We start from the raw sequence: 230,686 nt of genomic DNA on the forward strand, positions 1-230,686 counted from the left end.
CAACGTATGTGGCCAGTACAAGGCGACGTTGTTCCATCGCTGCACAATGCCGGCGATACCAGAAAGTATTTGCGTGATCCCCATCCCGAGAACGATGGAGATTAAGATGACAATGTATTCGAACGGGGAGATCATGAAGAGGTAAGGAGTAAACAAATATACTTTGATTTTGGCAACTGACGATCGCCTGCTACTCAATACATTCCCTATGTCGTCTGCAGGTTGCTTTTTGTCAATAGTGCGATGCACTTCAGTGGAAGAAGCGAGATGAATGTCTATTGACCACATAAACTTTCCATGGCGGATGCTGCAGTTTGCCGTCATGTATCTATATTTCGCAAACTGTTTAATTCGAACATGAAAAAGAGCATTTACTTGTTTATAGCCGGCGCCCTTGTGGTGGCGTCGTGCGCAAAGAGAACCGAGGAGTCGGCAGCACCACTGGATAGTGCAACCGTTGCCAGCGCGCCTGTAGAAACAAAGGCGGGTAACACCGACTACAAGCCGGCATTCGAAGGGCAGACGCGCATCGCGTCCGTCACCACAACTACTCCTTACGAAGGAACAATGCTCGACAGCTCACTCGTAAGACCGTGGGGCATCGCAGCACTTCCGGATGGAAGGTTTATCGTTACTGAAAAAGGAGGTACGATGCGCATCGTTGCTGCCACTGGTAAACCAGGCGAGCCTATCGCTGGGGTACCTAAAGTTAACAGCGAAGGACAAGGTGGTTTGTTGGGGATAACCCTTGACCCTGCCTTTGACCAAAACAGAATGGTGTACTGGGCATTCTCTGAACCGCTTCCTGCAGGGAATCTTACTGCCGTTGCTAAAGGTAAATTATCTGCTGATGAGAAAAAGCTTGAAGGGGTGACTGTTATCTACCGGGCAACACCTGCCTACAAAGGTACCCTTCACTATGGCGGACGTGTGAAATTTGCTAAAGACGGAAACCTTTTTGTTTCAACTGGCGAGCGTTCCGATCTGGAGACGCGCCCACAGGCACAGGACATCAACTCTGGTCTTGGAAAGGTAATTCGTATTACCACAGATGGTAAGCCAGCGGCTGGTAATCCTTTTGAAGGTAAACCAAATGCACGGCCTGAGCTGTGGTCGTATGGACATCGCAACGTACAGGGTATTGCTTTTCATCCGGTTACCGGCGATCTCTGGGAAACGGAGTTCGGTCCCCGCGGTGGTGATGAGTTAAACCGCCCTGAAGCTGGTAAAAACTATGGCTGGCCGACGATCACTTACGGTATTGAATACTCGGGCAAGAAGGTTGGAGATTCTATTCAGCAGAAAGTTGACATGGAGCAACCGGTATATTATTGGGATCCGGTGATCTCACCCAGTGGCATTACATTCTATTCTGGTGATGCAATTCCCGAGTGGAAGAACAACCTGTTCATCTCAAGCCTTAGTGGAATGCATATCTGCCGCATCGTGATAGAGAATAATAAAGTAGTGGGAGAGGAGCGCTTGCTCGCAGGGGAAGAACAACGCTTCCGTGATATCACGCAAGGTGTAGACGGAGCATTGTATGCTGTCACCGATCAGGGTCGTATCTATAAGATCGCCAAAAAATAGTTCGTTTGTAACCTAGGCGCACTTTTACATTGCGAATAAAAAAATGAAGATAGATCTCTTTGAGGGATCTATCTTTTTTTTGCTATGGCATTCAGCAAGGTGTTATCTTCGCCTTTGCAACCACAGTTATGCCCATGCCGTCTGAGCCACATCTTAAGCGCTTCATCCTTCGGGCTTTATGTGTAGCCATCACGTTGTCTTTTGCAGCTGCAGCCAGCGCTCAGCACAAACTTTACGACATCACAGTGGCAGGCATCAGCATCGGAAACCTCGACATCAAGCGTTACGATAAAGCCGATCTTACTTATTACGAGATGTCAACCAAAATCAGCTTTTGGTTGTTCTTTCGGGTCGAAGCAGATTATGCGATGACCGCGGTTTACAAAGGAGATCAGATGATCTCATCCAAATCGCAAACACATACAAACAAGGGTGACTTCAAAAGTTCTACGGTTTGGAATGGACACCAATACGAAATTCATATCGACGCCTATAAGTATAAGAAGGACACGTTGATCAGCGAGCCGATACGTTTCAACGTCGGGCGAATGTATTTCGACAAGCCTGCACCCGGTCAGAAGATCTACGCTGACAACTTCGGACTCCTTACGCCGGCCGAAAAAAGCGATGATCAGATTGTGGTGCGCATTCTGGGAAACGCGAACAGATATTATTACGAGGGCAGCAGTATGTACGAGGCCTCGATGTACCACCCGGTGAAGAATTATCGGGTCAAATTGCTTCCCGGCAAGTAATAATTTACGGTGGCCCGTCGTTTGCTCTGTCAGACGCAGGAAAGTAGCTACAGAATCTCTCCAGAATCCTTTGTACCTTTGTAATCGAAAAGCGGCACGCCACCTTTCGGACGCCGCGCAAATACCCACGTGAAGACCCCAATCTGTTTCCTTCTGTTTCAGGTAGTTTGTGCCGGACTGTTTGCGCAACAGTTCAAGCCGGGCCTCCCTGGTATGGCTCCGACAAAATGGATCAGCTACCGGAACATGCATGCTCCGGGGCGCATTTATCAGACTGCCCAGGGGAACACAAGCAGATATACACTTGAGGAAAACTACATCAAGGCATACGTTCCCATTGCGATTAAGCGACACTTTGCAATCGCGGCTGCACCGTACTATCGCTCGGAGCATTTTGAAGTAAAAAGCCTGGGCTCTATGGCTGGTGAGCAGCTTTCAACCTGGAATCTGCGTTCGGTTGGAGTTGACTTTAAAGCGCTCATTTGTCTCGATTCTGCGGGCTGGATCATTAATACGGCGAATATCAGCAAGAGTGCCAACGTATCAGGTACAAGCCTGGCCGACGTGCCTCTTACTTATACGGTTTCATCCATCTTTATGAAGAGGCGTTCACCCAATACCGAGATGGGATTCGGTGTCATGGTGAACAGGTCCAACAACTTTCTGGTCTTACCCGTGATTGTATATAATCACAACTTTGCAAACAAGACCGGAGTTGAGATCATGTTGCCACACAAGATCGCCTGGCGCTACAACCCTTCTGCAAATGACATTCTTTACCTGAAAGCAGAAGCAAACACGCGGTCTTATTTCCTTCCTCAACTCACCACCGATAATCACGATGTATTTCGTCGTATTGATGTAGACATGGGTGTCGCCTACAATCGGTCATTAACTTCTTTTATGGGAGCTGAACTGTTTGCAGGATATCGGCGAAACCTGAGTACACGCCTGCCTGGAACGGTCGTGGCTGTGCAAAGCTCGGGATGCTTCATCACATTCGATCTTTATCTGAAGGTGCCCGCGAGTCTGCGCAGAAAAGCTGAATAAAATTTGGCAGTCCCTCACTTTTCAGGCGATCGCTGGGTGTCCGGTTGGATTGCCACGAGTAAGGTAAAAAGTAACGCTGGCCTCGGCCTGTTTGTCATGTGAAGCTATCACTGGTTAGCGATGCCGTTGTAAGTAATCTTCTCCGCACCAGAGAGGCACCAGAGAGGCACCAGCCATCCGTCTTCTCCACAGGTTCTCCGCTCTTTTAACGCTCTCCCTTCGTACACTTACCGCATGATGATCGCATTCGCTACGCTCTTCGACCGGAGTTCCCCATTCTGCTATCGAGCTTTACCCATCTCTTTCCGCACTTCTCACATTATCGGCCAATACCTTACCAGTCTTTCCCAGCCTCTTACCACACTTTTCCCAGAGTCACACCGGCCTTTTCCACACCCCGCCCAGACTATTCCCACACTTTCCCAGACTCGTCTGAATCGTTCAAGCAACAGGGTCTAATTATAATGTTTGAGCAGCTCTGATCCGCGCCATTCATGTGCGCCGGAACGTCTCTTACGCAGACGCTATTTCAGCGCAACCTCGAGAGTTAGCATAGCCACTATTGTACCCTCCTGGCTCTGGCGTCGTAAAAGTAGCCACAACATAAGGTGTATCGATCGCCTCCCGATATGTACAGAGAGTCGCCCCGAAAAATGACCTCTTTTGGTGAATACGAAGTACTCTCTGGTTCAGACGTAACAACTACCGCGTTGTCTTTTGTCAACTGAATCAGGGGAAAAACGACATCAAGATTAGCGGCAACGTACATCTTACCCTCCGAACAATTATCTAGACTGACAACCGCGGAAAACGGGCGGTCCTTTGCCGTCGGATCACCCGGAGCACTAATATTAGTACGCTCGGTAACTATGCCCTCATATGTGCCAACAAAACCTTGGAATTTCGACAGATCACATGGCTCGTCACTATCATGATCACAGCAAACGAATAGCACCAAAAGCAAAAGAAGAGGGCGTTTTGAACACAACATGTTGTAGGGCAAAGATAGCTACATAAGGTACGCAATGTTCTCCTAACAAAGCAAATCAATGCCCTTTAGTTGATCTCCGGGGGCTACCCCTCCGGTTCACTATGGAATCGCAATGTGATGCCTGCTAAAGCATGGTGAACACCTGTGTTGTTGTGTTTCCAGGATAATCTTTCGCGACAGCAGTAACAACAGTTCCTTTCACAGCGAGTCTTCTGATGTTAGTAGTGTATCTCCAGAGACCTTTTTTGCCTCGTTCTTGTGCCTCGCCGGTTTCAATAACTTCTCCCTCGGCATCGGCAAGCGTAATGGTGACAGACTTGACCTTAAAATCGTCGGTCGCGCGTACCCTGATAAGCTGACCCGCCTCGCCAGTGTAGTCCTTTGTGTCAATCTCCTTAATTTCGGGAGGAGTCAAAAAGTCGGCGATAGCCACATTGTAAGCGCTCATAATAAATTTCGCCTTGTTAATGCCCTTCGCATAGAGCGACTTCATCTCAGGTTTTTGCAACTCCCTCTTGGCGTATTTCGTAGCTTGCTTGAAGCGACCGACTTGTTCCTCCTGTTTCTCTGATAGTTTCTCTCGCTTTTTGCCTTTGTTGGCGATGATGGTTTTTCCGTTGTATTGCTTATAAACAAGGGTATTTCCCAGTGTGCCAGAGGCACCTGCAACCGCTGGATTGTTTTCAATAATTGGCATGACGGATGTTCTTTACGATTACGACAAGTTTTTTAAAATACTGAAGGAGTTCTCAAATGAGAAGGGCTGCGGAATCAGACAAAATGTTTCTACCTTCTTCCATTTGTCTTCCATCTATCCTCCACACTCTTTAAGTAATTTATGAGTTTTTAAGCTGAAAAACGCAATCCAATGAAATAAAAATCATTTTGAAGGCTAAAAAACAGGTTCTGTAAACCTGATGGATCGTCAAAAGCCGGATTTCGTTGTCCTTGAGCCCACTTTTGAAGCGCTTATCGACTATCGCAAGATACGAAATTGGGTTCCGTTTGTCGGAGTTTTGATTGAAAAAATTCAGGCCTCAACTTTGTAAATCTTCCTATGTATACGGCGCTGAATAACGCCGGCTTCGAAACTAAACCAATGCAGTTATGAAGACTACGAAAGAGAATAATCGACCATCGGATAAAAAGAAAAAAGAGCATGCGCGATCTCCTCTGGTAACAGAGACGAATCCTGAGGGCGCGCAGTACGAGGACAAAGGTCCTAATGCGGAACCGCCGAAGGGAAAGCTCGTTGACGGAGACAGCACCCGCGGTGGTGCAGACAGGGAATAGCCGGTCCGCATGCTATGCTTGTGTGCGAATATCCCAGCCGTTGCATGTGTGCAGCAAACGAGAAGTGTGTGGAATCAGTGACACAGAATTGATGAAAATACGTCACGCACGCCCGATCTTATCAAGGTGAAATAATTGTGATTAACAATTATAAATGGGAATGACACTGCTGTGGGGCGGTGTCATTCTTCTTTGTAGCCGGACGTTTTTAATGGCAGAGACTGCCATGTGATGATCAGTAGTCTATATTTTGTGTTTCATCTGACGCACAAGTTTCTGGAAATCAGCATTCTCTCTTATTTCCGGATTCCAGGCAAACCCCATCCTCATCAGATCGAGCGTTTCAGTGATCGTTGCCCCCTCCAGGTCAGGCTGTCGTGCCAGAATAAAGGCTGTGTCGGAAATAGCAAGCGCATTCTCCACGTCGTGGCTGATGATCACCAGCGTATTCAATTCATCCAGAGTTGAAATCTTCACCAGCAGCGCCATTACCTTGTCGATCATCAGCGCATCAAGTCCCGAGAACGGCTCATCCAGCAGAATAAATTTGTTTCCGGTAAGGATCTGTTGAATGATACTCGTTCTCTGGCGTTGACCACCTGACAACTGCATGGGATACTTTCCCAAATGTTCTGAAAGATCGAAAGCTTCTGCATACTGCATGATCATCTGTTCCCGGTCAGACTCGCTAACCACAACGTCTGAACGACGCATTGCCAGTCGCAGGTTATCCTTAATGGTGCGGTGATTGAACAATAGATAGTTTTGAGATACGACGCCAACTTCTCCTGCTTCTACCAAATGCTGATCAGTACCAATGGCAACGCTGCCGCTATCGGGTGACTGAAGACCAGCGAGTATTCTGAAAAGCTGTGTCTTTCCTATTCCACTCCGTCCTATGAGTGATATTACCTGTCCCTGATTTAGGCCTGGCCTCACAATGTTATGAACTTCAAAATTCACTTCGCGCAGAATAGGCTTGTCGAAAGCAAGACTTACGTTGCGCACAGACATGAGCACTTCTGCCTTAGTATATTGCTGCGTATCACGGCCACCAGCAGCTCGCATTGTAACATTCATTTCCCGATCGTAGGTCATTTTCTTATTTGAAGTTTAGCATAGGGGAACAACCAATACCTCATGTTCTTCAACAGATAGTCAAAGAGAATACCCATAACGAAGATGATTACGAGAATACCGAACACGGTACTGAGATCGATGTACTTGTTCGATTTAATCAGCATGGTTCCGAGTCCGCCTTCCGACATGCTAAGGCCTTCCACCATGGTGATCATCATCCAGGCAATGGCAAAGTTCTGGCGCATCACTTCGAAGACCTGGTCCATTCTCCCGATGATCACAACCTCAAACAGTGTCTGCCAGTTGTTCATGCGCAGCGTACGGCACAGATCATACTCCTGCGAATTAATCGACTCAATGATCGACAGGAGCGAGGTCACAAAGAATGGCACAATACCAAATACGAGAAGGCTCAATTTTAACTGGTGTCCATCCTGAGTGAGCAGTGTGAACAGGAAGATGAGTCCTGTGAGCGTCAGGTATCTGCATTTCACGATGAAGCGGGCGAGAGGCGCGAATGCAGGAAGCAGCGACAGATAGCTGATGAGCAAAGCAAGTATGATCGATATACCCATGCCGCTTAATGTCAGTCCCAGGCTGCTGAACAGATTATCAGCAAACGAAGGCAATGTCACAATGCTGACCACCGCCCGCACAATCTGAAATGGCGTAGGAATCAACCCGCCGCCACCGAAGATCTGCCAGAGGCCCAGCGCGAGGGCGACCTCGGCGATGATAACCATCGTCAAGGTGCGCCCTGTCAACCGGGTCAATGGATTAAATAAACTTTTTAGGATCTCCATTGACGTCATTTACTATTCACCCAATACTATTTGTACACGTCTGTTCGTAGCGCGGCCGGCAGCGGTGCCGTTATCTGCAACCGGTGTTGCCGCGCCGAAACCTTTCGATTCAATGCGCTGCTCGGGAAGTCCCTTACTCAGCAGGTAACTCCTTACGGAATACGCACGGTCCTCCGAGAGTTTCTGGTTCGACTCCTGGCCACCGACGTTGTCAGTATGACCATACACACCCACTTTAAGGCCTTCCGCCACAATAGAACTCTGCAGGATTTCGTCGAGCAGTTTGTATGACTCCGGCTTGATCACCGCGCTACCAGTCTCAAACTGGATCTGATACGACTTCGAAGACACTTCGCTCGTAATTTCGTTCGAGTAAGCAACCTGCAGGGCCTTTCCTTCCATCAGTTCATTGTGATTGGCAATCACCGACATCAGGAACGATTTATCCACCACGGTACTATAGGCGGGATACGTCGCCATATACTCCGGATACATCTTCGAGAGAATGTCGCCGAACGTTGTGTACACGACTTTGTAACGGTCAATCCCATCCTTACCCAGACCGAACATGTTCGCTGCATCCCGAAGGTTGAAGGCCATGGAGCCACCTAGTGATACCGACATGCCCTGCGCATCTTTTTCAGTTACACCGTTGTAGTACTTCAACCAGTACGCACCGTCCTGCTCATTGTATACCCGGGCCGATACCTTTGCCGCAAAGGCCTTTGCTTCGTTGTATGACCTCACCTGGTCACCCGCCTGGCTAAGACCCATGATGAGATTTTCAATATCTGTACGGTGATCATAAGCAAACTTCTTGATCGTAATCGTGATGTTCGGCATCTGTGATGCATACTGTTTCGTGCTGGCGATCGTAACGAGGCCACCTTTCTGGTGAGCAATGTTCACGTCACCGGGAGTCCAGGTTGCAACACCGTCTACACCAACCGTTGTTTCCTCGTTTATCTTCTTGCCATCGCGGACGAGCTTGCGCTTTTCCTTGTAGCCGGTGATGTACTTGTTTCCAGCATCGAGGAAGTCGTTGGCGGCGATAATGTTGATGGCATCTTTGTCGTAGGTGGTTTCGTCGGGATTCACCTTCAGGTTATTATCACCGGCCCACTTCAACAAAATGTTCATATCACCGTCGCGCAATACGCATGATACCGTTTTGCCAATCGCTGCCTTTGGATCTTTTTTCCAATCGACAGGTCCCATCAGCTGGTCTTCACCGTATGACTTTCCCATCGCATAGATGGCAATCGGCTGGTACTCTACACCAAGCGGTTCCAGCTCTTTACTGAGCGAAGCGAAGAATGCAGGCATACCGTCACCCATGAAGGAGGCGAAGACACCCGGCGTCTCCGGATTTTCTTTATACTCCTGAGCGAACTTCACCATGTCTGCGAGCGACTTAAAACAGTCGTCCTGGCGCTCGATGCGCACCTGCAGTTTTGCCTTGTCGAGTATCGAGCCTTTGGTTGTAACAGCCCCACCGTTGGCATACATCAGAGGAAACTGAGAGTTCCACGCCATCACTTTCCAGGTGATGCGCGTACCCCCGTTCACGGACTGATCTTCAGAGGGTAATGGCATGGCCATTGAACTTCCCGTAAGTGAAGCCTCCGGTGCGTCGGGCAACGCTACGCGACCGATGTCCTGCGATTGCTTAGCCTCCTGCGGACGACGGTCCCACCAGTATGTCTTCGCAAAGAATAGTCCTGCGAGCACGGCCAAAATCATTACAATTTTTCCCGAGGTCTTAACTTTTACTGCCATTGTTTTTCGTGTTAGTGTTTGTTAGAGAGTATGTGTGTTTAGTGTATTCTATTTTAAGAGCTCGCCATGGTCTGCATTGGATGGCGACTTTTTGTTTTCCGGACGAGACAGTTTAAATGCGCTGTCTGCATTGAACTGGTCCAGCATACGAAGTCCTTCCTGCTCGTACGTGGCATTGTCGAGGTCAATAGACTTCATAAAGTCCGACGAGTAGCTTATGGCCTTCTTCATGTTGGCAAGCTTGCTCGCGATGTCCTCCTTGAGGAACTCCATCGACTGTTCCACCAGCAACTTCTTCTCGGGATCGCCTTTGAAGATCTTGAGTGCTGAGGTCAACGCGCGGTTACCTGATGTCACCGACTTATAAAGGTCCTTCTTCAACTCCAGTTCGTTTCGTGCGTCTTCAATCAGGTAAGCACTGTTCTTGTGGATGTTTGTCAGGTAATCTCCGATACGCGTAAGGTTCTCATGGATAGGGGAGAGCTGTTTGATGTAATCATTCAGTCTTCCGATCTGACGCGTGGTGTTACCAAGTTCCTGCATCATGTTTTGCTCCTTGGCAGCACGCGCACGGCTCATCAGTTTATTGATCTCTGTTTCCTTTTCTGTGATCTTCAAATGGATCTTCTCCTTCTGAGCATCTACTTCGGTTGCCTGCTTGTAAAGTTTCTCGCGTTCTTCCTGCATGTCGCTGATGTAATCCTCCGCAATGATGAATGGGTCGAGTTCGATTACTACGCCGACAAGCTTCTTCATTAGGATCTCGTAGAAGTAAAAAAGCCCGAGACGAAGCTTCCGATGCGTAACCGCATACAGGAATACGCCCAGACCCGCCAGCGCGACACCGAAATTGTATGTGTTCCATACCACCGAAGTGAGGATGGGCAACACGTAATATCCGGCCGCAACTACTAGACCGACGCCTGCGAGCGTTCCGAACTTTCCACCTGGTCTCTTCCAGTAGGCTTTGAGTTGTGTTCCGTCTGTTGGAAAGAATTGTGTCTCCATGTCTTATAAGTCACTTTTGATTTTTTGTATATCTGTATCAATTTTCATCGTCATGGCATCAGACGCTAAGAGGTAGCCCCGCTGATTGCTTTCCAGCTTTCGCTCTTCTTCGAGTATGGACGCCTTCAACCCATCTATTGACTTTTGTGCTTCGTTGATTTCCTGCGTTAGCTTTGAAATCTCTTCCGCATTCTTACGAACACTGTCCTCCAGTTGCGTCAGATCATGCCGTCTGCCTCCGATTTCCTTTTCATTCTTCTCGGCGGCAATCCGTTCAAACTTCGACCGGTCCTCAGCGATGATCTCTTTGTAGCGGCCCGCCGTTGCAATGAGCGCTTCCTTAGTGAGTCCTTGTATGGAGAGCGATGCGAATGTTGCCGCAAGCCTCGCCTTATCATCTTTGATGTGCGATTCAAGCGTCTCATTCATGCGCATGAACTCGTAATAGTCCGGACCAGGGAGGTTGGCCTGATCGAATAACTTCTCGAAGTGATTCTCGAACTTGTCGAAGTCTTCGCTGTTCAGCACTTGTGGCGATGTTACTCTGCCTGGCGGTGCAACGGGAGCATGGCTTTTGGGAATAGGTTTCCCTGGGGAGTCTTCGAATTCCACGAAGAGTCCCATGGCTTTTTTGAAAAAACCGGACATAGTTTATGTGTTAGGAAATAGTAAATGAAACTCGCTTCCGAGTGGGTGATTCTTAAGTAGAGATGTGAGGCCGATGAGGGCAGTTGCGTTGAATACGCGTTGCAATTTCTCGGTTGAGAAGCTAGCCCTCCTTGAGTGCTACGCTTCCGGTGGAACGTGCTCCATGTCGAAATTCTCGATCAGATAATGAGTGAATAAACGTAGCGCGGTTTTGCAAGGATGCAGGGTTACAGAAAAATAAATATTTTTTGAATGCCGCTCACCTGTTTAAATCATAGGGTATTTATCTATTAATGTTGTGAGTACACTTCTTAGGTAGTCCTGAGTCGTTAGTCCTGAGTCGTGAGTTGGTTTGTAGTATTTAAGTTTATAGTTGTGTGCAAGTCGATTGAATGGAATTGCGTTTGGTACTACCTTGGTTGTAGAAGACTCCCTAAGACTACGAACTACATTGCTAGCAACCAATACTCCAGACTAAATACTCAGGACTCAGTCCTTAAAGTCGTCCTGAGTCGTTAGTCCTGAGTCCTGAGTTGGTTTGTAGTATGTCAGGTTTATAGTTGGGGCAAATCGTTCGGATTTAATACTTCAATACTAACTTAGGTTATGATTGAGGCACAAAAACTAAGGACTGAATCGCTAGTAACCGATACTCAGGACTAAGGACTAAGGACTCAGTACTTGAAGTAGTCCTGAGTCCTGAGTTGGAATGTAGTATGTCAGGTTCATAGTTGGGGGCAAAGCGTTCGGATTTAATACTTCAATACTAACTTAGGTTATGATTGAGGCACAAAAACTAAGGACTGAATCGCTAGTAACCAATACTCAGGACTCAGGACTAAGGACTCAGGACTAAATACAATGTAAATGAACAACTACAAAGAGCTGAAGATCTGGCAAAAGTCAATTGAGTTGTCAGTGAAGATCTATCACATAACGCAAACTTTTCCAAGAACTGAGGTATTTGGGCTGACAAGTCAGATGCGCAGGAGTGCCTCATCAGTTGCTACCAACATCGCTGAAGGAGCTGGAAGGAATTCGAGGAAGGAATTTTCAAACTTTTTGGGAATTGCAAATGGATCCAGCAGTGAACTAGAGACCCAGATGATTATTGCCAGCAAGGTTAACTTAATTTCGAATGCCGAGCTAAAGTCTCTTCAAAAGCTAGTCACAGAGATTCAAAAAATGAATTGGGCCCTCAAACGAACTTTACTACGTACCAGCCCATCATCAACCAATACTCAAGACTGGTCTACTAACAACCAATACTCGGGACTAAGGACTCAGGACTCAGGACTAAGGACTCAGGACTCAGGACTCAGTGCTGAGGACTAGAGCCCCTTCGCTTTGCCGGAAATTTATTTACATTTGACGACTAGCCGTACCCCCATGAAACTGACATTCCTTAGATTGTTCTCTCTTGCTTTAATTATTAGTTCAATATCGTCGTGCAAAAGCAACCTCACCATTTGGGCCTCGAAGACTGATCCAAACGAACTTAAGAAATACAAGACCTATGCGTGGGTAGCTCCTGGCGACAGCGCTCTCAGCACTCGCCGTGACGACAAACTTTATGCTGGTTTAATTGAAAGTTCTGCGAACAAAGAACTGCAGAAGATGGGCATGAAGCTCGACAATAAAAACCCTGACGCGGTCTTTATGTTTGATACGAAGATCGACGAGAAGGTTGTTACCCGTAAGGCCGCCGAAACAGGGTACAATGCCTATGGTTATGGAGGTTACGCCTATGGATACAACGGTGCCGGCTACTACAATGGCGCCTATAATCCAATGCGTGGTTTGGAGACTGCGTCTATGCTGGTCGATCAGGGAACACTCAGCTACCTGATGTACGACCGTCAGACGGCGAAGCTGGTGTGGCAGGGGACGGCAAAGAAGGACCTAAGCAAAAAGACGAATATCGAAAGCACAATCAAGAGGGCAGCTAATTTCATCTTTGCCAAGCTGCCTATTAATGTCAAATGATGCGGCTAGGCGATCTCACGATGTGAGAATCTGCCAACACAACAATCATACTAATATCATCGGCAAAGTTGTAGTTACGATACTTTTGGTCAAATTGCCGCCCGTTTACTGAGCCGCCGTATTTGTCGCACCCCCTTTGACGCGAACGGCCGCATTGCGACCTATGAGATTTTCTCTACTGCTTGTAGCAATTTGCCTATCCCTGGTGTCAGCTGGTCAGCCAAAGGAAAAATATACTCATAATGTTTTCTGGGGAAGGATTGCCCTTGCGGACAACATTACGAGTAAACTTCGTGTAGAGCTGTGGCTCCAAAAAAGAACGCAGGATACTGAGGCACACACCTCCATATTTAATGCACCGCAGTACGATAGCTATTGGCTGTGGTTTAATTATGCGCTATCGCCCAACCTAAAGCTTGCCATTTCGCCATTCGGCTATTTCCAGAATTATGTCCTCTACACGGAACCTGCAGATCTCGATCGTCCGGCTATTAAAGAGTTTCGCTACACGCTAAGACTGGAGCATGAACAAAAGGGATCGTTTGTCAACTACAGTAATCGCTACTCGATCGAATATAGAACCCGCGACATCGCATTCAATGGCCATTATGAACCAAACTGGAGATTCAGATACATGGCAAGACTCGAGAAGCCTATTCACGCCGAATGGCTCAACGGAAAATCGCTTAGCCTGATATTGTACGACGAGGTAATGATTCAATTCGGCAAAGCGGTCAAGGATAGTCCAAGTATATTTGACCAGAACAGGATCTATGCAGGCTTCAGTTATTCTTTGATGAAGAATATTAAGATTACACCCGGCTATCTGTTTGTTATCCAGCAGCGACCCTCAGGAGATGTGCTTGATTATGTCAACACCTTTTGGGTTGTGCTTGCCTTTGACAATGTGATCTCCCAGTTCATACATCCACCGAAAGGTACGGATAAGCAGAGGTAGGTGCACCTGGTTCGGTAACGAACGCCATCGTCCGGTATTGAACGAAACAAATAATGACGGTATTTCTTTTCAGCGATTTCGGCAGGAGTTTGAGCCGCCGGGTTCTGGCTCGTTTTTCGTAAGTGACAAAGACGTCAGTGTAAGGTGTTTCTGTAGACCTAAACAAACCCATAAACTCGCATGTACTTCAACCATCTGATCACCGCCTGGAGAGGGCTTCTAAGAAATCTGACCTTTTCCTTGATCAATGTTGCTGGCCTTACGCTGGGACTGTTGTGCGCCATTCTTATCGGGCTGTGGATCGTTGACGAAGAGCAAATCAATCAATTCCATAAGGACATCGATCGGATCTTCATCGTAAAAAGCATAGAGTATTCCGGTGAGGAGGTGAATGGGAGCTACGACACGCCCGGGCTACTGGGCGACGAGCTACCCAAAGTGTTTCCGGAGGTGGAGTATGCTACAAGTTATGGATGGACTCAATACCATACTTTTGCCGCAGGGGAGAAGAAGTTGAGAATGCCCGGCAATTTCGCAGGCAATGACTTTTTTAAAGTATTCAGTTATCCGCTGCTCGTAGGGAAAGTCAATAACCTTCTGAGTACTCCTGAAAGCATTGTAATCTCCAGGAAGATGGCAATCACTTTTTTTGGCTCGCCTGAAGCCGCGTTGGATCAAACCCTAAAGTTTGAGACATACAAAGATCTTAAGATCACGGGAGTCTTCGAGGATCTCGATTCGCGCTCATCAGAGCAGTTCGAATACATCATTAACTGGCAGCTGATGGTCGAACGAAACTCATGGTTGAAAGACTGGGGCAATAGCGGTCCTACTACGTTCGTGAAACTTAAAGCAGGCGCAGATCAGGCATTGGTCCAGGGTAAGATCAGGGAGATGATAAAAAATTATACCAGTGGTTATACAAAACTCGAACGACTCGAGCTAGGTCTTCAGCCATTCGGTGATATGTATCTCCATGGAAACTTCAAAAACGGGCAAATCGACGGAGGAAAAATCGAGTATGTTAACCTGTTTAAACTGGTGGCGGTTTTTGTTCTTGTGCTTGCCTGTGTAAACTTTATGAACCTTAGCACGGCCAGGTCAATGAAGCGTGCCCGCGAGATCGGAGTAAGGAAGAGTGTTGGGGCCATGCGTTCATCGCTTGTAATTCAATTTATGATGGAGGCCTGGATGTACACGTCCATTGCCGTTGCTTTTGCCCTTGTCCTGCTAACAGCATTGTTGCCGTCCTTCAACCTGTTAACGGGGAAAAGTATTGAGTCGCCTTTGGGAGATGCTGCGTTCTGGATCAGCATTGTTTCAATAACTGCCGTGACAACCATTGTTTCTGGTCTGTATCCGGCATTTGTGATCTCGGCCTTTAGACCTGCCGTTGTGCTGAAGAAAGTCGTACAGCATTCCGGCTCGTCGTCAACGATGATCAGAAAAGGCCTGGTAGTTTTCCAGTTTTCGCTTTCAATCGCTTTCATCGTGGCCATGATTGTCATTTCACGGCAGGTTGATTACATATATTCCAAGAATATCGGTTACGAGCGGAGCAACCTTATCTACGTTCCGATATCGGGAGAGATGGCGCAGCGATTTGAGACGTATAAGCAGGAGCTTTTGCGTAAGCCTGGCATTCTGCAGGTCACTAAGATGTCTTACCGTCCAGTTGGAATAGGTAACTCGACCGGTTCTGTTGAATGGGAGGGGAAAGATCCTGCGACGCGCCCGACATTTACGCAGGTAGAGGTAGGGTTGGATTTTGTTAAGACCACTGGCTCGGAACTCGTAATGGGACGGGATTTTACGGATTCACCCGGCGATTCTGCATCCTATATCATCAATGAAACAGCATTAAAAGTGCTGGGCTATAAAGATCCAATTGGGATGCCGTTGAAGTTTTGGGATGTCAATGGAAAGATAATCGGGGTAGTAAAGGATTTTCATTTTGCATCGCTTCACGTGGCCATCGATCCGCTGGTCATACGTTCCGGTCAGGGCACCATGTGGGGATGGACCCTCGTTCGTGTTGATCCGCGCAAAACTGGAGAAGCTTTGAAGGCCATGGAAGCCCTCCAGCCGGTTTTTTCGCCAGACACTCCGTTCACTCATCAATTTGCAGATGAAGAATACAGTGAACTCTATGGAAGCGAACGTCTCGTAAAACAGCTGTCCAGATATTTTGCAGCACTTGCTATCTTCATTTCATGTCTTGGACTACTTGGATCAATCATCTTTACTGCTGAACAACGAACGAGAGAATTGAGCATTCGCAAGATTCTCGGAGCAACTGTGTCGCAGGTTGTGACGCTGTTGTCGTTTGATTTCGTAAAGCTTGTGGCAATAGCTTGCTTCTTTGCTTTCCCTGTCGGCTACTTCGTCGTGGAGCAATGGTTAAGTAACTTCCAGTACAGGATTGGTGTTGAGGCCTGGGTATTTATAGCTGCAGGTGGCGGTGCCCTGCTCGTTGCGCTGGCCACGATATCAGTTCACGCAGTAAGAACAGCATTAGCCAACCCGGTTGACGCGCTGAAATCTGAATAGCTTATGATTGCTTCCAGGGATTATCATCCGCCGAAGGCCCGTAAATAGAAGGCACTGGTATATCGCACAATCTCATATATACCGTGAGCTGCCCGCGGTGATGCACCCAATGGTTGATAGTGCTGGTGATGTTATCCAGCCTGGGCGTTGTGCTTAGCAACTGCGGTCCTGCAACCAGGGAAAATGGCAGAGCCAGCCGGTCTTCCTTCAGCCGCTTAAAGGCTTCGACAGCGCTGGCCACATTGTTGTCCAGGTATTTCACCATTTCTTCGGTCGTCTTGGGCTGCTCTTTCCTGAAAGTTGCAAGGTCAATCTTGTCATCATCCATGATATGCTTAAGCCAGTTGGGTATGTCACAGACAAGATAAACCAGATATCCCATTAACATCGATTTGGGATGAGGTTTGAATTCGTATGTGGTAACAGGAATGCGCTCCACACACTTCCGTGTAGCAGCGTGTTCAGATTCCATTGATTTCTGCAGTGTACTGATTATCGTAGCCATAAACTTCTTTGTTTGGTCGTGACATCAAGTTCGTTTTAAAGCCAGTCAAAGACAATGCCATGCATTCGGCGAAGTCCTCAATTCGTCCTGCATTGGGCCGTGGTGACGTATGGGCAAGCGCTAAACTATTTCCCACTGCCCGGTAGACCGTTTAGCATAGGTCAGGCCGTTACTCATCTTGTGAGCCTCGCGGCCATCATTCAGGGTGATGCGTGCGCGCTCGGAAACCCGGATACCCCCGTTTTCCCGGGTAAGCAGATTGATCAATGCGTGCATGGTCGGTGGTATGTCTGAAAGCGACTGCTCGTCTCCTTCCCTCACAAATGCCTGACTCATAATGCTGAAGGTTATGCCGATTAAAGAACCAAGGTACGGAATATAACGCCTCATAAGGTTGAGGATGTAATGTCATCATGCCAAATGGGAGAACGACGACTGATTTTCCCGGTTTTACTTTATTCTGTTTACTGCCTTTGTTTAATTAGCAAAAAAAACTCATGACACATAATCGGTTACCGGCGGCGTTGTGTTGCCTCAGCCTCATCTTCTTTTTGCTTGGTTGCACAGGCGAAAAGAAGCAAAGTGAGACGGCCTCTGACGGCGCGTTCAGCATCCCCGTGGAATACTTTACACTGAAGAATGGATTAAAGGTTGTCCTTTCCCAGGACAAAACAACGCCAACGGTAGTTGTCGCTGTGTACTACAATATCGGCTTTCGTATTGAGCCAAGGGACAGGACGGGCTTCGCACACCTGTTTGAACACATGATGTTTCAGGGGTCAGCAAACCTCGGCAAAATGGAGTTTATAAAACTAGTACAGCAAAATGGGGGAGTGCTGAACGGCTCAACCCGATTTGACTTCACAAATTATTTTGAAGTAATGCCGGCCCATAAGCTGGAGACCGCTCTTTGGGCAGAGGCCGATCGCATGAAAGGTCTCGATATCACGCAGGACAACCTCACCAACCAGCAGGGCGTCGTGAAGAACGAAGTAAAGGTAAACGTTCTCAACCAGCCTTATGGCGGATTCCCATGGTTAGACATGCCTCAGTTTGCCAATGAAAACTGGTACAATGCTCACAACTTCTATGGCGACCTTGCCGATCTTGATTCAGCCAAACTGGAAGACGTCGATAGTTTCTTCAAGACCTATTATGCGCCAAACAACGCTGCCCTTGTTGTCGTTGGTGACTTTGAAATTGCAGATGCGAAGAAATGGGTAGAACAATATTATGACTCAATTCCTGCAGCAACACTGCCACCAAAGCCCGATTTGACAGAGCCTAAACAGGCAACGGAAAAACGCAAAGTCAAGGAAGACAAGCTTGCGAACAAGCCCGCACTTGCTGTGGCGTATAAAATGCCTGAACGAAATACACCTGAGTATTACGCTATGGGGCTCATCGATCAGATCCTTGTACAGGGTCAGGATAGCAAGCTATTCTCAAAACTTGTTCAGGAAAAGGGCTACACTGATGGTGTCGGTGGAGGGATTAATAGTGACCTCGGCAACATGTTCAATTACAATGGTCCGATGATATGGATGGCGTCGCTCATCTATGATCAGTCTGTATCCGCAGATTCAATCGTGAAAGTTTTTGATGATGCGGTTGCTGAACTTTCCAACGTCACAAAGGAAGACGCCGAACTCGCTATCGTGAAGCTTCGCTCTGACTTTTATAACACAGTTGGTGGTGATTACAACATAGGACGAGCCGACCTGCTTGCCGTCTTTGCTTTGTTTGACAATGATCCTTCGCGTATCAATAAACTCGAGGATGAGTTTCGGAAGGTTACTCCTGAGCTGATCAAAAAAACGGCTGCAGAATATTTGAGTCCTTCTAACCGCTCGATCCTCATTGTGGATCCTAAAGCACCTCAATAACCTTAAAGACTTCTACACATGAAAATGCGTCATATACTTATAGCCTGCTCAATCTTCTGGTGTTTAGCTGCCAGCTCCGCCAGTGCGCAAAAACAAACGCCGCCTGCCGGAGGCCAGCCAAAAGACTTTGTGTTGCCCGCGAAAAAGACTGATCAGTTAAAAAACGGATTACGATCTACTCTTGTCCAGTACGGTGCCATTCCAAAAGTGACAATCAACATTATTGTCAAAACCGGTAACGTACATGAAGGTCCCAAGGAAGTCTGGCTCGCAGATCTAACCGGCAACCTGATGCAGGAAGGCACGAAAACAATGGATTTTAAAACAATATCCCGGAAGGTGGCCGCGATGGGAGGCAACGTTAATATTGGCGTTGGAGCCGATCAGGTTTACGTTTCAGGGTCCGTACTTTCTGAATACGCACCCGAACTGGTCAAAGTGCTTGCTGATGTGCTGATCAATCCTGCGTTTCCGGCATCGGAAATTGATCGGTTAAAGAATGATCTGAAACGTAATCTCAGCGTTCAAAAGTCATCACCTCAGCAACTGGCGTCGGAAAAATTCAACAGCATCATTTACAAAGATCATCCATACGGTCGCATCTTCCCAACACAGGAGATGCTTGATTCTTATAACATCGATATGGTGAAGGGATTTTATGATAAGAACTTCGGTGCGCGTAGAACAGTAGTTTATGTTGTTGGCAAGTTCGATCAGTCGCAGGTGGAAAAAGCAATAGGCAATTCTTTCAATGGATGGAAGGAAGGCCCCGAAGTGAGCTATCCTCCCGTAACGGCGAGCAAGTCAAATGAGATTGCAACGATCGATCGCCCGGGTGCGCCACAGACAACAATTATATTGGGCATGCCTACACTTGTGCCAAAAAGCGCCGACTACGTTGCGCTGCAGGTAACAAATTCATTGCTTGGTGGATCATTTGGATCGCGTATTACTTCGAATATCCGCGAGCAGAAAGGATATACTTATTCGCCACATAGCGTCATTCAGAACCGAAAAAATTCTTCGGTTTGGTATGAAGAGGCGGACGTAACAACTGAACATACTGGTGCATCACTTCAGGAAATTGCCAAGGAAGTAAAGAGACTGCAGAACGAAGCGCCTTCGAAGGAGGAACTTGAGGGAATTCAAAAGTATATGGCTGGCATCTTCGTGCTGCAAAATTCAAGTCCGGGTGGCATCATTGGGCAACTCAACTTTATCGACTATCACGAGCTTGACGATAGCTATCTGACCAATCGCGTGAAGAACATCTACGCCATCACTCCGGAAAAAGTGTCACAGATTACCAAGGACAATTTCAAGTACGAAGATATGACCCTCGTGATGGTCGGGGATAAAAAGTCACTGGAGAAACAACGCAAACAATTCGAAGAAGCACGCAAAGTGAAATAGTTCATTCATAAGGAAATGTTCCATATATAACTTGAAAATGGTTCGTTTCTGTTGAGTCGTAGTGACCCTGTTTGGCAAAGTATTTGACAAATACGGCGCTGTCGCAACCAATTCACCGGTGTGTGTAGTAACGTGCGCAACGTGTGCGGCACATAGTCGCCTACGGCGCGGCGCGCACGCCGTAGTTCTGGCATCATTGTTTTGAAATTAAGGTTATCACCGTCCGTGGGTTTACAGGCACGGTCGGCAGCCGCAACGCTCGCGTTTCCTGAGTAAGGAACGCGAGGCGTTGTGGCAACTGCAGATGTTACACCTTAACAAAATACCAAGATGCCTAACAGGAAAAGAAATCAGCCTGGGATATTTACCCATGCAGCACAGGATTATTCTCAGCCAATGAGAAGCCGTGGCGAGTCGATTTACGGCACTGACAGCGACGACGGAAACAATTACGATGGTGAAGCTTTTCATTCACCGCGCCGTCCGGTAGCCTCACCGTACTCCGACAGAGATCAGGAATGGCGTAATCGTTCGTCTTTCTATGACGAGCAGGATCGGCGTGACTTTAGCAACTATGGAACCGGTGGCTACTACGGTTCCACTTACAATCAGCATGAGGAGTGGAACGAGCGGCCTGGCGGTAGTCTGAACCGCGGCGACGGATATAGGGGCAGCGATGAACGATCCAATATCGGACGGGATGAACGATACGGAATCGGGTGCCGATACAATAGTGATGATCGATACAATGTTGGCCGGAACTATGGTGAACGTCGCGAGCCAAATGAAGGAGGGCGGTTCACAAGTTTCAATTCTCCATATGGAAGTCGGCAGGAACAAAGTGGCGCGCACCGCGGAAAAGGACCTCGCGGTTACCAACGCGCCGACGACCGGATCCGCGATGACGTCAACGATCGGCTTGCCGACGATTCGTATCTGGATGCCACAGAAATAGAAGTCGTGGTACTTAATGGTGAAGTTACGTTGTCAGGCACAGTAGACAGTCGCAGCGATAAGCGTCGCGCGGAAGACTTATCTGAGTCTGTTGGCGGTGTAAAAAATGTTGAGAACAGGATTCGCGTCAAGGAGATTTTTGGAGATCAGTCCCGCTCCCGTGGGGGAAATGACGGTGATACAAGCGAGTCACCAAGAAAAAGAAACGCCGGAGCAGAGACATCTAGAATCTACAGCTAGCAACGATCTCACCAGCGCCATAAAAAAAATAGTTTCGGTGGTACGCAACTCGTGAACAACTTCTCAACAGGAAATCACGAGTTGCGTTTTTGTATTGCAGCGCTGTGACCTGGCTAAAGCAATAAAGGACACTTGCCTCTTGTGCTCGTTCAGCCTGTTGTAATTTCGTATATTCGTAAAAAACTATCGACATGGAAAGTTATACTCCGGTATCATATGAATTCCGAGACGTGCTGCAGGATCAAATCCAAAAGGGGACAAATGGTAAGGTCTTCTTCTGGAACAAAGATGAACAGGTCGATGAATGCATCGGAAAGATTGAACATGTAGACGACCGTGGTGGGAATGGGCTGTTCGCAGTCTTTGGGAACGGCGACAGTATTCGCATCGACAGGATCATTACATTATTCGGTAAGCCTGGTCCTGGCTATGACGCGTATGACGCATTCGCCAATCAATGCCTTGCTTGTACGGCAGGGGTACCGTTGTGATCGACAATGTCGTTATTTATTTCGACCTCCAATAATGCCTTAACAGTGGATTTTTTTTTAAATGATTTAAAGAGTTTTGCCATTCTCTTCGGAGTAGCAGCTATCGTCTATGGGATCAGTTTTGTCGTTATAAGGCTTGCCACTTTCATCCTGACAAGACTCACAGGTTCATCAAGTACTCTTGTGAAAAAGAAGCTGGGACCTTCGATACGCTTCCTCACTGCGGTCATAGCACTTAACATTGCGAACCGTTACACGAAATTTGAAAGAGTTGACGAATTCGTCATTGATAAAATCATATTATTACTACTCATTGCAGCGATCGCGATGCTGCTGATCAAGTTGTCTGCCTTTGTCAGAGACCTTTTGTACGAGCGCTATGATGTGCGTGATAAAAACAACCTGAATAGTCGGAAGGTAAGAACGCAAATCGATTTTCTGCAGAAGTCATTTTCTGCATTCATCGTATTCCTGGCGATCTCTATATCACTTATGAGCTTTGAGAGGGTGCGTGAGATGGGAACAAGTCTTATTGCTTCAGCCGGCATCGCCAGTGTTATCATAGGGTTCGCTGCGCAGAAATCAATTGCTAATTTATTTGCCGGATTTCAAATCGCTTTTACTCAGCCGCTAAGGCTTGACGATGTGGTCGTTGTTGAGGGTGAATGGGGAAGAATAGAAGAAATAACGCTCACGTACGTTGTGATAAATATCTGGGACCAGCGACGACTGATCGTTCCCATTGGCTATTTCCTGGAAAAGCCTTTCTATAATTGGACGAGAAACTCATCTGAATTGCTTGGAACTGTATTCTTTTACCTTGACTATAGCTTTCCTGTCGACTTTATTCGCAGTGAGCTTAAGAAGATCCTGCTGACTGATGAGGCCCGTCTTTTATGGGATGGGCGGACAGCGGCGGTGCAGGTAACAGACATCACAGACAGAGTCATGCAGGTGCGCGTTTTGGTTAGTGCTTCGACCTCGGGCGCTGCTTTTGATCTAAGATGCCTGATTCGTGAAAGGATGCTGGAGTCCATCAGCAAAGAATATCCTACCAGTCTTCCAAAAGCCAGATTTCAGGGTGGCGACATTGTGGATACCTCAATGGTAGCTGACGATAGTGACCGTCAATAAGTCGTCATACTTAACAACATCATGAACTAGATAAAGGCGTATTTAGGGTATTCAATTTCGCACTTTGCGCAGATCAGCGCCCGTTTTTTTTCTGATATTCCGGCCGTGTAATACGTGTAAATGGAGGTTCCATTTTCCCGATAACTAATAATTGCTTATGAAGCCCATCGTTCAAATCTCGCTCGACCTCACTAATATAGATGAAGCATTAAAGACGGCTGAAATGGCCATGCGTGCGGGCGTGGATTGGTTGGAAGCCGGTACTCCTCTGATTCTGGCGGAGGGGCTGCATGGTGTGAAAGCTTTACGCCAGGCGTTTCCAAATGTGCCCATTGTCGCCGATTTAAAGACGATGGATGGAGGATATCTGGAGGCCGAAATGATGGCAAAGGCCGGCGCTACACATGTTGTTGTGATGGCACGTGCGCATGAAGAAACCATTCGATGTGTTGTGAAAGCAGGGAAGGATTGTGGCATCGCGGTAATGGGTGACAATTTGGGTTGTCCGGACATGGTTGCAGGTGCGAAGGAACTCGAAGATCTGGGTTGCGATTTTATCATCCATCATATTGGATACGATGAGAGACGGGGAATAGCAGCGCGTGGTCTGCGCATGCCGAGTCCGTTGGACCAGTTACGGGAGGTAGTGGCTGCTGTTAACGTTCCGGTACAGGCAGTCGGCGGACTGTCTTTGGAGCAGGCTATTATGTGTCCTTCTTACGGTGCTCCGCTGGTGGTCCTCGGCGCTCCGCTCACCATAGATGCCGATGCATTTAAGACAGCAGATGGTAATCTTGAGGCTTCTCTGCGGATGATATGCCAGGCGATACACAGTCATGGAGACGTTGCAGTGGGAAAACATGCTAAGTAGCTTTTAAATATCAACTTAAATATCTGATCAGTTATGAAATCAGCGGCCGTCGTCAACTTTGCTCCGGAAAAGGGATCAGTTGAAGTGAGAGAAATACCAGTACCGGAGATCGGTGAAGAGGATATCTTGCTGGAAGTGGCAAACGTAGGAGTTTGCGGAAGTGACCTTCATCAATGGACATCGGACCATAGCTGGCCTGTTAATTATCCAGTCGTTCTGGGTCACGAATTTGGCGGACACATTGCTGCCATTGGCGCTCGCGTAAAGGGATGGAAGGTGGGTGATCGCGTGGTGAGTGAAACAGCGGCAGTAATTGATACGGACAATCCCATGTCCAGGGTTGGGCTTTACAACCTTGATCCTACACGCAAGGGTTTCGGCTATGGAGTAAATGGGGCGATGACACGTTACGTGCGGGTACCGGCAAGATGTCTGCACCGTGTGCCGGATGCGTTGCCATTTGAACAGGCTTGTCTCACCGAACCCTGCTGCGTCGCTTTCAATTCCGTTGTCAATGCTGCACGTATCATACCCGGAGACAGAGTCATTGTTCTGGGTCCTGGTACTATTGGAATTCTCTGCGCCGCTGTGGCAAAACTGTGCGGAGCAGAGGTAGCAGTCGTAGGTTTAGAAAATGATCGCGGTCGTCTTGAGATCGCCCGTCAATATGGTTGCGAGGTAATCATTGGCGACGCCACAGCCTGGGCGAAAGAACGCGACGGACTTGGCGCCGATTGTATCATCGATGCTGCCGGTGTTAGCGCAACACTGCGAATAGCCCTTCAGTTGGTGCGACCGAATGGGCAGATTGCCAAAGTGGGATGGGGCCCTCAGCCTCTCAACTTCTCTCTCGATCCTCTGGTTCAAAAGAATATACGCCTGCATGGCAGCTTCAGTCACAACTGGCCTGTATGGGAACGCGTGATCGCATTGCTGGCGAGTGGCCAGCTCGACGTCCGTCCCATTATCGGGGGTGTATGGCCTATTACATCCTGGCATGAAGCATTCGAAAAGATGCATCATGGAGAAGTGGTTAAGAGTGTACTCAAACCAGTTTAAGCAGTGCGGCTGCCAGGTAAAGTAATCATCGTTACCGGAAGCACAACCGGGATCGGTAAAGCCATCGCGCAGGCCTGCGTCCGTGAAGGCGCTCACGTCGTCATTCACGGACTTGAGCAGGAATGGGGCTCTCAGGTCGTCGCCATGCTTGGTCCTGAGCACGCTGCCCTTCACATCGAAGACATATCGGCCGAAGGCTGTGCGGAACGATTAGTAGATCTTGCATTGTCCCGGTTTGGCAGACTCGATGCCGTCGTTAACAATGCAGCTGCCGTAGTTTCATCGAACATAGAGTCCACCGACCTTGCATTCTTCAGGCGTGTGCTGGAGATCAATTCTCTTGCTCCCTTCAGTCTGATCAAAGCAGCACTTCCTCATCTGGAAAGGTCCCGCGGTTGTGTGCTTAATATCGGATCAGTAAATGCCTACAGCGGTGAGCCGAATCTCTTTGCCTATAGTGTTTCCAAAGGTGCGCTCATGACAATGACCAGAAATCTCGGCGACACTTTGCATCGTGAAAACGGCGTTCGTGTCAATCAGATTAACCCGGGATGGGTGCTCACCGAAACAGAAGAGCAACGGAAGAAAGAGCATGGACTGGCGGCCGACTGGTATACCAAGGTGCCCAGAGTTTATGCACCGGCAGGTCGTATACTATGGCCGAAAGAAATTGCAGCTGCAGCCATATACTGGCTTGCTGATGAAAGCGGACCAATCAGTGGCCAGGTTGTAGATCTCGAACAGCATCCGTTTATCGGACGAAACCCTCCCAAAGATCAATCAACAATTCCGGATCAATAGGAATCCAAAATTAGTCTTACAATCAGAATGTGACAATCAGATTACTGGCACAGACTTTAACCAGCACTTTGAATGAATGAACAGTTGTGGCGTTGATCATTCAAAATAGGTTCAACTTGCAGTCTGCCACTTCTTAGATTTTAAAACAAGTTAATATTCGATACAATGCCAAAATTAGCCGCATTCCCCAAAGCATTCATGACTGCTCTTTGCAAAGATGGCTCAATGAAGTTATCTGAATGGATTGATCTAGCCTGTGCGTTGCAAATCGACGGTCTCGAATGGTATGCAGGCTTCCTGGAGATGCAGGACCGCAGTAACTGGGCCAGTTTCAGAAAACAGGTTGAGGATAATGGTAAGACGATTCCTATGATGTGCTGCTCACCTGACTTTACGCATCCGGACGCTGCCTTTCGCGCCCGTGAGATTGAGAAGCAAAAGTTCTGGATAGATATGACGCACGCCCTGGGTGGAAGTTATTGCCGCGTACTTTCAGGCCAGCGACGCCCCGAACTTTCCATTGACGAAGGCGTGCTGCTTGCTGCCGAATGTATTAAGACTTGTATTCCCTATGCAAAGGCCAGAAACATCACACTCATTCTTGAGAACCACTACAAGGATGACTTCTGGGAGTATCCTGAGTTCGCCCAAAAACAGGACGTATTTTGTAAGCTGGTCGACAGCGTTGTTGACTCCAACTTTGGAGTGAACTATGATCCGAGCAATGCCTTCCTGGCAGGAGAAGATCCTCTTGAATTATTGTACAAAATTTCATCGCGTGTTGTTACGATGCATGCCAGTGATAGATTTCTTATTGAAGGCACGATCGAAGATCTACGGCGGGAGGAACTCGGCGCGTTGGGTTATGCAAAACGCCTGCGCCATGGGGAGATTGGAAAGGGCTTAAACGATTACGATAAGATCTTTGCTGAACTCAAGCGGGTTGGATTCAACAGCTGGATCAGCATTGAAGATGGCGTAGATGGAATGGACCAGCTTGAAAGAAGTGTCTCCTTCCTCCGGAAAAAGATTGCACAGTATTGGTAAGCTACAACGAGATTCCTATCCGCAACTTCGACTGCAGCCGTGATCTGCAACTTATACGCTGACGAATGCCGGAGTGAAGCCTTCGTCACTGATGTGGAACTGAGCAGATTTTTTCAGCGTAAAAGGCGTTGATATATTTCAATCGTTTTCGATACCCACTTGCACATTTGGTTTCGTCGATGAATTACGCGTCCTCGTCTCAGGAATACGTTTGTGTAACAATTTTAGGTCTTACGGTTCGTTTAGTTCGCGGGTTGTTTTTAGTTTTGCCCAATAAAACAATACGCTATCGTGATGAAAATCAGAGTATTTGTTGCAGCTGTAGTGCTTGTTATGTCTGGTACTGTTCTTCGCGCTCAGGAGTTGAAGGGAGATCAGAACATGATCGTATTCGATCCACTTTTTTGGAAAGACCAGCTTAAACTCAACGATAACCAGTGTCTGCGAATCAGGGAAATCAACAGCGACTTCTACAAGAAACTCTCTGATGTTGCGAATGAATCAAATCATCAGGTCGTTCGTGCAAAGGCCGCACAAAGTCTGCTTGAACGCAGCGAAGAGATTTGGGAGACTTTTCATCCCAAGCAGCGCCGTAAGTGGAGAAGGATAGCTCAGGAGACAGCGATCTGATTTAATTATCAGTTTCCAGCATCTCAAGAATTGGCGCAAGCGTTTCGTACGACTTTAAGCCAGGACTAACTTCTTCGCTGCCCAACAGGGCAATGCCATTCACGTCTTCAAGGGCAAGTACTATCTCAGCCTCCTCTACACTCGATACCTGTACCATACGAGGCATTGAAAAAATACGCTTGTCATCGGCGGCAACTAAGAGATAAGCAGGTGTTACTTCACTGGCAAAAGATTCATTCCTGCTAATGCGCAAGATTAATGGAAGTGACAAATGAGCTACAAGCGAAAGTTCACTAAGACCTAATTCAATATAGTCGGGACGATAAGCTTCAACGATCTCGTCAATCTGGTGACTGCTGCTTGCACCATGTACTTCGGCAACGGTAGAAGGACCTGAAATCCATCCGCGGATTTCCTGATACCGGGTAGCGGTTATATGCCCGGGACGGCCTGGAACAGCCTGGAAGCCCAGCAGTTGAACGTCCATTCCGGCACAATATCGCGCATCACTAAGGTTGGTCAGCGAGCCAACCTTTACTAACGTCTTCAGAGGCATAGCATTAGTCAGGATTTAGAAATAAATTTGCCCTTTCGGCGTTAACCAGGTGGTGCCGGCTTTTGTGAACATGCATATTCTTACGCGTCGAGGGCTCCGATTTTTTGTTTTGATGGCCACAATATTCGCGCTTTCATGCGAATCTGAAAACAACAATGTGGTCGTAGAGGACTTACCCGCGGATTATTTTCCATTGAAGAAGGGTGTTTTCCAGGTATATGACATTCATAAAGTCGAATATGAGCTTGGAGTACGTACGGAAAGGAACTATCAGTTAAAGACGGTGTTGGTAGACTCTATCGATCGGGGTAACGGAACCTACTCTTACGTTCAGTATCGCTACGAACGTGGATCATCCAATCAGGGATGGGTTTATGTTAGTACCTGGGGAGTGCAGGCTGACGACCGCGAGCTGATTGTGAACGAAGGCAGCACGGCCTACCTTAACTACAAATTCCCCCTTTCGAAAGGATATACCTGGAACGGAAACACGTACAACAACGGGGAGCCGGACGATTACATCATGGAAGATGTCAAGGTCAATAAATCGATCGGCAATGAAAACTTCAGTGACTGCATCGTCATCAACCAAAATGATAATCAGGACTTCGTCGTATATCTCGATCAGCGCAAAGAGATCTATGCCCGAAACGTTGGTCTTGTATCTAAAGAAGTTCGCCAGCTTCATTATTGTACTGATTCAAACTCTGGCTGTTTGGGACAAAAGGTGGTTGAAGAAGGAATGGAGTATACGCAAACATTAGTTTTGCATGGGGAGGAATAATCTTCGGCTTGTTGTTATCGTGCTATTGTGCGTTTCCGCCATCAGTACAATGGCGCAGACGAATCGGTATGTCGTCTTCTTTAAGAACAAAAGCGGAACACCATATTCAATTTCGAATCCGTCCGGGTTTCTGTCGTCCCGTGCTATCGATCGTCGCGTAGAGCAGGGCATTACCATTACAGAGCAGGACCTTCCCGTTGTACCGGCATACGTATCCGGGGTTGCCAATACAGGTGCAAGAACATTTTTTACGTCGCGATGGGCCAATGCGCTGCTGATCGAGAGTGAGTCGGCTTTGATTCCCTCGATAACTCAGCTGACATACGTGGATCATGTTGAACAGGTTGCTCCCGGATCCCGGCTCAACGCCGGCGGTAGAAAGCGCCAGTCTTCGAGGGCAAAAAGCCACGTTCAGGGTACACGCACAGCCGCCCAGTTATCAATGCTTGGCCTCGATGCAATGCAGGACGCAGGCTATCGCGGCGAGAAGATTCTTATGGCTCTATTCGACGGCGGTTTCACTGGCGTGGATTCAGCTCCTCCATTTCAGCACATTTTCACTGAAGGCCGGCTGGATACAGATGCCTGCGTGAACTTTGTTAATGACACACACGACGTTTTTCAGTATGACGATCATGGTACTGCCGTCTTTTCCGTGATCGCCGCTTACGAACAAGGCAGTTACGTCGGAGGATCCTACGAGGCCAATTACCAGCTGTACGTTACGGAGGACGTCAGCACCGAATACCGTATTGAAGAATATAACTGGCTCTTCGCCGCCGAACGCGCAGATAGTGCAGGCGTTGATGTTATCAGTTCTTCATTGGGGTACTATGATTTTGACGATGCCTCAATGAACTACTCCCGGAATCAGCTGGACGGGAAAACTACCGTCGTATCCCGTGCCGCACAATGGGCGGCTGACCGGGGTATCATTGTCGTTTGTAGCGCAGGAAACGAAGGCGCTAATCAATGGCAAATGATCACTGCCCCTGCCGACGCAAAAGATGTTCTTGCGGTCGCCAGCGTGACAAGTACAGGACAACGCTCCCCATCAAGCTCAAAAGGTCCCTCTGCGGACGGGCGCATAAAGCCGGATGTGGCAGCAATGGGAGTGGGCACGGCTATCATTCGGCCCGACGGTAGCGCTGGCACATTAAACGGAACCAGTCTGGCGGCACCTTTGATTACAAGTCTTGCTGCCGGTGTTTGGCAGCGTTATCCCAGTCTTACCTGCAAAGAAGTAATCAATGCAATTCGAAGCTCATCATCTCAATCGTCTTCCCCTGATTCTCTTATAGGTTATGGCATTCCGAATTTTCAGGCAGTAGTGAATTATCTTGAGAGTCATCCACAGGAAGAAATATTCGCAGTTTACCCAAACCCTGTCACAGCAGATTCGCTTATAATAAAACCGGCCGACCCGGGCGCGGTCAGCGGTTGCCGCGTTGAACTGCTCAGTTCGGAAGGAAAGATCATGACTGCAAGTGATGTTTCATTCTCATGGCTCAATCGCGTGTATACGACTGACTTAACCCCGTATGGAGCTGGAATATACTTCGTACGCATTACCTGGCAGGACAGGCGATACATCTATCGTATTGCAAAGCTTTAGTTTCCTGTTGTTGCTGACGTGTCCTGACTAACAACTTTTTCTTTACTTTGCCGCACGAAAAATGTCTATGGCTTCTCCTTTGATTGCGCCTTCTGTTCTTGCCGCCGATTTCGGTAATCTTCAGCGCGATGTTGAAATGATCGATCGCAGTGTCGCAGATTGGGTACACGTCGACATCATGGATGGAACATTTGTTCCGAACTTTTCAATGGGAATTCCTGTGGTGCAGGCAATACGTCGTCATACCAAAAAACCTCTTGATGTTCACCTCATGATCATGACGCCTGAACATCATGTGGAAGCGTTTCGAAAAGCGGGAGCAGACCGGATCTGTGTTCATGTCGAGGTGTGTGCCAATCTTCACCGAAACATCCAACAGATAAAAGCGCTTGGATGCGCGGCCGGAGTCGCTATCAATCCACACACACCATTGATTTCACTCGAGAACATCTTAGTGGATGTTGATCACATTTGTGTTATGTCAGTAAACCCTGGCTTCGGTGCGCAGACCTTTATCGAAAATACTTATGCAAAGGTTAAGCAACTGAAGAAGATGATCACTGATCTTGGTTCTTCAGCCCTGATCGAAATCGACGGTGGCGTAAGTATGAAAAATGCCTCTGCGTTGTTGTCTGCTGGTGCCGATGTGCTTGTAGCCGGCAACTTTGTTTTTAGTGCTGCCGATCCGGAAGCTGCTATACAGGGACTAAAAGCCCTCTGATTTTTGGTCTCTTCCCATTCATATTTCCGCCTGATCCCCGATCTGCACCATACAATGCGCCGGATATTTCGACGTTTATGTGAAACGATTCACCGAAAAAACAGGCGCCTTGTGGCGTACAGAACGATAGCGGTCGCCGTTCTTCAAGTGAATTGTGCCTCAGGGGTCACGGCTAATAGGATGGAAAACGAAATTGCGTTAACTTGGCCATTTAAAGCGCACATTATTAGTGCCTTACATTTTTTGATTGTAGGAGATAACCCCGATTTTTTCTGAAGCGTCAGGTATTCATAGTGTTCATTCTGTTGTGCGGCGCACTCCTTTCGTCGGAGTCTGCCCTGGCACAGTACGAGAATGAAAAGGATGCCAGTGTTCCGCTTGAGTATTTCTACATCAAGCGGGAAAATATCGGTTTCTTCCGAAGGGTATTTAGCAAGGTAACTTTTGGGCTTAGTACAGGATATGGGAGCATGGCTTACAAACATGATCTCGGCGGTTACGGCATCATTCAAAACGGCGCCAGCGCAAGGCCTGTCATTTTCGCTTCATCCAATACCGCGGCCACTTACGGCAACTGGGTTAACGAGTTCACCAGTTCAACGGTAACCGCGCAGCCAAATGCATTTATGGTGAATAGCGACACCACTACCATTGGGTTCAAAAGCAAGTCGTTTAACATTCCTCTCAGGGCAACACTTCATGTTGATTTTGACAAGGTGAGGGTAGGAGGCGGATTCTCGTTTGAATATACCCATGTTGGATCTTTCAAGCCTACCAGTTATGGAGATCGGATAAACAGTTTTAGTACAGACTTTTCATCATTCTTCCTGAAGAAGTACTTTGCCATTATCGGCGGAACGGTATATCGCTATAACGATTACCTGCTGGTCGTCGATCTTAACCTTGGCGGTTATAGCCTAGGTCAGCAGTTTGAAAAGAGTCAGATACAAAAGGGAATGTTCATCAACCTGGGTGTATCTGCTGAGCGTGAGCTGTCCGAATACTTCAGACTATTTATTCGGCCATCCTACGAGATCAAAAGCTACGATCTAAAGTATCCTGAGAGCAGCCTCAGTGTGACGCACAAGATGAATGCTTTCTATGTGAACGTAGGAGCAACTTATCGGATCCCTGAACTTCGTCGTTGTTTTCTGAAGACCTGCAAGGCTCAGATGAATCATGCTCATGGTAATCGCGAATATAGAAGCCGGGTCCATCCTATTTACAAGAAGCAGAATCCACATTATGGTGAAAACCACCCCAATCTGATCAAGTACAAGGGCAAGAATAAGCGAAAACTTAACCCGTACTAAGCCCGGGTTCAGCAGATCTTTTGAGTCGTTCTGACTCGCATCAACAAACGGTTTATCACCTTCAAAAATCCTGTAAACTTATTGCTCGCCGGAGGTCCGAACGTATTGAATTTTACTATCTTGCACAGCTCGAAAAAGAGCCTCGAAACAGACAGTAACAATAGCGTTTTAAATGGCTGAAGAAAGTGGCGGCATGCCTCCTGCAAGGCAGAGTATAATCCCGATAAATATTGAAGATGAAATGCGCGGTGCGTACATCGATTATTCGATGTCCGTTATTATCTCCCGCGCTTTGCCGGACGTCCGTGATGGACTTAAGCCTGTACACCGGCGAGTGCTCTACGGGATGCAGGAACTGGGCGTAAATTTTAATAAGCCTTATAAGAAGTCTGCCAGAATCGTAGGGGAGGTTCTTGGTAAGTATCACCCGCACGGTGATGGATCGGTATATGATACCATGGTGCGCATGGCGCAGGATTGGTCACTCCGATACACGCTTGTCGATGGTCAGGGAAACTTCGGAAGTATTGACGGTGATATGCCTGCAGCGATGCGATACACTGAAGCGAGACTTCGGCGTATAGCAGAGGAGTTGCTGGCAGACATCAACAAGGACACTGTTGATTTTCAGCCTAACTTCGACGACTCGCTAACGGAGCCAAGCGTACTTCCTGGCAAACTTCCAAACCTTCTGGTTAATGGTTCTTCGGGCATCGCTGTTGGTATGGCAACGAACATGGCTCCGCATAACCTTACCGAGGTTGTGAACGGAATCATCGCATACATTGACAATCCTGAGATTACGATACCCGAACTGATGAAGTACGTCACCGCTCCGGATTTTCCGACGGGAGGTATCATCTACGGACACTCTGGAGTGCAGGAGGCTTTTCTGACTGGCCGCGGACGCATAGTGGTACGTTCGAAAGCAGAAATTGTAACCAACGCCAACGGCAAAGATCAGATTGTCGTTACAGAGATTCCCTATATGGTGAACAAGGCGCTGATGATCGAAAAGACAGCAGCGCTCATTAACGAGAAGAAGATTGAGGGAATATCCGACCTTCGTGATGAATCGGACCGTGAAGGCTTCCGCATCGTTTATGATCTGAAGAAGGATGCAATTCCAAACATTGTATTAAACAATCTGTTTAAGTTCACGCAGCTACAGTCGTCGTTCAACGTGAACAACGTAGCTCTTGTGAAGGGGCGTCCGATGACGCTTAATCTTAAAGATCTCATTAAATACTACGTCGAGCATCGTCACGAAGTAGTTGTTCGCAGAACAAAATTTGAGCTGGCTGAAGCGGAAAAAAGGGCGCATATTCTCGAAGGGTATCTCATTGCTCTTGACCACCTCGACGAGGTCATAGCACTGATCAGAAGCTCTCGTGATCCGGAAACTGCTAAGGAAGGATTGATGACTCGTTTCGGTCTGACTGAAATTCAGTCCAAGGCAATTCTCGATATGCGTCTGCAGCGTCTCACAGGTCTCGAACGCGATAAGATCCTGCAGGAATACAACGAGGTTAAAGCTTTGATTGAACGACTTCGTAATATTCTTGATAATGAGTCGGTTCGAATGCAGATCATTAAGGATGAATTGAATGATCTTCGCGAGCGTTACGGCGACGAGCGCAGAACTCTGGTTGAACACAACGAGGACGACATTTCGTACGAGGACATGATCCCGAACGAAGAAATGCTCATCACGATTTCCAACCAGGGATATATCAAGCGTACTTCTCTGTCGGAGTATCGCACGCAGGGCCGTGGTGGAGTTGGCTCGCGGGGCGTATCGACCAAGGACGATGATTTCACTGAGCACCTGTTTGTTGCGCAAGCGCATAATTATCTTCTGATCTTTACTGACCAGGGGAAGGTATACTGGAAAAAGGTTTACGAAATTCCCGAGGGTACTAAAACTTCAAAGGGTCGGGCCATCCAAAACCTGATAAACATTGAGCCGGGCGATACCGTCAGAACGTTCATCAACGTCAAGAACCTTACGGACGACAACTATGTGAACAACAATTTTGTCATCCTATGTACTGAAAAGGGTACTATCAAAAAGACGTCCCTGGAGGCTTATTCAAGGCCCAGGCAGGGCGGCATAACGGCCATTTCGATCCATGAAGGAGATCGCCTGTTAAATGCCTCACTGACAAACGGTAATAATCATATCATTATCGCAAAGAGTGAAGGTAAGGCGGTTCACTTCAACGAACAGGATGTGCGCCCTATGGGCCGGACTGCTGCCGGGGTTCGGGGTGTAACACTGGATTCAGATGCCGATAAAGTTGTAGGGATGGTTTGCATAAGCCGCGAAGATGCTAACTTGCTGGTAGTGTCGGAAAACGGGTTTGGAAAGCGCTCACTCATTGACGACTACCGGATAACGAGACGTGGCGGAATGGGCGTGAAGACGCTCGAAATGACGGAGAAAACTGGCAAGCTTGTTGCCATCAAGGAAGTAGTCGACGACGACGAATTGATGATAATCAACCGTTCCGGAATTACTATCCGCATTAAAGTGAGCGAATTGCGCGTCATGGGACGTGCCACCCAGGGCGTTAAGCTCATCAAGCTCAACGACGACGACCGGATATCTTCTGTTGAAAAGATCCAGAAGATTGACAAGATCGATGAAGAACCTAAAAACTAACTCCAACCTTTTATAAACCAAGTCAAATGAAAAAGTATACACTCTTGCTCTTGTTGCTGGTTTCGGCGGCGACATACGCACAGAAGGCGCCCAAGCCTAACCTTAACAAAGCCCTGCAGCTTTGGACTGAAGGCAAGCTGGACGAGGCTAAGTCTATGATCGACGCAGCCACTACGTACGAAAAGACGATGAATGATGCGAAGACGTATTATTACAAAGGTCTGATCTATGCAGCCCTCGACACTACCTCAAATGAGAAATTCAAGGCATTAGCTCCAGATGCTTTCGATCAGGCGCTCGCAGCCTTTGCAAAAGGTGACGAAATGCAAAAAGGAAAGGAACATTTTACTCAGGACGCAGCCGGAATGCCTATTCTGAAATCACAGCAAATTGCTTACTGGCACGGACAATACATTAACAAGGGCGCAGCGGCTTACCAGGAAGAAGACCTCGAGACTGCATTAAAGGATTTTGAGAAGGCTCAGAAAATCCTTCCTAATGATACGCTGGGTTATTTCTATGCCGGCTTTGTAGCCAATGGCATGGAGAACTATGATAAAGCCATCGAAAGCTTCCGTAAGTATATCGATCTTGGCGGTAAGTCTGTAGACGCTTACCTCAGCATCATCAACATCTATAGCGGTCCTAAAGACAACAAGGAAGAAGCTTTGAAGGTTGTTCGCGAAGCAAAACCTAAGTTCCCTAACGATCCTCAACTCCCGAAAGTAGAGATTGGTTTGCTGATCGATTTGAAACGTATCGACGAGGCTAAGAAAGGTCTTGAAAGCGCTGTTGCCAAAGAACCCGGTAACAAAGTTCTTCACTTCTACCTTGGATATGCCAATGCAAGTTTGAACCTCAATGAAGAAGCAAAAAAGAACTACGAGGCTGCACTTAAAATTGATCCTAATTACTTCGAGGCTCAATTGTACCTTGCTAAAATAATGTACAACGACGCTGCTGTAATTAAAAAGGAAATGGCTGCATTAGGTATCTCGGCAGCTGACAAAAAGAAGAAGTTCGATCTTGATAAGGTGTTGGTAGAGAAACTGAAGATCGCGCAGCCGTATTGGGAAAAGGCCGAACAATTGAACCAGAAAGATCAGGAAGTTGTAGACGTACTTTTCTCAATTTACCAGGATCTTGGTAACGATGCAGGCATGAAGCGCCTGGAGAAGAAGTATAAAGAAATGGGAGTTGACAACTGATAGAGTATTTTCTGTCAAATGATAAATTAAGAGGTTGGCATCGTCCAACCTCTTTTATTTGCATCCTTATTCTGTGAATGACCTGAATCTACGTTGACGCCGTTGAGGATAATGGATAACTTGAGACTCAATCGGCATGTTGTGTTGACCTGCTTGCCAGGTATTTTGGCGCATGCCGGCATCGTGATTCCATATCTGTAATATTTTTTGAACTACATTTGGGATGTCGATACGAGGACATCCTGCGAGAGACAATACAAATGGCTGGCACCAGGAGTTTTACACGCTACGCAAAAAGGATTCTTTCACGTTGGTATTACTTCATACTCGCGCTGCTTCTGGCGCTGCCCGCTGCTTTTCTTTACTTGTACTTAACGCCACCGCAGTATGATGTTCAGGCTTCCATAATGGTTGCCGCGCCTGCGAATAAACAAGAGCCCGGAACTGAGGTCTCCGATGATAAGGATCCATTGCCTAGGGGAATCGTTGACGACCAGGTCGGAATACTGACTTCTAACACCATTCTTGAAAAAAGCCTGCGGGACCTGGATTTCGGTGTAGCCTACTGTGTTGAAAATCAACTTGCTGTACGCGAAGAATATGAGAACAGTTATTTCAAGGTAAAATTGGATTCCAGTGTCAATCAGGCGATCGATGTGCCTGTTTATGTTAAACGTATCTCATCCACGCGGTATCATGTGAAGGTCTCCGCTCGTGATGTTCAGCTTTATAACTGTTTCTCGAATAAGGTTGAGGGCAGCATCCCTGAATTGGAAATAAACGAAGAAGTTCCCCTGGACAAGCCGTTGGGCAATAAGTATTTGAATTTTCGGATCGCGTTCAACGACAAGTACAAGGTAGAGGCAGGCGACCAGATGTTTTTTATTATTCGCCCCCTGCACACGTTGGTTGCGTCGTATCAGAATAATCTCACCGCAGAGCCGATATCGGCGGACTCAAAAATTGTTTCGCTTACAGTGAGAGGAGAAGTGCCTGAAAAGGAGAAGGTCTTTCTTGGTTCACTTATTCAACAATATTTTCAACTCTCGTCGGCAACTGAACAGGGCACATCACTTCAGGCTCTGAAGTTTATTGAGGACCAGCTCAATAATCCCCCTGATACGTTAAGCGAGAAAATGCGCGCCTATCTTGCAGACAAGCGTATTGAGATGCGGATGGCATTGGCCTCTGCTTCCACAAGTAAGTCTGTTGTTGATAAACCATTCACGGCAAGCGGAGGAAATCCGGTGTTCCCACTTACCGATGTCGTATATGGCATAGCGATAGCCTCTGCGTTTCTTATTGTTATACTGGCAACAATCATAAAGGATAAATGGAGAGATACCCTTCTCTCGGCGGAAGACGTTGAGCTTACAACCAAAATTCCTTTGGTCGCCACTATCAGCCATGCTAAGAAGCGTGAACAAAATACCATTGTGGCTCATGCCAGGTCTGCAGTGGGAGAGTCGTTTCGATCTCTGCGGGTCAATCTTCAGTATTTAACCCTTGATGCAGGGGCGAATGTCATAGGGATTACCTCCTCGCGCGAAAGCGAGGGAAAGACATTTTGCGCTGTTAATCTGGCAGCGGTGATGGCTTATTCCGGGCGACGAACCGTACTGATCGACACTGATATGCGGCGACCCCGCGTTGCTTCTTATTTTCAGCTCGAGAATCGTAAAGGGCTCTCTAATTTTCTTGTGGGCGATGGGTCCATCAAAGAGATCATCAACAACACGGAGCACAAGGGTTTCGATGTGATAGGATCTGGGCCGATTCCTCCGAATCCCATTGACCTGATTGGCAACCCAAGAATGGAGGAATTGATTAATTCGCTGCGTCAATCATACAGCACAGTGATAATCGACTCGCCGCCTCTTGGCTATGTATCTGAATACATTATATTAATGAAGTATACAGATGCGAATCTCTATGTTGTCCGCTCTGACTATACCAACCGGAAAAGCCTGAAGCGACTCAATAAGCTACTGGAGCGTGAGAAGGTCGGCAACTTTAATATTGTGCTCAATGACGTGCGCCCGTCAAAAGAATCCGGCAATTATTACGCTTATGGCTACGGTTATGGCTATAAATATTAACCGCAAAAACTGAGAAATCTCTTGTTTTTTGGCCTTTTCTGACAGGCATGATTACAATCATGTGCAATTCCAACCTTGGTCATTAAGGTAATATTTGATTCATACTACTTTTAACTATTGATCAACGCACCTCCTCGTTGTTCAGCGAAGTTCTCGTAACCCACATGCGAAATTTCGGAATGCAATTTTCCGAGTATAGTTGGAATGAATAATATATAGTGGCTTTTTTTTAACATCTACAGAAATGAATCATCACGAGACACCGGGCAAGTGCAGATTCTGCCAATCCCCGCTGGAACAGACTTTTGTTGACCTAGGAATGTCACCTCTTTGTCAGGACCATGTTAAGCCTGAAGAATTGAACCGAATGGAGCCGTTCTATCCTCTGCATGCCTACGTATGCAGTTCCTGCTTCCTCGTTCAGTTAGAAGAGTTTGTTGCTCCTGCCGAAATCTTTAATGACTATGCCTATTTCTCTTCCTACTCCGAATCATGGCTGAAACACGCCAGGGCCTACGTCGATAAGATCACTGAAAGGCTGGAATTACGTTCTGACAATCTTGTCGCAGAACTGGCAAGCAACGATGGGTACTTACTTCAGTATTTTGTTGAAAAGAACGTTCCTGTACTCGGCATTGAGCCGGCTCCAAATGTTGCTGAATACGCAATAGCAAAGAGAGGAATTCGTACTGAGAACAGGTTCTTCGGTCTCAACACTGCGCTGGAACTCACTTCGAAGTATGGTAAGCCCGATTTATTAATCGGTAACAATGTGCTTGCACACGTTCCAGACATTAATGACTTCGTTTCAGGTATGAAGGCATTCCTCGGACCGCAGGGTGTCATTACGATGGAGTTCCCTCATTTGTTGCGTCTTGTTGAGGGCAATCAGTTTGATACAATTTATCACGAGCACTTCTCGTACTTGTCGTTTACTACTGTTGAGAAGATATTTAAATATCACGGGCTTTCGATCTTTGACGTCGAAGAACTATCTACTCATGGAGGATCTCTTCGTATCTATGCAAAGCATCGTGAAGATTCATCTAAGACGATTTTGCCTTCAGTACCAGCGTTGTTGAAGAAGGAACTTGAGGCTGGCATGCTCGAAATGAGCTACTATACCAGCTTCGAAAAGAACGTTCGTCAGACAAAGATGAAGATCCTTGAGTTTTTCATTGAGGCAAAAGCCAACGGTAAGACTATTGCTGGCTACGGTGCACCTGGCAAGGGTAATACGCTGCTCAACTACTGTGGTGTTCGTACAGATTTTATCGACTATACAGTTGATCGCAATCCCAACAAGCAGGGAAACTTCCTGCCAGGAACGCTGATACCGATTTATGAACCGGCGATGATTCGCGAAACAAAACCGGATTATGTATTCATTCTCCCCTGGAATTTGAAAGAGGAGATCATGGAGAGCATGTCGTTCATCCATGAATGGGGAGGCAAGTTTGTAATTCCAATTCCTGAACTGAAAGTTCTGGATTCGCAGTGGTGGTCGCAACGCTACAAACGCGCGAGCTAGGACTTCAGCAGTCAAAGGATAAGGCCCTTCCTTATCCTTTTTTTATTTCCAACAGTTATAAGCAGGCACAAGTCACATTCACTTATGGAACCAGAAGTGGCAGTTGAACCGTACCAGGCAAGTGGAAGAAAAATGCATGATCTTGCAGGCCGTCTGTTCCCGATCTGCAGAAGCATCACAGGCGATGGCGTTCGCGAGACTTTGAAGATCCTTTCCGAAGAAATCCCTCTTCAGGTAATTGAAGTACCCTCAGGAACAAAGGTCTTCGACTGGGATGTGCCCCGGGAATGGAATATTACGGACGCGTTTATAAGCAACGCTGCCGGTGAACGGGTAATAGACTTTCGCCAGAGTAATCTGCACGTCCTCAATTATAGTATTCCAGTTAAGCGGCGCGTAAGTCTCGATGAATTGCGCAAGCATCTGTACTTTCTGGAGGATTATCCAGACTGGATTCCATACCGGACGTCGTACTATAAGGAAGATTGGGGATTCTGCGTTACCTACAACCAGTACAAACAACTTACCGAACCGTTTTACGATGTCTATATAGGTTCTACGCTCGAAGCCGGATCATTGACGTACGGTGAGTACTACATTCGCGGACAAGTCGGGGATGAAGTGTTGATTTCCGCTCACGTGTGTCATCCGTCATTGGCGAATGATAACCTCTCAGGCCTGGCAGTAGTTAGTTCCCTGGCAAGAACACTGAGTGAGCGAAACAACTACTATTCTTATCGGTTCGTTTTTGTTCCCGGTACGATAGGAGCTATCACGTGGCTTGCGCAAAACGAAGAGCGCGCCCGCAAGGTTCGCTTTGGGCTGGTGGCTTCTTTGTTAGGCGACAAAGGAGCTTTTACCTATAAACGCTCCCGAAGAGGAAATACAGAAATCGATCAGATCGCTGAATACATTTTGAAAGGGCGTGACAGTCGGAACAAAATCATTGACTTCTTTCCTTATGGCTACGATGAACGTCAGTACTGTTCGCCAGGCTTTAATCTGGCCGTCGGATGCTTGTCGCGTACGCCCTTTGGACAGTATGTTGAGTACCATACTTCTGCTGACAATCTTGATTTGATATCTGCAGAATCGCTGGAAGAGTCCTATAACGTCTACCTGGATATCCTTTCCACCCTTGATCAAAACAGAGTTTACCTGAATACAAATCCGAACTGCGAACCACAGCTTGGGAAGCGGGGCCTTTATAGTCTGAAGGGCGGAAACAACGATGCGAAGGCATTTCAAATGGCGCTATTGTGGACGCTGAACTTAACTAGTGGAGAGAACTCTTTGCTCGACATTGCAAAAAGGTCTCAAACGGATTTTCAGATCATTAGAGAGGCTGCGTCGCGGCTGGAGGAATGCGGCCTCTTAAAACTTGCTGACGCGTGAATGATAGATTAACCTATGGAGACCTTGGCCAATGAAATTTGATGCGACCCGGGCAATGAAAGTCAGACAGTTTTACGCCCTGCAATGGGGTACTGTTGTAGCGCAAACCTTTGCTATCTCGGCACGTTTGCAGGGTATGATTTCAATCTTTCAAAGGAATGATAGCAGTCATGATTTGACCGCAATAAAATAGGCTCCTTTACAAAACCCTTAGTGGACCCCTTAACGGATCAATAAATAAACCCTATGAAAGCAGTAATTTTTGCCGGTGGATTCGGTACTAGAATTAGCGAAGAAAGTGGCATTCGTCCAAAACCGATGGTCGAGATTGGAAACAAACCGATTCTTTGGCACATTCTGAAAATCTATTCTCAGCATGGTATCAATGACTTTGTCATTTGTTGTGGATATAAGTCTTATGTTATCAAGGAGTATTTCGCAAACCTCTTCCTCCACACTTCTGATGTTACTTTCGATCTGGCAAAAAACAAGATGGAAGTTCACAACACTAAGGCCGAGAACTGGCGTATAACATTGGTGGAGACAGGCGAAGACACCATGACTGGTGGCCGTCTGAAGCGAGTGAAGGACTATGTTGGTAACGAAACTTTCTGCCTGACGTATGGTGACGGCGTTAGCGACGTGAATATCGGAGAGTTGATTAAGTTTCATAAAGCACAAAATGTTCAGGCCACTCTTACGGCAGTTCAGCAACCCGGCCGTTTCGGTGCCTTCACGCTCGGACCTGCGGATGTAATGGTGAGCAACTTCAAAGAAAAGCCACTCACAGGAGACACTCCATGGATTAATGGTGGATATTTCGTTTGCGAACCTTCAGTGTTCGATCTGATTGCAGATGATTCAACTACATGGGAACGTGAGCCAATGGAAAATCTGGCGAGCTCAGGTAATCTTGCTGCTTACAAGCACACCGGTTTCTGGCAGGCAATGGATACACTTCGGGATAGACATTACCTGGAAGATCTCTGGAAATCAGGCAAAGCACCCTGGAAGATCTGGAAGTAAACGCATCAGTCCTTCTTGTAAAATTGACTATTATTGTATAACCACATTATGAAAATCATTGTTTTCGGAAATATGGGCTATGTTGGCCCGGGAGTAGTTGCAAGACTTCGTGAGACCTATCCAAAGGCCACATTAATAGGTTATGACACTGGTTTTTTTGCCAGCTGTTTAACGGACGTCGATTTTCTTCCCGAGCGGAAGCTCGATCATCAATATTTTGGCGACATAAGAAACGTGCCAGACTTTGTTTTGGAAGGTGCGGAAGCTGTAGTTAACCTGGCCGCAATTTCGAACGACCCAATGGGTACCAAGTTCGAAGACGTAACGCTTGATGTTAACCATAAATCAGGCATCGCATTGGCAAAACGGGCAAAAGAACTAGGTGTTAAGACATTTGTTTTTGCTTCAAGTTGCAGCATGTACGGAGCTGCTTCTGATGCCGCAAAAACGGAAGACTCAACTCTGAATCCGCTTACTGCGTATGCACGCTCTAAAGTTTTCACAGAGCAGGACCTTAAGCCGTTGGCAGATGAGAACTTTACAATTACATGTCTCCGCTTTGCTACTGCCTGCGGCATGAGCCCGCGTCTGAGACTTGATCTGGTACTAAATGACTTCGTTGCTTGCGCACTGTCCTCAAAGCACATCACTATTCTTAGCGATGGATCTCCCTGGAGGCCGCTTATCAATGTTAAGGATATGGCTTTGGCTATCGACTGGGCTATTGGTCGCTCGAAATCAATCGGCTCATTCCTCGCTGTTAATACTGGAACCGACCAATGGAATTACCAGGTTAAAGAACTTGCTTCTGCTGTAGCATCTGTAATTCCAGGTGTAAAAGTTTCCATCAACACAGACGCACCACCGGATAAGCGTTCTTACAAAGTAGATTTCTCATTGTACAGGAAGCTGGCGCCTAATCATCAGCCTCAGTACGATTTGCTTACTACCATTAAGGAGCTTAAAGAAGGACTTGAGTCGATGAAGTTTAATGACTCGGAGTTTCGCGATTCCAAACTGATGCGATTGAAAGTTCTTACTTCATTGATGGATAAGAAACAACTCAGCGCTGATCTGAAGTGGCAATAGTAAACGTTCTGTAACTACCTCATATGATATTCACTGAAACCAAACTTAAGGGAGCGTTCATCATTGACGTTAAAAGACTGGAAGACGAAAGAGGATTCTTTGGTCGGGCGTGGTGTAAGCGCGAGTTTGAACAACATGGCTTAAATGCAAATGCTGTACAGGCAAACGTTTCATACAACAAAGTAAAAGGTACAATCCGTGGTATGCACTATCAGGTTGCGCCGTTTGCTGAAACGAAAACGATCCGATGTACTTCCGGCGCCATCTATGACGTTATCATAGACATTCGCCCTGACTCACCCACATACAAACAGTGGATTGGCGTAGAACTAACTGAGGACAGCTTCCGCATGTTGTATGTTCCTGAAGGATTCGCTCACGGATTTATCACCTTGAAAGATCATACTTCTGTTCATTATGTGGTAACTGAATTCTATACCCCTGGAGCCGAAGGAGGAATACGTTTTGATGACCCGGCATTCAACATTGAATGGCCGATCAAACCGAGCGTAGTATCTGAAAAAGATCTGGCTCATCCGGGCTACAGGGAGATCACTTTAACCAAATAAAATAAAACTTGATTAGTATATGGTAATCGTAGATACCGCACTCGCGAAAAGAGAAGCAGAGAGGAACCCCATTCGAGTTGGGTTGGTGGGAGCTGGATTTATGGCACGGGGAGTAGTTCTCCAGATATTAAATTCTGTTCCGGGTATGGACGTCGTAGCTATTTATAATCGCACGACCGAAGGCGCCAAACGTGCATATGTGGAAGCAGGTGTTGAAGACTTTGCTATCGTCAATTCTCAGTCGGAACTGGAAGATCGCATAGCGAAAGGAAAATACACGATTACAGAAGATCCCTTGTTGATGTGCCGTGCTGAGAACATCGACGTCATTATCGAAGTAACAGGCGCCGTTGAATTCAGTTCACGTGTGGTTTATGAAGCAATTCAGAACCGTAAGCACGTTGTAAGTATGGGCGCCGAGCTCGACGGTACCGTCGGAGGCATTCTAAAAGTGTATGCCGATAAGGCGGGGGTGATACTTTCCAATGCTGATGGCGATCAGCCAGGCGTGCAAATGAATCTCTATCGTTTTGTGAAGGGGATTGGTGTAAGACCTGTACTATGCGGAAACATTAAGGGACTTCAGGACCCATATAGAAATCCAACTACTCAGGAAGGATTTGCCAAGAAGTGGGGACAAAACCCGAGCATGGTAACATCCTTTGCCGACGGAACGAAGATCTCGTATGAGCAAGCTATCGTGGCTAATGCTACGGGGATGACTGTTGGACAGAGGGGAATGTATGGTCCGACACTGCCTTCAGGAACGCCATTGAAGCAGGTAATGGATAAGTATCCGCTCGATGTACTTTTATCAGGTCCTGGCATCGTAGACTATTGTGTTGGTGCAGAGCCTGGTCCTGGTGTATTCGTACTGGGTACTCACGATAATCCAAAGCAGAAACATTACCTCAACCTTTATAAGTTAGGTGAAGGCCCACTGTATTTGTTCTACACTCCATATCACCTGTGTCACTTCGAAGTACCATTCACTGCGGCAAGAGCAGTTTTGTTTAATGATGCTGCAATTGCTCCAATAGGTGCGCCTCGCGTTGAAGTAGTGACAACAGCAAAAATTGATTTGAAAGCAGGACAAAAACTTGATGGAATAGGATGCTACATGACCTATGGACAATGTGAGACGGCGGAGATCACGAGTGAGCAGCAACTGCTTCCAATGGGTCTCGCCGAGGATTGTATCCTCACTCGCGATGTTCCTAAGGACAAAGTTTTGACGTATGCAGATGTCATTCTTCCCACAGGACGATTCTGCGATAAACTCCGTCAGGAACAAAATGAATACTTTAATGTAATCGCATAAAGGTTCTGGTTTCGCGCAACGACGCAAGGAGCCAAGTTCATCCTGTTAAAGTTGCCAGAACAACACATTAATCATTAAGAGAAAGTGCAATACGATGTAATTATAGTCGGCGGCGGTGCCGTGGGCCTGGCGACAGCCTTGCAGCTAAAGAAGCAGAGCCCTAAACTAAAAGTTGTTGTCCTTGAAAAGGAAAACGTCGTCGCGAATCACCAGACGGGTAACAATAGTAACGTAATTCACTCGGGTGTTTATTATAAACCCGGAAGCCTTAAGGCAAAGAACTGCATCAACGGATACAACATGCTGCTTGATTTCCTTCGGGAAAATGAGGTGCCTTTTAACCTCTGTGGCAAGGTTATCGTTGCTACGGAAGAGCGTGAATTACCTACTCTGAAAACCATATTTGAACGGGGCCAGGCAAATGGCCTGTCAAATCTCAAGATGCTCACTGGCCCACAGGTGAAGGAGTACGAACCCCATGTTGCCAGCATCGCAGGTATTCATGTGCCTCAAACCGGTATTGTTGACTACCGTGTTGTTGCTGAAAAATATGCAGAGCTATTTCAAAAATACGACGGACATTTAAAGCTTGGCGAAAAGGTGCTTGATGTTCAACTTGGCAACGGTCAGGCTGTAGTCGTTACACAAAAAGGCAGCTATACGGGCAAGCTGGTTGTTAACTGCGCTGGTCTGTATTCCGATAAGATCGCCAAGCTTACTTTAAAGGATGTTAATTTTAAGATCATTCCTTTCCGCGGGGAATACTACAAGCTTCGGAAGGAAAAGGAATATTTGTGCAAGACGCTGATCTATCCGGTGCCTGATCCAGCCTTCCCTTTCCTCGGTGTTCACTTTACTACCATGGTCGGAGGCGGTGTGGAATGCGGACCTAACGCAGTTCTTGCATTCCGGCGCGAGGGCTATAAGAAGTCTGATGTTAATCTGCCTGAACTCGCCGAAACACTGGCCTGGCCTGGTTTTCGCAAAGTTGCCGCAAAATATTGGCGAACCGGTCTTGGTGAAATGCACCGCTCGTTCTCAAAGGCGGCCTTTACGAAGGCCCTGCAGAAGCTTATGCCTGATATCCGGGAAGAGGATCTTGTCGAAGGTGGGGCAGGGGTGAGAGCTCAGGCCTGCGATCGCACAGGAGGCCTTCTGGACGACTTTCTTATCCTGGAGGACAAACAGGTTATTAACGTATGCAATGCACCCTCGCCGGCTGCTACGTCATCCCTCGCGATTGGGAAAACTGTTGCCGACTGGGCAGGAAAACGACTGTAATCGCCGCAACACGCGACTATATATGACTTAGGGTTGTTGCGGTCGGTTTCCTGAGACATTTCTTCCTTTGTGGCACCTGTCTACCCCGGCAGGTGCCATTCTGTTTTCGATTACCATGAGCCTTAAGAGCGATCAACGTAAGACTCCTTTCAACGTCCCTCAGCATACCCGAGGCTCTTCACAGACCGATTTAATAATCGGAAAATGCATTTATTGTTGGCGCATTAATTGCTCACAAACCTCCACCTTTTGTAACTATTGGGAATGTCAACGATCCCTGGTACCGCCGATAACGTAAGTTCAACACCACCAGGAGCTACATTATAAAGATGTTATACGGAGCTTACACAGGTGTTATAATGCCCTTATACAGATGTTTATTTAGGCTCCGTTTAATGTCTGTTCGTTGTCCCCTTATTATCCGTCTATGTTGTGCCTAAATAATTGCCGCCGCCAACTTCTGGCATTTCACCTCAATTAGATTTCGATTCCTTCCGCTCATTCGGATGACTGCACTAACCGGACCTATTATCGTCATGGCGGTTTCGATCGCAGGGGCCATTGGTATTCTGAGTTTACTGCCTCATCCTTTGTCATGCCTGTTCAAAACCACCTCAGACCTGGTCGAACCGCCTCATGCCGGGGAGCAAACGTTGGGGGGGAGATAAAAAGAAAGTCGCCTTAATCGTATCGATTAAGGCGACTGTATAAGAGGATTAAAACCAATGAATTACTTAATAGGCACTCTTTTCTCCCTTCACCATATTCCAAACCGTAAGGAAGATGATCTTGACGTCAAGAGCGAGGCTCCAATTTTCCATATAGCTCACGTCATACTCAACTCTCTTCTCCATCAGGCTCACCTCTTTTGTTTCGCCTCTGAAACCGTTCACCTGGGCATAGCCAGTGATTCCAGGGGTAACAAAGTGTCTAACTTTGTACTTGCGGATTGCTTCGCTGTACATATCTGTCTGTGCGCTGATGTGTGGACGCGGCCCAACTACTGACATGTCACCTAAAAGGACATTAATGAATTGCGGCAGTTCGTCCAGGTTAGTTTTGCGCAGGAAGGCTCCGACGCGTGTGATGCGTGGATCATTCTTAGTGGCCTGACGCTCAGAGGCTCCGTGAACAAACATGCTGCGGAACTTCCAGCAGAGGAACAGTTTGTTCTTCTTGCCCTGACGTGGCTGCTTAAAGAACACAGGTCCGTTTGAATCCAACTTAATGGCAATTGCTATTATCGGGAAAATGATCGGATAAACCGTCATGATCACGAGCAATGAAAACGCTATATCAAAAAGGCGCTTCAGGAATACGTTCACGGCCATGCCAAGTGGTTCACGGCGAGGAGTGAGGACCGGAATTGAATCGAGCATGAACATGTTGTACTTGTCTGACACTACGTCGCCAAAGTCGGGTGTAATGCGCAGGTAAATACAGTTGTCATCTGCGAATTTCGAGATATCAGCCAGGAGCTCTTCATTACCCGGAGGCAGGGCGAAGTAGATCTCATCGATTGATTCCTTGAGGCAGAATGCTTTCAGATCTGCAATCCTTCCTTTGATCAAGGCCTTGTGAATGATCAGGGGATCAGGGTTGTTATCAAAATATCCTTTAAAGTTATAGCGTGCGAAGTCATGAGATTCGAAAAACTCATATAACGCCCGGCCTGAATGCGTAGCACCCACGATCACGATCTTGCGCTGGTCAAACCCTGAGAACTCGAAATATTTCCAGGTTGTCTTGTATGCCATCCGTGACAACACGAACAGTGCAAATGAAGACGCATACAATACCGGGAGGAAAAGGTTTTGAATCTGATATAGATTAGTAGTGTAGAGCAGAAGCATCAACAAGCAGAAATGCACAAGCATAGAACCGGCAAGGTTCCACACCATCGTGCGGAATGAAGTGAGCTTGTTGATTCGGTAAATCTCAGTGAGAAATCCCGAGATCACCCATATCAGACTGAAAATGAGGAAGAACGAGGTCTCCTGGTTATCAGGCACACCGTCTTCAATCCCCAGCTTTTTGGTGATTGTAAAAGCAAGTGAAATGAGGTAGAAATCGAGGATAAATACCATCATTTTTATGACCCGCGAGTAATACTTATCTTCCATGATCAACGAGATTAAGCCTTGACATGCTATAAAAGTAATTTGTAGTGCATTCTGGCTACATGACCTGCGTCATCGTATAGCAAAACATTGCTCATCGGGGTCAAAAATGGCGTTTTATGCGCCTGACAGGCCGTTTTCAAGGCGCTTAAGTCACTGAATTCCGTGTAAGTTTTTCCTGAAAAAATGAAAAAAAATAACCCCGGCCATCTCCTGAAGTGATGCCGGGGTCAAGATATTTTGCCAGATCAGGCCTATTTGTACTTCATTACTCTGTTGGCAAACGCCATCAAAAGATGTTCAAGCTTGGCCTTTTCAAGAATCTTAATCCCTTCGTCGGTGATTTCGATCAGCCCCTCATCCTTAAAATCTGCAAGTGTTCTGTTAAGTGATTCGGTGGCGGTTCCAATCATATTCGATATGTCTTTCCGCGCAATGGTGATAATTTCTTTCTTGTTGGGGACGTTATGTTCATTGTAGATCTTAAGCAACGCACCGGCTACCCGCTGGCGTACAGACTGATAAGCCAGGTCAAGGAGACGATTCTCTGCTTCGATCAGATTGTTCGAAAGCATCTTGATGAACTTCCTCGCCATATCTTTGCTGGAATAGATAAGGGTCAGAAAATCCTGCTTGGGGATAATTGAAATTTCCGCCTCTTCAAGAACTTCAGCGCTCTCGTTGTGCTGTCTCTCTTCGAGCAATGGAACATAACCAAGGAAATCACCGGCAGAATGTATGCCTGTGATTAATTCCTTTCCATCGTAATTAACCTTGTAAGTTTTTACCTCGCCGCTAACAATAAAATAAAGGTCCGAAGGGGTTTGCCCCTCCATGAACACGAACTCTTTTTTCTTGAACAGACGAGTAGGGCGATTCTCTGAAAGCTTTTGGAATTCTTTTAATTCCCGTGCCTTATTGAAAAACGTATTTACGTCGTAAAGGTCGTTCTTGCTTGAGTTATTACTTGCCTTCAGCAACTGACTCTTCTTAAGCCTGATCTCGACAACTTTCAAAAGATCAAGACCTTCAAAAGGTTTGGTAACATAGTCGTCGGCACCCATGTTCATGCCGGTTCTCAAGTCATTCTTATCGGCCTTTGCCGTAAGGAAAATGAATGGTATGTTGGCCGTTTCGGGATCACTGTTCAGAATATGCAGAACGCCGTAGCCGTCAAGTTCAGGCATCATGACATCGCATAGAATCAAATCGGGATGTTGCTGCTGAGCAATCTCAACCCCGATCTTCCCATTCGGTGCACTCAATACGTTGTAGTGGGCGAGTTTGAGGATGCTGCAAATATTTTCCGCCATCTCCTTGTTATCTTCAATCAGGAGGATAGTTGGTTTCATAGGGTCTTCTTTTTTTTCTTTTTAGACCCCGGCGGTAGGTTGCCTCAGGCCTGTTTCTCCAAAATGTCAAGAGTGACCACGGGAATATTGGCAATGAATGTCGTTCCCTTGTTAACCTGACTGGTGAACTCTATGGTACCCTTTAAAAGGCGAATATACTTCTTTGCAATGTTCAAGCCTAATCCAGTGCCTTCAATGTTGTTTGCGTTCTGTCCGCGGTAGAATCTGCGGAATACCTGGTGTTGCTCTTCTTCCGGTATGCCAATACCATGATCTGACACTCGGATTTTTAAATTGTCCTGCTTTAGCTCGACGGCCAGATCTATCTCAGCATCAAAGGCTGAATACTCTATGGCATTCGATAAAAGGCTCATCAAAATGTTTTTCAAAAGAAGCTGATCTGTCATCACCGTGCAGGCGACGCCGTCGTACGTGAAATTGATTCTTTGTTTCGCTTTCTTGATCGATCCAACCTCCTGAAGAAACTCCTGGAAGAATGACTTTATCTCCGTCTCGCTGAACGCGACCTTTACCTTTCCCTCTTCGAGCTTGCCCAGGGAAAGGAAATCGTTTAACAATCCGGTGACGTTGTGTACTGCCCGTTTGATTTTATCGAAATATGATTTGCGCTCCTGATCATCAGCCTCCACGTTGTTTTCAAGCAGGAACACTGACGATAGTATTGTACTTAATGGAGTGCGGAATTTATGCGAAGCCATTGTGACGAACTGAGACATGAGAAGGTTAAGTTCCTTTTCCTTGTCCAGCGCTTTCAGCAAATTGTTTTCGAGCTTCTTTCGGTCGGTGATATTTCGAATCACGACCAGGATCTCATTGATGTCACCTTTTCCGTCGGGGATTGGTACCGCGTTTACGGTGTACACCTCGTGGTTAAGGACCGTTTCAAAGGCAACGTCCTCTCCCTGAAATGCCCTCTTAAGTTCCTGCTGGGCATTTATCGCTGCATACTCACCTTTTACATCCTGCTTATTGAGTCCCAGTGCTTCCAGTCCGCGGCCATCGGCAAGCGTATATCTCATGTTCTGGTCCAGAACACAAATTACGCCGTCGGGAAAGTGGTGTGCCATGGCCTCATGAAGGTGCCTTGCTTTCTGCAGCTCATTTTCTACCTCATTCCTGGCCATCTGTGCGTCTTCCCGTTCCTTTAAGGCTAGGGTGAGCTTGGCCAGTGCTTCCTCTCGTTCTGCAATAGCTGAATCGAGTATAACGATCTGTCCCTCAGCTGATTCGAATGGATTATTGCGGATTCTGGCTATTACGGCAAGCGAAACCGAGAAAAGCAGCAGTACTCTGATTGTAATCTCGTCATTAACAGACGAAGGCGGGTAGTCAACCACGAAGTATCCGAGGATAATAAAAGCATTTGTAACAAGCCCGAGAATCACCCCATGAAAGAACTTTCCTGGTGTGGTAAAGATGAAAACTGCTGCCAGGAGATAAGCGAGATCGCCCCACGTGAAGACAAGGTCCATGAAGAACAGCCCGGCGATGAGCAGCAAGCCTAAGAGGACCCTATTTGAGAAATTAATCAGCATCCAAATCTAATTTCCATGCAGATGCTCCGGAGCTATAGCCTGGAACGAAAACCACATTTTGATAAACGAAGAATATTGGGGCTCATTTTTTTGCAATCGATGTTTTTGCCAAATCCTGCGCCAGAATAGTTCCAGCGCAGGTTCAGGCTTTAAACGACCACAAGGTACATCGCTGCTCCAAACACAATTGATGATTGGTGTCATCAACAGGTAAGATTTTAAACACACGTTTGCCTCACAAAATCTCGGCCAGGGACCCGGTTTTCAGGGGGGGGTAGGTCCTTGTATGCCTTCAGGCCTCCTCAGTAATTATCACCTTTTCCATCACATCGCCCGCGCGAATTGCGTCGATCACATCGAGCCCTTCATAGACTTTTCCAAAAACCGTGTGGTTCCTATCGAGATGGGCAGTGGTTGATCGCGTATGGCATATAAAAAACTGCGACCCTCCGGTGTTTCTGCCGGCATGGGCCATGGAGAGCACTCCCCGGTCGTGGAACTGGTTCTTTCCGGTTAACTCACAGTTGATGTGATAGCCGGGTCCACCTCTTCCAGTCCCTTCGGGACAGCCACCCTGAATCATAAAGTTTGGTATTACCCGGTGAAAAATGAGGCCATTGTAGAACCCTTTTTCGGCCAGAGTGATGAAGTTTTTTACTGTATTAGGCGCGTCTTCTTCAAAGAAACGAATCTTCATGACTCCCTTCTTGGTATGAATCTCTGCATTTTTCATAGTGAGTTACCTCTAAACCTTTATTGTTAAATTTGGGCGCAAGTTACTAGAGGTTGGTAATTTTGCATCAGTATCATTTACGATTCGCCAATAACATTAAATCAAAGGCATGAGAACCTGTGCTTCCCGAAAGCGCGTATTTGATTCTGCGGTACAGGCAGAACAAGCTCTCGTTGACCTGCAGGGTAGCCAGAAATTTCAGCCAGGAGAAGGTCCCGTAGCCATCTACCGTTGCGACATGTGCGGTGGCTACCACCTCACTTCGAAAGGACCCGCGAATCCGTTCCTGGTAAGCCAACAGAAAAGCGGTGCTATCGACAAGCAGCGTGAGGCAAACCGGTGGATTGAAAAATTCGATCGAAAGTAGCCTAGTGTCCTGTTGTCAATGCAGCGTGATCCCGTTGATGAGGCAGCTGATAGGCAATCTCCACATCATGGGTGGCGCCGTCGTCAACCAGTGTGATATAATTGTTGTCAAGGTTCCTGCCGTCTAGCCGTACCGTTTCGGTGTCCTCCGTGCGCCTTGCGCGGATTCTATATGTAGATCCGCCCCATCGGTAGTCGATACTAAACTCGTTCCAGGATGGTGGGGTCACAGGCGTCAGCCATAATTTGTCGCCTTCGCGTCGTATTCCCAGCAGAGAAGATACAATGAGTTGATACATCCACCCGGCTGATCCAGTGTACCAGGTCCAACCGCCACGGCCGGTGTGGGGATGTACTCCATATACATCAGCGGCCATCACATAAGGTTCAACTTTGTAAACATTGATTTCCCCTGGCTTGCGTCCGTGATTTATAGGATTGATAAGGGTTAGAAGCTCCCACGTCCGCGCTGCATCGCCAAGTTTGGCAAAGGCCATGATCATCCAAACGGCAGCGTGAGTGTATTGTCCACCGTTTTCACGTACGCCAGGAACGTATCCTTTGATATACCCGGGATCAAGAACAGATTTGTCAAATGGCGGGTCGAGCAACTGGAGTAACCCTTTGTCGCGATTTACGAGGTGCCGGTTCACAGCCTGCATTGCTTGTCGTGAACGGTCGGGATCACCTGCCCCCGAAATCACCGACCAGCTCTGCGAGATCGAGTCGATCCGACATTCGTCATTTGAGGCTGAGCCAAGCGGTGTTCCATCGTCGAAGTAGGCGCGACGATACCATTCTCCATCCCATGCGTTTAAGTTGATGTTGCGTTTAAGTTCGACGGCGCTTGATTCACATAAAGAGGCAAACGTTTCATCGTGGTCTTTGGCCAAAGGAATGAAGCGAATCAACACGTCGTAGAGGAAGAACGCGAGCCATACACTTTCTCCGTGTCCGTGTATGCCGACCATGTTCATTCCGTCGTTCCAGTCTCCGGAACCTATGAAGGGAAGACCATGATCTCCAAAGCGCAGGCCGTGCTGTATGGCGCGCTTGCAGTGCTCATACAGCGAGGCACGCTTTTCAGATATGACAGGAAGATCGTAGTAAGACTCTTCCATGTTATTCAATGGCCTGCCTTCGAGAAACGGCACGGTCTCATTAAGGATGTCAATGTCGCCGGTGGTAGAAACATATGCCGACGTTACATAGGGCAGCCAGATGAAGTCATCGGAGCACATTGTTCTCACGCCGCGACCAATAGGAGGGTGCCACCAGTGCTGAACATCACCTTCCAGGAACTGCCGCGATGCAGCGAGAAGGATCTGGTTCTTTGCCAATTCCGGTTGTGCGTTGAGCAGGGCGAGTACGTCCTGAAGCTGATCGCGGAATCCGAAGGCACCGCCAGATTGGTAGTAGCCACTTCTTCCCCAAAGTCGGCATGCCATTACCTGATATTGCAGCCAGCCATTGGTGAGGATGTCTATAGAAGGATCTGGCGTGTTGACCTTCACGACCCCCAGGCTATTTCTCCAGAATTGTTTTACTTTTTCAAGGCTCTGTTGGGCATTGCGCGCACCCCGATAATTCTTAACAAGGTGAGTTGCTTCAAACCGATCCTTGCCTGCCCCGAGCCTAAACACAATCTCCCGTGAGCCATCGGTGGCCAACTCTACGGTTACACGCAGCGCAGTACAGGGGTCGAATCCTGCGCCAGCCTTTCCAGACAGGCGTGTCTTGCGCATGGCATCGGGACGTTCAAGAGTGCCGTTGATGCCGATAAACTCGGCGCGGTCGCTGGTATATTCATACTGTGGATCATCGACGTCAAGAAAGGCGGTACGATTTGGAAATTCGAGGTTGTAAGCATTCCTGGCCAATAGGGCGCCCGTTGAAGTATCGAGTTCAGTAATAATATGTGCAGAACTTCTGGATCGCAAATCGGCGAGCACCCACTCCAGGTACTGTGTAACCGACAACGTACGAGGCCGCCCCGAATGATTCTGAATGCGAACGGATAGAAATCGGATTGGCGCCTCGAGGTCGACAAATACAGTAACGCTGATGATGAGACCGTCGTACGCGTGCTCATATGTCGTGTATCCGAATCCGTGCCGTGTGATGAAAGGAATAGTTTTGCGGCACGGGAGCGGCGTCGCGGACCAGTATTCGCCCGACTCTTCATCCCGAATATACAGCGCTTCTCCGCTTTTATCAGTAACCGGATCGTTGTTCCAGGGCGTCAGCCTGAATGAATGAGCATTCTCACACCAGGTATATGACATACCACTTTCTGAGGCTATGCAGCCAATGTTTGGATTGGCAATGACATTTATCCATGGCAACGGCGTGCGCTCTGAACCATTGTATTGAATGATGTATTCGTTACCGTCTTCCGAAAAGCCGCCAATGCCATTAAAGAACTTTAATTCTACCTGAGGCAGGCTTATCGCAACGGGTATGTGTTGTTGCAGCGTCGTGATGTAAGGCACTGTTTGTTTGCCCGGTGCACGTCGATTAATCTGATCGGCAAGGGTGCCCCGGCTGTCTGATAGTACAACCCGCGCGACGGCCTTTAAAAGTATTACGTCTTCAGCCGATACCTGATCCATCGGTCGAACGAAGATACGTCCCTGTTTGTCCTGCGTGTTCATACCAAAGCCAGCAGCGATGAGGCTTTGAATCTGATCCTGCAACACCTGTCGGTATCCGCTGGCATCCTGGTTTAGTATAACCAGATCGACCGCAAGACCCTTCAGGTGCCAATATGCCTGAGCTTGTATTAACTGCTTGACAAGCGCAATGTTCGCGCTGTCTGAAACTTCCAATAATACAATTGGAAGATCGCCGGAAATAGAATAACTCCACAGTGCCGATTGTCCCCTTTGATTCTTCATCAATACGGATGGTGAAGCCCTCAGGGCCGGATTCGCGTAGATAACCGAGCCGGCAAGGCGAGCGTATAGCTCGGCCTCCTCTTCATTTGCATTGATCTGCCTTAGCACGACCTGGCTATGCGTCCACGAGAGTTCGAACGCGCGATCTCTGAGATGGCGATCCTGATACTTATCGATAAGGTGCTGGCATTCATTACGTGCAATAGCAGCACCCATAATCAGGTCGACAATAATAGTTTCTTCGGGTTCAACAATAACCCGGTGTTGTACGGAAACTATTGGATCAAGCACCGGACCCTGAGTTCCACTCAATGGCTCACTAACCTGAATTGCGCGAGGATTAGCTGATGAATAGCCACGGCCCACAAAGCCATAGCGATCGGTTTCGTATGATGTAGAAGGAGTGTTCAGGCTCGTCACTTTCATAGCGTGAAACATCCATGGAGGAGTTTCGTCTTTTGAACGCGACCTGCGGGTACAGACAATAGCGTGCTGCGCCGTCAGGATCTCAGTCTGTACAAAAAGATTGCTAAATGCAGGATGCAGCGCATCCGCCATCTGAGGAGCCAGCACGGCTTCAGAGTAACTAGTGAATTCTATATGCCGTTTGCTGCGGGTTCGATTCGTCAGGTGAATTCGTCGGATCTCGATATCGTCCTCAGGTGACACAATCACCTCGGTATAAGTTTCAAAATTGTTTTCACTCCGTCTGAATTCCACTCGTCCCTGAGAGAAAATAGCAGAGTACTGTTCAGGATCCGCTAACGTAGGTTGGAAAGTATTTGACCAGAGCTTGCCATTTTCAAGGTCGCGAATGTAACAGAACGTACCCAGTGAATCCGTTGTACTGTCTTCACGCCAGCGGGTTACTGCAAGCTCTCGCCAGCGACTGTAACCAGCACCTGAATTGGTGAGCATAACATGATACCTTCCATTCGATAGCAGTTGAACCTCCGGCGTCGAAGTATTCGGAGTTTGTACAACCCGAATCATGGCATGAGGCGGTACGGGGGTGATATCTTCCATCTCGGTGGACGCCGTGTAATGTCCAACGGTTTTAGGCACTTGCTCCTGCAAGAGAAGAAGCGAGGTTTGGAATTGAACATCGGCCTCAAATCGTCGTTGCATTGGTTGGTCAAGCAGGAGATAGGCCAGCGACAGTAAACTCATACCCTGATGATGGGCCATAAAGGTTTGAATCAATACCTGAGATTGACCGCGTGGAAGACGTGAAGGTGTAAAATCAATGGCTTCAAAGAATCCATATTTGCCTTCAAAGCCGGAACTTCTGAGCTTCATCAGGTTTAGAGTCGCTGCCTTCGGATCGACCATCAATGCAAGCACAGTGGCGTAAGGGGCAATGACTAGGTCAAGTCCAAGTCCCCGCTTAAATCCAAGGCCAGGTACACCAAAGGCTCTGTACTGATAGATAAGGCTGGAGTCTACAATATTATAGCACGACTCAGAAATTCCCCAGGGAATACCACTGTGCCGTGCATATTCAATCTGCCTGCTAACGGTGCCCTTATACGTTTCGTCGAGTAACGTTCGATCATATGTTGGCATAACGAGCAGCGGCATCAGGTACTCAAACATGGAACCACTCCATGACAACAGTACTGGTGTCTTGTCGGAAGTAGTGAGTCTGCGTCCCAGGGCAAACCAACTTTCCTGGGGTACTTTGTTTTGAGCGATAGCAACAAAGTTCGCTAACCTTGCTTCGGAGGCTAACAAATCATAAAAGCTGGAGTCCCGAACGTGCGTATCAACGTTGAATCCAATTGCGAGCAGGCGTTGAGATTTGTCATAGAGAAAGCCGTATTCCATGTCGGAAAATTCAAAGCACCTGTCAGCCAGCTGATGTAGTGTAGCCACCAGGTTGCGTGCGCGTTGACCAACTTCGACCAGGGTCGCGGATGGTTGTTCCAAAACGGGTGCAATCTCTTCCTTGTCAATTGTGTTGTTTTCGGAAGTATTACCGTGCGACTCCTTGTCTATTTGCGACAGGTCCCACAGGGTTGGAATGCCATGAGCGTGTCTCGTCATAAGAGCTGCTGGTACGGTACCTGCAGAAATCCATGGCGTCATCGACTCAATTGCAGTTAAAATCAAATCGACCTGATTGTTAAGCAGCCCCAGCCAATAACGCGCGTCGGCAGTGAGGTCATCGGCAGCGATGTCCTGGTTCGCATTAGCAAGTTCAACTTTCAAACCCGTAAGGAATTCATGGAGATCTTCTAACCGGTGTGGGATAGTTGGCTTGCGTTGTAAGAAAGAGGACGTCAGTTGATTAAGTCTTGGATTACGCGCGCGGAAACTCTCCTCTGCAATGAGCAATGTATCGAATAAACCTTCGACTGCATTGTTAGGTATGAAAGGACTGTGGATGAGTTCGAGAAGACCCTGGCGAAGAGTGAGCAGGTGGCCTGCCAGATTTCCACTGTCAACTGTTGATATGTATCGCGGATAAAGAGTCTGCAGAGTTTGCGTGTCATACCAATTGTAGAAGTGGCCCTGGTATCTTTCCATCTTTTCCAGAGTAGATAACGTGGCCGACGTACGGTTAATCACGGTCTCAGAAGTGATGTATCCGAAATCATAAGCGGTAAGGTTTGCCAGCAGTGACAGTCCTATGTTGGTGGGTGATGTGCGGTGCGCAACAACAGGAATAGGATACTGTTGAAGATTATCAGGAGGCAACCAGTTGTCGCCTGGCCCGACCAGGTCAACAAAAAATGCCCATGTCCTTCTGGCAAGCGTGCGCAGGTACTGATGTTGCTTTGAATCTATTTGCGACCGTGACGATGGAAGAGGCTTGCTCAGCCACCATATGATTAATGGCGATACCATCCATGCGATCAGGATTGGCGCCGCCATAATAAGAGCTTCGGGTCTTGCGACAATAAGAAATATCGTGGTGAATACTGACAACGCTGGTGAAAACCACATCTGCGTATAGCTACTCAGTGGCCCTGCCTTGTCCGTCTTCATAAAGCCGGATGGATTCCATTCAAGCAGATTACGGCGACTGAAATGGACACGCCAGAGCGTACGTATGATTGCATCGGCGCTGTAAAACGCTTCATAGGGCAGACAAATAAGCGTGAATGCAGATTGTTGAATTCCCTTGGAAGCGCCGCTTAACGTATTCCTCAAATGCTGTGAGCGATCTATTTCAGGCGGTTTGTTCAATGCGTGCCATATCGACATGAGGAATGGCGGAAGCATGATAATAGCCGTAATGCAAATGGTCCACAAAAGCGGCTCTCTTAATACGGTCCACGCCAGAAGGATCAGTGCCAGGAGTGCAATTGGAACAACACTCCTTCGAAGGTTGTCAAAAATCTTCCAGCGGGACAGAAATGAAATTGGATTTCTGTGCAGGCGCTTATCGGCAGCAATGGCCCAGGGCAATGACCAATTGCCAATTTGCCAATCACCTCTGATCCACCTGTGTCGGCGCGCGACATCTGCCGAATAGCGCGATGGATAAGATTCATATAACTGGATGTCACTGGCATAGCCACATCGGGCATATGATCCTTCCAGCAAGTCGTGACTTAGAATACGGTTTTCGGGAAATCGTCCGCTAAGAACACGCTCAAACGCTTCAACGTCGTAAATACCTTTGCCAATAAATGATCCTTCGTTAAATACATCCTGATATACATCCGACGTGATCCTCGTGTATGGATCAATGCCCGAATCATTTTCATGCATTCGCGTATATCGGGAGAAAGTAGCGCCATGCAGACTGAGAGCAATTCTAGGCTGTACTATTCCATATCCCTCGACGATGAGTCGTTTCCGCTCATCGTATGCCGGGCGGTTGAGCGGGTGAGCCATAAGGCCCACGAGTTTTGATGCACTGTCGTGTGGCAATTGTGTATCGGTATCCAGGGTGATGACATATCGGATTCCCTGTAGTACACCAACAGCACCGCTAATGACACTGAACCTATCGAGGTCATGTCCGAGCAGAAGCCTGTTGAGATCACTTAGTTTGCCTCGTTTACGTTCATAGCCCATCCACTTTCTTTCCGTCACGTTCCAATGGCGCGGACGGTGTAGCAGGAAAAACCGGTCGGAACCGGGAAGCGGATACTTTTGGTTAAGCCTTACGATTGCCCTTCGGGCAGATTCTATTAACTCCACATCACCGGGCAGCGTTTCTTTGTCGGCGTCCTTGAGATCGGTTAACAAAACAAAGAAGAGATTGGGATCGCGATTAGCGAGGAAGCGTACTTCGAGATCATCAACTAATTCCTGCGCCTGGGAAGTACTGTCGAGCATCGTCGGCACGACCACCAACGCTTTATGTTCCTCCGGAATGCCTTTGGAAAAGTCTAGCTTCGGGAGTGACCTGGGTTTTACAAAAAGTGTAGCCCACCAGTTGACAATAGCAATGGCAAAATGACTTGCGGCAACTATTGATAGCAATCCAACCAGGATCGTCGGCCAGGTCACACCGTGCAACTTCCAGGTATGATAGGTGAGCAGAATTGCTGTTGTTGCACTGATGATAATCATCAATAAGCCATACATGCCTCGGACACGCCCCCGGAAAAACTGATAGATAGATTCACTGAACTTCAGTTTGATGCCGGCGCGGCGCTCTATCGTTTTACATCCTGGACCAATCAACCAGTAGCCTATGTGCGTTTGCCTCGCAAGTGCTTCGCTTCGTACGTCGTCTCCTGCGTTTCGTGCAGCGTCTAAGGCAAACTCAGCAACCTTATTCTCAGGAGCTTTACTTTGCTTGGAGATCTTCTCAACGGCATGCCGGTACTGGTCACGAGTGTGAAAGTCCATCTTCGCATATACTCCAGCCGGATCTTCTCTTAGCAGGCGCTCTACAACGCTCAATTCCTCGACAAATTCCCTCCAATCCATTTTTGCAAGGAACCGAAGGCTATTAATACTATTGCTGACTGACAACTGATCGGCTGCCTGTTTGGTATTTTCTGCCAGCACCAATTGATTAATTGACGTGGATGATTCAGCGAGGTGTTGTTCAATCCAGGTAAGCGGAAGATTAAAATCCAGTCCCTTCCATTGGAGTTTTCTTGTAAATTCGGCAACAAACGCACTCACCATGGGAGGATTGGAGCGCGCCATGTCGGCTATCACCAATACGAGGTCTTTAGAACTTTCCTCGGCTGTTTTAACAACTCTTTCGCCCCATTGATCTGCAAGGTCAGCGTCTTTCCGATCCACAGCAATACGCGCTGCGACCCGACTGAGATTCTCAATCAGGGCAAGCCTGAGCATGATAGGAATTGCCCACAGCTCCCCAATGGTGAGGTAGTTCACCTTCTGATAAGCATTGATAAAACTTGTCAGTATGTTCAGGTCGACACGACCGTCGCTATGTGATATGATTTGAATAGCTATATCGTATACACGTGGATAGCCAGCGGACGGTCCGGTTGCGAGTCGGGGTAAGCCTTTACTGTATTTCTTTGGAAGATATTTTTTTCCAATGTTTACCTGCTCTTCAATGAGATAGAAGTTGTCCAGTAACCATTCTCCAGCCGGTGTTATACCCTGCTTCTCGCGTACTGCAATGTGTAACAGGTTGGCGACCTCGAATAATGTCTGTTCATTTTCTGATAGTCGCTTCAGCAACAATTCCGGAGAGTCTTTTTCCGACAGCTGATGTGCCTTTGCCAGCTGCTGCGCATGGCCGTCCATTTGATCCAGGCTGAAGAGCTCAGAACGCAGCGGCGGTCTGTCATACACTTCGTGCCTTGCAAATTTATCTTGCTGGAAATGACTCAAAAAAGGAGTAAGTATTTCATCAAGGGAATTTTGCCGTCCTCGCATGCATCACCATTTAAATTTCTGATGTTATACGAATGACTAAAATCATTCCACTTTGAAGGTGCTTAACTCATATCGTCGGCACTATGGACGCTGGCAAGCGTGAATTGCGTCAGCGACTTGAACAGGGAAACCTGTATGTGGTTGCAAATAACATTTGAAAGTAACCCGATGCATCTGATTAGCCGAACATTTTCGTTAGTTCCTCAAGCAACAGGGGCTTTTCAAGTATGCGGAAATTAGAGGCGGAAGTTTTGGGAACGTCCAGCGCGCTGATAAGATTGAGCTGAGTTTTTGGATAATTAAGTAGTATATATTCGGTCTGGCCCCAGCCAAATCCATCTGGAAGGTTATTATCCAGAAACAGAAAGTCCGGGTTCTGCTCTTCCAGTAGTTTCATTCCATCGGCAATAGTATGCGCAACATATACATCTATGTGCTTTGGGTTAAGGAGTCGTTGAAAAAGTATTCCCAGATCTTCCTCGTCGTCAATAATAAGAACTTTCTTGTTTTTCATAACCTTTCACACCAAAGTGTTACGAAAAAATCTTACCAGAAAAATGATTGCGAAAGGATGTTGCCTGCGTTCATCGACAAATGAAGTGCGGATTGGTGCACACAAAATTGTGGATTTTTTTCCCGCTGAAAAGGCGACTGGAACATGTCCAATCGCCTTTAGCGGGCTTGCCACTTTATGAAATTCCGGTTCAATGGTCTCTCATCAGAATGGCAATCTGACCCTATTTAATTTGAACGCGTATACCCGCAGAGTGACTTGTAAATTCCGGTGCATACATGCATTGAATAGTTGTAATTCCGTTTGAGAAATCACCTTTTTGAGACGCTCTCAATTTATATTCAAAGACGTAGGTCGCTTTCCGGAGATAGCCTATGAAGAAATTGGTGGCCATGTCGCGGGTACTCTCATAATAGTGCAGTCCATCCTGGTATCGATAGGTCGAGAGGGTGGACACTGGCTCAAATCCTGAAGCACGCATATCTTTTATATGCACATACTCCATGTCACGATCTACGCGTATTTCGAGGCGAACAACGATCTGGTCTCCACGCTTCACCGCAGAGTTGTTGTCGATTGCTGTAAGCACAGGTCCGGCATTACTTAGCTGTTCAATAAACAATTGCTTCTTCAGAGACAATGGAGTAGAAGCAGGGGTGATCTTATCCAGTTGCTCAAAGTATTGCCAGTATGCGGCACCCCAGGCAACACCGTCATCGTGTTTTTCAATATGTATGTCGCCAGTCGTGCTGGTAATTTCGCTGGCTTGCCATGATGTTTTGAAATAACCTGTTCCTGCCTCTGCCTTAATGTCCGGCCGTGTGGCTGGATCAATTCGTTCCTTTCCGACAACAATGTCTACCTGCGATGGCTTCGTAAGCAAATCGGTCCCACGCATGAGTAATGCATAGCAAGCTTCGGAGGTAGCTTTCGTTGTTTTCCAGTCTTGTGTTTGCTTCTGCTTGAGCAGCCATACTTTCTGCGCCTCAACTGCTTCACGGTCTTTGGCAACTTCATCAAAGACTTCTATCATGAGCGCCTGCGCCTCGATAGGTGCCTGATACCAATAGTAGCCACGCTCTGATTTCCAGTACATGCCCATCTCTTCAGATGTTAACGCACGTTCGCGGAAGGATTTGATCATGGCGGCTGGCGTTGCCTGGTCGCCAAATCTCGATAATGCAAGAGCGCTTAAGCCTTCGATGTAGATATTGTTCCATTGCCAATATTTCTTTGCCTGACCTATATAGTAGTCGAAGGCGCTTTTTGCATGCGCAGGTATCTCGAGCGTTGTGAAGTAGCTGCGCGCATACAGATATTGGATCTGCGTATATCCGATCTGGCGGTCTTCCAGCTTGAGCTGCTTCTTTGCGGCCAGGGCTTTCAGGCGCTCATAATCATCCTCGATCTGATGATCGAGATAAGACACGGCTTTCGATAGCATGTCGTTGATCATTGCATTGGAGCCCGTGCGAATAACGCCCATGCGGTCCAGGTGGCCCAGGCCAGCGACGATGTGTTGGGTCATATAACGGTCCTCCGGCATGCCTGGAAACCATGGGAATCCACCATTGGAAGACTGAGCCATGGCGATCTTTTGCAATGCGCGTTCCTGTTCTCCGCCCATTCTGTTCAGGTCAAACAGCAATGCCACGTTTCGTTTTCGTTCCGATTCATTGTTTGATTGCAATACCCATGGCGTCTCTTCCAGCAATGCCGATTTCAATTCCTGGTTCTTTTCAAGCTTCGATAGGAGCGCATCTGGCTGAATAGTTCTCCACGTATCAAATACCTGCTTTATGCGGGGGTTGCTGTTTGCAATGTGTGCAGCAATGCTGTTCGCGTAGAACTTGCTGAACGTTTGCTCGATGCAATCATAAGGATACTCCATCAGATACGGCAGGGCCTGTATCGCATACCATGCAGGGTTTGAGGTGAACTCCAGCGTGAACTGCTGATGACGCAGCGTCTGAGATTTATTGTTGATGAGTTTTTCGAAACGAAAATCTTTCGACTGCTTGCCACGGATCGGCAGGGGCAGGGTTTCTGTAACGAGCATCCGGTTGGTAACTACCGGGATCGTCATTTCTTCGCCGTCAGAAACATTTCCCGCGGTTACATGAACGCGATATGTCACGGCCTGTAGCCCTTCCGGTATTTCGATGTTCCAGTCCACCGTTGTGCTTTGCTTTGGAGCTATAGAAAAAGGTTGCTCTGATTTTGAAGTATTAGAAAGCAGATTAACAACCTTACCAGTGAACGGATCGATGAATTCCAGCTGGGCCTTTCCCTCCAAAGATTTGTCTACAAGGCTTGATACTTTAACTGAAAACATCATCTTATCGCCTTCGCGAAAGAAACGCGGCTGATTAGGCGCAACCATCAGTTCCTTTTGTGTGACGAGGTGATTGGTAACCAGGCTGTGCTGCAGAGACTTTGTATGCGCGAATCCCAGCATCTTCCATCGCGTGAGTGCCTCAGGCACCGTGAAGTTGATGATCACTTCACCTTTATCGTTAGTTTGTAAATGAGGGAAGAAGAATGCTGTCTCATTAAAGTTTGAGCGCGTTTTCGGGGGAGCGGGAGTTTCCTGTGCCTTTGGCTGCCCCTTTGAGTCATGCGAAGTGTTCTTATCCGCCGCGGTAGAATCGGCCATGACGCCTCCAGCTGATGCCTGCGCATACACAGCCTTTTCTTCCATCACCATTTCTGCTTCTGCAGGGGCAGCAGGCATAGCCATCTTATAGGCGCTGCCTTCCTTCTTATATCGCCTTGAAGCGTAACGATAAGAATACAGACTAAATTCAAACCAATTCAACCTATCAAAGTCTGCGGTCTCGACATAACGCGAATCGAACTGATTCCAGGTTGAACTATATACTGACAGATCGCGTGTATCGAAGCCGTTGGCACTGCTCCAGTTCAATCGCGACGCATTGGTACCAAATAAATCGGCCGACCAGTCATGAGGTCTGAAGCTGTCAAGCGATTCATCGTAGAGGGAAGCTACCATTTCAGCGGCAACCTTGTCAGCATTCTTTCCTTTGATCAAAAGCTTCCACTGCTCAGCCTGGCCGGGTAACAATTTGTCGCGGAATGTCTCGAATACTACGTCCAGCATCTTGTTTGTGCGCGGGACAACAATGGTGCGATCCTCTTTATACAAACGGCTATCACGTACCGAGGTCAGATGTAGCGTGATGTTTCCCCTGTATTCCTCCTTTAATGGGATTTCGAAGTGACGTTGTCCGGTGCTGAGGGAAACCCATTCACTCGATAACAACTTCCCATCGAGCTCCAGTTCATAGAGCACACGGATGTTTTTGTCGGACGTACCTAAAGCAAAGCCTGCTTTATCGCCAGGCTCACCAGCGAGCTTCGAGGGCTGGAAGTAAAAGATCGAGTGGACAGGCGGTGTATTGGACTTGGGTGAAAATACCGTAAAGTATTCTTCGTATTTAACCTCTTTGCCATCTCGATCTGTTGTCGTGCCTTCCAGTACATATTCTCCCGGCGACCATCGGTTTGCGCCCGCAAGCACAATTGATTTACTCTGTTGAGTGTCGAAGGATGCAGACATAATCTGTTTATCCTTTTCCCATTTGTGTTTGTTAAGCTCGTCTTCGTAAAGGTCGCGAGGGAATAACTTGTAGAACTCATCTCTCGGGTAAATCGACCGGTCTGGCTGCGACCAAAGTCTTGAACGAAACAGACGATTGGGTTGGCGCAACGCAAAGATCTTTATAGTTCCCTTTGCCGGCTCGAACTGGCCATTAAAGTTCGATGTATTTATGGCAACAACTTTCTCTTTTCCTCCAAGACTTTCGACATCGATGTTGCCCACGGAAACATTCAGCAAAAGTGATTTGTATCCGACGGATACGGTCGTTGATTGACTATGTGTCTCTCCGTTTATGTCAGTGACATCGGCATATAGCGTGTAATCGAAGGTTGGATCAGTTGCCGGATCGATTGAGAGGTCAGGGATAGCCGTAAAGCTGACTTCAAATTTTCCGGAAGTGTCAGTTACCGTTTCGCCATGAGTTATCTCCAGCGATGGACTCGTAGGAGCGATTCTCCAGTAGCTCCACCAGATTGGATAACGCGCATTCCGCACGACACGGTAAACGACCTTTGCCTGATCAATGGCATTCCCTGCGTATGCTGCAGCAGAGCCGCTTGCTTTGATGATATCGTTGAGACGATACGATCCTTTCAGGGTATCCCAGACAACCTCAAACTTGGGACGCTTGTATTCTTCAACTGAAAAATGAGCAGAACCTGTTCCGCCCTGGTCCTGTATATACATTTCGCCGGTAAGACCTGATGCAGGGGCAGTGAACACACCGCTGAAAGTACCAAACTCGTTTGAGGTCACTTCTATCTCCTGACGCACCTGGTGGTTCACGTCATATAGAGCGAGCGTTGTTTTGTGACGCGTAACAATTTCCGACGTCCTTCCATCGGTGTTCACAACAAGTCCTTTGAAGAAGATCGACTGACCCGGACGGTAAATCGACCGGTCGAGAAAGAAGTGTGTCCTCAATTCACGATGTGTCTCGCCCGACTCGTACTGATAAATATTGCCTTCATAATAACCGCGCGTATCGATTGGCGAAGTATGGATCTTGTCTTCCTTGTGTGTAAACTCCATGTGGAAATTCCGCTCGCCATCTTTCTGGAAAGGTATCCTGAAATAGCCTTTAGCATCAGTCGAGTAGGTGCCGATCTTTGTAAGGTTCCACCGGTTGACCTTGTAGTCGTAAATGTTCTTATAGATATCGGCACGAACGCCAGCCAGTGGCTCTCCCGTTGTGCGGGAAATAACAAAGCAGTCAGTGCTGTTATCTCCTGCTGAACGGTGTATATAAGCCATGTTGGAAATAGTGGTGAATGCATACGCTACGGCATTCTTGCTAGTAGAGAAATCGTCACGGTTGCTGACCAGAATAATATATTCTCCAACCGGTAGCTCGTCCACTTTAATTTCGACGCTGTGCTGCTGAAAGTCTTTATCATCGGGCAAGTCAAAGCGTCCGCTCTTTAGGGCCTTCTTTGCCGTGAAGTACTCAATAAACTTTTGTTCCTGATCTACTTTATAATTACGCTCCCATTTCTTCCGTTCTGCCTGAACTTCGGCACGGGTTACGCGAACCGCACGATAATAAAGAGAGGTGATGTTCCTGTATTTTACGAGTCCGCGAAAGGGGAGACCAGGAACATTGACTTCTTCAATAGTTGCCTCCAGCGATTTCGACTTGATGCTATTTCGCAGGTTTTCACAATGAACTGCACCTTCTGAGTCACGGAAGCGGGCAATTGCAGAATCACAAATCTCCAATGCTCTCTTACGATCCCATTTGTGGGCGTCACCCTGAAGCGGTGAGTATAATGACGCCATCCCGTCAAACACAGAGGCCTTCAGGTGTGTAACCCGCGTCGAAACGGGATGTGTGATTGTACGTTTCTCCAGTTCTGTCAGCGCGCTTAGATAAAGTTCCTGTTTGCGCGGAGACTTATGATTAGTAAACAGGAATACCAGCCTTCTTATATCAATGTCGGCAAGCGGCTCAACATCTTTATCCTCCAGATGAAACCGTATTAAATCCTGAATTAATGTCAATGAGAACGCATCCATCGAAAGCGAATCTTCCTGAGGAATTGTAAGTGTTGCAAATTTTAGAGCAGGCTGGAAGTATTGTTCATCAATAAGTACAAACGAGTTCGCTGGCCGGTTGATTGATGCCTCGCCCTGCTGAGCAAAGTCGAGTGCACGATGTGCCAGGAAATCATAAAGGGTAGGACGGTAGCGACGACCGATTGTGTTGCCTTTGTAAAGGATGTCGTCGTAGATGCTGATGTTAGTTGCCTTGCTCTTCTCAGTCTCCAGGAGTGACTGCCTGTATTGTGAAAAACTCTCTGCTACAATTTTGTCCAGCGACCACGTTGTAATATCGTCGTCGTTATCATTGGAGATACGGGTACGGTCCTGGAAGCGATATCTGTTTGACTGATAATACTGCCAGTACATTTCACCCAACATGGAATGTAGCAAAGGCTTTACCGGAAAAGATGCAGTGGCTAACTCCGTCCTGATCCTGTTAAGATTTAGAGCGACGGCGTTATCCTCTTTATATTCTGCGAATTTAAGTTGGTGCACAACGGCTTTTACAAGCTGCCCGGCGTTATTGTCCTGCTTTGCATGCTCGTAAATAATGTTAACAGCCTTGAGGGCCGACTCGGGCAGCTGTTTGTCATCGAACTCCTGGACTTCTCTCCAGGCCTTGTTGTAGTCGAACGGTGTCATGGATCCTGTTTTGGATTGCGCACATGCGAATGGCACATAGATCATAGTATGAATGATCAGTACCCACAGTGCTGTGTGTAACAATTGTTTTTTAGTCATGCCGCGTTCTCTGTTTGATTCTCTCATTACGCCATGAAGATGCAAAAACAAAACCGATTCCATAAAGAGTACTCGTTGTTGTGCTGATAATGCAGAACAATGCAAATGGTAACGTTTTTTCTTTGCGAATTCTTCGTGAATCGTAACGATTCATCAAACGAGAGTGCGCATCGGAGATTGCCGCAACGGGTCAATAAATAATGGGTAACATACTGTTGTCAAGAAGTCGGCTTGCGGGGAATCGAATAACAGCAACGCGCAGCGACTTAGACTTGAAGTTTGTGGCCTTTATGGAATACAACGGCAGCTTTGTAGGCCCTAACACAGCTTCAATACGCTATGATACGTGGAAGTAACCTGAATGTTTCAAGGAAAACCCATCGAGGAATTCCCGACGTCAATATAATATGTTATGATTTGAGCGGCCAGGTAAGGCAACGTTGGGATTCCCAAACCTCGTCACGTATGCTCAAAGCAATTTCACCCCGGAAGGTATCCGGCACTAATTCAACCCCCAAAAACTGATTTGGAATTACTTCTTCCTCTTGATCACCTTCTCAACTGCTGCGACGATGTTTTCAGGACCAAGTCCGTACTTCTTCAGCAATTGAGTTGGCGTTCCACTCTCTCCGAACGAATCCTGCACTGCAACCATTTCTATTGGGCTGGGATTGAATCGTGACAACACCTGGGCAACGGCGTCGCCGAGACCACCGTTTATCTGATGTTCTTCACAGGTAACTGCGCAACGCGTTTTCTCGACAGACTTCAATATCGCTTCAACGTCGAGCGGTTTGATGGTGTGAATATTAATCAACTCGACACTAATACCTCTTTCTGCGAGGATTGCCTCTGCCTCAATGGCGCTCCATACCAGGTGACCACAAGCGAATATCGTGACATCCTTGCCTTCAATCATCTTATCAGCTTTGCCGATAGTGAACGGGCGTCCTGTTGTAAATATCGGCCAGGAAGGGCGGCCAAAGCGGAGATACGTAGGACCTACGTGATCACCCAGGGTGATGGTTGCAAGCCTTGTCTGCTCATAGTCGCAAGGAACAATCACCGTCATGCCGGGAAGCATTTTCATCATACCGATGTCTTCGAGGATCTGGTGAGTGGCGCCGTCTTCACCGAGAGTAAGACCAGCGTGAGACGCGCAGATCTTCACATTCTTATCGGAATATGCGATAGACTGACGAATCTGATCGTATACGCGACCGGTAGAGAAATTGGCAAAAGTGCCCGTGAATGGGATCTTGCCGCTGATCGACATACCGGCTGCAATACCCATCATGTTTGCTTCTGCAATACCGATCTGATAGAAGCGCTCAGGAAATTCCTTCTTGAAGGCATCCATTTTCAATGAGCCGGTGAGATCGGCGCAAAGAGCCACTACGTTAGAGTTTTTCTTTCCCAGTTCGTGGAGGCCGGCTCCGAAACCGGAACGAGTGTCTTTCTTTTCGGTAAATGTGAATTTGGTCATGAGCAATGCTGCCTTTTTTAGAGCGCCGCTAAAGTCGGAAAAGTTTTACATTCTTCCGAGTGTAAAAAAGTTGTTAAAAACGGACCAGAATGCAACAGCCCCGGCCCGCCAACGTATACGTTCGAAAAATACTCCACCAGCTATGTCAGACGGCACAGCAAATAAGAAACTCATTGTCTGGATTGTGATCTCTGTGGCGATTGCCATTTTGCCATGGATCGTTCTGGCTACCGGATTGACCGACTAAGAAAGTCATGACTCCGGTTCAGGAAGATGCTCTTCGTTCCTAATCAAACCTACCTGCTATTACCCGAAATCAGTTGAAGACGTTAATAATTAACGTTTGTCCTGGGTTGAGTGTAAACTTTTTAAATGCCGTGAACTTGCTACCGGTGGTTTGCCTTACGCGGAATACAATCTTGTATTCGCCTGGCAACAGGGTAAGGGCAAACTGCGACTTGAGATCATTTACATTACAGACCCATTCCTGTGAACCGTCTGGTTTCATCTCGTAAACGCTTCCGTACCCTGGTGAAATGGTATTGAAGTTCACGACGCCGGGGGTAGGCAGAAGAATTGTTTTGTTCTTGTTGGCCTGTATGTCTACCTCGAAAGTCCTCCTTGGCAGCGTCAGCACTTCCACGTCATAGCTTCCGGTTAGATACCGGAATGGAAGGTTGCTACCCTGGACATTGATAATATTGTTCTTGCCCCGCTCGCGGACTATGGACTGCAGGTTATTGTCCCTACGGCCTTCCTGCTGGACAATCAGGTTACCCTGCGGCGCAGGTATGACAAGATCATTATGCTTACCAATATTGATCCTGACATCTCTCCTTACAATCTGAGGGACGGTGTTCACAACGATGTCGTACTCAACAACGGGATCGATTTGAACTGTATCCGGCCTGCCCTGACGATCCAGATAGTGAACGAAATCAAACATTGGCAAACCGGTTTGGCGGTTTAAAAAGGTGACGTTGACATTTGTCTCTGTAGGACGACCCGACGCGTCAAGTAAGCTAACCGTTACTGTTGTCTTGGCGAAACTGGATTCAATAGCTTCGTTCAGCACATCGTAAAACTTTCCAGGAGTATCAGCATTGACATACTTGCCCGCGCATTCCAGTGTTTTCTCTGACTGCAGTCCGAGACCTATGATGTATGGTCTTAAAAACACTCCTTTCTTCTGCATAGCCTGCGACATGGCGCACAGGTCACCACCACAAGACTCAATCCCATCGGTGACCAGGATAACAATGTTTCGATAGCCGGGTCCGGCGGGAAAGTCATTGGCTGCCTGCTCGAGAGAGTAGGTGATCGGAGTTACACCCTTAGGTTTGATCTCCTGAAGCTTGTTAATAATCAGTGAATGATTCTTCGCCTTGAATGGAACTTCAAGCCTGGTGTCTTTGCAATTCTTTTGCTCCTGGGGTGAGATGTGTCCATATACCCTGAGTCCGAGTTCGAGATTCGAGTTTTGCTTCAGGGAATCAACCAGCTTTGACATGATTGACTTAGCAACGGTCCATCGCGTTTGGTTAGGTCGCTGCCATTCCTCCATCATGCTTCCTGATGCGTCGATCAGAAAGAGTATGCGTGTCTTTTCCGGTAGCTTTTGCTGAACTTTATTCTGCGCCAATACAGAGGACACTATTGCGCATAGCAGTAGGGTGGTAGCAAGGATGAATGGGAATCGTCCTGTCATTTAATACAAACGGATTGCCAGCGGGCGAATTGCACCGGTCGTATGTTTATAGGAAAACAAAGCGAGTAGTAACTGGCTCGTTTGACGAGCGGTCCAGTTATGTGTTAGCTAGTAATCGCCGAGAGTTTCAGGTAGCTGAGCCAATGCTTTTGCAAGCTCTTCATCATTCGGTGCTACACCATGCCACTTGTGCGAACCTACCATATAGTCAACGCCGTGGCCCATTTCAGTTCTCATCAGATTCATCACAGGCTTGCCTTTGCGTGCCTGCGTCTTGGCATACTCAAGAGTTTTGATGATTTCCTCCATGTTGTTGCCATTGCTGTCAATGACTTCCCAGCCAAATGATTCCCACTTTGCCTTCAGGTCGAGAAGACTGAGGATTTTATCGACAGGACCATCAATTTGCTGGCCGTTGTAATCAATAGTGGCAATGAGGTTATCGACTTTATTAGCACCGGCATACATGGCTGCCTCCCAGATCTGGCCTTCCTGCTGTTCGCCATCACCCATAAGCGCAAACACAAAGCGATCGTCCTTGTCGAGCTTCTTTGCCTGAGCAGCGCCGATGGCAACAGATAATCCCTGTCCCAATGAACCCGACGCTACCCTGATGCCTGGCAAATGCTCATGCGTTGCCGGGTGACCCTGCAGCCTTGAGTCAAGCTTGCGAAAAGTACTCAGCTCTTTTACATCAAAATAGCCGGACCGCGCGAGGACTGAATACCATACCGGAGAGATGTGACCATTAGAAAGGAAGAACAAATCTTCACCCTTCCCGGACATATTAAACTTTGGATCGTGCTTGAGAATGTCGAAATACAAAGCCACGAAGAATTCAGTGCAGCCAAGTGAACCGCCGGGATGACCTGACTGACAGGCATGTACCATCCTTACAATGTCTCTTCTTACTTGTGATGCAACATTCTTAAGCTTATTGATGTCGGGAGCCTGACTCATGGAAGTAGATATTTCGCGTGAATATAAAACGGAGGTCGTCCGGGAGCAAATATTACTTCGAATCCTTAAGAATCTGTTTGGTGTGGGCCTTCGTATCGACCTTTGAAATTATTTCTTCAATCTTTCCCTTTTCGTCAATAACAAACGTTGTACGCAACGTCCCCATGAACTTTCGGCCATACATCGACTTTTCACCCCATGTTCCATACTTGTCATGCACGACCTTATCGGTATCCGCAAGCAGGGGAAAGGGAAGCTTTTCTTTGTCGGCAAATTTACGGTGTGACTTCTCGTCGTCAGAGCTGATACCCAAGACAGCATAGCCCCGCTTTTGAAGCAATTTGTAGTTATCGCGAAGGTCGCAAGCCTGAGCGGTACAGCCCGGCGTCATGTCCTTAGGATAAAAGTATAAGATCACCTTCTGTCCCTTATAAGACGACAACTTCACCGCATTGCCATCCTGGTCATTCGATTTGAAATCAGGAGCAGTATCGCCGACCTTAAGCTTCATTTTAATATTAAAGGATTTTTTTGGAGTACTTTGACTTGTTGCCTGCGTTGTCTGTAATGATCAGCTCAAAATTGCCTTTGAGGTTATCTTCAGCTTTGAGTGTGCGTGACCAGATGGTGTTTGATTTGCTATCGTATCCCATCAACAACCACTTGCCGTCAACATAGGCTTCAATCTTGTCAACGCCTGAAAGATCGTCTTTAATCTTGAAACGTGCGTTCTGACTGTTGACTACCAGCGGCGTTATTTTCGGTCCGATTGAGTCACGCAGAATTGTAAACTCACCAAACTCTCTGGTGTTAAAATTCAGGCGGCCATTCATCCACTCGCCCTTGCCAACATATGAATATGACTTACCGGCAACGCGATAAACACCCACGCCGGGTTTAGCAGGATATTCGAGCGTCGGTTTAAGCGACACTTCTATGCTCTTATAAAGAGGTACAGTTCTGTTACCAATGGTAAAGATCTCCTGTTTGCCTTTCAATGTGTACTCAGTATTGAGATAGAGTGTATCGTAGATGGCGCTATTGGGGAAAGTCACGTCCATGAGATCACCATAGTATTTATAGTCCGTTCCACTGGGAATGCTGGCATTCAAATGCGAAGCAACAGTTTTGCCGCATACAGAAACAGAGTCTGGCACGAGCTTCCGAAGGTCGATCAGATACACTGCACGTTTGTCGTTGTAATAATCAGCATCTACTTCGATGGAGGCTCCATTGGCGTAGATTGTAGCCTTGTTGGAGCTGCTATCGCATGGCTTGCTAATGACCATCATGGTATTTTCAGAGATATCATAGCCGATGTCGAACACATAGTTCTCAAGGGATTTCACCTCTTTGATGGGAGCTGTCGACTTGAGTGTAAAAGTTAGCTTGCTCTGATTTCCATCACTGTCGCCCATGGCAATTTCAACCTTTGAGTCCTTGCCGGACCTTACTTTTATCTTTCCGGATCCAAGTCCTGCGTCGTAGAATTTCAGATCGTTTCCATCATCAATATAGAGCTTGTAGAATCGCGTGCCGTAGTTTCTCATAGTCTTGAAATCCATGAGAGAATAGATCGCGCGCGTTTCAGCGACATTGACACGTTCGATAGCCTGGTTAAAAATGACCTGGCTGTCAACTTTCATCTTGATATAATTCACACCGCCGTAGAACTGGCTTTGTGGTGAAAGCCTGTCCTTAGCGACGAGTTCAACGCCGATATTTCCCGAGGCCATGATCGGTGCTGAGATGATATAGTTGTTGCCTACTCTTTGTGCATAGAATTCAAACCGTCCGAAGCGATCGTTGATGCGGGAGTTTGCATCCAGTGTCTTCAATGCGATCTTCTCTGCTGCCGGAGGCAGGTTGTCAACCAGCTCGGGGAATCCAGCAATCTTGAGTGGATCGAGTGCGAAATTTTCAGAGTCGCGAATATCAAAATGTAAGTGTGGACCACTTGATGATCCCGTGTTTCCTGAGAGAGCGATCAGTTCACCTTGCTTAACGGGAAATTGATCGGGAGTAAATGTCAGCTCGAGTTCTGTTGACTTCTGATCATAATGCTGTTGAAGCACATACTCTCCAAGCTTACCCGAAAATTTCTCTAAGTGTGCGTAGAGGGTCGTGTTGCCGTCGGGATGTGTGATGTAGATAACATTGCCATAGCTTCCCGGTGTAACGCCAATGCGTGAAATATAACCACTCTTTGATGCTACAACAGGAAGGCCGATCATGTTGTTCGTGCGGATATCGATACCACTGTGGAAGTGAGTACTGCGCAATTCTCCCATGGTGCCGGCGAGCGAGCCAGGTTGCCCCGGATTTACGGGATACAGATACTTTTCTTCTGCCGGAAACTTTTCAATCGGTTTAGCGAACTGGGCCTGCGCAGCAAATGGGAGCGCAGAGAGAAGCCAAACACAAATTCTACCGGACTTCGAATTCGAGAAGTTTTTCTTGTTCAACATAAGCGGAAAGCACATTACCAACCTTGACAGGGCCAACACCTTTCGGCGTACCCGTAAAAATTAAATCACCCGTTTTGAGCGTAAAAAATCTGGACAAATACAAAATTATATAATCAAAACTGAAAAGCATAAGGCTGGTGTTGCCCTGCTGTTTCGTTTCGCCATCTACCTGTAAGCTGAAATTGATGTTTTTCAGATCGCCAAAAGCTGACACCGGGATAAACTTATCGGATATGGGGGCAGATCCGTTAAATCCTTTGGCGATGTCCCATGGCAGACCTTTGTCTTTGGCTTTTTGTTGCAAATCGCGCGCCGTAAAATCGACTCCGATGCCTATTGCATCGTAATACTTGTGCGCAAATTTTTCCTCAATGTTCTTACCCTCTTTACAAATTCTCAACACCAGTTCGCCTTCATAGTGAACATCCTTTGAGAAGTCGGGATAATAAAATGGCGCATTGTTTCGGAGCAAAGCTGTGTCGGGCTTCGTGAAAATAACCGGCTCATCGGGACGTTCGTTGTTTAACTCCTTGATATGCTCGGCGTAATTTCTTCCTATGGCAAATATCCTCATGACTCTTTGGGCTGGCGCAATGCTGGTTTACAATTCACAAATCTATGAAACAATCCGGCCCGGGATTTGTACTTTTGGCCAAAAAAATGTCATGCTGAAGAAGTTATTGTTATCTCTTGCTGTTGCACTGGTCCTGTTTGCTTGCGCCAAGGTGGCCGTGACAGGGCGAAGCCAGTTAAGCCTCGTTTCCAATGCTGAGATCATTCCCGTAGCCAATCAACAATACGATTCTGTAGTGGCTAAAGGTCCGCTTTCAAAGAATCGGGAGCAGACTGAAATGGTGAAGAGGGTAGGCCTAAAGATTGAGAAGGCTGTGGAAGAGTACATGGCGCAAAAGAATCTGTCATCGGAGCTTGAAGGCTTTAAATGGGAGTTTAATCTCATTGATGATCCTAAAACTGTTAATGCCTGGTGCATGCCCGGTGGAAAGGTTGCTTTCTATACCGGCATCATGCCTATCTGCCAGGACGAAACTGGTGTAGCGGTTGTAATGGGGCATGAAGTTGCACACGCTATCGCAAATCACGGGCGTGAGCGCATGAGCCAGCAGATGGTAGCACAGTACGGGCTGAGTACCGTTGGAGCTCTTATGGGCCAGAATCCAACAGCAGGCCAGGCACTATTGATGCAGGCAGTAGGTGCCGGAACAAACCTTGGCATGCTAAGCTTTAGCCGCTCCCATGAGTCAGAGGCTGACCATATCGGTTTGATCTTTATGACGATTGCAGGGTATGATCCGAATGCAGCACCAGCCTTCTGGGAACGCATGACGAAAATGAGTGGTGGCGCAGAACCTCCTGAGTTCCTGTCTACTCACCCGTCGCATAGCACCCGCGTTGCAGACCTGAAAGGCTGGATCCCGGAAGCGTTGACATACAAGAAGAAATAACAAGTCAAACCATAGGATATATACAGTGAGAGCGGCCTTCAGGTCGCTCTCATTTTTTTAAATATTGAAGAAGGGCTCTATCGCTTAAACCCTCTCAGCTTGATCTCCGTGACTTTTCGCTTCGTGTCCAGCGGGAATTCTCCATTCATTATCCAGTCGTAGTAAGCCGGCTCCTGTTTGAAAACATCGGTCACCACCCGGTTCTTATGCTTGCCAAAGTTGAAGACTTCCTGACCCTTCTCATTGAGTATCATGCGGCCACTAAGGTCAACCTGTTGTACCGACGTCACTTTATGTAAAGCTTCCATGTCGTTTTTGATTTCACCAATCTTCCGATTGAGCGTATCAGTCACTTCCTGGTTTTCGTATCGCTCGACCTGAGCCAGCAATACGTCCATCGATGCTTCGGTGTCGGCTTCAGCGGTATGACTGTTCTCAAACTCTTTTCCCAGGTAGAACTTATAAGCAGCCGATAGCGTCCGCTTTTCCATCAGGTGGAAAATCTTTTGTGAGTCGATAACCTTTTTTCGGGTATAATCGAACTCAACGTCGGCGCGAAGAAACTCCTCGACGAGTAACGGAACGTCGAACTTCATAATAGCAAATCCCGCCAGGTCAGCACCTTCAAAGAACCGTGCATACTCTTTGGCGACCGCTTTAAACGTTGGCTTGTCCTTTACGTCCTCATCGGTGAGTCCATGTATCGCGGTGACTTCAGGCGGTATGGGTATCGTTGGATTGAGCACATTCGATTTGCGCAGGATTTCACCACCCGGCATGAGTTTGATGACGGCAATCTCAACGATACGATCCGTTATGATGTTTGTACCCGTTGCTTCGAGATCAAAAAAGCAAAGGGGGGTCTTAAGATTCAACTTCATGGAAACCAAAAGTAACGCGCAGTGAATTAAGAAATGATCCGTGAAGCAAGGCCCTTCAGATCCAATCCGCCAAATGTGCCCGAGCTCATCATTAGCAACGCCTTATTGTCCCAACGTTGTGACAAAAGGTATGATTCGAGCTGCGCACGGGAGGTAAAAAGAGTCAGGTTCGGAGCATTGAATGCCTTCTTGAGATCTGCTTCGCTGATGCTCTCCAAGCCCTTCGACTTAAGCTTCTCAGGATCGATCATAATGAGCTGATTAGATGCGACTTTCATGCTGTCCTTGTACTGCGGAAGGAATCGCTTTGTGAGACTGCTGAAAGAATGCAGCTCCAGGCAGGCAACCAGATCACGCGAAGGAAATATTTCCTTGACGGCCTTGACTGTTGCTTTCACTTTTGATGGTGCATGAGCGAAGTCTTTGAATACGGCGCAGGTCTTGTTCTCGGCAACTTTTTCGAGTCTGCCAGCAGCGCCCTCAAAAGATTGAATAGCCTCGAAGAACATCTCGGGAGTGATCCCGATCTTCTTAAGGACCTCCTTGGCACCACTCATGTTCTGGAAGTTGTGGCTTCCAAAAACCTTCACCGGATATTTTTCCTTACCGTTGGTGATAAAGAACTTTCCCGTGCCGTCGGCTGAATGTGTATGACTCCTGTATGAAACTGAGAGTACGTCGGCACGATCCTTCTTGCCGATAATCAATGCAAGTGAGTCCTGCTCACAATATATGAGCGTACCGCCCTTTGGAGTTTCGTCGGCAAAGCGATCAAACTGCTTGAGATAATCCTCTTCTTCGGCAAACACGTTAACATGATCCCAGGCAACACCGCTGATCAATCCTATGTGATGCTGATAGCGCAGTAATTTTGGTGTAGGGTCGAGTGCAGAAGAAAGGTATTCATCTCCCTCAATAACAATGATCGGGGCGTCCGATAACTTCACCGTATGTTCAACACCCTTCACCCGCGCGCCGATTACGTAGTCGAATTTCCGTCCGAAATGATTCAGACAATGAATGACCATAGCAGTAATGGTTGTCTTGCCATGGCTGCCGGCAATGACCACGCGCTGTTTGTTCCTGGAGTGCTCGTAGATGTATTCAGGGAACGAATAGATCTTGAGGCCAAGTGATTGAGCTCGCAGCAGTTCGGGGTTATCCTTCCGGGCGTGCATACCCAGGATCACGGCATCTAATTCTGGAGTGATACGATCGGGGTTCCATCCTTCGTAATCAGGCAGTAAGCCATGACGTATTAAGGTACTGCGTGAAGGGTCGTGGATTTCGTCGTCAGATCCAGTTACTTCATGGCCGGCCAGTTTCAGGGAAACCGCCAGATTGTGCATCACGCTTCCGCCGATGGCTATGAAGTGTACCCTCTGTTTCTGTTGGTGCATGAAAAAAAATTCCGGCTTAAAGTAAAGGAAAATGTTTGTTGTTTAAAAGTCTGATTGATTTGAAGATGATCCCATATATAGGACAGAAAGGTGGAACCATTATCAACTCCTGGCCCGAATTTATTAACAACAAAATTGTTATTTGAATGTTAATAAGTTGTGGAGAGATCAGACGGCATTGAATCGGTTTGATGTTACGTTTGTCGCCCCTACGAAAAAAGCAACAACAACCACTGTATGGAGCAAGGCAGATCGACGCCTCTGAGGTTAAGCAGCAAATCAGGAAAATTAGTTCCAAGAGATATCGCGGAGAGTCTTGGTAAGTTGCCGCCTCAGGCGCCCGATCTTGAAGAAGCAGTATTGGGTGCGTTGATGCTGGAAAAGAACGCGCTCAATGCCGTTGTAGAATTCCTCAAGGCTGAGCACTTCTATAAAGAGCAGCACAAAGAGATATTCACCGCGATTGTCGACCTGTTCAAGGCATCGGACCCGGTAGATATGCGCACCGTTGTAAATCAGCTGCGGAAAACCGGCAAGCTCGAATTGATCGGTGGCGCCTATTACATCGCTGAACTCACGGCCAAGGTAAGTTCCGCCGCCAACATCGAGTATCACGCGCGGGTGATTATGGAGATGTCGATCAAACGGGATCTCATTCAGGTTGCTTCTCAAATACACAGCGATGCCTACGAAGACACAACAGATGTCTTCGAGCTTCTCGATAAGACTGAGCAGTCGATATTCGAAATATCCGACTCCAACCTTCGCAAGAACTACGACAGCATGCGAAACCTCATGACGCGTGCCATACAGGAATTGCAACAGTTAAAGGAGCACAAAGATGGTCTTACCGGCGTGCCCAGTGGCTTTACTGCGCTTGACCGTATGACTTCAGGATGGCAGCGTTCAGATCTTGTTATCATTGCTGCGCGACCTGGTATGGGTAAAACTGCGTTCGTTGTTTCGGCACTCAGAAATGCAGCTGTCGAATTCAAGCATGCCGTTGCCATATTCTCACTTGAAATGGCGTCTATCCAGCTCGTTAATCGTATGATATCAGCCGAAGCTGAGCTCGAAGGCGAAAAGATAAAGAAGGGACAACTTGCTGACCATGAGTGGACCCAGCTTGTGCATAAGACAAACCGACTTTCATCGGCACCGATATTTATTGATGATACTCCTGCACTTTCTGTTCTTGAATTGCGCGCCAAGTGCAGACGCTTAAAGGCAGAACATAATATCCAGATTATCGTGATCGATTACCTTCAGCTTATGAGAGGTGATCAGGGTGGAAACCGTGAACAGGAAATTGCATCCATATCTAGAGCTTTGAAAGGGATAGCCAAGGAATTGAACGTTCCTGTGCTTGCGCTTTCACAGTTGAGTCGTGGTGTTGAAACCAGGGGAGGAGATAAGCGTCCACAATTGTCGGATCTCAGGGAATCTGGTTCTATCGAGCAGGATGCTGATATTGTTATGTTCCTCTATCGACCTGAGTATTACAAGATCACCGTTGATGAGGATGGAATGCCGACACAGGGTACCGGTGAAGTTATTATCGCCAAGCACCGTAACGGTTCCGTTGGCAGTGTCAAGCTCAAATTCATTGGTAAATACACGAAGTTTGCCGATCTGGATGCACCTTCATCATCCTACGACAATCCGTTCTCTGGCATGATTACACGCGAGAGCCGGCTGAATACTTTTGAGCCAGACGGCGAGGCGCCGCGCCTTCCTCCGGGAGACGAAACACCATTCTGATAGCTTTCCGTCAGAGCATCCACATCATCTTACAGAATATTTCAGCATTCTGTTATCGTTTTTTGCTGACGCGCATCGTTCTATACGTGCGTGCTCTTTCTGCTGATTAGATTTGCCCTCTTATGGTGATGAGGAATGCTATTGTTTTTTTGCTTCTGAGCTTATGCTGTTGGAACTGCGGCAGTGATCCTGATCCTGTGGATTGTTCAACCTCAGGACCTATCGTCAGTCTTGGCACAGTTGTAAATGCTACGAGCTGTAGCATTGCCGACGGATCAATTGGCGTTTCTGCAAGTGCGGGAAAGGAGCCTTATTTGTTTGCCATCAATGGACTTCCTGCTCAGGCGGACGGCAGCTTTAAGAATCTTTCGGCCGGTGCTTATACCCTCAGTGTTACGGATGCAAATGGATGCTCTTCTTTTGTTGAGAATGTTGCTATCAAAGCGTCGGACTTCAAGTTTACAACACAGCTTATTGGCGATAGTGATTGTTTAGGTGGCAACGGGCAGGTTACGGTAAATGTTGAGCAGTTGAATCCGCCATACAGTTACCGTCTTGGTACCGGAAGTTTTGGCGAGTCGAACGTCTTCGCTGCACTTGCCACCGGGACTTATGGAATCACCGTGAAGGACAACAATGGATGCAGTGTTAATCTAAGTGTAACGGTGCCGCGTGCGTTTAGTGGAGTCAGCTGGGAAAATGATGTACGGCCTATCATTGTAAAATCCTGTGCGCTGAGCGGCTGTCACAATGGTGATTCGAGAAGCGACCTGCGGGTATTCGACAATGCCAAATTTTACGCAGCGAGTATAAAGTCGAAAACGCGTGATCGAAGCATGCCTCGCGAAGGAACACTTAAGCAATCAGAGATAGATCTTATCAGTTGCTGGGTAGACGATGGTGCAGTGGCGAACTAGTGAACGCTGAAATAACTCCCATTGATTTCTCAATTGTCATAGAGGAGTGCCAGCCTGGCGCCCTCCATTTCTCTTAATGCTTTATTGTCGCCCGCATTACGAGCGGCCACTACTCCGCGTTCAAAAGTCTGTATTGCTTCTTCTGTTCTGCCTTGCTCTGCGTATAGCTGTCCCAGTTGATAGTATGTAGGAACGTAATCTTTGTGACGATCCGTGAGTTGCTCAAAAAGAGATTGAGCTTTTGTTGTGTCAGTCTTGAGATATTCTAAAGCCAATGCGTAAAGATTGAACGGGTCATCCGGATCTTCCTGAACGAATCTTTCCAATTGCTCAATTAACTTATTGTTCATAACACCCTGGCGCTGATACCTGCTGTCAGTGGCGTTAAATTTAGTGTTGTTTTGCAATTCGGAAGCGGTTTTTTGTATCTTGACCGCAGTTTTAAAAAACGTATTCGAACGCATTGATTTAGAGGAAGATGAAGATTTTGGTTTGCATCACACACGTTCCCGACACGACTTCCAAAATTAACTTTATCAATAACCAAACAAAGTTTGATAGCACAGGTGTTCAGTTCATTATTGGTCCTTATGATGACTATGCACTGGCCCGCGCTGTTGAACTCAAGGAATCGGGTGGGGCCACAATTACTGTTTTAAATGTTGGCCTCGCGGATACTGAGCCTACCTTAAGAAAAGCACTGGCCATCGGCGCAGACGATGCCGTCAGAGTAAATGCAGAACCGACAGATTCGTTCTTTGTTGCCAAGCAAATAGTCGAGCACGCGCGCTCTTTAAACTATGATTTGATTTTGATGGGCCGTGAGTCTATCGATTATAACAGTGGAGTGGTGCATGCGTTAGTGGGTGAGATGCTTGGTATTCCTTCCGTTTCGCCGGTGATGAAACTGGAGATAGCGGACGGAAAGGCGAAGCTTGCGCGGGAAATTGAAGGCGGTAAGGAGCTACTTGAGGTAAACCTGCCTTTTGTTGCTGGCTGCCAGGAACCTATTGCCGAGTGGAAGATTCCCAACATGCGTGGAATTATGTCGGCAAGAACAAAACCATTAAAGGTGGTCGAGGCAGTATCAGTTGATAGTTTTGTTAAGCTGGACAAGTATGAGCTGCCTCCTCCAAAAGGAGCCGTTAAGCTGGTGTCTGCTGACAAGGTATCGGACCTGGTAGACTTGCTAAAAAATGAGGCGCGAATTTTATAGGGTGACGGAGTTTTTTTTAGAGAAATGAAAATACTTGTGTTTGTAGAGACTGCCGAAGGGAAGGTTAAAAAGACCTCCGTTGAAGCAGTGGCATATGCCAGGAGTATGGGCGGCGATGTCGTTGCTCTTGCGCTTGGTGAGGCCGACAAATCAGAGCTCGAAAGTCTGGGTAAGTATGGCGCCAGTAAGGTGTTGCATGATCCGGACAACCGACTCAGTCATGGAATTATTCAGGCATATGCGTCTGCTCTTTCAAAGGCAATACAGGAGGAGCAGGCCGATATTCTTGTGATGGCTGGATCTACACTGGGCACTCCGGTAGCTGCCCGTGTTGCGGCCAGAATCGGCGCAGGAATAGCAACGAACATCGTGAGCATTCCGGAGGTTGCCGCAGGTGAAATGAAACTGAAGAAAAGCATTTACACAGGAAAGGCTTTTGCATGGATAACTCTTAGCAGTGCTAAGAAAGTTATCGTGATTAAGAAAAATGCGGCAACGATCCAGGAGGTTGGAGCATCAGTGCCGGTGACAGCTTTTCAATCGGGAGTTACTGACGGTGATTTCGGCACACGCATCACTTCAACTGAAAAGGCCACCGGTGAGATTTTGTTGCCGGAAGCTAACATTGTCGTGTCGGGTGGCCGTGGTATGAAGGGGCCTGAAAATTGGGGAATGCTTGAGGAGTTGGCAAAGACACTTCATGCTGCTACGGGATGCAGTAAGCCGGTGTCTGATATGGGATGGCGTCCGCATCACGAACACGTGGGGCAGACGGGAGTAAAAGTGGCACCACAGTTATATATTGCGGTCGGCATATCGGGTGCGATACAGCACCTGGCAGGCGTGAACTCGTCAAAATATATTGTTGTTATAAACAAAGATCCTGAAGCTCCGTTTTTCAAGGCTGCAGATTATGGTATTGTGGGGGACGCGTTTGAAATAATTCCTAAATTGACTGAAGCGATCAAAGCTGCGAAGTAGTGAAGAAGATCAAGCTTGAAATACTCGGACTTTCATCCAGTCAGTCACAGGCTGGTTCATTTGCGTTAGTGCTGGGCGAAACTGAGGGCAACCGACGACTGCCGATTATCATTGGCATGTTTGAAGCCCAGGCGATAGCCATCGAAATCGAAAAGATCATCCCTAACCGGCCGATGACGCACGACCTGTTCAAGGCGTTTGCCAACAACTTTCACTTCACAGTTGAAGAGATAATTATCTCTGATTTGAAGGAAGGAGTTTTCTTTGCCAAGATCGTTTGTTCAGATGGGTTGAAGAAAAGTGAAGTAGATGCCAGACCCTCTGATGCAATTGCCATCGGGCTTCGGTTCGACTCACCGATATTTACTTACGAGAGCATTCTCGCGGAGGCGGGCATTGTGTTGACTGACGAAGTTGAAGAGGATAAGCCTGAGCCTAAGGCAGAAGCAAAAGCAAAAGTCAAAAAGGAATCGACGAAGAAGGACGATTTCAAGAATTACTCTCTTGATAAGCTCAATGAGTTGCTGAAAGACGCCATTGACAAGGAAGACTATGAACGCGCAGCTAAGATTCGCGATGAACTTAGCAAACGCAACTGATCTCATTCGTTTCTAACAACAACGCCATACCGGTTTACAAGTAGCAGAGGCCCATGTTGACACCTTCTGAACGGCGGGTGTTTGAACACCTGGCACAATTCGTTACGGACCATAAGAAGCAAGGCATCGAACGCGTATTGGGCAATCGTACACGTCGCGTCTCCGTTGTTCTCGAAGATATATTCCAGTCTCAGAATGCAAGCGCAGTAATACGCACCTGCGAATGCATGGGTCTGCAGGAAGTACACATCGTAGAAAACATCACTAAGTACAGCATCAATCCGCGGGTGTTAAAAGGTGCGAACAAATGGATGACCATCCGTAAGCACGCTTCGCGAAACGAGAATAACACGATTGCATGCGTGAACCAACTGAAGGAAAACGGATACAGGATCTTTGCGCTTGATCCGGATGCTGATGGTCAGTCAATTTTTGATGTTGACATTGCTTCCTCTCCAATAGCATTGATTTTTGGAAATGAACTACGCGGTCTTTCACCGGCCGCGCTGGAAGTATGTGATGCGAAAGTCAGGATACCTATGTATGGCTTCACGGAGAGTCTGAATATTTCTGTGAGCGTTGCAATTTGTTTAAATACCCTCGTCTCCAGACTTCGGGACGGCGGGATTGAAATGGACCTTTCGGACGATGAAAAGGACATGATTCGCCTCATATGGTACCGCAAAATAGTTCGGAACTCATCAGTTATCGAGCGGGAGTTTCTGCGTACAATTGAGTAACTTTGTCTGAATAGCCTTGGCAATGTCTATAGTAATGCGGTGGTTGATCCGGACAGTCTCAACAGCTTTGCTGGTGTTTGCATTACTAGTCCTTCTATCGAATGTCTGGATAGTTAAAAGTACTACGAGCCGGGTGTTTGCCGATGCAAAGTCATTGCCGAACCATCGGGTCGCTTTGGTTTTGGGAACAAGCAATAAAACCGTTGGTGGGGGGATCAATCCCTATTTCGCCCGTCGCATGGAGACAGCTGCGGAGCTTTACAAGCAGGGGAAGATTGATCATCTTATTCTGAGTGGAGATAACCGGTCTTCGAAATACTACAACGAACCTCTGGAGATGAGGAAGGCGCTGATAAAGCTGGGTGTTCCGGCAAGCGCGATTACGCTTGATCAGGCCGGCCTTCGAACGCTGGATTCTGTTGTGCGCTGTAAAGAGGTTTTTGGTCAGGAGAAGATCACGATCATTACACAGCCATTTCATAGTTATCGCGCAGTATTCATCAGTCGTTATTATGGCATAGACGCCGTAGCAATGGTTGCCAGCGAACCGGATGTATCTTATTCGTTCAATGTGCGTTTGAGGGAGTACTTTGCACGAACGAAAGCGGTCCTTGATTTGTATATACTGAAAACTACTCCCCGCTTTATGGGCGAGAAGGAAAACATCAAAGTGTCGGCTGTGCAGTGAGGCGATCAGAGAGACTGGTCCCTCTGAAGATTATATACGAGTATACAAGTGTATTTCAAACGCGTGAAGTCCTTAGTCCTGGTGAGACTGTTTGTGGCGCTCTGTCTTGTCCTGCCTGTGCTGGCGTTTGCGCAGGAGACGGTGATTTCGGGGAAAGTGACGGATGCCAATAGCGGTGATCCGCTGCCATTCGTAAACGTCATCCTGGTTGGAACGACGTGGGGTGCTACAACCGATTTTGACGGTAATTATAAAATGCGCACGACTGCACCATCGGATACTATTTCGGCTTCGTACGTTGGCTACAAGACCCGTAAAAAGGTAATCACAAAGGGTATTGCACAGGTAGTTAACTTCCAATTGGAGGAAGTGTCCACCAGTCTCCAGGAAGTCGTCATTAATGCTGGTGAGAATCCTGCATATGCAATTCTGCGTCAGGTTGTTCGAAATAAGAACAACAACGACAAGCGAAAGCTAACCGCCTACGAGTACGATACCTATACTAAGATTGAAATTGATGTAGATCACATCACTGAAAAATTCCGAAAGCGGAAACTTGTTCAAAAGATCACTCAGGTTTTAGATAGTATCGAGGTAATTGCCGGAGAAGAAGGTAAGCCCGTCCTTCCTATGCTGATCACGGAAAGTGTTTCAAAGATCTACTACCGTGATAATCCCAGTCTGCGTTATGAAAACATCCTGAGGTCGAAGATCAATGGCCTGGGAGTAACAGACGGCAACACCGTGACTCAGTTTGTCGGGAGTTCTTTTCAGGAATACAATTTTTACCAAAACTGGTTGAACATAGTAGGGAAGGAGTTTGTGTCGCCGATAGCAGACGGATGGAGACTTTATTACGAGTATGACCTGGTAGATAGCCTATACGTTGGCGACTATTATTGTTATCGTCTTGATTTCTTTCCCAAGAGTCCGCAGGACCTTGCCTTCACGGGCAGTATCTGGATAACGAAGGATGGCTATGCCCTGAAGCAGATCGATGCCACCATGGGAAAGACGGCCAACATCAACTTTGTAGAGAAGATAAAAATTCAGCAGGAACTTGAGCCAGCAGGCAAAGGTGAACCGTGGTTGCCGGTAAAGAATCGCGTGCTTGTCGACGTTGGTGAGCTTTCCAATACGAGTGCAGGGATGCTGGCGAAGTTCTATACCTCCAATAAGAACTTCGTTATCAATAAGCCGTACGAACCATCCTTTTATCACCAGCCCATTATTATGGCAGAGGATGCGCGTCAGAATGAAGAGGACAAGTTCTGGGACTCACTTCGGCACGAGCCGCTCACCAGCACTGAGAAGAATGTATACCGGATGATCGACACGCTTCAGACGATCCCGGTTGTGCGCACATATACTGACATCGTTAAGATTGCAGTCAATGGCTACTACAAAGCGGGCAAGATCGATATTGGACCCTATGTTTCTATGCTGGCCATTAATAACATTGAAGGACTCAGGTTGCAGCCTGGCTTTAGAACCAATTATCAGTTTAGCGATAAGTGGGTACTGGGTGGCCAGCTTGGATATGGTTTTAAGGACGAAAAGTTTAAATACACCGCCTATGTCCAGCGCATCCTGTCGCGTGACAGATGGACGACAGTGACCGTACGGGCACGCAGCGATCTTGGGCGTGTGGGTGTGGACGAAGAGACGGCAGGTGATAACTTTCTTTTGCTGGCGTCACAACGCTTCGGTTTTTTCCGAAGGGGATACTACATGAACGAAGCCCGTGTTGACTTCAAGAGAGAGTTGTTCAAGGGCTTTACACAGCGAGTAGGGTTCCGCTATCTTACCTTTGATCCGACTTTTAACTACGGTTACTACGAGGACCCTGAGAACATCGCCGAGTCTGAGATCCGACAGAACTTTACGACTTCGGAGGTAATACTTGAGTCGCGTTATGCGCGCGATGAGTTGTTTATACAGTCGGATAACGATCGGATCAGTCTGGGTGCCACGCGCTGGCCGATTATAACGGTGCGCTATACGCGCGGATTCAAGGGACTTATGGCAAGCGACTTTGATTATGAAAAACTGCGCCTCAGCGTTTACAAAAGAATAAAGTTCGGACCGCTGGGGCTGGGTTATCTGAACGTTACGGGTGAAAAGGTATTTGGATCGCTACCGTATCCGTTGCTTGGCCTCCATTTGGGTAACCAGTCGTTCCTTTATACTCCGGTCACCTATAACCTGATGAACTATGGCGAGTTTGTAAGTGATCAGTACTTGACGATCCAGTATCAGCATCATTTCGAAGGCTTCCTGTTAAATCGCGTACCCCTTATGCGTAAGCTCAAGTGGCGCCTGGTGGGGTCGGCAAATGTTATCTGGGGATCGCTGAGTCAAAACAACATTGATATGAACGCTCCGGTGACTCCGGATGGCGAGGAGACGCTGCCGTTGGGATACTTCGACAGTAGGCCATACGTTGAACTGAGCTATGGAATTGAGAACATCTTCCGCTTTTTCCGGATCGACTTCGTTCACCGGATGAGTTATCTGGACAGACCTGATGTGAGAAGCTTCGGAGTCATGGGCAGCTTCCAATTTAGTTTGTGATTTTTTGATTTCGTTGATTGCCCCGGAAATCGTCATTGTTTTATGAACAAGCATTAGCGCATGGGAAGTTCAGTTTAAGTCTGGGAAAGTGTGGGAAGAGACTGGACCGAGTGTGGAAAAGTCCGATAAGACTCTGGGAAAAGTGCGGTCGGACTCTGGGAAAGGCTGGTGATGGACTGAGCAGCGATGGGAGAAGTGTGGCGAAGAATGGGAAAACGGTGGGAGGAGATTGGGGAAAGACTGGCAGAGAGCGTCGTCAGTGCGGTCGTAGTGCGGTAACTGTGCGCCAAGAGTGCGTAGGGAGAGGGGAAGAAGAGCGGACCACCTGGGAAAAAGACGGATGGCTGGTGCCTCTCTGGTGCCTCTCTGGTGAGGAGCAGGCATTTACGCCTGTCAGTTGGACAGGTTTGTTGCCGTGTGATTTTTAAAGGCAGCGGCTTCGCGGGAGACTGTCATGCCCCAGGCTTATTACTCTCTTGTTGCTCATTACCTCCGCAGGAACTCCTCGCAGACCGCAGGCAGAATTGTCTGCCGTTTTACAAACAACGCTGCAAACAATTATGCCGTAAGAAGCTGACTTGACTTTCAAGACAAAAACACGTCTTCTTTTCCGAAGTCAAGTGTCCACCAAATGTTGCATATTTGTCCCCTGATCAGAAAGGCTGGTCGAATTAGAAAGCATGAACGTTAAGATTACATTGCCCGATGGAACTGTTCGGGAGTATCCGCAAGGAGTGAAGGGTGCCGAGATAGCGGCAAGCATCAGCGAGGGGCTTGCGCGTGTGGCACTGGCTATTGAAGTAAATGGTGAAATCAGGGATTTGTCCCGAGCAATCGACACGGATGCGTCGATCAAGATACTCACGTGGAACGACAAGGGTGGCAAGTTCGCTTTTTGGCATTCTTCGGCTCACCTTCTGGCAGAGGCGCTGGAGGCGTTGTATCCGGATGTGAAGTTTGGGATTGGCCCGGCCATCGACAACGGCTTTTACTATGATGTTGATTTGGGTGGACGTTCCTTTGGCGAGCAGGACCTGCTGGCCATAGAGAGCAAGATGAAAGAGCTCGCTAAAAAGAACAGCGTTTATGAACGCCGCGATGTTAGCAAGCAGGAAGCAATATCATACTTCACCAAAAAGCAGGATCCATACAAGCTTGAGTTGATTGAAGGGCTCGATGATGGCAAGATTACGTTCTATCAGCAAGGCAATTTTGTAGATCTGTGTAAGGGACCGCACCTGCCGAACACCGGATTTATTAAATCCGTCAAGCTGCTGAATGTTGCCGGTGCATACTGGCGTGGTGATGAGAAGAACAAAATGCTTACCCGCATTTATGGGATTACATTTCCAAAGCAAAAGGAGCTTGACGAATACCTTCATCTGCTGGAGGAAGCCAAGAAGCGCGACCACCGGAAGCTTGGTAAGGAACTGGAGTTATTCACTTTTTCCGAACGCGTAGGAATGGGGCTGCCGCTTTGGCTACCGAAGGGGACTATACTTCGTGAGCGTCTTGAGCAGTTTATGCGCAAGGCCCAGATAAAGGCTGGATACGATCCTGTCGTTACTCCGCATATAGGCGGTAAGGCATTGTATGTTACTTCCGGGCACTTTGAAAAGTACGGTAAGGATTCATTCCAACCGATCACAAGCCCGGATGGTGAAGAGGTGTTTCTTCTGAAGCCAATGAATTGTCCGCATCATTGCGAGATTTATAGGAGTAAGCCGCGATCGTACCGGGACCTTCCGGTTCGGCTCGCAGAGTTCGGAACCGTGTATCGCTATGAACAAAGCGGTGAGTTGCATGGGCTGACCCGGGTTCGCGGATTTACTCAGGACGACGCTCACATCTTCTGTATGGAAGACCAGGTGAAGGGCGAGTTTATCAAGGTGATTGACCTGGTCCTTCATGTGTTTACTTCGCTGGGATTCAATGACTTTACTGCTCAGGTTTCATTAAGAGATCCAGGTAATAAGGAGAAATATATTGGCTCTGATGAGCAGTGGGACAAGGCGGAGAGACAGATTCAGGAAGCCGCTGATGAGCGAGGTCTGAAGACTGTCGCCATCCAGGGAGAAGCAGCCTTTTACGGTCCGAAGCTTGACTTCATGATCAAGGATGCGCTTGGCCGCAGCTGGCAGCTGGGAACTATCCAGGTAGACTATCAGTTACCACAACGTTTCCAGCTTGAGTATGTCGGGAAAGACAACCAAAAGCACACTCCGGTGATGATTCACCGTGCACCATTTGGTTCGCTTGAACGATTTATTGCCGTGTTAATAGAGCATTGCGCAGGGAATTTCCCGCTTTGGCTGGCACCTGACCAGATAGCTGTTCTTCCGATTTCTGAACGCTTCAACGAGTATGCCGAACTGGTTTACAACAAGCTTAAGGAGCAGGATATCAGGGGCGTTCTGGACGATCGGGATGAAAAAATAGGCAGGAAGATCAGGGATGCTGAAACTCAGAAGATTCCGTACATGCTTATTGTAGGGGAGAAGGAGGTAGCTGACAGCCTTGTGGCTGTCCGGAGACATGGCAAAGGAGACCAGGGAAGCGTAAAACTTGACGATTTCGTGTCAACATTCCGCAATGAGTGTGCGGCGCCTATTTGAAAATCTCGAAAAATATCGATATTTGCACCCTATTTTTAAAACTTAAACTTTAGACGTATCGCAATTTTCAACAACAGACCCAATTTCAACAAGCCTATGAGACGGGGACCTCAGAGACCTGAGGAGCCATACCGGATCAATGAGCGCATTACAGCACCTAAGGTTAGGGTCGTAGGTGAGGATATCAAAGTGGATGTTTATCCTATCCATTTGGCCATTAGAATGGCCCAGGACAAAGGATTGGACCTGGTTGAGATTTCTCCCAACGCAGACCCGCCGGTTTGTAAGATTGTCGACTATTCGAAGTTTAAATACGAGCAAAAGAAGAAGCAGAAGGAAATAAAGGCGAAAGCTCAGAAGGTTGTTCTTAAGGAGATCCGATTTGGTCCGAATACCGACGAGCACGATTTTAATTTCAAGCTAAAGCATGCTGAGAACTTCCTGAAGGAAGGAGCGAAAGTGAAGGCCACGGTATTTTTTGCTGGTCGTTCTATCGTTTACAAGGAGCGGGGAGAGATCCTACTTCTAAAGTTTGCTCAGGGACTGGAAGAGTTTGGCAAGGTGGAACAGATGCCCAAGCTTGAAGGCAAGCGGATGGGTATGATCATCATGGCAAAGACAGCGAAGAAGTAAGATTTTTATTGATAATAAGATGCCTAAGTTAAAAACAAAGTCCGGTGCTAAGAAGCGGTTCAAAGTGACCGGTACCGGCAAAGTAAAGCATAAGCCTGCTTTCAAAAATCACATTCTTACCAAGAAGGAAACTAAGCAAAAGCGCAGACTTGGAAACAAGAAGCTTGTGTCGAAAGCCGACTTGAACAATGTGAAAGCGATGCTCATACTTTGATTTCAAATTAATGTTTAACCGGATGCTGGCCTCAAGAGTCTCAGTGGGTTACTGGGAACGCCATCAACCAAAAATGTAAGTAAAATGCCAAGATCAGTCAACAACGTAGCTTCCAGGGCAAAGAGAAAGAGAATCCTGAAGCTCGCCAAGGGTTTCTTCGGTCGCAAGAAAAATGTGTGGACCGTTGCCAAGAACGCAATTGAAAAAGGGTTGGTTTATGCCTACCGCGACAGAAAGCAGAAGAAGAGAGAGTTTCGCGGTATCTGGATAGCCAGAATTAATGCGGGTGCGCGCCAACACGGCCTTTCGTATTCCGAATTCATGGGAAAACTTCACAAGGCTAACATTGAATTGAACCGCAAGGTGTTAGCTGACCTCGCTATGAATCATCCAACTGCTTTTGAGAGTTTGGTGAAGAAAATCAAGTAAACATTACATCGTCGATATTACGATTGAGAAAGGGGCTTTTGGCCCCTTTTCTTTTAACTGACTTTGTTAACTTGGGCCCACGATTCATTTTTTGAGCTTGACACCCGCATTTTTTCATTTAGCGACAGGGCGTTCTATGTGGCTTTCTTCCTTTAAATGTAATCGGAAACTTTGCCCGATGTAATGAATGCTGAATAGGCCACTACATAACAGTGATCCAGTAAGTTATACTGCTCCAGTTAAAGAAACTGTTGTGCGGATGGAGAATCCATTTCCGGGCCTCAGGTCATTTGGCACTGACGACAGCCATATCTTTTTCGGGCGGGAAGGGCAGATCGACGAGATCCTGGACAAGCTTGGCCGAAACAGATTTGTCGCGGTCATGGGCTATTCTGGAAGTGGTAAATCCTCACTGATGTCCTGCGGACTTGTTCCGGCGCTCTACGGTGGCTTCATAACGGCCAACGGCAGCGAATGGAACGTTGTTACGACACGTCCGGGGTCAACCCCCATCAAGAGTCTCATTAACTCGGTGATAGAGTTCATGGTTAAGACGGGGCGCGTGTCAGAAACTGAAACCGATGTCTACAAGGCCATACTCAACGCGGTGCTGCGAAGTGGAAACGAGGGACTGGTAGAGGTTGCCCGATTCCTGCAGCGTACTGAGCATGAAAATACCTTCTTTCTCATCGACCAGTTCGAAGAGATTTTCCGGTACCGGGATCGCGAAGATCCTGAGGCACTTAACGATGCCCAGCTATACGTAAATCTTGTGCTGACGGCAGTTGAACAGACGGCCGTTCCTGCGTTTATCGCCCTCACGATGAGATCCGATTTCATTGGTGAATGCGCAATATTTTCGGGACTGACCCAGCAGATTAATAAAAGTAATTACCTCATCCCGCAGCTTTCCAGGGAACAGAAGAAGGCCGTGGTTGAGGGACCCATAACTGTTGCCGGAGGGCAGATCGCTCCAAGGCTTGTTAAGCGATTGCTGAATGAAATTGGCAATTCGCACGACCAGCTTCCCATTCTGCAGCATGCATTGATGAGGACGTGGGACTACTGGGTACATAATCACGAGCCCGGCGAGCCCGTAGAGATCCGGCATTACAATGCGATCGGAAGGGTAAACACGGCACTTGCGCAGCACGCGAATGAGGCATTTGATGAGCTTTCGCTTCGCGATAAACATATCGCCGAGATCCTCTTCAAGAACATTACTGAGAAGAATCAGAACAACCGGGGAATGCGGAGACCTTGCAGACTCGGACTAATAGCTGAGCTGGCCGACGCCGGCGAAGAAGAGGTAATTTCAGTTGTTGAGCATTTCCGTCGTGCAGGGCGGTCATTCCTGATGCCTGCCGCACACATTCCATTGGATGGAGATTCGATGATTGAATTGTCGCACGAAAGTCTCATGCGGATTTGGACCAGGCTGGAAACCTGGGTAGATGAGGAGTTCGAGTCGGCATCGATGTATAAGAGACTGGCGGAGGCTGCGGCGATGTATCAAATCGGTAAGACCGGACTTTGGCGTCCGCCGGATTTGCAGCTTGCGCTAAACTGGTACAAGAAGCAGAATCCTACACGGACGTGGGGTCAGCGCTATGACGAGGCGTTCGAGAGGACCATCGTATTTCTTGAAACCAGCCGTATCACTTATGAAGCGGAACTAAAGAATCAGGAGATGCTTCAGCGGCGGGTGCTTCAACGCACTCGCGCCACAGCTGTCGTGCTTGGTATTGCCTTCCTGGTAGCCATTATCTTCTTCGTATTTGCCTATCTGCAGAAACTTCAGGCGGATGCTGACCGGCAACTGGCGCGTACCAGTGAAGCGGAAGCGCAGCGCCAGAAGAAGAACGTAGAGAGTGCGTTGCGTATCGTGGAAGACCGTGAACGCGACATCAGGGAAAGGAATACCGCTCTGCAGGCCGCCAACGCCGAGATTTTAAGAACCAGCCGCGACCTTGAGCGTTCACTATCCGACACCCGGATTGCCCGTAATGAAGCCGAGCGAAACCTGGTGATGGTGAACATTCAGAAAGACTCTGCTCAGGCAGCGCGAAACAAAGCTCAATCCGAGTTCGAACGCGCGGAGAATAACTATCGTCAGGCACAAGGACTCTTCATGCTTACGAAGGCGCAGGAACTGGCAGCCAAGGCAGCGGCAGAGGAAGACGACAAGAATCTGGCAGGTCTTATGGCCATGCAAGGCTTTACCTATCACCGGCGGTATAACGGAAAGAAGTACGATCCATTCATTTATACAGGCTTGTATAATGCATTGACTCAACTGAATGGCCTTACCTACAACGCGATGAAAATAAGCGGTCCGCCGCGCGTGCACATGCGCTCATTGGTGGTATCGGACAACAGCGACAGGTTTTATGTGGCGGGAGCGGATGGTAGGATATATCGCGGCCAGTACGGGGCGCTTACCAATGAAGCCACCAATTATACCAATCCATATCCCACGAAGTCAATCGCGACTGACAGATCAGAGCGCTACCTTTTGAATGGAACAGACTCGGCATTTGTGCAGGTATATGACCTTACTTCGTCGTCGGATAGGGCAACCGTTATAAAAGGATTGAACGGTGGAACGAACGATATTGCATCGATCCCGAATTCAAATTCGTTTATTGTTTCCACGACAGGAAAATCACTCTTTAAAGTTGATGCTGCGGCAGGGACTGTTCAGTTGTTCATGAATTTGCCCTATGAGCTTAAATCAATTGCGATCAGTCGCGATGGACGGACCCTCGTTGGCGGCTCCTGGTCAGGAGAGGTTGCTATCATCAACATGATAACGCAGGACGTAAACGTTCTGATGACTGAAGCTCCCAATCGTGTACTGTCCGTTACACTTAGTGCGTCGGGCAAATACCTCGCGATGGGTATCGATGATATCGCCAATAAGCGCGGTCTCGTAAAGATGTATGACTTCGGCACACGTGAAACGCGACAGTTTAGTGGTCACAAAGCCGGTGTTAATGATGTAGAGTTTAGTCCGGACGAAAAGCTCCTGGCGAGTGCGGGGCTGGACAAGCGACTGCAACTGTATGTTCTTGAGAGTCCTGATGACCTGCCGGTTATTATGAGCAACAATGCCGGATTTATCTGGGACATCGAGTTTGCCAAAGGCTCCGATTACCTGTTGGCAGCCTGCAGCGAGTCAGAAATCAGAGTGTGGCCGACAGATCCAACCATTCTCGCGGAACAGATTTGTCCTAAGCTCACACGTAATATGACGCGGGACGAGTGGAAGAAATATGTGGGCAACACCGAGGAGATCAGCTATGAAAGCACATGTCAGAACCTTCCTGTAACTGATCGCTGATGATTCGGAGATTCACCATATCACTTCTTAGCTTCCTGCTGATTACAGGTGCCGTACTCGCGCAGGATGAATGTGAATTGACGCTATTGCAGGCGACAGAAGAGTTTAATGCAGGCCATCTTTACGGGATACCGGCGCTGCTGAAGGAATGTATTGAGAAGAATAACAACCGGGAATGGCGACAGCGTGCATACCTACTCCTGGCAGAGACGTATCTGCTGCTTGAAGATCCTATTGGTGCTGAACAAAGCTATCTGAATGTGTTGTGGGCTAACCCGGAATTCGTGACCGACGAGAAGCGCGATCCGATCGACCTGGTTTATCTAAGCCGGAAGTTCACGGCAACACCTATTTTTGCATGGCATGCTTTTTTGGGCCCCAATACTTCCATTGCAAGAGTAATACATGACGTTCGCCCTGGCGGCGAACTTTATACCAAAGAGAGATATCGTCTGCGCATGGGCTGGCAGGCCGGAGGGGGCCTGGATTATAACTACAATGACTATTTATCAGCTTCTATCGGGGCGACGTTTCAGCAGGCGACTTACAAGCATGAGACTACGGACTTGTTTGGAGTGAACAGAGATATTGTTGACTTCATTGATAAACAAACGTGGCTAGCCGTGCCGTTGTCCTTCAATTTATCCGAGGCAAAAGGGAAGTTAAGGAAGTACACCTATGTGGGCTATTCCTTCAATTTTTTATTGCTGGACCGCGCTGATGTGGAGATCCGAAATCGCGACCTGCAGCTTCCCGACGATGATCAGCCACCTCCTACTGAAGAACAATTCAGCTCCTTTGACAAACCAGTATCCAATATCAATCTGTCTAATAATCGCAATCAAAAGAACAGTGCTTTTTTTCTGGGAGTTGGTCTGAAATACAAGTACAAGCTTGATTACTTCTATTTTGACGCCAGGTATTCCTTCGGTCTTAAGAACCTGGCCAATGTGAATCAGCGCTTTACAACCAGGGAGGATGGGCTTCCGGTACCGTATGTGGACGACGACTTCCGAATGGATAATCTTGCTCTGTCTGTAGGATACATACACCCATTGTACAAGCCCAGAAAGCTAAAGAAGGCAAGAACAAAATCGGTTTTGAGAAAAATTGAAAAAGATGACCGCGCGAATTAGTCTTATTGCCACGCTGATAACGGTTGTCCTGTTCTTCTCCTGTGATACGGAGCGAAACATTGCTCCGGTGTTCAAGACTTATTTCACTAAGTACTACGGTGAAGACGGAAACCAATTCGCGGTTGATCTGGCCGTAAATCCCGATGGAACGATGGTTATGGTGGGAACTTCTCAGTCGCAGACTGACCAAACGAACTATGCGTTTATTGTCAAAGTTGATAATGAAGGCACGGTGCTCTGGCAGCGAAAGATGGGTGACCGTGATGAGGAGCCAGTTGATATTGAGTTCGACAGCCGTAACGACATAATTGTAGTCTCTAATTTTGAGTCCAGAGCGATCCGAATCACCAGGATCAGTCAATCCGGAGCATCCATCGACAGCACGCTGATCGAAAATCCTGCGGGAATTTTCGGCACCGCGATAACGGAAATTAATAACGCAACCGGTCATTTTTTCCTTGTGTCCGGATATGCGGGCCCGGGCCTTGTTGGTGATGGTGACCCTGTTACAGTAGCGAACGATGAACAGGATCTGCTTATTTACAAGATTGACCCCAGTTTTGATCTTCCCCCGAAACTGGAATTGGAGCAGGGAGGAGAGAAGGTTGGCAAGATTGCTAAGATCTTTCAATCTCAAATTAACGGTCCGATTCGCTATTACCGGTTCGGTGATTCGGACAGACCCCTTTCGCAAGGGGGCAACTTTCGGCAGACATTCGAGGTAGTGCGTCTTAACGAATTCTTCGTGCCCAGCACCCTTGTGCAGGCCGGGTCCACTGATGAGGTTCAGATTTCTTCGGAAGCCATTGCCATGCCTATAGCCGGCCAGCCAGGATTTGTTATGGTCGGCTCTACCGGTCAGGGTGCATCCAAGCGGATTTTCGTTGCTCAGTACAACGATTTAAGGCCGGAATTGACTGTCAGGCTCAAACCAATTATATCGACACCACGGCCCGCCGAAGGCGTTTCTGTGGCATACGGCGAACAAGAAAGCATATTCGTCCTGGCTGATGAGCAGCAAGACAATAATAATTACGATATATACCTCGCGAAATTTGAAAGTGACGGAGCGTTTGGAGGGGAGATGCGGTTTGGTTCGATCGAAGGAAATGACCGGGCGGCCGCAGTTCGGGTTTTGCCTGACCAGCGGGTTGCCGTGTTTGGCACCATAGAGCTGGAGACACAGAAAAAAATGATGTTAACCCTCATAAGCCCACAGGGCACTTTTTTGGAATAGCTGTCGACCAATGGCGGTTACCTTTTTAGGGGGGTAAAAATTAAGTTTCAATAGCTGATTGGCAGCGCTTTACGGTTACTGGATGGCGGATTTTTACAAGGTTGTATTGAGGCTTGCGCTGATCATGCTGCTGGTTGCTGCCGGATATGCCGTGCGGTCCCAGTGCGCTATCACCGACCTCCAGCCTGCGTATTGTATTGACGATGCCCCTGTAACCTTTACCGCAGGAAGTAATGTCTACGGGCCGGGTATTGCGGGCACGACCTTTTCGCCAGCAGTAGCCGGGCCGGGAACCCATAACATTTACAGTTCAGCCTACACCATGTCGAATGTGGGGACGTTCAGTCCCGATCCGACGACAGGAACATCCGTTTCTTTTGGCGCAGGTGAAAACAGCGCGCCAACGCCGATAGGTTTCAGCTTTTCATTTTTTGGGCAAGCGTATAGCTCGCTCGTTGTCAATGCCAACGGTTATGTTACGTTCGGTACCTATCCAGGCTCAGGTGTAAGTCAGTCACTGCCATCAACGACCGGTCCAAACAATCTTATTGCCGGTGCCTGGGATGATCTTGATGTAACCGGAGGTGATATCAATACAGCATTGGTAGGGGTTGCACCAAACCGACGCTTCTTAATTACCTACGACAATGTTGGCTATGCCAGTGCCGGACCTGAAAAAGTTACTTTCCAGATTCAGCTTCATGAGACTTCCAATGTAATTGAGATCCATACTACCAGCGTCCAGGATGATGGTGGCGCAGGTATGACCCAGGGAATTGAAAATCCCTCAGGCGAAGGGGCGTACGCGAATTACAATAATACCAGCTGGACTGCAACCGGAGAGTATCTGTCGTTCACTCCTACATGTGCGATTGTTCAGACGGTAACAGTATCGCCTTCCAATAGCCTTAACGTTGTGGCTCCCGCCACGATATGTCCAGGTTCGGGAGCGCCGGTTACCATCCAGGGCTCGCAAAGTGGTATCTTTTATCAGTTACAAAATGCATCCACCAGTGCAGCACTAAGTTCATTTTATGCCGGTACAGGTGGAAACCTGACTATTCTGAGTAATAATCTGTTTTCAAATACCACAATCAAGGTGTATGCCCGCAATTCAAGTAACGGATGCGATGTGGATTTGACAATGACGGTAACTGTTAATCCGTCCCTTGAACCTGTTACGATAGACAACCAACCCGTTGATGCAACTGTTTGCCAGGGCGTGTCAACGTCATTCACGGTTGATGCAGGGGCCACTACCACACCTATTTACAAGTGGGAGATAAGTACCGACGGAGGTGTGAGTTTCTCAAATGTCTTTAACGTGGCGCCTTACAGTGGCGCCAACACAGCAACCTTAAACATTGCGAATACGCCGCTTTCTCTGAATGGTAATTTTTATCGCGTTCGGGTTTCAGGCGCCTGCGGTCTTCCGGAATTCAGTGACGCAGTTGCATTGACAGTCAATCAAAATGTTTCCATTGGAACAGGGCCAGCGGCCGCTGTGGTTTGCAGCGGAGGGGGAACACAATTTACTGTGGCTGCAACGGGCACCGCACTGACATATCAATGGCAGGTAAGTACTAATGGAGGCGGTAGCTATAGCAATGTGAGCAATGGCGGCGTTTATTCAGGAGCTCTTACCAGTACGCTGAACCTGACCGGTGTTACTTCAGCATACAATACTTACCTCTATCGCGTTGTGGTGGGCGGAGTCTGTGCCGCACCGGTTACCAGCGCGGGCGCGTCTTTAACTGTCAACGATCCTGTTTCTGTCACGATGCAGCCAGTGTCGGCTACCATGTGTGAAAATGGTATAGTGCAATTTACTGTTGCAGCCACGGGTGCAGGCTTAACGTATCAATGGTATGAAGGACCACTAACCGCTCTCAGCGATGGTGGAGTTTATAGCGGAACGGCAACCAATCAGCTAACGCTCAGCAACGTTCCTTCCAGTTTCAATGGCAGGACTTACTATGTAAGACTGGCAGGTACATGCACACCGGCGTTCAACAGCAATGTTGCCACACTAGCAGTTAACGAGCTGCCGGAAGTAATTTCGGATCCGGTTGACCAGGCAGTTTGTTCCGGAGGTAGTGCAAGTTTCAGCGCAAGTGCGGGAGTAACTACCGGTGCCACCTATCAATGGGAGGTGAGTACCGACGGTGGCGGCACCTACGGCAGTGTCGTGGATGGCGGTGTGTACGCGGGGGCCCTAACCAATACACTATCGCTGACAGGCGTATCCAACACCTACGACAGTTATAAATATCGGCTTGTGGTTGGAGGTTCCTGTCCTTCGCCCGTCAATAGCAATGCAGCAACACTGACTGTTAACGATCCGATAGCGATCAGTGTACAGCCCGTATCGGCTACTGTATGTGAAGATGGTACCATACAATTTGATGTTACTGCTACCGGTACAGGTTTGACCTATCAATGGTATGAAGGGCCGTTAACCGCTCTCAGTGATGGCGGCGTTTATGGCGGGACAACGACCAGTCAGTTAACACTTACCAATGTTCCTTCAACCTTTAACGGGAGGACTTACTATGTTCGGATCAATGGCAGCTGTTCACCAGTTAGCAGCAGTGCGGCTACCCTTACCGTTAATGAGAAGCCGGAGGTGACAGGGCATCCATCCAGCCAGGTGATCTGCGCCGGAGGTAATACAACATTCACGGTGAATGCAGGAGTGACTACAGGACCTACCTACCAGTGGCAGGTAAGCACTAATGGAGGCAGTACTTATTCCAATGTGAGTAATGGTGGAGTTTACTCAGGAGCACTGACCAGCACGCTGACACTGACTGGCGCACCCTATACCTACAACACCTATCAATACAGGGCGGTTGTTAACGGCACGTGTGTTGCGCCGGTGAACAGCAATGCAGCAATATTGACTGTTAACGATCCGATAGCGATCAGTGTACAGCCGGTATCGGCTACCGTATGTGAAGATGGTACTATACAATTTGATGTTACCGCTACCGGTACAGGTTTAACCTATCAATGGTTTGAAGGGCCATTAACAGCTCTCAGTGATGGCGGCGTTTATGGCGGGACAACGACCAGTCAGTTAATACTCACCAATGTTCCTTCAACCTTCAACGGCAGAACGTACTATGTTCGTATCAATGGCGGCTGTCTATCATCTGTAAACAGCAGTGCGGCTACCCTAACCGTTAATGAGAAGCCGGAAGTAACAGGACATCCATCCAGCCAGGTGATCTGCGCCGGAGGCAATACAACATTCACAGTGAATGCGGGAGTGACTACAGGACCTACCTACCAGTGGCAGGTAAGCACCAATGGAGGCAGTACTTATTCCAATGTGAGTAATGGTGGAGTTTACTCAGGAGCACTGACCAGCACGCTGACGCTGACTGGCGCACCCTTTACCTATAACACCTATCAATACAGGGCGGTTGTTAACGGCACGTGTGTAGCGCCTGTGAACAGCAATGCAGCAACATTGACTGTTAACGATCCGATAGCGATCAGTGTACAGCCGGTATCGGCTACCGTATGTGAAGATGGTACCATACAATTTGATGTTACTGCTACCGGTACAGGTTTGACCTACCAATGGTATGAAGGGCCGTTAACCGCTCTCAGTGATGGCGGCGTTTATGGCGGGACAACGACCAGTCAGTTAACACTTACCAATGTTCCTTCAACCTTTAATGGCAGGACTTACTATGTTCGGATCAATGGCAGCTGTTCACCAGTTAGCAGTAGTGCGGCTACCCTTACCGTTAATGAGAAGCCGGAAGTAACAGGACATCCATCCAGCCAGGTGATCTGTGCCGGAGGCAATACAACATTCACGGTGAATGCCGGAGTGACGACAGGAGCTACATACCAGTGGCAGTTGAGTACCGATGGAGGAACGACTTTCAACAACATCAGCAATGGTGGCGTTTACTCAGGAGTGCTGACCAGCACCCTGAACCTAGCCGGAGCACCCTATACTTATAACACCTATCAATACAGGGCGGTAGTTAACGGCACGTGTGTAGCGCCTGTGAACAGCAATGCAGCAACATTGACTGTTAACGATCCGATAGCGATCAGTGTACAGCCGGTATCGGCTACCGTATGTGAAGATGGTACCATACAATTTGATGTTACTGCTACCGGTACAGGTTTGACCTACCAATGGTATGAAGGGCCGTTAACCGCTCTCAGTGATGGCGGCGTTTATGGCGGGACAACGACCAGTCAGTTAACACTTACCAATGTCCCTTCAACCTTCAATGGAAGAACGTACTATGTTCGCATCAATGGCGGCTGTCTATCATCTGTAAACAGCAGTGCGGCTACCCTTACCATCAATGAAAAGCCGGAAGTAACAGGACATCCATCCAGCCAGGTGATCTGTGCCGGAGGCAATACAACATTCACAGTGAATGCGGGAGTGACTACAGGACCTACCTACCAGTGGCAGGTAAGCACCAATGGAGGCAGTACTTATTCCAATGTGAGTAATGGAGGAGTTTACTCAGGAGCGCTGACCAGCACGCTGACACTGACTGGCGCACCCTATACCTATAACACCTATCGGTACAGGGCAGTAGTCAATGGCATGTGCGTGGCGCCGGTAAACAGCAACGCGGCGATCTTGACTGTTAACGATCCGATAGCGATCAGTGTACAGCCGGTATCGGCTACTGTATGTGAAGATGGCACCGTACAATTCAGTGTGACAGCCACGGGCACTGGAATGACTTATCAATGGTTTGAAGGACCGCTTACAAGTCTGAGCGATGGCGGTGTTTACAGTGGGACAGCGACTAATCAATTAACACTCACCAACGTTCCTTCAATCTTCAACGGCAGAACGTATTATGTTCGTATCAACGGCAGCTGTTCACCAGTTAGCAGCAGTGCGGCTACCCTTACCGTTAACGAGAAACCAGAAGTAACAGGACATCCATCCAGCCAGGTGATCTGTGCCGGAGGCAATACAACATTCACGGTGAATGCCGGAGTGACGACAGGAGCCACATACCAGTGGCAGCTGAGTACCGATGGAGGAACGACCTTCAACAACATCAGCAATGGTGGCGTTTACTCAGGAGCACTGACCAGCACGCTGACACTGACTGGCGCACCCTATACTTATAACACCTATCGGTACAGGGCAGTAGTCAATGGCACGTGTGTTGCGCCGGTGAACAGCAATGCAGCAATATTGACTGTTAACGATCCGATAGCGATCAGTGTACAGCCGGTATCGGCTACTGTATGTGAAGATGGCACTATACAATTTGATGTTACTGCTACCGGTACAGGTTTAACCTATCAATGGTATGAAGGGCCGTTAACCGCTCTCAGTGATGGCGGCGTTTATGGCGGGACAACGACCAGTCAGTTAACACTCACCAACGTTCCTTCAGCCTTCAATGGAAGAACGTACTATGTTCGCATCAATGGCGGCTGTCTATCATCTGTAAACAGTAGTGCAGCTACCCTTACCGTTAACGAAAAGCCGGAGGTAACAGGACATCCATCCAGCCAGGTGATCTGTGCCGGAGGCAACACAACATTCACGGTGAATGCCGGAGTGACTACCGGACCTACTTACCAGTGGCAGGTGAGCCTCGATGGAGGTACGACCTTCAACAACATCAGCAATGGTGGCGTATACTCAGGAGTGCTGACGAGCACGCTGACCCTAACGGCAGCACCGTCTTCGTATGATACTTATCAATACAGAGCAGTAGTCAATGGTACGTGCGTAGCGGCAGTGAACAGCAACGCGGCAACGCTTACAGTAAATACGCTCATAGCAGTAACCACTCAGCCGCTGTCGACCGCTACATGCGAAAATGGGCCAGCTCAATTTAGCGTGGTAGCAAACGGTACGGGGATTACTTATCAATGGCAGGTTAGTGTCAATGGGGGAGTAAGTTATACCGCGCTATCCGATGGTGGAGTTTATGCGGGTGTAACAACCAGTCTGCTTGATCTTTCGGCGATTCCTTTATCCTACAACAACTACCTTTATCGGGTTGTGATGAGTGGTGCCTGTGCGCCTGTAGTTATCAGTAACGCTTCTACGTTATCAGTCTACCAAAATCCCGTGGTGAATACTGCGCCAGTTGCCCAATCGATCTGTGAAGGATCTGCGGCGAATTTCAGTGTAGCTGCTGTTGGTCAGGGACTCACTTATCAGTGGCAGGAAAATGGTGTCGATATTTCAAATGGGGGAGTGTATTCGGGGGCGACGACGGCGAGCCTTACGCTGAGTAATGTTCCGGTTACGCTGAACTCGAGATTGTACAGAGTCAAAATTACGGGCACGTGTGGTATCGTTACCACCACGGCAGTAGCACTTACGGTGAGGCGTGTTCCAGATGCATTTGCGGCAGATGCTTCGATTTGCAGTGGTCAGACGACCAATGTGGCAATAACCAATCCAAATGGGGTTTCAACGACAACCTTCACATGGACGATTCAAAGTGTTAACAACGTATCAGGCGCAGGCCCCGGTTCCGGATCTACCATCGCGCAGAATCTAAGTTCTTCGGATGGCGTGAATAACGGGTCGGTTACTTATCTGATCCAACCCGTTGCTGCAGGGTGCAGCGGAACACCGTACGCAGTGACCGTACTTGTTACGCCTCTGCCCACGGCTTCTGCGAATCCGCAGACCATTTGTTCGGGCAGTACGACCAATGTTGTGATCACTAATCCAAACAGCATACCTGGTACAACCTACTCATGGACCGTGCTTACTTCGGGTAACGTGACCGGAGCTACCGCGGGTAGCGGATCCGTTATAGCGCAAAGTCTTACTTCAACCAATGGCACAACATCCGGAACGGTGACGTACAGGATAACGCCAGCTACTGGTACCTGCCAGGGAAATACATTCGATGTTGTTGTCACCGTTTCGCCAACACCAGTCATAACCAATTCTCCGTCTACGCTCATACAGGAGATTTGCAGCAGCACAGCACTGAACTTTACGCCTACAGCCTCAATATCGGGTACTACGTTTACCTGGACCTCCACTGTTGTTGGTACGTTAACCGGAGTTTCGGCATCCGGGACGGGAGCGGTGAATGACACACCTCAAAATGCAACAAACACTTCGGCGGTCATCATATACACAATTACGCCTCATGTGGCTGGTTGTGCCGGAACTCCGGTAAGCTATGTTGTAACTGTGCGTCCTGTAACCCAGGCCACAGCGTCGCCACAAACGATCTGCTCCGGTTCAACCACGTCGGTAGCAATAACAAACCCTAATAGTGTCGTTGGGACAACTTATACGTGGACAGCCGTTGCATCGAACGTAACTGGCGCTTCTGCGGGCGGAGGAAACACTATTGCTCAGACCCTCAGCAGCGCTGATGGTGTGTCGAACGGAACTGTTACATATACTATCACGCCGTTGGCCAATGGTTGTGCCGGGCCGTCGTTTCCTGTGGTGGTGACAGTAAAGCCAGTACCTGTACTCACGAACGCCTCAGCAACGCTTTCCCAAACGACCTGTAGCGGAGAAGCCCTGAACTTCGTTCCAACCGCCAGCATTGCCACTTCAACATTCTCCTGGACGACAACAGTGGTTGGCCCGATAAATCCTGCCTCGATATCATCGTCAGGTTCTGGCAACATAACGCATTCACCACAGAATACGGGCAACGTAATGGCTACTGTAACGTATCATATCACACCAGCCTTCAACGGCTGTTCAGGTGCAACTGTTGACTACGTTGTAAATGTGAAACCACTTCCGTCAGTAACTGCGTCGCCGATAACCATTTGCAGCGGACAGACAGCTGTAATAAATCTTTTATCAACTCCTAAGAGCATAGCCGGCACAACCTACTCATGGACGGTTTCTGCCAGCCCCAACGTTGTTGGTGCTTCTGCAGGTGACGGGTCGACCATCAGCCAGCAGCTTACATCTACCAACTCCTCAATAGGTACTGTTACTTATACCGTGACTCCGATGGCCAATGGTTGCTACGGCCCGCCAATAAATGTTGTGGCCACGGTTAATCCTATAGCTTCGGTTAACGCAGGCGCTGACTACGCCGTTTGTCAGCCGTCGACGATATCTCTGTCGGGTGCCATAAGTGGAAGTGCGAGTGCGGGAACCTGGACAATAATTTCCGGCAGTGGCACCTTATCAGCGAGCGCTACGAGTGCAGGCAATGTAACTGCCACCTATACAGTTAACCCATCGGATGTTGGAAACTCGGTAGTATTTAAGTTGTCAACAAACGATCCTGATGGCGCGGGGCCATGTTCAGTTATGACAGACGACCTGGTTGTCAATGTTAACCGTGCCGCAACGGTTACGCTACCTGGTGATTACGTTGTTTGTGAGCCTGCGCTTATAAACTTATCCGGAACGCTGGGCGGCAGTGCCACGTCCGGTTTGTGGAGCCTTGTGACCGGAACAGGAACACTTGCAGCGACGAGCGTAACTGGTCTGACCGCGACTTCAACTTATCAACCTTCGGCCGCTGATGTTTCTACAGTTCTCAGATTCCGACTAACGAGCAATGATCCGGACGGATCAGGACCATGCTCGTCTGCATTCGATGAGATCAACATAACCATTAACCGTGCAGCGCGGATTGATGCCGGTCCCGACTTTGCCGTCTGTGAAGACCAGTCAATTTCCCTTGCGGCAGTTGCATCTGGTGCTACCAGCACAGTGATTTGGAGTGGTGGCAGTGGGGCGGCCCAGTTCTCACCGGTCAATAATGTCAATTCTGTTTACACTCTTACTCCAGCTGATATTACTGCGGGAGGTGTGACGTTGAAGATCACTACAAACGATCCTGATGTTGCCGGCCCCTGTACATCGACGGCTGATCAGGTGTTTGTGAAAATAAATAAACTGCCAGCGGTGTTCCTTGCCGGACTTGAGGGTGTATACGCCGAAAACAGTGGTATTGACAATCTGGACGGATTCCCTGCAGGAGGTTCGTTTACGGGCCCTGGCATTGTGGCGGGTACTAATCAGTTCAATCCGGCCAATGCAGGTTTCGGAACAATCACCATCAGGTATACCTATACAGATCCGGGTACGACGTGTACAAACTACACTGAGCGCACTACCATTGTTAACCCTGTCACTGATGTAGACTTCTTCATTCTGGAAGACAACCGGCCAAATCCATCGGGTAATCCTCAAATATGCGCTAACCAGGGAGATCTAACTCTGGTCGGTATTCCACCTGCGTCGGAAGGTCTTGAACCTACGAAGTTCAGAGCTCTTTCGCCCGAGCTTGTGCCCAGAATTGCATATGATGGTACCCAATGGAAATTGAACACTAATGGGTTGCTGGCAGGTACTTACCAAATGCAGTATATTTTTACAAACGAGTATCATGCTACAGATACTCTGACGAAAGATCTCATTGTATTCTCTGCTCCTCAGGCTTTGATTACGGTAGGTAACAATTGTATTGAAGACGTTCTCACATTTACTCAATCGTCTACCATTCCTAATAACCTTTCGGGTGGTACCATTATTAACTGGAACTGGTTATACGACGAAGGATCGAACGGCAGCACGGGTACGACAGCGGAGCCGCAATATCAATACATTGAACCTGGTCCTAAGAATATTTCACTCGAGGTTGTTACGAATCAGGCGTGCCGGAACAAGATGTCAAAGACTATCGTGGTTGGACAGCCGCCAACGCCTGACTTTACCTGGAGCTCGTATTGCAAGGGAGATGCAACAAAATTTGTGGATCAATCGACCTCTGCATTTGGAGTGGTTAACAGTTATGCGTGGACATTTGGAGACGGCGCAAATTCCGCGACCAAGAATCCGGCGCACACCTATGGCAGCTATGGATACTACCCAGTTAAATTGTCGATTGTGACGGATGCAGGATGTTCTGCTGACACTACGAAGCAAGTTTACATCCAGGAACTCCGCGTGCTGACGGACGATGATCCTTACTATACAAACTTCGAAAGCGGAGCAGGTACGTGGGTGGCCGTAACCAATCCTGGTGACGTGAAAAACAGCTGGGTATTTGGAACACCGAATGGAGAGTTAATTAATTCAGCTAAATCAGGAAGTAATGCTTTCTGGACCGGTTCGAACAGTGGCTCCTATTTCAATAATGAAAATTCATTTGTAATTGGTCCCTGCCTGAACCTCACAGCCCTTAAACGTCCAATGATCTCACTGAACTATTGGGTCGATGCGCAGACAAACTTTGACGGCGCTGTGGTGCAATATTCAACAAATGGTGGCACGACCTGGCAAACAATAGGTGATGCCGAAGGCGGTGGTATCAATTGGTACAATAAGCGTAACCTGCCAGGAGAGCCGGGTGGTCAATCAAACTTTGCGTGGTCAGACCAAACTGATCCGGACAACAATCACACAACAACATGGACGAATGGCCGATACAACCTCGACCAGATTCCTGTCGCTACACGTGATACGGTGATTCTAAGAATTGCGTTTGGCAGCAACGACGATAACCTATCTGACCGAACATTAAACGGATTTGCTTTCGATGACATATTCGTAGGGGAGAAGACAAGAAACGTACTGGTTGAGCATTTCGCCAACACAAACTCACTTGCCAGCAACCAGGCAACGGAATATTTGAAGGCAAGGTATGCAGACCAGTTCTCAACGAAGGACTCAGCAGATTTTATGTTCATGGAATATCACATTCCGTTTGGTTCAAGTAAGGACCAGATCAATGCTGATAACCCCAACGATCCAGTAGCCAGAGCGTTATTCTACAACGCGTCGCAGCCACCTAACAGTATCATGGACGGAATCCAGACGGATTATTTCAATGGATTCGCAGCATCGATTAATAACCTGGAGATCGATCGGCGTGCGCTCGAAGATCCGAGGTTTGCGATCTCCATCGATACGCTGACTGCGTCCGGAGCAACGAATACCACAGTAAGGGCAAATGTTACTTTTACGTATGTTGACACTCTGAATGTACTTGACAATCGCGTGACGATGAATGTGGCTCTCGTCGAACGGGGGGTCGGAGCTAACGGTCCGGTTGTGCGCAAGCTTCTGTTAGGCGGCGACGGCAAAACTCTGGAAAGGTCATGGGCTGCCGGCGATCAGGAGCCTGTAGCAATTGACTACTTAATTGATGTACCTGTTGTTCATCCTGACAGTTTGTACCTGGTGGCCTTCATCCAAAATAATCTTGTGGCATCTGCGTCGGCAAAAACGATCATGCAGTCGAGAGTGATCAAGTTGCGATCAAAGCAGGGGCAAAATATTACGGGCGTCGAAGACAATCCTGTGAATGCTGAATTGCATGATCTGAGCCTGTATCCGAACCCCGCGTCACACGTTCTTAACATTACCGTGCCAGGCACACTGGGCAAGCAATACGTATGGCACATGATCGATCAGCGCGGCGTTACCGTACTCTCAGGCAACTTGCAGCAGGACTTCACGTCGGGCCCGCAGGAGATTGACATCAGCGGACTGGCAAATGGAATATACTTCATGTCTATTCAAACCGGTAGCCAGTCAGTTGTATACAGGAAGATAGCGGTGATGAACAAGAACTAACATTATAGGATTCCGCAATTCGACGGGCTGCTTAAGCGCAAATTTCTGTTCCTTGAGATATCGCTATCTCCAAAAGTGCGTAATGGGCACTGCTTCTTGTGCCGTGTTGTTGTACCAGCAAAAGATTACTGTATTGCGTCAAATTGTCAGTTTGTCCAGTCCGGCTATAGCCCATACAAGTACACAGAGTATAGAGAAGTATAGGGAAGTATAGAGAGGGTATAGAAAAGTATAGAGCGGGTATAGAGAAAGTATAGAGCAGCTATAGAAGCACTATAGGAGATCTATAGAGAAAGACGAGCACGATTTAACACGTGTATACTGTACAGTTAACGAGGTCGCGCCGTAATGTCAGTACGAAATGAATCGAGGGGATGACTACGCTGGTACTGCTTCTTTCGCCAGTTCAGGAAGTATCACGCGGCACTGCCGTACAAAGTCGCTGACAACATCGGGCAGCTCGTCCAGCTTGGTTGAATACTTACTGTTCTCTTCAATAAACAGAATGCTTGACCGCAGAGGGTTCAAGCCCATCAGTGTAAACGATGGTTTTATTTGGTGGGCCATGCGTGCAAGCCTTTCCCAATCCTTGCCGTCCAGCGCGACTTTCATTTCATCGAGAACCGGCGGAATTGTTTGGGTAAACGTGAGCACCATTTCGCGGATGAAATCCTCGTTGTTTCCCGAGACGGAGCGGAGATAGTCGAGGTTGTAGAGTTTGTTCTGACCTGCTGCCTTCTTTACCTTTTCCTTAGGTGTGAGGCGAAGATCCTGGAACAGTTTCCTGTATAAGTCGTCGGGAGAAAAAGGTTTAGGCAGATAATCATTCATGCCTGCCGCGATGCATTTTTCGACGTCGGCCTTGGTGGCATTAGCCGTGAGTGCAACGATAGGAACGTTGCGTGCAGGGGTTTCCATCATCCGAATGGCGCGGGTAGTTTCATAACCATCCATTACCGGCATTTGTATGTCCATGAGCACAACGTCGTATTCCTGGTTCTTTATCTTCTCGATGGCGACCAGTCCATTCTCTGCAGTCTCTGTATAACAGTTCCAGTTTTTCAAAACGCTTTTAGCGTAGAGCCGGTTGATGTCATTGTCTTCTACAAGGAGTACAAACAATTTTGCAGCACCGGCTTTCTTCATTGCCCGTGCATTCTTTGGCGCCGATGTTTCATCAGCTTTGCCGATTGCATAGGGGATGCGCACTGAAAATGTTGAGCCAACATGTTCTTTGCTGCGCACGGTGATACTTCCTTTCTGAAGTTCTACCAGCTGCTTGACGATCGTGAGGCCCAGTCCGGTTCCGCCATACTTGCGTGTTACGCTCGCATCTGCCTGACTAAAGCTCTCAAAAATCGTATTTAGTTTTTCCTGAGGAATGCCAACACCAGTGTCTTCGACTTCAATCTTTACCCAGCATATTCCTTTGGTCTCACGTTCCGCCATGCAATGGATCTTGATCGATCCATTATGTGTAAACTTCACCGCGTTGCTGACGAGATTGATAAGGATCTGATTGAGTCGAACAGGGTCGCCAAGAAGGATTTTGTTCAGTGAGTCGTCGATTTGGTAATCGACATGGATTCGCTTCTCGCGGGCCTGATAAGTGAAAGTACTGATGAGCGATGGAAGAAGGTCGCGCAGGTTGAAAGCGATCTTTTCGAATTTGAGCTTGCCTGATTCAATAGCGGCAAGGTCAAGGATGTCGTTGATAATTACGGTTAGGTTCTCAGCAGAATGTTTGATTGCGCTGAGATACGTTTCGCGCTCGACCGGGCTTGGATTCTGGCTCAGCAGATTGGCCATACCCACGATGCCGTTGATTGGCGTACGAATCTCATGGCTCATGTTGGCAAGGAACTGTTCCTTGGCTTTCTGGAGGCGCACAAGCTCAGCTTCATTCTCTTTGCGCTGCATGATATCGCGACAGTCGAGAATAAAGCCATCCAAACCTTCCTTATGCTTCAGGTTGATGGCGTTGAATTCAAGAAATCTGAAATCTCCATCCTTGCAGAGGAACTGAAACTCCACGTTCTCTGTGAACGCACGCTTCTGGCTCTGCTTAAACTGCCGTGTTACGTCGTTGACAGTTTCCGGTCTTACGAAATCAAAGAAGTTCTTACCGATGAGGCTCTTCGCTCTGTATCCGAGGGTTTCAAGAACAGAAGCGTTGTGATAATGAATCTTTCCGTTGTAGTCGACTACGAAAATGATGTCCGAGCCATCTTCCACAACGGCTTTGTAGAAGGAGCCTTTCTGTACATATTGTTCTATGCGCATGCGCTGAATTAAATGCCGTTAGATACCTGCCACTTCCATTTCTTTCAGGTAGCGGTACAGTGATGACTTACCAATGTCCAGCTTCCGGGCTACTTCCAACACGTTGTTATCGTACTTGTTTAAGAAATGGCGGATGATGCGATACATAAATTCCTGCATGGTCATTTCCTGATAGAGGAAAGATTCCATGCGCGCGGTACTAGTAAAGCTTATGTCCTGTGGACGGATCTCCTGGTCTTCGGCCATTACCGCAGCGAGTTCGATAATGGATTTCAATTCACGAATGTTACCAGGGAATGGATACTGCATGATCTTTTCCTGGGCTTCCGGAGAAATCTTGAACTTGTGCATTTGATTCTCCTGCGCGAAGTTGTCGAGAAAGAACTTAGCAATGAGCAATACGTCATTGCCACGGTCGCGGAGCGGAGGAAGGTGAATTGGCAATCCGAGAAGACGATAGTACAAGTCTTCGCGGAACTTGCCTGCCTTCACTTCTTCAGCAAGGTCCTTATGAGTAGCAGCGATAATCCTTACGTCCAGTTTTATGGTTTGGTTTGCACCGATACGCGTCACTTCGCGTTCCTGCAATACGCGTAAAAGTTTTGCCTGTAGGCTGAGGTCCATTTCACCGATCTCGTCCAGGAAGATTGATCCACCTTCGGCTTCTTCGAACTTACCAATGCGCCGCGTCACAGCGCCCGTGAATGCTCCTTTCTCGTGTCCGAACAATTCACTTTCGATAAGTTCACGGGGTATCGCAGCGATGTTAACAGCAACGAACGGTTTGTTCTTGCGCTTGGAGTTATAATGGATCGCCTTTGCTACTAATTCCTTACCGGTACCCGTTTCACCCGAAATACTTACCGATATGTTTGTTTGAACAGCCTTCTCAAGGAGGCCAAAAGTCCTCTTGATGGCCGGGCTTGTGCCGATTATGCTTTTTTCGAACTCGTATTTTTCAGAGATCTCCTTCTTCAAATGATCGATCTCCTTGATGAGTGAAGTCTTGTTACGCGCGTTGTGAATTGAATTCAACAAGCGGTCTTTCGTTTCTTCATCTTTTGTGATGTAGTCGAAGGCGCCAGACTTCAACAGTTCTACGGCCGTATGGATTTTCTCCTGGGCCGAGACGATGATTACGCTGATGTTGGGGTCCTGACTTCTGATCTGGTTTAAAACCTTTTCGCCTGGCATATCCGGCAACGAATAGTCCAGCGTTATGATAGCAGGATTTTTATACAGGTTGGCAAGACAGTCTTTGCCGGTTGTATAATACTCGACTTCGTAGTCGGGATTCAATCCCAGAACATACTTGAGAAACTTCGTGTAAGCGAGATCGTCCTCAACGACGAAGATCTTAACCGGATCTTTTTCGTACATGATTGTGTGGCGAAGGTTTAAAAATTCAGGACAGTTTAAAAAATGATTTGAGACCGAATTCTATCCATTATTTCCGGCAAAAAAACTGCAAAACAATGCAATATATGCCATCAGCCATATAAGGGTCCAATTCGGAAAAAGAAAGCGCATTTATTCTCGTTGTTTGGCGTAAAATTCCAGTCGTACAGTCAACAGGCTGTTTCTAGTGCTATGATAAGAGAGTTTGAGAAATTAACGGATGGGGAAATCGACCTGATGCTGAAAGCGCCGGTACTTGTATGTATACTCATTGCGGGTGCCGATGGCAACATCGATAAGAAGGAGATCAAGGAGGCGATCACGCAAACACAAAAGAAGACGAGCGCTGTACTGGCGGGCTACCTGATTGAGGTTTCGCAGGATTTTGAAGACAAATTGAAAGTTCTCATACAGAGTTATCCTCACACACCGGCAGAAAGGGGTGTGGCCATAATGAAAGAGCTAGGTCAGCTGGACACTGTTTTTGCGAAAATGGACAGGAAGTTTGCTGCCCAGGTGTACCAGATGCTTCGCCAACTGGCTTCTAAGATAGCGTCGTCATCAGGAGGGATTTGGGGGATGAACACAGTAACTGACGAGGAAGCTAAGTATGTAGAACTTGCCGTGATCCACGATCCGATGAAAGTTTGATATTTTTTGCGGCGACGTGCCTTCCCGTTGACGGGCAATCTTCATATTTGCACCCGAAAATCAATATGGCATCTGAGTCGACAATTTTTGGCAGCTCCATAGTACCCTTTAGACTGGTGTTTCTGATGTGGGCTGCATTCTATCTCGAGATCCTTCTCAACTTTCCTCTAAACGACTTCGGCATTACGCCGCGAACGTTTCATGGATTGATAGGCATATTCACGATGCCTCTGATTCACGGTGATGTTCTGCACCTCATATCCAACACGGTTCCCATGCTTTTCCTTGGTGCCGTGCTCTTCTTTTTTTACAAGCCCATTGGCGGGCAGGTTTTCACCCGGGCATATTTCTGGACCAACATTCTCGTTTGGCTTTTCGCCCGTCCAGCTAATCACATCGGAGCCAGTGGACTGGTGTATGCACTTGCTTTTTTCCTGATATTCTTTGGGTTCCTCAGACGCGATTTTATGTCCATTATCATTTCATTGACGGTACTAATCCTGTATGGTGGAGTGTTTTACGGAGTGCTGCCAACTGATCCGCGTGTATCCTGGGAGTCGCATTTTGCCGGCGCATTGGTTGGTGTCGGATCTGCTATTACCTTTAGCGGTAAAAAGAAGGTAAGCTAATGGATGCCGCAGTCAGGAAGATTCTAACAGACATTAAGAGCAACAAGTACGCGCCAGTATATTTCCTACAGGGTGAGGAGCCATTCTACATAGACCTTATAGCAGACTTCATCGAAAAGTATGCACTGAGCGATGCAGACAAGGGCTTCAATCAGGTGGTGCTGTATGGCAAGGATGTGACGATGGCCGCCATTCTTACCAATGCCAGGAGGTTTCCTATGATGGCTGAGCGACAGGTGGTAATCGTAAAGGAGGCCCAGGACATCCAGGATCTTAACCGGGAATCGGGATCGAAGTTGCTTCTGGATTACTTATCGAAGAAGGTTCCCTCGACGGTATTGGTATTTTGCCACAAACATAAATCACTCGACAAGCGCAAAGAACTAGGGAAGAAGATCGATCAGCTTGCAGTAGCGCTGAGCACTAAGAAACTTTATGACAATCAGCTTCCTGAATTCGTCAATGAGTATACGACTGACCGTAAGATTCCTATCGAGGACCAGGCTATAAGAGCATTGTGTGAGTTCGTGGGTAACGATCTTCATCGCCTCGCCAACGAGATCGACAAGCTTATCATATCGCTGCAGCCGGGAGAGGCGATCACTGCCAATCTGGTGATGAATCAGGTTGGCGTCAGCAAAGAATACAATATTTTCGAATTGCAGAGAGCCATTGTGCAACGCGATCACATCATGGCGAACAAGATCGTTAACTACTTTGAATCCAATACCAAAAAGAATCCCGCCATACCAGTTGTTGCCTTCCTGTATTCTTTTTTCAGCAAGCTTCTCGCCGCAAGCCAGGCCACAGACAAGAGTGACAAAGGGCTTGCTAGTGAATTGAAAGTGAGTCCTTATGCAGCGCGTGACTACAGTAGTGCTTTACGTGTCTATCAGACTCCAAAACTGATTGATATCATTAGTTCGCTCAAAGACGCCGATCTTAAACTGAAAGGTGTGAACACCGGAAGTGCTGATGAAGGTCAGATCGTAAGAGAGCTTGTTTGGAGAATGATGAATTAATTCGTCGATTCTTTATTGCAAAACAAATTTGCACATCTCCTCATCCGGGCATTACCTTTAAGTCCTGGAAGTCTAGCCTTTTTTGAAGGCAGCTACTTTTTAAGCTTTTTGGTTCCTTTTTTGCAATATTTTTTTTGGAACACTGTTCTACTCACAACCCAGACATACTGTAATGCACAGGTATATAATTCTATTCTTATTTGTTGCTTCACTTCATCAATCATTTGCCCAGGACCAGCTATCTCAAAACCGAGTTGAAATGCTTTATCGTCGTGGTACAGAGTTGGTGAACCATTCCAACTATGGCGCCGCGCGTCAGGTGTTTAGCGATTTTCTTCAGGCAGCTCCCGTTACAGACTCAAGACGCTCGGAAGCGGAGTACTACGTTGCTTTCAGCGCGCTCACTCTGGGGCATAAGGATGGCGAGAAGCTAATCGACGATTTTATCGACAACAACGCTGCAAGTCCGAAGGCTGCGACAGCGTACTATGACCTGGCCAATTTCTTTTACTCACAGGGCAACTATGTGAAGGCGTCAACCTATTATCGGAAGCTCGACTTCGCTGCCCTCACATCAGATCAACAGGCGCAGGCTCATTTCAAATGGGGTTACTCATACTTCAATCAAAAGAAGCTTGAAGAGGCATTGGAACAGTTCAACTTTGTAAAAAGATTATCCAATACCTATTCACCGGCCGCTAACTACTATGCAGGCTTTATCGAATATTCTAAAGGAAGATTTGACGAAGCTCTTACTGATCTCAAGAAGGCGGAAGCGAATGCCGCTTATGCCAAGATCGTTCCGTATCTGATTGTTAACATTTACTACAGGCAGGGACGATACGACACAGTGCTCGAGTATGCCAACACGCTGAAGTCGCGCACTGATGTTACCAATCAAAATGAAATTTCTGTTCTGGTTGCAGAAGCGCAGTATTACAAGGGCGACTTCAAGAAAGCACTGGAGGCGTACGAGAAATATCTGGAAAATGCTCCGAAGGCCGAGTCGTCGCTTCTCTTCCGCGCCGGCTATGCGAACTATTCTGCAGGCAATACCGATAAGGCCATTGCTTACCTCGAGCGTGCAGCTGCAGCTAAGGATACCGTTGGCTATTACGCGTCATATTACCTGGGCGTTCTGTACCTCAAAAAAGGAAACAAGCCATATGCCCTGAATTCATTTAGCCATGCGCGCAAGAATCCTAAAGATGCGAGGTTAGCAGAGGAAAGTTCTTTTCAATACGCGAAGGTTGCCTACGACGCCGGTAAACCAGATCTGGCGATAGATGAGTTTGAAAAATATCTGGAGCAGTATCCAAGGAGCACGCATGCAGTTGAAGTAAATGAGCTGCTTGCTCAGGCGTATGTCAATGGGAACAATTACAACAAGGCAATTGAATACATCGAAACACTGCCTTCACGTAATCAGTATATCGATCAGGCATTTCAAAAGGCATCTTTCCTGAAAGGAACAGAACTCTTTAACAAGGGTGAATATGAGCAGGCTGTTGCAAACTTTAACAAGTCGCTGGAGTATCCGAAAGACAAGCGGTATGTGGCGCTTGCGAGTTACTGGAATGGTGAGGCATATTCTATTGGCAAGCGATGGTCTGAGGCGATTTCCAGTTATCAGCGAGTAATTGGTGTGTCGTCTGACGCTGATCCGGACATTTTGCTCAAGGCAAAATACGGACTCGGCTATTCGTACTACAATACAAAAGAATACGACAAAGCGATGGCAAACTTCAAAGAGTTTGTCAGCGGAAGCAACAAATCAACGCCCAATTATGCTGACGCGGTAATCCGTATTGCCGACTGTTACTATGTGAAGAAACAGTACAGCGATGCGTTGGATAGTTATAGCAAGGCGCGAACGCTTGGTTCACCTGACAATGATTATGTCCTTCTTCAATCGGGCGTGATCTATGGTATCCAGGGAAAGTATCCTGAGTCGAGGAGCAGCTTTAGCGAACTGGCAAAGTCGTATCCTAAGTCCCGATACCGCGATGAGGCAACATTCCAGCTTGCACAGTTTGACATTGAGCAAGGCAATAATCAGGCAGCCATAGATGCATTAACACAAATCATTCGAACAGGTACCGACGCACGATTCATTCCGCTTGCATTTATGCGTCGTGGTGCAGCATTCTTCAACCTGAAGCAGTATGATAAGACAATAGGAGACTACAGTGCGCTCATTCAGCAGTATCCAACGCATCCTGCGGCCCAGGATGTGTTATTGCCATTGCAGGAGGCCATGAACCTCGCTGGCAAGTCCGGCGATTTTGATAAATATCTCGCGATGATCAAGTCTGCCAATCCGGATAACAAAGGACTTGAAAGCGTAGAGTTCGAAACTGCGAAGAATTTGTATTTCGATCAGCAGTATCAGAAGGCCATCAATAGCCTTAAGGGTTTCCTGAGCAGCTATCCGCAGTCGGCAAAAACGTATGAAGCAAAATACTATGTAGCGGAATCATATTATCGTCTCCGCGACTATGACCAGGCCCTTCCTTTGTACAAGGAGGTTGCTGAAGAGATTCCCTCGGGCTTTGCTGGTAAGTCTGTAGGACGTGTGGCAGAGATCGAATATCGTCAGGGCAGGTACGACAATGCTGCGGTTTCTTACCGGAGCTTTGTACGCCAGGCAACAAATCCCAAAGATCAGTTCCTGGGATGGTCGGGGTTGATGGAGTCTTTTTATCAGTTGAAGCAGTATGATTCGACAGACTACTACGCAAAGCTTATCCTGGCTCGTGGGAATGTTAGTGCGGGTGCTCAGAACAAGGCTTCACTCTTTCTTGGAAAGACAGCCTTTGCCAAAGGAGATCTTGATGGAGCCAAGGACGAATTCCTGAATACGCTAAACGCCGCGCGCGATGAGTATGGAGCCGAGGCAAAGTATCTGCTGGCCCAGGTGTTTTATCAGCAAAAGCAATACAAGCAGTCGTACGAAACGCTGATTAGTCTGAACAATGATTTCTCATCATATGAAGACTGGGTTGGAAGATCATACCTGCTCATAGCTGACAACTGCGTTGCAATGGATAACGTGTTTCAGGCGAAAGAGACGTTGAAGTCTCTAATTGATGGATTCCCTCAGCAAAAGATCAAAGACGAGGCCAGGGCAAAGCTCGCCGTGATCGAGAAGGGGCAGGCTGAAAAAGAGGCCGAAGCAGAACAGGATACACTGGATGTTAATCGATAACTATTTTTTTGAAATGACGAAATCGTTCAAGTATAACGAGATTATGAAGCGAAAGGCATTCCGGTTGATTGGTCTTACAACTACTCTCGTAGTGGCGGGTACTCTTGCTGGTTATGGTCAGGTAACTGACAAAGACAAGGGAAAGCCAAAGAAGGACTGGGAGAAGGATGGCGGAATTGAGAACGTTGAAATAAAGATCTACACAGAACGTCAGATCACGTTGCCCGAGGCAAACCGAAACTTTGACAAAATACCACCTCGCGCATCTGAACCTATAAAGCCGCCGATCACTTACGATTTTAAGTCGGTTAATTTTCAGCCTCCTCCGATCAGTATGCAGCTTCGTCCTTTGAAATTGAAACAGGAGGGCGAGTCTAAAGTTTATGGGGGATATGTGCGCGCCGGATTCGGAAATTATGTGTCACCATTATTGGAAGCATACTACAATACGACGCGCGATAAAAACAAGTTATTGGGTGCACATGCTTATCATCATAGCTCAGCCCGCGGTCCTGTTGATGGAAAGAATTCAGGAGGAGGAACATCGGGCATAAGCGTTTTTGGCAAGACTTTTAACGACGCCATCGCTCTATCCGGTAATGTGGACTTCGAGAACAGGACGACGCATTTTTATGGCTATCCGGAGGGCGCGTCCGTTAATGCAACGGCGATTAAGCAGTTCTACAATTTGTTTAAGGTATATGGTGATCTGACGAATTCGTCGAACACGGATTTCTCTTATAAGCTCGGGGCTGGTCTCAGCCATCTGAACGATAAGTTCGACGCAAAGGAAACGCAGATCGATTTGCTTTTCAGATCCGCCTACAAGCTAAATGACGATCAACGGATCAACATCGATGCAGACTACACGATGATCAACAGAAAAGATTCGAAGGTTAATATAGGGGCCAGAAATCTCTTTGTTGTCACCCCGTCTTTTCAGTTCGAGCCAGTCGAAGATCTGAAAGTGAAAGCTGGTTTGAAGGTTGCCTTTGAGAACGATACTATCGATTCTAAGAATCTTCACGTCTATCCGGACATCGAAGCAACGTACCCCATTACACCAACGCTTGACGTATTCGCATCATTGACCGGTGGAATTGAAAAAGTGTCTTTACAGTCGTTGTCATATGAGAACCTCTGGCTTGGCTCAAATGTGCCTATCTTTCATACAAACAAAGCCATTGACTTCACGGGTGGAATCAAGGCGAGACTGGGCAGCAAAATTTCGGCGCATGCCGGCTTGTCAATGGCAACGTTGAAGAATTACTACTATTTCGTGACGTCAGAAACTGATCAATCGAGATTTGATGTGGTGTATGATACTGGCGAAGGTACGCGCAGGGTAAATCTTTTTGTCGCGTTGGGCTACGTGCAATCGGAGATGGCGAAGTTCATGTTGCGCGGCGACTTCTTCGGTTATAAGACGGGTAACAATGTTGCAGAGGCCTGGCATCGTCCGACATATCGGTTCACTGCCAATGGATCGTACAACGTTTATGATAAGATATTACTGAGCGCAGACATCATTGCTCAGGGTGGAATGAAGGCATTTGATCCCGTGACTGACAAAACGGTAAAGCTGGATGCGGCATTTGATCTGAACTTTAAAACTGAGTACATCTTTTCACAAAGCTTCAGTGTTTTCGTTCAACTGAATAATATCATATCAAACAAGTACCCTGTATTTTTGAACTACCCGGTAAGAGGCTTTCAGGCGACTGCCGGGATCACCTGGAGTTTCTAGGTGGAGAGTATAGGTGTGGTCGTTGAGGCTGTCTGTTGGTGGGAGTGATGGAGGTCAGGCGGCTTGTATTGATTGAATATTAAGATTAACTTTGATTAATTTTAACTTAGGAATAACCATAAGCTCCCTGATATGTCAACACCTACAAATGAGAACGAAGAAGAAAACAAAGAGAACATCGACAACCCGGATGATTCCTTTGGACTTCCCGAGATAGACTACGAGCCACTAAAGCGCGAGGAGCCTGCCGGGGAGCAAGACGCTCCGTTCGCATCTTCGACAGACGCTGGCTTTACTCCACCTGAGCCGGTCATGGATGTACCAGCACCTCCTGTTCAGGAGAGAAAGGAATTCGGAGAAGAGAACAATACTTACTATGAGCCTAATTACAATTACTCTTATGAGGAAGAGCGGCCTTCCGTTTGGCCAAAGGTGTTGTTGGTAGTTGCATTGCTGATAGCAGCAGGCGGATTGAGCTGGTGGTATTTTGGAAACTATCGCCCGAATCAATTGGCGCTTGAGTCCAGAAGGGAACGTGAAAGACTTGCTGCCGAGCAGGAGGAGCAGAGAAGAGCGGCTGAGCAGGCGGCGCGTGAACGCGAAGAAGCAGCGAAGCAGGCCCAGCCCGAAACACCGGCAGCTTTGCCGGCAGGGACAATTGAAACATTGACCGGTCGCTCCGGGCGATACTATGTTATCGTCGCCAGTTCTATTGACGGCGATCTGATCATGGACTACGCAAAGAAGCTGAGCGCAAAAGGTGTGACATCGCACATCATTCCTCCATACGGTAAAGTTCAGTTTCACCGGTTGGCTGTTGCCGACGGAGACACTTACGCAAATGCCCAGTCGACAGCTGACGGAATGAAAGGCGGCGACTACGGTGACAAGCTGTGGGTATTGAAATATTGACGAGGTACACAGGACATCAACACGAGTTGCCTCAGACCCGAGAGAGGTTAAATAAAGATTTAGGGACATGAAGGACTTCTTCAGACAAAGCAAGCAGTTGAGGGTGATGATGGAAGAAGAGCGATTGAACAAGAAGAATCGCGTCGTTGCTGCCCTGACTACGGCCGGCCTTCAGGGCCTGCTAATGATAGCGCTTATTATGCTGGTCGCGTGGACTCCCCCGGATCCACCATGGGAAGCCCAGGGCGGAGGAGTTGAATTAAACTTCGGCCTGGATGACGAAGGCTTTGGAGACCTTCAGCCAACGGAGCCAGTAGGCAACCGGGGTACCCAGGAAGAAGCTCCCAGGAGACAGGAAGAACCAGCGTCAACACCTGAGGTGAAGGAGCAACCTCAACCTGAGGTGAAGCAACCTGCGCCGGTTGCAGAGGCGAAAGAAGTGAAACCAGAAGTGGCTGAAAAGAACGACGATCCTGAAAGTCCGGTTTTAGTCAAGGAAAAGAAGCCTGAAGAAAAGAAACCTCCTGTTGAAAAGCCTGTAGAGAAGATTCCTGAAAAGGTTGTTGAGAAAGCGCCTGAGAAGAAGGTAGAAGAGAAGAAGCCAGAGGCACCTACGGTTGATTCAAAGGCAGTGTTTAAACCCAAAGAGCAGACGGCAGCGGGGACGGGCGAGTCGGGGGAAAAGGCTGGTGTGCTAGGGAATCACGGTGATGACAAGGGCAAAGTAGGCGATAAGGGAAGTCCTGAGGGTAAGCTTGATGCCAAGGCTCTTTATGGTTCGCCTGGTTCCGGAGGCGGAACGGGTGGTGGCAGTGGCGTTTCAATGTCAGGATTTAATGGATTTGACTGGCCGAAGGTTCAGACACCAACGTTGCCTGATGATGCTTACGGAGTTTATGAGTTTATAGTGAAGGTAGACGAGAATGGCGATGTCATTTCTGTTAAACCTTTACAGCGCGGTCTTAGTCTCGAAGCGGAGCGAAAGCTGAGAGAGATGATCGAAAAACTTGTGTTTGTTCCCAAGGGTGCGAACCTTCCTGCTCAGTCTGAGGGAAAGATAACTTTCCGGGTAGTATCCAAGTAAGAGTGTCTTGAAGAACGGTGAGGCGGCGTATGTGCAGTTTTTGCAGGATGTAATGATTACCATCCACGAGAACATACGCGAGCTTAAAGAACGGAAAGGCTTTGCCGAGACCGATGAGCTTACCTACATAGAAGCCAAGCTTATTACATATCATGAAGTGCTGGCGATGTTGCGTATGAGCGCCGACGAGTTTGGTATCAATCGTCGTGAGATTGGATTGTAAGGCAGCAATTCCTAGTATTGTCGCCCCATGTTCGAAAGTTACGACGACGCAGTTCAGTTTCTCTACACCAACCTGCCGATGTTTCAACGCATTGGCGCGGCCGCGCTGAAGCATGATCTTTCGAACACAATCAGGTTGTGCGAGGCGCTTGGGAATCCCCAGCTGAAGTTTAAATCCATTCACATTGCAGGAACGAACGGAAAGGGAAGTTCGTCGCACATGATTGCTTCGGTGCTTCAGGAGGCAGGCTTCAGAACCGGGCTTTACACGTCGCCGCACCTCAAGGATTTTACCGAACGAATCCGTCTCGACGGAACACCTGTTTCCCGTTCGTCAGTCCTGGATTTCGTGAATAGAATACGCACCCATATTGAACTGATTCAGCCTTCGTTTTTTGAAATAACGGTGGCAATGGCGTTTGATTATTTTGCTCATGCCGGAGTTGACGTCGCGGTAATCGAAACGGGCCTCGGTGGCAGGCTTGATTCAACGAACGTGATCACGCCGGTAGTTTCACTCATCACCAATATAGGTTGGGACCACAAGGATATTCTCGGTGACACACTCGAGAAGATAGCCTGGGAGAAGGCTGGAATCATCAAGCCCGGGATCCCGGTAGTGATCAGCGAGCGACAGGCAAATATTGAACACGTGTTCCTGCAAAGAGCCCGTGATCTTAAGTCACCGATTTCATTTGCAACTGATTCCTATGAGATCGATCAATTAAGCAACAATGGCGTCAATACACTCCGTGTTGTGAAGGGTGAGGAACTTATTTTTGAATCGTTAGAACTTCCCCTACAGGGAAACTATCAGAGAAAGAATGTCGCCGGAGTGCTGGCCGTGATTGACACACTGAGGCTGAATGGATTTAGTATAAGCAATGAACAGGTAGTAAAAGGATTAGCTGGTGTCGTGGTTAACACAAATTTGAAAGGGCGATGGCAGGTACTTTCACGCCGGCCATTACTCGTATGCGATACCGGGCACAACATTGATGGCATCCGTGAGGTGGTTGGTCAGATTCACGGGCAGCAGTATGAGCGATTGTATATGATTATTGGAATGGTGAAGGACAAAGACATTACATCGATTCTTGTTGAATTGCCGCGGGAGGCAACGTACTATTTTTGTGAAGCAAAAATACCGCGGGCGCTTCCTGCGGAGCAACTTAAAGTTGCTTCTGAACGAGCAGGTCTTTATGGTGAGGTGATAACAGATGTTAATGATGCGATTAAGAAAGCTTTAAGTGTCGCCGGAGAAAACGATTTAATCTTTGTAGGAGGAAGCACATTCACTGTTGCTGAAATTGACAATTTATGAAACGCAAGCTGGAGCGGTTTAAGATAATTGAAGAACGTAGCAATGTCATAGAAAGGACAAAGGACAACTACGAAAGTATTAAGGGCAACTGGAACGCGGAACATTTTAAGAGTGACCGTCCAATTACGCTTGAACTTGCCTGTGGCAGGGGAGAATATAGCGTTAACCTGGCGCGGACTTTTCCTGAACGGAATTTTATAGGCGTGGATATAAAAGGTGAGCGCATATGGAAGGGAAGTACGCTGGCTGTTGAGCAAAATTTAACCAACGTTGCATTCTTAAGAACACCGATTTTGCTGATCGAGAATTTCTTTGCACCAGGCGAAGTCGATGAAATATGGATTACATTTCCCGATCCTCGTCCGCGTAAGCGCGACATCAAAAGACGTCTTACAAGTCCCCGCTACCTTGACTCATATAAGCGCCTGGTTAAACCAGGCAGCTACATCCGATTGAAGACAGACAATACGGCATTGTTCGAGTATACGCTTGAAAGCGTGCAGGAACGAAATGATATTCATGACCTGAGATGGACGCGTGATTTATATGAAGATCCGTTGCGTCCGGAATGCTTCGATATAAAGACGCGATATGAGGAGCAATTTTCGGCGAAGGGGGAGAAGATCAAGTATCTGCGCTTTCATTTCTGATCGCATTCGATCGCATAACAATTTCATAACAGGTGCAGATGTGTTGGACTGGTGGCGAAGTGCTACCTTTGTTGCGGGTAAACGTGTCTGCGATACAGCCCTCTAGTCGCGGCCGCAGTGAGCAATCGCTGCGGGTGTAGGAAAGGATCTGAAGCATTTCAGATTCAACAACGATACGGATACTCTATACGCCATGGGCAAAAAGCGAAAAAGAGACGTCGATCTCGTCGTACTGTCTGATATTCATCTCGGGACGTATGGCTGCCATGCGGAGGCATTGCTTCGCTACCTAAAGACCATCCGTCCAAAGCGACTCATCCTTAACGGCGACATTATTGACATGTGGCAGTTCTCGAAAAGGTTCTGGCCAAAGTCGCACATGCAGGTGGTGAAGCACATCACCGGACTTGTCACGCGAAATACCAAAGTAGTTTATCTCACAGGGAACCATGACGAGATGCTGCGCCGCTTTGCCGGTTTTCGCGTAGGTTCATTTCACATCGATAACAAGGTTGTGCTGAAGCTAAACGGCCAGAGTGCATGGATATTTCATGGCGACGTGTTTGATGTAACCATGCAGTATTCCAAATGGCTTGCTAAACTGGGTGCCATCGGATATGATTCGCTTATCATACTGAATACTTTTGTGAATTGGTGCCTGACGAAGCTAGGGCGTGATAAGATTTCACTTTCCAAAAGGGTCAAGGACAGTGTAAAGGGAGCTGTGAAGTTTATCAATGACTTTGAAAAAGTGGCTGCCGAGATTGCCATTGAAAACGGCTACAATTTTGTGGTCTGCGGGCATATACATCATCCGGAAATAAGAAAAATTGTTACTGATAAGGGGGAAGTAACGTATCTTAACAGCGGCGATTGGATCGAGAACCTCTCTGCGCTGGAGTACCATGAGGGTAGCTGGCGGATTTATCGTTATCAGGAAGATCAGGTAGCACAACGCATTAAGCTGCCGAAGCGGATTCGCGACGACCGTGATAACAAGGAGATCTTTCGTGAGCTCGTCGATGAATTCTTATCCCCGAAAAAATGAAAATTCTTTACGCGATACAAGGCACAGGCAATGGTCACCTCGCCCGTGCCGAAGATGTTATACCGGCATTGCGCTCACATGGAGACGTTGACATTTTTATAAGTGGTGTTCAGGCAGACATTAAGCTCAGTTATCCAGTTAAGTACTATTCGAAGGGGCTCAGCTTTTTCTTCGGCAAGAGTGGGGGCATAGATTTTCTGAAGACATTCAGGAATAACAGCACGAAGGATGTGTACAAGGAAATAAAGAAGTTCCCGGTCGAAAAATACGATCTGGTCATCAATGATTTCGAACCGATCACAGCGTGGGCGTGTCGTAAAAGAGAGGTCCCATGTGTGGGACTGTCTCATCAAACTGCATTGCTGTCACCTCACGTACCAAAGCCAAAGAAGATGGATCCGGTTGGTGAGTGGGTACTAAAAAGTTATGCACCCGTTGATAAATTTGTGTCCTTTCATTTCGAGCGATACGATTCGAACATTTATACTCCGGTAATCCGAAAATCAATTCGCGAGGCAAGAGTTGTAAACGGCGATCATTACACTGTTTATCTTCCTGCTTATGACGACAAGAAGCTCGTGCCGCTATTAAACAAAATCAAGGGTGTTTCGTGGCAGGTATTTTCAAAGCATGCGAAGAAGCCATACCACAGTGGGCGACTTTCAGTGTACCCGGTTAATAAGGGTGCTTTCGCGATCAGTGTGGCCTCTTCCAGGGGTGTTTTTTGCGGCGCAGGGTTTGAGACTCCAGCCGAAGCGTTGTATATGGGAAAGAAGCTCATGGTGGTTCCGATGAAGTCGCAGCTCGAACAGCATTATAATGCTGAGGCCTTAAAACGAATGGGTGTACCCGTGTTGAAAAAGCTTAAGAAAAGTAATCTTGAAAAGATTCAGAACTGGATCGACACCGATACCCGGATCAATGTTCAGTATGATGACAATACTGCGGATGCAGTAGCGCAGGCGGTAGCGATGAAGTAGACGTAAGTGACTTCACTTATAAATAATTGGCGAGTAACGGCCGGGTAATACGCACTATGTACTTTCGTTACGTACATTCCGTTATTCAGTGGCGCGCGACAACAAGGCAGGCAAGGTACTATTGGTCGACGATGATTGGGATATCCTCGAGTTGTTAGAGTACAATCTTGAGAAAGAGGGCTTCAAGGTTAAGGCACTTGAAGACAGTTATCAGGCAATCTCGGCAGCAAAGGAGTTTCAACCAGATCTCATCATTCTCGATATTATGATGCCACATCCAAATGGCATTGAAATATGTCGTGAGCTTCGGGCGATGAAGCGATTTGAAGATACATACATCTTCTTCCTGACTGCCAAGTCAGAGAGCTATTATCAGGAGGCTGCGTTTGAAACGGGAGGCGACGACTTCATAGAGAAAATAATTGGGCTGAGAGCACTGACGTACAAAGTAAAAACTGTATTAAAGCGTCGCTTCGTTATCCGTAAACGAGTTCCAGAGCTCAACATAGGCGAACTGATGATCAATAGACGATCTCATTCCGTCAGGATTCGGGACAAAGAGATAAGTCTTAGCAAGCCCGAGTTTGAGTTGCTGTTTTTCTTCGCGCAAAATCCTCTTAAGGCAATCAGTCATGAGAATCTGCTGTGCAACATCTGGGGCTCGGAGATTTACATGTTTGATACATCGATCGACGTTTACATTGATAACCTTCGGGCAAAAATAGGAGATCGGTTCATTCAGATGACGGCAGATCGGCGCTTTCGGTTTGTGCCTGGTATTCAATGGTGATTGGATTTGCGGACTCCGCGTTAATTTTTCTTCCAATTTCTTGCTGAAAAGCACACTGCTGCACGCTTTTTGTCTGGCAAATTCGTTAGTTCGCCAGACGAACCATGGAAAGTGTCTTTGTAAGCATTTGGAAAGCCTTAAGAAGTGCCGTTCAGTGGATGGTACAGGGCCTGCGTAAGCGGCGAGGAGTCGTTCGTTGGCTGGTGTACGGAATTGTATTCATTGTTCTTGCAGGGGCTGGATTTGTTGTCCTGGTATGGGCAGGAGTTTTTGGTGAGGTTCCGGGCCGATCACAATTACAATCAATCAACAATCAGGTTGCCACGGAAGTTTATAGCGCCGACAGTGTTTTGCTTGGCCGGTATTATCTTCAGGAGAGGTCGCCTGTTACACCGGATCAGATCCCTGACGGACTGAGAAATGCGCTTATCAGTACAGAGGATGCGCGATTTTACAGTCATCACGGAATCGATATCTTAAGTCTGTTCAGAGTATTTGTAAAAACACTGGCCCTTCAGGACGCGTCGGCAGGTGGCGGCAGTACGATCACTCAGCAGCTGGCAAAGAACCTTTTTCCACGCAGGTCCTACACGTTTCTTTCCATGCCTATCAATAAGGTTAAAGAAATGATTGTCGCTCACCGGATCGAGCAGCTCTACAGCAAGCAGGAGATACTTGCCCTCTATCTGAATACAATACCCTTCGGTGACAATGTTTTTGGGATCAAGACGGCAGCCGAACGATTCTACTCGAAGCCTGTTCAGTCGCTGGCTACTGATGAATCGGCTGTTTTAATAGGTATGCTCAAAGCGACTTATCGCTACAATCCCCGCGTGTATCCCGACCGTGCCAAACAGCGGCGCAATGTGGTTCTTGCACAGATGGAAAAATACGGGCACTTGACAGTCAAAGAAGCGGATGAGTTACAGGCAAAGCCGCTGGCTTTAAAGTATCAGAGGCTCTCACACAATGAGGGTCTCGCGCCATACTTCAGATCTTATATTAAGGCCGAGCTTTTGGCCTGGTGCAGACAAAACAAGAAGGCTGATGGATCGCCTTACAATCTCTATACGGATGGACTTAAAATATATACTACGATAGATTCGAGACTTCAGCAGTTTGCTGAAGAGGCCGTACGCAGCCAAATGGCGATTATACAGTCGCGCTTCAATCAGCAGCTCAGCAAGACGACACTTGCTTCTGTAGGTAAGTCTCATTTGTCGCAGTTGGCGAGCTATAAGGAGATGAAGCGTGATGGTCTTAGTGAAGACCAGATTACGGCAGAGTTAAAGAAGAAGGGTACGAGACGCGTATTTGACTGGAAGGGTGAAAAGGAACAGGAGATCAGCATCTATGATTCATTGTTGCTTCACCTTAAGTTTTTGCAGGCCGGACTTCTTGCAATGGATCCTCACACGGGTGCGCTTAGAGCATGGGTTGGTGGGATTAACCACGAGTTTTTTCAGTACGATCACGTTCGTGAATCAACAAAGCGCCAGGTTGGGTCTACATTTAAGCCGGTCGTTTATGCTGCTGCCATGGAACAAGGTGTGAGCCCCTGTGATTATGTTTCGGCAAGACAGACTTCTTATACGAACATGGAAGACTGGACGCCACAAAACAGTGACGCAGGAACTTACGATCAAAAATATAGCATGGAGGGCGGGCTTGCAGGGTCGGTTAATACGGTATCGGTAAAACTAATTGAGCAAGCAGGGATAGGCAACACGATTCGAATGGCAGAGCGTATGGGCATTCGAAGTGAACTGCCCAGGGTGCCATCTCTTGCGCTTGGAACGGCATCAATTTCTGTGTTAGAGATGGTCAATGCTTACAGCGCATTTGCCAACCAGGGTAAGCACGTGTCTCCTGCATATATTACTGCCATTGCTGATTCCCATGGTGTCGTGCTGGATCATTTTGTAAACAGGGATGAACCTGTTGCAGCTATTTCCAAAGAAACTTCAGCGATGATGCTGCACATGCTTCGCCGTGTTGTAAATGAAGGCACAGGATCTTCGCTTCGTACGCGGTTTGGGCTTTCAAACGACATAGCTGGCAAGACAGGTACAACACAATCAAATACGGACGGATGGTTTATTGCAATTACGCCACGACTCGTTATTGGCTGCTGGGTAGGTGCTGACGATCCGCGCATCCATTTTAAAAGTACTGCATTGGGTCAGGGAGCAGCCACGGCGTTGCCAGTGGTTGGACGCTTCCTGCAGCAAATGAATGCGGACCCTTCATTTAGTCGCTTGAGCAACGCAAAGTTTGAATCGTTGACGCCAGCTCAGATGAAAAAGCTGGACTGTGAGTTATCAAAATCGGACCGTAACTTCCTTGACAAATTGTTTAATCGCAAGAAGGGCGTTAAGGAGACGGAGTATCAGGAAGGCAAACAGGACAATGCAGGTTCAAGGGCAGAGCGAACTCAGGCAAAAGAAGAGAGGCAGCAGGCAAGAGAAGTAAAGCAACAGGCCAAGAAGGAACGACGTGAACGAAGAGAGCGTCGCCGTCGGAGCCGGGATTAGAATCCCGACGACAATTGCCACATGTGTCATTTTTTTTCCCCAGGCACAATGTGATTTAGCTTTTTCAATATGTTAATGCAGGCCGGATTCAGGGAAAAGTCTTGCATGATTTTTATGCAAATAACCATAGCTATTAATTCTAATAGCGAGGGATTAAAACGTATAAGCCATGGGTACGAGAAAGAATTATGAAGTAGACAACGCAACGGGCAGAAATCATGAAGGACCTCATGCGAATGCACCGGTTCGTCGCCTGACAGCGAGTTCGATCATAGGTGATAAGGTTGAGAATCTCCAGGGCGAAGATCTTGGAAAGATCGACAATCTGATGATCAACATTGAGACCGGCCAGATTGAATATGTAGTGCTTGAATTTGGTTCTTTCCTGGGAATGGGAGGAAAGCTTTTTGCTGTTCCGTATCAACAGTTGTACTTGAACAGTGATAAGGAATGTTTTGTGCTGGACAGGGAAAAGGATGCTTTTCAAAACATGCCAGGCTTCGACAGGAACCATTGGCCCGATACGAATGACCACAGCTACTATGATGATGTGGATGTCTATTGGGGTGCCACTGCTGACAGTGGAAGGATTTTCTAGGCTCAGGTGAGCCTGAACATATATGAAGCCATCGTCTCGGGTGCCAATGCTGTTCGGGAACGATGGCTTCATTGTGTATATTGCTTTCATGCAAACAACGTCGTACAAAATTCACGTGTCAGAATCCATTGGTGATGTAAGTGCAATCCTGAACGTAGCGGAAGATTCGATGTGCATGCTCACATTGGCACATGGTGCGGGAGCAGGCATGACACATTCCTTCATGTCGTCGCTGGCAAGAGAGTTAGCGTCACGTGGTGTAACTACACTGAGGTTCAATTTTCCATTTATTGAGGCGAAAAAGAAGCGACCTGACTTTGCGCCAGTGGCAGAAAAAACAATTGAGGCAGTCATTCAATTTGCGGACGGTCTTACACCAGCTCAACCGTTGTTTGCTGGAGGAAAATCCTTTGGCGGGCGAATGTCGTCGCAGCATCTCTCCAAACAGGAACAAACAAAAGTGAAGGGGCTGGTCTTCTTTGGATTTCCTTTGCACCCGGCGAATGAACCTGCAGTAACACGAGCAGAACATTTGAAGAATGTATCTCTGCCAATGCTCTTCCTTCAGGGAACCAAAGATGCATTAGCTCAACTGGATCTGTTACGAGATGTTTGTTCGGGCTTACCGTCTGCTGAGCTGCAAACGTTTGAAGGTGCGGATCACGCTTTTATGCGTGGCAAAAAGCCTTTGGTGGCAGAACTGGCCGATGCAGCGTCGATGTGGCTGCAAAACCAGTGCGCAGGGGGTTAATTCAACTCCAGCTCTGGAGCTGCAGCATTGAATTTGGTTTCTACAAACTCCTCTACAGTTGCGTAGAACTTAAGGCGGTGTTTGAAAATGATTTTAGCTCCGATTGCCTTTTTAAAGTCACGAAGCGTCACGTCTTCGGCGATCCAATACAATGCTACGCCGCGCTCGTTTGCAAACCCCGGGAGGATCTCCAGGTCTGCGCGTTCAAGCTCGTGCTGAACGTCTGATTTAAATCCACTGCGTCCTCTAATGTAAACTGTTACCCAGCCCATACAAATCCCTTCTCTTTTATGCTTTTTAAAATTATGTTCTGCTTTCTTCAAAGAAACCAATCTCCGTTCTGCACTCTGCGAATTTCCCAGTTCAAAAAATGGAGCCAAGGTCTTAGGTGAGGCAGGCTCCGGGGAGTTGTTTCTGAATATTCTAACGCAAATATACCGCAATTAGTTGCACAACTCCCAGTGCTGTTGTGCAGGCGCACATGGTCACAACGGGAGACATATTGGAAAGTGTGGCATACTCAAAATATTCTACTATCTTTGAGGCTTAATTAATTTTATATTTTATCACTAATGAAAGAAGGAAGAGTAAAATTCTTTAATGAAACTAAAGGTTTTGGTTTCATTAAGGAAACAGCGACTGGTCAGGAGTATTTCGTACACGTTTCAGGCCTCCTGGTTGATCAGATTCACGAAAATGATGCAGTCACTTTTGAACTGAAAGAAGGCAAGAAAGGATTGAATGCCGTTAATGTGCGTTTAGCCAATTAATAGATCATCATTCTGAATTTAAGCCATCCGATAACCTCGGATGGCTTTTTTATTTTAGAGTGGATTCACTGCCTCGCGTTGGAATAGTAACGTTTGGATCCCCTCACCAACGCGATCACGCGCATTGCGTATAGATGTTCCGTTGTATTGATCAGCTTAGTTCCGGAGACGTATTGAGAGGAATTGCAATAGCTAATTAACCCTGACAAATTGATTCAAAAAGAGAGTATCATGAACGCTCTCTAAAACGAAAACCCTTCTCATTTTGGTGATGATTTGCATTTAGGGACGACATTCAGGCGTCAGTTGGAGTTGCGATTTAATGCATGAAATTTTTCATCTACTTTTTTCAGTGATCCACCGAAAATTACGGCGTTATATCTCAGCACATTGCGAAAACCGCAATGGGTTTTGTCAACGGTCATCGCCAGTTGATGACGAATGCCTTCAGTCGCCCGGGTCGGATTTTCGTTACTTTATCATGTCAGACAGTGAAGGCGCGTAGATGCCAACAGTCGGACCGCTTGATTTAAGCGACTATTGAAGAGATTGTGGTTAGAAAGGTTTCGTCAATGCGAACATTTTTCCACAAACTTTTAAGCAGAAGAACGTTTACGGGTAATAGTATAAATGGTATAGTTTTTTCTGTAGGATCAAATGGCTTTAAATCTCAAGGAAATGAAACGAGTATCGCTAATTCTAACGTTGGGCCTGGCGGGCTTAACGTTTATGGGTGCAGAACATCGGAGCAGTGCGCAGGACAAGCAGGCGAAGAAAGTTGCAAAGAAGGCTTGTGCGGGTTACACTATCATTGAAGCAAGTAAAGGTATTGACTGCAACGGTGACACAATTAAGCTGGTTAGAACTGCTGGCTTTTACGAGCGAGTTCGAAATGATGATCCGAGTTGATTGTCAGGGTGAATTCTGGAGCAGTGCAAAAAATGTTGTATGTTTTTATAGTTTTGCGGCCTATGAAGGCCGCATTTCTTTTTTTAACCCTTAGCTGTTTCTTTCAGGTCGCGTTGGCGCAGGATGGGCCACATGTGTTGCTCATTTCTTTCGACGGATTCCGTCATGATTATGTTGAAAGGTATGACGCTAAGAATTTCAAAGAGTTCATACGTAAAGGAAGCAGCGCAAAGGGGCTTATCCCTTCTTTTCCCTCGAAGACTTTCCCTAATCACTACTCAATCGTAACCGGACTTTATCCGGGAAATCATGGGCTCGTTGATAATAACTTTTACGATCCGAAAACTGACGAACATTACACATCGAAGAACAAGAAGGCGGTTGCTGATTCCATTTATTACGGAGGTACACCAATCTGGAAGCTTGCACATAACAACGGACTGAAATCGGCTTCCTTCTTCTGGATTGGATCTGAGGTTAAGAATTCTCAACCAGATTACTTCTTTCCATACAATGAAAAGATTCCCGACAAAGATAGAGTTCAGCAGGTGCTAAGCTGGCTTGCCCTGCCGGCAGCGGAGAGGCCGAGATTCATATCTCTCTATTTTTCCGTAACGGACGATGCTGGACATCAGTACGGACCTGACAGCAAGGAGATTCGTAATGCTGTGTTGCATGCGGATTCACTCCTGGGACTTGTGATGAGAGGCATTTCCCGTGTTCAAGTACCTGTCAACGTAATGGTAGTATCGGATCATGGAATGAAGGGAATCAAGCAGGAAGACTCATCTTACCTGTTACTTTCGGAAATACTTTCTGAAAAGGAAGAAGGAACCATTGTTGTGAACTCTGGTAGTCATGTTCACATCTATCAATCAGATGATCAGAAAAGGAAAGCTCTGTTTGATCGGCTGAACAAAGACAGTAAGAATTTTCGTGTGTTGCTGAAGGAGCAATATCCTGAACGGTGGCATTACAGGACCGAAAGAGCCGGAGATATGCTTCTTGTGGCTGATGCAGGTTATTATTTTCTTGATATGGAGCGCAGCAGCCTTGCAGGATTTTTGAAACCCTGGGGATGGGCTGGAGTGCATGGATACGATCCGCGTGACACGCCCGAAATGAACGGAATATTTTATGCGAACGGACCAAACATACGGCAGGGCTATACGCTTGACGCGTTTGAGAATATTCACATTTACCCGTTCATTGCCAGGATACTCAATCTTCCACTACCTCACATTGACGGAAAAGCGTCAGTACTGAGTAAAATTTACCAGGCGCGCAATCGTACCAGGGCATCGGCGAAGTAGTGTGCACCCAGTACGGTTATCTCCAATATGCGGGGCGCACTGTTGTGCCCCCACGCAGACGGCAATTCAGACAGTCTTCGGGATAAACGGAATAGCCGATCAATTCAAAAGTTACCAGGTCGAAGCGTTTGTCGTTAATCAGCCACCCGGCAAGATCCTGCTCGTTCATGTATTCCAGCAAAACGATTTTGGATGGACAATTTTCATAGCCATCTGATTGATACAACTCATTTGGCCCTCTAAGCTCATCTCGCTTTACGACTACCCGCGCCGTTGTTACATCTGAAGCGGTAAAAAAGCCAATCACCGAACGTCCCGGTTCAGATGTACAGGAGAAGTTTCCATGAGGCTGCGCGGGCAATGGATCAAACAATGAACCCAACTCTTCACTATTCTGCCTTATTACTTTCCAGTAGGTATACCCTTCGGGCGTAAGAACATATTGTCTCGCATTAAGGCTATAGGCAAAGTACAGACGACGATCCGACTGCTTCATACTGAGAATCGGAAAATCATAAACTACATCCTCTGAGAGGCGTTCTGTGGATGTCAGGCTAATGTCGCTGCCTGAACGCGTGCGCCAGCAGGTGTATAATTCGTCTGCCCGATTTCTGGGAACGATCTGACCATCCTGGAATTTATAAACTGAATAGTCGCGCGCAATGTATTCCCACGTCTCGTCAAATTGATACGAATAATACCGGGAAGCATTCTTTGGGTCATGAGCATATACATTGAACGTGACGTCTTCGCTATCCACCTTCTCATGCACAGCGACGCTGTCAACAACAGTCCTGGCAGCAAGCGACACGAAGTCAGATGCATATTCGCGTCCGTCCGAAGTGTGGATTAACAGGCGATAACTCGCGCTGTAATCAACGGCCACGGGAGGAGCAGTATATGTATGATTTGGTTGGGGAGAAAGCGTGAGCTTGAAACCATTGTTGCCCTCGATACGAACCTGCGCCGCTGGTTCCGGTGCCATGTTATCTGGTGAGTCCATTGTTACAGTCCTGGATAGCAGTATGCGCGTGGTATCGTTAGGTACGAAGTAACCATCGATTACCAATATGCCGTAGTCGACGTTCAGAACATCAGGCGCGTATGGGTCAATGCAGGCAAAGCAAAATATGAAGGTCGCCGAAAGTAGCCGGGCCATTGGACGGACACCTAAGTGAAAAATGCCCGAGTCGCCTTTTGGCTGCTGTCCTTTCATTTGTCGTATGCTTTCCTGAGATGCCCTTTAAAGTAACCACAATGGACCGAAGGCAAAATCTAATTGGGGCAAGCGGTGTAACCCATGCGCTACCGGCTTTTATCTGCCTGGCGAAAGCTATACAGATAGGGAGCCTTGTGCGCACCTCCCGTGAACCTTTTCTCATGACGCTCAAGCATGTCGGTTGCGAGCATGGTTCGTTGGAAAGTCGTTCTCCTCATTGATTGTCCCATAATCTTCTCATAAACCTTTTGGAGCTCATTCATTGTGAACTTTTCAGGCAGAAGATTGACGCCAACGACCTTTCTGTGAATGTTCTGCCGCAGCGTATCAATTGCTTTCTCGACTATTCCTTTGTGATCGAGAATGAGTCGAGGGAGATTGTCCACGTTATACCACCTGCAGGAATCGGAAAGAGCATCAGGTTTAGGAATAACGTCGTTGTAGTTTATCAGGGCATAATAGGCCACAGAAATGAATCGTTGCTTCATCCAATAATTGGCCGGAACATCATGATTGTTGGCTTTCAAAATCGCCTCCATCACTTCAGGCTTAAACCGTGCTACGTCGCCGAAGGTGTGAAACTGTTCCAGGAAGATCTCCGATAATCCAGTACGCTCGTGCAGACCACGTCTCACTGCGCTGTCCAGGTCCTCATCGGTGCGTACAAAACCACCAGGCAAAGCAAATAGCCCAGTGTTATGGTACTCCATGATAAGGATTTTCAGTTCCTCACCAGAGAATCCCAATACGACAGAATCGTATGCAATGTGTGGAAGGTATTGATTCACTGTTTTATCGTATGCCGGAAATTAGATATTACTTTTTTGACGATCCCTATGGCAAGTTAGGAATGCTATTACTATCATTGTTACAAACTGAGACAATAATGAAAAGCGGTTCAAAATCTACCACCTTAATTACTTTGGCATTGGCATTTATGTCATTATCATTCAATTGTTTATCGCAGGATAACTATGGCTTTCCCGTTCAGGCGAAGACCGACAAGGGTACCATCGAGGGTCTTTTCGATACCCGATCCGCCCTTTCGCAGTATTTCGGCATTCCTTTCGCAAAGCCGCCCGTTGGAGATCTTCGCTGGCGGGCACCCCAGCCAGTTGATTCCTGGTCAGGCGTAAAAAATACCAAGGCGTTTGGCCCCAGGCCGGTGCAGGCCGTGGTTTTCGGAGATATGAATTCACGCTCCGCAGGCATCAGCGAAGATTGCCTGTATCTAAATGTGTGGTCTCCTGCGAAGAGAAACGAGACGGGGCTTCCTGTGCTGGTTTATTTTTATGGCGGAGGCTTTGTCGCGGGAGATGGCTCAGAGCCTCGCTATGATGGTGCCAGCATGGCAAAGAAGGGCATCGTTGTGGTCACTGTTAATTATCGTCTGAACATCTTTGGTTTCTTTGCGCATCCTGAACTGTCGAAGGAGGCGGCCTATAAGGCATCGGGTAATTACGGGCTCCTGGATCAGGTGGCCGGACTTCAATGGGTCCAGAAGAACATTGCAAACTTTGGTGGCGACCCCAAACGTGTGACGATTGCTGGCGAGTCTGCGGGCTCGATTGCAGTCAGTGCATTGATGTCTTCGCCTTTATCAAAGAATCTTATTGCTGGTGCGATAGGAGAGAGTGGCGCGGGAATAAACCCTACTCTGGCGCCGGTCGCCCTTGGAGAGGCAGAACAGACTGGGTTTGAATTCGGCAAGAAGGCCGGTTATGTCACGCTTGCACAGCTGCGAGCCTTGAGTACTAAAGAGGTCTACGAAATTTACACGGAGTCAAAGCGCTTTGGATTTCCTACAGTCGTTGATGGCTACTTTTATCCGAAGACCATCCCTCAAATTTTCGGTGCAAAAGAGCAGGCACAGGTCCCACTGCTACTTGGCTGGAATTCCGCCGAGATTCCGGGAATGGCGTTTATGCAAGGACTTCCCTATAATGATGAGAACTATGTGAAAAAGGTAAAAGAAACATATCCGAACGATTATGATCAGGTTCTCAAACTGTATCCGCACGGTTCAGAAAAGGAGATTGAATTGTCGGCAACAGCACTTGCATCGGACAGGTTCATCGCGTATAGCACATGGAAATGGTTCGACCTTCAAAGAAAGAACAGTAACAAAGCAGTGTACCGCTACCTTTACAGCAAGCTCAGACCGCCATTGGTCGATCAGAGCCGCACGTCCGGATTAGCAGGAGGTACCGTTGAAAAAAACTCTAGTGCTCCGAAGCCACCAGAGGCTGTTGGCGCGCCTCACGCGTGCGAGATCGAGTATTGCATGGGCAATCTGCATTTGATCAAAGAATACGCATGGACGCCTGATGACTTTAAGGTGTCGGAGACGATGCTGAACTACTTCGCGAACTTTGTGAAGACCGGGAATCCTAATGGTGGCAATCTTCCAAACTGGCCTGCAGCAGAAGCCACTGATACAACGCCTTCGGTGATGGTTATAGATGTCGAATCTAAGGCGGTTGACGCAAAAGATGACGCACGATATCTGTTCCTGGACAAAGCTTACAAAAATTGACCTGGGTATATTAACCAGTCGATTCCGATATTGAAGAGGGCCGGCCGTTTTTGCGCCGGCCTTTTTTGTTATAGCAAGGTCTCTGCCCGTTCGTTAAAATTGATAGGAACTTTGGCTGGCCCGTTGCTTCCTTCGCACATTTTTTGCGGATATTAGTAAAAACTATCACAATTATGAGGGCAGAAGATATTTCCAGGAAGGCATCCAGCGACGTAAGTTTGTTGCCGCCGGCGTCTGGATCAAGCGTTGTAAATGTAGGAACGATAGAGCGGATTGTGTCCGTAGCAGGTGGGGCTCTGTTAGCAACGTATGGGCTACGCAACAAGAAGAAATTAACTGCGCTGCCGATGCTGGTGGCGGGTGGATTTCTTTTAATGCGAGGTGCCACAGGATACTGCCCGGTCAACTCAGCGCTTCGACGCAATACTGCGGGAAGAGGAGCTACCACGGTCGAGGCCTCGGTTTCCCAGGTTATCAGCAAGCCCCGTCAAGAGGTATATTCATACTGGAGAAAGCTGGAGCATCTTCCGTTGTTTATGAAGCATCTGACTTCGATTCGCCAGATCGATGAAACACATTCGCTTTGGAAAGCGGCGCTGCCCGGCAACGTGGGGAGTCTGTCATGGACTGCAGAAATCGTAGACGATCAGCCAGGAGAGTACATTGCATGGTCGTCAGTGCCTGGTTCAACAATAGATAATGCGGGCTACGTTCACTTTCTCGACGCCCCGAGAAATAGCACTGAAGTCAAAGCTACGATCGCATACAGGCTGCCAGGAGGTGATGTGGGCGGGCTGGCCGCACAACTGTTTAATCCCTATCTGCAGGATCTTATTGTGGAAGATCTCAAGCGCTTCAAGTACAACATTGAAGGCGGCGTCAATTACATCCGGGGCGTCGATACCGACGAGCGCTAAAAGCGATTCTTGCGGGAATGGATACCATAACTCACTTCGCAGCAGGCGCCTGCATAGGTGAGCTTATCGCGGGCCATAAATTAGGAAAGAGGGCAATGGTCGCTGGAGGCTTTGCCCAATTGGTGCCAGATATAGACTTTGTTTTTGGTATGTGGATGTCACCCGCAGCAAATGCGATGGCGCATCGCGGACTTACGCATTCCATACTCTTTCTTATTCTGATTACACCAGTTCTGGCCTGGGGAGTGAGACGATTGTGGGGTGACAAGGCCGTGCCAATCTCCTTTTGGATATTCTTTCTGGGAGTTGAGGTGCTTACTCACCTGATTCTTGACGCGTTCAATGCTTATGGTACAGGCTGGTTTGAACCGTTCAGCCATTTACGAGTGAGTTTTAACGCCATATTTGTTGCTGATCCATTCTTTTCATTACCGCTCGGACTCGCATTAGTGCTGTTGCTATTTACGCGCAGCAATTTTCGATGGCGCAATCTTATCGCGACCTCGGCTCTTGCGCTTTCTGCGACATACCTTGCCTATGCCCTTTACAACAAATGGCAGGTAGAAAGGATATCAAACAAAGTGTTTGCTCTTCATGGCATCGCACCCACATCACACTTTAGTACCCCAACTCCCTTCAACAGCTGGCTCTGGTACGTCGTAGCGACCGATAAAAATGGAAGCTATGTTGGTTATCGCTCAGTCCTTGATCAATCAAACGACATTCACTTTGAATTCTTTCCGAGAAATGATTCGTTGATTGAGGAATCATCATTTAATCAAGAGGAGATAAAAACGCTAAAACAACTTTCGCAGGGGCACTACACCATAGAGGCACGGGCAGACACACTGATGTTCAACGACCTTCGGTTTGGTCAAATGTTGGGATGGCAATATCCACGTAACGGTTTTGTGTTTCACTTTTACCTGCATCCAGACCTGGATAACACGCTTGTACTCCAGCGAGGTCGCTTTGAGGGTTGGGACTATGTTGCCGTAAAGGCGTTCTTAAGAAGAATTCTGGGTAACGAGCTACCTGCACCGCCGCGGGAATAAGATGAAGACGGATCAAAGCCTGCGCGTGGTTTTTCTTTCCCGGTCGGAGCTGATGGTGAACACAATCAGAAATGTCCTGAAGAGCGCATAGGCTATCCGGTACATAGCGGTATTCCACCAGCGGGTTTTATGACGGAGATCTTCTGCTGTTATGCGGTCACAATCTTCATTGATGATCTTTTCCAGAGACGATTCCACCTGAATACCGAATTCTTTGTCATGGATGTCCAGATTCAATTCGATACTGGCGTATGCGCTAAGGTCGTTGAAGTTGAAAGAGCCAACTGTGACAAATATCCCATCACGGCATCCAATTTTTCCATGCAATACTTTGCGTCGGTATTCATATATTTCAATATTCCGGCGCAGGAGCCAGGGGTAAAAGAAGCGCTCTGCGTGCTTGGCCAGAGGAATATCAGAGAGCTTGGTGACGATGACCCGAATGCGTAGCCCCCTCTTGGAAGCCAGCCGCAGGTTTTTTCGAAATACCCTGCCGGGCAAAAAATAGCTCGACATGATAGTTACACTTTGCTCACTGCGCTTCAGCATCTCCAGGTAGCTTCGTGAAATCTGGTTTTTATTACGGATCCAGTCATTCACGCGCATTCGAACTCTGCATTCTTCCAGCGACGCCAATGCAGGCCCTACAGCCTGCGATTTCGGAGGGCGCCGAAAATACATCAGCACACATCGGTTGTATAATTCTCTTGAGATATCTCCAGTTGCATGTACTGCCCAGTCAAGCCATCCAGGCTGACCCGGGAGATCGTTGTATCGGTTCGATATGTTTCGTCCTCCGACGAGGCTGTGCAAAGCATCAACCACTATGATCTTGTGATGCATTCGCCTGCCAACAAAGAAATTATCTCCCCGAAAGAGAGGCTGAAACCATCGAAAATGAACGCCGGAGGACCGCAGATCGTTTACAAAGCTGGCTGGTAGCGGTCTGGACGCATACCCATCAAGCATCATATAAACGCTGACCTTTCTGGCAGCAGCCCTTTTTAACGCTTCGGCTATGCGCGTGCCGGTTATATCGGCTTCGAATATGTACATCTGGAAATGTACAGTTTCGCGGGCGGCATCGATCATTTCCTCGAGAACCCGAAAATACGTTCCGCCGTCGTGTATAAGTTTAACGTCGTTGCGCAGACTATAGCCTGCCCCTGCAGAAGATGACTTTCTAACCATCGGCACATTAAAATATGTATTCCATTCATTCCGACAATTTGTAGGTGACGGGTAAATTTTATTCTTGTGGAAGTATCAGGAAAGAGATTTTTCGTTTCCTTGTGATTTGTCCAAAAGCTTAAATACATGTCCCTGACTCACAGAATCTTCCAAATAGTTAGTTTTTCTTTCGCACTGCTGCTACTGTCGAGCGTGGCAATGAGTCAGGACAGGATACTGCAGGCCGAATCCTCCGTGACATCTACCGGTCAGATAAGCATCAAGGGTAAAAACGTGCCTTACAGGGTAACTGCAGGTACGCAGCCGGTTTGGGACAAAGACGGAAAGGTCATAGCCTCTCTGTTTTACACCTATTATGAGCGCACTGATATGGCAGACAAAAGCAAGCGTCCGCTGGTCATGTCTTTTAATGGAGGTCCGGGATCTGCCTCGGTCTGGATGCACATTGCTTACACAGGTCCCAAGATTCTAAACATAGATTCGGAAGGCTATCCTGTGCAACCTTACGGGGTAAAGGACAATCCGAACTCAATACTTGACGTAGCTGACATCGTATACATTGATCCTGTTAACACTGGATACTCGCGGATTCTTGATGCTAAGGCAGAGCGTTCAGTATTCTTTGGTGTTAACGCAGATATTGCTTACCTGTCGGAATGGTTAAACACATTTGTATCGCGCAATAACCGTTGGCTCTCACCCAAGTATCTGATCGGCGAGAGTTATGGAACTACAAGAGTGTCGGGACTTGCAAAAGCTTTGCAGAACTCTCACTGGATGTACCTGAATGGTGTGATTCTCGTTTCGCCTACGGAGCTGGGCATCAAGCGCGATGGTACGGTAGGAGATGCGCTGGCTCTTCCATATTACACCGCTGCGGCCTGGTATCATAAGAAGCTTCCTGCTGATCTTCAGGGAAAAGATCTTCCTGATGCGCTGGCGGAATCTGAGAAGTTTACCATCGAGTTATTTTTGCCTGCTCTTGCAAAGGGTGGTTTTATAACGGACGCTGAGAGGAAGCGCATTGCAGAGCAGGTTGCACGCTACTCGGGATTATCATCGGCCGTGGTACTTCAAAATAATCTCGCGATTACACCTTCCTTCTTCTGGAAAGAGCTTCTGAGGGACAACGGTAAGACTATTGGACGTCTCGACTCACGATATCTAGGCATCGACAAAAAAGATAGTGGCACGGATCCTGACTATAACGCGGAACTTACGTCGTGGCTTCATTCCTTCACACCAGCCATTAATTATTACCTTCGTGAAGTTTTAAAGTATAAAACTGATATCAAGTACAATATGTTTGGCCCGGTTCATCCATGGGACAATACAGGCGATCAAACCGGAGAGGACCTTCGCCTGGCCATGGCCGAGAATCCATACATGCATGTGCTCATTCAGTCGGGCTACTACGACGGGGCGACCACTTACTTCGACGCTAAGTACACACTTTGGCAGATTGACCCCAGCGGAAAAATGAAAGACAGATTGCACTTCGAAGGATATCGCAGCGGTCATATGATGTACCTTCGCAGTGAGGACCTGGTTTCATCTAATGACCATCTCAGGGAGTTTATTCGCAAAACCACTCCTGGCAGTCAGCCAGCGAAATACGATATGAAGTAGGGCGTTATTACCTGTTGTGGAGTAAGTACTGATCTAGTCCAAACAGGTTGATTTTTTGATCGATAAACCGGAGCTGATGAGAAAGGGAGCGTATTTATCTTTAATGAAAAAGCTGCTTAAGACGTGTTTGATTAAAATACTTGTTGTCAGCGTGATATCGGCTTTGATATCGCCTGCAGCTGAAGTGATAGCACAAGAGTTATCAAAGAAACCGAGAACTATCGTTACTACGGATGGGGAAGTGGATGATCAGGATTCGTTCATCAGGATGCTTCTGTATTCCAATGAATTCGACTTAATCGGATTGGTCTATAGCAGCTCACAGTGGCATTACAAAGGAGATGGTAAGCGCACCAAATACACCTCGGCAATGCCGATGACGGCCAAAAGATATGGGGAACGTTCCGAACTCCGGTGGCCAGGTACTGAATGGATGGAGGCTCACATTGACGAGTACGCTAAGGTTTACGAAAATCTAAAGAAGCACGCTCCCGGATTTCCAAGTCCGGCATATCTGAAGAGTTTGATACGCGTCGGTAACATAGACTTTGAGGGTGAGATGGAGCGCGACACTCCGGGATCCGATTTCATCAGGCAAATACTGCTTGACTCCGACACTACGGCCGTCTACCTCCAGATCTGGGGAGGTACCAATACAGTAGCCCGCGCGTTAAAATCTATTGAAGACCAGTACAAAGCTCAGCCGGATTGGGAGTCGGTAAAACGTCGGGTCTCACGTAAAGCAATACTTTATGCGGTGTTGGACCAGGATAACACCTACCAACGATATGTTGCTCCAAACTGGCCGGAAATTAAGGTGCTCTATAACTCTGCTCAGTTCTGGAATTTCGCTTATCCATGGCCGCGTGTCGTACCCCAACCGTTGCAAGCCTATCTTCGGGGACCATGGTTTGATAAAAATATCCGGAGCAATCACGGCCCACTTTTGAAACAATACTATGTGTGGGGTGATGGCCGGCAAATCCAGAATGATCCGGAACATAATCAGGGTGATACGGCAGTTATGCGCAAGGCCGGGATGACCCAATTTGATTTCATTTCCGAAGGCGATTCGCCCGCTTATTTTCATTTGATCGATGTCGGGCTCGATAACCTGAAGGACGCATCTTTTGGCGGATGGGGCGGACGGATGGTACGGTCAAAGTCGAAACCCAACAGATGGGAAGACGGCGATAACGTAACTGACTTTAATCCTTTCACAAAGCGCTATGATAAAGCATATCCTCAAACCAGGTGGATCGAAGTCCTGCAACAGGATTTCGCAGCCAGGGCTGATTGGTGCGTAGCATCCGTTGAGGACGCCAATCACCCTCCTGTAGTTAATCTGGCTCATGAAAAGCATGTGCAGGCGAAGCCTGGCGCTGTTGTTAACCTTGCAGTAAATGTTTCCGATCCCGATAGTGACAAGGTTACCTGTAAGTGGTGGCAGTACGAAGAAGTGGACTCTTACGGAGGCAAAATAATGATCATGAACTCTGGTAACCTTTTGTCGAGTTTCAAAATCCCCCTTGACGCCAGAGTCGGAGATACGTTTCATCTGATAGCTGAAGTGACGGACGATGGCGTTCCTAAATTAACGCGCTATCGGAGAGTAATTGTCACTGTTCAGTAAGCTCTCTAACCTTCCTGTCTTTTTTTAACTGTTAGTGAAGTCACTATGGCTATCGTTAAAGCGCTACCGATAAAGATGAGAGACCACTCAATTGGGATTTTGACGACGTCTGCAAGGCACATCTTTATACCAATGAAAATGAGTATTGCAGAAAGAGCATACTTGAGATAGACAAAATACTTTTCGATTCCGGCTACTGCAAAGTAAAGTGACCGGAGTCCGAGAATGGCAAAAACATTCGACGTGTATACGATGAATGGATCTTCCGAAATGGCCAAAATTGCTGGTATGCTGTCCACGGCAAATACCAGATCAGTTGCTTCTATCAAAACCATTACAACAAAGAGAGGAGTGGCCCATAACAACCCATTCCTGCGTACAAAGAACTGATCGCCCTCGTATCCCGGTGTAACGCGAAATATTCGCCTCACGAATCGAACCACGGGATTCTTTTCCGGGTTAAGTTTCACTTCGCCCTGGATTAGGAGCCGTATGCCTGTAAAGGCAAGAAAGAAACCAAACACGTAGATGAGCCAGTGGAACTTGTGAATCAGTTCAATACCTGTAAGGATGAACATTACGCGCATTACCAACGCTCCAAGAATTCCCCAGAACAGAACTTTATGCTGATATTCGGCAGGGACGTGGAAGTATGAGAAAATGATAATGATGACGAAGATATTATCGACGCTAAGTGACTTTTCGATTACATAGCCGGTGAGAAACTCGAATGCGTCATCGCTGCCAAATTGGTAGTACACGAAGGTATTGAAGAGTAAAGCCATCGCGACCCAGACGGCGGTCCAGGTCAGCGCATCGCGAATGGAAATTGCCTTTGACTTGCGATGGAACACGCCCAGGTCAAGGACAAGCATTATTAGTACGAAGAGGTTAAATCCGATCCAAAGCTGCGTCTGGGTAAAGTTCATGGGAACGAATACGTTTGCATCAATACTTTAAGAATAGCTGAATTTCCACTGAAATTCATTATTTGATGAAGCAATTATTATTGCAGCTTGCTTTGAGTCGCCTTCGCGTGAGGCCAAAGTTGAATGCCGGTTTTCCGATGGGGGAGAACCATGCTTAAATTCCCTACCTTTGCGTCTTGGCATACGCCAAGAACAACAGATCAATGCTCAATCCAACAGAACAGTCGGAACGTGAATACCTGGGAGAGATCAGGGAGAAATTGATGTTGTCGGTGCAGTTGGTCGACGACAATGTGAAACAGTTCTCGGAAGAACTTCGGCAAAAGAAGCAGTATATCCACGAACATCAGTCGGGCATGGATGAGGCTGATATTGTCGCAGCGGGGCAGTCTATCGATCGAATTGCATTCACGGGGGAATCCGTAGTCGAGCGCCGTCGTAAGCTGATGAAGCTTATGGACTCACCTTACTTTGGCCGGATTGATTTCACCCCTCAGAGAGGCAAAACCAATGCAGTATATATTGGACTGCACAGCTATGCAAGCGAGGTTGGGCGATCAAACCTGATTTACGACTGGCGTGCTCCGGTTTCATCTTTGTTTTACGATTACGAACTTGGAGAAGCTTCATATCAGACACCCTCGGGCCAGATAAAAGGCGAGATTTCGGTCAAACGTCAGTACCGGATACGCGACGGCAAAATGGAGTTCATGATTGAGAATGCCGTAAACATTCAGGATGAAATCCTTCAACGTGAACTAAGCAAGTCGGCTGACGATAAGATGAAAAACATAGTCGCCACGATCCAGCGTGACCAGAATGCTGTGATCAGAAACGACACGTCGAAAGTAATGATTATTCAGGGCGTTGCAGGGTCGGGAAAGACCTCAATAGCGCTTCACCGTATAGCCTTTCTGTTGTACCGCTTCCGGGACACAATAACAGCCAAAGACATTCTCATTATTTCACCCAACAAGGTTTTCGCCAGTTACATATCAAACGTATTGCCTGAGTTAGGGGAAGAAACCATTCCTGAAACAGGTATGGAGGAACTCGCAAGTGAGTTGCTTGACCATAAATATCCATTTCAAAGCTTCTTCGAGCAGGTTACGGAAATTCTGGAACACAACGAAGAATCATTTGCAGAACGCATCCGGTTTAAGGCATCGTTTGAGTTTTTATCAAAGCTCAACCAGTATTTAATCCATGTAGAGAACAACTATTTCGATTTTACTGAGCTGCGTGTAGCGGGTACGGTTGTTCCGTTTCCTTTCATTCTCGAGCGGTTCCGTGCATATTATCGTATCCCGATTTTAAAGCGCTTTCCGGAAGTCATCCGGGATATTCAGCAGCACGTGCGAACGATGAGCGGGAAAAAACTGAACGGGCAGGACCGTGCAAGACTTTGGGAGCAGGTGCCGAGGATGTTTCGTTTCAGCAGTGTGTTGGAGCTGTATGAAGACTTTTACCGGTGGCTTGGTAAGCCGGAAATGTTCAAGCTTTTACCTGGAGGCGAACTGGAGTACAGTGATGTGTTTCCGCTGATCTATTTTCGAATTCGCGTCGAGGGTGTTGCGTCCTTTGATCATGTGAAGCATTTGTTGGTGGATGAAATGCAGGATTATACAGCCGTTCAGTATGCGGTTTTGAATCGGTTGTTCAGCTGCAAAAAGACAATCCTGGGCGATGTCAATCAAAAAGTAAATCCATTCAGTGCGTCATCATCTGACGATATCAGTCGGGTATTTCCCAATGGAGATTCTGTAAAGCTTGTGCGAAGCTACCGGTCTACAATTGAGATCACGAATTTCGCGCAGCGGATCAGCAGGAATCCGGAGCTGATACCGATGGAGCGTTATGGAGACGAGCCTAAGGTGTTGGAATTCGGGTCGAATATTGAAGAAGCGAATGCGATCAGGGAAATGCTGTATGAGTTCAATGAGAGCAGTTTTCAGTCACTTGGGATTTTATGCAAGACATTCGACCAGGCGAGCACGCTTTACGAGCATTTGAAGGAGGACAAGGACTTTGAGTTGCCGTTCACTTTGCTTGATGCTGAAAGCACGTCATTCAAGAACGGCATAATCATTACGACCGTGCATCTGAGTAAAGGTCTGGAGTTCGACAATGTAATTGTGCCTTTTGCTTCTGATCGTAACTATAAGACCGCTGTTGACCGGAGTATGCTATATATTGCCTGCACGCGGGCTATGCACAAGCTAACATTGACGTATAGCAGGTCTGCCACGGTTTTTGTGGCATCATGAAGTTTCTGTGCCAGTTGGTTGGTTGATGTGCCGTCTGTTGGAAGCAGCAGATTGGATTGAACTGATAGAGTTCCAAGTTCTGGCCCTTTTGGTTTCATAATTTATATTATGTTAAATAAATAAAAGAGAAGAACATCAAAGTCCTCCCATGGCCAGTAATCTGGCATGCTCCTTTTCAGTGACCCTTCCTACCGATAGCCTTGACAGACGGACCAAATCCATGGTCTTTAAAGAAGCTTCAGCTTTAATCTGAGCAAGTGTAACCGGAACTGGCATCGACTTTACCGGCTGCAGATCTACGACGACCCAATTCGCATCGGTTGTTGTTGGATCCTGGTATGCTTCCTTAACAACTTTGGCAATCCCTACAATCGCCAGTCCTTCGTTGCTGTGATAAAAAAACACCTCATCGCCTTTCTTCATAGCCCTCAGGTTATTACGTGCAGCGTAATTGCGTACACCGTCCCAGAAAGTTCTGCCGTCTTTTAGAAATTGATCCCAGCTATATTTAAATGGTTCAGATTTAACAAGCCAATAGTTCATACGCGAATGTCAGTTTCGCGCGAAGGTAATTTGTATTTTCAAAAACATCCAAGTATCCGAGCCAGTATCTTGCTTAGTGCTCCAATCGTTATATTGTTAACATATGATGCTAATCGCGAAACACAAGCTTCAGCTATGGATACGCTAATCAGTGAACACAATCTTCAGCTTTGGATTGACAAATTCTTTGGATATGGAACATGGGGCGCCAATATATGGCTTGTGGGATACGAAGAAGGCGGCGGAGACTTGCCCGAAGAAGTGGCCGAAAAGACAAACTACTTTGCAGTCCATCATCAACAATCAGAGCAGCCAGTTCTTTGTGACTTGCAAGATCTTTATAGGAACGTGGGTTATCGCGATGAAGGTCCTAAAGGAAAGTCTTTTGAAACGCTCTTTGAATATCGCTTTGGCAAAGACGCGCTTCTTAATGGTGCCTGGAAAAATCTAATCGCGTTCACGCATGGCTACAATCACCACGAGGTCCCCGACTTACTGAATTACCAAAAAACGTCATTTATAGATAGCGGTGATGCGGCGATGGTGCGTTTCTATCCCCTGCCCAGTCCGCACAGTCATGCCTGGTACTATCGATGGCTTGTGGTATCCAAACCACTTTCCTATATAAGAGATCGCGAGCAATATGAACAGCATGTTTTTCCCAATCGCATGTCATCCATTATTCGGCAGATCAAGAAACACCGCCCGGGATTGGTTCTAATGTACGGCATGACTAATGTTCAAAAGATTAAAGATTCGTTTGAGCAGGAACTTAAGTCTATAAAATTCAGAATGGTAAAAGCTGTAAAGCTGCAGATTCCTCAGCATCATGCAGCCTGGTTTGGTGAAACCCAGGTAATTATCACAACGCAACTCCCAACGCTTCGGCACAATCGCGTTGAAACTGGATTTGACTGGCACTACTTTGGCGACCTGGTTAGTTCTTATGTTCCCGAAGCAGCAGCTAAACGCTCAAAATAGAATCGTATTCTAAAAGCAACAATCATGAACAACGCGAAGCCACAGATGGGTGCAAAATGGAGCCTGCCCGAGCTTATGGCAGGCACTGGTAATTTTTACACCATGATTGGCGACTATGAAGCCGAACCCAAAACTCCATTTCAACCGGAAATGAGCCTTCACTTTTACAGGCTACCGAAAGGTGAAATTGATATGCAGCGACCGCACAATGAAGATGAATTGTATTATGTGTTGCTCGGATCGAGAACCATACGGATAGTTCATGACGGAGAAGAAGTCAATGTTCCTTTGTCAACCGGAGACCTGGTTTACGTGCCGGCACACGCGGAGCACAAATTCATTGGAGAGGAAGAAATATCACTGCTAGTGTTCTTTGCTCCAAATTACAGCGGTCATTCCAAGGACTAAACTAATACATCGGGCGCTCTTGGCAAATCACGGTACGGTCAATAGTTTCTGTCTGGCCTGAAATGTCGCATTACTGTCCCGAAGGTTATTTGGCTTCATGGTATGTTTGTTTAAGATTTCAATACCATGGCGACGCAGATTATGCACTCCATGATGCTATACTGGATGCCGGAACGCCACAAGATGAAATCACGGCGTTCTCTTTTACGCACGCTAAAGCTAAAAACAAACACTATGAAACAAACTGTAGGGATCATCCTCTTCAACGAGGTTGAGGTGCTCGACTTTGCCGGGCCATTCGAAGTATTCTCAGCATCTGCCGAGGTAACACCTCAGCCTTGCTTCAACGTTATAACGCTATCTCTCGACGGAGAACCTGTGCATGCAGTAAACAATCTTACCGTCGCGCCACAATATTCATTTGACACCCACCCTCCCATCGATATTCTTATTATTCCTGGTGGAGTTGGCACCAGAAGGTTAGTGCATGATGAAGTGTTTTTGAGCAAGCTGAGCTTGCTGATTGAAAATGCCGCGCTCTCACTGTCAATTTGTTCTGGTGCAAGACTACTTGCTAAACTTGGGATGCTCGATCACAAGCGATATTGCACACATCAGGAAGTCTATGATGACGTCACTACTATTGCTCCGTTGTCTATTCCACAAGCAGACAAACGATTTGTTCGCACAGACAGTCGCCTGTTCACCTCAGGCGGAATTTCAGCTGGAATTGATTTGTCATTCTATGCACTGGAAATGTTACTTAGCCCGACCGTTGCCAGGAAAACGGCCGCCTACATGGAATATGAATCTGCGTATGCAAATCATGGAACACAGACAGCGGTCTGGTAACCAGCTAAGCTATAAAAAAAGGCTCCGGTAAGGAGCCTTTTGCTTTTGGTCTTAAGCGGTCAAAGTCCGGGCTGCGCGCTCGCGACAAGTTCCAATACTTCTTTGTCCGGATGATTGCGCACGGTGCATGTGTTATCGAGCATCATCGTAGCGCCCACTGAAGCGTTATACTTCGGCCATGCGGGAAGCCCTTTGTGATTCGGGTCTCCGGTACGCGCGAAGTTGATCCATGCCTGACTGGATTTATCAGCCAGCACATAAGCATCTTTACCCCCACCTGTCATTTCTTCACAGCGGGCAATGTTGTTCATCACAAAGGGAATTTCCATGCAGTGCAAGGCTTTGTAGGCACCGTCAAGTACCGGCGACTGCCATGTAAAAAGGTAAACATAAACCGGCGCTTGGCTGCTGGCCGATTTTGCGTTTGCCTGTGCCACCATGCCTGGGCGAAAGAACGCATCAATGTCCATTAGATCCGTGGGGCGCGTATCATTCGGATAGGCTTTTTTAACGGCTGCTATATATGCATCCGTTTTATCCTTCCATTGCTTTTGCAGGAATGCTTTTACCTGTTCTTCATTGCCATTTCGCAACTCCGGATTACGCAGTGAATTCATAAATTCATTCTTTGTCGATCCGATCAATAGCGGAACCGTTGCCGAGTTTGCAAGTGCCTCAGCGTCGCCAGGGTTGTGAGTAAGAAAGTTGCCGTCGATAGTGGGCGTCCAGCCCAGACGTAATCCGGCAGTGATGCCGCTTCCGGTGATTTTTCCTTCCGCCGTAAGTTGCTCACGGACTTTGGCGATAGCCCTGTTCCCTGCAGCCACAAGCTTATCATAAGGAACCTTTTGAATGGAGTCAACTTGTGAAGGAATGAGTCCCAATTCATTCAGAACGGCGCTGCCAATACGCTTTGAAACCATCTGATCCTGGTAAGGCGACCAGACGCCGCTCTGCACAATTGCCTTATGAAACAAGCCCTTTGCAAGTGGCGAACTCATCAGCGCTGTTACTTTTCCGCCGCCGCCAGACTGACCAAAAATGGTAACGTTATTGGCATCGCCACCGAAACCTGCAGCGTTGGCTTTAACCCATTCCAATGCTGCTACCAGGTCATAAAAACTTGCGTTGGCAGATGACTTGTATTTGTCTCCATATTCTGACAAGTCAAGAAAACCAAGGACATTAAGCCTGTGATTCACTGAGATAAGCACGACATCACCTTTCTTGCTTATTGCCTCGCCGTCATACGATGGTAATTCCTGAGACGATCCTGCAGTGTATCCGCCTCCATGTATCCAAAACATGATCGGCCTCTTTTTGCCATCATTGATGCCAGGTGTCCATATGTTAAGACGAAGGCAATCTTCATTAGCATATCCCCAGTCATGATGGAATACAAATTCCGACTCATCCTGTACTCGCGTGGTGGGTGTCATCAAAGGGCTGACAGGCCCGTAAGTCATTGAGCTGCGTATACCATCCCACGAGTCCGGTTGTTGTGGCGCCTCGAAACGCTTTGCCTTAGCATAAGGAATTCCTTTGTAGATATATGTGCCATTGTGAATATAGCCCCGGACTTTGCCTGACTTTGTCTGAACGACTGCGACATTAGCGCCCGTAACCAGAGGCGCTGACGCCTTTTGAGCATTTGCCGATATGGCTACGGCAAAAAGCATGATGAGCGTGGTGATCTGCTTCATAGGTAGTGTTCATTGTGTTAGTTGTACACAATAGTATACAAAAAACGCGAACAACACTTTGGCACTACGCCGAATTCCACGGACGGTCGCTGCCATACCTGGCCTTAAAAATGATTGCCCGAGACTATTTCACCACCATAATGGCCATCCCGTCATGTGCCTTGGCGCCGACGTTCTGAATGATTGTACCAATAGTTGAAGAATTCTCGGCCATCGCCTGGTTGAAACGTCGCACGCCCTGTACCATATCGTCGTCTGAGTTCGGGTCGAGCACCTTTCCCTCCCGTATCACATTGTCGGCTATAATCAATGTGCCGGGGCGTGAAAGCTTTATTGCCCATTCGTAGTATTCCTTGTAGGGAGGCTTATCAGCATCGATAAAGATCATATCGAACGGTCCGAGATTCTCCTTTTCAAGGTTTGGCAGCGAATCAATTGCTTTACCAACGCGGACTTCGACCTTATCAGAGAGTCCTGCATTTGCTATATTCTTTCTGGCAACCTCTGCGTGTTTGGGGTCATACTCGAGTGTGATCAACTTGCCATCACTGGGCAAGGCTCGAGCCATCCAGATGGTGCTGTAACCAGCCAGCGTGCCCACTTCCAGAATTCGCCTGGCGCCAACAGCCAGCGCCAGAACATGCAGAAACTTGCCCTGATTGACGGAAACTGCTATTGGAGGAATTCCGTTTTCTTCAACAGAATGTGCCGCTGCCTTTAGTGCACTGTCTTCCTGACCAACAAGGTCCTGTATGTATTCATCAACTTTACCAAACAAATCGTTCATACTCTTTTTATCGTTATTGGACGTGATTGTGCGATATAGCTGCGGGATATTCGTGAACTATTTTGCATCTCCAATATCCTGCAACAATCAAATATAAGCCATATCTATTTCTCAAAATACTACTGTCGCGCGGATCAAAATCAGTGCGCACTCGCAGATAACAATTCGAATGCTTTTTTATAGAGACCGGCAATCGGTTCAGGATGTGCACCAAAACGAATCATGTCGCCGTTTTGCAAACTGTAAGATTCCCACTCTGGCAGTCCATCACCATTAGGATTACCCGACCTGATAAAATTAAGCCAGTATGAAGACATATATCTTTCAACCTCCAGATCAGTTTCTGTCCAGGGCCGGTCCCAGTGGCTGAGCGTGTGAAGAGCGAACGGAACTTCTGAGGTATGAAATGCTCCGTAGTTCGGAAAACCCGGCTTATCGGTGGGCACATAAGTAAACTCATATAAATAACTGGCACTGGTGTTGGCAAGCGCCCATTGGTAGTCAGGCACGCCGGCAAATCGCATGGATCCAAGTTTCAACTGCGACTCAGCTGCCATTTTATCATTTGCTGCCGGAAACAATTTCAGCATTTCATCAGACTGGTGTCCGAAGGTCTTCTTGATGTCATTTTTGAATTCATTTGCATTCATTTGTTTCCGGCTGGCCAGGGCTCCGTCTCCGGTTACCCAACCTGCCAGCAACGGAACATCTATGTGCTGCTTCCCGGAAAAGACTTTTGCCAATTGCTGAGTCAGCACATATCCATCCTCTATTGGAAAGAAGGATCCAAAAGGCATCTTATTCGCAAGACTGAGAATCGTATCGCCAGGGATAGCGCGTAATTCTGCCAGGCTTGATGCGTTGCCTGATTTCGCGAAGGCCTCTCCTATCTTTTCTGCTGCCATTAAAGGTGTTATTTGTCTTCCTGCCCCACTCTCGGCAATAGCTCCATGCACCAATCCTTTTGCAAGAGGCGAAGCAATTAATGCCTGAACACTCATGGACCCTGCGGACTGACCACCTATGGTAACTTTAGAGGGATCACCACCAAAGGCCTGGATATTTTCTTTGATCCATTGAAGTGCAGCAACCTGATCCATCAGACCATAATTGCCAGAAGCACTTTTGCCTGACTCTTTAGTAAGCTCAGGATGAGCAAGGAAACCAAATACTCCGAGGCGGTAGTTTATTGAAACAAAGACTATGCCCTTTCTTGCCATAGCCGCACCGTTGTAAATTGCGCATGCTCCTGACCCCGAGGTAAAGGCACCTCCGTGAATCCAGACGAACACAGGAAGCCGGTCAGAAGCGCTACGTGCACCACTCCAGATATTCAGGAACAGACAGTCTTCGCTCAGGGGCTGTGGCGGAGTAATGAATTCTTCAGACCACATCATAAATGGCTTGGGCTCATTTTGAATCGGGCTGGCGCCGAATGACAGACATTTCAATGTGTCGTTCCAGGCGATAACTGGTGCAGGTGCTTTCCACCTCAAATCGCCAACCGGAGGTGCCGCATAGGGAACGCCTTTGAACGCAAAGACACTGTCTTCGTAGCTGCCGGAAACCAGTCCACCCGAAGTTCTGACTACCAGCAAATCCGGACTGCTCTTTTCAGGATGGTCTTTGCGGCAAGAAAATAAAATAAGGGAAAGAATTACAATGGTGATGACGCGTGTTAGCATAATTGTGATCTATCATCAATGATACGCAACAGAATGAATGCGTCAAAGGTACACATTGAATTATGTGATAAGTGAATTAGTAATAGATAGCGCTATTCATTAATTTGAACGTACGATGAACTGTGAGTGAACTCATTGGAAGCACGATGGGCATTTGAAGTCTATGCGGGTAACTATAAACCTTTTCATAAATCGAGATGAATAAGCGCTCCTTCCTTAAATTGTCAACAGCCATGCTGACCGGTGCTGCGTTATCGCCCCTGTCATCGTGCAACAATTCGAAAAATGAAACCATTGAAGACACCGTGATCAGGAATTGGGCAGGTAATATTACATATAGTACAGGTAACATCTTTGAACCAAAATCCAATGACGAGGCCCGTGACATAATCAAAAAATGTACGAAGCTCCGCGCATTGGGAACCCGGCATTGCTTTAATACAATTGCTGATTCAGATGCGAATTTGATTTCCACCAGAGGGTTCGTACACATCGGTTCTATTGATCCAAATACGGCGACGATATCGGTAGGCGGCGGCATCCGGTATGGTGATCTTTGTACTTTTCTCTATGAGAAGGGATTTGCACTTCATAACCTGGCGTCACTCCCGCATATTTCTGTGGCGGGGGCAGTTGCAACGGCAACGCATGGTTCTGGCGTAACCAATGGTAATTTATCAACCGCTGTTGACGAAATCGAAATTCTTACTGGCGCGGGTGAGCTGAAGATATTTTCGAAGAACGTGGACCCGGATGAATTTGCTGGCGCAATCGTGAATCTGGGATCTTTGGGAGTGGCAACAACGGTGAAACTTAAACTATTGCCTGCATTTAATGTACGTCAATGGGTGTATCTGGGGTTGCCAATGAAACAGCTTGAAGAACACTTTGATGAAATAGTTGCTGCAGGTTATAGTGTCAGTCTGTTCACCGATTGGCAGAGTGAGAATGTAAATCAGGTTTGGATAAAGAAGATTGCTAAGGAAGGAGAACCGTCAGACGCGCCGTCGGAATTCTTTGGAGCGAAGCTCGCTGATCGCGACGTGCATCCGATCATTTCAGTGTCCGCGGAAAATTGTACGCCTCAGATGGGTGTAGCTGGACCGTGGTATGAGCGTTTGCCACACTTCAAAATGAATTTCACGCCCAGCAGCGGAGAAGAACTTCAGGCGGAATACTTTGTTCCCCGGGATAAAGCAGTTGAAGCAATATTTGCCGTCGCGAAAAATCACAAGGAAGAGTTAAAATCACTTTTGTTTATAACTGAGATCAGAACTATTGCGGCCGACGATTTATGGCTGAGCACGGCGTATGGACGCGATAGCGTAGCGATCCACTTCACCCTGAAGCAGGATACGGCCGGCGTAGCGGCATTTCTACCCAGGTTGGAGGATACGCTAAAGCCGTTTGATGCCCGTCCACACTGGGGCAAGCAATTTGCCATGCGGCCCTCGGAGCTGAGATCCCGATATGAGAAGTTCGATCAGTTCAAGGCGCTTGTCGCAAAGTATGACCCAGAGGGTAAGTTCCGCAATGAATTCATGGATCATGTCCTTTCCGGCGCCTGAAGCAGGGACTTTTTGGCCAGGACTCCGGCAAAAAAATCGAAGAATCTTTCAAACTTTTCGTTTCGCCATTTTACTCCTGACATACTGTTGTCACTGGGCGGAGTTTACTTTGAATCATCAAGACAAGAAAGTAAATAACCTCACCTTAAATTTCAGTGACCATGAAAAACGAAGTAGTAGAACCGACAACAGATGTGGCACAAACGGCAATCAGCAGCAAAGATCTTTTGCAAATGTGGCAGGGACACCGCAAACTGACGCGTCGTGTGATTGAGAAATTTCCGGAAAAGGAATTGTTCAGCTTTTCCGTGGCCGGAATGAGGCCATTCTCTGACCTTGCTAAAGAAATGCTCGGGATGGCCCGACCTGGACTGGACGGAATCATTACCAGAAAGTGGGACGCCTATTCGGATGCCAAATCAATCTCCTCAAAAGAAGAGCTTCTCGCAAAGTGGGATGAGACAACGGCCTATATTGATGAAAACTGGTCAAAGATTCCGACCGGCCGATTTCAGGAGGACGACGTTGCCTTTGGACAATGGCCCGGTAAGATCTATTGGATGATGATGTACTTCGTCGACAATGAGATCCACCATCGCGGCCAGGGATATGTTTACCTCAGAGCGCTTGGTATTGAGCCTCCCTTCTTCTGGGAACGCTAGTTGGCGTTCACGGCCTTATTATACCTGGTGCGGTACTGCAAGGGGGAAAGTCCAGTGATACGCTTAAAGGTATTTCGAAATGCCTTAGTATCAGTGTAGCCCACTTTATACATTACTTCGTTTACATTCTCGCGTGAGGATTCGAGGTTGATTTTCGCAGCCTCCATCTTCACGCGCTGGATGTACTCGACAACGGTATTGCTGGTGGCCTTCTTGAATCTGCGCTCAAGGTTTCGTCGTCCGATAGCAAAGCGTGAAGCAAGCTGATCTACGGTGATCTTTTCATGAAAGTTTGCCTCGATAAATTCCTGCGCTTTCCTGATCTGCTCATCGTCATGATCCTTTTGTCCCTGGAAAATGATGAACGACAATTGATCTTCGCGAGCGATTTCAATCGCAAACACTTTGGCAGCCAGGACAGCCATTTCACGTCCCGCGAACTTTTCGATCAGGTATAATATGAGATTCATGTAAGAGAATGCGCCGCCGCTCGAGTAGAGGCCGTGTTCGTCGGTGATAACTTTCTCTGTAACCAGTGTGACGTCTGGAAACATTTTTCGAAATGCATTCTCAGCCATCCAGTGTGTTGCACATCGCTTTCCATTCAGCAATCCAGTTGACGCAAGGAGAAATGCGCCGAGACAAAGACTGGCAACTTCCGCACCTTGATTGTATTGCTTAACGATCCATGGAAAGAACTCCTTGTTTGCCTCTATCGCCTGAGATAAGTCTCCGTCAACAGCGGGAACAATGATGAGGTCGGTTCGAAGAACATCATGAATTGTCTTTTCAGGATGGGCGACGAAAAGTCCGCCCGCAAGGCTGGCTTCTTTTGAAAGACCCACGAGTTGAACCTGAAATATCGGCTCGCTCCCGCGGGCTAAAAAGAATTGATTTACCTGCGTAAGCAATTGGCGGGAACCTTCGAGGCTACCAAGAATGGCTCCTTTGGGAACGAGGATCGATATATGTTTCATATACTTCAAAAATAAGACTGAGCGATGTCGTAATCAACCCCTTATAATGCCGTATTCAACCCTGAACCTGAACACCGATTCATCTTAACTTTGGATAAAGATGCAAAAGCCCATGGAAACCATAAAAATCAAGGAAAACATCAGCGCTTTCGGGTTTCGTGTTCACACATTTCCCGACGGAATTAAGGATGCATTCGATACACTTCAGGGCCTTTTACCCGATGGAATCGACCGTACGTACTACGGTATCAGCTATATGGACAACGATGAGGTTGTTTATCATGCAGCGGTCCAGGAATTGAATCCCGGTGAAGCCGAAAAGTATAATTGCGAGCGTTATACTATTCAGAAGGGGGAATACACTGCCGATCGTGTTCATCAGTGGATGAAGAAAGTACACACCATTAAGGACATATTTTCAGAAATGCTCAAGGACGAGTGTCCGGTTGAGGATCGTCCAGCCATTGAATGGTACCTGAACGATGACGAAATGATCTGCATGATTCGGATCCTGGATCATGCAACAGTGGCTGCCAAATGAATCAACTGACGACCCGTACTATGGACGCTCTGGCTGATGCGGTTCATTCGCGCCGTTATGTTATTCTTTTTCTAACCAGTGCCGGGCCGCAGGGTAATGGAGAAGGAAGCGATTTTCTGGTGAAATTTTTGCGCGGAAATCTTCAGGCCGGAACAAAGATCCTGATACCGGACATGCCTGACCTCGAGGCGCCTCACTATAAGCCCTGGAAGAAAAAGCTCGAGCGAACTCTCAGGGACCATGGAAATGAGAAAGTTATTTTGATAGGACATTCTATTGGCGCTTCAGTCGCGTTGAAATACTTGTCAGAGAAGCCACCAATGAAGTCGATCGCCGGTCTGTTTTTGATTGGCGCCGTTTATTGGGGATTAAAAAACTGGGAAGTCAATGAGTACAGCTACGAGCATGGATTTCAAAGACATCTGCAGTACATACCTAACATCTTTTTTTACCATAGTAAGGATGATGAAGTGGTACCGGTTTCGCACTTATGGCATTTCGCGGTAGCATTGCCTCATGCAAAGATCAGACAGTTCGATCATGAAGGACATTTATATGTAAATGGCATTCCTTCACTGGTTGAGGACATAAATTCTATTGACGAATGATTGAAGTATTCAAGACCAATGTGACAGATCAGGCGAATGCGAGGTTGTTACTTGACGCGCTGCATGGTCATTGCGCTTTATACATTGCCAACTTCGACCTGGAAGACAATGATCACATTCTTCGCGTCAAATCCATTATTGGCGAAGTTGACTGCCTTGACGTGATTAATATTATGCGGAACTTCGGATTTATGGCAGAGGTGTTGCCTGATGATGTTCCTCAGCTGCAGGCGGAACTGGATAACTGAGTGCTCGTTGTAATCGTGAATTACTCACGTATCCTGCGCACTTTATATTTACGCTTGTCCGACCTGGCTTTGCTGATTTTCTTCAAGCGCGATATCCGGTGATTGCCCTGAGATACAGTTTCATATATTGGGCATCTGATTCCATCCACTGTTTGTAATCATTTATTGCGGCCTGCCTTGTAACTTCAGTGACGTAACCATCGGATACTAACTGAGGTCCGCGCACCTGAGCCACGATCGACCACAACGCTATGTCATCTGAAAAGTTCTTATGACCTCGTATCGAGATCTCCGAATAGTCTGATGAAGTTACATTGACAAGGCCGGCGCCTTTAAAGATCTCGTCGAGATGGTCGGCTATTGCATTATCCATGCCCGCATCGGCACGCCATTTCAGAAATGCCGCATACACTTCCTGCATGCTCGGAGGAACCTCGGGATTGAATTCTACTTTTTCATGATTATAATCCAGTATCGTGAGACACCCACCATGCTTAACCAGGGATGTCATTCGCGATACTACATCTGTTGGCCCGGTGAGCCATTGCAGCACACGCGCACTTGTAACAACGTCGAACAACTCCGAAGCAGAGTATTTATTAATATCCTCAACAGCAAACGAGAGATTAGCAAGGTGTTGATACGCCAGCTTAGCCTGACTTATAAGATGTTCACTGGGATCAATACCGAGAACGAACCCATCAGTGCCGACAAGACCCGCTATATCTTTTGTAATTGCACCACTTCCACACCCGACATCAAGAACGCGATCGCCCCTCTTTAGCAGTCTTAACAGATTGGCGTTGCCGTTTATAACGGTACGTCTATCTAACACTGCCTGACTGCCCTTTGGCATTTCAGCTCTCGAGGTGGCGTCGCTCATGAATCGTTTAGTTAAGCTAAAGCCAATGTACAAACGTTTCTGTCGCGTCCCTGCTTCGGCTTAACGATTTTTCACACGAACAAACATACGGTAAGATGAAACGAACGATCGTGTAAACAGGCGATCATCGAAATCAAACAGACGTCGCCTGCTTACACGGTTAGTATCAATGAGCTGCCACTTCCTGCTGCTGGGAGCCCGACTCTCTGGCTTTCTTTCCCTGGGCAATTCGCGTGATGAGCACAAACAGCACGGGCACGACAAATATCGCCAGGGAGCTTGCTGCTAACATGCCGCCGGCCACTGTCCAGCCTATGGTTTTGCGGGCCTCTGCTCCTGCTCCAACCGAAAATGCCAACGGCATCACACCAAGAATAAAGGCAAGAGATGTCATGATAATTGGTCGCAGACGCAGACGTACAGCTTCAAGAGTCGCGGCAACGATTTCCATTCCTCTGTCGACACGTTCTTTAGCAAACTCAACAATAAGAATGGCATTCTTTGCAGCAAGACCAATCAACGTAATTAGACCTATCTGAGCATAGATATTGTTTGTCAGGTTAGGCAGCAGTGTGAGTGTGAGGATCGATCCGAACGCGCCAATCGGAACAGCAAACAATACCGAGAACGGTACTGACCAGCTTTCATATAAGGCAGCAAGGAACAGAAACACAAACACTATAGAAATTGCAAAGATCAGTCCTGTTGCATTTCCTGCTGCGACTTCTTCGCGGGACATACCGCCAAACTCATAGCTATACCCCGTTGGCAACACCTGCGCAGCAACTTCCCGCAGCGCCTGAATAGCCTGACCACTGCTGTATCCCGGTTTCGCAGAACCCATGATTTCCGCAGATCTGTACATATTGAAGTGCGTGATCATCGCCGGCGTTTCTATCATCTTCGAAGTTGTGAGGGCGCTTAAAGGCACCATACCCCCTACGTTGTTTCTAACGAAATATCTGCCAATATCATCGATGTTTTTTCTGTATAAGGTGTCAGCCTGAGATACTACACGGAAATTTCGGCCGTACAGATTGAAGTCGTTCACATAGCTGCTGCCAAGCATGGTTCCCAACGTGGTGTACGCATCAGCTACCGATACCCCGAGTTTCTTTGCCTTCTCGCGATCAATGTCAACCTGATAGCTCGGTGTTCGCGCTGTAAAGAACGAATACGCCATTCCAATCTCAGGGCGCTGGTTGAGCGCAGCAATAAACTTTCTCAACACTCCTTCGAACTGACGAACATCGTCAGAGCTTGTCGTTTGCTGCAGTTCAAAAGTAAAGCCCGACGATTGCCCGAGACCCGGTATTGCCGGGGGCGCTACTACGGTGATACGAGCCTCCTTGATATCAGCTGTGCGTCTTCTGATCTCTTCGATTACAGCAGGCACACCTTCTGTTTTAAGATCGCGATCATCCCAATGTTTGAGATTTATGAACAACGTGCCCACGTTCGACTTATTTGAGAACGTCATAATATTCAAACCAGCCATACCACCGGCCACATTAACAGCCCTGATTGACTGTATGCGACGTTGAAGTTCAAGCTGCAGCTCAATGCTTCGTGTTGTGGAGGAACCTTCCGGCAATTCATAGGTAACCAAAACACGTTTTTCATCTTCTGTTGGAATGAAGCCTGTTGGCTTGTTCTTAAAAAGAAAGAAAAGACCAACAAAAAGACATGCCATCATGACGAGCACATAGGGAGTGCCCTTGATCCAGCGGCTTACTCCACTGGTGTATCGAACGGACAACCTGTCGAACCAGCCATTAAAACGATCGAATGCGCGATCCATAAAGTTCTTCTCGTTGTCTGGGACAGCAGGCCTTAACAGCATCATACTCAACGCAGGTGTCAGCGACAGCGCGACAAATGCTGAGATCATCACAGAAACAGCAATAGTAATAGCGAATTGCTGATAAAGCTTTCCTACTATACCAGGCACAAATCCCACCGGAACAAACACAGCAAAAAGGATGAGGGCAATGGCAATAACCGGAGCGGATATTTCCTTCATCGCCTTGATGGTTGCATCTTTTGGCGACAACTTCTCAGCATCCATATTGTGCTGTATTGCTTCAACAACCACAATCGCGTCATCCACAACGATACCTATGGACAAAACGAAAGCAAACAGTGTAAGTGTATTGATTGTAAAGCCAAATGGTATGAAGAATATGAAAGTACCTATCAAAGACACCGGAATGGCAAGTACCGGGATCAATGTTGCTCGCCAGTTCTGAAGGAAGAGGAACACGACCAACACCACCAGGATCAATGCTTCCACCAGTGTTTTAATTACCTCTTTAATGGAAACCTGAACGACCGAGGTTGTTTCCAGAGGTACAACGTAGTCTACGTCTTTGGGAAAATTCTTCTTAAGCTCAGCCAGCGCTTTGGTTACACCTTCATTAGTGTCGAGCGCATTTGCGCCGGGCGCGAGATACAAGAGCATAAAAGCAGCTTTCTTCCCAAACGTATAAGGGTTGTTACCGTAGTTGAATTTTGCGAGTTCCACTCTGGCGATGTCTTTCAGATAGACCAGGTTGCCTGTAGCCGGATTAGATCTGACGACGATATTCTCAAAATCTTCGGCCCTGTTAAGGCGACTGTTAGTGAGAACGTTGTATTCAAACGCCTGGGTTCTCGGTTGAGGATTTCCGCCGACAGAACCGGCTGCCATTTGCAGGTTTTGTTCAGACAGTGCAGCATTAACTTCGGCTGGAGTAATTCCCATGCTGGCAAGTTTCTCCGGATTCAACCAGATCCGCATTCCAAAATCGTCGCCAACAGTGAATATGTCGCCCACACCTTTGACGCGCAGCAACGGATCCTTCAGATATATGTTAGCAAAATTCCCGAGGAAGGTGGCGTCATGTGTTTCATTGGGTGAATACAAGGCCAGCGCCAGGAAGATACTTGGGTTTCTTTTACGCACAGTAAGTCCAAGTCTCTTTACAATCTCGGGCAGAGAAGGTTCCGCTACACTCACACGGTTTTGAACGTCAAGCGTTGCTATGTTAATATCGGTACCGATATCGAACGTAACGGTAATACCTGAAACACCATTGGAAGCACTGTTGCTGGTCATGTAGGCCATGCCGGGCGTACCATTCACCTGTGTCTCAATCGCGGTGGTTGTTGTCTGCTCCACCGTCTGAGCATCTGCACCCACATACGTGCCCTGTATCGATACCGTTGGCGGTGTGATATCGGGATATTGCGAGATAGGTAGCGTGTACATGGAGATCAGTCCCACGAGGACGATCACAATGGATATAACGATCGCCGTTACTGGTCTCTTTATAAAAACGTCTGCAATCATAAGTAACCTTAAGTTGGAATGTTAATGATTGAACTAGTTGCGTGCTGCGGCTGATGCTCCCGAAGACTGACCATTATTGGTTTGAGCAATGTTTATGGCGGATCCTTCGCGAAGATTCTGAACACCCTCAGTAACGATAACTTCACCCGTGCTGAGCCCCTGTTTGATGATGATATCACGACCGACTTGCGTTCCCAGAGTCACCTTTCGCTGCGTTACTTTCGAGCTGTCAGCCACGTAAACGAAAAACTCCCCCAGCTGCTCCGTAACTGCCTTAAAGGGAATGATCACCGCCTGATCCGCCTTTGACAATAGCCTTAGCGTAGCGCTCATGCCCGAGCGAAGCCTGTGTTCGGGATTTTCAAATGTCAATCTCACCCTGAGGCTCCCGGTCTGTGCATCGACTGCACGATCAACAACGCTAATGTGACCTGGATATGGATACACATCACCACCAAAGGCCAATCTGAAAACAGAGTCCTTAGGATTCGACTTTTGCGCCAGTTCGGTAAAATGATAGATCTCCTTTTGATCGATCGTTATATCGACGCCGATTGGATCATCGGTTGATATTGTGTTCAGTAATGTAGTTCCGGGACTCACTGATGTACCGAGACGCACAGCCGAGATGCCGATCGTTCCATCGAATGGAGCTGTTATCGTTGTATATCGCACGTTAGTTTGAACGCTTGAAACGACCGCCTTTGCTGCATCGACTTGCTTCTGTGCTGCCTCATACGCAGCTTCTGCGTAATCCACCTGTTGCTTTGCTATTGCATCACTTTCATTGAGCTTGCGATAACGCTCTACATCCTGTTTTGCCTTAAGCAGATTCGTCTCCTGTACTTTAAGATTGGCGAGTGCCTGCTGATATGCACCCTCTGATTGCTGAGGATCTATTGAATAAAGTTTCTGCCCCTTTTTCACCCGTTCCCCCTCCCTGAAGTGTATGGCCGTAATGTAACCGCTTACCTGAGGGCGCAGCTCGACTTCGTTCAGTGCTCTTACAATGGCCGGATACTCCGCGTAATACGTTGCATCTCCTTTCTTAACTTCCTGTACTGCCACAGAAACTGGCGGTGGACCTGCAGGTCCTGCTGGTCCCTTGTTCCCGCAAGCGGCAGCGATGGCCACAAGGGAAACAAGACTTATATTTTTAAAGATGATGGATTGCATATTCTGAGGGATAAGGTTCGTAAGTCTATTATTGGTTTGCATGAGGTTCAATTCTTTAACTGCTATTGGTAGTTGATTTGGCCGAGTGCCCGCAGCACATCCATCTTACTTGCCAGCACCGCATATAGTGCATTGAAGTAATTGATACGTGTCGTACGCAAGTCCGTTTCAGCTACTGTCACATCAAGGTATGGCCTGATGCCACTGCTGTATTGCAGCTGAATAACATCGTATACCTCCCGCGCGAGCTCAACGTTCTCCTTTTGAACATTGTAGTTAGTCAGATTGCTTTTGTAGGTCGCCAGCGCGCGGTTATATTCTGTATTGATAGAGCTGCGAAGATTGGCCAACCCCCACTCTATACGACGGCTGGTCCAACGCTGCTCACGCACTTTTGCAATACGCTTTCCACCCTGAAAAATCGGGAATGCCAGAGTCGCCCCGGCATATGAAAATGGATATCGGTTGTGGTATAATTCTCCGATCGCATCGTTCTGATAGTTTACGATGTATGCTCCAAACAGGTTCACAGAAGGGAGATAGGCCCAGTTGGCGTACTTAACGTTTGCCTCCTGCAGTTCCTTTTGCATGTATAGAATTCTATAGTCAATGTTATTAGTGTAGACCAGTTCCTGTGCTGTATCCAGGGGAACGTCCTGTTCCATTATCGCAGTGTCATACAGAATATTGAAGTGGCGGTCGACAGGATAACCCATCAACATCTTTAGAAACTCCTTCTTATACTTGAGAAGCTCCTGCGCTGTTTGTAAGGACACTTGCGTGTTAGCGAGTTGAATCTGCGCACGCTTATAATCCGTCTTGTCTGCAATACCTGCATCGTAACGGCTGCGCGCATCTTTAAGGCTTCGCTGTAGCCTCACAATCGACTCCTGATTTACACTTATCTGCTGTTCAGTTGCCAACAGGTCATAGAATGCTTTGGTCACATTCACTACTACATCGATCTTGCTTTTCTCTGTATTTTGTTCCGCCTGGATCCTGACTTTCGAAGCCGTAGTGCTTGCCAGTAGTGCATCACGATTGAAAACGTTTTGTGTAGCAGTGAATTGGGCTGATGATGTATTGTCCACACCAAACCGAACAACATTTCCTCCGATAACGCTGGACTGCAGGTCAAAATACCGCTGATAGTTCAGGCTGAAATTTAACTGAGGAAGCCAATCAGCAAGCTTACCTCTGATCACGCTATTGGCAATGGACTCATCGGTCTCAGCTTGTTTTACAAGTGGTTGGTGAGCTATTGCATATGCAACGACCTGATCAAGGGTTGCTGCCTGTAAAGTGTCGCCTGTAGATGGTGGTGCCTGCTCACGACGCTGCGCCTGCGCGAAATTCATCGAAGTGATGGTTAGCACCAAAAGGCAAAGTGGCTTGAGTTTATAGAAATCGAAATATGTTTGCATAGGTTGTACTGAGGGATTGGGCTAATTCTATTCAAGTGAAATATCATCCGGCATGTCTTGTCCGAATATTGTTCGGTAAATAATCCGCTTTCGTTCAGCCAGGAACTTCCTGTAAGCAGTGTCGGACATTCCGTGGATCGTTTGCAGGATACCTTTGGCGAGCAAGGGATAGTTCGTAAGCGCAGACAAATTGATCATGAAGTGCTCTGCTGAAATAGGCGCGAGTCGTCCTGCTGCAATTTCCTGTTCAAGTTCGGGACGAAGCAAGTCGCTTGTTTTAACTCTATCGCGTGAGCATAGCTCTTTTGCCCTCTCGGGATTGCGCGCTGTTTCGTGGATGATGAAATTTTCCAGGTACGGATATTTCAGTCCCAGATCGACGAGGGCATTGATATAGTTGGCGATCTTTACATGAAATGGTGCAGACGAACTCAAAATAGCGCGCACTCTAATTCTCTTCTCCTGTATTGTCTCCTGCAGGAGCAAATCAAGCATGTGTTCGCGTGACCTGAAGTAATAGTGGATCAACGCGCGATTAACACCCGCTTCGTCTGCAATTTCCTGCGTGGTCGCATTTAAGAACCCTTTCTGAAAGAAAAGTAATTTGGCCTTTTCTTTGATGAGGTCCTCGGTTTGGGCAGCATCGACACTCATTATCAGCTTTGTTTAACAAAATTGTCAAACGCAAAACTAACGACTATGGGTTCCCGTCGTGGTATTTTTTTAAGAGTGAAGACAGGTAAACGATTGAATATTAATTTGAGAACGATTGCATACTTACACAAGTGGTGATAAACGAACCGTTCTCTTAGAGATGGTCATGTGGCTCTAGCTGGAGCAGAACGGCGTCACCCACCTGATATCGGCCCGTAACATCCATTACAGTGACAACTAATTGTTGACACTCAACTTCAATCTCGTAATGGTTGCCTAAGAAGCGTACAGCCTTTATCGTTCCCTGAACCCCGGTATCTCCAATGAGCAACCACTCAGGCCGGATAAAATGTGAAACATCGGGATGTTGGTTTAAGTATTGTCCAAACCCAGGCGTTCGCTCATTCATTGCTGTATAGCTTCCGAGAAGCGAAGCGACATAAGCATTCTTTGGTGAGTGATATAATTGCCTTGGCGATCCCCGCTGCACCATCTTGCCATGTCGCAAAATGATCAACGAGTCGGCCCACGACAGCAGCTCGGCTGGTTCGTGCGAAATCATCATGCAGGTTATGCCCAGTCTGCTTACTTCATCCAAAACCTTCTTGAGAACTAACTTGTGTATGCGATCAAGGTTCGTATAAGGCTCATCGAGGATTAGCAGCTTGGGCATTCCCGCCAGCAACCTGGCAATGGCAACACGTTGACGTTCTCCGCCCGATAATTCGTTGGTTCGTCGCTTCAGCAAGTGATCGATATGACATATGTGATGGAGATGCCGTTGCTCTTCTGCTGATTGTTTGCGTGCGTATTCCAGAACCTGTTCTACACGTAAAGACTTTGGAAGTTCAAAATCCTGTGCCAGGTAGGCTATGTCAGCGTGACCAGGAACCAAAACATCCCGTCCATCGACGCGACTCCCCTCAAAAACAACGGAACCGCTATCGGGCTGCACAAGCCCGGCAACTATTTTCAGTAATGAACTTTTGCCCGAGCCGGTTTCACCAGCAATGGCAATCCTCTGATGCCTTCTGAGCTGAAATGAAATGTCATCGAGGATAAGACCATCCAGGCCTTGCTTCGAAATGTTGCTGACGGTTAGAAAACTCATGCTTGTATTCGTCGACCAACTATTTCACGCCCGGCAGGTCACCCGGATGGATAAGAACTCCCATCAATGTGCTGCAGTTGGTGCTGACGCAGTCAAATGAGCACCCGTTACCTGATATATCTTTCCGTCTGGTTTCGTAAAAATGTACAACTCACCTTTTGCGTCGCGGCCAATGCGCACATCTACCCGGCCGTCGCCGCAAAGTTTTTCCATCGTAGTGAGCTTTCCATCAACAGACACCTGGAATTCGTGAATGACGGCCTGCTTCCCTTCTGTCATCTCATTAACATTTGAGAAGAACAGTCTACCCTTGGGGATGTCGCCATAAAGAAACTTGCCCTTCAGGAGCGGAACGGCAGTACCCAGATATTCAAAGCCATCGCTCATCGCGTTGCCTTCATCATGATCGTACTGGATTATTGGATAGGTGATTCCAGCCTTTGCATCGTCCGGCGCAAGCGGATAAACAACATTTATGTTGCCTTTTTCATTGTGCAGGAATGAACCCTCGCGTATAGGCCAGCCGTAGTCTGCTCCGCTCTTGATAATGCTATACGATTCAATTTCATGCTGCCCAATATTGGAAGCTAACATAGTTCCTGAGCGCAACCAGGTGATGTGGTGCGGATTTCTGAAGCCGAATGCATAGACTTCAGGGCTCTGCTTTTGAGCGAATGGATTGTCTGCCGGAATACCATATTTTCCATTCTTACTGTTGCTGCCTTTGGGATCGATACGAATAATGGATCCCCATAATAATTGATGTCGTACAAGTTCAGGAAAATTGTATTCTACACAGGCACCATCACCAATTCCGACATAGAGCATTCCATAGTCCTTTCCGCCGCGCTTAGCGTAAGGGTTGAATGTGACCTCCTGAACACCGTGCATCCCGGTCACCATGTTAATACGAAGCAACTCCCTGCCTTCGCCGGAGAAAGTAGTCTGAGCTGGGTTCGAGGTCTTCCATTCCGTTAACACCCACTGCAGTGTAACCAGAATCGAATCTGCATATCCAAAGTCCGCCGGACGGCTTCCCGCTGGTTCTGTGTGAGTTGTATACATTAAACCATTTGCAACAAACTCAGGATGGAAAGCAATGCTTCCGAATCCTGTAGCAAGTCCGGGCTTGTTAATAAACGCCGGCATGTGCGCTGCCATATCAAAATACACACTGGCTTTGCCGTTAATCATGGTATAGAGCTTACCTCGCTGGTCCAATACGAAAAGGTTGTTCGTCCCCGGCTGAACTTCAAGCTTGACTATTCTGGTCCTTGGCTTTTCCTCACTCGAGAAGGGAATGTTAGCTACCAGTTTTAACTCCGCAATGAGGTCCGACATCGCGATTTTCTCTGGAATGGGATCTTTCAAGGCATTGGGATCATCAGCAGTTTCTTCCTTTGCTACTCCCTCCTTTGATTTAAGAAAGGCGAAAATCTGCTGCATTTTTTCCTTGTCGTATTGACTGAAGGCAGGCATTATCGTCTTGAAACGATCATACAGTTTGTTTGCACGCTCGTCGCCCGAATCAATCATCTTTTTCGGGTCCGAAATGAAACTAATGATCCACTCTCCGGTTGCAGAAGCGGTTACGCCGCCGAGCCGCGGGCCAATCGCATCGCGATCAAACGTATGACAGGCACTGCAATCCTGTTTGAAAATAGCCTCACCACTGGCAATCGCTGCAGTGTCGCTTACCGGCAATGATTCATCTGAGGTTTTAGATTTGCATGATGTGAAAAGCATGCCCGCTGCGACAATCCCATAAATTAACTTCATCGTACACGTTTGAGAATTCAAATCTAACCGATTGGCATGAAATGTTGCCGGGAGGTTAAATCAAATTTATGCGGCAAATAATATCTTTGCGGCCTTGAACAGCAAGCCATGATTTCAGTAGATGCGGTAACGGTAGAGTTTAACGGTTCTCCTCTTTTTAGCAACATTACGTTTAACATCAACGAAAACGATCGTATCGCGTTGATGGGAAAGAACGGTGCAGGCAAATCGACACTTCTTAAGATAATTGCAGGTGTCAACAAACCCACCCGCGGGAAAATATCGGCACCGAATGATGCCGTAATCGCTTATCTGCCACAGCACCTGCTTACTGAAGACACCGCTACTGTTTTTGATGAAGCTTCGAAAGCATTCGGGAAGATCCTCGGTATGAAGCGTGAAATGGATGAACTCAACCATCAGCTGGAAACGCGTACTGATTATGAATCAGATGCGTACGCCCGAATAATCGAACAGGTATCTGAACTGAGCGAAAAATACTATTCCATTGAGGAGATTAATTTCGATGCCGAAGTTGAGAAAACGCTTCTTGGCCTTGGTTTCAAACGCAGTGATTTCACGCGATCTACCAGCGAATTCAGCGGCGGCTGGCGCATGCGTATCGAGCTCGCCAAAATTCTCCTGCAAAAACCTGATCTGATTCTGCTTGATGAGCCGACCAACCATATGGACATTGAATCCATTCAGTGGCTGGAAGACTTTCTCATCAACAATGCGAAGGCTGTGATTGTAATCAGTCACGATAAGACATTCGTTGACAATCTTACCAACAGGACCATTGAAGTAACAATGGGCCGGATTTACGATTACCGCACCAACTATACGCACTATCTGCAGCTTCGGAAAGAACGACGCGAGCAACAGCAAAAGCAGTTCGATGATCAGCAGAAACAAATCGCTGATATACAGGAATTCATTGAGCGTTTTAAAGGCACTTACTCCAAGACACTGCAGGTGCAGTCGCGTGTGAAGATGCTGGAGAAGATCGAGATCATTCAGGTCGATGAGGTAGATACTTCAGCGCTGAACCTGAAATTTCCTCCTGCCCCGAGATCTGGTAATTACCCGGTGATACTGGATGGACTCACTAAAAAGTATGGCGACCACGTTGTCTTTGAGAATGCTGCGATGACTATTGCACGTGGCGACAAAGTGGCTTTCGTTGGCCGCAATGGCGAGGGTAAGTCAACGATGGTGAAAGCCATCATGGGAGAAATTGACTTTGAAGGCAAGATGCAGGTAGGGCACAATTCGATGATCGGGTACTTTGCCCAAAATCAGGCCTCACTTTTGGATGAATCACTTTCTGTTTTTGATACTATCGACCAGATAGCATTTGGAGACATCAGAACCAAAATAAGAGACCTCCTGGGTGCCTTCATGTTTGGCGGCGATACGATCGACAAAAAGGTAAAGATGCTTTCGGGTGGAGAAAAGACCCGCCTGGCAATGTTGAAACTTCTCCTAACGCCAGTTAACCTGCTAATTCTTGATGAGCCAACGAACCATCTGGATATCAAAACAAAGGACATTCTGAAAGACGCGTTGAAGGCATTCGACGGAACGTTGATTCTGGTATCTCACGACCGAGATTTCCTTGACGGCCTTGCTACAAAAGTGTTTGAATTCGGTAATAAGCGTGTTCGCGAGCACTTTGAAGACATCAATGGCTTCCTCCGAAACAAGAAGATGGAGAACCTTAAAGACATCGAACGCACTGCAAAGGCTTAATTGGCTTTCAACGCGTAGACTTTCCCTTCGGCAGAAGTAAGAATTATAATGTCGCCACTGGCCGCAGGGGTTGAAAAGATTCCGCCCATGAGGCGTTCCGCAGCAATCCACTTGTATGGAGTTTTGAGGATTGAACCTATGTCGGGCCGAAAGCTATCCTTTTGAGTAAAATACTTCAGGTGATTTGCCTTAAAGCCCTGTGTTTCAAATATCCACCTGACCACTCCTGAATTTCTGTCGAGGCCATAAGCCTTACCCCAAATAGTGCCAATAATGACCTGATCTGATGTTTCTGCGGCGTTCCCGAAGACGTTGAACTTCACATCAGTATGCCAGTATTCACGACCGGATCGGGTGTCCGCAGCAACCACGAGGCGATCGTCCGATGTTCCAATGTAAACAACTGTATCAGCCACAGTAACGCTCATAGCCCATCCGTTGTCGAACTTCCTGTTCCACAGAGCGGTGCCGGAATTCGCATCGATTGAATAGAAGTTATAATCGCGTGCTCCTACAAAAACGCGCTGGCCGTCGGTTGCAATTCCTCCCTGCACCTCTCCTTTCGGAAAATATTGATGACCCACCGTTTTGAACCTCCACGCGAGACTGCCATTGTTTTTGTTTACGGCGTGGACATATCCATCAAAGCTGCCGAAGATCACCTTATCCCTGACTATGACCGGGCGGCTATGAACAATATCTCCAGCGCGGTAGCGCCAAATCATCGCACCGGTATCTTCGCGATATGCGCCAAGTACCGAATTCCCGGTAGCAAGGTAGATGACGCCATTTTCGACGACGGGCGATGAATGATAGTAGTCCGCAAAGTCATATGTGCGTTCGCCCATGAACAATGCGGTCTGATCAAACACGATGCGCCACTTTACTTCGCCATTGGTCTTGTTGACGCTCGCCAGCACGCCGTTGCCGCCAGCGAGGAAAATCTGATCACCCGAGATTGCAGCAGTCGACCGGATAGCTGCATTGGTTCGAAGCTTCCATTTTATTTTTCCGGTGACTGTTTCCAATGCATACCAGGTGCTGTCTTCGGCCCCAAAATATACAATACCATTGTCGGCTAAAGGGGACGAGGTGATTGCTCCGCCGGCTGAAAATGTCCAGATTACAGGTAGCTGTTTGGGAGCGGGAGACGCGTTCCCTGACCGTTGCGCAACAGCACACAGCGGAGCCAAATGCCCAGATAACAGCGTAAGAATAAAAGCAGCCAGACTGCCTTTAAATGCTTTGGTAAGCCTGATAAATAGTTTACTCCAGTTCATAATTAGCCATTTCAAGGACTATTCGAAGATCTTCATCATGAATGGGAGAATACCAGCCCCACGTGCGGCACGAGAAGAATCCTGAGCCAGGCTGGTCGTTGTATGCCTTCATCCATGCGGTTGTGCGCCCAAATCCATCGACCGCCAGCGGTGTGATTCCGATGTTCTCAACATTGGCGTAGGTGAACATCTTCCATTCCGGCAAGCCCAAATTGATGCCCGCCTGTGTTGTCTTGCTGTAGTAATTTCCAGACTCCTCCGGACGACTGAATTTCACCCCCAGCATCCTCTCGCCACGTGTGATGTCCATTGATGGCTTCCCGTTCTTATCAATAGTATACAGCGCCGGAATGTTGCCGAACCACACGACCTTCCCCCCGCTGTTCAGATACTGACGAAGCAATCCGTTCTCCGGATGAGTGCCGATCAGGGCTGAGGGCAGCTGCTCGTAGGCAAAGACGATAACGCTGGGAAGCTTGTCGGCTATCCGTTGTTTGATGAAGCCGTCAATTGAAACCGAATCGAGGTGAAGAAAACCGTGGTCCTTAAGAAAAGGTGTGATCTTCGGATCAGCGAGGAACGCCTGGTTCATTCCGGCGTCGTTGGTAATGGGCTGAAATACTGCCTTAACGGGCTTCAGTTTCTCGTGCAAAGCATAAAGATTTCCATCATCACTTCCGACGAACACTACTCCTTCATCTACAACGGGGGAGCTATATACAGCAGCGCCTACTTTGTATTCCCATCGTTTAGTACCATCAACGGCATTGAGACAGTAAACTTTCTCGTCCGCCGAACCCACGAGTACTTCACTGTCTGTAACCAGAGGCTTCGTGTACACCATCGAGCCAGCCTTAAATTTCCATCGCTCTTTTCCTGTCTTCAGATCAATTGCACTGAGAAGGCTGTTGTCAGACCATCCGATATACACTGTTCCCGCCTTCAGACTGGTCGACATCGCCCATGTTGGGCCATAGGTAACAGACCAGCGCTCCTTTCTCGTGTTAACGTCTACAGCATACGTTTTCCCGTCTCTGCTGGCCACAATTAAGACGCTGTCGGTTGCAATCAGTGGAGCGTAAATTGAATTGCGGTCCCATCCGGACTTTCGCGAATCGTATGCAGCGCCGTCAGTGCCGAACTTCCAGATTAGCTTGCCCGCTGTCTTGTCCAGCGCATACACTATCCCATCATTGGATGGCACATACACTATTTTTTCAGTGACTGCAGGAGCTGCGCGTATCCTTCCCGTTGTCTCGTATTTCCATCGCTGCTTTCCCGACAGCGCGTCGAGGCAATACAGGTTGCCATCGCCGGAGCCGACCCAGAGCACGCCATCTGCATACACAGGTGACGCCGTGAAGTAATCCCATTCCCAATACGAAGGCTTGATGGCATTCATTCTGAACGTCCACTTGATATCTCCACTTGCAAGGTCGGCCGCGTATACCTGTTGGTCATCGGAAATAAAGTACACCAAAGGCCCCTGACTGATTGGCGAGCTGGTAATCGGGCTGTTTGTTGAAATACTCCACTTCAATGAACCCGAGCGTTTCTCTACAGCATATAGTCGCCCATCGGTGCTTCCGAAAATGATGACATCATTAACGATCAAAGGCTGGCTTCGCACCGCCCCAAGGGTTTTGAAGCGCCATTTCACTCCCGGATTCAGAATCCCGGTACTGCCTAACGCGTCTTGCGTGAGGATTAATAAAATCAAAGCAGTGCATACAATTGAAGTGCAAAAGTGATTCACCCTGAGTTTCAATAAGCTGTTAAGATTCATAAAATATGAGATGGCTGTAATGTTCGGTTTTGTGGCACCAAACAATGAAATTTACAGCTCATAGGGCCTGAATCTGGTTAACAAGTCTGTTCAAGCTTGTTCAAGTTTGCCAGGTACGGCCAGAGAAAAGTAAAATGAGTGTCGATCCAACATTTGAAGCCGCGGTTGCTGCACTTGTCAGCAAGATTGAGAAATTGCTCGGATGGGGCAGCGGTCTGGAGTGGTCTACTCATGATTTTGAAAATCTGTCGCGGCAAATTCATGAGCGAACCAGCATTCAGCTCAGCGTTGCAACGTTAAAGCGCGTGTGGAAAAAGGTCGAGTACCGGGGAAAACCAACCATCACGACCCTTGACGCACTCGCCAGTTTTGCCGGTTCCGAAAACTGGCAGCAATTCAGGCACCAATGGAGTTCGGATAATGCGATGGCGACAGCTGAGACTGAACCAACACCTACTATCGCAACTATTCCAACTACTAACAAAAACCGAAAATCAGGTATTGTTTGGATCGGGCTGGCTGCGTGTACCGCAGCCGTCGTATTCTATGTAACGGCGTTCCGTCCGTCGGCGACCAATCGCGGTAAGGCGTTCTCTTTCAGCAGTAAGAAGGTAATTGACAGCGGCGTTCCCAATACTGTAATCTTTGACTATGATGCCTCTGATTGTGAGGATGATGATTCTGTCAGCATTCAACAATCGTGGGACCCGAAGCTGACGGAGCACGTAGATCCGCGGCTCAGGACTCACACGTCAATATACTATTATCCAGGGTTCTTTGATGCCAGACTTAAAGTCAATGGTGAGGTTGTTCAAAAGCATAAGTTAATGATAAAGAGCGACGGATGGCTGTCGCTGCTCGAAACCAGTCCGATGCCGGTCTACTTTCCCCGCGACGCAGCTGAGTTTAATGGCAGCCTGTCTGTCCCGATGGAAACCATACGTCAGACGGGCATCGCGCTCCAACCTGAAGCTCCCTGGTGCAGCTACTACAATGTTGGAGACAAGCCCGTAATTAAGAGCGATGATTTTGTGTTTGAAGCGAGCATAAGGAACGACTTCGGTGAGGGGGCGGCAGCGTGTCGCTATACGGAGGTTCATATTTTATTCGAGGGTGCGGCCATGGTTATTCCTTTAAGCAAACCAGGATGCGTATCAAACCTGGACTTCTATGATAAGAATGGTAAGGTCACGGATTTATCTCCTCTGGGTGTTGAACTGCAGGATTGGGTGAACGTCAGGTTTGAAGTCGCTGATTCTGTGGCACAGGTGCTTATCAATAGCAAAAAGGCTTTTGATCTTATCACGCGCATGGAACCTCTTCCCTGGGTAGGAATGATTTTCAAGTTCAGGGGAGCGGGCAGCATAGACTATGTTCGTGTATCCCGGAAAAATGGTGATGTTGTGTATGAAGAATCATTTGAAGAGACGTCAGATGCTCGCCCGAAACCCGTAAGTTTACTTAACAGTTATTAACCACCCAGCTAACTGTGAATTTACACCGTTAGGAAGTTTGTAACTGTATCGGGCATTCGCCGTTCAATATCCCTTGTGTCCTAAAACCCGAAGTTCACATGAGCAGAACCATTGCTGTGCTGCTGGTATTGTGCGCATGCACGGCCAGTGGTCAGGTGATTAAGAAAATCAAAAAAGCCACCTCAAAAGAGAATCGACAGAAGGTTGTTGGCGGTTGGAAGGAAGACCTCGATCGGGTGCGTGATAGCTTTGATTCAACCGATTTTGATTATGCAATCCTGTTGCTTGATAACTCCGGCCTGTTTGATGTGAAAGAAAAGGGCGAGTTTATGTCAAAACTTGCCACCAGTGGAAGCCTTGTACTTGGTTCTATTGATAGCAGTAAATCAAACGAAATTGAAAAGGCCCGCTTCCAGCTTGAGACTGGGGAGCTTGCCTATGCCACGCGCAAATTCGCCTTTGCCGAAAAGCGTTTTAACAGTGCGCTGACTATATATGAACGTGCATCGCTGACAGGCGAAATTGGATACATGAAGGCGCTTGCAGATCAGGGGTTGCATATAGTACCATGGGAAGGTTTAGTCAGGCCATGGACTATACTACAAAAGCACTGGAACTTCGGAAAGCTACTTTTGGGGAAAACAATATTGGAGTAGCTTCTTCATTGAATAATCTAGCTGTTCTGCAATTCGATCTGGCCAGCTACAACGAAAGTGAAAAGACCTTTGACGCTGCGTTGATCAATATTGAAAAAAACGCAGGCAAGGCAGCCATGCAGTACGCCATTGTTCAAAACAACCGGGCAATGCTTTACCAGACCATCGGTCGGTATGATCAGGCAGATGCGATTCTAAAACAAGCCATTGAAATTGCCGAGAAATTAGGTGACAGCAAATCGAAGAATGGATTGAAGTTCCTTTCTAATCACGCGCTGCTTTACCAGCAGATGGGAAGATATGAAAGCGCTGATTCAATTTATCAGACGATGGAACGTCGCCTGGGAAAAACTAATCCAGACTATGCAAGCATGCTTAACAGCCAGGCTGCATTGTACATGCTGATGGGCAAGGAAGATAAGGTCGAGGAATTGCTGAAGAAATCGCAGTCCATATTCAAGACAAGTTATGGCGGGGAGAGCCTTCCATTTGCGAAAAGCACAAGTGACCTCGGAACCTTTTACAGGTATAAAGAGCGCTACAATGATGCGCAAACACTACTTGACAAGGCGCTGATCATACGCGAAAAGTCGTTGGGTACGGATCATCCGCTGTTCGTGCAATCGCAGGAAGACATTGCCATTCTTTACTGGAAGAAGAAGGAGTATGATAAAGCATACAGCGCTTATAAATCAGTGATGGACAAATCGGTTTCTTTCATCGATCGCTACTTTGCTTCGATGAGTGAGGCAGAAAAAAGCAAGTACTGGGACGTGTTGTCGCCAAGGTTTCAGCGTTTTTACAACTTCGCGATTGAAGCCTCGACCTCTCTCCCATCTGTTCTCCGCGACATGTACGAATACCAGATGGCGACGAAGGCGCTGTTGCTCAGCGCTACCAACCGAATTAAGCGCAACATTCTTGCCAGCGGAAATAAGGAGTTGATCCGTGACTACAATGTGTGGATAGATCAAAAGGAAACACTGGCCCGCTACTATCAGTATTCGAAAGATGAATTGAAGGAACAGAAGATCAATCTGGATTCGATGACATTAGCGGCGAATGCAATGGAGAGAAAACTCTCGGAATTGAGCAAGGAATTCGTGGCTGGCTATGGAGGAAAATCTGCCGGGTTCGAACAGATAAAATCGTCCCTTGCCGAGAACGAGGCGGTTGTGGAGCTGATACGGGTTAGCAAGTACGATCAGAAGTTCACAGCCGATGCGCGTTATGCTGCTCTGGTCATCACCCGGCAAACTGAACTGCCTCGACTGGTTGTTCTCGACAACGGCGCGCAGCTGGACACACGATACGCCAAGTTCTACAGAAACGCCATTCAGCAACGTATTCAAGACGATCACTCTTACGAGCAATATTGGAAGCGTATAGCGGATGCGTTGGGCGACAAGACTGTTGTCTACCTCTCTCCCGACGGAGTTTACAATCAAATCAACGTGAATACCCTTAAGCAGCCGGATGGAGCCTATGTAATAAAGACCTACGACCTCGTTACGCTTGGGAATTCAAGGGACCTGCTTGCTTTGAAGAACAAAAAGAAAACCACACCTGCCAAGAAGGCGCTACTGCTGGGGTTTCCTGACTATGGATCCAAGGACATTGCCGCATTACCAGCGACCAAGATTGAGATAGAGGGTATTAACCGTACCCTTAAGGCAGCGGGTTATGTGGCTAACAGTTTCATGCAAAAAACCGCCAGTGAATCTAATTTAAAAGTTGCCAATAGCCCGACCGTAATGCACATCGCTACTCATGGCTACTTCCTTAAAGATGTTGAAGTGACAGGAACGGGCTTTGGCGTACATATGGAAAACGCAACGGAGAATCCTCTCCTCAGATCCGGATTGATCTTGACTGGTGGCGGGAAGACTGTGAATGGCCAGCAGGAACCCAGTCTCAGAAGTAATGACAACGGTGTTCTTACCGCCTATGAGGCGATGAACCTGAATCTTCAGGGAACATCACTCGTGGTGTTGAGCGCCTGTGAAACCGGGCTTGGCGAAGTAAAGGCTGGCGAAGGTGTGTATGGCCTTCAGCGCGCCTTTCAGGTTGCTGGCGCCGAGGCATTGGTTATGAGCCTTTGGAAAGTTGACGATGCAGCTACGCAGCTGCTGATGACAAACTTCTATACCTCGTGGATCAAACTTGGCGACAAGCACAAAGCCTTTAAACAGGCACAGTTGCAATTGATGGCCAAATATAAAGAACCTTATTACTGGGGAGCATTTGTCATGATGGGAATGTAGTTTGCGATCGTCACCCGATGCTTAAAATAAAGTCGTTCCGCCTATGAGCTGGGGCTTGTGAATTAGCAGGCGTAATCCCTTATTGCGGCGCTGTTCGATTTGAAATGACATCTGCAAACTGCTGCTCCGAATCTCTGCACGCCTCTGTTACCGCTTGTATAGAAAGATTCGCGTACTACACCCATTACTCTAATTTTACCTTTCACTATCTCCCGGCATTGTGTTATCCAGGCACAATGTCCTAGAGGTCGACTGTTGAAAGCAAGCACCCGTATACATGAATGTTGCGAAGTCCGGAATGTGGCCCCTTTTCTTTGCGGGGTACCTGTTAATCAGTTTGTCACTATCATCTTGTAGTGACCCGGGGCCTCCCCGTGTATTGGTGTTCTCCAAAACTAAAGGCTGGAAACACACTTCAATACCGCATGGCATTGAGGCAATCCTGAAACTCGGGAAGGAAAACGGATTCCTTGTAGACACAACTAAGGACGCTTCCTTCTTCGATGACTTCAATCTCAAACAGTATAAGGCAGTAATTTTCAATAATACTACCCGAAATGTGTTGAATCCCGACCAGCAGGCGGCGTTCGAAAGATTCATTCAGGCAGGCGGTGGATTTGTAGGCATCCATTCTGCTGCGGATACAGAGTATGAATGGCCGTGGTATGACAAGCTGGTAGGTGCGCACTTCTCAAGCCATCCACATAATCCTAATGTGCGTCCGGCAACAGTTCGGGTGACCGACAATACCCATATTTCCACGTCAGGCCTACCTGCCGATTGGAAACGTACAGACGAATGGTACAACTACAGATCTTTTTATCCAGGCCTCCATGTGGTGGCTTACCTCGATGAAAATACCTATGAAGGGGGCACTAACGGAGCCGACCACCCCATAGCCTGGTATCATGAGTATGACGGTGGGCGCGCATTCTACACAGGAGGTGGACACACAGATGAAAGCTACTCTGAGCCGTTATTTCTTAAGCACCTTCTCGGTGGAATAAAATATGCAATCGGCGATGGAAAGCTTGACTACCGCAAGGCTTATGCAGTGACTGTTCCAGAGGAAAACCGTTTCGTTAAGACGATCCTGGTAAATGATCTCAACACGCCAATGGAGCTTGATGTGTCGGATGATGGGCGAATTTTCTATACGGAACTTCGTACCGCCAATCTGGGTATGTTCAATACAAAAACCGCCAAGTATTCTCTGGTGCATCAATTTAAAGTATGCACAAAGGGAGGGACCGGCCTTATTGGAGTTACTCTTGACCCCGACTTCGACAATAACAATTTTATTTATCTCTATTACGCGCCACCTACTGATGCAGAACCAATAATGTTCAACCTTTCACGGTTCACATTAACTTCTAATAACACGCTTGACACAACATCTGAGAAGGTATTGTTGCAGGTTCCTGTTCAAGTCAACAGTGGAGCACATCATGGAGGTTCGCTTGCATGGGACAAAAAAGGGAATCTGTATTTGTCTACCGGTGACAGCTCCAGCCCCTTCCCTGCAAATGGTTATGCGCCCTTGGATGAGCGCCAGGGCCAGGAGTATTACAGTCTGGATGCGCAGCGCGGCGCTTCGAATACCAATGACCTTAAGGGTAAAGTGCTCAGGATTCATCCTGAAAAGGATGGCACGTACACCATACCGGAAGGCAACCTTTTCCCACCGGGCACTGAAAAGACCAGGCCTGAGATCTATGCGATGGGATGCAGAAACCCCTATCGAATTGCCGTCAATCCTAAATCCTCTGTGTTGTATTGGGGAGAGATTGGTCCCGATGCCGGCAAGGACAGTGTGCAGGGTCCGCGGGGTTATGATGAATTCAATCAGGCAAAGCGTCCCGGAAATTTTGGATGGCCTTATTTTGTAGGAAACAATCAGGCCTACGCTAAGTGGAATTTCGCTACCAATACTGCAGGCCCTAAATTCAATCCTGCTGCGCCAGTAAACAACTCCCCTAATAATACCGGACTTGAAACTCTTCCACCTGCTCAGGCACCAATCATATGGTATCCGTATGCTTCATCGAATGAATTCCCCGAGTTAGGCCAGGGCGGTCGAAGTGCGATGGCCGGTGAGTTTTATACTTATAGCAGGTCGACCGCGAACAATGCGTTCCCTCAATACTACGATGGTGCACTTTTCGTATTCGACTGGATGCGAAACTGGGTGCTGGCACTTCGGTTTGACAAGAATGAAAACTATGTTCGTAACGAACCCTTCATGTCATCCAATGGCGACTTTCGCCGTCCAATAGACCTGACGTTTGGAAAGGATGGCGTCATGTATATGCTTGAGTATGGATCGGTCTATGGTGCCGATAATGAAGATTCCAGGCTGGTGAAGATTGAATTCAATGATGGCAACCGCGCGCCTCACGCGCAGGCCAGTATTGTTGACAGCGTGGCCATGGCGACCAGAGATAAGATGGTATTTCTAACTTCTGAGCGACGACTGCCATCAGTGAAGCGCGAGGCAACGGGTGGAGTGCCTTTAAGGGTTACATTCAGTAGCAATGGAACGACTGACCCGGACGATAGTGACGAGTTCAGCTATGAATGGTTGTTCGACGGTAAAAGCGTAGGCTCAAAAACTGCTAACCCTGCGTTCACTTTTACAAAACCTGGTGTTTATCAGGTTGTCTTAAGGGTTACAGACAAGTCTGGTGCTGCGGATACCGACACCGTTGTAGTACATGCAGGAAATGCCGCACCTGTTGTTGCGGTCGCGACAACGAGAAATACTTCCTTCTTCTGGGACAACGAAGTGTTTGATTACCATGTGGTGATTATCGACGAAGAGGACGAACCGATTGCACGCTCGCGTGTAGGCGTTACGTTTGGATACAACGCTGAGCCCGCGGCGATGATGGTGGGCGCTACATTAATGGCAAGCAGCGACTGTAAGGCCTGTCACACTATTGACCGGGTTTCTGTCGGCCCCGCATACCGTCAGGTCGCGGAGCGATATAAAAATGATGCTGGTGCGTTGGACAGATTGGCGGATAAGATCATAGCCGGAGGTGGCGGTAATTGGGGTACCGAGCATGTAATGAGCGCACACCCCCAATTGAATAAGCAGGAAGCTGTTGAGATCGTCAAGTACATTATGTCGCTTAATAAGGTGGCTGCGCCCTCGGTAGCAGCCAAAGGAAAGGGCGCTCTCGCGTTGAAGAACCACAAAGCCGAAGAGACACGGGGAGTCTATACGCTCACGGCCAGTTATACTGATGGCGGCGCCTCCGGATCGAATCCAAATACCACTACTACCGTGATTAACCTCAGACCATCCAAAGTCCTGGCCATATACACCGACCAGCAATCGGGCTTCGCAAGATTCGGAAACAGTCTTGCCAATGGTGATCATAAGTCGTTCCTGCTGCTTAAGAACATAGATCTGAGTCACATCGGAGGATTCCGGTTCGAATACGCATCTAAGGAGAAGGCTGGAGAGATTGAAGTAAGACGGGATTCTCAGGCTGGCCCGGTGATTTCACTCACCAGCTACGCGGCCACCGGCTCCTGGGATTCCGTAGCAACGGTGCCTGGCTATTTGCATGTGCCCGTGAGCGGACGTCACGATCTTTACTTCATCTTTAAAAAGCCTCAGAAGCCGAACGAAGACATCATCAACATCAAGTCAATTACTTTCGACCAGGAAGCCAAAAAGAAGTAAGCTCCTCTGGTGAGTTATTGTACACGAACGGAAAGCATATGATCCACCTGGAGCGACGAGAATCCTAGTTTCTCACCCACCATGTGGATCAATTCTTTTTCCGCCGCTGCGAAGTCTCCGTCGACCCAGGCCAGCTGAATCATCTCTTCCAGCTGGCGTTCGCGATCATGCGTATTCTGCGGGATCAGATAGATGTATTCTTTGGCTTTAGATAACATGAAGTTCAGCCGGTCAAGCGGAATGTCATTTGAATAGGCAATTTTTGATAGGGCTACACGCTCGATGTCTTTGATGCTTCCGTCGGCAGCACAAAGCGAAACGAGGTTTCTGAAGTGTTCAAGTCTGGTGGGGTCAATCATGAATATTAGGCAACAAGGTGAGAAAACGTAAACTGAAGTTAACGAATTGACTATTCCCCAGCATTGGTCCCCTCGACCAACGTAGTGCGGCGCCGATTGTTGGAACGTTTGCGGGGTTTAACGCAACCACCCTGAAGCCTGAAAACTGGCCCGAGAATCGCGATCAAAATTCATCAAGGTAGAATCTTGATGGCCGCGGAACCCATATGAGCAAGACGGCGTTATCTATTATCTCCGGGCGCTTCAGCCCAGTCGGCGAGGATAGCCCAACCTTATTTATCAGAATGCAGTTAATTGCTGGTATTCTCCTTCTAACGCTACTACATACAGACGTTATACAGGCATTATAGAGACATCATACAGGCCTTATACAGATGTATGTCCCGTGTCCAGTTAGTATCCAATCGTAGTCCGGATGGACTCCGTATGCACTGCCAATAAATCTCACATAGAGGATCGGTCAAACAGAGCACTGTCAACCCACGTTGCCTTTCAAGACTATTCAATTCCCAGCCGCCTGTTCATGAAGCTGAGAGTTGGCAAACCGGAAGACCTGATCCACTACGCCAGGCGACTTCAGATTGTGCCCCAGTCCCTTTGTAACGATTAACTCTGAACCTTTCCATGCCGCGTGAATACGCTGCGAGTGCTTTACCGACGTTTCGTTGTCCTCTTCATCATGGATCAGCAGACCCGGAATGGTGAGGCTAGCCGCAAAGAAGGGTGTAGAGAAAAACTCTGGTGGCGCCTGAAATAACTTTGTAAAATGCTGGACCAGTATTTCCCGCGTACGGGCTGTGAGTGATAATGTCCGTTGATAATGATCGATGAATTCCGTTGCCTCTCCTGGGGCAGCAAGGGTAATCAGGGTGCGGGGTGTTATCTCCGGATACTTGTAAAGACCGTAAAATGAAGCGAATGTCCCCATGGAGTGCCCGACAATGGCATCGGGTTGACCATACTGTTCTACGAACGCTTTCAATGTATCGGCGTATAGCGGAACGGTAGTGCTGTTTCCCTCGGATTGACCGTGCGCCGGGGCGTCAAAGGCAAAGACCGTATATCCCGCATCTCGAAAAGTTTCAATGTAGCGCTTCCAACGATAAGTATGGCTTTCCCATCCATGCAGAAAAAGTATGCTACGATCGCCATTGCCCCAACGGTATACCTGAATGCGTAGGCCCTGAAACTCCATCGACGATTGATCAGCTGTTTTGAAAAAAGCCAGATGCTTTCTCGTAACGGGCTGACGTCGGGGATGTCCGAATATCTGGAACGCTGCTTTTGCCGCTCGTTCAGGGTCGAGAACTGCCAGCACGTTCAACCATACTCCCAACGACTTAATGATCAGTTTTTTCATTGTCGCTTAAATTACATTCAATTATACATTGTCCCGTACGATACCAATCGGTATCTACCTGTACAAAAAAAATCAGCGGATCAAAGTGGCCACCTGTTTGTCAAGATGGGCAATAACGCGCTTGATGTCTTCGTCGTTACCACTGAGCTTGCTCATCATGATAGCTCCTTCCAACGATGCTATCATCAGCGTGGCAAATTCGCTTACGTCGATGTCAGTCCTCAGCTGATTATATCGAATCCCATTTTCCAACACACGAACAATTGAATCACGCATTTCACGAAGGATCCTTAGCGCCGCACGACGAAGCGCCGGATGAGAATCGTCTGCCTCAATGGCCGCATTCAACAATGGGCACCCACCTTTCAACGGCGGTTTCGTTATATAAGATTCGAAGAAATGAAACATCGCCCTCAATTTGGCAGGCGCCGTAGTTTCAGTTTTTATGCAAGTCCTGAGTTTGTCCAGCATCAGGGAGGACAAATGCGCCAGCGTTGCTACCTCAAGGTCGACCTTACTTTCAAAGTGTCGATAGATCGCGCCCTTTGTATATCCAGTTGCTTCCGTGATGTCGCTGATCGACGTAGACTTATACCCTCGTGTATTAAACAGGATACCTGATTTCTTAAGAATGGTTTCGCGTGTAGCCTCCGGGTCTCGCATTTACGAAGATACCAATCGGTATCTTCATTTGCAATGTGGGCGGCAGCTTACTCTATCACTAACGACAACATTCGAGTGCATGATCAGAAAACACTTGTTTTCGATGTTAAGAATTTCTTATTTATTTCCGACAAATATGCACGACCCCTACGTTCTCTCCGCCGAAAACATCAAAGAGCCACCTCAGACCTTTGCTGGCCGGCTAAAGTTTCTCGGCCCCGGCTTTATCTTATCTGCTTCCATCGTTGGTTCGGGCGAACTTATCGCCACCTCTACTCTTGGAGCCACTGCCGGGTTTCATGCCTTTTGGATCATCGTCATCAGCTGCCTTGCAAAAGTTGCCGTTCAACTGGAGTTCGGGAAACACACAATACTTACAGGTCGTACGGCCATGCAATGCTTCAATGGCTTACCGGGATTGAGAATTGGAAGAAGTCATTGGAGTATCTGGGTCATACTTACGCTCATCCTGCTGAAGATTATACAACTGGGCGGCATGATCGGCAGCACGGCAATTGTGCTCAATCTGCTTGCTCCGAACATTCCATTGAAACTTTGGCTTGCTGTGATATCCGTCTCTCTGTCCCTACTGCTATTTAAGGGATTCTACAGCGTCGTGGAGCGTTCCTCGCTCATCATGACCGTGTCTTTTACTGTACTTACTATCGGTGCCGTCGCTGCCCTTGCTTTCACTCCATATGCGATTACTCTGGATCAGTTTCTCAGCGGCTTCGCTCTTCACTTCTCACCCGAAATCGTTACTGTGGCTATTGGCGCCTTCGGTATTACTGGTGTCGCCAGTGACGAAATCATAGCCTATAACTACTGGTGCCTCGAGAAAGGCTATGCTACCTACACCGGCCCCCGTGATGACAGTGCCGACTGGAATAGACGCGCCCGGGGCTGGGTGCGCGTCATGTACCTCGATGCCATTGTGGCTATGATCATCTACACCTCGGTAACGGCGGCGTTCTACCTTTTGGGAGCAGCCGTCCTTCATGCCCGCGGTGTGATTCCCCAAGGCAATGAACTGATAGAAGCAGTGGCTTTGATATACACCGAATCATTGGGACCAGGCATACGAATCGCCTATCTCGTTGGCGCGTTCTTCGTTCTCTATTCGAGCCTTTTTGCTTCGCTAGCGGCGTGGTCGCGAATGTACAGCGACATCTTTGGGCAAGTTGGATGGATCAATTTCTATGACATTTCTCTCCGGAAGCGTTTGATTGCGATATTAGCTTGGGTATGTCCGCCGCTTTGGGTTGCTGCCTTCCTCTTCGTAAGCCTGCCTGTAGTGATGATCCTGTTCGGTGGAATAGTTGGATCGATTCTTTTGTTAATCATTGTTTACGCAGCCTTGAATTTCAGATATCGTCAATTCCAGCTCGAGCCTCCAGGTGTGCTCTACGATTCTGCTCTTTGGTTCAGCATAGTGTCAATATGTTTTGTGGGGTTGTATGGCATATGGAATGTGGTGTTTGCCTGATTAGCAAGGGACAGATTTGATCCTGTTGCCACTGTGTCGTATCTTGGAACATCAGTACACAGTCTGAATACTAAATAATTCATTGTTCTTTTCATTGTTCTTTATTATCTCAACGACTATGATCAACAGAAGGAAATTTATCGGACAGGTAACAGCGGGAGTAGCAGGCATCACCATCGCGCAGGCTGGATTCGCGAACATTATAGTTCCACAAAAGAAGGACAAGCTGGGCATTGCCCTCGTCGGGCTGGGCTACTATAGCAAGGATCTGTTAGCCCCTGCGTTGCAGCTTACTAAACATTGTAAACTTGCAGGAATAGTTTCCGGGACGCCGTCAAAGATCGAGTCATGGCAAAAACAATACAACCTGCCCGATAAGAACTGTTATTCGTACGATAGCTTTGACAGCGTTGCAAACAACCCGGACATTGACGTCATATATGTTGTTCTGCCTCCCTCAATGCACGCTGAGTACTCCATCCGCGCCGCGAAAGCCGGTAAGCATGTATGGTGCGAAAAGCCTATGGCACCAAGCGTCGCGGATTGCAAAGCGATGATCGATGCGTGTAACAAGAACAAAGTGAAACTCGCCATCGGATACAGAATGCATCATGAGCCCAATACACAAAAGCTCATGCAACTGGTGAAAGATAAAACGTATGGCAAGACAACAAAAGTTGCTGCAAATGCAGGGTATGTTGACCCTCGTACGGATCACTGGAAACAAAAGAAATCTTTAGGAGGCGGTGTAATGGGTGACATGGGCGTTTATCCCTTGAACGCCGCGAGATACAGCACCGGTCTGGAACCTATAGCGGTAACGGCAAAAGCATCAACGACACGTCCTGAGATCTATAAAGAAGTGGAAGAAACCATGGATTTTACTCTCGAGTTTCCAGGCGGCGCCACTGCCGTTTGCCAGGCGAGCTTTGGCAAGAGTATGAATGACCTCCAGGTAGATTGCGCCAAAGGCTGGATCAAATTCTCGCCATTCTCGGCATACAACGGCGTTAATGGCGTTGCCAGTGATGGAATGAAGCTGAATGCTCCGATTGAAAATGAACAATCAACTCAAATGGACGACGATACTCTTGCCATCCTAAACAATAAGCCTCTTCTTGCTCCCGGCGAGGAAGGACTCAAAGACATCGTTGTTGTCGAGGCGATATATCGTTCGGTTGCCGCCAACAGCAGAGTTAAAATATAGATACTAACCCAGCCCAGTTCATCAGATTCTCTGCAGTTCAAGATTGGTAACAAATTCATTTTGCGGTGAATATAGCATTGTACTGGGAGCCCATGTATGCTCCCCATCGCACGTTTATGCCGGCGTTAATTCCCGTTGCAACTCTATGAACCTGAATGCCTGAAAATGAATAGGTCTTTCGGATGTTTGTGCCATGACAGTAAACGATATCCAGAAGTCCATCTTTATCCAGGTCACCAATCCAGGGCGTTGAAGAAATATTGCTTCCGGGAGATGCATCACCCAACTGAAGCACTTCTTTATTTTTAAAGTCCACGAGCGTCAGCACATTCTGAAATTCTGCCTGGTTAAGATCATTTAGTACTTCAATATTAACATTCATCAGTGCTTCGTCTATTCCATCTTCATCGACATCTATCACCACTGGCGTGCTGGTCTGATACGTTCCCAACGAATCAATGAATGCTATCTGCCCCGATGCCCCGTTGATCAAACACTGTTTACTCGAGCCCAGGTCGGGCCATGTACCAACAGCGTAGGTCAGGAAGAAGTCTGGAACATTGTCGTCTCCGGTGAAATAGCCCGGAGCAATTGAGCTATAGGCCTCAGTGTTGTCGAGCTTTACTGTCCATATTGAACGATGTGTAACGCCATCAAAAGCGATACATTTTCCCTCCACCGCGTTGGCGATAATGTCTGCATTGCGGTCACCATTAATGTCGGCCCACAACGGAGGTCCTATGTAACCCTTGGAAGGACTTCGATCAAGAAGTTCCGAGTTTCTGATGTCACCTTTCATAATGTCTGAAAGTTTCGTCAAATACAGGCCACCCCCAATGGTTTCTCCTCCAGTTCCAAAGAGCACGTCGTAGTCGCCGTCGGCACGTCGCTTTGGCACAGGCGACATATATGTTTCCTTTCCATCCGGAACCTCGGCAACGGCCAACAGTTTTCCGGTCATTCCGCTAATGACTACCAGATGACCAGGGTGGCGATCCTTGGTCTCATATGGCGCTGCGCGTACATTGCCCCCATTAGCGATGATGATATCGTCTGTACCATCGTTGTCCTGATCGTCAATAAACTGCCCATTGTAGAAATTAAACCAGCGAGTATTTCCCTGTTTCCGGTCGAATCGCCAGATAATACTTCCATTACTGCCATTGATGGCAAACAATTCCGTTGAACGTCCCGCCATGAAGATATCATCGATACCATCGGCGTTGATATCCTTGAATATAGCTGACGTGAAAATGTGATCACTTGATGCTACATGCCATAGCATCTGCCCCGTCCTTCCATTCAGCGCCACAACGGCAGAATCGCAGGGTTTAAACTCTTCACGTCCCAGGCCGATTATAATGTCACCGACACCGTCATGATTCAAATCGCTTATGCGAGGAGAGGAAAAGATGCCAACACCACCGATACGCTTTTCCCACGACTTGAGCCTTGGCGTTTGCCCAAACGAAATACCTGAGGACGAAAGTAGAATGAAAATGAACGCTAACACGCGGTACTCCCTCACACATGTCGCTCTCATTGGGGTGGATAGTTTACTCAAAAAAGGTACTAAAGTTCTTCCGTCAAAAAAAATCCCCTCCGAGAGCCGCTGACGTATTCATGGGTGGCGGTAATGCTAATTAATTGTATGTTTGGATTCGTTCACTCTGCACCTCCATGCAACTTAGAATCTCAATCAAACAACTAGCTTCAACTGTAAGCATTTCGAAGCCGGCAATTCTCTTGTTCCCTGGCATACTTGCCGCAACTGTTTTCTTTTCATGTGGTTCGCGCGATGGGAAGTCGACAGATTGGTCGGAATATCTTGGTGGCCCCGATCGTAACCACTATTCGTCACTGACTCAAATTGATTCTTCCAATGTGAAGGATCTGACTGTTGCATGGGAATATCACGCTGGCGACAGCGGACAGGTTCAGTGCAATCCCATTATCGTGAATAATATTCTCTATGCTGTTACCGCGTCGGTAGAGCCATTTGCTCTTGATGCCGCCACAGGTAAGGAACTTTGGCGCGTTCGTGATACATCCGGCACAACCTGGTACGGTACAAGCAGAGGATTGACATACTGGGAAGACGGAGATGATAAGCGAATTCTCTATACGAAAGAATCGTGGCTGTATGCTGTCGATGCACTCACTGGAAAGCCAGTGCCAACATTCGGCGAGAAAGGGCGGGTTAGCCTTGGTACCGGACTCGGACCGTTGGGCAGTAAGAGGTTTGTGATCTCTAATACTCCGGGAACAGTATATGAAGACCTTATCATTATGCCTATTCGTGTGTCTGAGTCAACGGATGCCCTACCCGGTAACATACAGGCCTTCAACATCAGAACCGGAGAGCTTGCATGGAAATTCAAGACCATTCCGCATCCCGGTGAAGTAGGCTATGAGACCTGGCCACCTCAGGCTTATCAGGACACAACGGTTGGCGGCGCAAATAGCTGGTCGGGCATGGCTGTGGACCGTTCGCGCGGAATGGTATATGTACCGACTGGATCAGCAGCCTTTGACTTTTACGGTGCAAACCGCACGGGCGATAACTTGTTTGCAAATACACTACTTGCGCTCAATGCCAGGACTGGCGAGCGAATCTGGCACTATCAATTCGTTCACCACGATGTACTCGATCGCGATGCTCCGGCCCCTCCTAACCTGGTCACAGTTATGCATGGCGGGAAGAAGGTCGATGCAGTCGCACAGGTAACCAAGCACGGCTATGTCTTCCTCTTTAACCGTGAAGATGGAACTCCATTGTTCCCCATTGAAGAGATTGCAGCTCCCGCTTCAGATATCCCTGGTGAAGTAACTTCCAAAACCCAGCCACGGCCGACTGCACCTGCGCCTTATGCAAGACAGTCGCTTACCGCCGACGATATTAATCCAAATGCGCCGAATCACGATGAACTGGTTGCCGCACTGGCGAAGAGCCGGAATGAAGGTCCTTTCACTCCTCTTTCCCGTCGGGGAACGATCATCTATCCCGGACTTGACGGTGGGGCCGAATGGGGTGGTGTTGCAGTCGATCCCGACGGTATTATGTATCTCAACAGCAGTGAGATGGCCTGGCTCATTTCCCTTGATACCATAAACTTTGAAAACTTCAAGCATCCAGGTGAGCGATTCTATATGACCAACTGTTCTTCCTGTCATGGACGCGAGCGCAAGGGCAATCCTGCGAGTGGTTTCCCTTCACTAATCGATCCCGCGAGCCGTTTCACGCGGGACCACGTTAGCCAGGTTATCTCGACGGGAAAAGGAATGATGCCGGCATTCAGGAAGTTTAGCGATGAAGAGAAGAAACTGCTGGTAGCATTCCTGTTTAACGACAAAGTTGAAACACGCTTAGATAAAAAGGAGCCCGGGAAGACAGAGAAAAAGGCAAAGGCCTGGCGCATTTCAGGGTATACAAAGTTTCTGGATAGCAACGGCCATCCGCCCATGCGGACACCGTGGGGAACACTTAACGCTATTGATCTCAACACGGGCAACTACCTGTGGAAGGTGCCTTTCGGCGAAACACCTGAGCTGAACAATCCTCAAACAGGATCCGATAGCTATGGAGGACCTGTCATCACAGCTTCAGGCTTGTTATTCATTGCAGGTACCAAGGACAGTAAGTTCCGTGTTTACAATATGAAGTCGGGAAAACTCCTATGGGAAACGAGACTTCCGGTTCCTGCTTTCGCAACGCCAAGTACTTACAGTGTAAACGGCCGTCAGTATGTTGTGATGGCCTGCGGTGGCACCAAACTAGGTTCTCCTAAGGGGGACAGCTATGTGGCATTTACACTTCCTCAAAAGTGAGGGTTGCCAGGAAGTGAAATCCAGGCGCTGGCGAAGTCTTCTTCTGCGTACTCTGCCGCTCACAGCTGTTGCCAATGAGTTTGGCCGAAAGCGTTTTCAATAGGTATCAGGGGGATCAATCTTTTCGAATCTTTCGATAATCTTACTCATGTAGACCCGTTTTAGTTGCAATGGGACACATTCGTTTTGTGGAACGGGCAAATTCACATACTTTTCAAGGCTGAATTTAGCCCAGGCAACGTTACTGTAGTTTCGGATTCTGGATTTTTTAACTTATTGAATGCGGTCTCCATTTTTTACTCTCTTGCTCCGCCGTGCGGGATATGCACTGTTGATAGTATGTTCTTTTCATCGGGCCTCTGCTCAGCAGGATTCTTTGATGTCTATTGTCGCCGATGAACTCAACCGGGAGTTTGCAGGACTAAGCAAAGCCGATGTGCCTGCCTATTACATGCACTACTACGTAAACGATATTGAGTATGCGACCATAAGCGCATCCTTTGGAAGTCTCGTCCATTCAAGTATCAATAGAAATCGCATTCTCTCTACGCAGGTGCGTCTCGGGAACTATCAATTTGATAACACGCATCCCGGATCAATTGAGAACGGTGAGTTTGGAGGATTCTCCGGAGGCGCGGGTGCCCGCGTTTTGCCACTGGATAACGATCGCGACGCAATCCAGACAAGTCTATGGCAGGCAGCAACAAATGAATACAAGCTGGCGCTCGATGCGTATAAAGCACTTCGCGATCGCAGGAACAACACCGACTCCATCAAAAGCAGCATTCCGGATTTCTCGAAAGAGTCACCGCTCGAATATCACCAGGCCAGTGGGCCTTCGCTTAGATCGTTGTACAGAAAGGAAGACTGGGAGAAGAAGATCCGTTCGTATTCGGCACGCTTTCTCAGTAGTCCACACGTTGTGTCTGGCGACGTTGCTTTTCGCTTCTCAACAGAGCAGAAATACTTTCTTTCTTCCGAAGGTGCAAGAATCAGGCAATACGTTACTTCGTGTTATGTGAACATCGCTGGCACGGTTCGGGCTACTGACGGCGACCTCGTTCCTCTCCATCTGTCCTACTATGCTGAAGTTCCGGAGAAGTTGCCTTCGGACGACAAAGTGTTTGCTGATGTGGCCAACATGGTTAAGCTGCTGGATGAACTCAGGAATGCGCCTCTTGCTGAGCCTTATAGCGGTCCCGCCATTTTACTGGCTCCTGCAGCCGGCGTGTTCTTTCACGAAATATTCGGTCATCGGATCGAAGGTCATCGCCTCAAAAATGAGTACGATGGTCAGACGTTCAAATCGCGCATCAATGAGCCTGTCCTTCCAAAAACGTTGACTGTGACATTTGATCCAACCATCAATGTAGTAATGGGCCAGCCAGTAAACGGCGCATACCAATATGATGACGAAGGCGTGAAAAGCAAGAAAGTGGTAGTGGTTGACAAGGGTGTTTTAAAGACGTTCCTTATGTCGCGCACACCACTTGATGAAGTACCGCATTCAAACGGTCATGCGCGCGCCGCCATTGGCAATTCTCCTGTGTCACGCCAGTCGAACCTTATTGTAGAGTCATCGAAGGCTGTCAGCATGGACGACCTGCGCAAAATGCTTTTGAAGGAATGCAGGAAGCAGGGCAAACGGTATGGGTATCTGTTTAAGGAAGTTGTAGGAGGGTTTACCGTAACCGATCGTTACAACCCGAATGCGTTCAACATCTTTCCTACTCTTGTGTATCGTATCTATGCCGATGGAAGACCCGATGAACTGGTGCGCGGTGTCGATCTGATTGGAACGCCTTTGGCCATGTTTGCAGAAATACAGGCAGCTGCGAACGACCGTGATGTGTTTATCGGATTCTGCGGCGCCGAATCGGGAAGCGTACCTGTGAGCGCCAGCGCTCCGTCGCTTTTTGTGCGGCGAATAGAAACTCAGAAGAAGCCGCGACAGTATGAATCGCAGTTGTTGCTTGAACGTCCATCAACCTCTGATCACTAAGTGCCATGATGCGTATTATCACAATATTTAAGTATCTAACTGCAGTTTGCGGCATCCTGGCATCGTCGTCGCTATTTGCGCAGCACGATGAAACGATACTTCGTGCCATGCAGGACGAGTTGAAACGAAGCATGGATATACGTGAGACCGGATACGACAAACCTTTTTTCATTAGCTATGGACTGACTGATGTTACCAGCATTAGCGTGTATGCTTCGCTCGGAGCCATCGTGCAGTCCGAAGAGTCGAGCAATCGCGGGAAGGCTATGCGCATACTCGTTGGCGACTACAGCTTCAATGATGAAAGCCTTGACAATGATTCAGAGAGTGAGATGTCCAGTGCAGAGATCCAGTTGCCTAGTGATGACGACTACGCAGGCATCCGACGCGCGTATTGGACAACGACTGATGCAGTTTATCGGGGAGCAGCCAAAAAATTTCGCAAGCATCAGCAGACTCTCAAAGACCAGCATAAAAAGATTGAAGACGTACCTCACAGGACTTATGCAAAAGTTCCTGTTGTGAAGGTGATGGCACCTGATGAGCGCTACACTATAGCAAAGTCGGACCTGGAAAATTATTGCAGGCAAATCTCTGCGGTATTTAAAGATTATCCGGGTATGGAATCTTCAGATGTCGTAGTAAACGTTCTGCATGGCAGGGATTATTTCATTAATAGCGAAGGCTCTGTCGTGGTACGCCCCTATCTGCTTTCCATGCTGCAATGCCGCGCTGAACTAAAGACTGAGCACGGCGAACCGATTACCGAAAGCCTGGTATTTTACGCGGAACGTCCGTCCGACTTTCCGAAGCTGGATTTAATGATTGTTCAGGTCAAAGAAATGATTAGTAAGCTGCAGGCCGTGGTCAAGAGCCCGGCGCTTGATGAGGAATATTCCGGTCCAGTTCTTTTCATGGGTTCCGCAGTAGCCAGTGCGTGGTCTTCTACTTTATTCTCCTATCGAGAAACTCTGGTTGCTTCTAATGATATCCCCAGCTCCACCGATTCACGGCCCGACAATACTTCCCTTCTCGACACCCGAATCGGAAAGTTAATTCTGGACAACAGCATTACTATTACTGCAAGACCAAAGCAAAAGAAGTTTGGCGGCGTCACGTTGCTGGGTGCCTATGACGTAGACGAAGAAGGTGTAGAACCGGCTGATGAACTTATTCTGGTTGACAAAGGGGTTCTTAAGAACCAGCTCAATGATCGTTCCATAGCACGCGAAGGTCAGCGCGCCAACGGCCACGCTGGAGGCCCTGCTGTAGTCGATATCTCTTCGTCCAAAGGGGTCACCGAGAAAGCCCTGAAAGAGTCGTTGATTAAACTTGCGATTGCCGAGGGATTGTCGTACGCCCTTATCGTTCGCGAGAGCGGCGATGTGCGCGGGAATATGGCGGAAGTTTGGAAAGTAGATCTTGCTACAGGCGCCGAGACACTTCTACGCCCAGCGCAGGTTCGCCGGCTTTCTCTTAAAGATCTGAGAAAAGTTTCCGGTATTTCATCGACACAGCAGGCTTACAACGTACCCGCTGGTGAAGGATCGCTGACGTCCATCATCTGTCCGTCCTCCATGCTGCTCGAGAGGATTGATGTTGTCCCACTGCGACTTCCGTATGAAGAGAAAGATGTGGAATACGTAACGAGCCCTTTGGCTAAGAAGGGCAAATAGCAAATTCCTGGTTTGCTGCCGCTCATCATATCCCACCATCCATATCAATCGCATTAGCTATCTTATAGGCCAAAACCTAACCTATGAGAATGTCTTTCCTCGCGGCATTTACCTTGATGCCAATTTTGCTATGGTCTCAGAGCAAAACCCTCTACCGGTACAGTGCCGATGCTGCGGCTGCAGAGATTGAAATCGAATCGCAGTTTGACACGCAGCTAAAGGCATCCAATCTCGACGAGTGGATGAAATATCTCTCTGGACGGCCCCATCATCTTGGCTCAGTTTACGGAAGGCAAAGCGCGGAATACATTCGCGACCATTTCAAATCCTGGGGATACGAAGCAGAAATTGAAACCTACAAGGTTCTTTTTCCGACCCCAAAGGTGCGCATACTTGAACTTGTAGCGCCTACAAAGTTCAAGGCAGGACTTACCGAGCCAGCACTTAAAGAAGACAAAACGAGCAATCAGACTAACGAACAATTGCCAACTTATAATGCCTGGTCTGCAGACGGTGACGTTACCGGGGATCTCGTGTTTGTGAATTACGGAGTGCCATCTGACTACGAAGAATTAGAACGACTTGGAATTGATGTAAAGGGTAAGATCGTGATTGCCAAGTATGGTGGATCGTGGCGCGGAATCAAACCTAAAGTTGCGCAGGAACATGGGGCCATAGGCTGCCTCATTTATTCAGATCCTAAAGAAGAAGGCTACTTCCAGGGCGACGTATACCCAACGGGCCCCTATCGAAACAAATATGGCGCGCAGCGGGGCTCGGTAGTTGATCTTCCTGTTCAGCCCGGCGATCCCAGTACCCCAGGCGTTGCATCTCTGCCCGACTCGAAGCGGGTTGATCATAAAGACTCTGAAAACCTTCTGAAAATTCCGGTTCAACCAATTTCTTATGCTGATGCCGAACCTCTCCTTCGTGCGCTGGGCGGTCCCGTTGTACCGGAAAACTGGCGCGGCTCCTTGCCTTTTACTTACAAAGTCGGTCCTGGCCCGGCTAAGGTTCACCTCAAGCTTACCTTCGATTGGAAGTTTGTGGACTGCCACAATGTGATTGCAAAAATGAAAGGCAGCGAATTTCCCGACGAGTGGGTCGTTCGTGGTAATCATCACGACGCATGGGTGAATGGCGCCAATGATCCCATTAGCGGAATGGTTGCCCTGATGGAAGAAGCCAGGGCAATGTCTGAACTGGTCAAAACCGGATGGCGCCCGAAACGCACATTGGTTTATTGTGCGTGGGATGGTGAAGAACCAGGCTTGATCGGGTCAACGGAATGGGTAGAGCATCACGCTGAAGAATTGCAGCAGAAGGTAGTTACTTATATCAACTCAGACAGCAATGGCAGAGGATTTCTGTATGCCGGAGGTTCGCATGCACTGGAACAAATGATGGGTGAAGTTGCCCGTGATATCACTGATCCTCAAACGGGAATTCCTTTGCTCGAACGGACACGGGCCGCGCAAGCCGCGCGGGCAGGTAGTACAGCCTCAAGGAAGACGATACTGGACAAAAAAACGATGTCTCTCGGTGCCCTTGGTTCTGGTTCGGACTATAGTCCTTTTTTTCAGCATCTCGGTATTCCATCTCTAAACATTGGGTTTGGCGGCGAAGACGATGGTGGTGAATATCATTCCATCTACGACTCATACGACCTTTTTGTCCGATTCAAAGACCCCGGATTTGAGTATGGTGTCGCCCTTGCCAAAGTAGCAGGCCGGGCAACGCTTCGTCTTGCCAATGCGACAACACTTCCCTTCGATTTCATAGCTTTTCATTCGACTGTGAGCGGCTACCTGAACGAAGTAACGTCACTGATTGACAATATGCGTGAAAGCACAGATGTTGAAAACAGAATGATTAAGAGCAACTACTTCGTTTATGCGCAGGATCCCAAAGTGAAGTATGTGCCGCCAGTGGCCAAGTCTCCGGTTCCTTATCTCGACTTCTCTCCTATTCAGAACGCCATGCAGACATTAAAGAAGGCATCATCGGCGTATAGCGATATCGTTGCCTCAGGAAGCAATAGTTCAAACGGACCAGAACTTAATCGTGCGTTGTACCAGGCAGAACAAAAGCTTATGGTCGCATCAGGACTTCCCCGCCGGCCATGGTACAAGCACACAATATATTCACCTGGATATTATACAGGATACGGCGTGAAAACGCTGCCCGGAATCCGGGAAGCCATCGAACAACGGAACTGGAGCGAAGCCCAGGAACAAATACAGATTGCCGCTAAAGCCCTGGTAGGCTTTGCCGCTGAAATTGAAAAGGCTACCCGTCTCGCGACGACGAATTGATAACCATGTGTCAAACTCGATTGGATACTACTTTCAATGATGATTACATTTGATGTATGGACAATGCCATCATAACCATATCGCGGGAGAGCGATTTCCTGGACTTTAAAAACCTGTTGAAGTCTTCCAATCTTCCGAGCGAGGACTTGAATATGCAACGGGATTTGCTCGTTGCCTACGTTGAAGACGGCCAGATGGTAGGCACCGGCGGACTGGAAATCTATGGTTCGTATGGTCTGCTTCGTTCGCTGTCCGTCAAATTAGGGACGCGCGGGAAAGCCCTGGGAACTGCCATTACGACGTACCTGATCGAGGAGGCCCGGCGACGCGACATAAAAGGCATTTACCTCTTGACGGAGACAGCCCGCGGTTTCTTTCAGCGCAAGGGATTTGTGGATGTTACGCGAGACCAGGTTCCGATGGAACTGCACGCGTCCTCGGAGTTTTCGGTCACCTGCCCAAAGACGGCAGCCGTGATGAAGCTGGACATTGTATAAACGGGGATGAACGTACTATCAATTGTTAGCCTGAGTGATCAGAAAGTCTGTTTACATGCCATTTTTTTCAAGCTCTGCAAGGGTATGTTCTATAAAAACGTGCACATTTGCGGTCTGATTGAAACCGCATGAAGCTGAATAAGTATTTCGTAATTGATTTCGACAGTACATTCACAAAAGTAGAAGCATTTGACGCCCTTGCTGATATCTCGTTAAAGGACCATCCTGACAGGGAGCAACGCAAAAAGCAGATCGCTGAAATCACGAATATGGGAATGGATGGATCGATCTCATTCCGGGAATCTCTGGAACGACGACTCAATCTGCTGTCACCTTCCAAATCGCATCTGCCGCCTTTGATCAGTTCATTGAAGGAAATGGTTTCTGAATCCTTCAAGCGCAACCGAACGTTCTTTGCTGACTATGCGGATAATATTTACATCATTTCTAACGGATTCCGCGAATTCATTGAACCGATTGTTACTGAATACGGTATCAAAAGCGAAAACATTCTCGCGAACGAGTTCCGTTTCGACGATGCGGGACATGTTGTCGGGTTTGATACAGAGAACCCGCTTTCTGCCAACAACGGTAAGGTAGAACAGCTCAGAAGATTAAACCTTCCTGGCGATGTTTATGTTATTGGTGATGGCTACACGGACTATGAGATAAAACATGCCGGGCTTGCCAATAAGTTTTACGCATTCACTGAAAACGTGGAAAGAGAAAGTGTCCTTAGCAAGGCCGACCACATAACGCCGAGTCTTGACGAGTTCTTATATTTAAATAAGCTCAACACAGCTATATCTTATCCGAAGAACCGGATCAATGTATTGCTGCTTGAGAACGTCCATCCGATCGCAGTATCCATTCTGCGTGCCGAAGGCTTCAACGTGGAGACTTACCACGCTGCAATGACGGAAGATGAGTTATGCGAGCGCATCAAGAATGTATCTGTGTTGGGTATTCGTTCAAAGACCCAGGTTACGGCTAAAGTTCTTGAAAATGCTAATCGTCTTATGGTGATTGGAGCGTTTTGCATTGGCACGAACCAGATTGATTTGGCTACCGCGACGCGCAAAGGTATTGCCGTATTCAACGCTCCCTTCAGCAATACACGTTCAGTGGTTGAACTGGCAGTTGCCGAAATGATCATGTTGATGCGCAACATCGTAGACAAGTCTGCCAAAATGCATAAGGGTGTATGGGATAAGTCTGCGAAAGGAAGCTTTGAGGTACGTGGAAAGAAACTTGGCCTTGTTGGCTATGGTAATATAGGAACTCAGTTGTCGGTAATTGCTGAGTCACTCGGTATGAAGGTCCTTTACTACGATACCGAAGAAAAGCTGAGTCTTGGTAATGCCGTTAAGTGCAAGTCGCTGAAAGAAGTACTTGAACAGGCGGATGTGATTTCACTCCATGTCGATGGTCGTAAGAGCAATCACAATCTGATTGGCCCGCGCGAGTTCGGCTGGATGAAACACGGCGTAATTTTCATTAACCTTAGTCGTGGTCACATAGTGGATATTCAAGCGCTTCGTGAGAACATCCTTACAGGTAAAATTGCCGGATGTGCTATCGACGTGTTTCCTTATGAACCCGTCAGCAACGATGAAGAGTTTCAATCGCCACTTCGCGGATTACCGAACACGATATTGAGTCCGCACATTGGAGGAAGTACTCTGGAGGCTCAGGAAAATATTGGAACGTTCGTACCTGGAAAAATAGTAGACTATATCAATACCGGAAGCACATCAAACAGTGTAAGCTTCCCTAATCTCACCTTGCCGTTGCTGAGCGATGCGCATCGTTTGATTCACATTCACAACAATGTGCCTGGTATTCTGGCAAAGATCAATCACATTCTGGCTGACAATGGGATCAACATCGTTGGTCAATACCTGAAGACCAACGAGTCGATAGGTTACGTGATAACGGATATCAACAAGAAGTATGATAAGGATGTTATCAAACAGCTTCGCGAGATTGATCAAACGATCAAATTCCGGGTTCTGTATTAGGCAATGAAGTCCGACAATACTAAGGCCGCCCTCTAAAGGCGGCTTTTTTTGTTTTAACACGGGACGTAAAGGCCGAACGATCCGGCTTGATTCGTGTGCACAACTATACCTTAGAAATTAAATGAGAAAGGACGTTAGAAGGGAAATTTTCTTAGGATAACAGCGACCAGAAATCGATCGCAAATCAACAAATCACGATATCAACAAATCACCAAATAAAAAAAGTCCCACTGGATTTGGCGAGGTGTTTCTGAACCCCATTAAGACAAGTTTTGAGCTGCCGTTGTCCGCAACCTTCTTCTGTTATCCTGCTTTTTGGGCGAGGTCCCGACGAATCGGGATGAAGCCTGATTTTGTACAACAGCTTCACTCGGCATTGTTTTTATTTGTTAGGTTCAGCAAACGTGTCCCAAACCCGAGTGGGATAGTGCGAAACTACCTAAAACACAGGTGCACGACAACGTTGTTAAAAATGTATTTTTTATTTAAAAGACTTGTGAAACGTTATTCTACTTTTGCGTCCCATGGCTACTCCCAAGATAAACTTCACCCCCGGCCCTTCACAGCTGTATTTTACAGTTGAAGATCATGCAAAAGTTGCTTTCAGAGAAGGAATACCCTCCCTGTCACACCGTAGCAAGAAGTTTGAATCAATTTACAAAGACGCCTCTGATGGCTTGCGGGAACTGCTTGGCATTCCATCAAATTTTCATGTGCTATTCACGGGCTCGGCAACTGAAGTTTGGGAGCGGATAATACAAAATCTCGTCGAACGGAAGTCTGTTCACCTCGTTAACGGGTCATTTTCGAAGAAGTTCTATGAAATCGCGCTTCAGCTTGGACGTGCGGCTACTTCGATTGAAGTCACACCAGGGTTGGGATTCAGTGATCAATTACAGGTGAGCGACGACACTGAACTGATTGCCGTTACGCAAAACGAAACGAGCACGGGTGTATCTACACCGTTGCAGGTTCTTAGTGAACTCAGAAAGAAGCATCCCAATTCTTTGATTGCCGTCGATGCCGTGTCCTCACTGCCCTACCCCGATTTTGATTACAACGGGGTGGATACTGTTTTCTTTTCTGTGCAAAAGGGATTTGGGCTACCAGCGGGGCTTGGGGTATGGCTCGTCAATGAGCGATGTGTAGAGAAGGCAAATGCACTGCTTGCTAAGAATATTTCTATAGGATCCTATCACAACCTCCCGAGCCTCATTCAGCATGAGGCGAAGTATCAGACTCCGGAAACTCCAAATGTTTTAGGTATATACCTGCTTGCCAAGGTGGTCGAAGACATGCTTAGGGTTGGCGTTCACAAAATCCGGAAGGACACAGAATATAAAGCGGCGCTGCTCTACAATGAACTTAATGCCCACGCTACAATCAGGCCGTTTGTAAGCGACAAAGCATTGCAATCCAGAACGGTGATTGTTGCCGCTACAGGAAATGCTACAAAAGCATTAACGGACCGACTACTGGAAAATGGAATTCAACCTGGCGACGGGTATGGACCTGCAAAGGCGACACAGCTGCGCTTCGCTAATTTTCCTACCCATGGCAAGGAGCAATATGAATTGCTCTGTGACATTATCAAGGCTTTCTAGGTATCAGCTAGTCATCGGCTGCATGTGGCTGCCGGAGCTTTTTTGCCTGCGGAAAATCTTAGAATTCTGGCTGCGATGCCTTTAAAGCACTCGCAATCTGTATGTTAAGTCGGTCGATCGGCTGGAAAACACGCCGGAGACGCAATTTGTCCTCTTTCTTTCGCCGTATCTTTAAACCATTTGAGCTTTTAAGTGTCCAACGCGCACATTCAAGCCCCAACGGCATTGGAGGACAAAGAACTCCTTTTAAAAATCCGAAACCCGGAAACCCGAAACTATGGGTTCAACCTGCTTGTGCGCGAGTACCAGAAGCGCGTGTACTGGCATATCCGCAAAATGGTAATTGACCACGACGATGCCGACGACATCATCCAGGACACCTTTGTAAAGATTCATAAGCACATTGAGAACTTCAGGGAAGACGCACAACTCTATACATGGATTTACCGCATTGCTACCAACGAATGCCTTAACTTCTTACAGAAGAAAAAACGGCGCTTCTTCCTACCCATTGGCGACCTGGAGGGCGAACTTACGGCCAAGATTGACAGCTCTCCGCACCTGTCAGGCGATGAAATTCAGATACGGCTTCAGAAGGCCCTGGTTCGGTTGCCGGACAAGCAGCGATTGGTTTTCAACATGAAATACTACGACGACATGTCATACGAAGAAATTGCGGCAATTACGGAGACGAGCGTTGGAGCCTTAAAAGCGAGTTATCACCACGCGGTAAAGAAAATTGAAGAATATTTGTCAGCATGATTAAACCTTGCCGATAAGAAGCTGTCTAAAAGTTTGATTGAGAGATGAAAAAACTCGATGACATTCCCAAAAAGCATCCGTTCACCGTTCCGGATGACTATTTTGATAAACTACCTGGCAACATACAGGCACGTGTGCAGGCGGGGACTGGTGAAAGAAAACCCCTCTTCGCCTATGCAGTACGCTATGCCATTGCCTCCGCTACCATTGCGATCGTTGCAGCCGTATGGTTTTGGATGCGTCCTTCGACTGAGAATAACTCAGCGGAAGATATCATCGCCAGCCTCGATACATCAGAATTGGTCGCCTACCTGAATGAAGGAGATATTACAACGGATGAGCTATTGGATGACGTGTATCTCGATGGTGAGGACGTGAAGGAGATAGAAGGCGCAGTGTTTAATCTGAACTTAAACGATTCAGACCTCAATGATTTTATTGATGACATTGATTAATAGTGGGATAAGATGATGAGCGAGTCAGACAAATTGAACAAAAAGTTCTTCGACGACCATAAACGAATAGCTATGAAAATATTCCTCACGTTGGGTTTCTCTCTGCTCCTCTTTACCGCGTGGGCGCAGGATGATGATGACTTGCCGGCCGGACCGGATCCTAACGTACGCAGCAAGATCCAGGCGGCGCGAGTCGCTTACATTACTGACCAGCTTGCGCTTACCCCTGAAGAAGCCGAAAAGTTCTGGCCTATCTACCGCGAATTCTCATCCAAACGAAAGGAACTTCGCATGCAGCTTCACAATGCGAAAAACAATCCTGATCCAGGTAAAACCGCCGAGCAAAACGAAAAGGCGCTTGTTGATCAGCAATTCGACATAAAGCAAAAAGAGCTTAACCTCGAGAAGGACTATTCGACCAGACTCCTGAAAGTGATCAGCGCACAAAAACTACGCACGCTTCCCGACGCCGAACGCCGATTCCGGCAAATGATTCTCGAGCAGATACAACGACGACAGCAACAGCAGGAGCGCCAGCGAAATATGAGAGATCAATCACAAAAGAAACTTCAGGAGCGCAACAACTAGCACTACCGTTGCATGCAGATTTGTAAACGATGGCTCTTTACAGTCGTGCTCTCTACTTCCGTCCTTGTAACGCGGGCACAGGAGGCTGACTCATTAATCCTGTCGGGCATTGATGACGCGTTGAGTTTTGAGGACTCTCTGTCAATATTCACTATGATCGATAGCCTGATGCAAATGGACGACCTTAACCGTTCACAAATTGCCGTCAGGCTAAGCTATAACAGCAACGTACTCTCCGCAGGTCGGACGCTTGGAATAGAGAACTTTGGCCTCGCTCCCGGAGTGTCCTACTATCACAAGTCTGGTTTATATGCTGATGTCTCAGGCTACTGGAGTAAGGACTTCGACCCCTCCTACTACCTGACCATTACCTCAATAGGATACATGCATAGCTTCTCAAAATACTTCTCCGTGATAGGTGGCTATGATCATTACTTTTACAACTTTAACGAAGACACTTACATTCCCTATAGAAATGCGCTCTCGGTTACACCGATGGTCGATTACAAATCGCTTACACTTTCATTTAATTATTCTTTTTACTTCGGTGATACATATGCAAACCGGCTCATGCCCGGACTGACTTGGGTTATATCTAAAAACCGCTGGCTGGGTCTTGACCGTATTTCGTTCTCTCCGTCTGCTTACGCCCTGTTCGGCGATGAGACAATCACAGACCTGGAACTCGTCTGGCCTAAAACTCTTGTTGAAGCGATCAAAAACAAAAAGCAGTACGGAAGGATCTACGCATTTGTCGAGCATAACAACCGGGTTTTTGGGGTTATGAACTATGCTTTTACCGCACCACTCTCTGTGACGCTAAAAAGATTGACACTGATGCTTTCATACACCTACAACATACCGAAAGCGCTCCCTGGCGAGCCTCTCACCCTGTCTGAAAGCAGCTACTTGTCTGGTAGCCTCACCTGGTTCATCCCTCTACATCGGAATAAATTGCCTTTGGAATTTTGATTGGCTTAGATATTTTGCGCCTTCGCCCATTTCAAACAACCGCATGCATTGCGGGGATGCGGTGCTCGTTTGCTCAGTTGAAAATTTACGCTAGTTGCATGCAAAGAAATATTTTACTCGCCGGTTGCCTCGTCCTGCTGATTAACTACACGAATGCTCAGGACTATCGCTGGCAACAACGCGTTGAGTACACTATGAATGTGAAGCTTGATGTCCAGAGTCATCGGGTGAATGGCAGTCAAAAGCTCATCTACTATAACAACTCCCCGGATACGTTAAGAAAAGTCTATTATCTCTTGTTTTTCAATGCGTTCCAGCCAGGAAGCCTGATGGATGTGAGATCGCGCAGCATAATGGATCCTGATCCACGAGTAAAAGATCGGATATCAAAGCTGACAGATAGTGAAATCGGGTTTCAGCATATACAGTCACTTAAACATGACGGTAAGCCTGTGTCTTTCACGATTGATGGTACCATCATGGAAGTACGGCTCGATAAACCAATAATGCCTAAGTCGAAAGCTACGTTCGAGATGCAGTTTGAATCGCAGGTGCCCCTTCAGGTCAGACGATCAGGTCGTGATAGTAAAGAAGGCATAGCATACTCAATGACGCAATGGTATCCTAAGATGGCTGAATACGATTTCCGCGGATGGCATGCTTATCAATACGTAGCCCGCGAGTTTCATGGAGTATGGGGAGATTTTGATGTTTCAATTACCCTGGATCCACGATTTGTCATCGCTGCTACGGGCAAGCTTCAAAATGCGGACAAAGTAGGTTACGGCTACGAAAAGGCAGGCACACCGGTAAAACGTCCATCAGGTGACCTGGTGTGGAACTTTGTTGCAAAGAATGTGATAGACTTTGCATGGGCAGCAGATCCGGAATATGTGCATGAGCAGACCAGCGTTCCAAATGGTCCGCAGTTGCACTTCTTTTACCAGCCAGGTGATAAAACAACTGAGAACTGGAAGAAACTTCAGCCCTATGCTGTTAAACACTTCGAGTTTATGAATGCTACATTCGGCAAGTATCCGTACGATAGTTACTCAATCATCCAGGGTGGCGATGGCGGTATGGAGTATCCTATGTGTACGCTCATTACCGGAGAGAGAAGTGTAGGAAGCCTTGTCGGGGTTATGGCACATGAGGCGGCTCATAGCTGGTATCAGGGAGTCCTGGCTTCCAATGAAGCATTGTATCCCTGGCTCGATGAGGGATATGCCGATTTTTCAAGTCAGGAATCAATGGCAATGTTGTTCAACAATCCGGTTGAAACATCACATGCCGGCAGCTATGAGAGTTATTTCTCACTTGTAAAACGAGGACTTCAGGAGCCGATCAGTCAGCATTCAGACCACTACAACACAAATGTTGCGTACGGAACTGCGGCCTATTCAATGGGAACAGTGTTTCTTCAGCAGTTGAAGTACATCATTGGCGATAAGAGCTTTTACAAGGGTATGCGTTTATACTACGACACTTGGAAGATGCGTCATCCTGAACCAAATGATTTTCTGCGAATCATGGAGCGTGTGTCTGATATGGAACTTAAATGGTACATGATTTATTGGATCAACACAACGAAGAAGATCGATTATGCCATCCGTTCTGTTGTTGGAGAGGCAAGCACCACCATGATCCAACTTGAGCGTGTAGGAGATTTTCCTATGCCGGTCGAACTGGTCGTCACTTTCAGAGACGGAACGCAACAGCTTCTTTATATCCCTTTAAATGAAACGCTCGGCAAAAAGAAGCCCGATGACAGCGCGATTAAGAGAACCGACCTGGATGAATGGAATTGGGTTAATACCACGTACGTCGCTCAAATCAACAGACCCGTATCAGAGATTACAGCTGTCGAAATAGATCCTTCTCAACGAATGGCCGATGTCGACAGGAAGAACAACCGTATTGATCTTACCTCAGATCTGAAGCCGTCGCATTTCCAAACTCGTTAGTGATCTTTTCAACCACATAATAATCTCCGGAATTGTCACTCTATCAGATGGCTGAGCGTCGAACAACTCAAAGCAGCTAATTGCATGAGAACTTTTTGCTTTTAGCTACCTGGTCTTTAGTTTTATGCTCTATGCAACCGGACCAGGCAAAAAAGGAAATCGAAAGGCTTAGTAAGCTGATTGAACATCATAATGATCTGTACTATCAGCAAAGCAAAACGGAAATCTCGGATCAGGAATTTGATGCGTTGCTGCGATCTCTCGTTGAATTGGAGACGCAATATCCTCAATACCGCGCAGCAGACTCGCCGACGCAGCGTGTGGGTGGAACTATAACGAAAGAATTTGCGACAGTATTTCATAAGTATCCCATGCTTTCGCTCGGGAACACTTATAGCCGCGAAGAGTTGGAAGAGTTTGATGGTCGTGTTTCGCGAGGACTTGATGGCGATTCATACGAATATTTTTGTGAACTGAAGTTCGATGGAGTGTCGATTAGTCTCACTTATGAAAACGGAATTTTAGTTCGGGGAGTAACAAGAGGTGATGGAGTACGTGGCGATGATGTGACAAATAACGTCAGGACTATACGAAATATTCCACTCGTGATTAAAGGCAAGGACATTCCGCCTGCTTTCGAAGTTCGTGGAGAAGTTTTCATGCCTAAGTCAATGTTTGCCAGACTGAACAAAGAGCGCGAGGACATTGGCGAAGAACGTTATGCCAATGCCCGCAATACTGCCAGCGGAACATTAAAAATGCAGGACTCCGGGGAAGTAGCGCGGCGCAAACTCGACTGCTTTGTGTATTACCTGAAGACCGACGAATCGTCTGTCCCAACGCATGAGAAGGCCATTAACTTATTAGAATCCTGGTCATTCAACGTATCCCCTACCTATAAGAAGTGCAAAAACATTGAGCAGGTACTCGAGTACATTGCTCATTGGGATAAGAAACGCCTTGAGTTGCCGCTTGAAACAGACGGAGTGGTGGTCAAGATAAATAGCCTTGAGCAGCAGGAGCAGCTTGGTTTCACGGCCAAGAGCCCGCGCTGGGCGATTGCCTATAAGTACAAGGCCGAGAGCATGAGTACCAGGCTGAACGGAGTAACCTACCAGGTGGGGCGAACCGGAGCGGTCACTCCGGTGGCATCGCTGGAGCCAATTTTCCTGGCTGGGACAACAGTTAAGCGCGCATCATTGCACAACGCCAATGAAATTGCCCGGCTCGATTTACGGATAGGCGACTACGTGTTCGTGGAAAAAGGCGGCGAGATCATTCCAAAGGTAACAGGAGTTGACTTGCCCAGGAGGCAAGCCGGATCTACCCCTATTCAGTATATCGATAAATGCCCGGAGTGCGGCACTTCACTTGTGCGCGAGGCAGGCGAGGCGGCATACTATTGTCCTAACGTTAACGGCTGCGAACCCCAGATCCTTGGGCGAATTGAGCACTTTATCCAGCGCAAAGCAATGGATATTGACTCGCTTGGAGAAAAGACCATTGAAGCTTTGCACAAGCTTGGTTTGGTGCGCAGCCCAGCAGACTTATATGACCTGAAGGAAGGCGATATTCTTCGCCTGGATGGATTTAAAAAGAAGTCGGCAGACAACCTCCTGGGCGGAATTGACGAGTCTCGGAAGGCGGCTTTTGAGAACGTGTTGTTCGCAATAGGCATCCGGTATGTAGGCAAGACTGTTGCAGAGAAGCTAGCCCGATATTTCAAGTCGGTAGATAAGATTGCCGAAGCATCGCTTGAGCAATTGCTGGAGGCGCCGGAAGTCGGTCAGAAAATAGCAGAGAGCGTGTTCGATTTCTTTCGTAACGCTGAAAACGTACGTGAGGTAGAACGTTTACGTGCTGCGGGGCTTCAAATGGAAAGCACAGCAAAAGAGCCTGAGAAGGTAAGCAACGTGTTGGACAACAAGTCATTTGTGATTTCAGGTGTGTTCCGCAACTACGAGCGTGATGAGTTGCAGGATGTCGTCATAAAAAATGGTGGCAGGATCTTATCTGGTGTTTCAGGAAAATTGGATTATTTGCTGGCTGGTGATAATATGGGCCCCTCAAAACGCGAAAAGGCTGAAAAGCTTGGCGTCAAGATCATTACGGAAGAGGAATTTGAAAAACTGATTAAGGGCTAACGCGTTAGCACAAATAGATGAAGTTCAATCACAACCTGCTCAAAATGAGGACCGAAAAGCTCCTCCAAAAAGACAATGGAGCAAGGGGCAGTGTTTCCTATGCGGCGTCCCGGAATGTTGGCGTTCTGTTTTCTGTTGAGGATAAAGCCAAGCATGAAGTCGTGAAAGAGTTCATTCGCAAGCTCGAGCACGATGGCAAGCAGGTGAAAGTGATGGAGTATCTCGCCCCGGATAAGCAGAACTTTGAGTTTAAGTTTGATTTCTTCACAGAGAACGATATTTCATTTTGGGGCAAAATCACTTCTGCTAACGCATTGAAGTTCGCGGACACGCCATTTGACTACCTGGTTTATCTGGATACAGAACCTAATCCGCTCATGATGCACTTGCTCGCCATGAGCAAGGCCAAATGCCGCGTCGGGCGACAATGGGAAGGCGGACCATCCTATTTCGAATTCATGGTGCAGGCCCCTTCAAGTGTGAAAGAGCTTACCGACACTATACATCGATACATCATACAATTAAAGTAAATCATGAAAAAACTGTTCGGAACCGGTGTTGCGCTTGTGACACCGTTCACGGAGTCGCTTGAAATTGACTATAAGGCACTGAAGAAGTTATTGACCCACACTGCCAAAGGGGTTGACTATTATGTGGTGATGGGCACAACCGGCGAGTCGGTAACGTGCACAGAGGAAGAAAAGGCTTCGATCCTCGAGTTTGTCAAACAGAACAATCCGAAGAAGCTTCCCATTGTATATGGAATCGGTAGCAATAACACGTCGGCGGTGCTTCAATCGATTAAAGAAGCCGATCTTAAGGGAGTTGATGCGTTATTATCGGTAAGCCCATACTACAACAAACCTTCACAGGAGGGTATCGTGAAGCATTTCGAGGCAATTGCCGATGCATCGCCCGTGCCTGTATTACTTTACAACGTCCCAGGCCGGACGGCCTCCAATCTCACAGCAGAGACCACACTTCGCCTGGCAGCTCATCCAAACATCGTTGGGACAAAAGAGGCTTCAGGCAATCTTGAGCAGTGTATGCGGATCATGAGGGATAAGCCGCGCGATTTCATGCTGATCTCAGGCGACGATATGATGACGGTTACGCTCTATTCAATGGGAGGCAAAGGTGTGATATCAGTATTGGCAAACGCCTATCCTGGAATATTTCAGAAAGTAAAAGTGAGTGCTGATTCAGGCAATATGGCGAAGGCAACGCTTGAGCTTGCGAAATTGCTCGACATTAACGGCCCGATGTACGAGGAGGGCAATCCTGTAGGAGTTAAGTATCTGCTTTCGAAGATGGGCGTTTGCGGAGAAACTGTCCGTCTTCCATTGTCTGCAGCGTCGGACGGTCTGAAAACAAAAATTAATCGCCTTGCTGAGGCCATCAAAAAATAAGGATAGACAAAAAAGAGGGATAACCGTCAGGCTATCCCTCTTTTGATGTCGTTAGGTTGTAAAGGTTATTATCTAGGCCTTGTTCTTGATCTCCTGAACCTCTGCACGAATTGCCTGCGCAAGATTCTTCAAGTCTTGCATACCCTTTCTTACCCGGGTTCCTGCTGCACTATTTCCCTTGTTATAAAATTTGTCAGCATCTCCTTCGAGCGACGCGATGAGACTCTTGAGCTCTTCAAACTTTTGCATTGTATTCTGAATTTAAGATTAGTAATAAGTTTACTATGCCAAGTTAGGTCTAAAACCGTTTAAATCAACCAAAAACGCATTTTTTTACAAACCTTTGGTCACAGAAACCAGTACTTCTTCCTTATAAAATCCGTTATCCAGCTTCTCTTTCAATGACGAAAATGCCTTCAGTGTGCGCTCCACATCTTCCAGTGTGTGAGCTGCTGTAGGGATAATTCTAAACATGATAATGTCCTTAGGCACAACAGGATAGATCACTACAGAGCAGAAAATTCCGAAGTTTTCCCGGAGGTCCATCGACATGTTGGCGGCCTCGCCTACTCCACCTTTGAACAGTACAGGTGTCACCGGTGAATTAGTGCCGCCAATGTTGAATCCACGTTCGCGCAAACCGTTTTGCATCGCTGTTACTACCCTCCACAAGTTGTTTTTCAACTCGGGACGGGTCTTCAGCAACTCGAGGCGTTTCAACGCGCCAACGACGAGTGGCATAGGAAGACTCTTAGCGTAGATCTGGGAGCGTACGCTATAGCGGAGGTACTTCAATATTTTTGTATCACCTGCTACGAAAGCACCAATGCTGGCCATTGATTTGGCAAATGTTGAGAAGTACAGGTCGATGTCGTCCTGCACACCTTGCTCTTCGCCACAGCCGGCTCCGGTTTTACCCATCGTTCCAAAGCCGTGCGCATCGTCGACGAATAATCTAAAGTTATACTTCTTTTTGAGTTCAGCAACTCCCTTAAGATCACCTTGTTTACCAGACATACCGAAGACGCCTTCAGTGATGACAAGAATGCCACCGCCGGTTTCATCGGCGAGTTTGGTAGCGCGCTGAAGCTGTTTCTCCAGGCTGTCCATATCATTGTGTGTATAGACAAAGCGTTTGCCAATATGAAGGCGGACACCGTCGATGATACAGGCATGCGATTCTGCATCGTACACAATAACATCCTTGCGGTCGACGAGGGCATCAATAATTGATACCACCCCCTGGTAGCCGAAGTTCAGCAGCATAACGTCCTGCTTGTTTACGAAAGCAGCCAGCTGCTTTTCCAGCTCGATATGGTTCTTTGAGTTACCCGACATCATGCGGGCACCCATTGGGAGACCAAGTCCATATTGAGCGGCTGCGTCTGCGTCCGCCTTGCGTACCTCGGGATGGTTAGCAAGTCCCAGGTAGTTGTTCAGGCTCCAGTTTAATACATCCTTGCCATTGAACTTCATGTGCGGCCCGATTTCGCCTTCCAGCTTAGGGAAGAAAAAATAGTCATCGGGAAGATGTGAATACTTGGCCAGCGGCCCGGCCTCCATTCTCAGCTTTTCAAAAAGATCTACCATTTGACGTCGTGATTGGTTAAAAATTGCGGCAAAAATAATCAAAAAAACGGATCATTTGGGAGTTTGTACTCCCTTTGGCGGCGGATAAATAATGATTAGCATTGCAGAAGTACCTTTCTGCATGCGTTCAATCAATAAAATTCTGGTTGCCAATCGTGGCGAAATCGCGTTGCGCATCATGCGTACCGCACGTGAAATGGGCATAAAAACGGTTGCTGTATTCAGCGAAGCCGACAGAAAGGCCCTTCACGTTCGATTTGCCGATGAAGCCATTTGCATCGGTCCGCCTCCTTCGGCAGAATCTTATCTCCGTACTGAAAAGATCCTGGAGGCCGCAAAACGCACTGGGGCCGACGCCATCCACCCCGGCTACGGATTCCTTTCAGAAAACGAGGACTTCGCCGCGGCCGTTCGCGATGCAGGGCTGATATTCATAGGGCCCTCGCCGGAATCAATCGCTGTCATGGGTGACAAACTCACCGCAAAAGCGGCCGTTGCAAAATATGGCGTTCCGCTGGTTCCCGGAACCACAACGCCGATATCAGATCCTGATGAAGCCCGCAAAATTGCCGGAAGCATAGGTTATCCGGTGCTGATCAAAGCAAGCGCTGGTGGCGGTGGCAAAGGTATGCGCATTGTTGAACGTGCTGAGGACATGTCAGAACAAATGGAACGCGCGATGAGTGAGGCGAAGGCCGCATTCGGCGATGGTTCAGTTTTCCTTGAAAAATATGTTACTCAACCACGTCATATAGAGTTTCAGATTTTGGGTGACCAGCATGGAAACACAGTGCACTTGTTTGAGCGGGAATGCTCCGTTCAGCGACGACATCAGAAGGTAGTTGAAGAAGCTCCATCTTCAATACTTACATCCGAAAAGCGGAATGCCATGGGTGAAGCTGCCGTCAACGTGGCGAAGGCTTGCGGATACTTTAATGCTGGAACCGTAGAGTTTATTGTCGACGCTCAATCAAACTTCTACTTTCTTGAAATGAATACCCGACTCCAGGTTGAGCACCCCGTGACGGAACAGATTACCGGACTCGACCTTGTTCGTCTTCAGATCATGGTTGCTCAGGGCCAGCCTCTTCCCTTTTCACAACAAGACCTGAAGATCAACGGTCACGCTATCGAAGTTCGTGTATATGCTGAAGATCCTGCAAACAACTTCCTTCCCGATATCGGAAATCTTAAAACATATGTCAGGCCTAACGGCCCAGGTATACGCGTTGATGACGGCTTTGAACAGGGCATGGATATTCCGTTTTACTATGACCCAATGATCGCCAAGCTTGTCTGTCACGCAGGCGATCGTGAGGCTGCCATTGCCCGCACAATACGTGCGATAGACGAATATACTGTTACAGGCGTGCAAACCACGCTCGGTTTCTGCCGCTTTGTGATGACACATCCCGCTTTTATCACTGGTAAGTTTGATACCCGGTTTGTTGAGCTCTACTTTAAACCATCTGTTCTTCAGCCAGCACCCAATTTGGAAGAAGAAGAACTGGCTGCAGCTCTCGCAGCGATGCGCCTTTCGCGGCGGGAATCCACACCCGAAGCCGCCACTAACGACGGCGAAATATCCAGTAAGTGGAAGCAGGCAAGGCTTCAGTGACCAAGTAGCACGACCGGACTGTGCTGACGGGTACCGATATGGCAACTACCAATAACGTTCAGCTCCGGATACACGACGAAGTTATACGTACGCATTCACTCTCCTCAAATCAGACGGTGTCGATTGTACACCGTATATTTCATTTATGAATGGTTGGCAAATATTGCTTGCTCTGGTCTGTGGCATAGCGCTCATCCAAAGCTTCTTTCTCGCAGCACTCATGTTCGTCAGAGATGGGTTGAGGAAGGGCATACAATTTTACCTCGGCATCATGTTGGTGGGCCTCGCCCTTCGACTCGCTAAGTCCTATTTTGTGTTTATTCCTCAGAGTTATCCAATGCCTGGAATTGTTGCCGGTGGCGCGGGACTTTGGCTAATCGGTCCTGCATTCTATTGCTATGCACGTCGCTGTCTCAGTAAAGAAATCACTTACCGTAGTCTTATCCACTACCTGCCCGCGTTAGTAATAGTGATCACGGGACTTATTGACTATGTCTATTACGTTGGCTTGCTGCAGTTCGCGGTATACTGGGGCATCAGCATCTACATGTTGCGCGGACAAAGTATTACACCTGTTCCAAAACACTTTCGTATACTGGCTTTGTTCGTCGGACTCATACTCTTGTGCTTTGTTGTGCAGGCATCACAGGGGGGCATTCATCTCTACACAATTGGAGTTGCTTTAGCCATCCCGTTGTTATATGTTATCAACTTCTTTATAGCCAGCGATGGTGATTTTTTCAACGTCATAATCCGGAAGTCCAGGCTTCTTGACAAGAAACTGGTTGCTCGAATAACCGGCGATCTTAACCAGCTGTTGAACGAACAGAAGATTTACCGTAACAAAGGCCTGAAGTTATCCGAGTTGGCAAAGCAATCGAGTTATCCGGCATACCTTATTTCTCAATCCATCAATCAGGAATATAATATGCGCTTCAATGAATTCCTGAATAGATTTCGCGTGCGCGAAGCAATGGAGAGGCTGGAGAATATTCGTGATAATGACAAAATAGAAACCATTGCAAAGGAAGTTGGATTCTCGAGCGTAACATCACTTTACGACGCCTTCAGGCGCGAGACGCAGGTTACTCCTCAGGTTTATCGAAACAGATTCTTGCAGAGATGAAGTAGTGGAGCACTTACAACGCTTTCAGATTGATCGGCAACTTTCTTATCCTTTTCCCGGTGAGATTGAATATTGCATTCCCCAACGCAGGGGCTATTGGTGGAAGTGACGGTTCTCCGACACCACCCGGTGTTTCAAGATCTGCAATTATGTGAGTTTCAATTTCCGGCGTATCCCTGAACCTCAACAAGGAATATTGATGAAGATTGGTTTGATCGCATTCGCCATTGGTAAAGGTTATGTTTTCAAGTGTCGCTGAACTAAGTCCCATTACTGCGCTTCCCTCGATTTGCGCTTTCACCATGTCGGCATTCACGAATATTCCACAATCCAGGACAGAAACCACTCGCATTACTTTAACACCCTGGTTCACTCGTTTCACGGTGACACAGGCAGCACTTATACTTCCAAAGCATTTCCACATTGCTATTCCGCGCGCCTCGCCCATTGGCGTTTTTTGGTAATAGTTACTTTTTGTAGCAAGCGTGCTCAATACTTTTCGATAGCGTTCGTCCTGTAACATGTCCAATCTGGCCTGTAGTGGATCGATGTTCATTTGATGCGCATGCTCATCAATAAAGCACTCCTGGCTCCAAGCAAAGTTTGCCCCCCAAACGGATCGCCACCAAATAATCGGAATGTCGGTTGTGACACGCGTATGACTGATCTTCGTATAAGCCAGTTGGTACTTACTATTCTCAAAGCTAATCTCGCCACACAGCACAGGATCGGGCGTACCAGCCTTGAGGGTTTTGTGGATTTGCCCATCAAAAGTCTCCCCTATTGCGTGATGATGAAGCCCAACGATGCGACTGTTCTCTATTATGCCCTGCATCTGACTTAACATCGCCGGTCGGAACGGTCCTTGCGAAATGTCATCTTCACGTGACCAGATCAGCTTAACAGGTTTGTGAATGTGCCTTGACAGCATACAAGCTTCAAGCAAAAAATCTGCGTATGACTTGCGGCCGAATGATCCACCCATAAGTCTGATATTTACGATGACCTTATCTGGTGGGAGCTGCAGAAAGTTGGCGACATCACGCTTGGCCCAATCCGGTGATTGATATGGCACCCACACCTCGGCAGATCCATCGTCTTTGACATGAGCTACAGCATTCTCTGGCTCCATCGAACTATGAACCAGAAAATTCGACTCATAGATGCTTTCCAGTTTTCTATCTGAAGCGGCGTAGGTGGCGTCAAAACTTCCGGTTTCTGAAAACAGAGCTCCTGATGTCCTGGCCGCTGCATTCATTCTGTCAACGTAATCCCGGCTATTGGTATCGGAGGCGCTACTTTCCCATTCCACTTTAAGCTGCTTGCGTCCCTGAAGTGCAGACCAATAGTTAGTAGCAATGATAGCAATTGCTTCAGATGACCTATGAGGCATGGGGCGCTCGCACTTGATTACGTCCAAAACGCCAGTCACTTTACGGGCATCGGATTCGTCCAATGACTTAATCTTGTTATGAAGGCCCGGCGAGTGAAGGATACAGGCATACACCATTCCCTCTACATTTACGTCAATGCCATAGATCGCTTTCCCATTTACTCTGTCGGCGATCTCCGGGCGCCTGGTCGCTTTGCCAATCAACCGGAACTCAGCTGGTGATTTCAGTATCGGATCCTGTGGAACGTCCAACTTCGTTGCTGCGGAAATCAACTGTCCGTACGTAAGAGCTTCGTTCGTTGCTGTATTGATTATCCGACCTCTTTCGGCTTTGCACTGGGAGATTGACGTTTTCCATGTCTGGGCGGCGGCCTGTACCAGCATCTCGCGCGCGGCAGCTCCGGCTTTACGCATTGGAAGCCAGGCGCGAACAACACTTCCACTGCCTCCGGACACCTGGAGCCCATATCGCTCGTCGCCGTTGCTGTTAATGATTTGCACCTGATCGAGATCAACCTCCAACTCTTCAGCAATGAGAGTCGGGATAGCCTGTGTTGATCCCTGTCCCATGTCCGGGTTCCTATTGATAAGAGTTATTAGTCCGTTATTGTCAATTATAATGAAGGGCGTTAACTCCGCTTTAATCAGGTCGGCTCCCTTCACGAGCGCATACGAGCTGCGCGAAAACCCTAAGGCCAGGCTGGTGCCCACGGCGATTGATTGCTTGATGAAATCCCTTCGGCTCGTCATTGTTTAGTGCATTTGGTTTGCTGTAAATCACACGAAAAGTGATCGAAATGGTCGTGTCGCCTTCTGAAAAATGACTTCAGATTCATCGAATTTGTAGTTGAAAAGGCATTTTTCGCCTGGTCGTTTCGACCATTCCTCAAAAAAACTGAACGGCCGTGCAACCTTCGTTTCATCTCCGAATCATTTATTCTATAATTTAGTAACTAATCAGCTGAACTCAGTTGTACCTGTGTGCTTAGCGGTTGAACTAAAGCTTAATAACTATGATCGAAACCAAACTGGGGGAGTTTGAAGAAGTAATACTGATCCTAACAGGAATTCTGGGCAAAGATGCCTATGCCTTGAAAGTTGCCGAATCATTCGAGGAACAAACAGGGCGCGCGGTATCCATCGGCGCCGTGCATTCAACACTTGAGAGATTGGAGGACAAAGGATTCGTGACTTCGGAAATGGGCGACTCTACAGCTGTTCGCGGCGGCCGAAGGAAGCGCATATTCACCGTAACGGCTCTGGGCAAGCGCGTGCTTAAAGAGTGCATGGAATTCCGCTTGTCCCTTTGGAAGCAATACCCTGTTTTGGAAAGTTATCTCCGCATCGGTTAGATAAAGAAGACGTGGCACAAAAAACTAATAGTAAAGACCTGTCGCCTCCAAGGGCAGCTTCACGGCTGCTCCTCTCCTTTCTTCGTGATGATCTCGCAGAAGACGTATCGGGAGATCTTGAAGAAAGGTTTTACAACGATGTGCTGCGACATGGTTCATTTAAGGCTAAAGTAAATTACTGGTATCAGGTCATTAACTATCTGAGGCCATTCGCTTTTAAGAAAATCAAATCAAGTCCTCAAAACAACGCTGCTATGGTAGGAAACTATTTCAAGATTGGATGGCGCAACCTTGTTCGTCAACGTATGTATTCTTTTATTAAGATTGGAGGTTTCGCTATGGGCATTGCAGCCTGTCTGCTCATCGCGATCTATATTCAGGATGAATTGAGTTATGATCGGTTCTATAAAGATGGGAATCGGATCTACCGGGTCTATGAAAACTGGAACGACAACGGGAAGATTGAAAAAGGAGTATGGTTTCAGGCTCCCTTCGCAAAAGCACTTAAGGAAGATTACCCTGAGATTGAGAAAGCTGGTCGTTATAATTCCTCAGAATTATTCGGAGGTGGTCCAAATCAGATCCGGCCAGACGGCACATCTGAAAATTTCTATGAAGAGCGTTTTGTTTTTGCTGATCAGGAACTACTTGAAATACTCGAGGTAAAGATGGTTTATGGCGACCTTAAACATTCGCTTGATCAGCCACAAACTATTGTGCTCACACGAAGTAAAGCCGAGAAGTATTTTCCCGGAGAAAACCCGGTTGGCAAACTGATGGTCGTCAATGACAATACAGCGAACCCGTTCAAGATTGGAGGAGTCATCGAAGACTTTAGTCCGCATTCCCACTTTCAGCACGACTTTATAATGACGATGACGGGACGGGAATTCTGGTGGGGTGAACAGAATTACTGGGGCGCCACGAATTATCCCACGTACGTCTTACTTCGGGAAGGCACGAATCCGGAAGCGCTTGCAGCCAAACTGCAAAAGGTCGTCGACAAATATATGTTGCCTTTGTGGATCAAGGATGGCAGATCTGATGCTAAAGATCTTGCCAGCAAGATTTCATTTGGACTGCAGCCAATCAGGGATATCCATTTGGAAACTGAAATACACGATCCGGTTAATCATGGTGATCGGGGTTTTGTATGGTTGTTTGGCGCCATTGCCTCATTCATTCTGATTATTGCCTGTGTTAATTTCATCAATCTTGCTACGGCGAAGTCAGCCAACCGCGCTAAGGAAGTGGGGCTGCGCAAAACTGTTGGATCGTATCGCAGCAACATCGTTACTCAGTTTCTAACGGAGTCGGTACTGTTCAGCGCATGGTCGTTTGTCTTTGGAATTGTCGGAGCCTGGTTGCTTCTTCCCTACTTCAATGACCTTGCTGATAAGTCGCTGACGCTTCCATTTACTGAGTGGTGGTTCGTACCTGCTATGATTGTTGGTTGCATGGCCATCGGTGTGCTGGCAGGAATTTACCCATCACTTTACCTTTCTTCTTTCCGTCCGGCACAGGTATTAAAGGGTAATCTGCTTAAGGGCAGTAAAGGATCGTCTTTAAGAAGTGCTCTGGTTATCTTTCAGTTCACCACATCCATAGTATTGATCATTTCGACTGTCATTATTTACCGGCAGATGGGATACGTTATGGACAAGAAAGTCGGATATGATAAAGAGCAGGTACTTTTGCTGCAGGGCACGAGAACGATCGAGACAAAACTGAAGACACTGAAGGAAGAACTCGTGACCATTGCTGCAGTCAAGAGCGCCAGCATAAGTGATTACCTTCCAGTACGAGGCACGAAAAGAAACGGGAATCGATTTTGGAATGAGGGTCGGGAAAAGACAGATCCTCATGTTGGCGGCCAGTTCTGGGTGGTCGATGAAGACTACATAACAACGATGGGAATGAAACTTGTGGAAGGTCGGGACTTTGCCAGGAACCGTCTTTCTGACACACTCAACATTATCATCAATCAGTCAATGGCACATGAATTGGGACTGAAAGAACCGTTGGGTAAGCGCATTGTTAATTACCGCCCCTGGAATATCATCGGCGTTGTTGAAGACTTCAATTTTGAATCACTCCGAAACAAAGTCGAACCATTGGCGATGATTGCAGGAATTAGTCCGGGAATTGTGTCGGTTAAACTTAACACGCGAGACGTTTCTTCGACGATCGCGCAGATTGAAAAAGTGTGGGACAAGTTCTCTCCTAACCAGAAAATCCGATACTCGTTCCTGGATGAGACCTATGCCCGAATGTACGATGATGTTCAGCGCATGGGCCGCATCTTCACAACCTTTGCAGCATTTGCTATTATTGTTGCCTGTCTGGGTTTGTTCGCCCTGTCTGCATTCATGGTTGAGCAGCGAAGCAAGGAAATCAGTATTCGGTTGGTCCTTGGGGCGTCGATGAATAGTATACTCAGATTGCTTACGTTGAATTTTGTAGGACTGGTATTAATCTCTCTACTGCTGGCATCACCGATCGGATGGTACATGATGCGCGAGTGGCTGCAGGATTTTGAATATCAGGTGCCCATTACCTGGGATGTGTTTGTTGTATCGGGAATACTTGCTCTGGCCATAGCGCTGGGAACTATATCGTATCAATGTATAAGGGCGGCTTTGGCCAAACCGGTGGAAGGGCTACGATCAGAGTAGAAGGTTAATGGAACCAACAAAGGGATGTCAGGCGACGGATATAAGTTAAAAAAGACAACGCCATCCGAAAAAATCGGATGGCGTTTATTGTACAATTCCATGCGAATCGCAAGTGGAATAAAATGAAAAGTTAGTTCACCCGCATCCCCTCTTTGATGTGGCTGAGGGAAAGAAGGACGACAGAAATGGTTTTGATATAACCATTAAATTCAGAATCTGTCATCGTCATTAATTTACGTTGTCCTTCAGTGAAATACGCAAACTGCACACGATCGTCGTGCCGCTGCCTGATGAAATCTTGTGATGCATCCGTCATCGAGTGATCAATGAAAGACCGCAAGGCCACAAGAGCGTCAAGTTCTTTTGTTATGGTTGGATATAACTTCAAAAGCTGAGGGAAAAACTCCACCAAAAGTTCGTGAAGAATGTGGGCCTTAGATGCAAAGCTCAAACCTGCATTCGTAAAAACGGAAGCCAGAATGAAACGCTGCTTGATTTCGTCGTGATTAAAAAAATACGACAAAACCTCTGACAGTTTCATTTCGATAGAGATCGTGCCGTCCAGAATCCTCCCTCGAATATGAGAGGCTTTTTCACTGTAAGAAGTGATGTAAATAGTTTCTTCATTAAGAAGATGTTGTCTTCTAAGTTCCATTCAATTGTGGGTTTTGTTATAAAAAGAAAAAATATTGAAAAAAGCCAACTTTGCAGGGCGACCGAAAAATCAGAGCCTAACTACAGTCATCATGTCCCTGCTGCGAGGTGTCAATGTAATCAAAAATGCGGAATTAATAACAGGGTAATTCCGCTCGCCCGATGTAGAAAGGGATGATTGGCGGCCTTTTCAAATGATCGCACCAATGGATACAATACAATAACCACTTCAACAGGGATTCAGCAGCAGTATGACACGGGTCTGATACGGGTTAGATACGGATCTGATACGGGTTTGATACGGGTTAGATACGGGTTAGATACGGGTTTGATATGACTATGCAACCAGACAGAATACGATTGAGATGCAGACAGCTGCCTGTGCCGTCCTACAGCGACCGTTTGAGATGATCGGCCAGTCGGATAGCAAGAGCCACGATCGTCAAAGTAGGATTGGCGTAGCCGCCAGTGGTGAACACAGAGCTTCCTGCCACGTAAAGATTAGAGATTTCATGCACTTTACAGTTGGCATCCACCACCCCGGACTTGCTGTCGGAATGCATCCGGGTTGTGCCCATGTTGTGATGTGTGCTCATCAAAGCTGATGGCCGCGGCAGTGACTCGAAAATAAGCTCTCCCACTCCGGCTTTCCGGAACGCATCGGCGAACAACCGCTGCGCCCTGCGAACGCTTTCAATGTCGTTTTCACGCCAATAGTTAATCAGCTTAACACGGGGAACACCCAGACTATCGATCTGTTCGCTAAGAACAACCCGGTTGTCCGGGTGAGGAGTTTGCTCAGTTTGTGTAAGCACTTCAAACTTTACAAACCGCTCGATGTCTTTGCCGAGGGACCATTCGCCATATGCGAGGTTGGGCGTGAGTAATTTCTTACGAAGCGAATGATGATACCAGTTGCCAACTATCAGGTGCGGTTGTTTAACGACGTTTGCAATATGGTGAATAAAGTTTGGAGGCAATGATCCTCGCTTCAATGACGATACCAGCTTCTTTATTGATTGATTCCCATCCGAGCGAAACCTGCGCTCACGAGGATAAATCAGGGCGCTTATGTTAAGCATTTGCTCGCGACGTAATGCGGACTCTGCCACCGCATACCTACCCATCACTGTTTCATTCTTAACGCGCTTCTTGTCGTACAAGCCCATCGAAGCAATAACTGAACGGTTGAATGGGAACAGCATCCCAAAATCAACAAGAGGATGGTCCATGAAATAACGTCCTACGACGTCGTGTCTATTACCCAGCCCCGAGGCCTGCCTGTTATTCGAAGCGAGCAAGAGTCGCGAATTTTCCAGCGCGCCTGCAGCCAGTACAAATGACTTTGCACGCACTTCAAATTTGTTACCATTCAGACAGGAGACCCGAATATTATTCACTGCATTCGCGCCTTCGTTTGCATCGATCAGAGTGGCATTCGCATTTAGATACACGGAAACATTTGAAGACGCGGCCATTTCGTCGCGATACTGATTGAAGTAAATATCGCTGGGACCGAACTTGAACATGCGTGAAACGATGTCATCATTTTGAAAGCGTGTTGCGCCCTGACCGTCTGAATCCCATTGTTCTGTGGTGTAATTGAAGTCACCCAACTGGCAGAATTTATGGGCGCGGTGATAGAAGGGCAACAAGTCGTTATATCCAATAGGCCACCCGCTATTAGGTACCCAATCTCTCTTCTCGAAATCGATCGGATCGAGGGGGACATAACGGACGCCAATTGCGTTTTGATGAAGGATGATATTCCAGACGTTTGACATTCCTCCGAACTGACGGATGCGCATGTCGCGCAACGGAGAAAATGGATCTCCAACCACCTCTCCGTCGGTCAGGGCCGCAGCTTCTTCACTGGTTTTGAAGTCGCCCGCCTCAAGTATGGCGACACGGATGCCCGAACCGTTAAGCTGGTGCGCGATGGCCAGACCGGCCGGCCCACTGCCAACAATACAAATATCCGTCTCTACAATTTGATTTTGCGAAAGCGCACGGCTGTCAATAAACATAAGAAGAAGTCCCGAACTGGGGTCCGGCTTAGAATTAATGAAATGGAGAGTATTAGGAGATCTTAAGAAGCCCTTTCTATGGCTTCAGCAGTGCCCGACTTAGTCGCAAAAAGGCACGCGCCCACTACTAGACCGCGAACGTAGTAGACAAAGCCCTGGAGGGAGTATAACGGCCAGCGCCTTAAACTTCCACCCAGAAGCTGCCATGCACCAAAACTCTTGACGTTCCTGAGCAGCATTTCATAACAAAAACGTTTTGAATAACCTGATCTCATCAATCGCAGATAAACTTCGGGAATTGCTCGGAAAACAATATTGAAAGTCCATTTTGGATCTTTGTCAGTAAATCCTATGCCCATAGCACATTCGGTGAATAGCGTGGGAGTTACAATAAATGATCCGCGTGCTGCACAATATGCGACCCAATAGGCCTGAGCGGCCAGGTTCCTGGGACTGTCGGGCCAGGTCTCAAATGCCCGATGTACAAGTTTGGTGCGGTATACGGAGGACGATATAAACAATACGCCACCCATGTGTTTCTCCAGGAAGACCTCGAAATCGGACACGCTGTTGCGCATTGGCTTGTCGCTTGTACTGTCAAACCAGCGCTCCGTTAGAATCTTGTTTGTATTGTAATCTTTCCCATAGCCGTTCAATAAGATGAGCGACAGATCGGGATGATCATTGATCTTCTCCAAAATATAAGGGACGGCATGCCGTTGAATTGGGTCATCATCACCTAAAGACCAGACAAAAGTGCTGGTCGCCTGCTCGATAGTGTATACGATGTTTGCCATTCCTCCTATGTTCTGACCGTGCCTGCGGGGCTTAAAAGTAATTCGGCCCTCAAAGCGCTTTCTCCACGCTTCGATGATTTCCGGAGTACGATCTGTTGAACAATTGTCACTTACAACAATTTCGCATTGATGCTCATGACCTTGGAGTTCTGTGGACAACCACGACAACTGTGCATCGAGCATGGCAGCCCGATTGTAGGTTGGGATTGCAATTGTAAGGAGTTTGGACATAATTTGTGGTTGAATCTGGGAATACTAACCACACCAAAGTGCCTGCCTAGGGTACTTTTACAATGTACCAACCGCTCAGTTTTTTATGCCGATGCAGATGGGGTGTTTTACAAACGAAAGTTGGAAAGATTCAGTAGAACCGGTGATGACCTTTGTCATTTAACCCTGTGACTCTTGTCGCCTTCCACAGAATTTTCTTCTTACCAAAAATAAATTGTGTTGGAATAATTAACAACAAGCCCGATTAAAGTGCCAAATCGGGAATATTGGTCACTATTTCAGTCCATGTGCTCTGCTCCGGCCCCACCCTGATTGATAACGGAGATTGTAATTCCGAGTTCAGGAATGCCGGCTGTGCGACGGCCCGAGTACGGGCGAAGATGGGGACCAGGCGCCTGACAAGTCACTATAACCTCACCATAACCTCACTATAAGGTCACTATAAGGGATTCGTTTTTAGGGCCGGTCGCTTCAGCTTTACCGAAGAGCGTACTTTTATACATCGACCAGGCTCCGGTGTATATCAACAACAGGCGCAGTCTTAGGATAAGACTTTCAATTACAGTGAGAGAAATCTATCTTTCGGCCAAACCGGGAATAATTAGTTCTGCGCTCATAGCCTCAACATGTGAACTTGGCTTCAACAATACAAACTCCTGATGACCTTATCCCTCTTACTCAAGACTCGCCCCGTTAGATTCGTCATTGCTGGTTTGTTTAGCGCTGGACTGGAGATGGCAATTCTAATCGTAATGGTTGAGCGCTTTAGTGTCCCATTGCTGTATGCCAATGTTGTCGCCTTCTCTGTCGTAAACATTGTCAATTACATTCTCAGCAGATACTGGGTCTTCAATATCCGGACGCTCCGGAAGCGCGTTGAGTTTCCAATGTTCATGTTTTTTGTAACTTGCGGGCTCGTTTTGAACCAGGCCGTTCTTTGGTATTTGTCCGAAAAGCTGTTGGTCGACTACAGAATTTCGAAAGTTGTGGCAATTGGGGTCGTTGTGATATGGAATTTCTTTACCAGAAATAACATCATATTCAAGCGTGGTTCCATGCCTGAAAGCGATCTGGGTAATCCAGACGCCTGAAATAGAATTGAATGACTATTATTTTTTAGATTTTGACACTTAGTATTGTTATCCCCGCATATAATGAAGAAGGGTCAATTGCCGAAACAATTGGAACCTTATACACGGCCCTCAAGGCAAGGGGTATACGCCACGAGATCGTTGTCGTTAACGATAACTCAAAAGACAGGACCGAACCAATTCTCAAGGAGCTTCAGCAAACGGTTGATACGCTGGTCTATTATACTAACATCGGGCCAAACGGTTTTGGATATGCTGTGCGTTACGGCCTGGAACGATTTACCGGTGACTGTGTTGCCATCATGATGGCTGATCTTTCAGACAATCCGGAAGACCTTATTCGCTTCTATGATAAGATGGTTGAAACAGATGTGGATTGCGTATTTGGAAGTCGTTTCATGAAAGGCGGCTATACAAAAGACTATCCCGCTGTCAAGAAATTTATCAATCGCATCGCCAACTTTATTGTCAGGATGACGATTGGAATGCGATATAACGACACAACAAACGCATTTAAGCTTTATAAAAAAGAGACGATCAAGGGAGTTCAGCCTCTGCTTGCACCTCATTTCAATCTGACGATAGAGATACCCTTAAAAGCGATTGTGAGAGGCTATAGCTACGCAGTGCTTCCCAACGGCTGGACTAACAGAAAGTCGGGAGAGTCCAAGCTGAAGATTAGGGAAATGGGAAGCCGGTACTTTTTCATTCTGTGCTATTGCTTAATCGAGAAGTTTTTTTCGAGAAAGGACTATCACCGGACTACTCAGGAGAAATCCAACAAGAAGATACTCGAATCAACAAGGCAGAATTGAAATGGCTTTCAAGATACTTATTACCGGCGGGGCCGGGTTCGTCGGATCATCGCTCGCATTAAAACTCAAAGCAGCCTATCCCGAATATATTGTATTTGTACTGGACAATCTGAAGCGACGCGGTTCAGAGTTAAATCTACCCAGACTTAAGGAAGCTGGTGTCTCATTTGTTCACGGCGATATCCGGAATAAAGGAGACTTTGATGCACTTGATAAAGATTTTACTCACATCATTGAAGCTTCGGCAGAACCATCGGTGCTTGCAGGCCTTAATGGGTCGCCCGATTATTTGATTGATACCAATCTTAATGGTACAGTTAATTGTCTGTCGTTCGCCAGGATTTGCAATGCCGCATTCCTGTTTCTCTCAACCAGCCGCGTCTATCCTATCCGCAAGCTTGAAGATTGTTCGTTCGAAGAAAAAGAAACGCGCTTCAATTTCACTGCAAAGCAAACGGTGGCCGGAGTTTCAGAGAAAGGCATATCAGAAATGTTTCCACTCGATGGCTACCGGTCGTTGTACGGAACGACGAAGCTGGCTTCGGAACTTATAATTCAGGAGTTCAACGAATTCTATGGCCTGAAGACCATCATAAACCGCTGTGGAGTTCTTACCGGCCCCTGGCAAATGGGTAAAGTAGATCAAGGTGTTATCGTATTGTGGATGGCCAGGCACTTCTGGAAGCAAAAGCTTTCGTACCTGGGATACGGCGGCGAGGGCAAGCAAGTGCGGGATGTTCTACACGTGAATGATTTGTTCGACATTCTTGATATCCAGCTGCATACTTTTGATAAGTACAACAATCAAATCTTTAATATTGGTGGCGGAATTGAAACCAGTTTATCGCTGCAGGAGCTGACAGAATATTGTCAGCAGATTACTGGCAACACCATACCCATTGAAAAAGTGAAAGAGAATCGCCAGGCCGATCTCAGAATATATGTGACCGACAACACGAAGATCTCCGCTTTGTCTGGATGGACACCAAAGACGAGTTGCTTAGAGATACTTACCGATGTTTATGAATGGTTGAAAGGAAACGAGCACTCATTGAAAGAAATCCTTAAATAATCTATTATGAATATTGCCCTAGTGACAGGATCATCCGGCCTCATCGGCAGCGAGGCTGTTAATTTTTTTACCAGTCAGTTTGATCAGGTTATCGGAATCGACAATAACCTCCGTGAATATTTTTTTGGAAAGGAAGCGTCAGTAGAATGGAATCGGAAGCGCCTTGAGGAGAGATATTCTAACTTTAAGACATATACCGCGGACATACGCGAGATAAGTTCGTTGGAGTCTATTTTTAGCAAGTACGGATCTGATATAAAGCTGATCCTTCATACGGCTGCACAGCCAAGTCACGATTGGGCAGCGAAGGAGCCCTTTACCGATTTTAGTGTTAATGCAGTAGGCACATTGAATATGCTCGAGATGTGTCGCTTGCACTGCCCGCAAGCTGTCTTCATTTTTACGAGTACCAACAAAGTATATGGTGATACGCCAAATTCTTTACCACTCGTGGAGCTTGAGAGTCGCTGGGAAATAGACAAGACTCATCCGTATTATAAGGAAGGAATTGATGAGCTTATGAGTATCGACCAGACGAAGCATTCCTTGTTTGGCGCATCAAAAGTTGCCGGAGATGTGCTTGTCCAGGAGTACGGCAGGTACTTTGAAATGAAGACGGGAGTATTTCGTGGCGGATGTCTGACAGGACCGAATCACTCAGGAGCTCAGCTTCACGGGTTCCTGGCATATCTGATGAAATGTGCCATCACAAAGAATCATTACACGATTTTCGGCTATAAAGGCAAGCAGGTCAGGGACAATATCCACAGTCACGATCTGGTGCAGATGTTCTGGAATTTTTACCAGAACCCGCGCCCCGGCGAAGTATATAACGCAGGTGGTGGGAGATTTGCCAACTGTTCAATGCTTGAGGCTATTAAGTTGTGCGAAGAAATTTCAGGCAATAAGATGGACTACAGCTACAAAGAGAGCAACAGGATTGGCGACCATATCTGGTGGATCAGCGATGTGACGAAGTTCAAAAAGCACTACCCTAAATGGAATTGGGAGTATGATCTGAAGTCGACATTGGTTCAGATGCATGCCAGTATGTCGTCTCGACTTTAATGTTTAGCGGCAACTTTCTGAGGTCGAAATGGCTCAGTCCAACTTCCTAACGTACGGCAAAAAGCATCAATCAACGATCGTTTGGATACTGTGCGGTGCCTTTGTAGTGCTTCATTTTTTTACGATAGTAAAGTACGGAAGAAACTTTCCGTATATGGATGATATGGATGCAACAGTTCGTACGGCAAAGTCAATGTACGAATCGAGTTGGGCGGACAAAGTTGACCTGGTCTTTACACGCCACAATGAGCATCGCATAATATTAAACAAAGGGCTCGATTTGCTGCAGCTGACGCTCATAGGTGAGGTAAACATCAAGCATCAGCTGGTTATTGGAAATCTTTTCTTGTTATTCATTTTTCTGGTCACCGCATTTGTATACAGAAAGCATGTAGCCAAAAACTGGTACTTCTTCCTGCCAGCACCTTTGCTAATTTTCAGTCTTAAGTCGTATGAGGCATTTATCTGGCCCATGGTATCCATACAAACGATGGGGGTCATTTCATTTGCTCTCGTTTCGTTCGTGATTCTCTTCAAGGATGAAAAGATGTCCTGGCGTCGCATGGCAGCCGCGTTTTTCAGCGCTGCTGTCGCGACATATGCCTGCGGCAATGGATTTGTAACTGTTTTGTTGTGTCTTACTGGTTTACTAATTGGAAAATATCCGTACAAATTTGCAGGCGCCTGGTTCGTTCTGTCTATTGTTTTATTGACTTTATATTTCCACGGACACCAGCAAATACCAGGTCATCCTGATCCCTGGATCACAATCCTGACAGATACACACAACTTGTTCGGGCATTTCCTGGTACTATTGGGAAATGCTTATTGGTTGACAGGCATGTTTCTTCTGCCTGTAACGTTAGGCGCCGGGTTCTTGACGCTTTCAATTGTCCTGTACTATTTTATCCCGAGGCAGTTGTATCGCATCAATCCTGTCTGTTTTTATTTCATAATATTTCTCCTGCTTAGTTGCGCAGTAACGTCGCTCAATCGTAGTGGCTTCGGAGTTCACCAGGCATTCGCAGTGCGGTATCAAATTTATTCGCTTTTACTGGCCCTATACATCTATTTTGCCTTACTCAGTCTTCTACGCGACGAAGCGTTACTTGTTGCAGGCATTGTTGTTCTGGCAACTTTGGGCTCTAGCCTGGGATACTTTTATGCACGCATTTTCAATCTTCAACCTATGGAGGATATGAGTTATTCAATGGATTACGGCTCATATGCTTATTATACCTTAGGCAAGCCTGCCTTTTCATATCCTGATCAAAACGACGCTTTGCATTTAATCCGAGAGGTTGACTCACTTGGAATCTATTTCTATCCCAAAATAAATGCTAGCGATTTGGCTAGTCAAGCCCGTTCACTGAAGGTTCCCGAGCCGATCGGTACGATCAAGGCAGCATTTGAAATAGAACCTGATAACGACTACCTTATGATACCCAATGGATGGGCATTTATCGACGGAACGGATTATAATAACATGTTAACTCATGTGATTCTCAGGAACAAACAACGGACCTTGGTTTACGAAACACATAGAAAGAGCAGACCTGATCTATCGATAGAATTTAGTAGAAACGTAGACAACAGTGGTTTCTCATTAATCGTGAAGAAAACAGACATTCCGGACGGGCTCTATGATTTTGGCTTCTTTATTAGAAAGATAACACCGTTCGCTACTTCGAAAATTGCCGTACAGTACGAGCACAGGAAGTTGAAGAAGATAAACAATACTTTTTCATGGGTTGAAACGAGTCGCATATCATCTATACCGGCTGTAAATTTAGGTGGTATTTAAACCCTACTCTCGTTTCGACCACTAAATATTGCTAACTCGAGAATGGCTACTCAGATACCTTCTAATCTATCGGTATGTTGATATCCATTGCTTCACAGCTGGCAATAACATTTCCCTGTTTATCCAATATAGAAAGAGACAACTTATAGTTGGTGTCGTTCTTCAACCTGTTGCGGTCAATTACAGCTTTAAATCCTGCGCGATCCCAATCGAACTTTGAGCCGAAGAACCGGGCGACATCGTTTCTCGGTATCACTACGCTCTCAGAGACAATGTCTTCTCCGCCAGATGACAAAATAAGCCTAGTGGTCAAGTCGCGAGAATCCCTGTCCTTAATGAACGCCCATCCAACAATGTTAATGCAATTGCTTTTTACTTCTGCCTTGTCAATCCAAAACTTGATTTTATCTTTTCCGTTATTGAGTTCCTCGGCCGACAATTTCTTGGTGAGTGTAGGTCCTGGATCCTCCACAAGCACGTCGGTTGTTTCCACCAGTACTTCATCTTTGAACATTCCAGGAAGATTCGAATACATTTTTATTCGCAGTATATCCTCCGCTCCGTGTCCTTGCGTCAAATGAAAGGCTAATACGTCGTCGTTGGTTTCTGCTACATATTTATTCATGAGCACCCCTGACGAGATGATGTTGCTTACAGCTCGAACTGAAACTTCAGTTCCATTCTTAAGCTGAAAAGCGGCGTTCAGGTCTGGAGGCTGGTAAAACAAACTTCTCACATGGCCTTTCAGGGTGGGCTTTACAATAAAGCGAGCAAATCGCAAGCCTTTGGAAGGTTTCAGGTCCCTGTACTCCCCAAACTTCAATTTGAATGTATCCTGTTGTATAACTTTAAAGGCGCGGGGCTGCGCCCGTTTTTCATAGACAACGATGTCTCCCTCGACAAGCCGGGCATCGTAGTTCTTAAGTATTTCAAACTTCGTTTTCGACTCATCCCACATAAAGTAACGACCATCGATTGAACCTGGTGACGCTATGAGAAACGATGGGGCGTCAGTTTTTTTGAGACTTTCTGCATTAATCTGGTCCAATTTTTCCGTGTAAACGGAATAGGATTGAAATACCGGCCGTGGTTTATAATTCAAATCATTAAAAAACGCCATAGATACCTCGGTCGGGAAAATATCAACTGATTCCTTTGAAACGAGATCTTGCACATATTGCGAATACCTTGCCGGTGAGACGGCAGGTTCAGTTTTCAGACTTGCGTAGTAGTTTTTTAAGCTTTCAAACCTCGTCGTGTTTCGCTTACGAAGCCCCGGACTAAAGTCCAATTCAACAACAACTACGACAACTGCTAACGCCACAATCACGGCCCTCCTTAACCAACTCTGGAATGGGAATGAACTATGCAGCAATAGCATGCCCATAAGTGGTACAACAAACTTGAAAAACGTAGGAAAATGGCCAATGTCTGCCCTTACAAAAGACTGCTTAAACAAAACGTAGCATGTGGAAGCTATGAAAAAGGCCTTAAACAGGATTTGCAAAAAGACTATCACCTCAGAACGATTGATTTTCCAATTGACCTTTTTGAAGAAGAAAACAAAGT

The 230,686-nt window shown here is 47.5% G+C and carries 172 protein-coding genes (2 of these 172 only partly in view); 114 read left to right on the forward strand and 58 right to left on the reverse strand.

The genetic code is table 11. The features are described from left to right. A protein-coding gene (locus tag WBG78_RS17105; RefSeq protein ID WP_337327678.1) for a hypothetical protein crosses the window boundary here: on the reverse strand, window positions 1-324 show its beginning. It extends 447 nt beyond the left edge of the window; the window shows 324 of its 771 coding nt (coding positions 1-324); its start codon is at window positions 322-324; its stop codon lies beyond the left edge, outside the window. 33 nt (window positions 325-357) lie between these two features. On the opposite strand from WBG78_RS17105, the gene WBG78_RS17110 reads away from it, so the two are divergent. The 3 genes from WBG78_RS17110 (at window position 358) to WBG78_RS17120 (ending at window position 3,395) form a co-directional block, all read left to right on the forward strand. Next, on the forward strand, window positions 358-1,590 hold the full coding sequence (locus tag WBG78_RS17110; protein WP_337327679.1) for a PQQ-dependent sugar dehydrogenase: 1,233 nt from the start codon (window positions 358-360) through the stop codon (window positions 1,588-1,590). A 59-nt stretch (window positions 1,591-1,649) separates the two neighbouring features. Continuing rightward, the gene (locus WBG78_RS17115; protein ID WP_337327680.1) at window positions 1,650-2,345 is read left to right on the forward strand and encodes a DUF6134 family protein; all 696 of its coding nucleotides are present in this window, start codon (window positions 1,650-1,652) and stop codon (window positions 2,343-2,345) included. Window positions 2,346-2,474: 129 nt separating this feature from the next. After that, the gene (locus WBG78_RS17120; protein WP_337327681.1) at window positions 2,475-3,395 is read left to right on the forward strand and encodes a DUF6268 family outer membrane beta-barrel protein; all 921 of its coding nucleotides are present in this window, start codon (window positions 2,475-2,477) and stop codon (window positions 3,393-3,395) included. Between the two features lie 1,115 nt (window positions 3,396-4,510). Here WBG78_RS17120 and WBG78_RS17125 read toward each other — a convergent pair. After that, window positions 4,511-5,083 carry a hypothetical protein gene (locus tag WBG78_RS17125; protein ID WP_337327682.1) on the reverse strand — a complete coding sequence of 191 codons (573 nt, stop codon included), beginning with the start codon at window positions 5,081-5,083 and terminating at the stop codon, window positions 4,511-4,513. A gap of 410 nt (window positions 5,084-5,493) precedes the next feature. Here WBG78_RS17125 and WBG78_RS17130 point away from each other — a divergent pair, with 410 nt between their 5' ends. Next, the gene (locus WBG78_RS17130; protein ID WP_337327683.1) at window positions 5,494-5,679 is read left to right on the forward strand and encodes a hypothetical protein; all 186 of its coding nucleotides are present in this window, start codon (window positions 5,494-5,496) and stop codon (window positions 5,677-5,679) included. A gap of 243 nt (window positions 5,680-5,922) precedes the next feature. Here WBG78_RS17130 and WBG78_RS17135 read toward each other — a convergent pair whose 3' ends face one another. Genes WBG78_RS17135 through WBG78_RS17155 form a run of 5 tightly spaced genes read right to left on the reverse strand, consistent with a single transcriptional unit; the run spans window position 5,923 to window position 10,997 of the window. Beyond that, window positions 5,923-6,777 carry an ATP-binding cassette domain-containing protein gene (locus tag WBG78_RS17135; RefSeq protein ID WP_337327684.1) on the reverse strand — a complete coding sequence of 285 codons (855 nt, stop codon included), beginning with the start codon at window positions 6,775-6,777 and terminating at the stop codon, window positions 5,923-5,925. After that, window positions 6,774-7,562 (reverse strand): ABC transporter permease, encoded by a 789-nt coding sequence (locus WBG78_RS17140; RefSeq protein WP_337327685.1) that lies wholly within the window; start codon window positions 7,560-7,562, stop codon window positions 6,774-6,776. The genes WBG78_RS17135 and WBG78_RS17140 overlap by 4 nt, the downstream gene beginning before the upstream one ends. Before the next feature lie 12 nt (window positions 7,563-7,574). Beyond that, window positions 7,575-9,341 carry an OmpA family protein gene (locus tag WBG78_RS17145; protein WP_337327686.1) on the reverse strand — a complete coding sequence of 589 codons (1,767 nt, stop codon included), beginning with the start codon at window positions 9,339-9,341 and terminating at the stop codon, window positions 7,575-7,577. A 48-nt stretch (window positions 9,342-9,389) separates the two neighbouring features. Continuing rightward, on the reverse strand, window positions 9,390-10,349 hold the full coding sequence (locus WBG78_RS17150) for a hypothetical protein (protein ID WP_337327687.1): 960 nt from the start codon (window positions 10,347-10,349) through the stop codon (window positions 9,390-9,392). Window positions 10,350-10,352: 3 nt separating this feature from the next. Further along, complete coding sequence (locus tag WBG78_RS17155) at window positions 10,353-10,997, reverse strand: hypothetical protein (RefSeq protein ID WP_337327688.1); 645 nt, start codon at window positions 10,995-10,997, stop codon at window positions 10,353-10,355. An 867-nt stretch (window positions 10,998-11,864) separates the two neighbouring features. Between WBG78_RS17155 and WBG78_RS17160 the strand changes: the two genes are divergently transcribed. The 4 genes from WBG78_RS17160 to WBG78_RS17175 all read left to right on the forward strand — a co-directional run bounded on the left by WBG78_RS17160 (window position 11,865) and on the right by WBG78_RS17175 (window position 16,491). Continuing rightward, window positions 11,865-12,332 carry a four helix bundle protein gene (locus WBG78_RS17160; RefSeq protein ID WP_337327689.1) on the forward strand — a complete coding sequence of 156 codons (468 nt, stop codon included), beginning with the start codon at window positions 11,865-11,867 and terminating at the stop codon, window positions 12,330-12,332. Between the two features lie 54 nt (window positions 12,333-12,386). Further along, window positions 12,387-12,983, forward strand: coding sequence for a DUF4136 domain-containing protein (locus WBG78_RS17165; protein ID WP_337327690.1), 597 nt, complete (start codon window positions 12,387-12,389; stop codon window positions 12,981-12,983). 163 nt (window positions 12,984-13,146) lie between these two features. Further along, window positions 13,147-13,941, forward strand: coding sequence for a DUF2490 domain-containing protein (locus WBG78_RS17170; RefSeq protein WP_337327691.1), 795 nt, complete (start codon window positions 13,147-13,149; stop codon window positions 13,939-13,941). A gap of 180 nt (window positions 13,942-14,121) precedes the next feature. Then, window positions 14,122-16,491: an ABC transporter permease gene (locus tag WBG78_RS17175; RefSeq protein WP_337327692.1), complete on the forward strand. Its 2,370-nt coding sequence runs from the start codon at window positions 14,122-14,124 to the stop codon at window positions 16,489-16,491. Between the two features lies 1 nt (window position 16,492). On the opposite strand, the gene WBG78_RS17180 is transcribed toward WBG78_RS17175, so the two are convergent. Together WBG78_RS17180 and WBG78_RS17185 are read right to left on the reverse strand one after the other, a co-directional pair. Then, complete coding sequence (locus WBG78_RS17180; protein WP_337327693.1) at window positions 16,493-16,996, reverse strand: DinB family protein; 504 nt, start codon at window positions 16,994-16,996, stop codon at window positions 16,493-16,495. Between the two features lie 120 nt (window positions 16,997-17,116). After that, window positions 17,117-17,332, reverse strand: coding sequence for a hypothetical protein (locus WBG78_RS17185; protein WP_337327694.1), 216 nt, complete (start codon window positions 17,330-17,332; stop codon window positions 17,117-17,119). A gap of 161 nt (window positions 17,333-17,493) precedes the next feature. Here WBG78_RS17185 and WBG78_RS17190 point away from each other — a divergent pair, with 161 nt between their 5' ends. The 10 genes from WBG78_RS17190 to WBG78_RS17235 all read left to right on the forward strand — a co-directional run bounded on the left by WBG78_RS17190 (window position 17,494) and on the right by WBG78_RS17235 (window position 27,522). Beyond that, a complete protein-coding gene (locus WBG78_RS17190) occupies window positions 17,494-18,882 on the forward strand; it encodes a M16 family metallopeptidase (protein ID WP_337327695.1) in 1,389 nt (462 codons plus the stop codon). An 18-nt stretch (window positions 18,883-18,900) separates the two neighbouring features. Beyond that, window positions 18,901-20,295 carry a M16 family metallopeptidase gene (locus tag WBG78_RS17195; protein WP_337327696.1) on the forward strand — a complete coding sequence of 465 codons (1,395 nt, stop codon included), beginning with the start codon at window positions 18,901-18,903 and terminating at the stop codon, window positions 20,293-20,295. A gap of 330 nt (window positions 20,296-20,625) precedes the next feature. After that, window positions 20,626-21,489 (forward strand): BON domain-containing protein, encoded by an 864-nt coding sequence (locus WBG78_RS17200; protein ID WP_337327697.1) that lies wholly within the window; start codon window positions 20,626-20,628, stop codon window positions 21,487-21,489. Window positions 21,490-21,680: 191 nt separating this feature from the next. Continuing rightward, window positions 21,681-21,980 carry a hypothetical protein gene (locus WBG78_RS17205; protein WP_337327698.1) on the forward strand — a complete coding sequence of 100 codons (300 nt, stop codon included), beginning with the start codon at window positions 21,681-21,683 and terminating at the stop codon, window positions 21,978-21,980. A 45-nt stretch (window positions 21,981-22,025) separates the two neighbouring features. Further along, on the forward strand, window positions 22,026-23,114 hold the full coding sequence (locus tag WBG78_RS17210) for a mechanosensitive ion channel family protein (RefSeq protein ID WP_337327699.1): 1,089 nt from the start codon (window positions 22,026-22,028) through the stop codon (window positions 23,112-23,114). Window positions 23,115-23,271: 157 nt separating this feature from the next. After that, complete coding sequence (locus WBG78_RS17215) at window positions 23,272-23,985, forward strand: orotidine 5'-phosphate decarboxylase / HUMPS family protein (RefSeq protein WP_337327700.1); 714 nt, start codon at window positions 23,272-23,274, stop codon at window positions 23,983-23,985. Window positions 23,986-24,018: 33 nt separating this feature from the next. After that, window positions 24,019-25,044, forward strand: coding sequence for a zinc-binding dehydrogenase (locus WBG78_RS17220; protein ID WP_337327701.1), 1,026 nt, complete (start codon window positions 24,019-24,021; stop codon window positions 25,042-25,044). Window positions 25,045-25,047: 3 nt separating this feature from the next. Next, entirely contained in the window at window positions 25,048-25,845 is a 798-nt protein-coding gene (locus WBG78_RS17225; RefSeq protein ID WP_337327702.1) for an SDR family oxidoreductase, read from the forward strand. A 165-nt stretch (window positions 25,846-26,010) separates the two neighbouring features. Further along, window positions 26,011-26,892, forward strand: coding sequence for a sugar phosphate isomerase/epimerase family protein (locus WBG78_RS17230; RefSeq protein ID WP_337327703.1), 882 nt, complete (start codon window positions 26,011-26,013; stop codon window positions 26,890-26,892). Window positions 26,893-27,186: 294 nt separating this feature from the next. Continuing rightward, on the forward strand, window positions 27,187-27,522 hold the full coding sequence (locus tag WBG78_RS17235; RefSeq protein WP_337327704.1) for a hypothetical protein: 336 nt from the start codon (window positions 27,187-27,189) through the stop codon (window positions 27,520-27,522). Between the two features lies 1 nt (window position 27,523). Here the strand turns inward: WBG78_RS17235 and WBG78_RS17240 are convergent, their stop codons facing one another. Next, on the reverse strand, window positions 27,524-28,078 hold the full coding sequence (locus WBG78_RS17240) for a hypothetical protein (RefSeq protein WP_337327705.1): 555 nt from the start codon (window positions 28,076-28,078) through the stop codon (window positions 27,524-27,526). 112 nt (window positions 28,079-28,190) lie between these two features. Here WBG78_RS17240 and WBG78_RS17245 point away from each other — a divergent pair, with 112 nt between their 5' ends. From WBG78_RS17245 to lhgO, 14 genes are all read left to right on the forward strand, one after another. After that, complete coding sequence (locus WBG78_RS17245; protein ID WP_337327706.1) at window positions 28,191-28,862, forward strand: hypothetical protein; 672 nt, start codon at window positions 28,191-28,193, stop codon at window positions 28,860-28,862. After that, the gene (locus WBG78_RS17250; RefSeq protein WP_337327707.1) at window positions 28,849-30,477 is read left to right on the forward strand and encodes a S8 family peptidase; all 1,629 of its coding nucleotides are present in this window, start codon (window positions 28,849-28,851) and stop codon (window positions 30,475-30,477) included. The genes WBG78_RS17245 and WBG78_RS17250 overlap by 14 nt, the downstream gene beginning before the upstream one ends. Before the next feature lie 67 nt (window positions 30,478-30,544). Next, a complete protein-coding gene (gene rpe / locus WBG78_RS17255; RefSeq protein ID WP_337327708.1) occupies window positions 30,545-31,198 on the forward strand; it encodes a ribulose-phosphate 3-epimerase in 654 nt (217 codons plus the stop codon). A gap of 293 nt (window positions 31,199-31,491) precedes the next feature. Continuing rightward, window positions 31,492-32,511, forward strand: coding sequence for a hypothetical protein (locus WBG78_RS17260; RefSeq protein WP_337327709.1), 1,020 nt, complete (start codon window positions 31,492-31,494; stop codon window positions 32,509-32,511). 172 nt (window positions 32,512-32,683) lie between these two features. After that, on the forward strand, window positions 32,684-35,176 hold the full coding sequence (gene gyrA, locus WBG78_RS17265; protein ID WP_337327710.1) for a DNA gyrase subunit A: 2,493 nt from the start codon (window positions 32,684-32,686) through the stop codon (window positions 35,174-35,176). A 26-nt stretch (window positions 35,177-35,202) separates the two neighbouring features. Beyond that, entirely contained in the window at window positions 35,203-36,384 is a 1,182-nt protein-coding gene (locus WBG78_RS17270) for a tetratricopeptide repeat protein (protein WP_337327711.1), read from the forward strand. 260 nt (window positions 36,385-36,644) lie between these two features. Then, window positions 36,645-38,483: a tyrosine-protein kinase domain-containing protein gene (locus tag WBG78_RS17275; RefSeq protein ID WP_337327712.1), complete on the forward strand. Its 1,839-nt coding sequence runs from the start codon at window positions 36,645-36,647 to the stop codon at window positions 38,481-38,483. A gap of 244 nt (window positions 38,484-38,727) precedes the next feature. After that, complete coding sequence (locus WBG78_RS17280; protein ID WP_337327713.1) at window positions 38,728-40,014, forward strand: class I SAM-dependent methyltransferase; 1,287 nt, start codon at window positions 38,728-38,730, stop codon at window positions 40,012-40,014. Between the two features lie 84 nt (window positions 40,015-40,098). After that, window positions 40,099-41,409, forward strand: a complete 1,311-nt coding sequence (locus WBG78_RS17285) for a DUF4910 domain-containing protein (RefSeq protein WP_337327714.1) — start codon at window positions 40,099-40,101, stop codon at window positions 41,407-41,409. Window positions 41,410-41,655: 246 nt separating this feature from the next. After that, window positions 41,656-42,435 (forward strand): glucose-1-phosphate cytidylyltransferase, encoded by a 780-nt coding sequence (rfbF, locus tag WBG78_RS17290; protein ID WP_337327715.1) that lies wholly within the window; start codon window positions 41,656-41,658, stop codon window positions 42,433-42,435. A 48-nt stretch (window positions 42,436-42,483) separates the two neighbouring features. After that, on the forward strand, window positions 42,484-43,524 hold the full coding sequence (locus WBG78_RS17295) for an NAD-dependent epimerase/dehydratase family protein (RefSeq protein WP_337327716.1): 1,041 nt from the start codon (window positions 42,484-42,486) through the stop codon (window positions 43,522-43,524). A 23-nt stretch (window positions 43,525-43,547) separates the two neighbouring features. Continuing rightward, the gene (gene rfbC / locus WBG78_RS17300; protein WP_337327717.1) at window positions 43,548-44,093 is read left to right on the forward strand and encodes a dTDP-4-dehydrorhamnose 3,5-epimerase; all 546 of its coding nucleotides are present in this window, start codon (window positions 43,548-43,550) and stop codon (window positions 44,091-44,093) included. A 19-nt stretch (window positions 44,094-44,112) separates the two neighbouring features. Beyond that, the gene (locus WBG78_RS17305) at window positions 44,113-45,414 is read left to right on the forward strand and encodes an NAD(P)H-dependent oxidoreductase (RefSeq protein WP_337327718.1); all 1,302 of its coding nucleotides are present in this window, start codon (window positions 44,113-44,115) and stop codon (window positions 45,412-45,414) included. A gap of 84 nt (window positions 45,415-45,498) precedes the next feature. After that, window positions 45,499-46,695: an L-2-hydroxyglutarate oxidase gene (gene lhgO, locus WBG78_RS17310; protein ID WP_337327719.1), complete on the forward strand. Its 1,197-nt coding sequence runs from the start codon at window positions 45,499-45,501 to the stop codon at window positions 46,693-46,695. A 734-nt stretch (window positions 46,696-47,429) separates the two neighbouring features. On the opposite strand, the gene WBG78_RS17315 is transcribed toward lhgO, so the two are convergent. From WBG78_RS17315 to WBG78_RS17330, 4 genes are all read right to left on the reverse strand, one after another. Then, a complete protein-coding gene (locus WBG78_RS17315) occupies window positions 47,430-48,818 on the reverse strand; it encodes an undecaprenyl-phosphate glucose phosphotransferase (RefSeq protein ID WP_337327720.1) in 1,389 nt (462 codons plus the stop codon). Window positions 48,819-49,069: 251 nt separating this feature from the next. Then, a complete protein-coding gene (locus tag WBG78_RS17320; RefSeq protein WP_337327721.1) occupies window positions 49,070-50,167 on the reverse strand; it encodes a response regulator in 1,098 nt (365 codons plus the stop codon). Between the two features lie 44 nt (window positions 50,168-50,211). Next, window positions 50,212-51,723, reverse strand: coding sequence for a sensor histidine kinase (locus WBG78_RS17325; protein ID WP_337327722.1), 1,512 nt, complete (start codon window positions 51,721-51,723; stop codon window positions 50,212-50,214). Between the two features lie 292 nt (window positions 51,724-52,015). Then, window positions 52,016-52,456, reverse strand: coding sequence for a peptidylprolyl isomerase (locus WBG78_RS17330; RefSeq protein WP_337327723.1), 441 nt, complete (start codon window positions 52,454-52,456; stop codon window positions 52,016-52,018). A 109-nt stretch (window positions 52,457-52,565) separates the two neighbouring features. Here WBG78_RS17330 and WBG78_RS17335 point away from each other — a divergent pair, with 109 nt between their 5' ends. Next, on the forward strand, window positions 52,566-52,823 hold the full coding sequence (locus WBG78_RS17335; protein WP_337327724.1) for a hypothetical protein: 258 nt from the start codon (window positions 52,566-52,568) through the stop codon (window positions 52,821-52,823). 1 nt (window position 52,824) lies between these two features. On the opposite strand, the gene WBG78_RS17340 is transcribed toward WBG78_RS17335, so the two are convergent. The 9 genes from WBG78_RS17340 to WBG78_RS17380 all read right to left on the reverse strand — a co-directional run bounded on the left by WBG78_RS17340 (window position 52,825) and on the right by WBG78_RS17380 (window position 75,661). Next, window positions 52,825-61,545: a GH36-type glycosyl hydrolase domain-containing protein gene (locus tag WBG78_RS17340; RefSeq protein ID WP_337327725.1), complete on the reverse strand. Its 8,721-nt coding sequence runs from the start codon at window positions 61,543-61,545 to the stop codon at window positions 52,825-52,827. 178 nt (window positions 61,546-61,723) lie between these two features. Next, window positions 61,724-62,059 (reverse strand): response regulator, encoded by a 336-nt coding sequence (locus WBG78_RS17345; protein ID WP_337327726.1) that lies wholly within the window; start codon window positions 62,057-62,059, stop codon window positions 61,724-61,726. A gap of 223 nt (window positions 62,060-62,282) precedes the next feature. Continuing rightward, on the reverse strand, window positions 62,283-68,465 hold the full coding sequence (locus WBG78_RS17350; RefSeq protein ID WP_337327727.1) for an alpha-2-macroglobulin family protein: 6,183 nt from the start codon (window positions 68,463-68,465) through the stop codon (window positions 62,283-62,285). A gap of 532 nt (window positions 68,466-68,997) precedes the next feature. Beyond that, window positions 68,998-69,951: a transketolase family protein gene (locus tag WBG78_RS17355; RefSeq protein WP_337327728.1), complete on the reverse strand. Its 954-nt coding sequence runs from the start codon at window positions 69,949-69,951 to the stop codon at window positions 68,998-69,000. A gap of 316 nt (window positions 69,952-70,267) precedes the next feature. Then, the gene (locus WBG78_RS17360) at window positions 70,268-71,659 is read right to left on the reverse strand and encodes a vWA domain-containing protein (RefSeq protein WP_337327729.1); all 1,392 of its coding nucleotides are present in this window, start codon (window positions 71,657-71,659) and stop codon (window positions 70,268-70,270) included. A 108-nt stretch (window positions 71,660-71,767) separates the two neighbouring features. After that, window positions 71,768-72,619, reverse strand: a complete 852-nt coding sequence (locus WBG78_RS17365; protein ID WP_337327730.1) for a transketolase — start codon at window positions 72,617-72,619, stop codon at window positions 71,768-71,770. Between the two features lie 52 nt (window positions 72,620-72,671). Continuing rightward, window positions 72,672-73,130 (reverse strand): thioredoxin-dependent thiol peroxidase, encoded by a 459-nt coding sequence (bcp, locus tag WBG78_RS17370; RefSeq protein ID WP_337327731.1) that lies wholly within the window; start codon window positions 73,128-73,130, stop codon window positions 72,672-72,674. Between the two features lie 7 nt (window positions 73,131-73,137). Further along, window positions 73,138-75,087, reverse strand: coding sequence for a M23 family metallopeptidase (locus WBG78_RS17375; protein ID WP_337327732.1), 1,950 nt, complete (start codon window positions 75,085-75,087; stop codon window positions 73,138-73,140). Then, window positions 75,047-75,661 carry a fumarylacetoacetate hydrolase family protein gene (locus WBG78_RS17380; protein WP_337327733.1) on the reverse strand — a complete coding sequence of 205 codons (615 nt, stop codon included), beginning with the start codon at window positions 75,659-75,661 and terminating at the stop codon, window positions 75,047-75,049. Before WBG78_RS17380 ends, WBG78_RS17375 begins: the two co-directional genes overlap by 41 nt. 91 nt (window positions 75,662-75,752) lie before the next feature. Here WBG78_RS17380 and WBG78_RS17385 point away from each other — a divergent pair, with 91 nt between their 5' ends. After that, window positions 75,753-76,550: a M48 family metallopeptidase gene (locus tag WBG78_RS17385; protein ID WP_337327734.1), complete on the forward strand. Its 798-nt coding sequence runs from the start codon at window positions 75,753-75,755 to the stop codon at window positions 76,548-76,550. A 77-nt stretch (window positions 76,551-76,627) separates the two neighbouring features. On the opposite strand, the gene WBG78_RS17390 is transcribed toward WBG78_RS17385, so the two are convergent. Beyond that, complete coding sequence (locus tag WBG78_RS17390; RefSeq protein ID WP_337327735.1) at window positions 76,628-77,431, reverse strand: 3'-5' exonuclease; 804 nt, start codon at window positions 77,429-77,431, stop codon at window positions 76,628-76,630. Between the two features lie 26 nt (window positions 77,432-77,457). Continuing rightward, window positions 77,458-78,831 carry a UDP-N-acetylmuramate--L-alanine ligase gene (locus WBG78_RS17395; RefSeq protein ID WP_337327736.1) on the reverse strand — a complete coding sequence of 458 codons (1,374 nt, stop codon included), beginning with the start codon at window positions 78,829-78,831 and terminating at the stop codon, window positions 77,458-77,460. A gap of 237 nt (window positions 78,832-79,068) precedes the next feature. Between WBG78_RS17395 and dnaB the strand changes: the two genes are divergently transcribed. Both dnaB and WBG78_RS17405 read left to right on the forward strand, forming a co-directional pair. Further along, window positions 79,069-80,592, forward strand: coding sequence for a replicative DNA helicase (dnaB, locus tag WBG78_RS17400; protein WP_337327737.1), 1,524 nt, complete (start codon window positions 79,069-79,071; stop codon window positions 80,590-80,592). A gap of 197 nt (window positions 80,593-80,789) precedes the next feature. Next, a complete protein-coding gene (locus WBG78_RS17405) occupies window positions 80,790-81,509 on the forward strand; it encodes a hypothetical protein (protein WP_337327738.1) in 720 nt (239 codons plus the stop codon). A 29-nt stretch (window positions 81,510-81,538) separates the two neighbouring features. Here WBG78_RS17405 and WBG78_RS17410 read toward each other — a convergent pair whose 3' ends face one another. Beyond that, window positions 81,539-81,859, reverse strand: a complete 321-nt coding sequence (locus WBG78_RS17410; RefSeq protein ID WP_337327739.1) for a tetratricopeptide repeat protein — start codon at window positions 81,857-81,859, stop codon at window positions 81,539-81,541. Window positions 81,860-81,987: 128 nt separating this feature from the next. Between WBG78_RS17410 and WBG78_RS17415 the strand changes: the two genes are divergently transcribed. The 14 genes from WBG78_RS17415 (at window position 81,988) to WBG78_RS17480 (ending at window position 109,465) form a co-directional block, all read left to right on the forward strand. After that, the gene (locus WBG78_RS17415; protein ID WP_337327740.1) at window positions 81,988-82,725 is read left to right on the forward strand and encodes an electron transfer flavoprotein subunit beta/FixA family protein; all 738 of its coding nucleotides are present in this window, start codon (window positions 81,988-81,990) and stop codon (window positions 82,723-82,725) included. A 24-nt stretch (window positions 82,726-82,749) separates the two neighbouring features. Continuing rightward, window positions 82,750-83,706 (forward strand): electron transfer flavoprotein subunit alpha/FixB family protein, encoded by a 957-nt coding sequence (locus tag WBG78_RS17420; protein ID WP_337327741.1) that lies wholly within the window; start codon window positions 82,750-82,752, stop codon window positions 83,704-83,706. Then, window positions 83,706-84,305: a bifunctional nuclease family protein gene (locus WBG78_RS17425; protein WP_337327742.1), complete on the forward strand. Its 600-nt coding sequence runs from the start codon at window positions 83,706-83,708 to the stop codon at window positions 84,303-84,305. The genes WBG78_RS17420 and WBG78_RS17425 overlap by 1 nt, the downstream gene beginning before the upstream one ends. A 53-nt stretch (window positions 84,306-84,358) precedes the next feature. Next, on the forward strand, window positions 84,359-85,045 hold the full coding sequence (locus WBG78_RS17430; protein ID WP_337327743.1) for a TrmH family RNA methyltransferase: 687 nt from the start codon (window positions 84,359-84,361) through the stop codon (window positions 85,043-85,045). Between the two features lie 22 nt (window positions 85,046-85,067). Beyond that, window positions 85,068-85,733, forward strand: a complete 666-nt coding sequence (locus tag WBG78_RS17435; protein ID WP_337327744.1) for a SanA/YdcF family protein — start codon at window positions 85,068-85,070, stop codon at window positions 85,731-85,733. A gap of 63 nt (window positions 85,734-85,796) precedes the next feature. Next, a complete protein-coding gene (locus WBG78_RS17440; protein WP_337327745.1) occupies window positions 85,797-88,307 on the forward strand; it encodes a DUF5686 and carboxypeptidase-like regulatory domain-containing protein in 2,511 nt (836 codons plus the stop codon). Between the two features lie 680 nt (window positions 88,308-88,987). Beyond that, a complete protein-coding gene (gene thrS / locus WBG78_RS17445) occupies window positions 88,988-90,922 on the forward strand; it encodes a threonine--tRNA ligase (protein WP_337327746.1) in 1,935 nt (644 codons plus the stop codon). 96 nt (window positions 90,923-91,018) lie between these two features. Next, window positions 91,019-91,555 (forward strand): translation initiation factor IF-3, encoded by a 537-nt coding sequence (gene infC / locus WBG78_RS17450; RefSeq protein ID WP_337327747.1) that lies wholly within the window; start codon window positions 91,019-91,021, stop codon window positions 91,553-91,555. A 19-nt stretch (window positions 91,556-91,574) separates the two neighbouring features. After that, a complete protein-coding gene (rpmI, locus tag WBG78_RS17455) occupies window positions 91,575-91,769 on the forward strand; it encodes a 50S ribosomal protein L35 (protein ID WP_337327748.1) in 195 nt (64 codons plus the stop codon). 84 nt (window positions 91,770-91,853) lie between these two features. After that, on the forward strand, window positions 91,854-92,198 hold the full coding sequence (rplT, locus tag WBG78_RS17460; protein ID WP_337327749.1) for a 50S ribosomal protein L20: 345 nt from the start codon (window positions 91,854-91,856) through the stop codon (window positions 92,196-92,198). A 259-nt stretch (window positions 92,199-92,457) separates the two neighbouring features. After that, window positions 92,458-95,541: an NACHT and WD repeat domain-containing protein gene (locus tag WBG78_RS17465; protein ID WP_337327750.1), complete on the forward strand. Its 3,084-nt coding sequence runs from the start codon at window positions 92,458-92,460 to the stop codon at window positions 95,539-95,541. Next, window positions 95,541-96,677, forward strand: coding sequence for an outer membrane beta-barrel protein (locus WBG78_RS17470; RefSeq protein ID WP_337327751.1), 1,137 nt, complete (start codon window positions 95,541-95,543; stop codon window positions 96,675-96,677). Before WBG78_RS17465 ends, WBG78_RS17470 begins: the two co-directional genes overlap by 1 nt. Then, window positions 96,661-97,914, forward strand: a complete 1,254-nt coding sequence (locus WBG78_RS17475; RefSeq protein ID WP_337327752.1) for a hypothetical protein — start codon at window positions 96,661-96,663, stop codon at window positions 97,912-97,914. The genes WBG78_RS17470 and WBG78_RS17475 overlap by 17 nt, the downstream gene beginning before the upstream one ends. An 82-nt stretch (window positions 97,915-97,996) precedes the next feature. After that, a complete protein-coding gene (locus tag WBG78_RS17480; protein ID WP_337327753.1) occupies window positions 97,997-109,465 on the forward strand; it encodes a PKD-like domain-containing protein in 11,469 nt (3,822 codons plus the stop codon). A gap of 378 nt (window positions 109,466-109,843) precedes the next feature. On the opposite strand, the gene WBG78_RS17485 is transcribed toward WBG78_RS17480, so the two are convergent. Then, on the reverse strand, window positions 109,844-111,748 hold the full coding sequence (locus WBG78_RS17485) for a PAS domain-containing hybrid sensor histidine kinase/response regulator (RefSeq protein WP_337327754.1): 1,905 nt from the start codon (window positions 111,746-111,748) through the stop codon (window positions 109,844-109,846). An 18-nt stretch (window positions 111,749-111,766) separates the two neighbouring features. Then, window positions 111,767-113,128, reverse strand: a complete 1,362-nt coding sequence (locus WBG78_RS17490) for a sigma-54-dependent transcriptional regulator (RefSeq protein ID WP_337327755.1) — start codon at window positions 113,126-113,128, stop codon at window positions 111,767-111,769. 210 nt (window positions 113,129-113,338) lie between these two features. Between WBG78_RS17490 and WBG78_RS17495 the strand changes: the two genes are divergently transcribed. From WBG78_RS17495 to WBG78_RS17570, 16 genes are all read left to right on the forward strand, one after another. After that, the gene (locus tag WBG78_RS17495) at window positions 113,339-113,797 is read left to right on the forward strand and encodes a hypothetical protein (RefSeq protein ID WP_337327756.1); all 459 of its coding nucleotides are present in this window, start codon (window positions 113,339-113,341) and stop codon (window positions 113,795-113,797) included. A gap of 65 nt (window positions 113,798-113,862) precedes the next feature. Further along, window positions 113,863-114,426 carry a rhomboid family intramembrane serine protease gene (locus WBG78_RS17500; RefSeq protein WP_337327757.1) on the forward strand — a complete coding sequence of 188 codons (564 nt, stop codon included), beginning with the start codon at window positions 113,863-113,865 and terminating at the stop codon, window positions 114,424-114,426. After that, window positions 114,426-115,448, forward strand: coding sequence for a DNA polymerase III subunit delta (gene holA / locus WBG78_RS17505; RefSeq protein ID WP_337327758.1), 1,023 nt, complete (start codon window positions 114,426-114,428; stop codon window positions 115,446-115,448). The genes WBG78_RS17500 and holA overlap by 1 nt, the downstream gene beginning before the upstream one ends. A gap of 172 nt (window positions 115,449-115,620) precedes the next feature. Then, window positions 115,621-118,656, forward strand: coding sequence for a tetratricopeptide repeat protein (locus tag WBG78_RS17510; protein WP_337327759.1), 3,036 nt, complete (start codon window positions 115,621-115,623; stop codon window positions 118,654-118,656). Between the two features lie 13 nt (window positions 118,657-118,669). Next, complete coding sequence (locus WBG78_RS17515) at window positions 118,670-120,403, forward strand: hypothetical protein (protein ID WP_337327760.1); 1,734 nt, start codon at window positions 118,670-118,672, stop codon at window positions 120,401-120,403. A 132-nt stretch (window positions 120,404-120,535) separates the two neighbouring features. Continuing rightward, window positions 120,536-121,315, forward strand: coding sequence for a hypothetical protein (locus WBG78_RS17520; RefSeq protein WP_337327761.1), 780 nt, complete (start codon window positions 120,536-120,538; stop codon window positions 121,313-121,315). Window positions 121,316-121,382: 67 nt separating this feature from the next. Beyond that, window positions 121,383-122,399: a hypothetical protein gene (locus WBG78_RS17525; RefSeq protein WP_337327762.1), complete on the forward strand. Its 1,017-nt coding sequence runs from the start codon at window positions 121,383-121,385 to the stop codon at window positions 122,397-122,399. Window positions 122,400-122,406: 7 nt separating this feature from the next. Further along, window positions 122,407-122,622, forward strand: a complete 216-nt coding sequence (locus WBG78_RS17530) for a hypothetical protein (protein ID WP_337327763.1) — start codon at window positions 122,407-122,409, stop codon at window positions 122,620-122,622. A gap of 27 nt (window positions 122,623-122,649) precedes the next feature. After that, window positions 122,650-123,945, forward strand: a complete 1,296-nt coding sequence (locus WBG78_RS17535) for a bifunctional folylpolyglutamate synthase/dihydrofolate synthase (protein WP_337327764.1) — start codon at window positions 122,650-122,652, stop codon at window positions 123,943-123,945. Beyond that, complete coding sequence (gene trmB, locus WBG78_RS17540; RefSeq protein ID WP_337327765.1) at window positions 123,942-124,595, forward strand: tRNA (guanosine(46)-N7)-methyltransferase TrmB; 654 nt, start codon at window positions 123,942-123,944, stop codon at window positions 124,593-124,595. Before WBG78_RS17535 ends, trmB begins: the two co-directional genes overlap by 4 nt. Before the next feature lie 193 nt (window positions 124,596-124,788). After that, window positions 124,789-125,643, forward strand: coding sequence for a UDP-2,3-diacylglucosamine diphosphatase (locus WBG78_RS17545; protein ID WP_337327766.1), 855 nt, complete (start codon window positions 124,789-124,791; stop codon window positions 125,641-125,643). Beyond that, a complete protein-coding gene (locus tag WBG78_RS17550) occupies window positions 125,640-126,623 on the forward strand; it encodes a glycosyltransferase family protein (RefSeq protein ID WP_337327767.1) in 984 nt (327 codons plus the stop codon). The genes WBG78_RS17545 and WBG78_RS17550 overlap by 4 nt, the downstream gene beginning before the upstream one ends. A gap of 88 nt (window positions 126,624-126,711) precedes the next feature. Beyond that, window positions 126,712-127,413 carry a response regulator transcription factor gene (locus WBG78_RS17555; protein ID WP_337327768.1) on the forward strand — a complete coding sequence of 234 codons (702 nt, stop codon included), beginning with the start codon at window positions 126,712-126,714 and terminating at the stop codon, window positions 127,411-127,413. A 104-nt stretch (window positions 127,414-127,517) separates the two neighbouring features. Then, the gene (locus WBG78_RS17560) at window positions 127,518-129,947 is read left to right on the forward strand and encodes a penicillin-binding protein 1A (RefSeq protein ID WP_337327769.1); all 2,430 of its coding nucleotides are present in this window, start codon (window positions 127,518-127,520) and stop codon (window positions 129,945-129,947) included. A gap of 169 nt (window positions 129,948-130,116) precedes the next feature. Beyond that, the gene (locus WBG78_RS17565) at window positions 130,117-130,545 is read left to right on the forward strand and encodes a PRC-barrel domain-containing protein (protein ID WP_337327770.1); all 429 of its coding nucleotides are present in this window, start codon (window positions 130,117-130,119) and stop codon (window positions 130,543-130,545) included. A 22-nt stretch (window positions 130,546-130,567) separates the two neighbouring features. Then, complete coding sequence (locus tag WBG78_RS17570; protein ID WP_337327771.1) at window positions 130,568-131,296, forward strand: alpha/beta hydrolase family protein; 729 nt, start codon at window positions 130,568-130,570, stop codon at window positions 131,294-131,296. On the opposite strand, the gene WBG78_RS17575 is transcribed toward WBG78_RS17570, so the two are convergent. Continuing rightward, complete coding sequence (locus tag WBG78_RS17575) at window positions 131,293-131,568, reverse strand: hypothetical protein (protein ID WP_337327772.1); 276 nt, start codon at window positions 131,566-131,568, stop codon at window positions 131,293-131,295. The genes WBG78_RS17570 and WBG78_RS17575 overlap by 4 nt on opposite strands. Before the next feature lie 300 nt (window positions 131,569-131,868). Here WBG78_RS17575 and WBG78_RS17580 point away from each other — a divergent pair, with 300 nt between their 5' ends. The 3 genes from WBG78_RS17580 (at window position 131,869) to WBG78_RS17590 (ending at window position 134,288) form a co-directional block, all read left to right on the forward strand. After that, window positions 131,869-132,066 (forward strand): cold shock domain-containing protein, encoded by a 198-nt coding sequence (locus tag WBG78_RS17580; protein ID WP_025537821.1) that lies wholly within the window; start codon window positions 131,869-131,871, stop codon window positions 132,064-132,066. A gap of 678 nt (window positions 132,067-132,744) precedes the next feature. Then, complete coding sequence (locus WBG78_RS17585) at window positions 132,745-132,975, forward strand: hypothetical protein (RefSeq protein ID WP_337327773.1); 231 nt, start codon at window positions 132,745-132,747, stop codon at window positions 132,973-132,975. 62 nt (window positions 132,976-133,037) lie between these two features. Continuing rightward, a complete protein-coding gene (locus WBG78_RS17590) occupies window positions 133,038-134,288 on the forward strand; it encodes an alkaline phosphatase family protein (protein ID WP_337327774.1) in 1,251 nt (416 codons plus the stop codon). A gap of 16 nt (window positions 134,289-134,304) precedes the next feature. Here WBG78_RS17590 and WBG78_RS17595 read toward each other — a convergent pair whose 3' ends face one another. Then, window positions 134,305-135,504: a DUF4249 domain-containing protein gene (locus WBG78_RS17595; protein ID WP_337327775.1), complete on the reverse strand. Its 1,200-nt coding sequence runs from the start codon at window positions 135,502-135,504 to the stop codon at window positions 134,305-134,307. Between the two features lie 89 nt (window positions 135,505-135,593). Then, on the reverse strand, window positions 135,594-136,295 hold the full coding sequence (locus WBG78_RS17600; RefSeq protein ID WP_337327776.1) for an NUDIX hydrolase: 702 nt from the start codon (window positions 136,293-136,295) through the stop codon (window positions 135,594-135,596). 98 nt (window positions 136,296-136,393) lie between these two features. On the opposite strand from WBG78_RS17600, the gene WBG78_RS17605 reads away from it, so the two are divergent. From WBG78_RS17605 to WBG78_RS17615, 3 genes are all read left to right on the forward strand, one after another. After that, window positions 136,394-138,043, forward strand: a complete 1,650-nt coding sequence (locus WBG78_RS17605; protein ID WP_337327777.1) for a carboxylesterase/lipase family protein — start codon at window positions 136,394-136,396, stop codon at window positions 138,041-138,043. A gap of 173 nt (window positions 138,044-138,216) precedes the next feature. Beyond that, window positions 138,217-138,960: an SRPBCC family protein gene (locus WBG78_RS17610; RefSeq protein WP_337327778.1), complete on the forward strand. Its 744-nt coding sequence runs from the start codon at window positions 138,217-138,219 to the stop codon at window positions 138,958-138,960. 17 nt (window positions 138,961-138,977) lie between these two features. After that, window positions 138,978-140,015, forward strand: coding sequence for a metal-dependent hydrolase (locus WBG78_RS17615; protein ID WP_337327779.1), 1,038 nt, complete (start codon window positions 138,978-138,980; stop codon window positions 140,013-140,015). Window positions 140,016-140,027: 12 nt separating this feature from the next. On the opposite strand, the gene WBG78_RS17620 is transcribed toward WBG78_RS17615, so the two are convergent. After that, window positions 140,028-141,206 carry a phospholipase D-like domain-containing protein gene (locus WBG78_RS17620; RefSeq protein ID WP_337327780.1) on the reverse strand — a complete coding sequence of 393 codons (1,179 nt, stop codon included), beginning with the start codon at window positions 141,204-141,206 and terminating at the stop codon, window positions 140,028-140,030. Window positions 141,207-141,404: 198 nt separating this feature from the next. On the opposite strand from WBG78_RS17620, the gene WBG78_RS17625 reads away from it, so the two are divergent. Continuing rightward, window positions 141,405-142,835 (forward strand): S10 family peptidase, encoded by a 1,431-nt coding sequence (locus WBG78_RS17625; RefSeq protein ID WP_337328049.1) that lies wholly within the window; start codon window positions 141,405-141,407, stop codon window positions 142,833-142,835. Window positions 142,836-142,938: 103 nt separating this feature from the next. Then, window positions 142,939-144,468, forward strand: coding sequence for a nucleoside hydrolase-like domain-containing protein (locus WBG78_RS17630; RefSeq protein ID WP_337327781.1), 1,530 nt, complete (start codon window positions 142,939-142,941; stop codon window positions 144,466-144,468). Between the two features lie 5 nt (window positions 144,469-144,473). Here WBG78_RS17630 and WBG78_RS17635 read toward each other — a convergent pair whose 3' ends face one another. After that, window positions 144,474-145,397 (reverse strand): TerC family protein, encoded by a 924-nt coding sequence (locus tag WBG78_RS17635; RefSeq protein WP_337327782.1) that lies wholly within the window; start codon window positions 145,395-145,397, stop codon window positions 144,474-144,476. Window positions 145,398-145,600: 203 nt separating this feature from the next. Here WBG78_RS17635 and WBG78_RS17640 point away from each other — a divergent pair, with 203 nt between their 5' ends. Then, window positions 145,601-147,664 (forward strand): HelD family protein, encoded by a 2,064-nt coding sequence (locus tag WBG78_RS17640; RefSeq protein ID WP_337327783.1) that lies wholly within the window; start codon window positions 145,601-145,603, stop codon window positions 147,662-147,664. A gap of 135 nt (window positions 147,665-147,799) precedes the next feature. Here the strand turns inward: WBG78_RS17640 and WBG78_RS17645 are convergent, their stop codons facing one another. Continuing rightward, window positions 147,800-148,207, reverse strand: a complete 408-nt coding sequence (locus tag WBG78_RS17645; protein WP_337327784.1) for an EVE domain-containing protein — start codon at window positions 148,205-148,207, stop codon at window positions 147,800-147,802. 135 nt (window positions 148,208-148,342) lie between these two features. Here WBG78_RS17645 and WBG78_RS17650 point away from each other — a divergent pair, with 135 nt between their 5' ends. From WBG78_RS17650 to WBG78_RS17660, 3 genes are all read left to right on the forward strand, one after another. Continuing rightward, entirely contained in the window at window positions 148,343-149,188 is an 846-nt protein-coding gene (locus WBG78_RS17650) for a hypothetical protein (protein WP_337327785.1), read from the forward strand. Between the two features lie 24 nt (window positions 149,189-149,212). After that, window positions 149,213-149,596 carry a cupin domain-containing protein gene (locus WBG78_RS17655; RefSeq protein WP_337327786.1) on the forward strand — a complete coding sequence of 128 codons (384 nt, stop codon included), beginning with the start codon at window positions 149,213-149,215 and terminating at the stop codon, window positions 149,594-149,596. A 234-nt stretch (window positions 149,597-149,830) separates the two neighbouring features. Next, on the forward strand, window positions 149,831-150,448 hold the full coding sequence (locus WBG78_RS17660; protein ID WP_337327787.1) for a DJ-1/PfpI family protein: 618 nt from the start codon (window positions 149,831-149,833) through the stop codon (window positions 150,446-150,448). 59 nt (window positions 150,449-150,507) lie between these two features. Here the strand turns inward: WBG78_RS17660 and WBG78_RS17665 are convergent, their stop codons facing one another. From WBG78_RS17665 to WBG78_RS17675, 3 genes are all read right to left on the reverse strand, one after another. Continuing rightward, window positions 150,508-152,151, reverse strand: a complete 1,644-nt coding sequence (locus tag WBG78_RS17665) for a carboxylesterase/lipase family protein (RefSeq protein ID WP_337327788.1) — start codon at window positions 152,149-152,151, stop codon at window positions 150,508-150,510. 124 nt (window positions 152,152-152,275) lie between these two features. Continuing rightward, the gene (locus tag WBG78_RS17670; protein ID WP_337327789.1) at window positions 152,276-152,938 is read right to left on the reverse strand and encodes an O-methyltransferase; all 663 of its coding nucleotides are present in this window, start codon (window positions 152,936-152,938) and stop codon (window positions 152,276-152,278) included. Between the two features lie 140 nt (window positions 152,939-153,078). Beyond that, a complete protein-coding gene (locus WBG78_RS17675) occupies window positions 153,079-154,623 on the reverse strand; it encodes a carboxylesterase/lipase family protein (protein ID WP_337327790.1) in 1,545 nt (514 codons plus the stop codon). A gap of 197 nt (window positions 154,624-154,820) precedes the next feature. Here WBG78_RS17675 and WBG78_RS17680 point away from each other — a divergent pair, with 197 nt between their 5' ends. Next, complete coding sequence (locus WBG78_RS17680; protein ID WP_337327791.1) at window positions 154,821-156,191, forward strand: D-arabinono-1,4-lactone oxidase; 1,371 nt, start codon at window positions 154,821-154,823, stop codon at window positions 156,189-156,191. 161 nt (window positions 156,192-156,352) lie between these two features. Beyond that, entirely contained in the window at window positions 156,353-156,853 is a 501-nt protein-coding gene (locus WBG78_RS17685) for a DinB family protein (protein WP_337327792.1), read from the forward strand. On the opposite strand, the gene WBG78_RS17690 is transcribed toward WBG78_RS17685, so the two are convergent. Then, a complete protein-coding gene (locus WBG78_RS17690) occupies window positions 156,850-157,830 on the reverse strand; it encodes a GlxA family transcriptional regulator (RefSeq protein WP_337327793.1) in 981 nt (326 codons plus the stop codon). The two genes, WBG78_RS17685 and WBG78_RS17690, sit on opposite strands and share 4 nt — an antisense overlap. A gap of 112 nt (window positions 157,831-157,942) precedes the next feature. Between WBG78_RS17690 and WBG78_RS17695 the strand changes: the two genes are divergently transcribed. Genes WBG78_RS17695 through WBG78_RS17705 form a run of 3 tightly spaced genes read left to right on the forward strand, consistent with a single transcriptional unit; the run spans window position 157,943 to window position 159,227 of the window. Beyond that, complete coding sequence (locus WBG78_RS17695) at window positions 157,943-158,371, forward strand: hypothetical protein (RefSeq protein WP_337327794.1); 429 nt, start codon at window positions 157,943-157,945, stop codon at window positions 158,369-158,371. After that, entirely contained in the window at window positions 158,368-158,979 is a 612-nt protein-coding gene (locus WBG78_RS17700) for an alpha/beta fold hydrolase (RefSeq protein WP_337327795.1), read from the forward strand. Before WBG78_RS17695 ends, WBG78_RS17700 begins: the two co-directional genes overlap by 4 nt. Then, on the forward strand, window positions 158,976-159,227 hold the full coding sequence (locus WBG78_RS17705; RefSeq protein WP_337327796.1) for a hypothetical protein: 252 nt from the start codon (window positions 158,976-158,978) through the stop codon (window positions 159,225-159,227). Before WBG78_RS17700 ends, WBG78_RS17705 begins: the two co-directional genes overlap by 4 nt. 82 nt (window positions 159,228-159,309) lie before the next feature. Here the strand turns inward: WBG78_RS17705 and WBG78_RS17710 are convergent, their stop codons facing one another. The 7 genes from WBG78_RS17710 to WBG78_RS17740 form a co-directional block, all read right to left on the reverse strand. After that, window positions 159,310-160,110 carry a class I SAM-dependent methyltransferase gene (locus WBG78_RS17710; protein ID WP_337327797.1) on the reverse strand — a complete coding sequence of 267 codons (801 nt, stop codon included), beginning with the start codon at window positions 160,108-160,110 and terminating at the stop codon, window positions 159,310-159,312. Between the two features lie 166 nt (window positions 160,111-160,276). Continuing rightward, entirely contained in the window at window positions 160,277-163,441 is a 3,165-nt protein-coding gene (locus WBG78_RS17715) for an efflux RND transporter permease subunit (protein ID WP_337327798.1), read from the reverse strand. A 33-nt stretch (window positions 163,442-163,474) separates the two neighbouring features. Further along, window positions 163,475-164,659 carry an efflux RND transporter periplasmic adaptor subunit gene (locus WBG78_RS17720; RefSeq protein ID WP_337327799.1) on the reverse strand — a complete coding sequence of 395 codons (1,185 nt, stop codon included), beginning with the start codon at window positions 164,657-164,659 and terminating at the stop codon, window positions 163,475-163,477. 20 nt (window positions 164,660-164,679) lie between these two features. Further along, entirely contained in the window at window positions 164,680-166,041 is a 1,362-nt protein-coding gene (locus WBG78_RS17725; protein ID WP_337327800.1) for a TolC family protein, read from the reverse strand. A 27-nt stretch (window positions 166,042-166,068) separates the two neighbouring features. Beyond that, window positions 166,069-166,695 (reverse strand): TetR/AcrR family transcriptional regulator, encoded by a 627-nt coding sequence (locus WBG78_RS17730; protein WP_337327801.1) that lies wholly within the window; start codon window positions 166,693-166,695, stop codon window positions 166,069-166,071. 154 nt (window positions 166,696-166,849) lie between these two features. Continuing rightward, entirely contained in the window at window positions 166,850-167,806 is a 957-nt protein-coding gene (locus tag WBG78_RS17735; protein WP_337327802.1) for an ABC transporter ATP-binding protein, read from the reverse strand. Window positions 167,807-167,869: 63 nt separating this feature from the next. Then, window positions 167,870-169,585 (reverse strand): PQQ-dependent sugar dehydrogenase, encoded by a 1,716-nt coding sequence (locus WBG78_RS17740; RefSeq protein WP_337327803.1) that lies wholly within the window; start codon window positions 169,583-169,585, stop codon window positions 167,870-167,872. A 108-nt stretch (window positions 169,586-169,693) separates the two neighbouring features. Here WBG78_RS17740 and WBG78_RS17745 point away from each other — a divergent pair, with 108 nt between their 5' ends. Beyond that, complete coding sequence (locus WBG78_RS17745) at window positions 169,694-171,337, forward strand: ABC-F family ATP-binding cassette domain-containing protein (protein WP_337327804.1); 1,644 nt, start codon at window positions 169,694-169,696, stop codon at window positions 171,335-171,337. Here WBG78_RS17745 and WBG78_RS17750 read toward each other — a convergent pair. Further along, window positions 171,334-172,617 (reverse strand): outer membrane protein assembly factor BamB family protein, encoded by a 1,284-nt coding sequence (locus WBG78_RS17750; RefSeq protein WP_337327805.1) that lies wholly within the window; start codon window positions 172,615-172,617, stop codon window positions 171,334-171,336. The genes WBG78_RS17745 and WBG78_RS17750 overlap by 4 nt on opposite strands. Further along, on the reverse strand, window positions 172,604-174,337 hold the full coding sequence (locus WBG78_RS17755; RefSeq protein WP_337327806.1) for an outer membrane protein assembly factor BamB family protein: 1,734 nt from the start codon (window positions 174,335-174,337) through the stop codon (window positions 172,604-172,606). The genes WBG78_RS17750 and WBG78_RS17755 overlap by 14 nt, the downstream gene beginning before the upstream one ends. Window positions 174,338-174,537: 200 nt before the next feature. On the opposite strand from WBG78_RS17755, the gene WBG78_RS17760 reads away from it, so the two are divergent. The 4 genes from WBG78_RS17760 (at window position 174,538) to WBG78_RS17775 (ending at window position 182,492) form a co-directional block, all read left to right on the forward strand. Then, window positions 174,538-175,878: a hypothetical protein gene (locus WBG78_RS17760; RefSeq protein ID WP_337327807.1), complete on the forward strand. Its 1,341-nt coding sequence runs from the start codon at window positions 174,538-174,540 to the stop codon at window positions 175,876-175,878. Window positions 175,879-175,976: 98 nt separating this feature from the next. After that, complete coding sequence (locus WBG78_RS17765; protein ID WP_337327808.1) at window positions 175,977-176,534, forward strand: hypothetical protein; 558 nt, start codon at window positions 175,977-175,979, stop codon at window positions 176,532-176,534. Further along, a complete protein-coding gene (locus WBG78_RS17770) occupies window positions 176,447-178,798 on the forward strand; it encodes a CHAT domain-containing tetratricopeptide repeat protein (protein WP_337327809.1) in 2,352 nt (783 codons plus the stop codon). The genes WBG78_RS17765 and WBG78_RS17770 overlap by 88 nt, the downstream gene beginning before the upstream one ends. A 337-nt stretch (window positions 178,799-179,135) precedes the next feature. After that, window positions 179,136-182,492 carry a ThuA domain-containing protein gene (locus WBG78_RS17775; protein ID WP_337327810.1) on the forward strand — a complete coding sequence of 1,119 codons (3,357 nt, stop codon included), beginning with the start codon at window positions 179,136-179,138 and terminating at the stop codon, window positions 182,490-182,492. A 14-nt stretch (window positions 182,493-182,506) separates the two neighbouring features. Here the strand turns inward: WBG78_RS17775 and WBG78_RS17780 are convergent, their stop codons facing one another. The 3 genes from WBG78_RS17780 to WBG78_RS17790 all read right to left on the reverse strand — a co-directional run bounded on the left by WBG78_RS17780 (window position 182,507) and on the right by WBG78_RS17790 (window position 184,874). After that, the gene (locus tag WBG78_RS17780; protein WP_337327811.1) at window positions 182,507-182,851 is read right to left on the reverse strand and encodes a hypothetical protein; all 345 of its coding nucleotides are present in this window, start codon (window positions 182,849-182,851) and stop codon (window positions 182,507-182,509) included. Window positions 182,852-183,353: 502 nt separating this feature from the next. After that, the gene (locus tag WBG78_RS17785; RefSeq protein ID WP_337327812.1) at window positions 183,354-184,211 is read right to left on the reverse strand and encodes an alpha/beta fold hydrolase; all 858 of its coding nucleotides are present in this window, start codon (window positions 184,209-184,211) and stop codon (window positions 183,354-183,356) included. Window positions 184,212-184,283: 72 nt separating this feature from the next. Beyond that, window positions 184,284-184,874: a TetR/AcrR family transcriptional regulator gene (locus WBG78_RS17790; protein ID WP_337327813.1), complete on the reverse strand. Its 591-nt coding sequence runs from the start codon at window positions 184,872-184,874 to the stop codon at window positions 184,284-184,286. Between the two features lie 136 nt (window positions 184,875-185,010). Here WBG78_RS17790 and WBG78_RS17795 point away from each other — a divergent pair, with 136 nt between their 5' ends. Then, complete coding sequence (locus WBG78_RS17795) at window positions 185,011-186,360, forward strand: Nramp family divalent metal transporter (RefSeq protein WP_337327814.1); 1,350 nt, start codon at window positions 185,011-185,013, stop codon at window positions 186,358-186,360. Window positions 186,361-186,478: 118 nt separating this feature from the next. Beyond that, window positions 186,479-187,567, forward strand: a complete 1,089-nt coding sequence (locus WBG78_RS17800; RefSeq protein ID WP_337327815.1) for a Gfo/Idh/MocA family protein — start codon at window positions 186,479-186,481, stop codon at window positions 187,565-187,567. 55 nt (window positions 187,568-187,622) lie between these two features. On the opposite strand, the gene WBG78_RS17805 is transcribed toward WBG78_RS17800, so the two are convergent. Then, window positions 187,623-189,110, reverse strand: coding sequence for a hypothetical protein (locus tag WBG78_RS17805; RefSeq protein ID WP_337327816.1), 1,488 nt, complete (start codon window positions 189,108-189,110; stop codon window positions 187,623-187,625). Window positions 189,111-189,247: 137 nt separating this feature from the next. On the opposite strand from WBG78_RS17805, the gene WBG78_RS17810 reads away from it, so the two are divergent. The 15 genes from WBG78_RS17810 to dapA all read left to right on the forward strand — a co-directional run bounded on the left by WBG78_RS17810 (window position 189,248) and on the right by dapA (window position 209,804). After that, window positions 189,248-191,395, forward strand: a complete 2,148-nt coding sequence (locus WBG78_RS17810; RefSeq protein ID WP_337327817.1) for an outer membrane protein assembly factor BamB family protein — start codon at window positions 189,248-189,250, stop codon at window positions 191,393-191,395. Window positions 191,396-191,675: 280 nt separating this feature from the next. Beyond that, the gene (locus WBG78_RS17815) at window positions 191,676-193,397 is read left to right on the forward strand and encodes a metallopeptidase TldD-related protein (RefSeq protein ID WP_337327818.1); all 1,722 of its coding nucleotides are present in this window, start codon (window positions 191,676-191,678) and stop codon (window positions 193,395-193,397) included. 5 nt (window positions 193,398-193,402) lie between these two features. Beyond that, window positions 193,403-195,073 carry a metallopeptidase TldD-related protein gene (locus WBG78_RS17820; protein WP_337327819.1) on the forward strand — a complete coding sequence of 557 codons (1,671 nt, stop codon included), beginning with the start codon at window positions 193,403-193,405 and terminating at the stop codon, window positions 195,071-195,073. An 83-nt stretch (window positions 195,074-195,156) separates the two neighbouring features. Further along, entirely contained in the window at window positions 195,157-197,388 is a 2,232-nt protein-coding gene (locus WBG78_RS17825; RefSeq protein ID WP_337327820.1) for a transferrin receptor-like dimerization domain-containing protein, read from the forward strand. A 56-nt stretch (window positions 197,389-197,444) separates the two neighbouring features. Then, the gene (arsN2, locus tag WBG78_RS17830) at window positions 197,445-197,885 is read left to right on the forward strand and encodes an arsenic resistance N-acetyltransferase ArsN2 (RefSeq protein WP_337327821.1); all 441 of its coding nucleotides are present in this window, start codon (window positions 197,445-197,447) and stop codon (window positions 197,883-197,885) included. A 128-nt stretch (window positions 197,886-198,013) separates the two neighbouring features. Beyond that, a complete protein-coding gene (serA, locus tag WBG78_RS17835; RefSeq protein ID WP_337327822.1) occupies window positions 198,014-199,906 on the forward strand; it encodes a phosphoglycerate dehydrogenase in 1,893 nt (630 codons plus the stop codon). Window positions 199,907-200,430: 524 nt separating this feature from the next. Further along, window positions 200,431-201,510 (forward strand): aminotransferase class V-fold PLP-dependent enzyme, encoded by a 1,080-nt coding sequence (locus tag WBG78_RS17840; protein WP_337327823.1) that lies wholly within the window; start codon window positions 200,431-200,433, stop codon window positions 201,508-201,510. Between the two features lie 225 nt (window positions 201,511-201,735). Further along, window positions 201,736-202,272, forward strand: coding sequence for an RNA polymerase sigma factor (locus WBG78_RS17845; protein ID WP_337328050.1), 537 nt, complete (start codon window positions 201,736-201,738; stop codon window positions 202,270-202,272). A 44-nt stretch (window positions 202,273-202,316) separates the two neighbouring features. Next, on the forward strand, window positions 202,317-202,727 hold the full coding sequence (locus WBG78_RS17850) for a hypothetical protein (protein WP_337327824.1): 411 nt from the start codon (window positions 202,317-202,319) through the stop codon (window positions 202,725-202,727). 72 nt (window positions 202,728-202,799) lie between these two features. After that, complete coding sequence (locus tag WBG78_RS17855) at window positions 202,800-203,315, forward strand: hypothetical protein (RefSeq protein WP_337327825.1); 516 nt, start codon at window positions 202,800-202,802, stop codon at window positions 203,313-203,315. A gap of 12 nt (window positions 203,316-203,327) precedes the next feature. Further along, window positions 203,328-204,287: a hypothetical protein gene (locus WBG78_RS17860; protein WP_337327826.1), complete on the forward strand. Its 960-nt coding sequence runs from the start codon at window positions 203,328-203,330 to the stop codon at window positions 204,285-204,287. A 98-nt stretch (window positions 204,288-204,385) separates the two neighbouring features. Next, window positions 204,386-206,251, forward strand: coding sequence for a M1 family metallopeptidase (locus tag WBG78_RS17865; protein ID WP_337327827.1), 1,866 nt, complete (start codon window positions 204,386-204,388; stop codon window positions 206,249-206,251). A gap of 131 nt (window positions 206,252-206,382) precedes the next feature. Beyond that, the gene (ligA, locus tag WBG78_RS17870) at window positions 206,383-208,395 is read left to right on the forward strand and encodes an NAD-dependent DNA ligase LigA (RefSeq protein WP_337327828.1); all 2,013 of its coding nucleotides are present in this window, start codon (window positions 206,383-206,385) and stop codon (window positions 208,393-208,395) included. Between the two features lie 44 nt (window positions 208,396-208,439). Beyond that, window positions 208,440-208,925 (forward strand): DUF6913 domain-containing protein, encoded by a 486-nt coding sequence (locus tag WBG78_RS17875; protein WP_337327829.1) that lies wholly within the window; start codon window positions 208,440-208,442, stop codon window positions 208,923-208,925. A gap of 3 nt (window positions 208,926-208,928) precedes the next feature. Further along, a complete protein-coding gene (dapA, locus tag WBG78_RS17880) occupies window positions 208,929-209,804 on the forward strand; it encodes a 4-hydroxy-tetrahydrodipicolinate synthase (RefSeq protein WP_337327830.1) in 876 nt (291 codons plus the stop codon). 72 nt (window positions 209,805-209,876) lie between these two features. Here dapA and WBG78_RS17885 read toward each other — a convergent pair whose 3' ends face one another. Together WBG78_RS17885 and WBG78_RS17890 are read right to left on the reverse strand one after the other, a co-directional pair. Then, window positions 209,877-210,053: a histone H1 gene (locus WBG78_RS17885; protein WP_276372107.1), complete on the reverse strand. Its 177-nt coding sequence runs from the start codon at window positions 210,051-210,053 to the stop codon at window positions 209,877-209,879. A gap of 84 nt (window positions 210,054-210,137) precedes the next feature. Further along, entirely contained in the window at window positions 210,138-211,394 is a 1,257-nt protein-coding gene (locus WBG78_RS17890) for an aminotransferase class I/II-fold pyridoxal phosphate-dependent enzyme (RefSeq protein WP_337327831.1), read from the reverse strand. 121 nt (window positions 211,395-211,515) lie between these two features. Between WBG78_RS17890 and accC the strand changes: the two genes are divergently transcribed. Continuing rightward, window positions 211,516-213,012 carry an acetyl-CoA carboxylase biotin carboxylase subunit gene (accC, locus tag WBG78_RS17895; protein WP_337327832.1) on the forward strand — a complete coding sequence of 499 codons (1,497 nt, stop codon included), beginning with the start codon at window positions 211,516-211,518 and terminating at the stop codon, window positions 213,010-213,012. Window positions 213,013-213,157: 145 nt separating this feature from the next. Beyond that, window positions 213,158-214,138 carry a helix-turn-helix domain-containing protein gene (locus WBG78_RS17900; protein WP_337327833.1) on the forward strand — a complete coding sequence of 327 codons (981 nt, stop codon included), beginning with the start codon at window positions 213,158-213,160 and terminating at the stop codon, window positions 214,136-214,138. Window positions 214,139-214,151: 13 nt separating this feature from the next. Here WBG78_RS17900 and WBG78_RS17905 read toward each other — a convergent pair whose 3' ends face one another. Continuing rightward, window positions 214,152-216,281, reverse strand: a complete 2,130-nt coding sequence (locus WBG78_RS17905) for a xanthine dehydrogenase family protein molybdopterin-binding subunit (RefSeq protein ID WP_337327834.1) — start codon at window positions 216,279-216,281, stop codon at window positions 214,152-214,154. A gap of 263 nt (window positions 216,282-216,544) precedes the next feature. On the opposite strand from WBG78_RS17905, the gene WBG78_RS17910 reads away from it, so the two are divergent. Together WBG78_RS17910 and WBG78_RS17915 are read left to right on the forward strand one after the other, a co-directional pair. Then, window positions 216,545-216,883, forward strand: a complete 339-nt coding sequence (locus tag WBG78_RS17910) for a PadR family transcriptional regulator (protein WP_337327835.1) — start codon at window positions 216,545-216,547, stop codon at window positions 216,881-216,883. Window positions 216,884-216,894: 11 nt separating this feature from the next. Beyond that, a complete protein-coding gene (locus tag WBG78_RS17915; protein WP_337327836.1) occupies window positions 216,895-219,558 on the forward strand; it encodes an ABC transporter permease in 2,664 nt (887 codons plus the stop codon). 130 nt (window positions 219,559-219,688) lie between these two features. Here WBG78_RS17915 and WBG78_RS17920 read toward each other — a convergent pair whose 3' ends face one another. The 3 genes from WBG78_RS17920 to WBG78_RS17930 form a co-directional block, all read right to left on the reverse strand. Further along, on the reverse strand, window positions 219,689-220,213 hold the full coding sequence (locus tag WBG78_RS17920) for a hypothetical protein (protein ID WP_337327837.1): 525 nt from the start codon (window positions 220,211-220,213) through the stop codon (window positions 219,689-219,691). 388 nt (window positions 220,214-220,601) lie between these two features. Next, window positions 220,602-222,239, reverse strand: a complete 1,638-nt coding sequence (locus WBG78_RS17925) for a GMC family oxidoreductase (RefSeq protein WP_337327838.1) — start codon at window positions 222,237-222,239, stop codon at window positions 220,602-220,604. A gap of 62 nt (window positions 222,240-222,301) precedes the next feature. Continuing rightward, window positions 222,302-223,267, reverse strand: coding sequence for a glycosyltransferase family 2 protein (locus WBG78_RS17930; RefSeq protein WP_337327839.1), 966 nt, complete (start codon window positions 223,265-223,267; stop codon window positions 222,302-222,304). 659 nt (window positions 223,268-223,926) lie between these two features. Here WBG78_RS17930 and WBG78_RS17935 point away from each other — a divergent pair. From WBG78_RS17935 to WBG78_RS17955, 5 genes are read left to right on the forward strand one after another with little or no spacing between them, the layout of a single operon-like run. Continuing rightward, window positions 223,927-224,358, forward strand: a complete 432-nt coding sequence (locus WBG78_RS17935) for a GtrA family protein (protein WP_337327840.1) — start codon at window positions 223,927-223,929, stop codon at window positions 224,356-224,358. A gap of 32 nt (window positions 224,359-224,390) precedes the next feature. Beyond that, window positions 224,391-225,173: a glycosyltransferase family 2 protein gene (locus WBG78_RS17940; RefSeq protein ID WP_337327841.1), complete on the forward strand. Its 783-nt coding sequence runs from the start codon at window positions 224,391-224,393 to the stop codon at window positions 225,171-225,173. Between the two features lies 1 nt (window position 225,174). Next, the gene (locus WBG78_RS17945; protein WP_337327842.1) at window positions 225,175-226,245 is read left to right on the forward strand and encodes an NAD-dependent epimerase/dehydratase family protein; all 1,071 of its coding nucleotides are present in this window, start codon (window positions 225,175-225,177) and stop codon (window positions 226,243-226,245) included. 6 nt (window positions 226,246-226,251) lie between these two features. Further along, the gene (locus WBG78_RS17950; protein WP_337327843.1) at window positions 226,252-227,313 is read left to right on the forward strand and encodes an NAD-dependent epimerase/dehydratase family protein; all 1,062 of its coding nucleotides are present in this window, start codon (window positions 226,252-226,254) and stop codon (window positions 227,311-227,313) included. Window positions 227,314-227,341: 28 nt separating this feature from the next. Then, the gene (locus WBG78_RS17955) at window positions 227,342-229,117 is read left to right on the forward strand and encodes a hypothetical protein (protein ID WP_337327844.1); all 1,776 of its coding nucleotides are present in this window, start codon (window positions 227,342-227,344) and stop codon (window positions 229,115-229,117) included. Between the two features lie 61 nt (window positions 229,118-229,178). Here WBG78_RS17955 and WBG78_RS17960 read toward each other — a convergent pair whose 3' ends face one another. Next, a protein-coding gene (locus WBG78_RS17960) for a hypothetical protein (RefSeq protein WP_337327845.1) crosses the window boundary here: on the reverse strand, window positions 229,179-230,686 show its 3' portion. The gene runs 796 nt beyond the window's last position; only the last 1,508 of its 2,304 coding nucleotides appear in the window; its start codon lies beyond the right edge, outside the window; it ends in the stop codon at window positions 229,179-229,181.

Source organism: Chryseolinea sp. T2, assembly GCF_037203685.1.
In the GTDB taxonomy this organism is placed as follows: Bacteria; Bacteroidota; Bacteroidia; order Cytophagales; family Cyclobacteriaceae; genus Chryseolinea.

What these genes read in the sequence shown, in the direction of transcription:
- WBG78_RS17150 (WP_337327687.1), bottom strand. Translation starts at nt 10,349, where the DNA reads ATGGAGACACAATTCTTTCCAACAGACGGAACACAACTCAAAGCCTAC.
- WBG78_RS17700 (WP_337327795.1), top strand. Translation starts at nt 158,368, where the DNA reads ATGAATCAACTGACGACCCGTACTATGGACGCTCTGGCTGATGCGGTT.
- WBG78_RS17935 (WP_337327840.1), top strand. Translation starts at nt 223,927, where the DNA reads ATGACCTTATCCCTCTTACTCAAGACTCGCCCCGTTAGATTCGTCATT.
- WBG78_RS17140 (WP_337327685.1), bottom strand. Translation starts at nt 7,562, where the DNA reads ATGGAGATCCTAAAAAGTTTATTTAATCCATTGACCCGGTTGACAGGG.
- WBG78_RS17635 (WP_337327782.1), bottom strand. Translation starts at nt 145,397, where the DNA reads ATGAACTTTACCCAGACGCAGCTTTGGATCGGATTTAACCTCTTCGTA.
- WBG78_RS17640 (WP_337327783.1), top strand. Translation starts at nt 145,601, where the DNA reads ATGCTCAATCCAACAGAACAGTCGGAACGTGAATACCTGGGAGAGATC.
- WBG78_RS17765 (WP_337327808.1), top strand. Translation starts at nt 175,977, where the DNA reads ATGAGCAGAACCATTGCTGTGCTGCTGGTATTGTGCGCATGCACGGCC.
- WBG78_RS17625 (WP_337328049.1), top strand. Translation starts at nt 141,405, where the DNA reads ATGAGTCAGGACAGGATACTGCAGGCCGAATCCTCCGTGACATCTACC.
- WBG78_RS17145 (WP_337327686.1), bottom strand. Translation starts at nt 9,341, where the DNA reads ATGGCAGTAAAAGTTAAGACCTCGGGAAAAATTGTAATGATTTTGGCC.
- WBG78_RS17710 (WP_337327797.1), bottom strand. Translation starts at nt 160,110, where the DNA reads ATGAGCGACGCCACCTCGAGAGCTGAAATGCCAAAGGGCAGTCAGGCA.
- WBG78_RS17135 (WP_337327684.1), bottom strand. Translation starts at nt 6,777, where the DNA reads ATGACCTACGATCGGGAAATGAATGTTACAATGCGAGCTGCTGGTGGC.
- WBG78_RS17780 (WP_337327811.1), bottom strand. Translation starts at nt 182,851, where the DNA reads ATGATTGACCCCACCAGACTTGAACACTTCAGAAACCTCGTTTCGCTT.
- WBG78_RS17950 (WP_337327843.1), top strand. Translation starts at nt 226,252, where the DNA reads ATGAATATTGCCCTAGTGACAGGATCATCCGGCCTCATCGGCAGCGAG.
- WBG78_RS17155 (WP_337327688.1), bottom strand. Translation starts at nt 10,997, where the DNA reads ATGTCCGGTTTTTTCAAAAAAGCCATGGGACTCTTCGTGGAATTCGAA.
- WBG78_RS17690 (WP_337327793.1), bottom strand. Translation starts at nt 157,830, where the DNA reads ATGAAACATATATCGATCCTCGTTCCCAAAGGAGCCATTCTTGGTAGC.
- WBG78_RS17925 (WP_337327838.1), bottom strand. Translation starts at nt 222,239, where the DNA reads ATGTTTATTGACAGCCGTGCGCTTTCGCAAAATCAAATTGTAGAGACG.
- rplT (WP_337327749.1), top strand. Translation starts at nt 91,854, where the DNA reads ATGCCAAGATCAGTCAACAACGTAGCTTCCAGGGCAAAGAGAAAGAGA.
- WBG78_RS17335 (WP_337327724.1), top strand. Translation starts at nt 52,566, where the DNA reads ATGAGAACCTGTGCTTCCCGAAAGCGCGTATTTGATTCTGCGGTACAG.
- WBG78_RS17180 (WP_337327693.1), bottom strand. Translation starts at nt 16,996, where the DNA reads ATGGCTACGATAATCAGTACACTGCAGAAATCAATGGAATCTGAACAC.
- trmB (WP_337327765.1), top strand. Translation starts at nt 123,942, where the DNA reads ATGAAACGCAAGCTGGAGCGGTTTAAGATAATTGAAGAACGTAGCAAT.
- WBG78_RS17730 (WP_337327801.1), bottom strand. Translation starts at nt 166,695, where the DNA reads ATGAGTGTCGATGCTGCCCAAACCGAGGACCTCATCAAAGAAAAGGCC.
- WBG78_RS17250 (WP_337327707.1), top strand. Translation starts at nt 28,849, where the DNA reads ATGGGGAGGAATAATCTTCGGCTTGTTGTTATCGTGCTATTGTGCGTT.
- WBG78_RS17175 (WP_337327692.1), top strand. Translation starts at nt 14,122, where the DNA reads ATGTACTTCAACCATCTGATCACCGCCTGGAGAGGGCTTCTAAGAAAT.
- WBG78_RS17605 (WP_337327777.1), top strand. Translation starts at nt 136,394, where the DNA reads ATGAAAAGCGGTTCAAAATCTACCACCTTAATTACTTTGGCATTGGCA.
- WBG78_RS17795 (WP_337327814.1), top strand. Translation starts at nt 185,011, where the DNA reads ATGCACGACCCCTACGTTCTCTCCGCCGAAAACATCAAAGAGCCACCT.
- WBG78_RS17810 (WP_337327817.1), top strand. Translation starts at nt 189,248, where the DNA reads ATGCAACTTAGAATCTCAATCAAACAACTAGCTTCAACTGTAAGCATT.
- WBG78_RS17630 (WP_337327781.1), top strand. Translation starts at nt 142,939, where the DNA reads ATGAAAAAGCTGCTTAAGACGTGTTTGATTAAAATACTTGTTGTCAGC.
- WBG78_RS17590 (WP_337327774.1), top strand. Translation starts at nt 133,038, where the DNA reads ATGAAGGCCGCATTTCTTTTTTTAACCCTTAGCTGTTTCTTTCAGGTC.
- arsN2 (WP_337327821.1), top strand. Translation starts at nt 197,445, where the DNA reads ATGGACAATGCCATCATAACCATATCGCGGGAGAGCGATTTCCTGGAC.
- gyrA (WP_337327710.1), top strand. Translation starts at nt 32,684, where the DNA reads ATGGCTGAAGAAAGTGGCGGCATGCCTCCTGCAAGGCAGAGTATAATC.
- WBG78_RS17190 (WP_337327695.1), top strand. Translation starts at nt 17,494, where the DNA reads ATGACACATAATCGGTTACCGGCGGCGTTGTGTTGCCTCAGCCTCATC.
- WBG78_RS17160 (WP_337327689.1), top strand. Translation starts at nt 11,865, where the DNA reads ATGAACAACTACAAAGAGCTGAAGATCTGGCAAAAGTCAATTGAGTTG.
- dnaB (WP_337327737.1), top strand. Translation starts at nt 79,069, where the DNA reads ATGGAGCAAGGCAGATCGACGCCTCTGAGGTTAAGCAGCAAATCAGGA.
- WBG78_RS17395 (WP_337327736.1), bottom strand. Translation starts at nt 78,831, where the DNA reads ATGCACCAACAGAAACAGAGGGTACACTTCATAGCCATCGGCGGAAGC.
- WBG78_RS17660 (WP_337327787.1), top strand. Translation starts at nt 149,831, where the DNA reads ATGAAACAAACTGTAGGGATCATCCTCTTCAACGAGGTTGAGGTGCTC.
- ligA (WP_337327828.1), top strand. Translation starts at nt 206,383, where the DNA reads ATGCAACCGGACCAGGCAAAAAAGGAAATCGAAAGGCTTAGTAAGCTG.
- WBG78_RS17905 (WP_337327834.1), bottom strand. Translation starts at nt 216,281, where the DNA reads ATGACGAGCCGAAGGGATTTCATCAAGCAATCAATCGCCGTGGGCACC.
- WBG78_RS17415 (WP_337327740.1), top strand. Translation starts at nt 81,988, where the DNA reads ATGAAGATTTTGGTTTGCATCACACACGTTCCCGACACGACTTCCAAA.
- WBG78_RS17340 (WP_337327725.1), bottom strand. Translation starts at nt 61,545, where the DNA reads ATGCGAGGACGGCAAAATTCCCTTGATGAAATACTTACTCCTTTTTTG.
- WBG78_RS17865 (WP_337327827.1), top strand. Translation starts at nt 204,386, where the DNA reads ATGCAAAGAAATATTTTACTCGCCGGTTGCCTCGTCCTGCTGATTAAC.
- WBG78_RS17930 (WP_337327839.1), bottom strand. Translation starts at nt 223,267, where the DNA reads ATGTCCAAACTCCTTACAATTGCAATCCCAACCTACAATCGGGCTGCC.
- WBG78_RS17205 (WP_337327698.1), top strand. Translation starts at nt 21,681, where the DNA reads ATGGAAAGTTATACTCCGGTATCATATGAATTCCGAGACGTGCTGCAG.
- WBG78_RS17375 (WP_337327732.1), bottom strand. Translation starts at nt 75,087, where the DNA reads ATGTTGAACAAGAAAAACTTCTCGAATTCGAAGTCCGGTAGAATTTGT.
- WBG78_RS17435 (WP_337327744.1), top strand. Translation starts at nt 85,068, where the DNA reads ATGTCTATAGTAATGCGGTGGTTGATCCGGACAGTCTCAACAGCTTTG.
- WBG78_RS17955 (WP_337327844.1), top strand. Translation starts at nt 227,342, where the DNA reads ATGGCTCAGTCCAACTTCCTAACGTACGGCAAAAAGCATCAATCAACG.
- WBG78_RS17790 (WP_337327813.1), bottom strand. Translation starts at nt 184,874, where the DNA reads ATGCGAGACCCGGAGGCTACACGCGAAACCATTCTTAAGAAATCAGGT.
- WBG78_RS17825 (WP_337327820.1), top strand. Translation starts at nt 195,157, where the DNA reads ATGAGAATGTCTTTCCTCGCGGCATTTACCTTGATGCCAATTTTGCTA.
- WBG78_RS17235 (WP_337327704.1), top strand. Translation starts at nt 27,187, where the DNA reads ATGAAAATCAGAGTATTTGTTGCAGCTGTAGTGCTTGTTATGTCTGGT.
- WBG78_RS17195 (WP_337327696.1), top strand. Translation starts at nt 18,901, where the DNA reads ATGAAAATGCGTCATATACTTATAGCCTGCTCAATCTTCTGGTGTTTA.
- WBG78_RS17920 (WP_337327837.1), bottom strand. Translation starts at nt 220,213, where the DNA reads ATGGAACTTAGAAGACAACATCTTCTTAATGAAGAAACTATTTACATC.
- WBG78_RS17900 (WP_337327833.1), top strand. Translation starts at nt 213,158, where the DNA reads ATGAATGGTTGGCAAATATTGCTTGCTCTGGTCTGTGGCATAGCGCTC.
- WBG78_RS17665 (WP_337327788.1), bottom strand. Translation starts at nt 152,151, where the DNA reads ATGAAGCAGATCACCACGCTCATCATGCTTTTTGCCGTAGCCATATCG.
- WBG78_RS17285 (WP_337327714.1), top strand. Translation starts at nt 40,099, where the DNA reads ATGGAACCAGAAGTGGCAGTTGAACCGTACCAGGCAAGTGGAAGAAAA.
- WBG78_RS17220 (WP_337327701.1), top strand. Translation starts at nt 24,019, where the DNA reads ATGAAATCAGCGGCCGTCGTCAACTTTGCTCCGGAAAAGGGATCAGTT.
- WBG78_RS17130 (WP_337327683.1), top strand. Translation starts at nt 5,494, where the DNA reads ATGAAGACTACGAAAGAGAATAATCGACCATCGGATAAAAAGAAAAAA.
- infC (WP_337327747.1), top strand. Translation starts at nt 91,019, where the DNA reads ATGAGACGGGGACCTCAGAGACCTGAGGAGCCATACCGGATCAATGAG.
- WBG78_RS17565 (WP_337327770.1), top strand. Translation starts at nt 130,117, where the DNA reads ATGGGTACGAGAAAGAATTATGAAGTAGACAACGCAACGGGCAGAAAT.
- WBG78_RS17650 (WP_337327785.1), top strand. Translation starts at nt 148,343, where the DNA reads ATGGATACGCTAATCAGTGAACACAATCTTCAGCTTTGGATTGACAAA.
- WBG78_RS17770 (WP_337327809.1), top strand. Translation starts at nt 176,447, where the DNA reads ATGGGAAGGTTTAGTCAGGCCATGGACTATACTACAAAAGCACTGGAA.
- WBG78_RS17815 (WP_337327818.1), top strand. Translation starts at nt 191,676, where the DNA reads ATGCGGTCTCCATTTTTTACTCTCTTGCTCCGCCGTGCGGGATATGCA.
- WBG78_RS17875 (WP_337327829.1), top strand. Translation starts at nt 208,440, where the DNA reads ATGAGGACCGAAAAGCTCCTCCAAAAAGACAATGGAGCAAGGGGCAGT.
- WBG78_RS17655 (WP_337327786.1), top strand. Translation starts at nt 149,213, where the DNA reads ATGAACAACGCGAAGCCACAGATGGGTGCAAAATGGAGCCTGCCCGAG.
- bcp (WP_337327731.1), bottom strand. Translation starts at nt 73,130, where the DNA reads ATGAAGCTTAAGGTCGGCGATACTGCTCCTGATTTCAAATCGAATGAC.
- WBG78_RS17295 (WP_337327716.1), top strand. Translation starts at nt 42,484, where the DNA reads ATGAAAATCATTGTTTTCGGAAATATGGGCTATGTTGGCCCGGGAGTA.
- WBG78_RS17840 (WP_337327823.1), top strand. Translation starts at nt 200,431, where the DNA reads ATGGCTACTCCCAAGATAAACTTCACCCCCGGCCCTTCACAGCTGTAT.
- WBG78_RS17515 (WP_337327760.1), top strand. Translation starts at nt 118,670, where the DNA reads ATGACGAAATCGTTCAAGTATAACGAGATTATGAAGCGAAAGGCATTC.
- WBG78_RS17800 (WP_337327815.1), top strand. Translation starts at nt 186,479, where the DNA reads ATGATCAACAGAAGGAAATTTATCGGACAGGTAACAGCGGGAGTAGCA.
- WBG78_RS17855 (WP_337327825.1), top strand. Translation starts at nt 202,800, where the DNA reads ATGAAAATATTCCTCACGTTGGGTTTCTCTCTGCTCCTCTTTACCGCG.
- WBG78_RS17200 (WP_337327697.1), top strand. Translation starts at nt 20,626, where the DNA reads ATGCCTAACAGGAAAAGAAATCAGCCTGGGATATTTACCCATGCAGCA.
- WBG78_RS17470 (WP_337327751.1), top strand. Translation starts at nt 95,541, where the DNA reads ATGATTCGGAGATTCACCATATCACTTCTTAGCTTCCTGCTGATTACA.
- WBG78_RS17495 (WP_337327756.1), top strand. Translation starts at nt 113,339, where the DNA reads ATGATAAGAGAGTTTGAGAAATTAACGGATGGGGAAATCGACCTGATG.
- WBG78_RS17390 (WP_337327735.1), bottom strand. Translation starts at nt 77,431, where the DNA reads ATGAAGTTGAATCTTAAGACCCCCCTTTGCTTTTTTGATCTCGAAGCA.
- WBG78_RS17615 (WP_337327779.1), top strand. Translation starts at nt 138,978, where the DNA reads ATGGATACCATAACTCACTTCGCAGCAGGCGCCTGCATAGGTGAGCTT.
- WBG78_RS17500 (WP_337327757.1), top strand. Translation starts at nt 113,863, where the DNA reads ATGGCATCTGAGTCGACAATTTTTGGCAGCTCCATAGTACCCTTTAGA.
- WBG78_RS17360 (WP_337327729.1), bottom strand. Translation starts at nt 71,659, where the DNA reads ATGACAGGACGATTCCCATTCATCCTTGCTACCACCCTACTGCTATGC.
- WBG78_RS17695 (WP_337327794.1), top strand. Translation starts at nt 157,943, where the DNA reads ATGGAAACCATAAAAATCAAGGAAAACATCAGCGCTTTCGGGTTTCGT.
- WBG78_RS17475 (WP_337327752.1), top strand. Translation starts at nt 96,661, where the DNA reads ATGACCGCGCGAATTAGTCTTATTGCCACGCTGATAACGGTTGTCCTG.
- WBG78_RS17890 (WP_337327831.1), bottom strand. Translation starts at nt 211,394, where the DNA reads ATGGTAGATCTTTTTGAAAAGCTGAGAATGGAGGCCGGGCCGCTGGCC.
- WBG78_RS17275 (WP_337327712.1), top strand. Translation starts at nt 36,645, where the DNA reads ATGGCTGGCACCAGGAGTTTTACACGCTACGCAAAAAGGATTCTTTCA.
- WBG78_RS17760 (WP_337327807.1), top strand. Translation starts at nt 174,538, where the DNA reads ATGAGTGTCGATCCAACATTTGAAGCCGCGGTTGCTGCACTTGTCAGC.
- WBG78_RS17380 (WP_337327733.1), bottom strand. Translation starts at nt 75,661, where the DNA reads ATGAGGATATTTGCCATAGGAAGAAATTACGCCGAGCATATCAAGGAG.
- WBG78_RS17110 (WP_337327679.1), top strand. Translation starts at nt 358, where the DNA reads ATGAAAAAGAGCATTTACTTGTTTATAGCCGGCGCCCTTGTGGTGGCG.
- WBG78_RS17185 (WP_337327694.1), bottom strand. Translation starts at nt 17,332, where the DNA reads ATGAGTCAGGCATTTGTGAGGGAAGGAGACGAGCAGTCGCTTTCAGAC.
- WBG78_RS17320 (WP_337327721.1), bottom strand. Translation starts at nt 50,167, where the DNA reads ATGAAACCAACTATCCTCCTGATTGAAGATAACAAGGAGATGGCGGAA.
- WBG78_RS17550 (WP_337327767.1), top strand. Translation starts at nt 125,640, where the DNA reads ATGAAAATTCTTTACGCGATACAAGGCACAGGCAATGGTCACCTCGCC.
- accC (WP_337327832.1), top strand. Translation starts at nt 211,516, where the DNA reads ATGCGTTCAATCAATAAAATTCTGGTTGCCAATCGTGGCGAAATCGCG.
- WBG78_RS17545 (WP_337327766.1), top strand. Translation starts at nt 124,789, where the DNA reads ATGGGCAAAAAGCGAAAAAGAGACGTCGATCTCGTCGTACTGTCTGAT.
- WBG78_RS17490 (WP_337327755.1), bottom strand. Translation starts at nt 113,128, where the DNA reads ATGTACGAAAAAGATCCGGTTAAGATCTTCGTCGTTGAGGACGATCTC.
- dapA (WP_337327830.1), top strand. Translation starts at nt 208,929, where the DNA reads ATGAAAAAACTGTTCGGAACCGGTGTTGCGCTTGTGACACCGTTCACG.
- WBG78_RS17910 (WP_337327835.1), top strand. Translation starts at nt 216,545, where the DNA reads ATGATCGAAACCAAACTGGGGGAGTTTGAAGAAGTAATACTGATCCTA.
- WBG78_RS17585 (WP_337327773.1), top strand. Translation starts at nt 132,745, where the DNA reads ATGAAACGAGTATCGCTAATTCTAACGTTGGGCCTGGCGGGCTTAACG.
- WBG78_RS17125 (WP_337327682.1), bottom strand. Translation starts at nt 5,083, where the DNA reads ATGCCAATTATTGAAAACAATCCAGCGGTTGCAGGTGCCTCTGGCACA.
- holA (WP_337327758.1), top strand. Translation starts at nt 114,426, where the DNA reads ATGGATGCCGCAGTCAGGAAGATTCTAACAGACATTAAGAGCAACAAG.
- WBG78_RS17720 (WP_337327799.1), bottom strand. Translation starts at nt 164,659, where the DNA reads ATGCAAACCAATAATAGACTTACGAACCTTATCCCTCAGAATATGCAA.
- WBG78_RS17670 (WP_337327789.1), bottom strand. Translation starts at nt 152,938, where the DNA reads ATGAACGATTTGTTTGGTAAAGTTGATGAATACATACAGGACCTTGTT.
- WBG78_RS17725 (WP_337327800.1), bottom strand. Translation starts at nt 166,041, where the DNA reads ATGCAAACATATTTCGATTTCTATAAACTCAAGCCACTTTGCCTTTTG.
- WBG78_RS17480 (WP_337327753.1), top strand. Translation starts at nt 97,997, where the DNA reads ATGGCGGATTTTTACAAGGTTGTATTGAGGCTTGCGCTGATCATGCTG.
- WBG78_RS17885 (WP_276372107.1), bottom strand. Translation starts at nt 210,053, where the DNA reads ATGCAAAAGTTTGAAGAGCTCAAGAGTCTCATCGCGTCGCTCGAAGGA.
- WBG78_RS17675 (WP_337327790.1), bottom strand. Translation starts at nt 154,623, where the DNA reads ATGCTAACACGCGTCATCACCATTGTAATTCTTTCCCTTATTTTATTT.
- WBG78_RS17365 (WP_337327730.1), bottom strand. Translation starts at nt 72,619, where the DNA reads ATGAGTCAGGCTCCCGACATCAATAAGCTTAAGAATGTTGCATCACAA.
- WBG78_RS17420 (WP_337327741.1), top strand. Translation starts at nt 82,750, where the DNA reads ATGAAAATACTTGTGTTTGTAGAGACTGCCGAAGGGAAGGTTAAAAAG.
- WBG78_RS17270 (WP_337327711.1), top strand. Translation starts at nt 35,203, where the DNA reads ATGAAAAAGTATACACTCTTGCTCTTGTTGCTGGTTTCGGCGGCGACA.
- WBG78_RS17350 (WP_337327727.1), bottom strand. Translation starts at nt 68,465, where the DNA reads ATGACTAAAAAACAATTGTTACACACAGCACTGTGGGTACTGATCATT.
- WBG78_RS17280 (WP_337327713.1), top strand. Translation starts at nt 38,728, where the DNA reads ATGAATCATCACGAGACACCGGGCAAGTGCAGATTCTGCCAATCCCCG.
- WBG78_RS17945 (WP_337327842.1), top strand. Translation starts at nt 225,175, where the DNA reads ATGGCTTTCAAGATACTTATTACCGGCGGGGCCGGGTTCGTCGGATCA.
- WBG78_RS17560 (WP_337327769.1), top strand. Translation starts at nt 127,518, where the DNA reads ATGGAAAGTGTCTTTGTAAGCATTTGGAAAGCCTTAAGAAGTGCCGTT.
- WBG78_RS17165 (WP_337327690.1), top strand. Translation starts at nt 12,387, where the DNA reads ATGAAACTGACATTCCTTAGATTGTTCTCTCTTGCTTTAATTATTAGT.
- WBG78_RS17315 (WP_337327720.1), bottom strand. Translation starts at nt 48,818, where the DNA reads ATGGAAGATAAGTATTACTCGCGGGTCATAAAAATGATGGTATTTATC.
- WBG78_RS17355 (WP_337327728.1), bottom strand. Translation starts at nt 69,951, where the DNA reads ATGACCAAATTCACATTTACCGAAAAGAAAGACACTCGTTCCGGTTTC.
- WBG78_RS17525 (WP_337327762.1), top strand. Translation starts at nt 121,383, where the DNA reads ATGAAGGACTTCTTCAGACAAAGCAAGCAGTTGAGGGTGATGATGGAA.
- WBG78_RS17715 (WP_337327798.1), bottom strand. Translation starts at nt 163,441, where the DNA reads ATGATTGCAGACGTTTTTATAAAGAGACCAGTAACGGCGATCGTTATA.
- WBG78_RS17850 (WP_337327824.1), top strand. Translation starts at nt 202,317, where the DNA reads ATGAAAAAACTCGATGACATTCCCAAAAAGCATCCGTTCACCGTTCCG.
- rpe (WP_337327708.1), top strand. Translation starts at nt 30,545, where the DNA reads ATGGCTTCTCCTTTGATTGCGCCTTCTGTTCTTGCCGCCGATTTCGGT.
- WBG78_RS17345 (WP_337327726.1), bottom strand. Translation starts at nt 62,059, where the DNA reads ATGAAAAACAAGAAAGTTCTTATTATTGACGACGAGGAAGATCTGGGA.
- rfbF (WP_337327715.1), top strand. Translation starts at nt 41,656, where the DNA reads ATGAAAGCAGTAATTTTTGCCGGTGGATTCGGTACTAGAATTAGCGAA.
- WBG78_RS17245 (WP_337327706.1), top strand. Translation starts at nt 28,191, where the DNA reads ATGGCCACAATATTCGCGCTTTCATGCGAATCTGAAAACAACAATGTG.
- WBG78_RS17485 (WP_337327754.1), bottom strand. Translation starts at nt 111,748, where the DNA reads ATGCGCATAGAACAATATGTACAGAAAGGCTCCTTCTACAAAGCCGTT.
- WBG78_RS17735 (WP_337327802.1), bottom strand. Translation starts at nt 167,806, where the DNA reads ATGAGTTTTCTAACCGTCAGCAACATTTCGAAGCAAGGCCTGGATGGT.
- WBG78_RS17620 (WP_337327780.1), bottom strand. Translation starts at nt 141,206, where the DNA reads ATGGTTAGAAAGTCATCTTCTGCAGGGGCAGGCTATAGTCTGCGCAAC.
- WBG78_RS17685 (WP_337327792.1), top strand. Translation starts at nt 156,353, where the DNA reads ATGAAAAACGAAGTAGTAGAACCGACAACAGATGTGGCACAAACGGCA.
- WBG78_RS17680 (WP_337327791.1), top strand. Translation starts at nt 154,821, where the DNA reads ATGAATAAGCGCTCCTTCCTTAAATTGTCAACAGCCATGCTGACCGGT.
- WBG78_RS17575 (WP_337327772.1), bottom strand. Translation starts at nt 131,568, where the DNA reads ATGGGCTGGGTAACAGTTTACATTAGAGGACGCAGTGGATTTAAATCA.
- WBG78_RS17330 (WP_337327723.1), bottom strand. Translation starts at nt 52,456, where the DNA reads ATGAAAAATGCAGAGATTCATACCAAGAAGGGAGTCATGAAGATTCGT.
- WBG78_RS17820 (WP_337327819.1), top strand. Translation starts at nt 193,403, where the DNA reads ATGATGCGTATTATCACAATATTTAAGTATCTAACTGCAGTTTGCGGC.
- WBG78_RS17240 (WP_337327705.1), bottom strand. Translation starts at nt 28,078, where the DNA reads ATGCCTCTGAAGACGTTAGTAAAGGTTGGCTCGCTGACCAACCTTAGT.
- WBG78_RS17170 (WP_337327691.1), top strand. Translation starts at nt 13,147, where the DNA reads ATGAGATTTTCTCTACTGCTTGTAGCAATTTGCCTATCCCTGGTGTCA.
- WBG78_RS17745 (WP_337327804.1), top strand. Translation starts at nt 169,694, where the DNA reads ATGATTTCAGTAGATGCGGTAACGGTAGAGTTTAACGGTTCTCCTCTT.
- WBG78_RS17595 (WP_337327775.1), bottom strand. Translation starts at nt 135,504, where the DNA reads ATGAAAGGACAGCAGCCAAAAGGCGACTCGGGCATTTTTCACTTAGGT.
- rfbC (WP_337327717.1), top strand. Translation starts at nt 43,548, where the DNA reads ATGATATTCACTGAAACCAAACTTAAGGGAGCGTTCATCATTGACGTT.
- thrS (WP_337327746.1), top strand. Translation starts at nt 88,988, where the DNA reads ATGAACGTTAAGATTACATTGCCCGATGGAACTGTTCGGGAGTATCCG.
- WBG78_RS17510 (WP_337327759.1), top strand. Translation starts at nt 115,621, where the DNA reads ATGCACAGGTATATAATTCTATTCTTATTTGTTGCTTCACTTCATCAA.
- WBG78_RS17805 (WP_337327816.1), bottom strand. Translation starts at nt 189,110, where the DNA reads ATGAGAGCGACATGTGTGAGGGAGTACCGCGTGTTAGCGTTCATTTTC.
- WBG78_RS17740 (WP_337327803.1), bottom strand. Translation starts at nt 169,585, where the DNA reads ATGAAGTTAATTTATGGGATTGTCGCAGCGGGCATGCTTTTCACATCA.
- WBG78_RS17705 (WP_337327796.1), top strand. Translation starts at nt 158,976, where the DNA reads ATGATTGAAGTATTCAAGACCAATGTGACAGATCAGGCGAATGCGAGG.
- WBG78_RS17535 (WP_337327764.1), top strand. Translation starts at nt 122,650, where the DNA reads ATGTTCGAAAGTTACGACGACGCAGTTCAGTTTCTCTACACCAACCTG.
- WBG78_RS17750 (WP_337327805.1), bottom strand. Translation starts at nt 172,617, where the DNA reads ATGAACTGGAGTAAACTATTTATCAGGCTTACCAAAGCATTTAAAGGC.
- WBG78_RS17785 (WP_337327812.1), bottom strand. Translation starts at nt 184,211, where the DNA reads ATGAAAAAACTGATCATTAAGTCGTTGGGAGTATGGTTGAACGTGCTG.
- WBG78_RS17465 (WP_337327750.1), top strand. Translation starts at nt 92,458, where the DNA reads ATGGAGAATCCATTTCCGGGCCTCAGGTCATTTGGCACTGACGACAGC.
- WBG78_RS17410 (WP_337327739.1), bottom strand. Translation starts at nt 81,859, where the DNA reads ATGAACAATAAGTTAATTGAGCAATTGGAAAGATTCGTTCAGGAAGAT.
- rpmI (WP_337327748.1), top strand. Translation starts at nt 91,575, where the DNA reads ATGCCTAAGTTAAAAACAAAGTCCGGTGCTAAGAAGCGGTTCAAAGTG.
- WBG78_RS17215 (WP_337327700.1), top strand. Translation starts at nt 23,272, where the DNA reads ATGAAGCCCATCGTTCAAATCTCGCTCGACCTCACTAATATAGATGAA.
- WBG78_RS17570 (WP_337327771.1), top strand. Translation starts at nt 130,568, where the DNA reads ATGAAGCCATCGTCTCGGGTGCCAATGCTGTTCGGGAACGATGGCTTC.
- WBG78_RS17520 (WP_337327761.1), top strand. Translation starts at nt 120,536, where the DNA reads ATGTCAACACCTACAAATGAGAACGAAGAAGAAAACAAAGAGAACATC.
- WBG78_RS17325 (WP_337327722.1), bottom strand. Translation starts at nt 51,723, where the DNA reads ATGCTGATTAATTTCTCAAATAGGGTCCTCTTAGGCTTGCTGCTCATC.
- WBG78_RS17430 (WP_337327743.1), top strand. Translation starts at nt 84,359, where the DNA reads ATGTTGACACCTTCTGAACGGCGGGTGTTTGAACACCTGGCACAATTC.
- WBG78_RS17860 (WP_337327826.1), top strand. Translation starts at nt 203,328, where the DNA reads ATGCAGATTTGTAAACGATGGCTCTTTACAGTCGTGCTCTCTACTTCC.
- WBG78_RS17305 (WP_337327718.1), top strand. Translation starts at nt 44,113, where the DNA reads ATGGTAATCGTAGATACCGCACTCGCGAAAAGAGAAGCAGAGAGGAAC.
- serA (WP_337327822.1), top strand. Translation starts at nt 198,014, where the DNA reads ATGAAGCTGAATAAGTATTTCGTAATTGATTTCGACAGTACATTCACA.
- WBG78_RS17230 (WP_337327703.1), top strand. Translation starts at nt 26,011, where the DNA reads ATGCCAAAATTAGCCGCATTCCCCAAAGCATTCATGACTGCTCTTTGC.
- WBG78_RS17580 (WP_025537821.1), top strand. Translation starts at nt 131,869, where the DNA reads ATGAAAGAAGGAAGAGTAAAATTCTTTAATGAAACTAAAGGTTTTGGT.
- WBG78_RS17645 (WP_337327784.1), bottom strand. Translation starts at nt 148,207, where the DNA reads ATGAACTATTGGCTTGTTAAATCTGAACCATTTAAATATAGCTGGGAT.
- WBG78_RS17385 (WP_337327734.1), top strand. Translation starts at nt 75,753, where the DNA reads ATGCTGAAGAAGTTATTGTTATCTCTTGCTGTTGCACTGGTCCTGTTT.
- WBG78_RS17610 (WP_337327778.1), top strand. Translation starts at nt 138,217, where the DNA reads ATGAGGGCAGAAGATATTTCCAGGAAGGCATCCAGCGACGTAAGTTTG.